General features: G+C 58.6%; 190 protein-coding genes and 5 tRNA genes (1 of these 195 running past the window's edge). 95 read left to right on the forward strand and 100 right to left on the reverse strand.

Annotation, left to right across the window (positions count from 1 at the left end):
- Positions 1-170 precede the first annotated feature (170 nt).
- The 6 genes from AC781_RS11885 to AC781_RS11910 all read left to right on the forward strand — a co-directional run bounded on the left by AC781_RS11885 (position 171) and on the right by AC781_RS11910 (position 8263).
- Positions 171-986, forward strand: a complete 816-nt coding sequence (locus tag AC781_RS11885; RefSeq protein ID WP_141675701.1) for a PEP-CTERM sorting domain-containing protein — start codon at positions 171-173, stop codon at positions 984-986.
- Positions 987-1112: 126 nt separating this feature from the next.
- On the forward strand, positions 1113-3770 hold the full coding sequence (locus AC781_RS11890; RefSeq protein ID WP_067777690.1) for a S9 family peptidase: 2658 nt from the start codon (positions 1113-1115) through the stop codon (positions 3768-3770).
- Between the two features lie 58 nt (positions 3771-3828).
- The gene (locus AC781_RS11895; protein ID WP_067777940.1) at positions 3829-4959 is read left to right on the forward strand and encodes an MFS transporter; all 1131 of its coding nucleotides are present in this window, start codon (positions 3829-3831) and stop codon (positions 4957-4959) included.
- Between the two features lie 102 nt (positions 4960-5061).
- On the forward strand, positions 5062-6237 hold the full coding sequence (locus AC781_RS11900) for an MFS transporter (RefSeq protein ID WP_067777691.1): 1176 nt from the start codon (positions 5062-5064) through the stop codon (positions 6235-6237).
- 51 nt (positions 6238-6288) lie between these two features.
- Positions 6289-6882, forward strand: a complete 594-nt coding sequence (locus AC781_RS11905) for a LemA family protein (RefSeq protein WP_067777692.1) — start codon at positions 6289-6291, stop codon at positions 6880-6882.
- Between the two features lie 31 nt (positions 6883-6913).
- On the forward strand, positions 6914-8263 hold the full coding sequence (locus AC781_RS11910) for a LemA family protein (protein WP_172801796.1): 1350 nt from the start codon (positions 6914-6916) through the stop codon (positions 8261-8263).
- A gap of 95 nt (positions 8264-8358) precedes the next feature.
- On the opposite strand, the gene AC781_RS11915 is transcribed toward AC781_RS11910, so the two are convergent.
- From AC781_RS11915 to AC781_RS11930, 4 genes are all read right to left on the reverse strand, one after another.
- Positions 8359-9759, reverse strand: a complete 1401-nt coding sequence (locus tag AC781_RS11915) for a hemolysin family protein (RefSeq protein ID WP_067777693.1) — start codon at positions 9757-9759, stop codon at positions 8359-8361.
- Positions 9760-9786: 27 nt separating this feature from the next.
- Positions 9787-10047 (reverse strand): FmdB family zinc ribbon protein, encoded by a 261-nt coding sequence (locus AC781_RS11920; RefSeq protein ID WP_067777694.1) that lies wholly within the window; start codon positions 10045-10047, stop codon positions 9787-9789.
- Between the two features lie 64 nt (positions 10048-10111).
- The gene (gene rpsN, locus AC781_RS11925; protein ID WP_067777695.1) at positions 10112-10381 is read right to left on the reverse strand and encodes a 30S ribosomal protein S14; all 270 of its coding nucleotides are present in this window, start codon (positions 10379-10381) and stop codon (positions 10112-10114) included.
- A gap of 98 nt (positions 10382-10479) precedes the next feature.
- On the reverse strand, positions 10480-11532 hold the full coding sequence (locus tag AC781_RS11930; RefSeq protein WP_067777696.1) for a hypothetical protein: 1053 nt from the start codon (positions 11530-11532) through the stop codon (positions 10480-10482).
- A gap of 54 nt (positions 11533-11586) precedes the next feature.
- Between AC781_RS11930 and AC781_RS11935 the strand changes: the two genes are divergently transcribed.
- Together AC781_RS11935 and AC781_RS11940 are read left to right on the forward strand one after the other, a co-directional pair.
- Positions 11587-12486: an alpha/beta hydrolase gene (locus tag AC781_RS11935; protein ID WP_067777697.1), complete on the forward strand. Its 900-nt coding sequence runs from the start codon at positions 11587-11589 to the stop codon at positions 12484-12486.
- Positions 12487-12541: 55 nt separating this feature from the next.
- Positions 12542-12943, forward strand: a complete 402-nt coding sequence (locus AC781_RS11940) for a hypothetical protein (protein WP_071133403.1) — start codon at positions 12542-12544, stop codon at positions 12941-12943.
- Positions 12944-12953: 10 nt separating this feature from the next.
- Here AC781_RS11940 and AC781_RS11945 read toward each other — a convergent pair whose 3' ends face one another.
- Genes AC781_RS11945 through pyrF form a run of 3 tightly spaced genes read right to left on the reverse strand, consistent with a single transcriptional unit; the run spans position 12954 to position 15065 of the window.
- On the reverse strand, positions 12954-13430 hold the full coding sequence (locus AC781_RS11945; protein ID WP_067777699.1) for a dihydrofolate reductase: 477 nt from the start codon (positions 13428-13430) through the stop codon (positions 12954-12956).
- A gap of 5 nt (positions 13431-13435) precedes the next feature.
- A complete protein-coding gene (locus AC781_RS11950; protein ID WP_067777700.1) occupies positions 13436-14251 on the reverse strand; it encodes a thymidylate synthase in 816 nt (271 codons plus the stop codon).
- Between the two features lie 28 nt (positions 14252-14279).
- Positions 14280-15065, reverse strand: coding sequence for an orotidine-5'-phosphate decarboxylase (gene pyrF, locus AC781_RS11955; protein WP_067777701.1), 786 nt, complete (start codon positions 15063-15065; stop codon positions 14280-14282).
- A 122-nt stretch (positions 15066-15187) separates the two neighbouring features.
- Here pyrF and AC781_RS11960 point away from each other — a divergent pair, with 122 nt between their 5' ends.
- The 6 genes from AC781_RS11960 (at position 15188) to AC781_RS11985 (ending at position 20286) form a co-directional block, all read left to right on the forward strand.
- Complete coding sequence (locus AC781_RS11960; protein ID WP_067777702.1) at positions 15188-16894, forward strand: SulP family inorganic anion transporter; 1707 nt, start codon at positions 15188-15190, stop codon at positions 16892-16894.
- A gap of 10 nt (positions 16895-16904) precedes the next feature.
- Positions 16905-17543, forward strand: coding sequence for a LysE family translocator (locus tag AC781_RS11965; RefSeq protein ID WP_067777703.1), 639 nt, complete (start codon positions 16905-16907; stop codon positions 17541-17543).
- A gap of 68 nt (positions 17544-17611) precedes the next feature.
- Positions 17612-18163, forward strand: coding sequence for a thioredoxin domain-containing protein (locus AC781_RS11970; RefSeq protein WP_176712526.1), 552 nt, complete (start codon positions 17612-17614; stop codon positions 18161-18163).
- A gap of 21 nt (positions 18164-18184) precedes the next feature.
- On the forward strand, positions 18185-19159 hold the full coding sequence (gene trpS, locus AC781_RS11975) for a tryptophan--tRNA ligase (RefSeq protein ID WP_067777705.1): 975 nt from the start codon (positions 18185-18187) through the stop codon (positions 19157-19159).
- 101 nt (positions 19160-19260) lie between these two features.
- Positions 19261-19836 carry a hypothetical protein gene (locus AC781_RS11980; RefSeq protein WP_071133406.1) on the forward strand — a complete coding sequence of 192 codons (576 nt, stop codon included), beginning with the start codon at positions 19261-19263 and terminating at the stop codon, positions 19834-19836.
- A gap of 63 nt (positions 19837-19899) precedes the next feature.
- Entirely contained in the window at positions 19900-20286 is a 387-nt protein-coding gene (locus tag AC781_RS11985) for a hypothetical protein (protein ID WP_067777707.1), read from the forward strand.
- Positions 20287-20351: 65 nt separating this feature from the next.
- Here AC781_RS11985 and AC781_RS11990 read toward each other — a convergent pair whose 3' ends face one another.
- Positions 20352-22166, reverse strand: coding sequence for a DEAD/DEAH box helicase (locus tag AC781_RS11990; protein WP_067777708.1), 1815 nt, complete (start codon positions 22164-22166; stop codon positions 20352-20354).
- A gap of 135 nt (positions 22167-22301) precedes the next feature.
- Between AC781_RS11990 and AC781_RS11995 the strand changes: the two genes are divergently transcribed.
- A complete protein-coding gene (locus tag AC781_RS11995; RefSeq protein WP_067777709.1) occupies positions 22302-23201 on the forward strand; it encodes an NHL repeat-containing protein in 900 nt (299 codons plus the stop codon).
- 95 nt (positions 23202-23296) lie between these two features.
- Entirely contained in the window at positions 23297-24532 is a 1236-nt protein-coding gene (locus tag AC781_RS12000; protein ID WP_067777710.1) for an aspartate aminotransferase family protein, read from the forward strand.
- A gap of 88 nt (positions 24533-24620) precedes the next feature.
- Here AC781_RS12000 and AC781_RS12005 read toward each other — a convergent pair whose 3' ends face one another.
- From AC781_RS12005 to AC781_RS12040, 8 genes are all read right to left on the reverse strand, one after another.
- Positions 24621-25754 carry a glycoside hydrolase family 43 protein gene (locus AC781_RS12005; protein ID WP_083077074.1) on the reverse strand — a complete coding sequence of 378 codons (1134 nt, stop codon included), beginning with the start codon at positions 25752-25754 and terminating at the stop codon, positions 24621-24623.
- Positions 25755-25870: 116 nt separating this feature from the next.
- Positions 25871-26446: a hypothetical protein gene (locus tag AC781_RS12010; RefSeq protein ID WP_067777711.1), complete on the reverse strand. Its 576-nt coding sequence runs from the start codon at positions 26444-26446 to the stop codon at positions 25871-25873.
- An 18-nt stretch (positions 26447-26464) separates the two neighbouring features.
- Entirely contained in the window at positions 26465-27115 is a 651-nt protein-coding gene (locus AC781_RS12015) for a hypothetical protein (protein WP_141675908.1), read from the reverse strand.
- A gap of 31 nt (positions 27116-27146) precedes the next feature.
- Positions 27147-27983 carry a hypothetical protein gene (locus tag AC781_RS12020; RefSeq protein WP_067777713.1) on the reverse strand — a complete coding sequence of 279 codons (837 nt, stop codon included), beginning with the start codon at positions 27981-27983 and terminating at the stop codon, positions 27147-27149.
- Positions 27984-28057: 74 nt separating this feature from the next.
- A complete protein-coding gene (locus tag AC781_RS12025) occupies positions 28058-28639 on the reverse strand; it encodes a hypothetical protein (RefSeq protein ID WP_067777714.1) in 582 nt (193 codons plus the stop codon).
- Positions 28640-28652: 13 nt separating this feature from the next.
- Positions 28653-29183 carry a hypothetical protein gene (locus AC781_RS12030; protein ID WP_067777715.1) on the reverse strand — a complete coding sequence of 177 codons (531 nt, stop codon included), beginning with the start codon at positions 29181-29183 and terminating at the stop codon, positions 28653-28655.
- 182 nt (positions 29184-29365) lie between these two features.
- Positions 29366-30478, reverse strand: coding sequence for an acyltransferase family protein (locus AC781_RS12035; RefSeq protein ID WP_067777716.1), 1113 nt, complete (start codon positions 30476-30478; stop codon positions 29366-29368).
- Positions 30479-30579: 101 nt separating this feature from the next.
- Positions 30580-34098, reverse strand: a complete 3519-nt coding sequence (locus tag AC781_RS12040) for a DEAD/DEAH box helicase (protein WP_067777717.1) — start codon at positions 34096-34098, stop codon at positions 30580-30582.
- 300 nt (positions 34099-34398) lie between these two features.
- Here AC781_RS12040 and AC781_RS12045 point away from each other — a divergent pair, with 300 nt between their 5' ends.
- The 6 genes from AC781_RS12045 to AC781_RS12070 all read left to right on the forward strand — a co-directional run bounded on the left by AC781_RS12045 (position 34399) and on the right by AC781_RS12070 (position 39261).
- A complete protein-coding gene (locus tag AC781_RS12045; protein WP_067777718.1) occupies positions 34399-34878 on the forward strand; it encodes an Lrp/AsnC family transcriptional regulator in 480 nt (159 codons plus the stop codon).
- Positions 34879-34885: 7 nt separating this feature from the next.
- Positions 34886-36067 carry an aminotransferase class I/II-fold pyridoxal phosphate-dependent enzyme gene (locus AC781_RS12050; protein WP_067777719.1) on the forward strand — a complete coding sequence of 394 codons (1182 nt, stop codon included), beginning with the start codon at positions 34886-34888 and terminating at the stop codon, positions 36065-36067.
- A gap of 45 nt (positions 36068-36112) precedes the next feature.
- Positions 36113-36892, forward strand: a complete 780-nt coding sequence (locus AC781_RS12055; RefSeq protein WP_067777720.1) for a CPBP family glutamic-type intramembrane protease — start codon at positions 36113-36115, stop codon at positions 36890-36892.
- Positions 36893-36964: 72 nt separating this feature from the next.
- Complete coding sequence (locus AC781_RS12060; protein ID WP_067777721.1) at positions 36965-37606, forward strand: HAD family hydrolase; 642 nt, start codon at positions 36965-36967, stop codon at positions 37604-37606.
- Between the two features lie 7 nt (positions 37607-37613).
- Positions 37614-38306: a YggS family pyridoxal phosphate-dependent enzyme gene (locus AC781_RS12065; protein WP_067777722.1), complete on the forward strand. Its 693-nt coding sequence runs from the start codon at positions 37614-37616 to the stop codon at positions 38304-38306.
- Positions 38296-39261: an ankyrin repeat domain-containing protein gene (locus AC781_RS12070; protein WP_083077077.1), complete on the forward strand. Its 966-nt coding sequence runs from the start codon at positions 38296-38298 to the stop codon at positions 39259-39261. Before AC781_RS12065 ends, AC781_RS12070 begins: the two co-directional genes overlap by 11 nt.
- A gap of 38 nt (positions 39262-39299) precedes the next feature.
- On the opposite strand, the gene AC781_RS12075 is transcribed toward AC781_RS12070, so the two are convergent.
- The 5 genes from AC781_RS12075 to AC781_RS12095 form a co-directional block, all read right to left on the reverse strand.
- Positions 39300-39884, reverse strand: coding sequence for a hypothetical protein (locus AC781_RS12075; RefSeq protein ID WP_067777724.1), 585 nt, complete (start codon positions 39882-39884; stop codon positions 39300-39302).
- A 22-nt stretch (positions 39885-39906) separates the two neighbouring features.
- The gene (locus AC781_RS12080) at positions 39907-40506 is read right to left on the reverse strand and encodes a hypothetical protein (protein WP_067777725.1); all 600 of its coding nucleotides are present in this window, start codon (positions 40504-40506) and stop codon (positions 39907-39909) included.
- Between the two features lie 13 nt (positions 40507-40519).
- On the reverse strand, positions 40520-41113 hold the full coding sequence (locus tag AC781_RS12085; RefSeq protein WP_067777726.1) for a hypothetical protein: 594 nt from the start codon (positions 41111-41113) through the stop codon (positions 40520-40522).
- A 100-nt stretch (positions 41114-41213) separates the two neighbouring features.
- Positions 41214-42188 carry a hypothetical protein gene (locus tag AC781_RS12090; protein WP_141675909.1) on the reverse strand — a complete coding sequence of 325 codons (975 nt, stop codon included), beginning with the start codon at positions 42186-42188 and terminating at the stop codon, positions 41214-41216.
- Between the two features lie 350 nt (positions 42189-42538).
- Positions 42539-43171, reverse strand: coding sequence for a hypothetical protein (locus AC781_RS12095; RefSeq protein ID WP_067777728.1), 633 nt, complete (start codon positions 43169-43171; stop codon positions 42539-42541).
- Positions 43172-43224: 53 nt separating this feature from the next.
- Between AC781_RS12095 and AC781_RS12100 the strand changes: the two genes are divergently transcribed.
- A complete protein-coding gene (locus tag AC781_RS12100) occupies positions 43225-43869 on the forward strand; it encodes a hypothetical protein (RefSeq protein ID WP_071133410.1) in 645 nt (214 codons plus the stop codon).
- 61 nt (positions 43870-43930) lie between these two features.
- On the opposite strand, the gene AC781_RS12105 is transcribed toward AC781_RS12100, so the two are convergent.
- From AC781_RS12105 to AC781_RS12125, 4 genes are all read right to left on the reverse strand, one after another.
- Positions 43931-44800 (reverse strand): hypothetical protein, encoded by an 870-nt coding sequence (locus AC781_RS12105; protein ID WP_067777730.1) that lies wholly within the window; start codon positions 44798-44800, stop codon positions 43931-43933.
- A gap of 474 nt (positions 44801-45274) precedes the next feature.
- A tRNA-Glu gene (locus tag AC781_RS12115) sits at positions 45275-45350 on the reverse strand.
- A 196-nt stretch (positions 45351-45546) separates the two neighbouring features.
- Entirely contained in the window at positions 45547-46428 is an 882-nt protein-coding gene (locus AC781_RS12120; RefSeq protein WP_067777732.1) for a prephenate dehydrogenase, read from the reverse strand.
- 88 nt (positions 46429-46516) lie between these two features.
- Complete coding sequence (locus AC781_RS12125) at positions 46517-47068, reverse strand: hypothetical protein (RefSeq protein ID WP_067777733.1); 552 nt, start codon at positions 47066-47068, stop codon at positions 46517-46519.
- 122 nt (positions 47069-47190) lie between these two features.
- Between AC781_RS12125 and ispG the strand changes: the two genes are divergently transcribed.
- Positions 47191-48954, forward strand: coding sequence for a (E)-4-hydroxy-3-methylbut-2-enyl-diphosphate synthase (ispG, locus tag AC781_RS12130; RefSeq protein ID WP_067777943.1), 1764 nt, complete (start codon positions 47191-47193; stop codon positions 48952-48954).
- 47 nt (positions 48955-49001) lie between these two features.
- Here ispG and AC781_RS12135 read toward each other — a convergent pair whose 3' ends face one another.
- The 4 genes from AC781_RS12135 to AC781_RS12150 all read right to left on the reverse strand — a co-directional run bounded on the left by AC781_RS12135 (position 49002) and on the right by AC781_RS12150 (position 50456).
- Positions 49002-49229: a hypothetical protein gene (locus AC781_RS12135; protein WP_067777734.1), complete on the reverse strand. Its 228-nt coding sequence runs from the start codon at positions 49227-49229 to the stop codon at positions 49002-49004.
- A 76-nt stretch (positions 49230-49305) separates the two neighbouring features.
- A complete protein-coding gene (rpsT, locus tag AC781_RS12140; RefSeq protein WP_067777735.1) occupies positions 49306-49569 on the reverse strand; it encodes a 30S ribosomal protein S20 in 264 nt (87 codons plus the stop codon).
- A 111-nt stretch (positions 49570-49680) separates the two neighbouring features.
- A complete protein-coding gene (locus AC781_RS12145) occupies positions 49681-50142 on the reverse strand; it encodes a DciA family protein (RefSeq protein ID WP_172801797.1) in 462 nt (153 codons plus the stop codon).
- 77 nt (positions 50143-50219) lie between these two features.
- Complete coding sequence (locus tag AC781_RS12150; RefSeq protein ID WP_067777945.1) at positions 50220-50456, reverse strand: ferredoxin; 237 nt, start codon at positions 50454-50456, stop codon at positions 50220-50222.
- Between the two features lie 131 nt (positions 50457-50587).
- Here AC781_RS12150 and AC781_RS12155 point away from each other — a divergent pair, with 131 nt between their 5' ends.
- A complete protein-coding gene (locus AC781_RS12155) occupies positions 50588-51250 on the forward strand; it encodes a hypothetical protein (protein ID WP_218107276.1) in 663 nt (220 codons plus the stop codon).
- Positions 51247-53133: an apolipoprotein N-acyltransferase gene (gene lnt / locus AC781_RS12160; RefSeq protein WP_067777738.1), complete on the forward strand. Its 1887-nt coding sequence runs from the start codon at positions 51247-51249 to the stop codon at positions 53131-53133. The genes AC781_RS12155 and lnt overlap by 4 nt, the downstream gene beginning before the upstream one ends.
- Before the next feature lie 27 nt (positions 53134-53160).
- Here the strand turns inward: lnt and AC781_RS12165 are convergent, their stop codons facing one another.
- Positions 53161-53838: a hypothetical protein gene (locus tag AC781_RS12165; protein WP_067777739.1), complete on the reverse strand. Its 678-nt coding sequence runs from the start codon at positions 53836-53838 to the stop codon at positions 53161-53163.
- A 148-nt stretch (positions 53839-53986) separates the two neighbouring features.
- Between AC781_RS12165 and AC781_RS12170 the strand changes: the two genes are divergently transcribed.
- The gene (locus tag AC781_RS12170; RefSeq protein ID WP_067777740.1) at positions 53987-55138 is read left to right on the forward strand and encodes an acyltransferase; all 1152 of its coding nucleotides are present in this window, start codon (positions 53987-53989) and stop codon (positions 55136-55138) included.
- 144 nt (positions 55139-55282) lie between these two features.
- On the opposite strand, the gene aspS is transcribed toward AC781_RS12170, so the two are convergent.
- Together aspS and hisS are read right to left on the reverse strand one after the other, a co-directional pair.
- Positions 55283-57097, reverse strand: coding sequence for an aspartate--tRNA ligase (gene aspS, locus AC781_RS12175; RefSeq protein WP_067777741.1), 1815 nt, complete (start codon positions 57095-57097; stop codon positions 55283-55285).
- Positions 57098-57110: 13 nt separating this feature from the next.
- On the reverse strand, positions 57111-58397 hold the full coding sequence (hisS, locus tag AC781_RS12180) for a histidine--tRNA ligase (RefSeq protein WP_067777742.1): 1287 nt from the start codon (positions 58395-58397) through the stop codon (positions 57111-57113).
- 448 nt (positions 58398-58845) lie between these two features.
- Here hisS and AC781_RS12185 point away from each other — a divergent pair, with 448 nt between their 5' ends.
- Entirely contained in the window at positions 58846-59478 is a 633-nt protein-coding gene (locus AC781_RS12185; RefSeq protein WP_067777743.1) for a 3D domain-containing protein, read from the forward strand.
- 299 nt (positions 59479-59777) lie between these two features.
- Here the strand turns inward: AC781_RS12185 and AC781_RS12190 are convergent, their stop codons facing one another.
- Positions 59778-60452, reverse strand: a complete 675-nt coding sequence (locus AC781_RS12190; RefSeq protein WP_067777744.1) for an FHA domain-containing protein — start codon at positions 60450-60452, stop codon at positions 59778-59780.
- 114 nt (positions 60453-60566) lie between these two features.
- Here AC781_RS12190 and obgE point away from each other — a divergent pair, with 114 nt between their 5' ends.
- Together obgE and AC781_RS12200 are read left to right on the forward strand one after the other, a co-directional pair.
- Positions 60567-61616 carry a GTPase ObgE gene (obgE, locus tag AC781_RS12195; RefSeq protein WP_067777745.1) on the forward strand — a complete coding sequence of 350 codons (1050 nt, stop codon included), beginning with the start codon at positions 60567-60569 and terminating at the stop codon, positions 61614-61616.
- Positions 61617-61665: 49 nt separating this feature from the next.
- A complete protein-coding gene (locus tag AC781_RS12200; RefSeq protein ID WP_067777746.1) occupies positions 61666-62826 on the forward strand; it encodes a phosphotransferase enzyme family protein in 1161 nt (386 codons plus the stop codon).
- A 357-nt stretch (positions 62827-63183) separates the two neighbouring features.
- Here AC781_RS12200 and AC781_RS12205 read toward each other — a convergent pair whose 3' ends face one another.
- The 5 genes from AC781_RS12205 to AC781_RS12225 form a co-directional block, all read right to left on the reverse strand.
- Entirely contained in the window at positions 63184-65928 is a 2745-nt protein-coding gene (locus AC781_RS12205; RefSeq protein WP_067777747.1) for an Amuc_1098 family type IV pilus outer membrane protein, read from the reverse strand.
- Between the two features lie 79 nt (positions 65929-66007).
- The gene (locus tag AC781_RS12210; RefSeq protein WP_067777748.1) at positions 66008-67096 is read right to left on the reverse strand and encodes an Amuc_1099 family pilus-like system protein; all 1089 of its coding nucleotides are present in this window, start codon (positions 67094-67096) and stop codon (positions 66008-66010) included.
- A 20-nt stretch (positions 67097-67116) separates the two neighbouring features.
- The gene (locus AC781_RS12215; protein WP_067777749.1) at positions 67117-68133 is read right to left on the reverse strand and encodes an Amuc_1100 family pilus-like protein; all 1017 of its coding nucleotides are present in this window, start codon (positions 68131-68133) and stop codon (positions 67117-67119) included.
- 37 nt (positions 68134-68170) lie between these two features.
- Positions 68171-70036 carry an Amuc_1101 family PilM-like pilus complex protein gene (mul2B, locus tag AC781_RS12220; RefSeq protein ID WP_067777750.1) on the reverse strand — a complete coding sequence of 622 codons (1866 nt, stop codon included), beginning with the start codon at positions 70034-70036 and terminating at the stop codon, positions 68171-68173.
- Between the two features lie 62 nt (positions 70037-70098).
- A complete protein-coding gene (locus tag AC781_RS12225; RefSeq protein WP_067777751.1) occupies positions 70099-70890 on the reverse strand; it encodes an Amuc_1102 family pilus-like protein in 792 nt (263 codons plus the stop codon).
- 200 nt (positions 70891-71090) lie between these two features.
- On the opposite strand from AC781_RS12225, the gene AC781_RS12230 reads away from it, so the two are divergent.
- The 3 genes from AC781_RS12230 to AC781_RS12240 all read left to right on the forward strand — a co-directional run bounded on the left by AC781_RS12230 (position 71091) and on the right by AC781_RS12240 (position 73341).
- Entirely contained in the window at positions 71091-72176 is a 1086-nt protein-coding gene (locus AC781_RS12230; RefSeq protein ID WP_067777946.1) for a M42 family metallopeptidase, read from the forward strand.
- 5 nt (positions 72177-72181) lie between these two features.
- Positions 72182-73168 (forward strand): prolipoprotein diacylglyceryl transferase, encoded by a 987-nt coding sequence (lgt, locus tag AC781_RS12235; protein WP_176712527.1) that lies wholly within the window; start codon positions 72182-72184, stop codon positions 73166-73168.
- Between the two features lie 88 nt (positions 73169-73256).
- A tRNA-Tyr gene (locus AC781_RS12240) sits at positions 73257-73341 on the forward strand.
- Positions 73342-73430: 89 nt separating this feature from the next.
- Here the strand turns inward: AC781_RS12240 and AC781_RS12245 are convergent.
- Complete coding sequence (locus AC781_RS12245; RefSeq protein ID WP_067777753.1) at positions 73431-74351, reverse strand: alkaline phosphatase family protein; 921 nt, start codon at positions 74349-74351, stop codon at positions 73431-73433.
- A 168-nt stretch (positions 74352-74519) separates the two neighbouring features.
- On the opposite strand from AC781_RS12245, the gene AC781_RS12250 reads away from it, so the two are divergent.
- Both AC781_RS12250 and AC781_RS12255 read left to right on the forward strand, forming a co-directional pair.
- A tRNA-Asn gene (locus AC781_RS12250) sits at positions 74520-74594 on the forward strand.
- Positions 74595-74781: 187 nt separating this feature from the next.
- Positions 74782-75213, forward strand: coding sequence for an acyl-CoA thioesterase (locus tag AC781_RS12255; protein WP_067777754.1), 432 nt, complete (start codon positions 74782-74784; stop codon positions 75211-75213).
- A 50-nt stretch (positions 75214-75263) separates the two neighbouring features.
- Here AC781_RS12255 and AC781_RS12260 read toward each other — a convergent pair whose 3' ends face one another.
- The 4 genes from AC781_RS12260 to AC781_RS12275 all read right to left on the reverse strand — a co-directional run bounded on the left by AC781_RS12260 (position 75264) and on the right by AC781_RS12275 (position 79291).
- Positions 75264-76277, reverse strand: a complete 1014-nt coding sequence (locus AC781_RS12260) for a hypothetical protein (RefSeq protein WP_067777755.1) — start codon at positions 76275-76277, stop codon at positions 75264-75266.
- 135 nt (positions 76278-76412) lie between these two features.
- On the reverse strand, positions 76413-76829 hold the full coding sequence (locus AC781_RS12265) for a hypothetical protein (RefSeq protein WP_067777756.1): 417 nt from the start codon (positions 76827-76829) through the stop codon (positions 76413-76415).
- Between the two features lie 10 nt (positions 76830-76839).
- Positions 76840-77265, reverse strand: a complete 426-nt coding sequence (locus AC781_RS12270) for a hypothetical protein (protein ID WP_067777757.1) — start codon at positions 77263-77265, stop codon at positions 76840-76842.
- A gap of 190 nt (positions 77266-77455) precedes the next feature.
- Positions 77456-79291, reverse strand: coding sequence for a DUF4838 domain-containing protein (locus AC781_RS12275; RefSeq protein WP_067777758.1), 1836 nt, complete (start codon positions 79289-79291; stop codon positions 77456-77458).
- Between the two features lie 170 nt (positions 79292-79461).
- Here AC781_RS12275 and AC781_RS12280 point away from each other — a divergent pair, with 170 nt between their 5' ends.
- Complete coding sequence (locus AC781_RS12280; RefSeq protein WP_083385512.1) at positions 79462-81852, forward strand: PDZ domain-containing protein; 2391 nt, start codon at positions 79462-79464, stop codon at positions 81850-81852.
- A 41-nt stretch (positions 81853-81893) separates the two neighbouring features.
- On the opposite strand, the gene AC781_RS12285 is transcribed toward AC781_RS12280, so the two are convergent.
- Entirely contained in the window at positions 81894-82598 is a 705-nt protein-coding gene (locus AC781_RS12285; protein ID WP_067777949.1) for a pirin family protein, read from the reverse strand.
- 92 nt (positions 82599-82690) lie between these two features.
- Positions 82691-84949, reverse strand: coding sequence for a family 20 glycosylhydrolase (locus tag AC781_RS12290; RefSeq protein ID WP_172801798.1), 2259 nt, complete (start codon positions 84947-84949; stop codon positions 82691-82693).
- A 226-nt stretch (positions 84950-85175) separates the two neighbouring features.
- Here AC781_RS12290 and AC781_RS12295 point away from each other — a divergent pair, with 226 nt between their 5' ends.
- The 6 genes from AC781_RS12295 to AC781_RS12320 all read left to right on the forward strand — a co-directional run bounded on the left by AC781_RS12295 (position 85176) and on the right by AC781_RS12320 (position 92807).
- The gene (locus AC781_RS12295; RefSeq protein ID WP_218107277.1) at positions 85176-87665 is read left to right on the forward strand and encodes a glycoside hydrolase family 2 TIM barrel-domain containing protein; all 2490 of its coding nucleotides are present in this window, start codon (positions 85176-85178) and stop codon (positions 87663-87665) included.
- Positions 87666-87781: 116 nt separating this feature from the next.
- Positions 87782-89047, forward strand: a complete 1266-nt coding sequence (locus AC781_RS12300) for a valine--pyruvate transaminase (protein ID WP_067777761.1) — start codon at positions 87782-87784, stop codon at positions 89045-89047.
- Positions 89048-89069: 22 nt separating this feature from the next.
- Positions 89070-89948 (forward strand): YicC/YloC family endoribonuclease, encoded by an 879-nt coding sequence (locus AC781_RS12305; RefSeq protein ID WP_067777762.1) that lies wholly within the window; start codon positions 89070-89072, stop codon positions 89946-89948.
- A 1-nt stretch (position 89949) separates the two neighbouring features.
- A complete protein-coding gene (gmk, locus tag AC781_RS12310; RefSeq protein WP_067777763.1) occupies positions 89950-90537 on the forward strand; it encodes a guanylate kinase in 588 nt (195 codons plus the stop codon).
- Positions 90538-90562: 25 nt separating this feature from the next.
- A complete protein-coding gene (locus AC781_RS12315) occupies positions 90563-91753 on the forward strand; it encodes an acyltransferase family protein (protein WP_067777764.1) in 1191 nt (396 codons plus the stop codon).
- Between the two features lie 49 nt (positions 91754-91802).
- Positions 91803-92807 (forward strand): hypothetical protein, encoded by a 1005-nt coding sequence (locus AC781_RS12320; RefSeq protein WP_141675911.1) that lies wholly within the window; start codon positions 91803-91805, stop codon positions 92805-92807.
- Positions 92808-92897: 90 nt separating this feature from the next.
- Here AC781_RS12320 and AC781_RS12325 read toward each other — a convergent pair whose 3' ends face one another.
- Positions 92898-94172, reverse strand: a complete 1275-nt coding sequence (locus AC781_RS12325) for an adenylosuccinate synthase (RefSeq protein WP_067777766.1) — start codon at positions 94170-94172, stop codon at positions 92898-92900.
- 33 nt (positions 94173-94205) lie between these two features.
- The gene (gene carA, locus AC781_RS12330) at positions 94206-95363 is read right to left on the reverse strand and encodes a glutamine-hydrolyzing carbamoyl-phosphate synthase small subunit (protein WP_067777767.1); all 1158 of its coding nucleotides are present in this window, start codon (positions 95361-95363) and stop codon (positions 94206-94208) included.
- Between the two features lie 227 nt (positions 95364-95590).
- Between carA and AC781_RS12335 the strand changes: the two genes are divergently transcribed.
- The 4 genes from AC781_RS12335 to AC781_RS12350 all read left to right on the forward strand — a co-directional run bounded on the left by AC781_RS12335 (position 95591) and on the right by AC781_RS12350 (position 97749).
- Positions 95591-95935: an ElaB/YgaM/YqjD family protein gene (locus AC781_RS12335; RefSeq protein ID WP_067777768.1), complete on the forward strand. Its 345-nt coding sequence runs from the start codon at positions 95591-95593 to the stop codon at positions 95933-95935.
- 90 nt (positions 95936-96025) lie between these two features.
- On the forward strand, positions 96026-96454 hold the full coding sequence (locus AC781_RS12340) for a phage holin family protein (RefSeq protein WP_067777769.1): 429 nt from the start codon (positions 96026-96028) through the stop codon (positions 96452-96454).
- 5 nt (positions 96455-96459) lie between these two features.
- The gene (locus tag AC781_RS13835; RefSeq protein ID WP_141675912.1) at positions 96460-96747 is read left to right on the forward strand and encodes a hypothetical protein; all 288 of its coding nucleotides are present in this window, start codon (positions 96460-96462) and stop codon (positions 96745-96747) included.
- A 132-nt stretch (positions 96748-96879) separates the two neighbouring features.
- Positions 96880-97749 carry a hypothetical protein gene (locus tag AC781_RS12350; RefSeq protein WP_141675913.1) on the forward strand — a complete coding sequence of 290 codons (870 nt, stop codon included), beginning with the start codon at positions 96880-96882 and terminating at the stop codon, positions 97747-97749.
- A 21-nt stretch (positions 97750-97770) separates the two neighbouring features.
- Here AC781_RS12350 and zupT read toward each other — a convergent pair whose 3' ends face one another.
- Together zupT and AC781_RS12360 are read right to left on the reverse strand one after the other, a co-directional pair.
- Positions 97771-98592, reverse strand: coding sequence for a zinc transporter ZupT (zupT, locus tag AC781_RS12355; RefSeq protein ID WP_067777772.1), 822 nt, complete (start codon positions 98590-98592; stop codon positions 97771-97773).
- Positions 98589-99056, reverse strand: a complete 468-nt coding sequence (locus AC781_RS12360) for a L,D-transpeptidase (RefSeq protein WP_067777951.1) — start codon at positions 99054-99056, stop codon at positions 98589-98591. The genes zupT and AC781_RS12360 overlap by 4 nt, the downstream gene beginning before the upstream one ends.
- Before the next feature lie 269 nt (positions 99057-99325).
- On the opposite strand from AC781_RS12360, the gene carB reads away from it, so the two are divergent.
- The 11 genes from carB to bioD all read left to right on the forward strand — a co-directional run bounded on the left by carB (position 99326) and on the right by bioD (position 112956).
- A complete protein-coding gene (gene carB / locus AC781_RS12365) occupies positions 99326-102520 on the forward strand; it encodes a carbamoyl-phosphate synthase large subunit (RefSeq protein ID WP_067777773.1) in 3195 nt (1064 codons plus the stop codon).
- Between the two features lie 50 nt (positions 102521-102570).
- Positions 102571-103314 carry a L,D-transpeptidase family protein gene (locus AC781_RS12370; RefSeq protein WP_067777774.1) on the forward strand — a complete coding sequence of 248 codons (744 nt, stop codon included), beginning with the start codon at positions 102571-102573 and terminating at the stop codon, positions 103312-103314.
- An 81-nt stretch (positions 103315-103395) separates the two neighbouring features.
- Positions 103396-104877 (forward strand): lysine--tRNA ligase, encoded by a 1482-nt coding sequence (gene lysS / locus AC781_RS12375; RefSeq protein WP_067777775.1) that lies wholly within the window; start codon positions 103396-103398, stop codon positions 104875-104877.
- Positions 104878-104916: 39 nt separating this feature from the next.
- Positions 104917-105651 carry a PP2C family protein-serine/threonine phosphatase gene (locus AC781_RS12380; RefSeq protein ID WP_067777776.1) on the forward strand — a complete coding sequence of 245 codons (735 nt, stop codon included), beginning with the start codon at positions 104917-104919 and terminating at the stop codon, positions 105649-105651.
- Between the two features lie 6 nt (positions 105652-105657).
- Positions 105658-108141, forward strand: coding sequence for a U32 family peptidase (locus tag AC781_RS12385; protein WP_067777777.1), 2484 nt, complete (start codon positions 105658-105660; stop codon positions 108139-108141).
- Between the two features lie 88 nt (positions 108142-108229).
- Positions 108230-109324, forward strand: a complete 1095-nt coding sequence (aroC, locus tag AC781_RS12390) for a chorismate synthase (protein ID WP_067777778.1) — start codon at positions 108230-108232, stop codon at positions 109322-109324.
- A 44-nt stretch (positions 109325-109368) separates the two neighbouring features.
- Positions 109369-110157: a hypothetical protein gene (locus AC781_RS12395; protein WP_067777779.1), complete on the forward strand. Its 789-nt coding sequence runs from the start codon at positions 109369-109371 to the stop codon at positions 110155-110157.
- The gene (locus AC781_RS12400) at positions 110154-110615 is read left to right on the forward strand and encodes a GtrA family protein (RefSeq protein WP_067777780.1); all 462 of its coding nucleotides are present in this window, start codon (positions 110154-110156) and stop codon (positions 110613-110615) included. The genes AC781_RS12395 and AC781_RS12400 overlap by 4 nt, the downstream gene beginning before the upstream one ends.
- A complete protein-coding gene (locus AC781_RS12405; protein WP_067777781.1) occupies positions 110615-111292 on the forward strand; it encodes a chloramphenicol acetyltransferase in 678 nt (225 codons plus the stop codon). Before AC781_RS12400 ends, AC781_RS12405 begins: the two co-directional genes overlap by 1 nt.
- 64 nt (positions 111293-111356) lie before the next feature.
- Positions 111357-112187 carry a diadenylate cyclase CdaA gene (cdaA, locus tag AC781_RS12410; protein WP_067777782.1) on the forward strand — a complete coding sequence of 277 codons (831 nt, stop codon included), beginning with the start codon at positions 111357-111359 and terminating at the stop codon, positions 112185-112187.
- Between the two features lie 133 nt (positions 112188-112320).
- Complete coding sequence (gene bioD / locus AC781_RS12415) at positions 112321-112956, forward strand: dethiobiotin synthase (protein WP_067777783.1); 636 nt, start codon at positions 112321-112323, stop codon at positions 112954-112956.
- 76 nt (positions 112957-113032) lie between these two features.
- On the opposite strand, the gene AC781_RS12420 is transcribed toward bioD, so the two are convergent.
- From AC781_RS12420 to leuC, 8 genes are all read right to left on the reverse strand, one after another.
- The gene (locus AC781_RS12420) at positions 113033-114172 is read right to left on the reverse strand and encodes a hypothetical protein (RefSeq protein ID WP_067777784.1); all 1140 of its coding nucleotides are present in this window, start codon (positions 114170-114172) and stop codon (positions 113033-113035) included.
- 4 nt (positions 114173-114176) lie between these two features.
- Positions 114177-115256, reverse strand: coding sequence for a thioredoxin-like domain-containing protein (locus tag AC781_RS12425; protein WP_067777785.1), 1080 nt, complete (start codon positions 115254-115256; stop codon positions 114177-114179).
- Between the two features lie 157 nt (positions 115257-115413).
- Entirely contained in the window at positions 115414-116445 is a 1032-nt protein-coding gene (fbaA, locus tag AC781_RS12430) for a class II fructose-bisphosphate aldolase (protein WP_067777786.1), read from the reverse strand.
- Between the two features lie 80 nt (positions 116446-116525).
- The gene (gene lysA, locus AC781_RS12435) at positions 116526-117812 is read right to left on the reverse strand and encodes a diaminopimelate decarboxylase (protein WP_067777787.1); all 1287 of its coding nucleotides are present in this window, start codon (positions 117810-117812) and stop codon (positions 116526-116528) included.
- 10 nt (positions 117813-117822) lie between these two features.
- On the reverse strand, positions 117823-118956 hold the full coding sequence (locus AC781_RS12440) for an AI-2E family transporter (RefSeq protein WP_067777788.1): 1134 nt from the start codon (positions 118954-118956) through the stop codon (positions 117823-117825).
- Between the two features lie 122 nt (positions 118957-119078).
- Positions 119079-120212, reverse strand: coding sequence for a hypothetical protein (locus AC781_RS12445; protein ID WP_067777789.1), 1134 nt, complete (start codon positions 120210-120212; stop codon positions 119079-119081).
- 22 nt (positions 120213-120234) lie between these two features.
- Positions 120235-120840: a 3-isopropylmalate dehydratase small subunit gene (locus tag AC781_RS12450; RefSeq protein ID WP_067777790.1), complete on the reverse strand. Its 606-nt coding sequence runs from the start codon at positions 120838-120840 to the stop codon at positions 120235-120237.
- Positions 120841-120861: 21 nt separating this feature from the next.
- A complete protein-coding gene (gene leuC / locus AC781_RS12455; protein ID WP_067777791.1) occupies positions 120862-122274 on the reverse strand; it encodes a 3-isopropylmalate dehydratase large subunit in 1413 nt (470 codons plus the stop codon).
- A 158-nt stretch (positions 122275-122432) separates the two neighbouring features.
- Here leuC and AC781_RS12460 point away from each other — a divergent pair, with 158 nt between their 5' ends.
- A complete protein-coding gene (locus tag AC781_RS12460; RefSeq protein ID WP_067777792.1) occupies positions 122433-123380 on the forward strand; it encodes a hypothetical protein in 948 nt (315 codons plus the stop codon).
- Between the two features lie 10 nt (positions 123381-123390).
- On the forward strand, positions 123391-124017 hold the full coding sequence (locus tag AC781_RS12465) for a GyrI-like domain-containing protein (RefSeq protein ID WP_067777793.1): 627 nt from the start codon (positions 123391-123393) through the stop codon (positions 124015-124017).
- A gap of 16 nt (positions 124018-124033) precedes the next feature.
- Here the strand turns inward: AC781_RS12465 and AC781_RS12470 are convergent, their stop codons facing one another.
- The 11 genes from AC781_RS12470 to AC781_RS12525 form a co-directional block, all read right to left on the reverse strand.
- The gene (locus AC781_RS12470) at positions 124034-124516 is read right to left on the reverse strand and encodes a GNAT family N-acetyltransferase (protein WP_067777794.1); all 483 of its coding nucleotides are present in this window, start codon (positions 124514-124516) and stop codon (positions 124034-124036) included.
- Between the two features lie 87 nt (positions 124517-124603).
- Positions 124604-125683, reverse strand: coding sequence for a Mul1B family putative transporter subunit (locus AC781_RS12475; RefSeq protein ID WP_067777795.1), 1080 nt, complete (start codon positions 125681-125683; stop codon positions 124604-124606).
- 24 nt (positions 125684-125707) lie between these two features.
- Positions 125708-128962, reverse strand: coding sequence for a tetratricopeptide repeat protein (locus AC781_RS12480; RefSeq protein WP_141675914.1), 3255 nt, complete (start codon positions 128960-128962; stop codon positions 125708-125710).
- A 59-nt stretch (positions 128963-129021) separates the two neighbouring features.
- Positions 129022-129294 carry a hypothetical protein gene (locus AC781_RS12485; protein ID WP_141675915.1) on the reverse strand — a complete coding sequence of 91 codons (273 nt, stop codon included), beginning with the start codon at positions 129292-129294 and terminating at the stop codon, positions 129022-129024.
- 158 nt (positions 129295-129452) lie between these two features.
- Positions 129453-129968 (reverse strand): ExbD/TolR family protein, encoded by a 516-nt coding sequence (locus AC781_RS12495; protein ID WP_067777799.1) that lies wholly within the window; start codon positions 129966-129968, stop codon positions 129453-129455.
- Between the two features lie 17 nt (positions 129969-129985).
- Complete coding sequence (locus AC781_RS12500) at positions 129986-130477, reverse strand: ExbD/TolR family protein (protein WP_071133418.1); 492 nt, start codon at positions 130475-130477, stop codon at positions 129986-129988.
- A 79-nt stretch (positions 130478-130556) separates the two neighbouring features.
- Entirely contained in the window at positions 130557-131336 is a 780-nt protein-coding gene (locus AC781_RS12505; protein ID WP_067777801.1) for a MotA/TolQ/ExbB proton channel family protein, read from the reverse strand.
- Between the two features lie 234 nt (positions 131337-131570).
- A complete protein-coding gene (nth, locus tag AC781_RS12510) occupies positions 131571-132194 on the reverse strand; it encodes an endonuclease III (protein ID WP_067777802.1) in 624 nt (207 codons plus the stop codon).
- Positions 132195-132266: 72 nt separating this feature from the next.
- The gene (locus AC781_RS12515) at positions 132267-132470 is read right to left on the reverse strand and encodes a hypothetical protein (RefSeq protein ID WP_067777803.1); all 204 of its coding nucleotides are present in this window, start codon (positions 132468-132470) and stop codon (positions 132267-132269) included.
- Positions 132471-132503: 33 nt separating this feature from the next.
- Positions 132504-133385: a hypothetical protein gene (locus AC781_RS12520; protein WP_067777804.1), complete on the reverse strand. Its 882-nt coding sequence runs from the start codon at positions 133383-133385 to the stop codon at positions 132504-132506.
- A gap of 26 nt (positions 133386-133411) precedes the next feature.
- Positions 133412-134209, reverse strand: coding sequence for an MreC domain-containing protein (locus tag AC781_RS12525; RefSeq protein ID WP_067777805.1), 798 nt, complete (start codon positions 134207-134209; stop codon positions 133412-133414).
- 477 nt (positions 134210-134686) lie between these two features.
- Here AC781_RS12525 and AC781_RS12530 point away from each other — a divergent pair, with 477 nt between their 5' ends.
- Positions 134687-135595 carry a M28 family peptidase gene (locus AC781_RS12530; protein ID WP_067777953.1) on the forward strand — a complete coding sequence of 303 codons (909 nt, stop codon included), beginning with the start codon at positions 134687-134689 and terminating at the stop codon, positions 135593-135595.
- A 124-nt stretch (positions 135596-135719) separates the two neighbouring features.
- Here AC781_RS12530 and AC781_RS12535 read toward each other — a convergent pair whose 3' ends face one another.
- On the reverse strand, positions 135720-137864 hold the full coding sequence (locus AC781_RS12535) for a polyribonucleotide nucleotidyltransferase (protein WP_067777806.1): 2145 nt from the start codon (positions 137862-137864) through the stop codon (positions 135720-135722).
- A gap of 360 nt (positions 137865-138224) precedes the next feature.
- Between AC781_RS12535 and AC781_RS12545 the strand changes: the two genes are divergently transcribed.
- Both AC781_RS12545 and AC781_RS12550 read left to right on the forward strand, forming a co-directional pair.
- The gene (locus AC781_RS12545; protein ID WP_067777808.1) at positions 138225-139484 is read left to right on the forward strand and encodes a TlpA family protein disulfide reductase; all 1260 of its coding nucleotides are present in this window, start codon (positions 138225-138227) and stop codon (positions 139482-139484) included.
- A 9-nt stretch (positions 139485-139493) separates the two neighbouring features.
- Complete coding sequence (locus AC781_RS12550; protein WP_083077090.1) at positions 139494-140843, forward strand: CCA tRNA nucleotidyltransferase; 1350 nt, start codon at positions 139494-139496, stop codon at positions 140841-140843.
- On the opposite strand, the gene AC781_RS12555 is transcribed toward AC781_RS12550, so the two are convergent.
- Together AC781_RS12555 and AC781_RS12560 are read right to left on the reverse strand one after the other, a co-directional pair.
- On the reverse strand, positions 140816-141274 hold the full coding sequence (locus tag AC781_RS12555) for a GNAT family N-acetyltransferase (RefSeq protein WP_067777809.1): 459 nt from the start codon (positions 141272-141274) through the stop codon (positions 140816-140818). The two genes, AC781_RS12550 and AC781_RS12555, sit on opposite strands and share 28 nt — an antisense overlap.
- Positions 141275-141294: 20 nt before the next feature.
- Positions 141295-142068 carry a zinc metallopeptidase gene (locus AC781_RS12560; protein ID WP_083077093.1) on the reverse strand — a complete coding sequence of 258 codons (774 nt, stop codon included), beginning with the start codon at positions 142066-142068 and terminating at the stop codon, positions 141295-141297.
- A gap of 416 nt (positions 142069-142484) precedes the next feature.
- Here AC781_RS12560 and AC781_RS12570 point away from each other — a divergent pair, with 416 nt between their 5' ends.
- Positions 142485-142859, forward strand: coding sequence for a hypothetical protein (locus tag AC781_RS12570; RefSeq protein WP_067777811.1), 375 nt, complete (start codon positions 142485-142487; stop codon positions 142857-142859).
- Positions 142860-143036: 177 nt separating this feature from the next.
- On the opposite strand, the gene plsX is transcribed toward AC781_RS12570, so the two are convergent.
- The 3 genes from plsX to AC781_RS12585 form a co-directional block, all read right to left on the reverse strand.
- Positions 143037-144068, reverse strand: coding sequence for a phosphate acyltransferase PlsX (gene plsX, locus AC781_RS12575; RefSeq protein ID WP_067777812.1), 1032 nt, complete (start codon positions 144066-144068; stop codon positions 143037-143039).
- Between the two features lie 103 nt (positions 144069-144171).
- A complete protein-coding gene (gene rpmF / locus AC781_RS12580) occupies positions 144172-144363 on the reverse strand; it encodes a 50S ribosomal protein L32 (RefSeq protein ID WP_067777813.1) in 192 nt (63 codons plus the stop codon).
- Between the two features lie 55 nt (positions 144364-144418).
- Positions 144419-144907 carry a YceD family protein gene (locus AC781_RS12585; protein WP_067777814.1) on the reverse strand — a complete coding sequence of 163 codons (489 nt, stop codon included), beginning with the start codon at positions 144905-144907 and terminating at the stop codon, positions 144419-144421.
- A gap of 133 nt (positions 144908-145040) precedes the next feature.
- Here AC781_RS12585 and AC781_RS12590 point away from each other — a divergent pair.
- From AC781_RS12590 to AC781_RS12600, 3 genes are all read left to right on the forward strand, one after another.
- Positions 145041-145125: transfer RNA gene (locus tag AC781_RS12590), tRNA-Leu, on the forward strand.
- A gap of 479 nt (positions 145126-145604) precedes the next feature.
- Positions 145605-148769, forward strand: coding sequence for an autotransporter domain-containing protein (locus AC781_RS12595; RefSeq protein WP_067777815.1), 3165 nt, complete (start codon positions 145605-145607; stop codon positions 148767-148769).
- Between the two features lie 193 nt (positions 148770-148962).
- A complete protein-coding gene (locus tag AC781_RS12600; RefSeq protein WP_067777816.1) occupies positions 148963-149733 on the forward strand; it encodes a hypothetical protein in 771 nt (256 codons plus the stop codon).
- 263 nt (positions 149734-149996) lie between these two features.
- Here AC781_RS12600 and AC781_RS12605 read toward each other — a convergent pair whose 3' ends face one another.
- Positions 149997-151232, reverse strand: a complete 1236-nt coding sequence (locus AC781_RS12605; RefSeq protein WP_067777817.1) for a tetratricopeptide repeat protein — start codon at positions 151230-151232, stop codon at positions 149997-149999.
- A 73-nt stretch (positions 151233-151305) separates the two neighbouring features.
- A complete protein-coding gene (locus AC781_RS12610; RefSeq protein ID WP_067777818.1) occupies positions 151306-152205 on the reverse strand; it encodes a class I SAM-dependent rRNA methyltransferase in 900 nt (299 codons plus the stop codon).
- A 119-nt stretch (positions 152206-152324) separates the two neighbouring features.
- On the opposite strand from AC781_RS12610, the gene AC781_RS12615 reads away from it, so the two are divergent.
- The 5 genes from AC781_RS12615 (at position 152325) to AC781_RS12635 (ending at position 158728) form a co-directional block, all read left to right on the forward strand.
- Positions 152325-153269, forward strand: coding sequence for an ABC transporter ATP-binding protein (locus AC781_RS12615; RefSeq protein ID WP_245741024.1), 945 nt, complete (start codon positions 152325-152327; stop codon positions 153267-153269).
- A 12-nt stretch (positions 153270-153281) separates the two neighbouring features.
- Entirely contained in the window at positions 153282-154160 is an 879-nt protein-coding gene (locus tag AC781_RS12620; protein ID WP_083077095.1) for an ABC transporter permease, read from the forward strand.
- Positions 154161-154191: 31 nt separating this feature from the next.
- The gene (locus AC781_RS12625) at positions 154192-155811 is read left to right on the forward strand and encodes a DUF7088 domain-containing protein (protein ID WP_067777819.1); all 1620 of its coding nucleotides are present in this window, start codon (positions 154192-154194) and stop codon (positions 155809-155811) included.
- A gap of 13 nt (positions 155812-155824) precedes the next feature.
- Complete coding sequence (locus AC781_RS12630; protein ID WP_067777820.1) at positions 155825-158008, forward strand: DUF4340 domain-containing protein; 2184 nt, start codon at positions 155825-155827, stop codon at positions 158006-158008.
- A 75-nt stretch (positions 158009-158083) separates the two neighbouring features.
- Positions 158084-158728 carry a hypothetical protein gene (locus AC781_RS12635; RefSeq protein ID WP_067777821.1) on the forward strand — a complete coding sequence of 215 codons (645 nt, stop codon included), beginning with the start codon at positions 158084-158086 and terminating at the stop codon, positions 158726-158728.
- A gap of 19 nt (positions 158729-158747) precedes the next feature.
- On the opposite strand, the gene dnaE is transcribed toward AC781_RS12635, so the two are convergent.
- The 3 genes from dnaE to AC781_RS12650 form a co-directional block, all read right to left on the reverse strand.
- Entirely contained in the window at positions 158748-162260 is a 3513-nt protein-coding gene (dnaE, locus tag AC781_RS12640; RefSeq protein WP_083077097.1) for a DNA polymerase III subunit alpha, read from the reverse strand.
- A complete protein-coding gene (locus tag AC781_RS12645; protein WP_067777822.1) occupies positions 162257-163315 on the reverse strand; it encodes a quinone-dependent dihydroorotate dehydrogenase in 1059 nt (352 codons plus the stop codon). Before AC781_RS12645 ends, dnaE begins: the two co-directional genes overlap by 4 nt.
- Positions 163316-163394: 79 nt before the next feature.
- A complete protein-coding gene (locus AC781_RS12650) occupies positions 163395-163889 on the reverse strand; it encodes a hypothetical protein (RefSeq protein ID WP_067777823.1) in 495 nt (164 codons plus the stop codon).
- A 686-nt stretch (positions 163890-164575) separates the two neighbouring features.
- On the opposite strand from AC781_RS12650, the gene thiC reads away from it, so the two are divergent.
- From thiC to AC781_RS12670, 3 genes are read left to right on the forward strand one after another with little or no spacing between them, the layout of a single operon-like run.
- Positions 164576-166417 carry a phosphomethylpyrimidine synthase ThiC gene (gene thiC, locus AC781_RS12660; RefSeq protein WP_067777825.1) on the forward strand — a complete coding sequence of 614 codons (1842 nt, stop codon included), beginning with the start codon at positions 164576-164578 and terminating at the stop codon, positions 166415-166417.
- Positions 166418-166455: 38 nt separating this feature from the next.
- The gene (locus AC781_RS12665; protein ID WP_141675916.1) at positions 166456-166944 is read left to right on the forward strand and encodes a hypothetical protein; all 489 of its coding nucleotides are present in this window, start codon (positions 166456-166458) and stop codon (positions 166942-166944) included.
- 8 nt (positions 166945-166952) lie between these two features.
- Complete coding sequence (locus AC781_RS12670) at positions 166953-168035, forward strand: hypothetical protein (protein WP_067777827.1); 1083 nt, start codon at positions 166953-166955, stop codon at positions 168033-168035.
- Between the two features lie 76 nt (positions 168036-168111).
- Here the strand turns inward: AC781_RS12670 and AC781_RS12675 are convergent, their stop codons facing one another.
- Positions 168112-169497, reverse strand: a complete 1386-nt coding sequence (locus AC781_RS12675; protein ID WP_067777828.1) for an L-serine ammonia-lyase — start codon at positions 169495-169497, stop codon at positions 168112-168114.
- A 34-nt stretch (positions 169498-169531) separates the two neighbouring features.
- The gene (gene trxB / locus AC781_RS12680; protein ID WP_067777829.1) at positions 169532-170461 is read right to left on the reverse strand and encodes a thioredoxin-disulfide reductase; all 930 of its coding nucleotides are present in this window, start codon (positions 170459-170461) and stop codon (positions 169532-169534) included.
- A 143-nt stretch (positions 170462-170604) separates the two neighbouring features.
- Here trxB and AC781_RS12685 point away from each other — a divergent pair, with 143 nt between their 5' ends.
- Positions 170605-171354, forward strand: a complete 750-nt coding sequence (locus AC781_RS12685; protein ID WP_218107278.1) for an NlpC/P60 family protein — start codon at positions 170605-170607, stop codon at positions 171352-171354.
- A 92-nt stretch (positions 171355-171446) separates the two neighbouring features.
- Here AC781_RS12685 and AC781_RS12690 read toward each other — a convergent pair whose 3' ends face one another.
- Complete coding sequence (locus tag AC781_RS12690) at positions 171447-172256, reverse strand: LamG-like jellyroll fold domain-containing protein (RefSeq protein WP_172801800.1); 810 nt, start codon at positions 172254-172256, stop codon at positions 171447-171449.
- Between the two features lie 339 nt (positions 172257-172595).
- Between AC781_RS12690 and AC781_RS12695 the strand changes: the two genes are divergently transcribed.
- Both AC781_RS12695 and AC781_RS12700 read left to right on the forward strand, forming a co-directional pair.
- On the forward strand, positions 172596-175277 hold the full coding sequence (locus tag AC781_RS12695; protein ID WP_067777832.1) for a hypothetical protein: 2682 nt from the start codon (positions 172596-172598) through the stop codon (positions 175275-175277).
- Between the two features lie 818 nt (positions 175278-176095).
- Positions 176096-176641: a hypothetical protein gene (locus tag AC781_RS12700; RefSeq protein ID WP_071133424.1), complete on the forward strand. Its 546-nt coding sequence runs from the start codon at positions 176096-176098 to the stop codon at positions 176639-176641.
- An 82-nt stretch (positions 176642-176723) separates the two neighbouring features.
- Here AC781_RS12700 and AC781_RS12705 read toward each other — a convergent pair whose 3' ends face one another.
- The 3 genes from AC781_RS12705 to AC781_RS12715 all read right to left on the reverse strand — a co-directional run bounded on the left by AC781_RS12705 (position 176724) and on the right by AC781_RS12715 (position 180738).
- Positions 176724-178295: a 3-phosphoglycerate dehydrogenase family protein gene (locus tag AC781_RS12705; RefSeq protein ID WP_067777834.1), complete on the reverse strand. Its 1572-nt coding sequence runs from the start codon at positions 178293-178295 to the stop codon at positions 176724-176726.
- Positions 178296-178310: 15 nt separating this feature from the next.
- Positions 178311-179558 (reverse strand): DUF1015 domain-containing protein, encoded by a 1248-nt coding sequence (locus AC781_RS12710; RefSeq protein ID WP_067777835.1) that lies wholly within the window; start codon positions 179556-179558, stop codon positions 178311-178313.
- Positions 179559-179664: 106 nt separating this feature from the next.
- The gene (locus AC781_RS12715) at positions 179665-180738 is read right to left on the reverse strand and encodes a pyridoxal-phosphate-dependent aminotransferase family protein (RefSeq protein WP_067777836.1); all 1074 of its coding nucleotides are present in this window, start codon (positions 180736-180738) and stop codon (positions 179665-179667) included.
- Between the two features lie 152 nt (positions 180739-180890).
- On the opposite strand from AC781_RS12715, the gene AC781_RS12720 reads away from it, so the two are divergent.
- The 5 genes from AC781_RS12720 (at position 180891) to AC781_RS12740 (ending at position 187744) form a co-directional block, all read left to right on the forward strand.
- Positions 180891-181829 carry a squalene/phytoene synthase family protein gene (locus tag AC781_RS12720; protein WP_067777837.1) on the forward strand — a complete coding sequence of 313 codons (939 nt, stop codon included), beginning with the start codon at positions 180891-180893 and terminating at the stop codon, positions 181827-181829.
- Between the two features lie 142 nt (positions 181830-181971).
- On the forward strand, positions 181972-184188 hold the full coding sequence (locus AC781_RS12725) for a discoidin domain-containing protein (RefSeq protein ID WP_067777838.1): 2217 nt from the start codon (positions 181972-181974) through the stop codon (positions 184186-184188).
- 17 nt (positions 184189-184205) lie between these two features.
- The gene (locus AC781_RS12730; protein WP_067777839.1) at positions 184206-185447 is read left to right on the forward strand and encodes a hypothetical protein; all 1242 of its coding nucleotides are present in this window, start codon (positions 184206-184208) and stop codon (positions 185445-185447) included.
- Between the two features lie 33 nt (positions 185448-185480).
- Entirely contained in the window at positions 185481-186434 is a 954-nt protein-coding gene (locus tag AC781_RS12735; protein ID WP_067777840.1) for a phosphotransferase, read from the forward strand.
- Positions 186407-187744 (forward strand): hypothetical protein, encoded by a 1338-nt coding sequence (locus AC781_RS12740; protein WP_141675918.1) that lies wholly within the window; start codon positions 186407-186409, stop codon positions 187742-187744. The genes AC781_RS12735 and AC781_RS12740 overlap by 28 nt, the downstream gene beginning before the upstream one ends.
- Before the next feature lie 6 nt (positions 187745-187750).
- On the opposite strand, the gene ruvA is transcribed toward AC781_RS12740, so the two are convergent.
- Positions 187751-188344 (reverse strand): Holliday junction branch migration protein RuvA, encoded by a 594-nt coding sequence (ruvA, locus tag AC781_RS12745; protein WP_067777842.1) that lies wholly within the window; start codon positions 188342-188344, stop codon positions 187751-187753.
- A gap of 111 nt (positions 188345-188455) precedes the next feature.
- Here ruvA and AC781_RS12750 point away from each other — a divergent pair, with 111 nt between their 5' ends.
- The 4 genes from AC781_RS12750 (at position 188456) to AC781_RS12765 (ending at position 192766) form a co-directional block, all read left to right on the forward strand.
- The gene (locus AC781_RS12750; RefSeq protein WP_141675919.1) at positions 188456-189283 is read left to right on the forward strand and encodes a hypothetical protein; all 828 of its coding nucleotides are present in this window, start codon (positions 188456-188458) and stop codon (positions 189281-189283) included.
- A gap of 64 nt (positions 189284-189347) precedes the next feature.
- Positions 189348-190514, forward strand: a complete 1167-nt coding sequence (locus AC781_RS12755; RefSeq protein WP_067777844.1) for a tetratricopeptide repeat protein — start codon at positions 189348-189350, stop codon at positions 190512-190514.
- On the forward strand, positions 190511-191887 hold the full coding sequence (locus AC781_RS12760; RefSeq protein WP_067777845.1) for a serine/threonine-protein kinase: 1377 nt from the start codon (positions 190511-190513) through the stop codon (positions 191885-191887). Before AC781_RS12755 ends, AC781_RS12760 begins: the two co-directional genes overlap by 4 nt.
- A 24-nt stretch (positions 191888-191911) precedes the next feature.
- A complete protein-coding gene (locus AC781_RS12765) occupies positions 191912-192766 on the forward strand; it encodes a hypothetical protein (protein ID WP_067777846.1) in 855 nt (284 codons plus the stop codon).
- A gap of 117 nt (positions 192767-192883) precedes the next feature.
- Here AC781_RS12765 and glgP read toward each other — a convergent pair whose 3' ends face one another.
- The 3 genes from glgP to AC781_RS12780 all read right to left on the reverse strand — a co-directional run bounded on the left by glgP (position 192884) and on the right by AC781_RS12780 (position 197320).
- Positions 192884-194551, reverse strand: a complete 1668-nt coding sequence (glgP, locus tag AC781_RS12770; protein WP_067777847.1) for an alpha-glucan family phosphorylase — start codon at positions 194549-194551, stop codon at positions 192884-192886.
- Positions 194552-194699: 148 nt separating this feature from the next.
- Positions 194700-196154 carry a glycoside hydrolase family 10-like protein gene (locus AC781_RS12775; RefSeq protein ID WP_083077100.1) on the reverse strand — a complete coding sequence of 485 codons (1455 nt, stop codon included), beginning with the start codon at positions 196152-196154 and terminating at the stop codon, positions 194700-194702.
- A gap of 209 nt (positions 196155-196363) precedes the next feature.
- Positions 196364-197320, reverse strand: coding sequence for a hypothetical protein (locus AC781_RS12780; RefSeq protein ID WP_067777848.1), 957 nt, complete (start codon positions 197318-197320; stop codon positions 196364-196366).
- Between the two features lie 264 nt (positions 197321-197584).
- Here AC781_RS12780 and AC781_RS12785 point away from each other — a divergent pair, with 264 nt between their 5' ends.
- A complete protein-coding gene (locus AC781_RS12785; protein WP_141675920.1) occupies positions 197585-198271 on the forward strand; it encodes a hypothetical protein in 687 nt (228 codons plus the stop codon).
- 417 nt (positions 198272-198688) lie between these two features.
- Here the strand turns inward: AC781_RS12785 and AC781_RS12795 are convergent.
- From AC781_RS12795 to AC781_RS12815, 5 genes are all read right to left on the reverse strand, one after another.
- Positions 198689-198766 (reverse strand) — tRNA-Asp (locus AC781_RS12795).
- Positions 198767-198902: 136 nt separating this feature from the next.
- Positions 198903-199835, reverse strand: coding sequence for an ACP S-malonyltransferase (gene fabD / locus AC781_RS12800; RefSeq protein ID WP_067777851.1), 933 nt, complete (start codon positions 199833-199835; stop codon positions 198903-198905).
- Positions 199836-199917: 82 nt separating this feature from the next.
- Entirely contained in the window at positions 199918-200868 is a 951-nt protein-coding gene (locus AC781_RS12805) for a hypothetical protein (protein WP_067777852.1), read from the reverse strand.
- A gap of 43 nt (positions 200869-200911) precedes the next feature.
- Positions 200912-202177 (reverse strand): WG repeat-containing protein, encoded by a 1266-nt coding sequence (locus AC781_RS12810; RefSeq protein ID WP_067777853.1) that lies wholly within the window; start codon positions 202175-202177, stop codon positions 200912-200914.
- 30 nt (positions 202178-202207) lie between these two features.
- The gene (locus AC781_RS12815; protein ID WP_067777854.1) at positions 202208-206311 is read right to left on the reverse strand and encodes an ankyrin repeat domain-containing protein; all 4104 of its coding nucleotides are present in this window, start codon (positions 206309-206311) and stop codon (positions 202208-202210) included.
- A 282-nt stretch (positions 206312-206593) separates the two neighbouring features.
- Here AC781_RS12815 and AC781_RS12820 point away from each other — a divergent pair, with 282 nt between their 5' ends.
- On the forward strand, positions 206594-207706 hold the full coding sequence (locus tag AC781_RS12820) for a hypothetical protein (RefSeq protein ID WP_141675921.1): 1113 nt from the start codon (positions 206594-206596) through the stop codon (positions 207704-207706).
- A 30-nt stretch (positions 207707-207736) separates the two neighbouring features.
- Here AC781_RS12820 and dusB read toward each other — a convergent pair whose 3' ends face one another.
- Positions 207737-208717, reverse strand: a complete 981-nt coding sequence (gene dusB / locus AC781_RS12825) for a tRNA dihydrouridine synthase DusB (protein WP_067777856.1) — start codon at positions 208715-208717, stop codon at positions 207737-207739.
- A gap of 109 nt (positions 208718-208826) precedes the next feature.
- Here dusB and hisC point away from each other — a divergent pair, with 109 nt between their 5' ends.
- Positions 208827-209924 (forward strand): histidinol-phosphate transaminase, encoded by a 1098-nt coding sequence (gene hisC / locus AC781_RS12830; protein WP_067777857.1) that lies wholly within the window; start codon positions 208827-208829, stop codon positions 209922-209924.
- 207 nt (positions 209925-210131) lie between these two features.
- Positions 210132-212555, forward strand: a complete 2424-nt coding sequence (locus AC781_RS12835; protein ID WP_067777858.1) for a beta-L-arabinofuranosidase domain-containing protein — start codon at positions 210132-210134, stop codon at positions 212553-212555.
- 82 nt (positions 212556-212637) lie between these two features.
- On the opposite strand, the gene AC781_RS12840 is transcribed toward AC781_RS12835, so the two are convergent.
- Positions 212638-214908: a beta-glucosidase gene (locus AC781_RS12840; RefSeq protein ID WP_071133430.1), complete on the reverse strand. Its 2271-nt coding sequence runs from the start codon at positions 214906-214908 to the stop codon at positions 212638-212640.
- Between the two features lie 274 nt (positions 214909-215182).
- Between AC781_RS12840 and AC781_RS12845 the strand changes: the two genes are divergently transcribed.
- The gene (locus tag AC781_RS12845) at positions 215183-215896 is read left to right on the forward strand and encodes a Bax inhibitor-1/YccA family protein (protein ID WP_067777860.1); all 714 of its coding nucleotides are present in this window, start codon (positions 215183-215185) and stop codon (positions 215894-215896) included.
- Between the two features lie 133 nt (positions 215897-216029).
- Entirely contained in the window at positions 216030-216524 is a 495-nt protein-coding gene (locus tag AC781_RS12850; RefSeq protein ID WP_067777967.1) for a YbhB/YbcL family Raf kinase inhibitor-like protein, read from the forward strand.
- Between the two features lie 181 nt (positions 216525-216705).
- Here AC781_RS12850 and tatC read toward each other — a convergent pair whose 3' ends face one another.
- Complete coding sequence (gene tatC, locus AC781_RS12855; protein ID WP_141675922.1) at positions 216706-217752, reverse strand: twin-arginine translocase subunit TatC; 1047 nt, start codon at positions 217750-217752, stop codon at positions 216706-216708.
- Between the two features lie 773 nt (positions 217753-218525).
- On the opposite strand from tatC, the gene gpmI reads away from it, so the two are divergent.
- The 3 genes from gpmI (at position 218526) to AC781_RS12875 (ending at position 224527) form a co-directional block, all read left to right on the forward strand.
- Positions 218526-220064 (forward strand): 2,3-bisphosphoglycerate-independent phosphoglycerate mutase, encoded by a 1539-nt coding sequence (gene gpmI / locus AC781_RS12865; protein ID WP_067777863.1) that lies wholly within the window; start codon positions 218526-218528, stop codon positions 220062-220064.
- Between the two features lie 118 nt (positions 220065-220182).
- Positions 220183-222252, forward strand: coding sequence for a glycoside hydrolase family 2 protein (locus tag AC781_RS12870; protein WP_172801802.1), 2070 nt, complete (start codon positions 220183-220185; stop codon positions 222250-222252).
- A gap of 133 nt (positions 222253-222385) precedes the next feature.
- Positions 222386-224527 carry a glycoside hydrolase family 2 protein gene (locus tag AC781_RS12875; protein ID WP_172801803.1) on the forward strand — a complete coding sequence of 714 codons (2142 nt, stop codon included), beginning with the start codon at positions 222386-222388 and terminating at the stop codon, positions 224525-224527.
- 215 nt (positions 224528-224742) lie between these two features.
- Here the strand turns inward: AC781_RS12875 and AC781_RS12880 are convergent, their stop codons facing one another.
- The 3 genes in view from AC781_RS12880 to AC781_RS13495 are tightly spaced (at most 29 nt apart) and all read right to left on the reverse strand, a layout consistent with a single transcriptional unit that may run on beyond the window.
- Positions 224743-225504, reverse strand: a complete 762-nt coding sequence (locus AC781_RS12880) for an SGNH/GDSL hydrolase family protein (protein WP_067777866.1) — start codon at positions 225502-225504, stop codon at positions 224743-224745.
- A gap of 28 nt (positions 225505-225532) precedes the next feature.
- A complete protein-coding gene (locus AC781_RS12885) occupies positions 225533-226705 on the reverse strand; it encodes a sialidase family protein (RefSeq protein ID WP_067777867.1) in 1173 nt (390 codons plus the stop codon).
- 29 nt (positions 226706-226734) lie between these two features.
- Positions 226735-228896, reverse strand: the 3' portion of a protein-coding gene (locus AC781_RS13495; protein WP_172801804.1) for an MFS transporter. 358 nt of this gene lie beyond the right edge of the window; the window shows 2162 of its 2520 coding nt (coding positions 359-2520); the start codon falls outside the window, past its right edge — the gene reads right to left on this strand; its stop codon occupies positions 226735-226737.

Consider the following 228896-nt stretch of genomic DNA (forward strand, 5'->3'; position numbering starts at 1 on the left):
GATATATATGCGAGGCAGGTATGACAGTAAAGTATGGAGTGTGAGGGGAAAATGAGGTGTGGTGTGTTTTTTTTGTTTTACAAAATTCATAATTTCAATCGATCGTGACGATTTTTTCTTGACGTGAAGGGTTGGCGGGTTATACTTAATGCGCTAAATTTATATTATATATGTTGAAACGCTCTCTTCTTTTAATCGGTTTTCTGTTGGGTAGCTATACCCATGCCGCGTCTTTGTTTGTCTGGGATGAGACGCCGGGGCACGGGGGTACTTCGGGCAATTTTTCACAGGCCTGTTGGTATTTCAATAGCGATGTGAGTACGGCAACCAGCGTGGCTTATACGGGAACCAATACGCCCGGCGCACAGGCATATTGCTATATCGGCTATACGTTCAGCTATCAGGATAACAGGCAGGTTTATACCCAGACGAATACGGCTATTACCGTGACGGCTGCCGGTGCGTATAAGTATCTGTGGCTGGGCAATAATGTGACGTTTTCCATGGCGACATGGCCAACCGGCGGGCAGACTGTTTATCTCGGTACCCATTCCATTATCAGGGGCAGTTCCAACGGTTTCAGCAGCAATAGTACATACAATTACGATTTCGGTTCCTTTTCCGGAGATGCGAAGCTTTCCATGGGATCTTTCTGGATGCAGTCGGGAGCAAGGGTCAATTTTACGGGCAATTTGGCAATGACGGCGGATTCGTTTACCTATACTCTGTTTTCCGCTACGAATCTGGCCCAAAATTCAGGCGTGTGGAATGCGTCGGGCGTGTCGGTGACGGATATGCACGGTAAGTCCCTGGACTACGCAGGGTATTTTACGGATGCCACGCAGATTGACCGGGGCCAATACGGGCTCGTTCTGGATGGCGGCAGTGTGAAGCTGCTGGCCAACGGTACGATTCCCGAGCCTGCTACGGCGACTTTGAGCCTTTTCGGCCTGTCTGCACTGATGATGCGCCGCCGCCGCAAATGAGGTGTGTGTTTCCTTTTTTCAGGGCTCTTCCGCGCTGGCGGAAGAGCTTTTTTTGTGGCAGTTGTGCTTTTTGGACGGGTTCGGTGCAAGGTTTGCCGGTGCGCTTTCGTATTTCTTGGCTGTAAGATGAAGGCTTTCCGTTGTTTTTTAGCGTTGTTGCCGATGAGCGGCTGGGTGTTGGGAGATGTGCCGGAGGATGATGAGGCGAAGGGGGAGGGTGCCGCTGCGGCGTGTGGGGAGTACCGGGGTGTGGAGAAGAAGCAGGTGTCGCGTTGGTGCGTGCCTTCCGGGCAGGTGTCGCGGGTGCTTCCGCTGCCCGATCCGATGTTTTCGGAGGTGGATAGCGTGAAGGGGAAGGCGTATGATGCTGCAGCGCGGTTGTCCGTGCCGTTGGGGGATGTGGCCAAGCTGCCGTGGACGGGCCGGGTGACCGCCGGTGAGGATGGCTGGATGCGTGCCGAGCCGTGCGTTTCCCCGTTTTGGCCGACGGTGCGGGTGTTCCGTTTTTTTGTGGAGCCTTCCGCTTTTGTGGAGGGGAAGCTGGAGGTGGCTTGTCCGCAGGTTTGCCGGGTGTATGTGGATGGGAAGCAGGTGGCGGAGAAACTGGAGAGGCAGTCCGCAGGGGTAAAGGCTGGGACGATGTGTCCGAAGGTGGCATGGGAGCGGCGAAGGTACGAGGTGGTGGTGAAGGTGCTTTCGATGCCGTGGGATTGGACTGCACCCAGCGTGAAGGCGGATTTCGTGTCCGTAAAGTCGAAGCAGGCGGTGAATGTGGCGTTTCCGGATGGGTACGGCCGGGCTCCGGTGACGATCGAGGCGTTGAATGAGGCGCCGCGCGTGGCGTGGTGTTCCGTGTCCCCGAACGGGGAGTATGTGCTTTCCCGGGTGGAGAGGCTGTTGCCGGATGGCAAGTCGCAGGCTTCGTTCGAGGTGCGCCGGGTGGCGGATGATGCCGTGGTGATGGTGGCGGACGATGCCCGCCGCTACCGGTGGATGCCCCGCGGGGCGAGGCTGATGTTTACGGCGATGCAGGGGGAGAATGAGTGCGCCCTGAAGGCATACGATGTGGAGAAGCGGGCTGAGGAGGTGCTGGTGGAGGGGGTGCCGTTCAAGGATGTGTCGTATGCGTGGGCACCGGATGAGTCGTTTCTGGTGGCGACGGTGACGGAGCGTTTCGAGGAGAAGGGGAAGGAGAAGGATTTCAAGAGGTTTGTGAATATGGCGGACCGAGATCCGAAGTGGCGCGACAGGTCGTTCCTGTATCTGGTGGATCGTGATTCGGGGCGGATGCGCCGCCTGACGGCAGGGGTGGGGAATGCGGAGCTGTGCGATATTTCTCCGGACGGTTCGAAGGTGCTTTTTGCGGTGTCACGCGTGGATTATTCGAAGCGGAGGTATGAGGTGTACGATTTGTGGGTGATGGATCCGCGGTCGATGGCTTGCGAGGCTTTGCTGAGGGATGTGCCTTTTTCGGTGTCGTCGGCATCGTGGTCGCCGGATGGCAGGAAGCTGCTGGTTGTGAGCGATGCCGATGCGTTCGGCGGGGTGGGGCTCGATTTGCCGGAGGGGTATGTGGCGAATGGGTTCGACAGGCAGGCGTTTTTGTTTGATGTGGAGTCTCGCCAGGCGGAGCCGATTACGCGCAAGTTCGCCCCGAGTGTGGTTTCCGCCGTGTGGGGCGGGGACGGGCGTGTGTATCTGGGGGTGGTCGAGGGGGATGTGAATGCGGTGTATGCGTATGATCCTGTTTCTGTTTCGTTTTCCCGGGTGGCGGTGCCGGATGTGTCTGCCGGGGTGTTTTCGGTTTCTCGCTGCCGGGAGGGGTTCCGCCCCGTGATGGCGGCGCTGGGGCAGTCGATGCTGAGTCCTTCGCGGCTGTATGTGGGCGATGTGTCGTCCGGGCAGTTCCGCTGCGTGTCGGATCCGGCGGCGGCGCATATGGCGAAGTGGGAGCTGCCGAAGGTGGAGAAGTGGGAGTTTACGAATTCGGAGGGGAGCAGGATCGATGGGTTTTATGTGTTGCCCGCGCGTATGGAGGAGGGGCGGAAGTATCCGATGATTACGTATTTCTACGGAGGGACGAATCCTTCGAAGCAGGTGTTCAATGCCCATTATCCGGCTTTGCTGTATGCGGCGCAGGGGTATGTGGTGTATGTGCCGCAGCCGAGCGGTGCGGTCGGGTACGGGCAGGCGTTTTCCGCTCTGCATGTGAACGGCTGGGGGAAGCGGAATGCGCAGGATATCATCGAGGGGGTGAAGAGGTTCTGCGAGGAGCATGCGTTTGTAGATGCGGCGCATGTGGGCTGTATCGGCGCGTCGTACGGCGGGTATATGTCGATGTTTTTGCAGTCGCAGACGGATTTGTTCGCGGCGGCGGTGTCGCATGCGGGGATCAGCGATCTTTCCGGGTATTGGGGCGGCGGTTTGTGGGGCTATGCGTATAATGCGGATGCGGCGGCGGGTTCGATGCCGTGGTCGGAGAATGGGCTGTTCGTGGAGCAGAGCCCGCTGTATGCGGCGGAGAAGATGAATACTCCGCTTCTGCTGGTGCATGGGGATGCAGACCGGAATGTGCCGGTAAATGAGTCGATGAAGATGTTTACGGCGTTGAAGCTGCTGGGGAAGCCTGTGGAGCTGGTGACGTTCAAGGGAGAGGATCATTTCATTCTGGATTACAAGCGGAGGAAGCAGTGGATCAAGTCGCATCTGGCTTGGTTCGACAGGTGGCTGAAGGAGGATGCGGATTGGTGGAATGCGCTGTATCCGGAGAAGGATTCATGGTGATGCCTCGCCATGCTTGACTTCCGCGGGTGCGGTGCTACAATCCGCGCCCCTGCGAGGTATGTTGCCGTTTTCCCGTTCGATTGCGTGTTTGCTGGCGGGGCTGCTGTTGATGACGGTGGCCTTGGCGGTGATGAATACGATGGTGCCGCTTTGGCTGTCCGGGGCCGGGGTGGCGACGTCGACTGCGGGTTATGTGGGTGCGCTGTTTTTCTGCGGTACGTTGGCGGGTACGGTGTCCGCCGGGCGGTTGATCCGGTTGTTCGGGTTCAACGGGTGCTATCAGGCGGCTTGTATGCTGTGCGCGTTTTCGTCGGCAGGGCTTCTGCTGGGACTGGACGGTTGTTCGTGGGGCGCGTTGCGGTTTTTGTCCGGAGTGTCGAGCGCGTGGATCTGGGTGGTGGTGGAGAGTGCGCTGCTGCGCGCGGGGTCTGTGAAGTCGCGCGGTTCACTGCTGGCGGCTTATATGATGGTTTATTATGTGGGTACGGTGCTGGGGCAGCTTGCGCTCGGCGTGCTGGATGACGAGATGGCGGTGATGGTGCCCGGTGTTTGCGTGCTGTGTGTGGCGGGGATGGTTCCTCTGTTTGTCGCCCGGATGCCGGAAGCGGAGGATGCTGAGGCCGGAGTCCGTGTGGCACTGGGGCCTTTGCTGCGCCGCCGCAGTGCGATGCTGGGCGTGGCGGGGTGTGCCATTTCCGGCGTGGTGCTTGGGACGCTGTATACGCTGATGCCCGTTTTTCTGGCACATAAGGGGATGTCCGTGCCGGATGTCGGGTTTTGGATGGCTTTGCTGATCGGTGCCGGGGTGGCAGGGCAGTGGCCACTTGGCCGATTGGCGGACGGTTACGGGCGCGGTTTGGTGCTGCGCGGGCTTTCCGTGATGATTGCCGCTGCCTGTATGGGGCTGCTGGGGGGAGATTGGCTGCTGGCTCCTTCGTTCGTGGTGCTGGGGGCGGCCGGGTTTTCCCTGTATCCGATTGCAATGGCGTGGGGCTGTTCCGATGCGGCCCGAGATGAGCTGGTGGTGATGAATCAGCTTCTTTTGTTGAGTTTTTCCGTGGGGAGTCTGGCGGGGCCTGCGGTGACTTCGTCGCTGATGCAGTGTTTTTCGAATGACTGGATGCCGCTGGCTCTGGCTTTGGCGGCTTGTCTGTATCTGCCTGTGCTGCAGGTGCGCAGGAGTAAGTAGGGAGGCTGCTGATGCGATCGGTTCGGGGCGGCTTGATGCCATGCTGCGCCTTTTCTCGCGCTTGACAGTGCAGGCGTGCCGCTGTATTGTCGCGCGCACGTGATGAATGGTGTGTTACCGCGTTCGACTCAGGGCGTTTACCGGTTGTCGGCAAGTGCATTTTATTTTCTGCAGGGGCTGGTGTTCGCTACTTGGGCGAGCCGGATTCCGGATGTGAAGGCTTCGATGGAGCTGGATGATGCGGCTCTTGGTACGGTGCTGCTGGCGATTCCGGTGGGGCAGATGTCCGCGATGGCTTTGTCCGGGTTTCTGGTGGCGCGGTTCGGCAGTCGGCGGATGCTTTTGTGTGCGGCTGTGTCGTATTCTGTTTCGCTGGTGTCTTTGGCTTTGGTTTCGACGGTCTGGTGGCTGGGGGCGGTGCTGTTTTTCTTCGGCGTGGCGGCGAATTTGATGAATATTTCGGTGAATACGCAGGGAGTGGGCGTGGAGAGGCTGTATGGCAGGAGTATTATGGCGCGGTTTCACGGGTTGTGGAGTTTGGCCGGGTTTGCGGGCGGGCTGGCGAGTATGTGGATGGCGGCGGAGGGTGTGGCGCCGCTGGAGCATTTCTGCCTGATTTCCGGAGTGGGGCTGCTGATGGTGCTGGCTTTTTATCCTTTTCTGCTGCCTCGCGATGCGCGGCTTCCTGTCGTGGCCCGGAGCGGGGGCGGGGTGTTCCGCAGGATGGATGCGTATGTGGGGCTGCTGGGGGTGTTCGCCTTCGGTAGTATGGTGAGCGAGGGGACGATGTTCGATTGGAGTGGGGTGTTTTTTCAGGATGTGGTGCAGCCGGGGCCGGAGCTGGTGCGGCTGGGGTATGTGGCTTTTATGTGTACGATGGCGGCGGGGCGTTTTCTGGCGGATGGGCTGGTGACTCGGCTGGGGGCGATCCGCGTGCTGCGGGGGAGCGGTGTGCTGATCGGTGCGGGGCTGCTGCTGGCGGTGCTGTTTCCGAATGTGTGGATGGCGACGCTGGGGTTCCTGCTGGTGGGGTTCGGCACGTCGTCGGTGGTGCCGATTTGTTACAGTATGGCGGGGTTGTCCCGCAAGCTGGCTCCGAGCGTGGCTCTGGCGGCGGTGTCCACAGTGGGGTTTCTCGGGTTTCTGCTGGGGCCGCCGATGATCGGGTATGTGTCTCAGGCGTTGAATTTGCGGTGGTCGTTCGCTCTGATTGCGGTGGTGGGGTTCGGTACGTCGCTGGCGGCTCCGTTGCTGCGCCGGGTGTCGGTGAAACGATGATGCCGTTCGCTTGTTCTTGACAGTGTGTGCCGGGGCGTTTATGGTGGAGGCATGGATAGTTATGCTGTTTATGTCGTGATCGGCGTGTTGGTGCTGGCGCTTTTTTGGGCGATCGGTTCGTATAATGCGCTGGTGTCTCTCCGCAACGAGGTGCGGTCTTCTTTTGCGAATATCGATGTGAAGCTGCAACGCCGCTACGATTTGATTCCCAATCTTGTGGCGACGGCAAAGCGTTATATGCAGCACGAGCGCGAGACGCTGGAGGCGGTGACGGCTGCCCGCAATACGGCGGCTCAGGCGGCGAAGGCGGCGGCGGCCGATCCGGCGAATGCCGAGGCGATGCGTTCGCTGGTGCAGGCGGAAGGTTCTTTGGGGGCGACGCTGGGCAGGCTGTTTGCGGTGTCGGAGGCGTATCCGGATTTGAAGGCGGACGGGCAGATGGTGCAGTTGATGGCGGAGCTGTCTTCGACGGAGGACGGTATCGCGCTTTCCCGGCAGGCTTACAATGATGTGGTGATGCGTTTCAACGTGAAGCAGGAGACGTTCCCTTCGTCGCTGATTGCGGGGATGTTCGGTTTTACGCGTGCGGATTTGTTCCGCGTGGAGAATGAAGCTGCCCGCCAGGCTCCGAAGGTGGAGTTCTGAGTGGGGCGTCTGCCGGAGAAAGGAGGGTGTGATGTTGTCTGATTCCGCTTTGCTGGCGTGGGACGCCGTGTGGCGCAATGCAGGTTTTGCGTTGTCGGCGGCGGAGTCGGCCGATACTCTGTTTGTGGTGCTCGGGGTGCTGCTCTGGGTGGGGCTGCCTGTGGCGGGTGTGTGGTTCGGCGTGAAGGCGATGCGTCTGCGTCGGCTGGTGCGGGAGTTGCCTACATGCAAGGCGAAGGGTGTGTTCGTGGGGCAGGTGGAGATGAAGGGCGATGCGGTGTCGGAGGCTCCTCTGGCTTCGTTTCTTGCGGAGGCTCCCTGCGTGTGGTACGAGTATTCGGTGGAGGAGCACTGGCGGCGTGTGCGGGTGGAGACGTATACGGATAGCAAGGGGAATGTGCGTACGCGTACGCGGGTGGATACGGGCTGGGAGACGGTGGCTTCCGATAAGGCGTGGCAGTCTTTCTTTTTGCAGGACGATACGGGGGCGGTGCTGGTGCATCCCGCTGGAGCGGAGGTGGAGCCGGTGCAGGTTTTTTCCCGCCAATGTTCGATGGGCGATCCTTTGTATTACGGCAAGGGGCCGAGCGGTTCCGTGAGCGGTTCGACGCATGAGCGAAGGTTTACGGAGCGGGCGATTCCGGAGGGGCAGAGGCTGTATTTGCTGGGGACGGCGCGGGAGCGGAAGGATTGTGCGGCGGCGGAGGTGGCGAAGGCGGGTTTTGCCGAGGATGTGTTTTTGATTTCGTGCCGGTCGGAGGATGAGATCGCGAGGTCTTCCGGCTGGAAGTCATGGCTGTATCCGGTCGGCGGGGGCTGCGCGCTGCTGCTGGGTACGATTCTGCTGGCGGATGGGGTGCCGCCCGGTGCGTTGAAGGCTTTGCTGGTGCAGCTTGCCGCGTATTTCATGCTGGTGTGGCTGTGTGCGGCGGGCTGGACGATGTATGCGGGGATGGTGCGGATGCGGAACAGGGTGCAGGCGGCATGGGCGATGATTGAGGTGCAGCTGCAGCGCAGGCATTCTCTGGTGCCGGATCTGGTGCGGGTGGTGGAAGGGTATGCGGCGTATGAGAGGCAGTTGCAGGAGGATGTGGCGCTGCTGCGTGCGGGGCAGGCCGGGGCCGCCGCATTCCGGATGCGGGCGGAGGCTTTCCCGGAGCTGAAGGCGGATGCGGTGTTTGCGGAGTTGTCGGGCCGATTGGTGGATGCCGAGGATCGCGTGGCTTTGGCTCGCGAGTATTTCAATACGCTGGCAGGGCATTTCAACGCGGCGGTGAGCCGGTTTCCGGATGTGCTGTTTGCCCGCGTGTGCGGGATGAAGGCCGCGGCTTTGTGGCGGCCGGACGATGCCGGAGCGGTGGCGAGGCCTCCGCAGGTGTGAGAGCTGCGTGCAGAGGGGTGGAGTGCCGCCCGAAATGAAAGAACCCCGTTTCATGTTCGAAACGGGGTTGTTTGTTTGAGGTTTTCTGTGGATGGTCAGCCGGCTTTTGCTGCGGCCGGGTCGCGAACGAGGCGTACCTGGGTGACGCGGCGTCCGTCCGTTCCGGTGACGCTGGCGGTGAAGTCGGCGATGCGGAGTTCTTCGCCTTCTTCGGGCAGGTGGTCGAGTTCGTTGGTGATGTAGCCGCTGAGGGTGGAGATGCCGGGGCAGTCCAGATCAAGCTCGGGGAGGTATTCTTCGAGGTCGTAGAGGGACATGGCGCCGTCGGCAATGTAGGTGTTTTTGTCCACCTGGACGAATTCGCGGTTTTCGTCGTGGTCGAATTCGTCCTGAATGTCGTCGCCGACGATTTGTTCGAGGATGTCATCAAGGAAGACGACGCCGACTGCATCGCCGTATTCATCGACGACGAGGGCGAAGTGGACGTGTTCGGTGAGGAAGAAGGTGAGGAGGGTGTCGAGTTTCATGGAGTCCGGCACGACTTTGAGTTCGCGGCAGACGCTCATGAGGTCGGGGTGTTCCTGTCCGACGAGTTTGAGGAGGTCTTTGACGTGGACCCAGCCCTTGACGTCGTCGAGGTGGCCGTTGACGAGGGGGAAGCGGGTGTGGCGCGAGGTGCGGACGAGGTTCCAGTTGGTTTCGAAACTGTCGTTGATGTCGAGGACGTCGATGCTGCTGCGCGGCGTGAGGATGTCCTTAACGGACATGTCGTTGAGTTCGAGGGCGTTTTGCGAGATTTCGGCCTCTGTTTCCGTGACGGCCTGGGAGCGTTCGCTTTCGTCGATCAGGTGAGCGATTTCATCCGCGCTGTGGGGGTTGGCGGCAGCCTGCGAGGGGTCGATGCCGAAGGCTTTGCGGAGGATGAAGTTCGCGGTGTGGTTGAAGAGGTTGATGATGAAGCCGAAGATTTTCGCAAAGCGCCGGAGCCACGGTGCAGTGGCGAGGGCTGTGGAAAGGGGGTGGCGAATGGCCAGCGATTTAGGTACGAGTTCACCGAGGACGACATGCGCGAAGGTGAAGAGGCTGTATGCCAGGAAGAGGGAGATGCCCTGAACGAGCGCTTCGCTGTTGCAACCCATTTTGATGAGGGTTGGTGCGACGAGGCTGGCGACGAGGGGTTCGCCGAGGAAGCCGAGGGCGAGGGAGGCGAGGGTGATGCCTACCTGGTTGGCGGAGAGGTAGGTGTCGAGGTGCCGGGCGATGGTGCGGGCATCGCCTTTGCGGCGGCGCGTGCTGGTCGAGTCGGTGTCCTGGTCGATGAGCTGGCTTTCTCGGGTGCGTACCGCGGAGAATTCGTTCGCCACGAAGAAGGCGTTGAGCAGGAGGAAGAAGATGATGCCTGCGAGAATGAGCAGGATTTCTCCCAAGCCGGGATAGTCATTGGATGCGGCCCCGAGGGTCGCAAGAATACTGAGAGGATCGATGTCGTCGTGCATGATGTGAGGAGAGGTGGCAAGTTGGGGTTAAAGTTTTTCGTAGACGCCGGTGTCGCGCTTTTCGAGCACGGTGAAGCCCGCTTTCTTGGCGTCCGTGACGGAAAGCGGTTTGGTTATTTCCGGGATGTTGACGCGGCTGATGACTTTGCGGACCGGGTGTTTGCACATGAGGCATTTTTCCAGCGGTTCGCGGTCGATGGGCCGGCGAAGTTCAAAGACCTTGCGGCACACGGGGCAGGATTGCTCCGGGTCTTCGGGGTGTTCGGATATGTATTCGTAGATGGGCATAATAAAGCGTGAGGTATGCAGTATACCCCACGCCTTTAAAACTTGTAAAGGTGTATTCGGTGCATTACCAGCTCGACTTGGTGACGCCGGGAATCATTCCGGAGCTCGCCAATTCGCGGAAGGAGATACGCGAGAGGTTGAAGCGACGGATGAAACCATGGCGGCGACCTGTCAAGGCGCAGCGGTTTACCAAACGGACGGGGGAAGCGTTGCGGGGAAGCATGCTCAGGCCGACGTAGTCGCCTTCGGCTTTCAGTTGTGCGCGCAGCTCGGCATAACGGGCAACGACTGCTTCTTTCTTTTTGTTTCTTTCGATCCAGCTTTTCTTAGCCATAACTGTGTGGGCGAGATGTTTACTCTATATGGAGGTTATTGTCAAGCGGAATTTTGCAATTCCGGGTTTTAAGGTGTTTTATTCGGCGGAAGTGGGCGTTATTTGCCTTCTTCCGGTTTTTGTTTGAGGGGGACGGGCCTGAAGGGGGCGGGTTGCACTCCCTTGGAGTTTTTCGGGTTCATGGCCCGGATGGTGTCGTCCGAGACGGTGAAGGTGTAGTTGCCGCTGACGGTGGGGTCGCCGTCGCCGACGATGTATTCGAAGCAGCGACCGGGGTTGTTGCCTTCTGTTTCGGGCATGATGAAGAGGCCGATGGCGAGGGGGGGCGTTTTGGCTCCTTCCGCGGGTTTGGCGATGTCCCGGATGGTGTAGCTGATGGTGTTGTTGCCGCGGCGGAGGCCGCCGGAGACGATTTCCGCCAGGCGGACGTCTTCAAAGTTGTGGTGGGAGATGCCGTTGATGGTCATGTCTACGACGCGGCCGGGGGCATCGACGAAGACTTTGGCGATGTATTGCGGCGCGGGGCATGGCGGCGGTGTGGCGGGGAGTTTTTCGTAGGGGTGGAAGCCGTCCTGTTCCTTGAGGACGGCGATGTCTTTTTTCCGGAGGCGTTCGGCGACCTGCGGGAGGTGCGAGAGGTTGAAGAAGCGCAGCTGGTCGTATTTCCATTTGCCGTTTTCGTGGACGAAGAGGAGGACGAGGGCCGTGTTGGCGGGTTTGCCGCCGATGCCGAGGTCGGCTTTGCCGATGTAGGTGCAGGCGAGGGTGTAGCCGTTGGCTCCGGTGAGGGCGCCGACGTAGCGGAGGCTGACGAGGGCGGGGGGAGTGGCTTCCTGCGCGAAGAGGGAGCGGGGGAATTCGCGTTTCTGGGAGACGATCATGTTCCTGACCTTGACTTGGCGGGATTGCGCGGTGGCGCTTTGCCAGGCGGCGAGGTTGCTGCTGATCATGCTTTGCCGCCAGGTGTTGTAGACGGTTTCGGCGATGTCGCGTGCCTGTTCCTGGTTGGGTACGGCGATCCATGTGGGGACGGAGTTCTGCCGCAGGGTGGGAGTCTGTGGGGTGGGGGCCTGCGCGAGCGCGGCTCCGCCTCCGAGGAGGGGGAGGGTGCACGCGAGGAGCCGTCGCAAGGTGAGGGTGCGGTTCTTCATATCCTGCGTAGAACTTACATGAGGCTTGCGCTCATGGCAAGAAAATAGCAGGATATGTCCGTTATTTTCATGTCTCTTTCGTCGCAAAGCGCCAGTGTGCGTTCCGAGTCCGCCTACGGCAGGTTGCTGGCTGAGGTGCCGCGGTTTACGTGGCGCGTGTTCGGCGATGGGGTGGAGCTGGAGATGTATGCTTTTTTCCCTCCGAACCATTCGAGGGAGGATGCAGTGCCGTCGATGGTGTTTTTCCACGGCGGGATGTGGCGGGTGGATAGTATGGCGGAGTTCGTGCCGTGGGCTACGGTGCTGGCGCGGCGCGGGGTGGCGTGTTTTCTTCCGGTGTTCCGGACGCGGGCGCGGTTTGAGGTGTCGGCTCTGGATGTGCTGGATGATGCGGAGGAGGCATGGCTGTGGGTGCGGGAGAATGCGGCGGAGCTGGGGCTGGATCCCCATGCGGTGTCGGTGGCGGGCTGCGATGCCGGTGCGCTGATGGCTTTGCATGTGGCGATGCCTCCGGTGGCGAGGAAGCGGCGTTGGCTGGTGTTCCGTTCAAAGGAGCCTTTGCCGCCGATGCCTGCTTCGGTGGCGATTTTCCGCGGGGTGGTGGATTTGAATGCGCCGGAGGCGGCGCGGTTGCAGATCGACCGTGAGATGACGGCTGCCTATGGGCTGAATCCTGTGGATTTGCTGCGGCCCTGTCTGCCGCCGCTGTTTTCGGCGCACGGGATGCAGGATTCGCTGATGGATTGCCATTTGAGCGAGTGGTTCGCTGCGGAGTGGAAGGGGTGCGGGAATGCGGCGATGCATGTGTCGTGCCCGCTCGGGGATCATGCGTTTTTGCATTTCAATGTGAATCCGCAGGTGTTCGAGCAGGTGATGGCGAGCTGGGATGCCTTTCTGGTGTCGAACGGGGTGTGGCCGGAGGCTGATGATCCGGCGGGGCTGCTGTTGCTGTGAGCCCTGTGTTTTTTTCGTTCTTGGGTGTTGACTTGGCCCAGGGGTGTGTTATGTTATGAGAACTATGTTGATTGCCGTTGTTTTAGGGTATTTGGTCGCCACGATGTTTTTGATCGCTGGGGTGAGCCGGGCCGTGCAGGTGTGCATGGATCTGCGCCCGGGTATCGATTTCAGCGAGATGATGAATTTGCTGCTGGAACCCGCCTTTATGGTGGGGGTGTCCGTGGTGATGCTTCTGCTGATTCAGATTGCGACGTTTCTGGAGCGCCTGATGTATTCCCAGCTGCGCGAGGAGAAGAGGAGGACGATGGAGAGCAGGAAGGGTGAGGAGCAGGCGGCTGTTCCTGCCGTGCAGGCTGTAGCTCCGGCTCCCGTGCAGGAGAGTCCGGTTGTTTCGCCGACTGCTGCCGCTGCGCCCGTTGAGGAGGCGAAGGCTGGAGATTCCCAGGTTTCCTGAGGGGGAGAGGTCAGGCCCGTTTGTATTGCCACAGCTCGAAGCCGTCTCCGACGGTTTCGAGTTTTTTGTCGGGGTATTCCTGTTCGAAGGGGGGGAACCATGTGTCCGCTTCGTGGGTGCCGGGGATGCGGGATACCCAGAGTTTGTCCATGAGGGGGAGCATGAGTTCGAAGATTTTCGAGCCGCCGATGACCATGATTTCCGGGTCGATGAGGGGGAGGGCGTCTAGTTCGGCAAGGTTGCGGATGACGGTGACGCCTTCGGGTCGGAAGGCGGGGTCGCGGGAGAGGACGATGTTTTGGCGGTTGGGGAGGGGTTTGCCGATGCTGTCGTAGGTGAGGCGGCCCATGAGGACGGGATGTCCGGTGGTGAGCCTTTTGAAGGTTTTGAGGTCTTCCGGCAGGTGCCAGGGGAGGTCTCCCTTGTAGCCGATGGCGCGGTTTTCGTCCATGGCGACGACGGCTGTGTATTGGCGGGGCTGGTTCATGCGGTTCAGACGGAGATGGGCGCCGGGATGCCCGGCGCAGGGTTGTAGTGTTCGAGGGTGAAGTCTTCGTAGCGGAAGGCGTCGAGTTCGGTGATGGCGGGGTTCAACCGCATGGTGGGGAGAGGGCCGGGGGTGCGGGTGAGCTGGAGGCGGGCCTGGTCGAGGTGGTTGCGGTAGAGGTGGAGGTCGCCGAAGGTGTGGATGAATTCGCGGGCTTCGTAGCCGCAGACCTGTGCGACCATCATGAGGAGGAGGGCGTAGGATGCGATGTTGAAGGGGACGCCGAGGAAGAGGTCCGCACTGCGCTGGTAGAGCTGGAGGGCGAGGCCGTGGCGTTCGCCTTCGTTCGCGGCGGGGATGACGCAGAACTGGAAGAGTGTGTGGCAGGGGGGGAGCGCCATTTGGTCGACGACGGCGACGTTCCACGCGCTGACGATGTGGCGGCGCGACCATGGGTTGTTACGGAGGCCGTCGATGAGGCGAGCGATCTGGTCGATGCTTTCGCCGCCGGGCGTTTGCCAGTTGCGCCATTGGGCGCCGTAGACGGGGCCGAGTTCTCCGTGTTCATCCGCCCATTCGTCCCAGATGGTGACTCCGTTTTCTTTGAGGTAGCGGATGTTGGTGTCGCCTTTGATGAACCAGAGGAGTTCGTGGATGATGGAGCGGAGGTGGAGTTTTTTGGTGGTGAGGCAGGGGAAGCCCTGCCGGAGGTCGTAGCGGGCCTGCCGGCCGAAGACTCCGATGGTGCCGGTGCCGGTGCGGTCTTCGCGGCCTGTGCCGTTGTCGAGGACGTCGCGAAGGAGGTCGAGGTATTGCTGCATGGCGGTGCGGGTGGGTTCGCTGCCGGGGTCAGGAGCCGGGGCGGAGGGCGGCGCGGATTTGCGCGGCGTATTGTTCGGCCTTTTGGGCGTAGGTGAGTTCCGGGTTCTGGTAGAGGATGCCGCGGGAGACGTTGATGACGGGCGGGGCGGTGCGGTTGCTTCCGGCGAGGGCGGAGAGGTCGCCGCCTTGCGCGCCGAGGCCGGGGATGAGGAGGGGGGCGTCGGGGAGGTCGTCCAGTACGCTGCCGCCCGCATTGGTGAGGCCGACGACCATGCCGAGGTGGGTGGCGCGGTTTTCGCGGCGGGAGCGTTCGATCATGTCGCCGACGAGCTGGTAGACGCGGCGGCCGTCCGCGAGGGGCTGGCGTTCGATGTCTTCGGAGCCGGGGTTGGAGGTGACGGCGAGGAGGTAGATGCCTTTGCCGGGATGGTCGAGGAAGGGTTCAAGGGTGTCGTAGCCCATGAAGGGGTTGAGGGTGACGGCGTCGACGTTCATGCGTTCGAAGTAGGATTTGGCGTAGTATTTCTGGGTTTCGCCGATGTCGCCGCGTTTGGCGTCGAGGATGATGGGGATGTCGCGCGGCATGTCCGCGACGAGTTTTTCAAGGAGGATGAGACCGGGGATGCCCATGGCTTCGAAGTAGGCGATGTTGGGCTTGTAGGCGGCGGTGTAGGGGGCTGTTTCTTCGACGACGCGGCGGAGCCATGTGCCCATTTCTTCGATGTTGTCGTTCTGCGGGCGGGGGTCGAGGCCGACGCAGAGGGCGGAGCCTGTTTTTTCGATGCGTTGGCGCAGTTTGTCGGAGAAGTTCATGTCCCGGCGAGTGTAGCATTACGGGGGCGTGTTGGCAAGTTTTTGGAGGTGCGGGGTATAATAGTTCTTGCCAAACAGGAGGAAGGGCGTATTCTTGTCCCTCACATTTTTTCCAATTGCTTATGTTGAAGCCTGTTTTGCCTTCCTGTCTGAAAACGTACGACCGTAAGACTCTGTTTGCCGATTTGGGCGCGGGGGTGACGGTCGGGGTGGTGGCGTTGCCTTTGGCAATGGCCTTTGCGATTGCCTGCGGGTACCGAGAGATTACTCCTGCAACCGGGTTGATTACGGCCGTGGTGGCGGGGTTGCTGATTTCCTTGTTCAGCGGGAGCCGGTTCCAGATCGGCGGCCCGACGGGGGCTTTCGTGGTGATTATCGCGGGTATTGTGGCCGAGTTCGGGATGAGCGGGCTGATCGTGAGTACGCTGATGGCAGGGGTATTTCTGGTGCTGTTCGGCTTGTTCCGGATGGGTGCGCTGATCCGGTTTATTCCGTTTCCGGTGACGACGGGGTTTACGACGGGGATTGCGATTACGATTTTCTGTACGCAGGTGAAGGATATTCTGGGGTTGTCGTTCGGGGAGTCCGTGCCTTCCGCTTTCGTGCCGAAGTGGCAGTGCTATTTCCGGGCGATGGAGACGGTGAATCCGTGGGCGGTGGGGTTGACGGCGCTGACGGTGGCGGTGATTCTGCTGGTGAAGAGGTTTTTCCCCCGATTGCCCGCGATGCTGTTCGGGATGCTGGCGGCGACGGCGGTGACGGTGATTTGGGATTTGCCGGTGCAGACGATTGCTTCGCAGTTCGGCTCGCTGCCGAGTTCCCTTCCGCTGCCCGCGCTGCCGGAGATGCAGTGGGAGCAGCTGCCGAAGCTGGTGCTTCCCGCTTTCGTGATTGCGCTGCTGGCGGCGATCGAGTCTTTGCTGAGCGCTTCGGTGGCGGACGGTATGACGGGGTCTCGCCATAAGCCGAATGCGGAGCTGATTGCACAGGGGATCGGGAATATCGGGTCGGCGTGTTTCGGCGGTTTGCCTGCGACGGGTGCGATTGCCCGTACGGCGACGAATATCAAGGCCGGGGGGAAGACTCCCGTTTCCGGGATCGTGCATGCGGTGACGCTGCTGGTGATTCTGATGGCGGTGGGGCCGTATGCGGCGATGGTGCCGCTGGCCGCGCTGGCAGGGATTCTGGCGGTGGTGTGCTGGAATATGGCGGATTTGAAGCTTTGCCGCGATTTGCTGACGGGGCCGCGCCCCGATGCGGCGGTGATGCTGATTACGCTGGTGCTGACGGTGCTGATGGATCTGGTGGTGGCGGTCGAGGTGGGCGTGGTGCTGGCCGCCCTGCTGTTTATCGGGCGGATGGCGCAGTTCAGCCAAGTGTCGATGATCAGCGATGAGGTGCTGGGCGCGGATCCGGAGGAGGATCCTTCCCGCAGCATTTATTTGCGCGAGGTGCCGAAGGGCGTGGAGGTGTTCGATATTCAGGGTCCTCTGTTTTTCGGGGTGGTGGAGAAGTTCAAGGATATTGTGCTGAAGTCTCTGGAGCATGATGTGTCGTTCGTGGTGCTGCGGATGAGGCTGGTTCCGGTGCTGGATGCGACGGGGCTGCATGTGCTGGAAGGGTTTTTCGCGCAGTGCCGCGAGCATGGCATCCGCCTGATGCTGTGCGGGGTGCAGGCGCAGCCGCTGGAGGTGATTCGCCATGCGCCGATGTACCGCCAGCTGAAGAAGTGCAATGTGTGCGCGAATATCGACGAGGCTTTGGCCCGTATTCGCGGGGCGATGGAGAAGGAGGCAACGCCCGCAGTGCAGGACGATGGTTCACGTTGAGTTTTCGGGTATGGTTTGGGAGCTTTTGCTGTTTGCCCTGTTTTTCATCTTTTCCCAGCTGAGTCCGGGGCCGGATGTAGCGCTGGTGTTCCGTGCGGCTCTTTCGCGGGGTTTTCGGGCAGGGGCTGCCGTGGGGCTGGGATGCAGTGCCGGGCTGGTATTCCATGCGGCACTGGTGTGTTCGCTGGGGGCGGCCTTGCTGGACTGGACGTATGCGCCGTATGTGTGTGCGGCTGCCGGGGGCTGGTTGCTGTTTCTTGCTTGGAAGGTGTATCCCCGCCGGGGTGTGTCGCAGGATGCCGGGATGGAGGGAGCTGCGCCAAAGGAGAGTCTGGCTTTGTTTTTCCGCGATGGGCTGGTGAGCAATGTGCTGAATCCGAAGGTGACGTTTTTTCTGCTTTCTCTGGCGACTCCGCTGTTGCGCCGCCATGACGAGCCTTGGTTCCCGTGGGTGATGGGGCTGGCGATGGTGGTGCCTGCCGCCTGCGGGTGGATGCTGTGGTCGGGGCTGCTGCAGTTTCCCGTATTGAGGGCGTGCTATGTGAGGCATACGCGCGGTATCGAGATGGTGTTCGCCGTGCTGCTGGCCGTGTTTGCTGCGGGGTGTTTCGTGAGTGCGGCGGCGTGGTCGCCATCGGTGCAGGGATGAGCGGAAAGGGGTGTATCATGGCGCATTTCCCGCTTTTCTTTTTCAATCGGTTTGTTCATCATTCGGGCATGCGTTTTCGTCCGGGTTCTCTCCTGTGTTTGTGTGCTCTTTTTTGTGCCGGGTGCGGCGATTCGGAGAATCGCAATGCCCGTTATACGACGTCCGAGAAGAAGGAGCCGCCGCGGCCCGAGGTGCAGGCGATTGAGCTGAAGCCGGATGCGGGGAGTTCCCGCGAGGAGGAGCCGGAGGAGGGCATGGCTTCGGTCGGTACGCGCAAGTTCAAGATTTTCAGTGCATATGCTGGGGAGGATATCAATCAGCTTCTCGGCGTTTCGGGGCGTACGCTGGTGCTCAGTTTCGTGGCTCCGCAATGGTGCCCGCACAGCAAGGAGATGGTGGCTTCGCTGAAGAAGGTGGCCGAGAGCGCGCAGGGGCAGCTGCAGGTGGTGTATGTGGATGCGGATGCCTTTCCCCAGCTGGCGAATAGCAACCGTTTCCATATCGAGAAGGTGCCGATGACGTTTGTCTATTCCGAGGGGATGCTGCTGTATTCCTTTACCGGCAACGAATCTCCGGCCAGGATACAGGAGCACCTGACGGCGGCCAAAACACAGAACTGATTTCCATACCTACTTGTTACCATGAGAATTCTGACAGGACTCCAGCCGAGCGGCAAGCTCCATATCGGCAATTATTTCGGCGCGATCGAACCGGCGGTTCGTTTGCAGACGCAGGGCGAGGCTTTCTATTTCATTGCGAATTACCACGCGATGACGACAATGGAGAGCGCAGAAGCTCTGCAGGAGAATACGTTCAATCTGGCCTTGGATTTCATTTCCTGCGGGCTTGATCCTGAACATTCCGTGCTGTTCGTGCAGTCCGCCGTGCCGGAGGTGAACGAGCTGGCATGGATTCTCAGTACGGTGTGCCCGATGGGTCTGCTGGAAAGGTGCCATTCCTACAAGGATAAGGTGGCCAAGGGGTTCCAGCCTCAGCATGCGCTGTTTGCCTATCCGGCGCTGATGGCGGCGGATATTCTGCTGTACGATTCCGATCTGGTGCCTGTGGGCAAGGATCAGAAGCAGCATCTGGAGGTGACGCGCGATCTCGCCGGGAAGATGAACGATGCGTTCGGCGAGGGTCTGTTCAAGTTGCCCGAAGCTTTGATTGCCGAGAATACGGCTGTGGTGCCGGGGCTGGACGGGCAGAAGATGAGTAAGAGCTACGGCAATACGCTGCCGATTTTCGGCGAAGAGAAGCCGCTGCTGAAGATGGTGAACAAGAAGATTCTGACGGATTCGACTCCGCTGGAAGATCCGAAGCCCGTGGAGGGTTCCGTGCTGTTGCAGCTGTACAGGCTGTTCGCGGGTGAAGCGGAGTATCAGGCGATGGTGGATGCACACCTTGCCGGCGGCGTGGGGTATGGTACGTTCAAGAAGCAGTTGTTTGAGGCGTACTGGGAGTATTTCCGTCCGGCTCGCGAGTGCAGGGAGGCCCTGCTGCAGGATCCGGCCCATATTACGGATGTGCTGGACAAGGGCGCCGCACGGGCTCGTGAAGAGGCTGCCAAGGTGCTGACTCGCGTGCGCAGGGCCGTAGGTCTTGGCTGGCATTGATTTCCTCCCGCCATGCTTCGCCTGCACGGGAGACCGTGTGCGGAACCGTGGCGGTTGTGTGATGCCGTGATTGTTTTATGTTCAGAATCATTGCCGGATGCATGACTTTCGTTCTTGGGTGCCTGGTGCTGCTGGGCGTCTGGGCATGGATGAATTCGTCTTCGAACGGCAGCAGTGAGGAAGCGCATGCTTTTGCTACGGCGATTTTTGACCGGAATGAGGAGAGGTTTCGCGAGATGTCGGATTTTATGGATGCCCATCCCCAGGTGGGTGTGTTTGCCCGCAAGCCGTTGATGCCCGGGGCCGATCCGCGCAAGAGGTGCGAGACGTTCTATCGGGACGGAGCTTTCGGTGAACCGGGGTATGAGGCTGATGCTTTATCCATGGGGTTGAAGACGCGGGAGGTGCGGCGGATGCTGGATCTGATGAAGCGCAGCCGTGTGTGCCGAGTTGTACGTCAGGCGGACGGGACGGTGTGTATGCTGGATTTGCCTGCTTCGTTCCCTGCGGCGGGTTGTGTATGCATTGTCCATTTCGTGATGCAGAGTGATTTGCCGGAAGTCCAGAAGGGGACGACCAGGACGCAGCTCCGCGAAGACGGCTGGTATGCGGTGCATAATCTGGGCAGGAAGGGGCATATCCCGGTGGAGACGACCTGCGGCGACGCATGGCGGTGAGCAGGATGGTGCGCCGTGCCGATTTGTCTTGATTCCTGCAGATGAAGCTTCTACTGTAGAAGTATGAAGACGGTTTTCGTTTGGCTTTGTGTGTTCGGCATGTCTTGTTCCGACGTTGCCGTTGCAGGGGGGAAGGATGTCCGTACGGAACGTGCATCTGAGCCCCGGCCGAAGAGGCCGGGCAAGTATCCGGTAGAGGTGGAAGATTATGGCAGCGTATTCAAGTACAGGGACAAGGCGTATTCTTCTGTGCGCGAGCTGTTGAAGGCCTTGGATACCAAGAAGTATTATGATGTGGCTATCAATTTCAAGTCAGTGAACGATGAGGTTGGGCTTCGCGTGATCCGGGAGTTGATGGCGGCAGGTATGAAGGTCAATTTTGTCAAATTCGGTCGTAACAATGGTATGCCGCGTTTTGTAGAGGTGGAGCAGGTGTTGAGCCTCCGTTAAAAGAAAAAACGCTCCGTCCGCCAAGGGATGGAGCGTTGTTTTGTCGAGAATGTTCGGATGCCGGGTCAGTTGCCGTAGCGGCGGCTGTATCCGCCGCCGTCTCCGCGGTCGCGACGCGTGCGGGGTGCGCGGTCGTTACGGTCGCGTCGGTTACCGTAGCCTCCGCCGTCGCGGTAGCTGTTGCCCTTGCGGTAGCCGCTGCGGGGGCGCTGGAAGGATTCGGCGTCTCCGGCGGGTTTGCCTTTGTCTTCGCGGACGTTGACTTCGTAGCCGCAGATCATGGTGGTGGAGAGTCGTTCCTTGAGCTGTTCGGCGACGGAGGGGTCGACTTCGATGAGGCAGTGTTTCGGGAACATGCGGATGTCGCCGACGGTGCCTTTGGGTGCGCCGCCTTCGTTGTAGAGGAGTCCGGCGATGTCCTTGGGGCGGATGCCGAGCATTTTGCCGCCGTTCATGAAGAGGGTGACGGTGTCTTCCATGCCTGCCCATGAGTGGCCTTTTTCGTAGCGTTCTTCTCCGGCCGGCTGTTCATCGGTATCGGCCTGGCGGGGGCGGGAGTAGCGGGAGGGCTTGTCTTCGGGGATGGGCTGGATTTCCCGCGAGGTGCGGGAGACGAGGAGGCTGAACATGGCCGCGACGAGTTCTTCGGCGGGAAGTTCGACTTCGCGCATTTCGTCCGGCAGGCCGCTGCCTGTTTTGACGCGTTCGAGGATGTCATCCACGAGGGCTTCCTTGCGCATTTGATCGACCTGCTCGGCGGTCATGACGGTTTCCCGGTTCATTTTTGTGCCGATGAAGCGTTCGATGCGGCCGAGCAGGGAGAAGTCGCGCCTGCCGATGAAGGAGATGGCCTTGCCTTTGCGCCCTGCGCGGGCGGTGCGGCCGATGCGGTGGACGTAGTCTTCGGGGTCGCGGGGGAGTTCGAAGTTGACAACGGCGTCCACATCGTCCACATCGAGGCCGCGGGCGGCGATGTCGGTGGCGACGAGGATGCGGAGGTTGCCGCGGCGGAAGGAGTCCATGACGCGTTCGCGGAGGTTCTGGGGCATGTCGCCATGGAGGCGGTCGACGGCGTAGCCGCGGGCCATGAGGCCGTCCACGATGTCGTCGACGACTCGTTTGGTGTTGGCGAAGACGAGGCCCATTTTGACCTTGCCCATTTCCATGAGGCGGCTGAGGACTTCGATGCGGGAGGAGAAGACAACTTCGTAAACGAGCTGTTCGATGGTGGGTACGGTGAGAGTGGGCCGTTCGATGTTGACTTCGACGGGAGATTCGGTGAAGCGGGAAAGGAGGTGGCGGATGGCCGGGGACATGGTGGCCGAGAAGAAGAGGGTCTGCTTCTGCTCGGGCAGGGAGGAGGCGATGCGTTCGATGTCTTCGAGGAAGCCCATGTCGAGCATCTGGTCGGCTTCGTCGAGGATGAGCATGCGGAGTTCGTCGAGGCGGAGTGCTCCCTGTTCCATGAGGTCCATGACGCGGCCGGGGGTGCCGACGACGAACTGGACGCCGCGCTGGAGGGCATCAAGCTGCGGGCGGAAGGAGGCGCCGCCGTAGATGGGTACGGCTGAGACGCCGTCGAGGAAGAGGGCGAGTTTGTCCACTTCGCGGCAGATCTGTACGGCGAGTTCGCGGGTGGGGCAGAGGCAGAGTACCTGCACGGCTCGAACGCCGGGGTCGATGGCCTCGAGCGCGGGGATGGAGAAGGCGAGCGTTTTGCCGGAGCCGGTGTGGGAAAGGCCGAGGATATCGGAGCCGGAGAGGGCTGCCGGGATGGCCTGCGCCTGGATGGCGGAGGGAGTTTCAAAGCCCAGGACCTCGATGGCTTCGAGGATTTCGGGGCAGATGCCGAGTTCGGAAAACGTGGTGGTGGACGTCATAGGCTTTAATGCGACATGACAATGCCTTTGTGTGAAGTATTTGTCGAGAATATAAGGCGGCGATGACGTGTTTCCCGTTCGCTGTCCTTTTTGCCGCTTGTGTTTTGGGGGGCGTCGTGGTATTTTTGCAGGGCAATGAGTAAGTGTTTTCTCGTTTCGGTTTGTGCTGTTCTGTTGTCCGCATGCGAGTCCCAAAAGGTGCCGACGACTTACTACGAAGCCGACACTCCGGGGTATGTGGAGAGCATTGTGGTGGACGAATCCCGGCAGGTCGGATATATGGGCACGCAGGGCGATAAGCTGGATGTGAGCGGACGGAAGGGGAAGGGTTTGATTGTGATGACCGGGTGCGAGAACGGCGCTCCGGTGCGCCGGAATGTGACGAAGCCGGGTGTTCTGCATTCCCCGAGGGCGCTGACTCTGCATGGCGGTCTGCTGTATGCGGCGGACCGCGGTCGTATCGTGAGCGTCGATACGAAGTCGGGCAAGGTGTCCACGGTGGCGGATTTGTCGAAGGCCGGAGTGGAGTCGATGCACGATGCGACATGGGCGGGTGAACGGATGTTCGTTTCCTCCCAGACGAAGAACAGGATTTACGAGGTGAATCCCGCAACGGGAAAATTTGCCGAAGTGCAGTCGAGCGAGCCTTTCCGCGGGCCGAAGGGGCTGACGTGGGATGATGGGGCGAAGCGGTTGCTCGTTTGTGAGTACGGGAGCGGCGAGAAGGTAGCGGACGGCCGTATTCTGTCTCTTGATCCGGCGACGGGAAAGGTGGAGCAGGTATGCGGACACCGGGGGAAGTTCAGCGGTCTGGCCCTGAATAAGGGGTTCCTGTATTTTTCCGATTGGAACAGGAAGAGCCGCCAGCCGGGCGCGGTGTGCAAGATGGATTTGAAGTCGGGGAAGGTGGAGGCTGTGACGCGCAAGCAGATGAACGGTGCTGCCGATTTTTGCGTGACGAAGGATGGAGTGGTCGTGGTGCCTGCGCTTTTCGACAAGAAGCTTTGGATCATCTATCCGAAGCAGGAGTATTGAGCGGTGCTGGCCGGTGCGGCAAAAGGCTCCATTGTGCTGCGGCATCGTGATTGACTTTGCCGGAGGCGGGGAGTACACTCGCTGCCTTGACGATCATGAATAACCAGTATGTTCTTCCCACATACGGACGCGCGCCCATCACGATGGTGAAGGGTGAGGGTTCCCTGATGTGGGACAGCGACGGGAAGTCCTATGTGGACTTCTGTTCGGGGATTGCGACATGCTCCCTCGGCCACTGCAATCCCGTAGTGACGGATGCGCTTTGCCGACAGGCGAAGACGCTCATGCACTGTTCCAATCTGTACGGCATTGCCCAGCAGAACGAGCTTGCGGAGGTGATTGTCCGAGATTTCATCAAGCTGCCGGGGCGCGTGTTTTTCTCCAACAGCGGCGCCGAGGCGAATGACGGCATGATCAAGGTGGCGCGGCGTTTCGGCCACAGGAGGCCAGCGGCAGACGGTTCGCCCCGCTATGAGGTGATTACCTTCCAGAAGTCGTTCCACGGCCGTACGCTCGGTTCGATGGCAGCTACGGGGCAGGATAAGATCAAGGCGGAGTTCGATCCGATGCTGCATGGGTTCAAGCACGTGCCGTTCAATGATCTGGCTGCGGTGAAGGCTGCCATCGGCAAGGAGACGGCAGCCATCATGCTCGAAGCAGTGCAGGGCGAAGGCGGGGTGAATCCCTGCAGACCCGAGTTTCTCCGCGGGCTTGCCGAGTTGTGCCGCGAGCACGATCTTCTGTTGATGATGGACGAGGTGCAGTGCGGTTTTGCTCGTTGCGGTACGATGATGGGCTGGCAGGCCGTGGCTCCCGATGTGCAGCCGGACTGCGTGTCCTGCGCTAAGGGGATGGGCGGCGGTTTTCCCGTGGGCGCGTTCTGGGTGAGCAACCGGGTGTTCGACGGCAAGGGAACGGAGCTTTCCTCGATCATGGGGCCCGGTTCCCACGGTTCGACATTCGGAGGTACTCCGCTCGCCTGTGCGACTTCCCATGCGGTGGTGACGGAGATCGTGCGCGCCGGGCTGGCCGAGCGTGCGAACAGGCTCGGAGACAAGATCCGCGAGGAGGTTCTTTCATGGAATCTGCCTGTGGTGGAAGGCGTGCGCGGACTGGGGCTTTTGTTGGGGATCGGCCTGAATGCCGGCCTTGTCGATGTGCCTGAAGGTGGCACTTCCGCCGGAGTGGTGAGCAATATGCTGCGCGAAGAGGGTCTGCTGACGGTGCCTGCCGGGCCGGATACGGTGCGCCTGATTCCTGCGCTGACGATTCCCGAGGATGTGCTGATGCAGGGCCTGGGCATCCTGAAGGATGTGCTGTCCCGCTTCTGAGGAATCGCCCGTTTGGAGATGTTTCAAGCAAAAACCGCAACTGCTTGACGGCGGTTGCGGTTTTTTTGCGCCGGGGAGAGGGAAATTGTCAGGGGAGCTGCCAGCGGTTCTTCCATTCGAGTTTGGGTTTCCCGTCCTCGAAGCGGATGGGGAGCCACATGTAGCGGCCGTCGATGGCGTTCTGAGGTTTCCAGATGTCTGCCATGAAGATGTAGGTGCCGGGTTTGCCCTGCACAGGGAGTATATAGGTGCTTTGCCCGCCGAACGTTTTGTCGGCACGAGGACCGGTGCAGGGGTTGCCGAGTTCTTTCCACGGGCCTTCGATTTTGTCCGCTACGGCGCTGCGGGCGGCATTTGGATACCAGCCCGAGCATCCTGAGCCGATGAAGTAGTATTTGCCTTCATGCTTAAAGACGGCGGGAGCTTCCATGAACCTGCCGGGGAAGGCGCGGACGAAGCGCCCGTTGTGGGCGGTGTAGTCGTCCGTGAGCTGGGCGATGTGCGTGGTGCCGTTTTCCTCCGAGGAGTAGATGTGGTATGCCTTGCCGTCGTCATCCACAAAGATGGTCATGTCGCGGCTCATCTGGCCGCCGGGAAAATCGCGCTTGAAGAAAGCGGCGAGATCTGCCCCTTCCGGATAGCTGCTGGAAGTGAGCTTGGGCATGCTGCCTTCGGCGGCAAGGGTGCGCTTTTCCTTCTGCATGTCGACCGGCCATTGCCCGGCATTGACGCGTCCTGCGCGCAGGAAGGTGAAGGGGCCCGTCGGCTTGTCCGCCACGGCTGTGCCTGCGTAGGCTGCCCCGTATCCCTTGCCCTTGAGTTCGAGGTGGAACCACATGACGTATTTGCCCGTTTTGCTGTTGTAGACGACTTTGGGGCGTTCGAGAATGCATCCTTTGACGATGGGGGATTTGGCGTCGTCAGAGACTTTCAGGGCGATTCCTTCGTCTTTCCAGTTGTAGAGGTCTTTTGAGGAGTAGCAATGGACGCCGACCTGAGCGTAGTTGCCGGCATCGCCTTCGATTTTGTGTTCTCCGTACCAGTAGTAGGTGCCGCGGTCATACAGGATGCCTCCTCCGTGGGCGTTGATGTGGACTCCGTTGTTGTCCGTCCAAATTTGGCCGGGTGAGAAGGAATCGTGCAGGGGTGCCTGAGTGTCCGGTGCGGCTGAGACGGTTCCGCAAAGAACCGTGAGAGTGAAGAGTGCGGGATAGGAATTCATGCTGTCGGAATGGTTGAATGGTGAATGAAAGAAGCGCGGCTTTTCCGGAGAGAGCCGCGCTTGGTAGGAAAGCGTTCGGTTGCCGTCAGGCAGACGGAGTGCCGGATATGCCGTTGTCAGGGAGCTGTGGTCGGGCTCGGTGTGGAGTCCGGTGTGGCCCGTTTGTATTCGAACTGCACTTTTTGCAAGGCTCCGTCGTTGGAACTGGTGAACGTTTCCCCGGCCACGATGCCCAACCCGTTGAAGTTGATGGTGCCGGTGGTCATGCCCGGATCCCAGGTGAGCGTGGCGTTCATGCCCTGGCGCGTGGCGATGAATGTGCCGCCGCCCTGTTCCTCCATGTTCAGAACAAGGTTGGCCGTATTGGCATTGCGCCGTGGCGTGTAGATGATGGTTCCGGGGTTGACGTAATTGTCCACGGTTTCACCGCTGACGGCTGCATAGGTGACAGAGAATTCTCCGGATGTGTATTCTTCGCGGTTGTTTTGCAGCACATGCACGATGAAGGTGACGTCGACCGTGTGGCCGTTGGATGCCGTTCCTTTCAGGCGGAATTCGTCGCCGTTGTTGAGCGTCTGCCAGGCAATGGCGGTTTTGATTTCGTCTTTTGTGGAGCTGCTGTTACTGCTGCTGCTACACGCGGAGAGAGCCAGAATCGCCAAGGAGGGGATGAGCCAGTGAAGCGGTTTCATGAGGATGCGGCGTAGGTGTTAGTTGACCTGAGGGTAGAAGCGGAAGGTGCCCTGGCTCATCATGGGAGAACCGTTGAAGGCATTGTTCACGAAGACCTGGCAGGTGTAGGTGCCCGTATAGACTGTCTGTCCGTCTGCATCTGTCGACATGCCGTTGAAGGTGAAGACGTAGCTGTAGATGAAGTTGAATCCTGCGGGAGTGGTCTGAGGCGGTGCTGTGCCCGTAGCTCCGATTCCGGTGACATACATGCCGGTAGAATCGTAGTTGATTTCCAGATAGGCGTTGGAGGCCGTAGTCCGGTAGGAGAAGTTGCGAAGCCGGTCGGCACGGTGATCCGTGTTGTACTTGCCGTAGATGTCGCCGGTGTGTTCCTGACAGGCCCAAGTGATCGTATCATTGATGGTGGCCTGCGGATCGTTGGGCATGCTGAAGTTGATGATGGCCTTGCCGTTGGCGGCGAGATGGCCGTTGCCGGCGATGTAGACGTAGGAGCTGTCTGTGCCGTAGTCGCAGTGGTAGGTGCCGGCCGTAGCGGTGGGGGCTGCGATGTTGTTGCCGGGATTGACGACGTCCGGATTGGAGGAAGAGGATCCGCCTCCACCTCCGCCTCCGCAGGATGCGAGGAGAAGGGAGAAAAGGCCGGTCAGCGTGATGCGGTGCATGTTCATGCGCATGATTTTTTGGCAGTGCGTGAGAGGTTTAGTTGGCGCCGGGGGTGAAAGTGAAGGTGCCCGAAGGGGTTGTGCTGACGGTTTGTCCGCTCATGTTCACGCCCGATGTGGAGTTGTGCCTCCAGCTGCGCATGTAGGTCAATTTGCAGGTGTAGGAGCCGTAGTATTCTCCGGCTTCATTGACACCCTTGAACATGAGCGTGTAGGTGCGGCGAATGGTGTAGGGCGCACCGAAGATGACCCAGTGGGAGCCCCATATGCCTTGCTGGAGTTCGACCATGTAATAGCCGTTCAGCGTGTATTCGAGTTCCAGAGTTGCAGTCGAGGAACCGGGAGTATAGGCGATGCGGTTGGTCCAGTAGCCGAGATTGCCGATGGTTCCGTCGTTTTGGCCTGTTCCCGGAGGGCCGACGATGTTGCCATTATCGGGTGATTGACCGGGTTCCCATGAGTTGTCAGGCGGGCCATTGAGAAATCCCGGGAAGAGGTAGACTCCATTCTGGTCGCGGGCGGCCCGTTCATCCGTATCAGTATTCCGGTCGTGAGGAATACCGAGACGACTGTCGGGGTCGGGCGTTCCATTCATATAGGGGATGAAGTCGCCTCCGGGCGTCGAGTTGACGATTGCGGGATTGACCTGGATCAAGGCTCCGGCATCCTGATCCAGAAATTCCTGGTCAGTGCCGAAATGAGCCGTGCCGAACAGGAACGAGCCGAATACTTCCTGAGGCGGAGAGTCGATCGGCAGGTAGGCCGATGTATTCAGGACGGTCGGGTCGGCGCTGGCATCGGAACCTCCGCATCCGCTGAATGTCAGGGATGTGGCGCAGGTGAAGCAGGCAAAGAGTGTGTGTGCGATTTTCATGCTGGAGGAATGTTGGCGTGCCAATCCGCAATCGGCGACTAGGGGCGGTTACTGCATATGGTGCAGTACCGGCGTTAGTTGTTGTTATTGTTGTTGGCCGCTGCGTTCGTGTTGGACGAGGCGCTGTTGTTCGTGGTGCACCAGAAGCGGCCGCTGTAGGATGTGACGGCGGAGGAGCCGTAGTTCAGGCGGTAGGAGCCTTGGGTGGACGTCGAGAAGTTCAGGACGTACATGGGTTGGTACTTGGTGAGGCCGTTGGGGTTTTCACCCCAGATGCCGCCCCAGAAGTCTTCTTGAGCCGCATCCACCGCGTAGATGATGATGGTGGATTGGTTGTTGGAGTCGCGCGAGTATTCGAAAGTAGCGAAGCCGTGGGCGACATTGTTGAGGTCGGTGACCTGTCCGTAGCACATGTTGCGGCCGAGGTCGGGGATGACGCCGCTGGAGCCGCTGGTCGTGCCGGTGAGGATGAAGCCGCCGGAGCCATAGACGCCGTTGGTGCCGAGAGCGGCTTCAATGGCGATGGAGACATAGCCGTTTTTGACGGCCGAGACGGAAGGTGCAACGGAGCTTCCTCCGTCGGAGCCGCCTCCGCATTGTGTCAGGACGATGCAGGCGAGAGTGGCCGTAGCGATGGTGCAGATTTGCTTGAACATGGTCGGAGGTTTTTTAGAAGGTGTTCGTGGAGGAGATGCGCGTATAGCTGAAGCGAGCGGTGCGGTTGCTGAAGGGCTGGGATTCCAGGATGCCGCCTTCGCCGAAGATCATGTAGCCCGTGGTTTTGGTTTCCCAGACGATGGTGGCCTTGGTGGAGCTGGAGTCCGTGCCGTTGAGGCCGGTGCGGATGACGGGGGTGTCGGTGCCCGCGATGCCGAGGGCCATCTGAGCCTTGTTGGTGCCGAAGATGGGGGTGTAGCTGAATTGGCCCGTGCCGGATTGCGTGGCGGGCGTGTCGACGCGGAATGTGCCGTAGGTTTCGGTGTTGGGGCCGTCGCCATTGGGCTGCATGGTGATGGTGACGTAGACGGTCTGTCCGTTTTCAGCAACGCCGGAGATTTGGAAGATGTCGCCTCCGACGAGGTTCGTCCATGCTACGTTGAGCTCTTCCTTGTTTTTGTTGTTGCCGCTGTCGTCGCTGCTGCTGCAACCAACGAAGCAGAATGCGGCGAGGAGGGAGAGTAATGAGAAGCTGATTTTCATATGCTGAGACTGTACAGTAAAAAGTTCGTAACGAAACTCGGAACGATTCTATCCTGTCGGGAGGTGAAGTCAAGGAAATTTTTCAAGGGGTTTCCGGAAAAAACGGGAGCCCGCTCTCCGAAGGGAGGGCGGTTGGCTGGGGCGGGATGTTTTTTCGTGCGCGGAGCGTTGGTTTCCAGTATCTATACTTTGATGAATGTCTTTTTGCGATACAGGAAGTAAAGGACGCTCCAGATGAGGGCGTAGTTGCCGAGCTGGAAGATGAAGGCGCCATAGTCTCCGCTTTGGCGGGCGAGGCCGCCGAAGAGGGCCCGGGAGATGTTGTGTTCGGGAGAGCATTGCGGGGTTTCGATCCACATGTACGCGAAGATGGCGTTGCTGCCGACGACGATGAAGGGGAAGGCGAGCCATGTGAGCCGGGCGATGTCCAGAATGAGGTAGAAGAGGGCCAGCAGGAGGTAGCTCCAGCCGGCCGCCCAGAGGACCATGGAGGTGGTGAAGATGTGTTTGATGATGGGGGTGTCGTAGCTGAGGGCCCAGCCGGAAAGGAGGAGGGCTCCACCGATGCCGAGCAGCCATGCGAGTTTTTTGACGGGGAGGCAGGGCGTTTTGAGGAGGTAGCCGCTGAGGGCTCCGAGCATGGCGGTGGCTCCGAAGGAGAGGTTGGTGAGGATCCAGCTGTAGTTGGTGCCGTCCTGCCAGCTGCCTTGAAGGTATTTGTCGATGTGGAGGGCGAGGTTGTCGTGCGGGAGGAAGAGTCCGGCCTGCGAGTCGCCGTAGGGCATGAAGCGCATGAGCGCCCAGTATGAGGCGAGGAGGAGGAGTGCGGTGACGATTTGGCCGCGCAGGCGGAGGTGAAGTACGCAGAGGGATGCGATGAGATATCCGCCGGCGATGGCCTGGAGGGTGTTGCAGAAGAGGGCCATGTTTTTCGGCTCGAAGCCGAGGAGTCTTCCCTGGACGACCATGCCGAGCAGGAAGAGGATGGCAACGCGCCGGAAGATGCGGAGGTAGGCTTTGCTTCTCATGCCCGGCGCGGAATATTTGCCCATGGAGAAGGGGACGGCGGCGCCGACGATGAAGATGAAGAGGGGCATGACGAGGTCCCATGCGGCGAAGCCTTCCCATTCGACATGGGTGGCATGGTAGCGGATCCATTCGGGCATCGGTTCGTAGATGAGGCCGAGTGCGGCGAGGACGAGGGCGAGGCCTCCCGTGAGGAAGAACATGTCGAAGCCGCGGAGGGCGTCGATGGCGAGGATGCGTGCCGGAGGCTGGGGCGATGATGTGTCCATGATGCGGAGAGTGAAGTGCGACGTGTGTATATACGCAAAAGCGCATGGCAATCTTGCAGGCTGCCATGCGCTTGTTGAAACCGGGTGCCCGGTGGGGTGTGTCAGTTTTCGTCGTCGTCTCCGTGGGAGAGGATGAACTGGAGGTCGTTCAGGTCGAGGCTGGAGGCGAAGCCTTCGTCTCCGAGTACGTTGCTGACGAGCTGGTTCTTCTGGTGTTGCAGGACGCGGATTTTCTCTTCGACGGAGTCGCGGGTGAGCAGGCGGTAGGCGATGACCTTGTTTTTCTGGCCGATGCGGTGCGTTCGGTCAATGGCCTGGCTTTCAACGGCAGGGTTCCACCACGGATCATACAGGATGACGTAGGAGGCGGAGGTGAGGTTGAGGCCCGCGCCGCCCGCTTTGAGCGAGAGGAGGAAGACGGATGGGTCTTTGGTGGTCTGGAAGCGTTCGATTTCGCTCTTTCGGTCTTTGGTCTGGCCGGTGAGGTAGTTGAACGGGCGGGATTCGCTTTCGAGCCGTGCCTTGATGATTTCGAGCATGGAGACGAATTGTGAGAAGACGAGTACTTTGTGGCCTTCGTCCCGAAGCTGGTCGAGGAGGTAGAAGAGGGCGTTGAGTTTGGCGCTTTCTTCCTTGGCGTATTTGGCGTCCACGAGGCCGGGGTGACAGCATATCTGGCGGAGGCGCATGAGGCCCTGCAGGATGGCGAAGCTGTTTTTCTTGACGGATTCGTCGGAGTCGACGCCGAGGAGGGCTTTCTGGATGCGGCGCAGTTCGGCTTTGTAGAGCTGCTGCTGGATGCCTTCCATTTTGGCGTATACTTCTTCTTCGGTACGCGGCGGGAGGTCTTTGGCTACCTGGCTCTTGGTGCGGCGAAGCAGGAAGGGCTTGAGGCGGGCTGCAAGGCGGTTCTGGCTCTGGGCGTCTTTCCGTTTGTCGAAGCGTTTTTTGAAGTAGGCACGCGATCCGAGGACGCCGGGCATGGAGAAGGCCATGAGCGACCACATGTCGAGGAGGCGGTTTTCAATGGGCGTGCCGGAGAGGACGAGGCGGTTGGAGGCGGAGATGTCGCGCGCTGCCTTGGCTGCCTTGGAGTCCGGGTTTTTGATCTGCTGGCCTTCGTCGAGGATGACGGTGAGCCATTTGATGGAGTTGAGCTGGTCGCCGCAGACGCGGAGCTGGGCGTAGTTGACGATGACCATGTCGAAGTTTTCGATGATGGTTTCGGCAACGGCCTGGTCTTTGTTGCGGATGACGAGGGCGCGGATGTTCGGAGCGAATTTCTGCGTTTCACCGGCCCAGACGTCGAGCACGGATTTCGGGCAGACGATGAGGACTGGCGGTGTTTGGACTTTTTTACGCCCTTTCTGGTTGTTGCGTACGTATTCTTCGCGCAGCCAGAGGATGTAGGTGATGGACTGGATGGTTTTGCCCAAGCCCATGTCGTCCGCGAGGATGCCGCCGAAGCCGTTGACGGCCAGGTAGGCGAGGAAGTGGAAGCCTTCGATCTGGTAGGGGCGCAGGGTGGCCTGAAGGTCGGTGGGGACGTCGGGTTTGACGTCGATTTTGATTTCGGCGGTGCGTTCCTTGATGCGTTTCCACGCTTTGGGGTCGAATACTTCTGCAGCGCGCGGGTCGGCGAGCTGCAGGGCGTGCATGCGGTGCGTTTCTCCGGAGAGGTCGAAGGGGTCGAGGCCGAGGCGTGTGACGGCGTCGCGTTGGTCGTCGTCGAGTTTGATTTCGAGGCGCATCCAGCGGCCGTCTTCCATGCGGACGTAGCCGCCGCGTGCGGAGACGAGGGAGCGGATCTGTTCTTTGCTGAGTTTGACGCCTTCGACGTCGATGACGACGCGGAGGTCGAACCAGTCGATTTCCTGGTTGACGACTTCGAAGCGGATGGCCGCGGCGATGGGGTCGGCCAGCAGGGATTGGAGGCCTTCGTCCATTTCGACTTTGATGCTTTCGGGGATGGCTTTGGCCCAATCGGCGAATTTTTCGGGGAACTGCTTGGTGATGCGGGATTTGAAGGCGTCCACCTGCGAGTCGAAGGTGAAGTTCATTTCCTCAAGCAGGTCGGGGATGGGATAAAGGTTGTCGCGAATGAAGCGAAGCAGGACGCGGTTGCGGACGGAGGCCTGATGGGTGATTTCCCAGCCGTCTTTGCCGAGGCGTTCGGTGCGGCGTCCGGGTTCGTCCTGCGCGGTGACTTCGAGGAGGACGTGTTCGGTGTCCGCTGCGGTGAGGCCGCGGACGATTTTCATGGCGAAGGTGGGTTTCAGCTCGATGTCTTCGACGCGTTCTTCCATGCTGGGGGGCAGGGATGCGCCGATTTTACGCAGGAATTCGACGCCGTCGAGGCTGTCGATGACGCTTTTCGGGATGGAGTAGCGCGGTTCGACTTCGGTGCATTCCAGCCAGCGGGGCGGGCCGGGGAAGACGGTTTCGTCGGACTGGTAGAGTTCGACCTGTCCGGGGAGCTGGCGTACGGAATGCGAGACGTGGACGCCGGCGGAGGTGACGAGCTGGAGGCCGAAGCAGTCCGGTTCGATGGGGTCGTCGATGCAGATCCAGCGAAGCGGGTCGGATACGACTTTGAAGTAGCATTCGTCGAGGTTGACGAGGTAGCCTTTGAGGGAGGGCTGGTGGAAGAGCCTGTTCATCAGAGAGCAGGCGGATTCCAGATCGAGGTCGAGAGCGACTGTGCCTTCCTTTTCGGCATATTCCGCCAGGAGGAGGAGGAGGAGTTCGCTCTGCGGGTCCATTTTCAGGGCGCCGCGGCGGTATTCTTCCACGAGGCCGTCAAGGAGGGACTTGTCGCGAATGGGTATCCATTCTTCCTTGATGTTGTTGCGGTAATCGAAGTGTGCCTCGTTGATGGTGGAGACGAGGCGCATGTGGATGGGACGGCGCGGCGGCTGCGGCGGACGTTCGTTGATGGACTGGATGCGGTCGTACCATGTGCCGACTTCCTTTTCGCGCTCCCATGCGCGGATCTGGTTCTGCACTTTTTCGAGGTTGGTGACGACTTCCATGAATTCCGGGATGGGCAGGCGCCTTTTGTTGAAGGCGTAAGCGATGTAGTTCCAGAATTCGAGGATGTTTTTGGGCGGGACGGACCAGAGGTCGAGTGGGTCGTAGGAGACGATTTCCCAGCGCGGGTTGAGGCGCACGAGGTCGTGGTCGTGGATTTCCTGCTCGATGGCGAAGCGGCGGTAGCGCTTTTCAAGTTTGGTGACGAAGTCGGCTTCGCGGTCGTCGAGTTCGCGGCCGAGTTTTTCTTCAAGGATGTCGATGAGGGGCGTTTCGTCGAGTTCGTTCGGCGATTCGGGCATGCTGGTGCCGCGGTACATGCGTTCCATCATGGTGGCGTACATGCAGGCGTCGGCGAGGTCGGCATCTTCGGCGTTGCAGGAGCCGAACCAGCGGTTTCCCTGGAGGCGGAGGCTGGTGCGGAATGTTCCTTCCCTGCATTCGACTCGGCCTTGTATGAAGAGGTGGTTGCCGAAGATTTGGGTGACTGCTCCGTCTTTCTGCAGTTTCTCGCCGAGGTTGCGCACATCCTCCGAAAAGGAGTTGAGAAAATTGAGCGTCGCGCGGTCCGGATTGAGAGACATGTTCATACCTGATAATTATTCTATTGCTGTCGGAAAGTCATCGTGGCGGAGCAAAGTTATAAAGCACTCAGTTTGCCCTGCACCTGTAAGACTTTCTCATATTTATACGAGTGTTTCAAGATTTCTCTTACGTGTTGACGATATTATTGTGTCCTCATGCCGTGTTCGGCAGATGTATTATGTCGTTTGTTTCTATTTTATTTTCAAATGTTTTACCTTGTTTTTTGAGAATGTTTCCCGTTTTGTAGCTGCCGGGGCTTGTGCTTGACGCATCGCGCCTTATGTGTCACGATACACAGGTAACGTATGACGCAAGATTCTTTGCTTAAAATTTTGGAATCGGATGCCCGCCTGAGCGACTGCGAGATTGCGGATCGCCTTGGGTTGACAGCCGATGAGGTGTCCGCCTGCCGTGCCGAGTTGGAGGAGCAGGGGCGGATCGTCGGATATCAGGCGATCACGAACGATGATGAAGAGGTCGGCGTGTCGGCCTTTATCGAGGTGAGGCTGACTCCCGAGCGTGGGGGCGGTTTCGACCGTCTGGCCGAGCGCATCGCCCGCTTTGACGAGGTGAAGTCCTGCTATCTGGCGAGCGGCGGTTTCGATCTGTTGCTGCAGGTGGACGGCTGTACGCTGGTGGATGTGGCGCGGTTCGTTTCCGAGAAGCTTTCATCGATGGACGGTGTGCTTTCGACGTCGACGCATTTCCGTTTGAAGACTTATAAGCGCGACGGTTTCCTGTTCGGGGTGCAGCCGTCTCATGAGCGCCTGAGCGTTTCACCGTGATTTTCTTATGGACTGGTCCACAACAATCGCCACACAAGTGGCTCAAATTCCTCGCTCGGGCATCCGCGCGTTCTTCGATCTAGTGACGGGGCGCAGCGACATTATTTCCCTGGGAGTCGGCGAACCGGATTTCGTGACTCCGTGGAATATCCGCGAGGCCGCCATTTATTCGCTGGAGAGGGGGCATACGACGTATACGTCGAATTACGGCCTTGAATCCCTGCGCCGCAAGATTGTGACGTATGTGGAGAATTTCTTCGGCGTTTCCTATAATCCTCTGAATGAGGTGCTGGTGACGGTGGGCGTGAGCGAGGCTATCGATTTGGCCTTGCGTGCGCTGCTGAATCCCGGCGACGAGGTGCTATATCACGAGCCGTGCTATGTGTCGTATGCTCCCAGCGTGAGTATGGCATACGGCGTGGCGGTGCCGATAGCGACGAAGAAGAGCGATCTTTTCGCTCTCGATCCGGCGGCTCTCGAAGCGGCGATTACGCCCCGTACGAAGGTGCTGATGCTGAATTTCCCGACGAATCCGACGGGGGCGGTGGCTCCGGTGGAGACTCTGGAAGCGATTGCCCGCCTGTGCATCAAGCATGATCTGGTGGTGCTTTCTGACGAGATTTACAGCGAACTCCGCTACGATGATGTGCGCCATACGTCGATTGCCTCCCTGCCGGGGATGCGCGAGCGTACGCTATTGCTGCACGGTTTTTCGAAGGCTTTTGCGATGACGGGGTTCCGCCTCGGTTATGCCTGCGGGCCGGAACCGCTGGTTTCCGCGATGATGAAGGTGCACCAGTATTCGATGCTGTGCGCTCCGATTACATCGCAGGAGGCGGCGATCGAGGCTCTGGAGAACGGTACCCCTGCGATGCTGGAGATGCGCGAGAGCTACCGCATGCGGCGCAATTATCTGGTGAAGCGGCTGAACGATATGGGGCTGGATTGCCATTTGCCGGGCGGTGCGTTTTACGTGTTCCCGGATGTGTCGCGCTTCAGCCTGTCGAGCAAGGAGTTCGCGGAACGCCTGCTGATGGAGGCGAAGGTGGCTGCCGTGCCGGGCGATGCGTTCGGCGCGAGTGGCGAAGGGTTCCTGCGCTGCTGCTACGCGACGGCTTTCGAGCTGATTCGCGAGGCGTGCGATGCGATGGAGCGCTTTGTGGATAAGCTTCAGAAGGAAGCCCGTTGATGTGTTTTCAGGGGCGGCGGTTGTTCTGCCGCCCCCGTTTTTCCCATGCCCGCAGTGAAGAGCAGTACGGACGACGATGCGCTGATGAAGGCGTATGTCGGCCCTTTTGCCGTGTTTCTCGGGTTTACGCTGTTGCTGCAGTTTCTTGAGCCTGCGCTGGGGTGGGATCATCCTTCGGCGGCATGGTGGCAGAGGGATTTGAAGCAGTGGGTGTACCCGCTGCAGGCGGTGTCTGCCGGGTTCCTTGTCTGGCACTGGCGCAAGCGCGTGCAATGGGCGTGGAGCTGGAAGTGGTCTCTGATCGGTGCAGTGGCCGGTGCCTTGGGCATTGCCTGCTGGCTGGCTCCTACGCTGCTGGCGGATCGTCTGCCAGTGGAGGAGTGGTTCGGCCGCGATTCGTGGCAGGCTACGGCTCTCGGGCTGGATGCGCGGACCGAGGGGTTCGATCCCGGTTTGGTGTTCGAGCGGGGCGGTGCTGCCTGGTGGATGGCGTATGTGATGCGTTTTTTCCGGGCGGTGGTTGTGGTGGCTTTTGTGGAAGAGCTTTTCTGGCGCGGTTTTCTGATGCGGCTGATGGTGAATTTCGATCGTCCGTGGACGGTGCCGTTCGGCAAGCATTCATGGCGGGCTTACTGGGTGACGACTCTGCTGTTCATGAGCGTGCATTTGCCCGTGGATTATCTGGGGGCGTTCGTGTACGGTTCGCTGACGTATGTGCTGGCGGTGGTGTCCCGAAGCCTCGGCGCGACGGTGGCGATGCATGCCGTGGCGAATTTGCTGATGGGGGTGGCGGCGCTGGCCTGGAATAAGCCGGGGTTGTGGTGAGGCGGCCGGCGTGTTGGCTGCAAGTAGGGCAAATGTCTTGACCTGGCCGCGGGTTGCAGGCAAAGTAGGCGCATGGTTCGCGGCGTTATTTTCGATCTGGACGGGACATTGGCCGATACGCTTCCTCTGTGCGTGGAATCGTTCCGCCGTGTGGTGGAGTTTTGTTCGGGCAGGAAGTTGGCCGATGAGGAGATTACGAGGCATTTCGGCCCCAGCGACCGCGGTGTGCTGGCGCGCCTGTTGCCCGGCGAGGATGTGGAGAGGCTGGAGAATCTTTTCATGGAGAATTATACGTTTTTGCATCTGGATATGGCTCCGGAGCCGTTTCCGGGAGTGCCGGAGCTGCTCGAAGCCCTGAAGAGGAAGAAGTTTCGGTTGGCGATGGTGACGGGCAAGGATGACGATTCCGCCGGGGTGACGCTGGATGTGTATAATCTGGAGGATGTGTTCGAGTATGTGGAGACGGGGTCTCCCGAGCGCGTGGTGAAGGGCGAGTGTATTGGGCGCGTGCTGGATGCGTGGGGGATGAGCCCCGATGAGGCGGTGTATGTGGGGGATGCCGTGTCCGATATCAAGGCTTGTCGCGAGGTGCGGGTGAAGGTGATTGCCGCCGCATGGGCTCCCTCCGCCGATGTGGAGGCTTTGCGCCGCGCGGAACCCGATTTCCTGCTGACGGATATGTCCGAACTGCTTCCCCTGATTTCAGAAATTTGACCAAGCCATGTATATTCAGGTTCAACTTAAAGATGTGCTGGAGCGTATCCGCGCTGCGGAAGAGCGGTGCGGGCGGCCGGCAGGCTCGGTGCGCCTCGTAGCGGTGAGCAAGACGTTCCCGGCGGAGGATGTCGCCCGTGCCGTGGAGGCGGGACAAACCGTTTTCGGCGAGAACAGGCTGCAGGAGGCGATGGAGAAGATGCCGCTGCTGCCCAAGGGGCTGGAGTGGCATCTGATCGGGCCGCTGCAACGCAATAAGGTGCGCAAGGCTTTGCAACAGGGATTTGCGCTGCTGCATGCGGTGGATTCCCTGCGGCTGGCCGAGGCGATCTCCCGAGTGGCGGGGGAGCTGGGTGTTGCCGCTCCTATCCTGCTGGAGGTGAATGTGGATGGGGAAGAAAGCAAGCACGGTTTCTCGGTGGAGGAGCTGCGGAACGAGTGGGACGGGATTGCCCGCCTGCCGCATCTCGATATACGCGGCCTGATGGCGATTCCCGCTCCGGCGGAATCTGCCGAAGGTGTGCGCCCGGCGTTCGCCTGCCTGCGGCATGTGCGTGATGAGCTGGCGGCCCGCGGGCCTTTGCCTTTGCCGGAATTGTCGATGGGGATGAGCCATGATTTCGAGGTGGCGGTGGAAGAAGGTGCGACGATGGTTCGCGTAGGTTCGTTGATTTTCGGAAAGAGGGATTATGCCAGGTAATGTTCGATGGTTGATGGCGGGGCTGGCGGCTGTTTCATTGTCGGTCTCGTGTTCGCAGATTCAGGCCAAGTGGCAGCAGCACGGGCCGAGGACTCCTCTGCATCGGGATGCCTTGTCCCCATTGTCGGAGGATGAGATGGATATGCTGCGGCAGCCGAAGGCTTCCGATTGCCAGGGGTACCTTTCCCGGTGCAGCGTGGAGGCGCAGGCCAATGTGCGGCAACGCCTTCGTGAGGGCTACCGCGTGGATGCGCGGGATTATTTCGGCCGTACGCCGTTGTTCCGCGTGGTATCTGCTCCGGTGGCCGAATTGCTGATTGCCCAGGGTGCGGATGTGAATGCCCGCGATCTGGCGGGGAGGACTCCCCTGTTCGGTGCGACGGATGCCGCTGTGGCCCGAACTCTGATAGCCCGGGGAGCCGATGTGCAGACGACGGACAAGCTGGGCGTGACCCCTCTGCATACGGCGTATGATACGGAGGTGGCCCGGGTTTTGATCGGAAACGGGATTCCTGCCGATGTGCGCGACGATGAGGGCTGGACGCCTCTTTTCTGGCAGGCTTATCCGGAGACAGCAGAGCTGCTGATTGCCTGCGGTGCGGATGTGAATGCCCGTGACAAGAAGGGGAATACACCTCTTCATGAGGTGTGGAAGGCCGATGTGGGCCGCGTGCTGCTGGCTCGTGGGGCTGCTCCTTCCGTCCGGAATGACGAAGGCCGCACGCCTCTGCATCATGCGGCGATGTATTTTATGGGCTATCCTTTGCTCGTGGAGCAGGGAGTGAAGTTTTCGGAGTTGTTGCTGGCGGCTGGAGCGGATGTGAATGCCCGCGATAACAAGGGGAATACGCCGCTGCATCTGGCGACGGCTCCGGAGATCGCCCAGGTGCTGATCCGGCACGGTGCGGATGTGAACGCCCGGAACGGAGAAGGGAAGTTGCCGAAGTTCAGGTGAGGGGTGCTTTGTGCTTCCGGCGGGCGCGCTGTCGGAAGCTACTGGTCGTGCATGGCGTCGCTTTGCATTTGCCGTTCAAAGAGTTTCCATGAGCGTTCGTCCAGAATGAATTTCGGGGATGTTCTCGACGATTGCATGGCCTGCAAGATTTCCTCTGCATGGTGTTGCCGCAGATCGGCGAAGTCTGTATGGATGCTTTCCTGCGCTTTGGAGAAGCAGAGAGGATCCCATAAGACGTTGATGCTGTTTTTCAGTTTGCCGTGAACATCGCCGATGACGTGGTAGAGATGGGGTTCTCCAATGAGGTCGCGTTTGACATTGAATTGGTTGTCCATCGGGCTATCCATCGGTTTGACGAAGAAGATGCGAGCTCCTTCGGGGATGTTGCCTTTTTCGGCGCAGACGACGAAGGCATGATAGACTTGCAGGGCTTTTCTCGAGTCTGCTGCTCCGGATTGGATGATGGAGCGTTTGTAGACGACGACGGTGATGAGGTGGTCGTGTTCGCGAATGGCGCGCAGGATTTCGTTTTGCCATGCCGTGATGGGGGGCGCCGTGGCAGCCGGAGCAGCAAGCGGAGGCACGGAAAGGGAGAGGAGGATGCCGACAGGTATGGTGTTCATGGCGGGGCGGGAGGTGGTGATGTCAGAAGGTGAAGGTCGTGCGATCTGTGCCGTTTGTTGCCGCCTGTTCGATTCGTGTTTCGAAGTCTTTCCAGAAGGTTTCATTCATGGGGAACGGTTGGCTTGCGGGAGATTGCAGAGCCTTTTCCCATTCAATCGTACGGTGTTGGAGGAGGCCGATGAATGCGGTGTGGAGGTGCTGCTGCATCGGGGTGATGACAGTGGGTTCCCAAAATATTTTGACGCCGTTTTTCAGTTCTTTCGATAGATGGCCGATGAGGTAGTGCAGCTGCGGTTTGCCGGCAAAGATCGCATGCGTGTATATGGCTCCTTCGGGAGGGTGTGCCATCGGTCGCGCCCAGATGATGGCCTGGCCTTCGGGGATGCCGCCTTTGACCGAATGCACAACGAAGGCATGAAAGATTTCCTGAGCCCGCTTCGGGTCTGATGTTTCGGGGATGATTTCTCTTTTGTAGATGCCGACGGCGATGACGTGGCCGCTTTCCCGGACGAGTTGCAGGATGAGTTCCTGTTCCTGCGTGGTGTTTTGTTCGGCTGCTGGGGCGGTCGAATATATGATGCCGGCCAGAACGGGGAAGAGGCAAGGAGTTAGGCGGTTCATGGCTGGAGCAGTTTCAAAAGGATGTCGAGTCGTGTTCGGGGTCGTTCGCGGCAGCGGTTTCGATTTGTTGTTCGAATGTTTTCCATTCGTTTTCTGACATGAGTGCCGATGGCTCGGGGTGTGGTGCTTTCAGTGCCTGTTTCCATTTTTCACGGTGCTTCGCGCCGAGTGAGATGAAGCTGGTGTAGAAGTCTCCTTGGAGGGGGGTGATTCTGACCGGTTCCCAGATGACTTTGACTCCGCCTTTCAGTTCACCGCATACGCTGCCGATGATGTGGTAGGGGAACGGTTTTCCGGGAAAGATCGTATGGGTGTAGACGGCGCCGTTCATCAGGACTTCCAAGGGGCGTACCCAGATGATGCGGGCTCCTTCGGGGGTGCTTCCTTTCATGGTGCGGGTAACGATGGCGTGCGAGACTTCTATGGCATCGTTGTTGTGTTTGGGGTCGGGGATGATTTCTCTTTTGTAGACGATAGCGGTGAGTACGTGGCTGTTTTGCCGGATAAATCTCAAATGTTGTTCCTGGTCTTCTGTGAGCTGGCGGGGCGATTCAGGCTCGGCCGCACAGATAAAAGCCACGATGGGTAAGAGGATAGATGGAGTCATTATATACATATTATAACATGAACATAGCAATGAAGGCAATCGAGTTAGATTTGTTATATATAAAATTACTGACGAGTGTATACTCGCCAGTAGTTAATTTTTAATTTATGGTAGATTGAGTGTCTGGATCGTCCATTGTTGTACGGCTCAGAAGCCAGAGATTGTCTCTGAAGCCGCCTCCGTAGTCTGCTCTGCCATCGATGGAAAGACCTGTATGTCCGGCATCGGCGTAAACGATGACATCACCATTTCTGGGCGTATACCCGACTCCTTCGCCGTATTTGGCATAATCGGGAGGTCCCAGTTTGCTGATGAGAAAATCTCTCATCGGTGCAGCGCCCACAAGGACGTATTGTTTGTTGTTGCCGTTGGCATCCTGTCCAAGGAGGGTATTATCGGGGTCTTTGAGAGACCAGTTGTCGGCAATTCCTTTGAAATCGAACCCGTAGTTACTGAGTGCGATACTCATTCTCAATGCACATGATTCTCCTCCTCCTGTATCTTTTTTCAGAGCTTCGCTGGTCATATCCCAAATAGCCTCGGGACCGAGTTTGTAGCTGACTGGGTCGTAGCATCCGGCAAGTCGCCATGCATCGGCCGATGTCAGTCGATTCGGAGGAATGACCATATCGTAGAGGTAATCCACTCGGGTGCCGTTCAGTTCCAGTTTGAACTGGGTGGCGTTGGGATAGTCCCGGTCGGGGATGCTGTTTTCGTGATGCATTTCTATGTAGTAGAAGCCGGCATCCAGTACTATTGGGGCTGTCTGGGTAGAGATGGAGGAATGTTTGCCGGTGATTTCCAATATCGTTTCGACTTCGATGACGCCGAGAGTGGGAGGAAGCGCCATTTTGACGTATCCGCTGTCATCAACCGTCATTTTCAGAATATAGGTTCCAGAAACCGGTACACGGAGATATCCCTTCCAGTCGGTTAAAACCGGTTCAGAGATTTCGGCGAGTTGCCAATCAATATAGGCAACCTGTGGTTGCCTGTTAATCGTGAAACGCCGATTATATTCGGAATCCAATGGCTGATAGTATTGGCTTTGTTTTTTGTTGTTATGAGTTGTCATGATGTTTTTGGTTTAATTATTTTATCCATTTTTTCGCTATGATGAATAGCGGTCGGATTTTATATTTATAGTGATTTGTGAATAATGGTCAACAGATATGGAAGGATGGTGATAGCTGCCTGTCATGGTGCGCGCATGCAGTGTTCCATGCCTGTATTGGTTTTGCTTGTGAATGTTCCTTGCGGAGAAATCGCAATGAAGAGAATGCCGGCAAGAATCCATGTCGATTCCAACCGAGTTGTTCGGGGGTGACGCGTTTCCCAATGACGCAGCCAGAAGGAAACCAGAGTGGTGTTCGTTTGCTCCGGGGGTGGCAGATGGCCTTCAGATGGCGGTGCTGCCTGTTTCCGTTAATGGGGCATGGTGTTTTCCGTGCTGTGGAGCCGTTTTTGTTCTTTTTCGAGCATTGCCTGAGGCTCCTGAAGATCGGTCAGTCCCATCACATGGTTGTCGACTGCCTTTTGTACAAATGCCAGCCATGCGGACGATTGTTCGACGATGCGTTTTTGATGCTGCATGACGGTCTCTTTGGGTTCTCCTGACGCGATTGCCAAGTCTCTCCGGAAAAGGAGCAGGTTCAATTTGAGTTTGATAACGTTTTCTTCTTCTGTCTGACCAGCGGAAGCGAGCCGTTCCAGAGTGTCGATGCGTGTGTTGAAATTATCGATGATTTCTGCTGCAAGTTCTTTTTGTTTTTCGGATAATGTCTGTGGGGCCGTTTTGTGGCGGGAGAGTTCGAAGCGGGCCATGAGCCAGTTTCCCACGATAGTGAAATATTCATACCGTGAAATGTATCCTTGTTGCCACAGACGCTCCTGCCGGTTGATCTGCCGAGCCAAAGCCTGTTCACGGGCGGATAGTTCCTGTGCAGTCCGGATGGGGGTGAAGAGTGGGGTGTAATCTTTCAGGATTACGGTTTCGTCTATCTCATTACTGTATGCGGTGTGCTGGAATGGAAGGAGGAAAGTGCAGGTGTCATACATTGTTAGATTGATTTTGTTTACAACGAAAAAATAACATAATAACCTATTGGTCTATGATATTTATTACCCCCCTATTCTATGTTTCCACTCTTGTTTGCACAACGGAAATGCCTGTTGACGTGCAAGGTGATGATCGTGTCCTTACCGTGAAGGTGGAAGGATGTGTGCAATTGATGTCGCCGGGTGAGGATCAATCTTCACTGGAGAAGCAAATCGCCAAAGCCAAGGCCGAAGTCGAAGCTCAAATCAAGCGTTTGGAAGGCGGTGTCGGATCCTATTACGAGTATTATTCGGCTGTCGGTAATCTTTTATGCCTGCAGTTTGCCTTGAACCGTGTGGAGGATCCCAAGCCGAAGTTGACTCAGCGGCAGAAGCTGCTGGCGGAGGATATCAAGGACAATTTTCAGAAGAGGCTTCATTTCCTTGCAAATGCTCATTTAGCAGGCATGGTCAATGGTGCGGAGTTGATCAAGTTGAGGATTAATGCCCTGTTGTTCGAGCGAGAGATGCTTCAGCTGTCCGTTTCGGCTCCCGGAGCCATTGTTTCCGTGCAGGAGAAGGTGGTGAAGGAAGCTCAGGCCCTGCTGGATGTGCGGCGTTCGCAAGCAGGAATAGCGACCAGTGAGGAAGTAGCGGCCGCAGAAGTGTTGCTTGCCCGTGAGAAGGCTCTTCTGGGTGAGCTGCGGAGTCGCTTGTAACGGGGGGAGGTGGAGAGGGAGCTATCTCCGTGTACCGAAGATAGCGCCTTGTTCGGATTATTTATTTGTCGCAATAAAGGGTTGCCCAGCCGGGAGTCAGGACAGAGCTGTCAAAGGTCTGTTCGATTCCTTGTTCGGTGTAGTCGGGGGCCATGGGGTCCCACGATTGGATTGTCCAGGACAAGGCGACTTTTTGTGCACATGTTTGCGTCGCTTCGTCGTAGATGGGTTCTCCCATAAGGTGTGCATTGACGGCTTTGACGACGATTTTGTGCACTTTGCCGTCGCTGTTGACCATGACTTTTTCCGTAGGGGTGAAAGAGACGATTTCCGGTTCGCTGAATGTGCGTTGTTCCAGGGGTGCACCCGAACAGGTCGATTTGAGGTTGATGGTGAATTCAAGTTCGAATTTGGAGTCGGGTTGCCTGTATTTGCCTTTGAAAGAGGTTGTGACTGCATGCGAATCATGGTCGGGGAGTGTGGTGGCGGAGAGGGTGAATCTGCATTTGGAGACGTTGTAACGGGGATCGTATTCTGCCGGGTAGGTGGTGTTCTGGTGGGTGACGGTGATGTCGAACTGCCCCGCCTGAAGCATGGTGTGGTCCATTTTGCTCCATTCGGTGTGTCCTCCGCGTGGGCCTGCCGGTTCTACGTCGGGAGTCAGTCTGATTTCGAGTTGTTTGGTTCCGGTTGCCTTGTCGGTGACGGTGAGGGTGCCCCAGTCGTCGACGTTCAGGAATGCGAGGATGACGGCCCGCTGGCCTTCGGGGACAAGGAAGGGGATGGTGACGGTGTCCATGCTGTCCGCCGCGCTGGTGCCTTTGATGGTGTCTTCCTTGAAGAAGTTGCCTTCAAGGGAGGTGTACCATGTGTAGTTTTGTTCGTTGTATGCCGGCGTCGAGCTGATCGCCGGTTTGTTGTTGTTGCTCATATTAAGATTTTGTTAATTTAAAGTTCGGTTTTGCGTTCTTCTCGCCGGTTTGTGTTCGTTGGCGAGGAACGGACTGATCTTAATATGTTAGAATGTGTGCTGCAACGGATCTCAAATGATGGGGTTTCGTGCCCGTGCGGGCATGTGTGTGTGTCGCCATGTGCCGTTTGTTGGTTGCCAGGCGTTTCTCCGGTCGACCGCGAGATGATGTATGATATTAATTAACGTGCGTGTTTTTCCGGTAAGGGAGACGGTGGCGCAAGGTTGGCGGGGGTATGTGGCCTATGTAGTGGCGCGAGTGCCAGAGGGTAGCAAGGTCGGCGTCGCGTTGCGGGATTTTGCGCCACTGCTGGAGCTACGCACCTGTGAGCGTTATTTGGGGGTGATCCGAATGTCTGCCCGGCAAGAATGATAGGCGGGTATATACCAAAAATCCCCGAAAGATGTGATCTTCCGGGGATTCTCTGTTGAAATTGGCATCTGGTACGGGACTCGAACCCGTGTTGCCCGCGTGAAAGGCGGGAGTCCTAGACCGCTAGACGAACCAGACGTTTCAGGTTTCGCTTCGTTGGCCCTTGCGGGCTACTGGCGCGGGCGGAGTGTAACAGGTTTGATGCGGGATGGCAAGATTAAAATAGTATTTTTTGTGCTTTTTTTACGGATGTTTTTTTGTTCGCACCAAAAGTTCTGGCTATGAATGCTTTGGATGTGTGCCTGCGAAGCGGCGTGATCGTGCGGGGCTCGGTTTATTGGCCGCCGATGATGGTTTCGCGGTTGTCGCGCGCTTGTTCTAGCCAGGTATGGAGGGTTTCCTTGTCCTGTATTTCAAGGAGGCGGATGAGTTCCGTGAGGTCGTCGAGGCAGGTGTGGAGGATTTCGCGGATGGCGCAGTCGTTTTCCCACAGGATATCGGTCCACATGGAGGGGGAACCGGAGCATACGCGGGTGGTGTCGCGGAAGCCTGTGGCGGCGAGGCTCTGAAGGTCGTGCATGCGGACGTCTCCCCGGGTGGCGGAGTAGGCGCAGAGGGCGGCGAGGACGTGGGGCATGTGCGAGATGCGTGCGACGGTGCGGTCATGGTGTTTGGATTCCATGAGGTAGCAGCGGCCGCCGAGGAGTTCCCAGAATTGCCGGAGGCGGTCGACGGTGTGTTCGGGTGCGGCGTGGTCGTTGGTGAGGACGATGCTTGCACCGCGGAAGAGTTCGGGGTAGGCGGCTTCGAGCCCCTGTTTTTCGGAGCCTGCCATGGGATGGGAGCCGATGAAGGTGTGGCCTTGTTCGTGCAACCAGGCTCCGGTGGTGCGGTGGACGTAGTTTTTGACGGAGCCGACATCCGTGACGATGGCGCCGGGCGCCAGGGACGGCGCGATTTGTTCGGCAAGGTCGCGGAATGCTCCGATGGGTGTGGCGAGGACGACGAGGTCCGCACCGCGGACTGCTTCTGTCGGGTCGGTGCAAGCGGCATCTGCGATGCCCATGTCGAGAGCTTGCTGCAGGGTGGCTTCGCGCCGCGCCCAGAGGCGGATGGCCGCTGCGGGCATGGCGGCGCGTACGGCCATGGCCAGAGAGCCTCCAAGGAGGCCTGGGCCGAGGATGGTTATGGTGCCGAAGGGCAGGGGTTCACTCATGTCGTTGCTTCACTCCACATGGCCGTTTCATGCGGCGGGTGCAAGTGCGGAATGCACTCCGGCGCCGGATGATGGGCGTTTTCCGCCGTTACGGCACGATGAAGATGCCTTTGCCTCCGGGGGAGTACGGGTCGTAGAGTTTTTTGCCGCTGGGCTGGCGTTGCCCGGTTTTTTTGTCTACGATGCGGATGGTTTTGTTTCTGTCCGAGGGGCTGTATACTTCAAGCGGATTGCCCGGTACCGGGACGGCGACGGGGTGCTGGCTCGGTGTGACGACCGGCTGGGTGGAGGTGATGGACGAGCCGGGGGCAGGCTGCGTGACGCCAGGAGTCGTGGAGATGACGGGCTTGGGCGGGTCGGGGATGACGGAGATGGTGGGAGTCGTCGTCGGGGTCGGTGTGACGCCGGGTGCGGCGGTGGCGACGGTGCCCGGCTGCTGCTGGCCCGGGAAGCCGGTCGGCTGGTTCCACTGGTCGAGAGGGTTCGGCGTAGCAGTGGTCGGCGTGGGGACGACGGGTTGCTGGTGCTGGGTACGGACTCCGTACGGACGGTCATTGACCCGTGCCGGGATCTGGGTGCAGGATGCGAGAATCAGGCCGCTGGCGGCCAACGCGATTCCATAGATGTGGGTGGGTTTCATGATGTGAACGTGTTTGTAACCGAGGTGACGATAAGGGATGGGGCGTTGTCAAGTCAAGGCTTTATTGTGTGTGTCCGATTCGGCGCTTGTCTTTTTGAGTCGGTGTATGTAGGATGGCGGCCATGATTACGGCTCAATCTCCCGGTTGGTTTCATTATGTGAGGCGCGTTTCGCGCGAGGTGATGGTGGGCGATGTGGGGATCGGCGGCGGGAATCCGATTCGGGTGCAGTCGATGCTGACGTCTGATACCAGAGATACGGCGGCTTGTGTGCGCGAGGCTCTGGCTTTGGCGGATGCGGGGTGCGAGCTGATTCGCCTGACGGCCCAGACGAGGGCGTATGCCGCCAATTTGGAGAATGTGGCACGCGAGCTGCGCGCTGCCGGGTGCCGGGTGCCGCTGGTGGCGGATATTCATTTCAAGCCGGATGCGGCGATGGAGGCGGCGAAGTGGGTGGAGAAGATTCGGATCAATCCCGGCAATTTCGTGGATAAGAAGAAGTTCGCGGAGCGTGATTATACGGATGCCGAGTATGAGGAGGAGCTGGAGAGGCTGCGCGAGGAGTTTTCTCCTCTGGTGCGGTTCTGCAAGGAGCATGGCCGTGCGATGCGGCTGGGGGCGAATCACGGGTCTCTTTCCGACCGTATTCTGAATCGCTACGGCGATACGCCGGAGGGGATGGTGGAGAGTGCGCTGGAGTTCGCCCGCGTAGCGCATGATCTGGGTTACCATCAGTTGGTGTTTTCGATGAAGGCTTCCAATGTGAAGGTGATGATTGCAGCATACCGCCTGTTGGCGGAGCGGCTGGCTGCGGAGGGCGAGGGGTGGAATTATCCTCTGCATCTGGGGGTGACGGAGGCGGGCGAGGGCGAGGATGGCCGGATCAAGAGCGCGATGGGTATCGGTTCTCTGCTGATGGACGGTTTGGGCGATACGCTGCGCGTGTCGCTGACGGAGGATGCGGTGTGCGAGGTGCCGGTGGCGTATGCGCTGGCTGCTCCTTTCCAGCCGGGGGTGAAGGCGGATGAGGTTCCTGCTGTGGAGCCCGAGCCGCCGCTGCCGTTCGATCCGCTGCATTTCCACAAGAGGATGGCGGGGCTGGGGATGGCATACGGGGTGAGGTACGGCTGGAACGAGCCTGTGCGCGTGGTGCTGCCCGATGAGGCGTTTGCTGTTTTGGAGCCTCGTCGTGCGGCGTTGAAGGATTTTGCTCCTGAGCTTTCTTTGTCGCGGTTGGAGCCGGTGGAGGTTGATCCTCGGTCGCCGGAGTCGGTGGCCGCGCTGGATTCCCTGCTGGAGCCGACGATGGTGACGGTGGCGGATGGCGTGGATATGGATGTGCCGGCAGCTTTCCGCCTGCTGGCCGCCGTGGTGGACGGGCGGCATCCGATTTTGCTGAAGGATACGCTGAAGCCTGATGCGCCGTGCGATGAGGATCCGGCCTTGCTGGCTTCCCGCCATATCGGCTCTCTGCTGTGCGACGGTATCGGAGATGCGGTGCTGGTGCGTTCGGAGAGGGATCCGGAGCGTGCGGCGAAGCTGGCTTTCAATATTCTTCAGGCGGCAGGCGTGCGGATCAGCAAGGCGGAGTATGTTTCCTGCCCGTCATGCGGCCGTACGCTGTACAATATTCAGGCGGCGACGGCTCGCATCCGCGCGGCGACGGATCACCTGAAGGGGGTGAAGATTGCGGTGATGGGGTGTATCGTGAACGGTCCGGGCGAGATGGCGGATGCCGATTTCGGCTATGTGGGCGGTGCGCCGGATAAGATCAATCTGTATGTGGGGCATACGCCCGTGGAGTTCAATATTCCGCAGGAGGAGGCGGTGGATCGCCTGGTGGCTCTGATCAAGGCGCATGGCCGCTGGATCCAGCGGGAGGAGTGATTGAGGCTGCGGGCCGGGGTGCCCGGCGGGTTTGAGGGGCGCCTTTTCTATTCGTCGAGCTTGAGGTCGAGGTGGGTGACGGAGCGCTGCGGCCTTGAGGCGAGGATGAGTGCCTGTTCGACGACGGCGTCCGAGTCTTCCTTGAAGCGGTAGGCGTTGCAGTTGGGGCAGATGTGGGTGAGCTTGTCCACGATGGAACCGCAGACGAGGCATACCTTGTAGGATGCCGGGTCATTGATGACGGTGTTTGCGATTTCCTTGCGATCTTGAGGCATGGGACGAGGATACAAAAACGAAGCGTCTCCTGCAAGGAGGCGCTTCGTCAGCAAAAGTGAAATCCGAAAGGGATGTTCAGGCAAGTTTGGCGATTGCCTTGGCAGCCTTGCTCTTGTAGTTGGCGGCGCGGTTGGCGGGTACTTTCCCGGTCTTGGCGGCCTTGTCGATAGCGGAAGAGAAGGTGTTGTAGGCGGAAGCGGCAGCGGCGGCGTCGCCGGCGGCAATGGCTTCCACGATCTTCTTGCGAAGAGTGCGTACGCGGGAGTTGGCTGCGCGGTTGCGAGCGGTGCGCGTGGCGGTCTGGCGGATACGTTTCAGTGCGGATTTGGTGTGTGCCATATGTCTAGATGTAAAGGTGTCTTTCGCTTTTGCGTGCGGGGAAGCATAGTTGATTGTTCTGAAATGTCAAGCTTATGTTTGCAAAAAAGTGTAAAAACAGGCGGATGCCTGTTATCCGTGCAGGATGCGGATGCCGGTGATGCTTTCTCCTCCGAATTCGGCGCAGAGTTTGGCGATGAGGGTGTTTTTCTGCCGGGTGAGTTCGTAGCGTATGGCGGGCTGGGAGGTGCGTATGGTGGCCGTGCCTTTGACGATGGAGAGTAGTTCGGCCTGTGAGGAGATGAAGGCTCCGGCTGCGCGTTCCCAGCCTGCGCGCAGTACTTCGGGGCTGAGGGTGTCGTCTTCCTGGGGGAGGGTGGAGGTGATTTCGCTGAGGATTGAGTCCATGGAGCGCATGTTGGCCCTGAGGGAGAGGATGGGCTGTGCGCCGAAGAAGTCGATCATGGCCTGTTCCCGGTCGCGCTCGGTTTTCGACGAGTAGCGTACGGCGCGGTCGTCGCGGTCGATGAAGAATCTTTTCCTTCCCGGTTCGGGGAAGGAGGAGGGTGAGGGGGGCTGTTTGCGTGCGGCCATGGGATGCATGAACAAAATGCCCCGGGTTCCGTTGTCCGGCCCGGGGGCATGAATTGCAGGCAATGGCGGTTGGCGGCTTATTCGTCGCCGTCGTCGCCGATTGCTTCCACCGGGCAGCCTTCGAGGGCTTCCATGCAGGCTTCTACGCCTTCTTCGGAGTCGGGCTGCTTGCAGACGTAGGAGACGCCTTCGTCTTCGTCGCGGCAGAAATAGTCCGGTGCGGTTTCACGGCAAAGGTCGCAATCGATGCAGGAGCTGTCGACATAGAATTTGCCGGATACATTCATTGGAGTTTTATCGTCTTTGTCAGCCATGTGTATGTGTGGGGTTTTTGCCCGCCCATAGGTTTTCACGATTTTCCGCCCGAATGCAATCCTTTTTTTATTGCATCGTACGGCTTTTCGGGAGAAAATAACCGCGCGGAAAGCAGGTTTCCGCCATTATCATGAGTGCCCAAGAGATTGAACCATCTAGTAATTCCGGGAGTTTTTCCGCGATGTTTTCCCGTTTCCGTGCATGGGCCAAGGCTTTGTTTGCCCGCCTGAGTATGACGGAGAAGGTGATCGTGTCCGCACTGGTTGCGGGCGTGCTGTGCGTGCTGGTTGCATTCGGCTGCCAGATGAGCGGCTGGGCGACATCGGACGGGCGGCTGCTGAATGTGAGCATGCCTCTGAAAGGCGTTTTCGTGGAGGTGGACGAGGTGGAAACGGGCTGGGTGGATGCGAAGGATGACGAGGCCATGAGGCAGCGTACGCAGATGGACAGTTTCCCTCAGGTGAAGATTCGCCTGGGCAAGGCCGGGAGCGGCGAAGGCGAGCTGTTTGTCCGTTTCCTCAACGGCAATGGCGATTATGCGGGCGATACGGTGGCACTGCCGTTCAAGGACGGTGCGTTTCGCGGTTCGGAGTCGTTTTATTATGCGGCGTCCGGTGATCGGGCGACGGTGAAGTGCCTGGACGGTTTTCCCCGGAAGAATGATCTGGCCCATCAGGCGAATGCGCAGGACGAGCCTTTGTGGAGCGTGGAGATTTCCGAGAAGGAGCAGGGCAAGCCTGTGCGCAGCCTTGGCCGCGTGTCGATTGAACCGTACCGCTTTGCGAAGCCATGAGTACGGTGCCGGAGAGTCGCGGGGCGGAGTCCTGCGGCGTGCAGGAAGAGGGCAGGCGCATGGCCTGGTGGCTGGGGCTGCTGCTGTGTGCGGTCGGCGGGATGCTGACGGCGCTGGCGTTCGTGCCGTTCGATTTGAGTATGTGCGTATGGGTGGGGTTGATGCCGCTGGTATCCGTTCTGTGGATGGGCCGGAGGCGCAGCGGGTTCAAGGGTTTTCTGGGAGCGTTCGGTTACGGGTGGGTGTACGGCCTTTTCTATTTCGGGACTTCGTTCTGGTGGATCAATGAGGTGAGTACGCTGGGCTATGTGCCTTTCATGATGTATCTGGCGGTGTATCCGGCTTTGTGGGCCGGGCTGGCGGGTACGTGGCTGCGGCCCCGTTTCGAGCCTTTTCCCGAGGCGCGGGATTTGCCGCTTGAGCAGCGCAAGGCCCGGTGGTCCGCATGGAATGTGCGCGATATGGCGGTGACGCTGCGCGCTGTGCTCGGTTGTTCCGCCTTGTGGGTGGTGACGGAGTGGCTCCGTGGCTGGGTGATGACCGGGTTCGGCTGGAACGGACTGGGCGTGGCTCTGTATTCCGGGCTGTCGATGGCGCAGTGGGCGGAGTTCGTGGGGGTGACGGTGCTTTCCTTTATTCCGGTGATGGTGAATTTGTGGCTGTGGTGCGTTTGCCGCCGCGTGGGGGGGATGATGCTGAAGGTGGGGAAGCGGCCCATTCCATGGGATTTCTATGCGTTGTGCGTGGTGCTGATGATGCTGTTTCTTGGGGGGATGTTTTTTTCCCTCCAGTATGCGCCTGCCGATTTGTCGAAGAAGGACGGTGTTTCTCCACACCAGACGGGCGAGTTGCCCGTGATGGCGGTGCAGCGCAACCAGACACAGCGGGAGAAGGCGTTCACGCCTGCAAATGAGTTGTACGGCGATTTGCTGAGTGCTACTCGCGAGGGGATGGAGTCCGTGTACCGGGGGATGCTGAAGGCGACGGAGAAGGAGGGGCAGGTGCGCGTGCAGATGCCCGCATGGGTGATCTGGCCGGAGAGTTCGCTGGCGCGTTCCGTGTTGTTCGATGCGGAGACGGGCAATCTGCTGCCGGATGTGTTCAATCAGGCGTTGCTGTTCGGCAAGGGCGGTGTGCCTGCACTGCGGGAGGATTTCGGCGATTTCGTGTTGCTGACGGGGGGGGATCTCGCTTATTTCGATTGGCAGACGAGACTGCCTCAGAAGTCCTATAATGCGCTGGTGGCATTCGAGGAGGATTTTGACGGGATGAAGGATCGTCGCAAGCAGCATCTTGTGCCGTTCGGTGAATATATTCCCTGCCGGGATATTTTCCCGTGGCTGGAGGATGCGTTTACGCATTCGGCCGGGTTCCGCATGGGCAGTACGTTCGAGAAGGGCGATACGGTGGAACCTCTTCCGCTGCGCGGTGCGCTGCCCGGCAGCAAGGTGGGGGTGATTCCCGCCATTTGCTACGAAGATACGGTGGGCAGGCTGTTGCGCCGGTTCGTGCGTCCCGGGAATCAGGTGATCGTGAATGTGACGAACGACGGCTGGTTCAATCAGTCGTTTGCCAACGAGCAGCATGCCCGCAATGCGGCGTTCCGCTGTATTGAGCTGCGCCGCCCGATGGTGCGTGCATCGAATACGGGGATGACGGTGGCCTATGCTCCGAACGGTGCGATGCTTGACGAGCTGCGGGGAGAGGATGGTTCCCCCTTCGTGAAGGGATCTTTGTATGCGCGCCTTCCTCTGGATGAGAATGCGGGCTATACGCTGTATGCACTGGCGGGAGACTGGGCGGTGGCAGCCTGTGCCGTGCTGGTGCTGCTGTGCGGGTTTTTGCGGCTGGATGTGTCCGGCGGTAGTCGCAGGCGCGGCTGAGTTCTGTCATGGCGTAGAGATGGCTGTTCAGGAGAGTCTGTGCAATCGCATGATTTCGCCCGGTGTTATTGCCGTGTGTGGGTCGGCGCGTACGGTTTCGGCATAGGAGACTAGCCCTCGGATGGCGGGGTATTTGAGGTATTTGCGGCCGTAGTTGTAGCCGGGAGGATCAAGCTGGACGATTTCGGCGCAGTCCGCGACGATGTCCGCCAGATGGAGCAGGAGTTGGCTGACGGCGGCGGAGGGTTGGTCGAGTAGCCCTGCGGGAGCAAATTCGAGGTGGTGGGAGATGAGCATGAGCAGGGTGCTGGCGGTTTCCGATGCCGGGTGCCAGTCTCCTTCTTCGATGGCGGTGCCGCGGACTGCCTCTTTTTCCTGAAGAAGGAGGGCATGGGGAGTGTCAATGTAGTAGGCGAAGGCGTTCCAACCCATGAAGAGTATGTCTTCCTGATAGAAGAATTCGTTTTCGGCATACATGGCGACGGCTTCGGCGGCTGTTTTGCCGTAGAAGTGGAGCAGGGCATATTGTTCGTCGAGCTGCAGGCCTTCTGTCGGGCTGATGTCGTATTTGGAGGGGATGCCCGGCCGGCCGTGGTCGGGGATGGCTTCGAAGAGTTTGATGGTGAAAGCACTGTTGCAGACATCCTGTTTTTCGCGCAGATCTTCCAGCCGCTGCCGTATGGTTTCTTTCAGGTGTGGGGTCATGGTTTGAAGTTAGGTGGAACGGGCCGGGCCGTCAAGCATATTTCGAGGCCCGTTTGGCCGTCTGTTGATGTTTTCTGAAAGATTGCGCGAGGCCATGCAGTATATTCAGGCATGCCGCCCTCGCGCGGATGTACACGTTGTCCGTTTTATGAATACGAATCTACTCCCTCCCGATGGCAGGAACCATATTGCATGGGTCGATCTGCTGCGTATCGTCGCCTGTTTCCTTGTCGTGCTGGCGCATTGCTGCGACCCGTTCGTCGGCAATTTTTCCGATAAGACCGATTTCATGTCGGGTGCGCTGTGGGGGAGTTTCGTTCGTCCCTGTGTGCCTTTGTTCGCGATGATTTCCGGGGTACTGCTGTTTCCCGTGAAGATGGATATGCGGACGTTTTATGCGAGGAGGCTGAAAAGGGTGGTGATTCCTTTGGTGGTTTGGTCGCTGGCTCTGCCGCTGATGTATTACGCTTATTTCGCCACGGGGGTGCAGACGTCCAGCCCCAATATCGTGATGGATTCCTATACGTGGTCGGCCACGGCGGAGAAGCTGTATCTGTTCCTGTTCAATTTCAATTACGATACGACTCCCCTGTGGTACCTGTATATGCTGGTGGGCCTGTATTTGTTCATGCCGATCATGGGGGTCTGGCTGAATCAGGCGCCGAGGAAGGATGTGAAGCTTTTTCTGTGGATTTGGGGCGTGAGTATGGTGCTGCCTGTTGTGCAGGTTGCGGCTCCGTTCCTCGGATATGAGGGCAATTACGGGAGTATGGGGCTTCTGGGCGTGTGCCTGTGGAATCCTTACGGGATGTTGTACAATTTTGCCGGGTTCATGGGCTATATGGTGCTGGGCCATTATTTGGTGAAGTATCCTCTGGATTGGAGCTGGGCGAAGACGTGGGCCATTTCCCTGCTGTTGCTCGGGGTGGGCTATGCGGTGTCGTCAATCGGCTTTTTCGAGATGCAGAAGTATTTCCCGGGCGATTATGCGAATCTGGAGATTCCGTGGTATTTCTCGGGAATCAATGTGTTCATGATGACGTTCGCGATGTTTGCCCTGCTGAGCAAGGTGCGCGTGAAGGGCAGCCGCATGATGAGCCGGGTGGCGGAGCTGACGTTCGGCATTTACCTGTGCCATTTCGTGCTGGTGCAGTGTTCGTACGATTTCGTGAAGTATCTTGATCTTCCGGTTCCGGGCTATGTGCAGATTCCGGTGATTGCGGTGATTGCATTCCTGATTTCGCTGGCGCTGGTGTGGTTGCTGAGCCTGACGCGCCTGACGCGGAGGAGCATCATGTAAGAGTTTCGGTGTTTGTTTGAATGCAGGAGGCGCTTTCTTCGGAAGGCGCCTCTTTCATGTTGTGCCGAAGCCGGAAAAAGCAGGAACCGCAGCGGGAGATGCCCTGCTGCGGTTCCGTGAAGGATGCAAGTCCTGAGGTGGCGGTTATTTGGCCGCCTGCTGTTCCTGCAGTTTCTGCGGGAGTTTGACCTGGATGTGGATGTCGCGGAGCTGGTTCGGTTCTGCGGCAGCGGGGGATTCGCTCATGAGGTCGGCGCCGCGGTTGTTCTTCGGGAAGGCGATGACTTCGCGGATGGAGTCGGCTTCACAGATGAGCATGACGAGGCGGTCGAGGCCGAGGGCGAGGCCGCCGTGGGGCGGTGCGCCGAAGCTGAAGGCTTCGAGGATGTGGCCGAATTGTTCTTCGGCCTGTTCGTCGGAGATGCCGAGGGCGCGGAACATGGCGGCCTGAAGGTCGCGTTCGTGGATTCGGATGGAACCGCCGCCGAGTTCGGTGCCGTTGAGGATGACGTCGTAAGCCTGTGCGCAGAGGTCGGTGGAGAGTTCTCCGTTGCGGAGCTTGTCTTCGTCTTCCGGTACGGGGCGGGTGAAGGGATGGTGGATGGCGCAGTAGCGCTGTTCTTCTTCATCCCAGCCGAAGAGCGGGAAGCGGGTGACCCAGAAGAAGTCGAGGTCGTGGTTATCCTTGAGGAGTTCCTGGTAGGCGGCGCATTCGAGGCGGACGCGGCCGAGGATTTCGCAGGATTGTTCCCATGCTCCGGCAGCGAAGAGGACGAGGTCGCCCGTTTCGATGTTGAGCGTTTCGGTGAGGGCCTTGAGTTCTTCTTCACCGAGGAATTTGGTGATGGGGCTCTTCCAGCCGTCTTCACGCACCTTGATGTAGGCGAGGCCTTTGGCCCCGGCTTCCATGGCGGTTTTGGTGAGGGAGTCGATCTGGCCGACGGAGGCGTTGGCGAAGCCCTTGGCGTTGATGGCTTTGACGACTCCTCCGTTGGCGACGGTGGAGGCAAAGACTTTGAAGCCGCTGTTGGTGAAGATGGAGGAGACATCCGTGAGCTTCATGTCGAAGCGGCGTTCCGGCTTGTCGGAGCCGTACTGGTCCATGGCTTCCTTCCACGTCATGCGGGGGAAGGGGATCTGGATGTCGCGGCCTACGGCTTCCTTGTACACGCGCTGGAGGAGGTTTTCCACCCAGTTGTAGACGTCTTCAGGGGTGATGAAGGAGGCTTCGAGGTCGATCTGCGTGAATTCCGGCTGGCGGTCGGCGCGGAGGTCTTCGTCGCGGAAGCAGCGGGCGATCTGGAAGTAGCGTTCCATGCCGGCGACCATGAGGAGCTGCTTGTACTGCTGCGGAGCCTGCGGGAGGGCGTAGAATTTGCCGGGTGCGAGGCGGGAGGGTACGAGGAAGTCTCGCGCGCCTTCGGGTGTGGATTTGGAGAGGACGGGGGTTTCGATTTCGAGGAAGCCGTTTTCGTCCAGATAGTCGCGCGTGGTTTTGGTGACGCGGTGGCGGATCTGCATGTTGCGCGCCATGGTGGGGCGGCGCAGGTCGAGATAGCGGTACTTGAGGCGGATGTCTTCGTTCGAGACGTTGCGGTCAAGCTGGAAGGGAAGAACCTCGGCCTTGTTGATGAGGGTGAGGGAGTCGGCTTCCACTTCGATTTCTCCGGTGGCGAGGTCGGGGTTGGTGGCGTCCACCTCGGCGGTCTTGAGGCGTGCGACGACCTGTCCGGTGATCTGGATCACATCTTCGGAGCGGAGGGATTCGGCGCGCTTGGCAAGGTCGGCGTTATTTTCGGGATGGAAAACGATCTGGGTGATGCCGGAGCGGTCGCGGAGGTCGACAAAGATGACGCCGCCGTGGTCGCGAAGAGTGTCTACCCAGCCGATGAGCGTGACGGTTTTGTCGATGTCGGCGGGGCGGAGTTCGTTGCACGTATGGGTGCGATAGCTGTTCATGGCTTGTGTAGTGTTATTCGGAGATGGTTTCTTCTTCGGGGTCGTTGGCCAGTGCGGCGAAAAGTTCGTCGATGCCGACGGTGGCGGAGGTGCGGGCAGACAGGTTTTTGAGTTCGAGCTGCGGGTATTCCTCGCCGACGACGACGGCGTAGCGCGCACCCTGTTTTTCGGCGCGTTTGAGCTGGTTGCCCAGTTTGGCGGGCGAGAGGGCGAGGTCGACGCGGTAGCCCTGGTCGCGCAGGGCGGAGGCGAGGCCGAGCAGGGCTGGACGCTGGGCGGGATCGGCCAGTGCGAGGTAGATGTCGCAGGTGTTCGGCTGGAGCGCGGCGTCGCGGAGGGCTTTGGCATGCGGGCACTGCTCGATGAGGTGGGAGATGACGGCGTCGCCGAGGGCGAAGCCTGTGGCGGGCATGTCCGCCGCACCGTCGGAGAGGGCTTTGACGAGTGTGTTGTAGCGGCCTCCTCCGGCGATGGCGCGCAGGGAGCGGCCGCTGTCGAAGATTTCAAAGACGAGGCCGGTGTAGTACGCGAGGCCGCGGACGACGGAGAGGTCGAGTTTCACATATCCGGCGAGGCCGCGCGCATCCAGTTCGGCGAGCACTTCGCTGTAGCGGGGCGAGCAGTCGGCGGGCGGATTTTCGATGAAGGCGACGAGGTCTTCACGCCGCATGCCGAAGGCGTCGAGCTTGCGCTGGCATTCTTCCGGGCGGTCGCGTTCGAATTTGTCGACGATGGCGAGGAAGTCTCCCGTCCTGTCTTCGGGGATGCCGTGCTTGGCTGCGTAGCCGAGCCATACTTCGCGGTCGGAGAGGCGGACGATGAAGTCGCCTTCGCGGAAGCCGAGTTCGCGCATGCAGTCGATGGCGAGGGCGATGAGTTCGGCGTCGGCGCCCGCTTCGCTTTCGCCGAGGATGTCGGCGTTGAACTGGTAGAATTCACGCAGGCGGCCCTTCTGCGGCTTTTCGTAGCGGAAGCAGCTGCCGATCTCGAACCACTTGAGGGGCTTCGTGTATTCGCGCTGGTAGGCGGCGGCGATGCGGCCGAGGGAGGCCGTCAGTTCGGGGCGCACGGTGATGTCGCGCTCGCCTTGGTCCTTGAAGCGGAAGAGCTGGGTGGGAAGTTCGCCGCCGGATTTTTTCAGGTAAAGTTCCGTCGATTCGATGGTCGGGCCTTCCCATTCCACGAAACCGTATCGCCGGGCAACCCGTTTCCATGCATCGAAGAGGTAATTGCGGGCGGCGCATTCCTGGGGGGCAAAATCGCGGAATCCGGGGAGTGGTTGAAAGCGTGCGTCAGGCATATCGTGCTGGAGTTCTTCTTGGTGAGCAGGGAACGGGGGCGCGTGATTATACCCCTTTTCCCGTGCTTGGCAAGTGCCTTTTATCAAGATTGTGTGGCAGCCGCACGCGCGCGCGGGCTGGGCGGAAGGGAGCGGAAGGCGTTCAGGCTACGCTCGTCCTGCATTCTTTTCATGGGTTCGTCGTGCGTTTGGATGAAAACAGGGCCAAAATGACGGTTTTTCCGGGATTTTGCGGCATACAAGATCGTGTATCGTTTGCCCGAAATTCATACGATATCGTACGATGTCCGTAAAATCTGCGTTCTTCATGGCAAGGCTGCCGAGGGCCGGAATGCAAAATTAGGCTTGCAATTAGTTAACGAACCATATATAATTTCGTTGCCGTAGTGTGAATGCGAGCAAAAACCCTCTACCCTAGAGAGTACGAAACCCCATCTCTGATTCTTTCATGATTTCCATAAAAAAAGCAACGACGATCCTTGCGGCCTGTGCCTGCATGTTGGCAGGCGGATTTGAAGCGCAGGGAGCGTCTTCTTCGCAGGTGGTCAGCAGCGATTTTGTTTACCCTCTGGCTCCGTCCCCCTCGGCCAAGCCCGATCCCAAGCTTCCCAACCTCGGCCGCGATAAGCACGGTCTTCCTTTTTATCATCCCCAGCAGCGCACGCGAGTCGTCCGTACGACGGCTTACACGCATTCCGAATCCGACCATGTGAAATACGGTCCCCGCAATGCGATCGGCACTTCTCTGAAGTACACGAATCAGGTACGCAGCGCCGCCGCCGATTGGTCGGTGTATCCGCTCGGCACCAAATTCAGGGTCAAGGGCCAGCCCTACCTGTATGTGGTGGACGATTACGGCAGCGCGCTCGTGGGTACGGGTACGATCGATATTTACCAGCCCAGCCGCTCACTCATGCGTAAATGGGGCCGCCGCGTGGTAGAAATCACGGTAGTTCAGTGGGGCTCTTCCGAGTTGAGCATGCAAAAGCTCAGTGACCGGCGCAAGTTCCGCCATTGCGACCGCATGTTTGCGGCATTGCAGAAACAGCGCGGCAATGCAGCCTACGCCAAGGCAAAATAAGGCTTCTGCCGGATTCCGTTTTTCCTTTCCATGCTCCCTGTACAGGGAGCATTTTTTATGTCTCTTCAGCCGGGAAACGTATGAGAGGCACGCGGCAGGCAGCTGCACATCCTGATATTCGAAAGGCAGGAGGAAGGGTGTCGGAATGTGGAATCCCGCTGCGGAAATCGGGCTGCCCCGGGTGAGATTGCAACATGAGAGGAGGGGGAGAAGTTGTCGCGGACGGGCGATGCCGGAATACACCCTGCAACCGAAGAAGTGCAGGGCAATGGCATACTGCTTTTCGGCGGATTGTCCGATTACTTGTCGAGGCCGAATTGCTTGGCCGGGAGGAATTCTCCGGTCTGAACGGCGTGGTGCAGCGTCAGGCCCGCATAGAAGGCCAGCAGAGTCAGGATGATGACGTAGACGGTTTGCCCCGTGCTCCAATCGGCGAACATGCCCATGGATTTATTGGCTTTGGACTTTGCCCGGGGGTTCTTCCGTTTGGTTGGAAGCGGTTCGGACGGTTCTTCGTCATCTGTTGCGTCTTCTTCCGGCTGGTGTACCGCAGGAACGGGGGATGAATCGTTTTCGGGCATCTGCTCCTGCTCGTCATTCGGCTCGGTGTGAGGCCTCGTGTCCTGGGTATCGGAGACTTGGTCTTCGATGAACGATGCTTTCGGCACGTATTCGCCTCCGTCCGGAATGTAGATGAGGATGGCTTCTCCGAGGAGGTAGGGAATGCCGGGCTTCAGGGTGGCTTGAGCCACTTTCTGCCCGTCTGCAAGAACTCCGTTGGTGGAGTTCTCGTCGGTGAGGTAGTAGGCATCGCCTACTTTCTCGATGGAGCAATGAAGATTGGAGAGGGAAGGGATGGGCACGGGGTAGTTGCACGCACTGTTTCTGCCCACGGTGACGGTACGATGCTCCTCGGCGGGCAAGGTGAAAGTCTGGGGTTCGCCCCCGGGATAGGTGATGCGTATTTCTGCCATGTGTTGCAGTCTAATATGAGGGATTTTCCGGAGAAATCAATCAAAAAGCATCATAATGGCTGGAATTGTAAGGCTAGTCTTGTCAAAAGCCGCCTTTTCCTTTATCCTGAAGGCATGTTCGTTGACAATATACGCATCTTCGCAAAAGCGGGTAAAGGAGGAAACGGTCTCGCCAGTTTCAGGCGCGAGAAATTCGTTCCCAAAGGCGGGCCGGACGGCGGCGACGGCGGCGATGGCGGAAGCGTGATTCTGGAAGTGGATCCGCATACGAACGATCTTCGCGCCTTTTTCTACGATCCCAAGCTGATAGCTACGGACGGCGTGCCCGGCGGCCATGTGCGCCGCCATGGCAAGGATGGCAAAACCGTCGTCGGCAAGGTGCCTCCGGGTACGATCGTATACCGCAGCAATGCGGAGACGATGCAGGAAGCCACATGGCTGGAACGCGAAGGCGAAGGCATCGAGCTGGAGCAGATCGCCGACCTGACGGAGCTTGGCGAGCGGTTCGTGCTTTGCCAGGGTGGCGAAGGCGGCCGCGGCAACTGGCATTTCCGTTCGGCAACGAACCAGTCGCCGACGGAATTCGAATTCGGCACGGAAGCCGAGAGCGGAGTGTTCTTTCTGGAACTCCGCCGTATCGCTGATGCCGGGCTTGTCGGATATCCGAATGCAGGCAAGAGCACGCTGCTCGGCGATATTTCTTCCGCCAAGCCGAAGGTGGCGGATTATCCTTTCACGACGTTGCAGCCGATTGTCGGCGTTGTCGAGTTCGACGATTTCCGCCGCTGCGTGGTCGCGGATATTCCGGGCATCATTGAAGGAGCCCACCGGAACCGCGGGCTCGGCCATGAGTTCCTGCGCCACATCATGCGATGCAAGCTGCTGATTTTCGTGGTGGACATGTCCGGCCTGGAGCGCGATCCCATCGAGGATCTGCAGCAGTTGCGCACGGAAATCAAGCTGTACAGCGAAGAGCTGGCGCAGCGTCCGTGGCTGATTGTGGCGAACAAGATGGATCAGGAAGCGTCCGTGGAGAATTTCGAAAACTTCCGCCGCCGCTTCCCGAAACAGGAAATCATTTCCGTGTCCGCGCTGACAGGCGAAGGAATCGATACCCTGAAAGCCCGCCTTAACGAGCTGATCGGGTACCATTACGCCCGCTGACGCAAAGGCAGCCCATCGTTTTATCCACTCTCTCAGACGATTTGATTTTATGACTCCCTCCTCTTCTCCCACGCGGGTGCACACCGGCGATCTGGCCGAACGCATCGCAGCCATTGGCGATTGTTTCGCCATCGAAGGCGAATTCATTTATGGCGAAGAATTGCAGAGCGGGCATATCAATACGACGTACCGTGCCTGCTACCGTGCGGACGATCGGGAGGAGCGCTACATTCTCCAGCGTATCAATGAAAATGTCTTCAAGGATCCCGGTGCGGTGATGCGCAATGTGGAGAAGGTGACCCGGCATATCTGCTGGAAGGTGATGCGCCGCCGCAAGGGTGCGGCCGGGCAGACGCTGAGCCTGTATCCCGCCCGGGGAGGGCGCACGTACGTGACTCTCGAAGACGGCGGCGTGTGGCGCTGCTACAACAATATCGAGGGTACGCATACGTACGATGTGGTCGAGAACACGAGGCAGGCGTACCAGGCGGGCTATGCCTTCGGTTCCTTTCAGGAGTTGATCAGCGATATGAATCCCGACGATATCGTCGAGACGATTCCCAATTTCCACAATACGCGCAAGAGGTATGAAGCTTTGATGGAAGCGGTGGAGAAGGATTGCGCCGGGCGGCTCGAATCCTGCCGCTCCGAGCTGGAAACCGCGATGCAGTGGGAGCCCGATGTGGACAGACTGCTCGGCCTGCAGGCGACGGGGCTTCTGCCGACGCGAATCACGCACAACGATACGAAGATCAATAATGTGATGCTCGATGCCGAGACGGATGAAGCCGTCTGCGTGATCGATCTCGATACGGTGATGCCCGGGCTCGTGCTGTACGATTTCGGCGATATGGTGCGTACGGCGACCTGTACGGCCGAGGAGGACGAGGAGGATCTCGGGAAGGTGTGCATGCAGATGCCCCTGTTCGAGTCGCTTCTGGAGGGGTATCTGGATGCTGCCGGAGAGTTCCTGACAGCCGAGGAGATCGAGCAGCTGCCGTTTTCAGGGAAATTGATTACGATTGAGATCGGTATTCGCTTTCTGACGGATTATTTGAATGGCGATGTGTATTTCAAGACGCACAAGCCGCTGCATAACCTGATTCGCGCCCGGAACCAGTTCCGCCTTGCACAGAGTATTCAGGACAATCTGCCGCAGATGAACAAATACGTGCAGAAGCTGGCCTCTTCATATAAGAAGAAGAGGTAGGAGATACCCGGATATGCCCGGATATGCCCGTTTCGGGCAGGGCCTGCTGCTTGTGCGGCCGTATGGTTGTCCTCCGTGGCTGGATTGTGGCCCTTGGGGTGTATCGTCCTGCCTGCGGGAAAGTCTGTCGCTTGAGAAGGGCGTTGCACGTGGTGTGGATGGAGATTTGGCGGAGCTGATATGTACCCGGCAGATGCCGGCTGTACTGTGTGCTTGAGATTTGTCCATGCTTGGCTGTTCAAGTTGCGGGCGGCGGAACCTGTACCTGTGCGTGCCTGAGAGGGCTCAAAGAGAGAAAGAAAACAGGCGCAGGGATGAACCTGCGCCTGTGAAATGTTTGCTCGTAGTCAGTACCTCTTAGGGGCGAACCAGACCGTCATCCATCAGAGTGGGGGCGGAGCTGACGGAGGTAGCCGTTTCGATGGGAGGCAGCGGCGAGGAATTGCCGGCGCGCTGGGCACGGGCCGAGTTGCCGCTCGGATCCACCGTCTTGGCCGTCACGAAGATCATCAGATTCTTCTTGATGTGGCTGTCCACATTGCTGCGGAAGAAACGGCCCACGAGGGGAAGGTCGCCGAAGATAGGCACCTTGTCTTCGACCTTCTGCACGTTTTCGCTCAGCAAGCCACCGATGGCCAGAGTGTGGCCGTCCATGATGGAGGGATTGGTGTTGATGTAGCGGCGTGTGAAGATCGGCATTCCGATGCGGTTTTCCGACAGGGTGATGTTTTCGAAGTCGCCGTCGGCATTGGTGATGGCCGTGGTGATCGGGCTGCCGTAGTTGACGAAGCCTTCGAAGTCCACTACCTTGATTTCAAAGCGGTCGAATACGATGACGCCAGTGTCTTTCTTGATTTCGGCAATCTTGAAGCGAAGGACAACACCCACTTCTTCCGTGGCCCATTCGGACGGTGTAGCGCCAGTGGCTACGGGGGAGTTCATGGTAACGTTGTTGCCATTACCGCCCCAACCGCCGCCGTTGTTGTTGTTCTGCTGCTGGAGCTGGGGCGGATCGTAACGGCTCGGATAGATAAAGCGGCGGATCACTTCGATTTTGGCTGCGCCGCCGTCGTCATCCATGCCTTCAAGAGCCGTAGGCGTGAAGGAAAGGTCGCCGGGCTTGGCAAGGAGGCTCGGAGCGTTCATGACGTCCACGCCTTTCTTCTGGCTGAGGCCGCGCATGATGGCCTGGTAGGAACCTTCATTGAAGATGCCGGATACGGACATGATGCCGGGAGCAACCGAGGTGGAGGCTGAGGTGGAAGTGGAGCCGGATGCGAGCAGACGGTCGATGCTGCTGCTGCTTGTGGCGCCCGTACCCGAGCGGAGACCACCCGTCATCAAACCGTTGTTGATGGGTTGTGCCGTCGCAGCGCCAGTCAGGTTGCCGGAGCTGGTTCCCTTACCGATGGGCCATGTGCCAGTGCCGGTATAGTTGGGCGGTACGCCGACAAAGTCGCCGGCAGAACGGATCGGATTGGATCCGACGCCGCTGGTGCCGCCGATGTAGGTCGTGCCGCTGTTGTTGATCGAGAAGGGATTGACTACCCAGTCGAAGCTGAGTTCATCCGTGTTGGTTTGCTGGATTTCAACGAATTTGCCCGTGACTTCCACCATGAGGTCGGCATTGTTCAGGATGGCCTCTTCGATCATGTTGTCGACATTGTCGAGGTTTTCCTGCGTGTTGGTTACGATCAGCGTACCCGTGTTCTTGTTCCAGGAGGCGGATGCACCCTTCGGGAAGTTGATGCCGTTGGCCTGAAGTTTTTCCTTGGCATTGATGACCTTGGATGCGCTGGATGTCGAGGAGCCTGTGTCGAAGGGGCTGCCGCCATCTGCTTCTCCGGTAGCACCGTCGCCGCCGCCCAGACCAAGCCAGAAGTCGCGGTTGACGCCTGTGAATTTCTTGGTGACCAGCACATTGTTTTCACCACCCGGGGGGACGATGCGCACACCGATGGCGTCGATGCGGTATTTGCAGTTCGTCTTGCTGCAGATGAGGTCGAGAAGTTCCATGGCGCTGATGTTGCTGACTTTCAGCGCGTCGATATTGAGTTCTTCGGGGTTCTTGGCCGCCACAGGCGCTGGCGGCTCATCTTCGCCTCCGGTGGCGACGACGACAGGAGCGGCTGCTTCCGTGATGAAGTTGATGTCTTGACCGACCTTGCGTGCTTCACCGCGCAGGAAGTCAAGAGCTTCGCCGAGACGGGTATCTTCAAAGGAGACGTTGCTGATACGGAGGCCGCGAAGAGCTTCTTCGTTTTTCTGGACATTGATATCTACAGGGGCTCCGGGAGTCGGTGCAGCATATTCGGGCAGGTCCTGAGGAATGGTTTCCTGCCACAGGGCTTCGACATCGGCAAGAGCCTTGGAGCGATAGCTGTTGTGAGCCTGTTTGTAGTACATTTCACGGCGCTTGTTGACAGCTTCCTGACCCTGGCGGGCGGCCGTGTTGTACGGGTCGATCATGAGCACGCGGTTGAAGGTGTCGTATGCCTGGTTGAAGTTGCCGAGGTCATAGTAGCCGTAGGCAAGGACGAGAAGGCGGTTGACTTCTTCAACGTTTTTGACGTGTTCGGGTGTCAGCGCGGGATTGTTGCGAATCGGGTCGCGAAGGAAGGAGAGTTCCTGCTGAGCCCGTTTGTTGTTGGGCTGGTATTTCAGGACATCGAGAAGGAGTTGTTCGGCTTCGTCGTAGCGGCCTACTTTGGCATATTCGATGGCGACGGCGACGCTGGCGTCGCAGATGTTTACCAAGATGAATGCACGGCGTTCTGCGGTGGCGGGAGCATCGGGAAGGGTATCCCAGGCTTCGCGGAATTTGTCGAGCGCGTCCTTGTATTTGCCGTTTTTGTATGCCTGGCGTCCTTCTTCGAGGAGATCCATGGCGATTTTCGTCTGTTCGTTGCGACGAGCGGCTTCTCGCTGGATGGCTCCGGATTGTGTGCCATACACCGCGGAGGGGCCTACGAGGCTGGATCCTTCTGCAGTGGTGGTGCGGAGCTGGCCGGTGTCACCACCTTGCGCAATGGGACAAGTTGCCGCGATCGCCAGCAGCGCGACAATGGTGCGCTTCGAGTGATTGAGAGGTGCGTGGTTCATGGTAAAGTTCTATTTATGACAGAATTTTATGATATGTGAAGCCTAAAGTTTGGTTTCTGGTGATTTTTTGATGTTCCTTTTAATTTTGTTTGCCAACAGTGACAGGAGCTCCGTCGGGAAGAGGAATTACTGTGATAGTATCATCATCCTTGACGGATTCAAGCGAAAATTCATGGTCTTTGTCGCCCGGAAGTTTGAATGTGGCGCCTTCGCGCACATCAATGGTTTGTCCGGCTCCCGCACCTGCCGTGATTTTCAGCGTGGCGGTGCGGTTCTGGACGCTGTAGCCTTTCGCATTGGGCGTGCCGAAGAGGCGGTCGCCGTTGAGGGTGACGCCGGGACGGATGGCTACGGCTTTTTCTTTGCCGCCGCGCATGGTGTCTTCGACGATGGCTACCGTTTGTTTGTCGGCGGGGTCGTTCGGGTTGTAGTTGCGCTGTTCAAAGCCGGTCAGGACAAAGCGTTCCGGTTCTTCCGCGGGTCCGAATTTGCCGCCGACCTTGGCCTTGACTCTGTCGCGGTCGCGTCCGTCCACGTAGATTTTAAAGAGCCATTCGGCGTTTTTCGCGTTTTCGGGCGTTTCGATGGAGAGGTTGGAAGAGACGGTGACGATGTAGTCGAATTTCTGGATTTTGTCGACAAAGACTTTGTTGGCTCCTTCCTGTATCAGAAGGGGGTGGGACAGGGCATCCTTGGGGTTGGTTTTGGCGAGGTATTCTTCGCGGTTGGTGAAGCCGTCGCTGTCGTTGTCCTGATCCGGTGCGTCCGATATGCCGATGATGTCCTTGAGGCCGTTTTCGATGAACCAGGTGTTTTCGATGCCTTCGTGGATGTTCGGATTGTTTTTGTAGATGTCGACAAGGATGTTTTCGCCCTTTTCGGGATCGGCAACCTGCCACATTTCCGGGGAGAAGAAGAGATGGTATGTATGGGGGGCATTGTCACCTCCCATTTTGGGGCCGTGCATGTTGCGTGCTTCGGCAAGTTTGCCGAGCATGTCTTCTGCCTTGGAGAGTGCATCGACCGCAATTTCCTTTTTGTCGATGGCGGTTGCAACGGACGGAGTTTGGGTGCTGCTGTAGGTGTAATAGCCGAGAGCAATGCCAAGCACGCCGAGGATGCTGCCGACAGTGATAGCGATTTTACCTGTATTGGGATTGTCTGCCATGGTTGTAAGCGGGTTCGTGTTTATTTTTTGCTCTGCTTTTTGACGGGCGTGTTGAAGCGGACGAGTTCGCAGGCGATGTACACGCGGATGGTTTCATTGCCGAGGATTTGCTTGGCGACGGTTTGTGCGGCGGGGCGCACTTCTTCCGGAGCGGGGGCGGGTTCGGCTGCCGGGGTGCCGCCGAGGGGATCTCCGCCACCGAGGCCGTCATCAATAATATCCGATACTGCTGTGGCCGTTTCTTCCGGCTGCGGGGCGGCAGGTTTTTTGAAGGGGTCGAGCGGTACGGGCGTGGTGAGGTCGGATGCGATGCGCATGCCGGTGATGTAGTAGCAGTATTCCTTGTCCTGTGCGATGGATTCAAGGATGCTGCCGACGCTGCCCCGCTTGGCCTGGAAGCTGATTTCGAAGGGGAGGGTGTTCCAGTCGCCCGTGTTTTTCTTGGCGGCGGGTTTGGGTTTGCCCGTTTTGTCTGCCGGTTCGCTGACGGTGGGGCGGTAGACTTTGGTGATGGAGACGGCTCCGTTGGCGGCGACGGTGTTGACGAAGTGGTCGATGCCAGAGAGTTCGAAGCTCAGGTCGGGAGCGTCGCTTTCATTCGGCGTGACGGAACGGAAGGCAGAGAATCCGAGCCAGGAGGCTTCGGGTGTGAGTTTGATGTCTTTTTCCTTGCAGAGCTGTTCCAGTTTGTTGTGCAGGGTGTTGAGTTTGTCCTGCAGTTCCTTGCCGTTGATTGGGCGTCCATCGACCGTGGTTGCGGTTTCTACGGTTTGTCCGAAGCTGGCCGTCGAGGCGAGGATTTGTTCCTTGATGGCGGCTGCCCGGGTGGCGGCGGCGTTGACTTCCGGAAGGCTTTGTTCGTTGGACGGGAAGCGTTTGGCCCGGTCGCTGTCCAAGGTGCTCTGTCCCTCTTCAATGCTGGCGATGTTGTCCTGGCTGGCTGATCTGAAGCTGAAGCCGAGTGCGATGAGTCCGACGAAGGCAATCAGGAAGATGCCTGACATGACGACGACTCGTTTGTTTTCACTGATGTTCATGATTGGTATGAAGTTGTGTTCTTGCTGGGTCGTGTGTTTACTTGGCGGGAACCGGGATGGGGTGCTTCAACGGGATGATCATGGTGAATTTCTCGACGTAGGGAGGCAGTTTGGCCTGGGTCGAGTCTTCGATGGAGAGGTACATGCGGTCTTCGAGCATGACTCCCTTTTTGTCGTTCGTGTTTTTCTTGACGACGAAGGTGAAGGGCGATTCCGGAGATTGGCTGCCGAGGGTTTGCCGGATGTTGTCGCGGACGGTGTCGCCCGTGGTCGAGCCGGTGATGGATTTGTCGAGTACGTAGCCTTCGATGCAGATAGCGGTGACGTTTTGGGCGATTTTGCTGTTTTTGTTGTTTTTGTCCTGCTTGACCGTTTGAAGGGCGGTGTCGTTGCCGCTGTCGAAGCGGTCACGTACGAGTGCGGCCTCCTTGATGCCGTTTTTGGAGGCAAGGTCGGTGTCGAGAGGGTTGAAGTTGACGAGAGGGACGAAGCTGGATATCCAGAAGTTGGGGGATGCCGTGTTCTGGGTCATGTCCTGCAGGATGTCCATGTAGGCGAAGCGCATGTTGTACAGGTTCGTGTATTTCTGGATGGTGCGTTCGCAGTCGGTGATTTTGTTTTCGGCAGCGCTGATTTCACTGCCGATTCTTTCCGCTTTTTTGACGGCAGCGGCAACTTTGATGCGCGTGGCCGCCGTTTCCGTTTTTTTCATGTAGGCGGCTCCGGCGAAGATGGCTGCACCGAGGACGGCGATGGAGCCGGCGATGGCGATTTTCGGGAGGAGCTGTTTTTCGGCGCGATCCTTGCCGACGCTGGTCGGGACGAGGTCGATGCTGATTTCCGCATCGCTGCATGCTTCGACGGCTGCGCCGACGATGCCCCCGAGGATGACGCTGTCGGTTGCCAGGTTGTTCTGATCGACATGTTTGCTGACGGGGACGTTGGCAAGCGGGTTCATGTGTTCCACCGGGATGCCGATGGTTTCTTCAAGGAATTCGCGGGTGTAGCGCAGCAGTGCGCCGCCGCCGCAGATGTAGGCCTTGGTGGGAGCGTTGCCCTTGAATTGCGCACGGTAGTGGTTCGTGGTGCGCTGGATTTCGGAGGCGAGGCGCGTCATGGCGTTGCGCACGGTGGTGGAGACCTGAGCTTCGACGGGGGACATGCCTTCCGTGTGGCCATTGGCCATGGAGACCATGCCTTGCTGGACTTTGATTTCTTCCGCATCCTTGAAGGAGCAGTGGAGGTCGCGGGCGATGGCATTGGTGATGAAGGCGCCGCCGACGGTGACGCTGCGGGTGTAGAAGCGTTCCGGTTCGGTGTAGATGATGTCCGTTGTTTTGGCGCCGATGTCGAGGATCATGACGGGCGCCGTTTCGTCCGGATAGTTGTACCGGAAGGCGTTGTACAGGGAGGTGATGGAGCAGCCTACGCCGGTATTGTGGATGCCGTGCGCGGTGATCTGGTCGTTGAGGGCATCGAGGGTTTCGGTTTTGATGGCGACGAGGATGGCTTCGCGTTCCGCTTCTCCTCGGTCGGGCAGGAGCTGGAAGTCCCAGACGATTTCTTCCATTGGGAAGGGGATGTGCTGCTGGGCTTCGAATCCGACGAGGCGGCGAAGGTCGTCGCTTTCGATCGGCGGCAGTTTGATGAAGCGGATGAAGACCTGCTGGCCGGAGACGACGCTGCGAACGGAGTTGTTTTTCAGTTTCAGTTCGCCGACGAGTTCGCCAATGGCGGCGCTGACGTATTCGATGCGCAGGCCTTCTTCGACGGGGTCCAAAACGATGTCTTTGCGAGCATAGCGGGAAAGGGCCATGCCTTGTTTGCCTGTGGATACAAAGACGCCCATGACGACGCCCTGGGCGCCGATTTCAAGGGCTACAACTTGTTTTTGTTCAGCCATAGATAGAATGTGGTGAGGAAGGAGGTTTGCCGGAGGGAGGTTCCGCTTCAGTAGCGGCGGGGTCAGTTTTCGGTGTCTGTGGCAGCCGGGTCCGTGGCCGATTCAGCCGGGGCGGCGCCATACATGGGGTTGGTTTCCGGGAAGTAGCCGGAGGCCTGTGCTGCGAAGGGTGTTTCCGCGATGGTGCGGACGGGGTAGTCCGTGGTTTCAGGGAAGCGTTTGGCATCAATGGTCCACCATCTGGGGAGGTCTTTGAGTCCTTTTCTCAGGTCGTTGTCGTTGCCGAACATTTTGGTGGCGTAGGCGAATTTGTCCTTGGTTTCCTTGCAGGGTTTGTCGTTGTAGGAGGCGTCTACGCTGATGAGGGTGAGGTAGGCGGAGAGGTCGCCGGCCCGGGTGTTTTCACGGCCCGTGAGTTTGCGGACGGTGGAGGGGGGGAGGAAGCAGGCGGCATGCGTGGTGACGGAGGAAGAGCCTTCTGCGCCGGGTACCGGTACGTTGACGTAGTGGATGGGTTTGGTGATTTTCAGGTAGCTGTTTTTACCTGCGCCCGGATTAGGGTTTTTGACGAGGAGGTAGAAGGTGACAGTGAGGTTGTCAAGCGTTCCGGAGCGGGGTTTTTCGCCGCTTTTGGAGAGGGCTTGTACGTTCATGGGGACGTCGATGTAGTACCATGTGGGCACTTTTGCCATGCCTTTCGCTCCCGAGAAGAGGGGAGGCTGGATTTCGGTGACGGTCATTTTGGCTTCGTCAAATTTCACGCGGACATCCGTTCCGGGGGCGTCTGCCAAGGCAACGGAGGTGAAGGCGGCGGTGCATGCGAGTCCGGCAAGGGTGGATATGAATGTCTTCATAAATTGTGGGATTTAACGGTCGATTTATACACGAATATGAAAGGTATGGCGAGCAAAAGCGTACATAAATACTATATTTTTTTGTTGAGTTTGTCGTGTTCGTTTTTGCAGGATGTTTACAGGTAGGGATTTATGTCATTTTATCACGAGTTTGCTTTTGAGGCTTGACCATTGGAGCGTCTGTTCGCATGCTAGTGGGCATGACAATCGACGCGAATTTGCTGAAGGAGTGTTGCGATGCTCATGGCGTTTCCGGGCATGAGGGAGAGGTGCGGAATGTGTTTCGACGGGTGCTCGGGAGGATGGGTGAGGTGGCGACGGCCGGAGCGGGCAATATCGTGTGCGAGCGGGCGGGTGCATGGCCGCGCGTGATGCTGGCGGCTCATATGGACGAGATCGGTTTTTTGGTGCAGAGCGTCGGCGAGGACGGGTTTCTTTCGATCGTGCCGATTGGGGGGTGGTGGAATCATACGCTGCTGAGCCAGAAGGTAGTGGTGAAGACTCGTTCCGGCCGCAAGGTGCGGGGTGTGATCGGTTCGAAGCCGCCGCATTTTCTGCCGGAGAATCAGCGCAATTCGGTGCTGCCCATTGAGGCTCTTTTTGTGGATGTGGGCGCCGCCAGTGCGGATGAGGTGGCGGAGCTGGGGATTGCCCTGGGGGATCCGGTGGCTCCGGGCGTGGAGCTGGAGGCTTTCGATATGCCGCACCGTTGGGTTGGCAAGGCGTTCGATAATCGCGCGGGGTTTTATGCGATGCTTGAGGTGATGCGGGGGCTGGAAGGTTGCGAGTTGCCGAATACGCTGATTGCCGCTGGGACGGTGCAGGAGGAGGTGGGCACCCGCGGCGCCCGTACGGTGGGCGAGCTGGCGGAGATGGATTGCGCGATTGTGCTGGAAGGTCCGCCTGCCGATGATACTCCCGGTTTTGCCGGGTCGGGGAGGCAGGGTGTGCTCGGTAAGGGCGCGCAGGTGCGTATGTACGATCCGACGGCGATTATGAATCCCGCTTTGGTGGAGCTGGTGCGCCGGACGGCCGAGGAGAACGGTATTCCTTTTCAGATGACGGTGCGCCGCAGCGGCGGTACGGATGCCGGGGCGTTGCAGTTTGTCGGGCCGGGGGTTCCCTGCGTGGTGATCGGCGTGCCGACCCGCTATATTCATGCGCATCACGGTGTGCTGGATGACCGTGATTTGCAGGCGGTGATCGATTTGACGATGGCGCTGGTGAAGAAGCTGGATGCCGCCGCCGTAGTTTCCCTGACCGATTACGAATCCCTTGACGCTTGATGAATATGAATTATGTGCATGATCTGAATCCCGTTATTTTCCACATTACGGAGTCGATTGCCGTGCGGTGGTACGGGCTGGCCTATTTGCTCGGTTTTGTGGTCGGGTATTATTTGCTGTTTTGTTTGTCGAAGCGCGAGCTTTATCCTGTGCCGAAGGAGAAGCTGGCCGATTTTGTGACGCTGACGGCGATTTTCGGGGTTCTGATCGGTGGACGGCTGGGGTATGTGCTGTTTTACATGATTCCGCGCGAGGGGTTGTCCTCTTTTATGGAGCATCCGTGGAATGCGGTGATGGTGAATGAGGGGGGGATGGCTAGCCATGGCGGTATTCTCGGCGTGTGCCTGTTTGTGTGGTATTATGCCCGCAGGCACCGGTTGAGCTGGTTGGCGACGATGGACGGGCTGGCTATTGTGGCTCCCGTCGGGATTTTTTTCGGTCGTGTCGCCAATTTCATCAACGGTGAGTTGTATGGCCGCATGACGTCGGCGGATAATCCTCTGGCCATGCGTTTTCCCGAGGAGATGAAGTTGTATTCCGTGGAGGAGATGCAGGAGAAGGTGGTGCCCGTGCTGAATACGTTGCATCATGAGATGGGGCTCCAGGTGCCGGATAAGTATGAAGGCGGTTCGGTGCAATGGCTGATCGATCAGGTGCGTGAGAATTCGCAGGTGAGGGAGACGGTGGGGAATGTGCTGCATCCCCGGTATCCTTCGCAGTTGTTTGAGGCTTTGGCGGAGGGTTTGTTCATTTTCCTGATTCTGTGGTGGATTCGCCTGCGTTTCCCGAAGGCTCCGCACGGTTTGTTCTGCGCCCTGTTCTGCTTCCTGTATGCGTTCGGCCGTATTTTGACGGAGTGTTACCGTGAACCTGATGCGGCGATGTGGGGCGTGCTGACGCGGGGGCAGTATCTGTCGTTCGGCATTATTCTGGGCGGTTTTGTTTTGCTGGTTCCGGTGTGGAGGCAGTGGAAGGCCGGCAGGCAGAAATGACATTCGTGGAAAAATAATTCATTTTTACGATTTTTAGCTTGCCAAAATGGAGAGGCTTGTGTAGACTCCCGTCGCACCAAGTGCAAGTGGGTAGGTTCCCGAGCGGTCAAAGGGGGCAGACTGTAAATCTGTTAGCTATGCTTTCGAAGGTTCGAATCCTTCCCTACCCACCATTCATTTTACGAGCCCTTTCCTAGGAAAGGGCTTTTTCTTTGTCAGGATGGCGAGGGTGTGGCTCCGACGAGAGGTGCGAGAGGCCGGGTTATTCCCGGATGCCGGGGATCGGTCTGCCGATCCAGACTTGGGGGCGTTTTTGCCGGAGCAGGTCTGCCAGTGTGGCGGCGGTGTCGTACATCATGGTGCTTTCGCGGATTTCGTGGTTTTTCCGGATGTCCGGCCCTGTGATGACGAATGGTACTTCCATTTCCGCCATGGTTTTGCCGCCGTGGTTTTTGGCTTGTCCGCCATGGTCTGCGGTGAAGATGACGTATGCCGTTTTGGCGATGGGGCTTTGTTCGACTGCAGCTCGTATGTCGCCGACGTAGCGGTCGATTGCCATGGCCTGTTTCATGTATTCTGGGGAGAGCCATCCGTTTTTATGCCCGGTTGTGTCCGGTTCATGAAAGGCGATGAAGGTGAGGGTCGGCTGTTTTTCGCGGATGAAGCGGATGGCTTCCTTGGCAATGGCGGTGTCGCTGCCCTGTTTGCTGAGGGTTTCGCTTCCTTTGTCGAAGAGGCAGTCCATGATTTCCCAGTTGTAGAAGTAGCCTGTGGTTGCATTGGGGGTGGCCGAGCGGATGAGGCCGAAGATGCCCGGGAAGCGCCCGTAGCTGCCTGTTTCCCGGGGCGGAAGGTCGGGATGCTTGCTGCCCCATGTGGTGTAGCCGTGCAGTTCGGGGGATGCTCCCATGAGCATGGATGCCCAGTTGGCCGCACTGGAGGAGGGGAGGACGGAGCGGTGTTTCAAGGTGAATGAGCCGTTTTTCATCATGGCTTCGATATGTGGGAAGCTGCCGGGATGGTTCCGGAGGGTTTCGGCGCTGAAGCCATCCGATCCGATGACGACGATGTGTACCGGGGTGGGAGCGGGGGTGTCCGCGGTTTTTTCGTTTTCATGGCGGTTGCATCCGCCGAGGAGGAGAGGGCCAAGCAGGAGCAGGGAGGCATGTATGTTGATTTTCATGCTGATTCTACGTTATGGAGCATCGGAGAAATTTCAGTTTTTTCCTGTTGAAGATGTTTTACCGTGTTGCATGATGTGCCGGGAATGCCCGGCCGGGAAGAAAAATCGTTTTTTTTATAAAAAAAGCTTGCACGCGTGCGTCGGTTCATGTAGACTCCTGCCCGCAACTCCTGCGTAGCTCAGTGGCAGAGCGGGTGACTGTTAATCACTAGGTCGTTGGTTCGACCCCAACCGCAGGAGCCAATAAAGCCCTTCATCTTAACGGATGAGGGGCTTTTCCATTTTGTGGTTTGCAGGAGTATGAAGTGTTGGATCGGTTGCCGGGCGGGAAGGGCCGGAGAGCTGATGTTTCTTTTTTCGAACTGTTCGGTTGTTGTTCGTTTTTGTGCTTTACAGGTTGATGTGTTGTTTGTAGAATGATTCCAGTTTTATGAGCGAACATATTATGCTTCCCGAGGGCCGGATGCCGGCGTTGCGCGTTGAACCGATGCCTGCCGATACGAATCAGCACGGCGATGTGTTCGGCGGTTGGGTGATGAGCCAGGTGGACCTTGCCGGGGCAAGTACGGCGATGCGGTATGCCTTGAGCCAGTATATGGTGACGCGGGCGATCAGCAGTTTGACGTTCGAGGCTCCGGTGATGGTGGGGGATGTGGTGTCGTTTTATACGGAGATCGTGAAGGTGGGGCGTACGTCGATTACGGTGCGCGTGGAGGTGTTTGCGGAGCGTATGCCGAAGATGTGCAATAATGTGGCGAAGATTACGGAGGCAGAGCTGGTTTACGTGGCTCTGGGTGCAGATAAGACGCCGATTCCGATTGAGGAGTCGCGGGCAAATTATGCGAAGGTGTGCCCGCTTTGACGGGGGCGCTGCACTGGGATGCCGCCGTTTGCCTGTGCATGCGGCGGTTTTCAGGCGGCGTAGTAGTCCGTGACGATGCGGATGATGCGTTCCATGTGTTCGGCGGTGTATCGCTGGTCGACAGGGAGCGGGAGGAGGTTGTCCGCAAGCTGGCGTTCGGTGCTGCCGGGCGGCGTGTCGCAGGCGGTTTCCGGCCAGTACCGGGGGATGAGGATGCCGTGGTCGATGAGGTGGTTTCGAAGGCCGGGAAGTCCGGTCCACAGGGGGTAGCAGTACGGTGTGGCGATGGAGGAGGTGTCGATGGGCAGTTTGTTGTAGTCCCGGAGGCGGTTGTGGAGATGGGTGAAGTTTTCCCAGCGGATGCGGCGTGCGGTTTCGTAGTCGATGCCGTGCATGAGGCGTTCCGTGAGTAGGGATATGCGGCGCATGGGGAGGTTGTCGAGGCGGCGTTCACTTTGTTCGCAGGCAGGGGAGGCGGCTTCGGCGGTTTGTTCGAGGCGTTGAAGGAGGTAGCCGGCTGCGGAGTAGGAGGTGTCGCGTTCGGTGAGTTGAAGGGTGGGGCGGTCGAGGACGGCGATTCCTCCGTCGGGGAGGCCGGAGTTTTTGCGGGGGCTGTAGAAGGCGGGGATGCCGGGCCGTGGAGGGGAGTAGAGGGATTGGCTGTTGTCGATGATGAGGCGGCTGCCGTAGTGGGCTGCGAGGGTGTCGATGTAGTGTTCTTTGAGGGCGTAGTAGTTGATGTAGAGGATGTGTTCGTTTGGCCGGAGGCGGGGGAGTTGTTCGAGTTCGAGCCGGGGGGTGATGCGGTATGCGGTGTGGGGGATGCCGAGGCGGGCGAGGGGCTGGAGGAGGGAGGGGCATGAGTAGGCCGGGAGGTGGAGCCGCGTGATGCCGGGGAGGTGGCGCAGGATGTATTCGAGGGCGTTTCTACCGGAGTTGAGCATGACGCTGCGGCCGGGGCGGTTTTGCGGGATGTTGCCGTATGAGGGGAGTTCGAGTCCGAAGTAGGCGCCGATTTCCGGTTCACGGCCAGGGGGTCCTGTTGTTGAGGGCGGCGGTGTCATGTGCGTGGGGGTATTAAACGGCAGGTCTGCGGATGTGTCAAGAGGTTGCACTCGTTCGCTATGAAGCGATGAACGGCTCCGGATGTGTGCCGGAGCCGTTCATGGGGGTAGGGATGGTGTCGGGGCGCAGGGCGCTTAGAGGTAGTCGTAGAAGAATTCCCATGCGTCGATCCACGGGTGTTGTTCCGGCTCGGGGAGAGGGCCGGTTACTTCGCCGGAGTTGGCGTCGAGTTTGTAGGCTCCGGTGGCGACGTTGCCTCCATGGTTGATGTAGGCATAGACTTCGTTGGGCGGGACGACGGTGATTTGGCTGACGTTGCGGCGGAAGACGCCTCCGTCGTTTCTGCCTGCTCCGCCGCCTTTCTGGACGACGTAGAAGATTTCTCCGCTTCCGTCGGAGGAGTAGTCCTGCTGAAGGTCGTAGTTGCCCATGAGGTGTTTGGTGGAGGCACCCTTGTGGTAGTGGTCGTCGTATTCGTCGTCGTCTTTGCCGCAGGAGGCAAGGAGGAGCGCCGCTGCGAGGAGTCCGGTGGTTCGGATGATGGTTTTCATGCGGTTGTCGTTACAGTTGGTGGTCGTAGTATTGCTGGGCGTCGATCCAAGGGTAGGTTTCGGGGTTGGGCAGGGGGCCTTCGACTTGTCCGGTAGCGGTGTTGAGGGAGTAGGCTCCGTTTTGGACGACGTCTCCGGCGGTGCCGATGTAGACGCAGACGGTGTCAGGAGCGGTGATGCAGAGTTTGTCGATGTCCCAGCGGAAGGCTCCGCCATCGAATCGGCCGTTGCCTCCGGAGGGGACGACGTAGAAGAGGTTGTATTCACTACGCTGCATGTAGTATTTCTGGAGGTCGTAGTTGCCTTGCAGGTGTTTGGATTCCGTGGTGGTGACGGTTTTGTTTTGGCAGTCTTTGCATTCGTCGTTGTCGCTGCATGCCGTGAGGATGCAGATGGAGTATGCTGCTGCTCCCAGATATTTGTAGAGGTGGTTCATGGCGTTTGGCGGCGGTGGTTTCTGTCGCCGTCTTTTGTATGATTAACGTTTGAATGGCGGGAGCGTCCGAAAAAAATCGCGTTTTTGATGTTTTTTCCATTTTTTGCCGTTCTTTTCCGATGATATGCAAAGGAGCCGGGGCTTTTGCTCCGGCTCCTGAAGGAGGTGGTTGAAGGCAATGGGCCGATGGTCAGTTGCCGGGTTGTGCTCCGGCTTTGGTTCGGATGTCGCGGATGAATTGCAGGCGTTGTTCGTCTTTCCAATCGTGTTCGGAGAGTCCGGTGATGTTGTTTTCCCGGCAGACGGTTTCGAATTCATCGACTATTTTGAGGATTTCTTCGTTGCTTCGGTTGAGGTTGCCGCGCAGCCAGTGGGTGAGGATGAGGTACTGGATGGAGAGTTGTTCGATTTTGACGCGGTTGAGTGTGACGGGGTTGTTTTTCGCAGCTTCCAGCGCTTTGGCGAAGATGTTTTCCGATTGTTCGATGAAGTCGTTGCTCAGGTACCGGGAGTGCGGTGCATCGTAGATCCATGTGTGCAGGTTGGGAGTGTTTTCGATGGTGGCTGCAAGTGCGGCGAGGTATTCGGCCATGGGGGCTGCGGCTTCCTTGTAGTAGTGTTCGAGGAATTCGCGCGTGAGGGCGTCGGCATCCGTTTGCGGGTTCCAGAGGAGTTTGGCAAGGAGGTAGTGTTTGAGCCGTTTGAGGCTGGTGGCGCGTTGTCCCGCGTCGCTTTGGGCGAAGACTCCTTTGGCTTTGTGGTCGGCGAAGTAGCGGATGTAGGCGGGGAGGGTGTGGATGTTGGGGAAGGGCTGGAAGCTGTGGGCGAAGTTGATGTGGTAGCTCCAGATCCAGAGGTTGTCGTGGATGGCCGACCATCCTTTGATTTTGCGTTCGAAGGCGATGTTGCCTTCGCTGCCGGAATGGGAGCATTTTTCGGGGTAGTGGCCGTAGCAGATGCCGATGGGGCAGAGCTGGATGATGATGCCGGGGTTGGGTTTCGTTTTGGTCGGGGGTATGTCGGTGGTGTGGTAGGCGAGGGTGTGGACGGTGACGTTTTCTCCTTGAAGGGCGTTGTCGAATTTGTTCAGGAAGCGCATGAGGAGTCCGGTGCCGTCGCCTTCTTCCGCAATGATGCGGGTGCATTCCGGGCATTGGCACCAGCCTCCGCAGTCGTTCTGTGAGATGGAGACGATGCAGGGGCGTTCCTTGTGCCGGGCAAGGTCGGCGCGCAGGGTGGCGAGTGCGGTTTCAAAGACGGCGGGGTTGCTGAGACAGAGGAGGTTTTTGTCGCGTTTGCCGTTGACGAGGCCGTAGTATTCGGGGTGGGTTTTGAAGTGTTTGTCGGGGGGGACGAGGTGCTCGAAGGTGTGGCAGGAGTATCCGGGCATGTAGTTGTAGAGGTGGTCGGTGGGTTTGTCCGGCCATCGGAATGTGCCGCTGTTGAGCCGGAGCCGCTGCGCCCATTGCCGGTCGCGGAAGACGTCGGCCGCGTAGATGTCCCGGTAGAGGAAGGCGGGGGAGGCTGAGGTGTCGAAGGGGGAGAGCCGGAGCGTTTCGCGGCGGGGGATGAGTGTTTCATCAGGGGTGTACCAGCGGCAGCCGAGTTTGTCTTCGAGGAGTGCGTAGGTTCCGTAGAGGAGGCCGTGGGGGCTGCGGGAGCGGATGACGATGTCGTCCCCTTCTGTGAAGAGGCGGTAGCCTTGGGCGTTTTGCGGGACGGCGGGGTCGGAGTCGGTGATTTCCAGCCGGATTTCCGGCCGGTCCGCGCGTGCCTGTTCCTGTTTGACGGGCCATTCGGCTCCCGTGATTTGCTTGAGATGGAAGGCGAGTTCGTCCGCCGCGGAGTGGGTGATGCCGGACGGTTTGTCCGGGGTCAGGATGGTGTATTCGGTGGTTCCTCCTTCTGCGAGCCGGAGGGTTGTCCGTGGCGGCGGTTCCTGAGAGTGTGCAGCAGAGAGTGTACCCATTACCGTGAGGCAGGAGGAAATGAGGGTGGCGGCGTATGAGGTGATGTATGGTTTCATTTGATCAAGTCGTGTTTAAGTGAAGTACGGAAGCGGTTTACTTTTTCTATCTCGTCGAAGGGGTTGCTGTTGTTTTTTTGTTTGTTATTATTCAAAGGATTTTTTGGATTGGTGTGATATGTTTTGATGTTGCTTTGCGTAGATGATATGCCATTATGTTGGTACTTCTTATGTCCGCCGATTCTTTTCTTGTTCCGATGTCCGTGTGTTGCAGCCTGTTTATGGGTGGCTGGTCCGTTGCTGCCGATGTGTATGTTTCGCCCGATGGCGACGATTCCCGTTCCGGTGCGAAGAGTCAGCCGATGCGTACGTTGCAAGCTGCACGAGATCAGGTGCGGAAGCATGGCTCCGGAGACGGAAAGGGGAATACGATCCGGTTGTTGGACGGTGTTTTTTATTTGCAGGAGCCGCTTGTTCTTTCTCCCGAGGATTCCGGGCTGACGATCGAGGCGGTGCATGCGGGGAAGGCAGTGGTGAGCGGGGCGCAGCTTTTGTCGCTGCAATGGAAGCCGTTCCGCGACGGGATTATGCAGGCGGAAGCGCCTGCCGGGTTGAAGGCGGATTGCCTGTTTGTGGACGGGAAGCAGCTCCGGATGGCACGCTATCCCAATGCGAATCCGGAGGAGCGTATTTTCAACGGTTATGCTGCGGACGCGGTGGCTCCCAAGAGGGTTGCTGGGTGGAAGGATCCCGAAGGTGGTTTTTTACATGCTTTGCACGGCCGCCTGTGGGGAGGCCATCATTATATTATTGAGGGGAAGAAACCGGATGGTTCCGTGAAGCTGGCTGGAGGTTGGCAGAATAATCGTCCTTCCGCTCCGCATGGCAAGTTCCGTTTTGTGGAGAATGTGTTCGAGGAGCTGGATGTACCCGGTGAGTGGTTTTTGGATAAGAAGGAGGGTGTTCTGTATGTGTATCCGGAGGCTGGGACGGATTTGAATAAGGCGCGAGTGGAGGCGACTCGGCTGGAGCGTTTGTTCGAGCTGCGGGGGGAGGAGGAGAAGCCCGTGCGCGGGGTGGCTCTGAAGGGGCTGGTGCTGACGCAGACGGACCGGACGTTCCTGAAGAACAAGGAGCCGCTGTTGCGTAGCGATTGGACGATTTACCGCAACGGCGCCGTGCTGCTGGCTGGTACGGAGGATTGTACGGTGGAGTCGTGCGATTTCAATGGGCTGGGTGGCGATGCGGTGTTTGTGGACGGGTATAACAGGAAGGTTTTGGTGAAGTCCTGCCTGATTGAAGATGTGGGCGGGAATGGCGTGGCATTCGTAGGAGATAGGTCGGCGGTGCGCTGCCCGCTTGATTTCAGGGATGGTGGCAGGTTTTCATGGCAGAATCTGGATAAGACGCCCGGTCCGAAGGGTAATGCGTTTCCTTCCGATTGTACGGTGGAAGATTGCCTGATTACGAGGACAGGTCGGGTCGAGAAGCAGTCTGCTCCGGTGGAGATTGCGATGTCTCAGGGGGTTCGTGTGCTTCATTGTTCGCTTTACGATGTGCCCCGTGCCGGGATCAATATCGGAGACGGTTGCTGGGGCGGTCATGTGATCGACGGTTGCGATGTGTTCGATACGGTGTTGGAGACTTCCGATCACGGTTCGTTCAATTCGTGGGGCCGCGACCGTTTCTGGCAGTTGAAGGGGCTGAATATGAATCAGGCGTCGGATTGGGAGCAGATCAAGGATGTTCCCTTTTTGGATGCCGTGAAGCCGACGGTGATCCGCAATAGCCGCTGGCGTTGCGATCACGGCTGGGATATCGATCTGGATGACGGTTCCGGCAATTATGAGATTTACAATAATCTTCTTTTGGCCAGCGGGTTGAAGCTGCGTGAAGGGTTCGGTCGTAAAGTGCATCACAATGTGATTGTGAATAACGGTTTGCATCCGCATGTGTGGTTCGGCAGGTCGGGCGATGTGGTGGAGTACAATATTTTCTTCGTGGACGGTTATTTCCCCGCGGGCGGGATGCCTTCATCTCCGTGGGGCGAACGGATGGACAAGAATTTCGTGCATGTGCCGGGGCTGGCAGGGACGCGCCCTGCGGCGGGGTTGCAGGAGCAGTCGAAACGCGATCAGGACTCGATTGCCGGGGATGCGATGTTTATGGCTCCGGAGCTGGGTGATTACCGTCTCCGGAAGGGTTCCCCCGCATTGCAGTTCGGGTTCAAGGATTTTCCGGCGAGTTTCGGCGTGGTGTCTCCCCGTTTGAAGGCGTTGGCGAAGTCTCCCGTTTTTCCGGAATACAAGCCTGTGGTTGTAAAAAAGGATCCGAATGCCGTGCAGGTGAAGTTTTTAGGTGTGACCTGCCGCAATATCAGGGGGATGGGGGATGTGTCGGCCTATGGTTTGCCCGGAGAGGCCGGTGTGCTTGTGTTGGCAACGGATGCGTGGGCTTCTTTTTACCGAGAAGGCGGGCGAGCCGATGATGTGATCGTCCGTGTGGATGGAAAGGATGTGCGTGATGTGAATGCGTTGCTTTCGGCGTTGTCCGGCAGGAAGTCGGTGAAGCTGGTTCTTATTCGGAATCAGGCTGAGAAGGTTGTATCTGTCGATCTTTAATGTCCGAAAGGCATTTTCCCTTTGTGCAGGAGGTGAGGATGTCAGAGGGCTACTTCGATGAGGAGGATGGTGGAGGGTTTGCGGGCAGTGACGGTGAGTACGTCGATGTCCGTGATGCCTGCGCCGTCCCTGCGGTCGAGGAGGGCTTCCGTTTCGTCGATGGCGATGCTTCCTTCGATGACGAAGATGTAGACGCCCGTTTGTTTTCCTTTGAGGCGGTAGGTGCAGGTTGTTCCCCGGTCGAGTTCGGCCCATGAGAACCATGCCTGCTGGCGGAGGGCGATGGCGGTGCCGGGGGCGATGAAGGTGGAGATTTCGTTGTGTTTCAGGAGGGGGCGGATGTCGTAGTCGGCATACCGGGGCGGGGTGTCGGTCTGGTCGGGGATGACCCAGATTTGAAGGAATTCGAGGTTTTCGTCGGAGCTGGCGTTGTATTCGCTGTGGTAGATGCCGCTTCCTGCGCTCATGACCTGGATTTGCCCGGGTTCGATGATGTGGCTGTTTTCAAGGCTGTCGCCGTGCCGGAGGCATCCTTTCAGGGGGATGGATACGACTTCCATGTTTTTGTGGGGATGGGTGTCGAATCCGCTGCGCGGGATGACGGTGTCGTCGTTGAGGACGCGCAGGGCGCCGAAGTGCATTCTTTGCGGGTTGTAGTAGTCCGCGAAGCTGAAGGTGTGGCTGGTGTTGAGCCATCCATGGTTTGCATGGCCGCGGGAATCGGCTTTGTCGATGATGATGTTCATGTCTGCTTCTTTCATCGGGTGAGACGATTCTGCCGCCGTTTCCGTTCAATGGCGGATGTGGGTGTATGACTTTGCAAGTGTCTTTCTACCAGTTATTTGTTGGTTGTTTTTGTGGCAGGATGTTGCTGTTTTTCATCCGGTGAGGAAGCCGCCGGGTCGATGCTGTATTCCAGTCCGGGATATTCGCGTATGTTGCAGCCCGGATGCTGAGGGTCCCATTGGACGGGGACGAAGGTGAACATCCAGCGGCGGGTGTCCGGGTTGTTCGGGCTTTTGATGAAGATGAGGTTCCATCCTTTTTTGAGGTCGATGGAGACGGGAGCCCGGAAGTGGTAGTTTTCATCGATCATGGCTCCGTTGTTGCCCGGTTTTTTCCATGCGGGAGGAGGGATTTCCTTGCCGTTGATCCAGAAGCGCGGGTTCGAGTGGTACCATTTGCCCGGTACGCTGACGGGGCCGTTGCGCCAGTCGGAGGTGGCCCATGTATGGGCTCCGATCCAGAAGGGGACTTTTTGCGCTTTGGGCGAGTGGATGCAGGTGTAGGCGTAGTAGGTGGAGTTCTGTGCGGCGCGCGCGCCCGGTTTTTGGCCGTTGAACGGGGTCGGGAAGTCGCAGTACTGTTTGAAGATGACGGTGGCCCCCGTGTAGGTTTGCGGGTGCCATGCCCATGTTTTGCCGTTGTGTTCGTATTGCGGTTCTATGTTTCCCGTGCGGAGGATGTTTTCGGGAGGAAATATCCGGTCGACGTTTCCTTCATGCGGGAAGGGGCCGATGATTTTCCACGGGATTTGCGCTTGCCGGACGTAATGGAAGGGGGTGTTGCGGAAGAAGCGGTCGCGGATGGCGAGGACGCGGTTTTCGTAGGCGGCGAATTTGGCGAGCATCGGGTCTTCGCGGGCGGGCAGGTTGGCATGGTATTGCATGTGGCTGTCTTTCATCGGGTCTCCTTCGACGCGTGGGAATGGCGGGTTCCACATGGGTTCACTGACGAAGGCGATGCCGGAATAGAACTGGTTGTGTGTGAGGTGTTCTTCCGAGGCGTTCATCGGGAGGTCGGGCCATGAGCAGAGGATCATGCCGAGTCCCTTGCTTTGGGGGAATGGGCAGATGCGGCGGAAGTACATGGTGGAGGCGACGGTGAAGGGGTCGATGTGGTTCAGGTAGGTTTCGATGGAGTCGATGTATTCTCCTCCGGGGGCGGGCCAGCATCGTTTGAGTGTGCGTTCGGTCCAGAGCTGCTGGACGGCGCCTTTGTATCCCTTGGGGGCCAGTCCGGGGTGCCAGCGGACGGGTTTGCGGCCGCATTTTTCGACGGTGCGGAAGTAGGCGGTCAGGGTGGCGTTGTCGACCTGTTCTTCTTTTCCGTGCGCTTCGTCGGTGCCGATGTGGATGTAGGGCATCGTTTCCGCAGGGACGAGGCTGCACAGTTCCTTGATGAGGTCGGTCAGGATGCGGGTCATGCGCGGGTCGTTCATGGCAGAGATGCCGAATGCGCGGCGGAGGGAGGCGGAGTGGCCGGGCATGTCCATTTCGGGGATGACCATGATGTTGCGTACGCGGCAATATTCGACGAAGCGGCGGAATTCTTCCTGCGTGTAATGTTTGCCGGGGAAGCGGGTCATGTTTTTTGCTTCCGTGAGGGAGGGGTAGAGTTTGCTTTCAAGTCTCCATCCTTCGTTTTCCGTGCAGTGGAAGTGGTATGTGTTGAGTTTGAGGGCAGCCATTTTGTCGATGATGCCGTAGAGCATGTCCATGGGCATGTAGTTGCGGCCGATGTCGTTCATGGCTCCGCGGATGGGGAAGGCGCCCCAGTCTTCGATCGAGCAATGGGCGACGGTCGTTTTTCCACCGCGCCGGAGGATGAGCTGTTTGAGCGTTTGGAGGCCGTAGTAGAAGCCCCGGGTGTTGACGGCTTGGATGTCGATGCCTTGCGGGGTGATGCTCATGCGGTAGGAGTCGTCTCCGAGCGCTGGCGGTTGTTCCCTGTTTTCCATGGATTTCGGCCATTCCGGAATGAGGGTGAAGCGGATGGGGTATGCTCCGGATGGTGCGGTTTTGATTTCGTGGGCTTTCAGGTATGCGTTGAGTTCCGCAAGGATGTGTTTCATCTGGGCCGGGTCGGCCGTTTGCTGGGGCGTCTGGATGGTGACGGTTGCAAGGGCTGATGAACGGTCTTTCCATGCGATGCTCCGGGGCATGGGGAGGAGGGGCGGGCGTTCGGCGGAATAAAGGGCGTAGTTTGCGCCGTCGCAGGGGTAGGCGTCCCGGGTGTCGGTTTCCGATGCAGAGGCATGGAAGCAGGTTATGCCGAGGACGGCCAGCAGGCAGGTGATACAGGTTTTGAGAGACATGGAGGAAGTGATGAAGAAATTCACATCCGACATTAGCAGGCTTTGTCCGAAAAAGTCAAGATGGGGGCGGAGCATAAGTGCTGGTCTTATTGCGGTGTTTTGCGGCTAGATTCCAGGATGTGCGAAAAGTTTAAATTTTTTGATAGTTTTTGAATGCTGCGGCGTATATGACGATATGATGTATTCGTATCATCGCCGGAATTCCGTCAGGTTGCTCCATGCCGTTTTGGCTGTCGCGCTTGTTTCTCCATTGGCTGCGCGGGAAGAGCAGTTGATGAATAATCATTACCGTTTTACGCTGGGCGATTTGTCCGGAGCGGAGAAGCCGGGGTTCGACGATTCGAAGTGGGCTCCTGCGAGTGTGCCTCATTCGTTTTCGACGCCTTACTGGGGCGATAGCCGTTTTTATGTGGGCTACGGCTGGTACCGCCGAGATGTGACGATTCCTCAGTCGTGGAAGGGCAAGCGGGTGTTTCTCGATTTCGAGGGTGTGTTTCAGGAGTGCGAGCTGTATGTGAACGGGAAGTTCGTGGGCAAGCATCGCGGCGGTTATACGGGGTTCGAGTTCGATATTACGGATTTCGTGAAGCCGGGCAAGAATCTGGTTGCCGTGCGCGTGAATAATATGTGGAATGCGGTGCTGCCTCCGCGCGCCGGGGAGCATGTGTTCAGCGGCGGTATTTACCGCGATGTGAAGCTGGTGGCGAAGGATCCGCTGCATGTGGCTTGGTTCGGGACGTTCGTGACGATTCCGCAGGTGAGCGACGATGCCGCGACGGTGCGTGTGGCGACGGAGCTGAAGAATGATGCCAAGACGGCGGTGAAGGGTTCTCTGAAGACGACTTTGCTCGATCCCGAGGGCAAGAAGGTGGCGACGATGAGTATGCCGATCGAGATGAAGGCAGGCGAGTCGAAGGAGTGGGTGCAGGATTTTGCGCCGTTGAAATCGCCGAAGCTGTGGCATCCCGATTCTCCGCGTTTGTATAAGGCGGTGACGGAGGTGGTGCGCGACGGGAAGGTTTGCGATACGTTCGAGACGCCGTTCGGCATTCGCTGGTTCGAGTTTACGAAGGATAAGGGCTTTTTCCTGAATGGCAAGCCTTACTATATTATCGGTGCGAATGTGCATCAGGACCGTGCCGGATGGGGTGATGCGGCGGTGAATAGCGATTTCGACCGCGATGTGAAGATGATTAAGGATTCCGGGATGAATTTCATCCGCGGTTCCCATTATCCGCATGATCCGGCATTCACGGCGGCATGCGACAAGCACGGTGTTCTGTTCTGGAGCGAGGGCGTGTTCTGGGGGATCGGCGGTTTCAAGAAGGACGGTTACTGGGATTGCAGCGCGTATCCTCCCAATGAGAAGGATCAGGCGGAGTTCGAAGCGAATTTGAAGGCGGCTCTGCGGGATATGATCCGGGTGCACCGCAATCATCCTTCGGTGGTGACGTGGAGTATGGGGAACGAGATTTTCTTTACCGAGGGTTCGGTGATGCAGAAGGCGAAGGATTGTACGCAACGGCTGATCGAGTACAGCCGGGAGCTTGATCCTTCCCGTCCGGCGGCGGTCGGCGGGGTGCAGCGGCAGGGGTTCGACAAGATCGGCGATCTGGCCGGGTATAACGGCGACGGTGCGAATGAGATGAAGCCGACGCTGCCGAGCCTTGTGGCGGAGTACGGTTCCGTGATCAGCAACCGCCCGGGCAAGTATGCCTCTAACCGCGGCTATGTGGAGGGCAAGCGTTTTCCGTGGCGCAGCGGCGAGGTGCTGTGGTGCGGTTTCCACCACGGCAGTATTGCCGGGTCGATGGGCAGGATGGGCTTTATCGATTATTTCCGCCTGCCGCTCCGTGCGTGGTACTGGTACCGCAATGAGCTGAAGCAGATTGCCCCGCCTGAATGGCCGCAGAAGGGGACTCCGGCAGCTCTGGCTCTGACGGCCGACCGTACGACGATTGCGACGGACGGTACGGACGATTCCCATTTGACGATTACGGTGACGGATGCGCAGGGCAAGCCGATCGATGCGACTCCGGAGGTGAAGTTGACTGTGGTTTCCGGCCCCGGTATTTTCCCGACGGGCAAGTCGATTACATTCAAGCCGGATGCGAAGGATATTCCGATTATCGAGGGTAAGGCAGCCATCGAGTTCCGTTCCTATTATGCGGGCGAATCGCGCATCAAGGCGGAGTCTCCCGGCCTGAAGCCTGCCGAGGTGGTGATCCGCTGTACGGGGTCCGAGCCGTTCGTGGAAGGTAAGTCGAAGGAGTGGATGCCGGTTGCCGGTACGCCGACCGATCCCAAGTCCGCGGCCCAGTTCGTGGAGTGCGGCCATACGCGCCCGGCGATCGCCTCGGCCAATAGCGAGCAGGCCAAGTTCGCCAACGATGGCGATTCCGCTACGGCGTGGGCGTTTGTCTGCGGCGATTCCGGTGCGGAGTGGTGGCGGCTGGATCTGGAGAATTTCTACGGGTTGCAATCCGTGGAGGTGGGCGGCAAGCTGCCGGAAGATGTGTCCTTCGAGATTACGGCGGATGAAGGCCGTACATGGACGCCGCTGCCCGCCCCCGTGAAGACGGCTTCCGGCGTGAAGGCGACGTGCGATCCCGGCAAGGTGCATGGCCGTTTCCTGCGGATGAATCTGAAGGGGAAACCCGGCGAGAAGTACGAGGTGCGGGATTTGAAGGTGACGGGGCGTACGTCCCGGAACTGATTCCTGGCGGTTCGGCTCCGGCGGCCTGTGGGGTCGCCGGAGCCGCCGTTTCTTGAGAGCGGGTATTTTCGCGCTCGACATTGGCTGTTCCGTGCGCTACACTCGCGCGGATTTTTATGGATTTTTCCCGCATCGGCCAGCAGCTCAACGTGCGTACGGGTATCAATGACCTCATGGAAGACATGTATGAGGCCATTTATTCCGGTCGTCCCAATTTGTGCCAGTTGAACGGCGGCGCTCCGGCGATGCTCCCTGAGCTGGTGCGGATGTGGCGGGCCAGTATGGAGAGGATCATGGAGCAGGGGGAATTCGAATCGCTGGTGTGTTCGTACCAGCACCCGCGCGGCCATGAGAAGTTTATCCAGTCGCTGGTGAAGTATTTGAACGATCGGTACGGCTGGGGTATTACGCCCGAGAATGTGGCGGTGACGCAGGGCGGGCAGATGGCGTTTTTCCTGTTGTTCAATCTGTTGGCCGGGGAGGGCTCTCCGAAGTCCGAGATTTTGTTTCCTCTGTGTCCCGATTATGTGGGGTATCAAGCCCAGTCTCTGGTGGGGCCGTCGCTGTTCCGCGGCGTGAAGCCCCGTATCCAGCGGCTCGGCAATCATGTGTTCAAGTACGGGATCGATTTCGAGAATTTGGATATCCGGCCCGAGACGGCGGCGATTTCTCTGTCGCGGCCCGCGAATCCGACGGGCAATGTGGTGACGGACGAGGAGCTCGATATGCTGCGTGCGATGGCGAAGGCTGCCGGTATTCCCGTGATGGTGGACAATGCGTACGGCCAGCCGTTCCCGGATATTACGTCCGTGCCCTGCAATACGGTGTGGGACGAGAATATGGTGCTGAGTCTGAGCCTGTCGAAGATCGGTCTGCCGGGTACCCGTACGGGTATTATCATTGCCCGCAAGGAGATTATCGATACGGTGATGAATGCGGTGACGGTTTCCGCGCTGTGCCCGAACAATCTGGGGCAGGCGCTGGTGGAACCCTATCTGGCGGACGGTTCGCTGGATGCGGTCTGCCGCGATGTGGTGAAGCCCTATTACCGGAAGCGCGCCGCCTTTGCGGAGAGCCTTCTGCGCCAGTATTTCGACGACGAGCTGCCCTGGCACGTCCATAAGAGCGAGGGGGCCATGTTCCTCTGGCTGTGGATGGACGGTCTGCCGATTCCCGTGCAGGAGCTGTACGAGCGGTGCCGCGAGCGCGGTTGCTATGTGAATCCCGGCCATCATTTCTTTTTTGCCCTTCCTCCCGAGGACAGGGGCTGGCGGCACCAGCACGAATGCGTGCGCCTGAGCTTCACCCAGCCGGACGATGTGCTGCACCGCGGCATCCGGATTCTGGCGGAGGAAGTCGCCCGCGCCTATAAGGAGGCGTGATAACGATCAACAGTATCGGACAATGAATAGCATGACAGGTTTCGGCGCGGCGAGCGCCCAGTGCGGCCACAGGACGCTTCGTGTGGAGGTGAGCGGCGTGAACCGCAAGCAGGCGGAGGTGGCGGTGAGCCTGCCGCGCGTGTGGGCCGAGCTGGAGACGCAGGTGCGTGCAGCGGTGCTGGAGGCAGTGTCGCGCGGCCGCGTGAATGTGTCGATCTCGTTCCAGTCGGTGCCCGGTTCCTGCGGGGAGCTGCGCCTCGATGAGGAGAAGCTGATGCTGCTGGATGCCAAGCTGCGGCGCGTGCAGGAGCTGTGCGGCGGTGAGAAGGCGGCGTTGACGCTGGAAGGTTTGTCCCGTTTCGGCGTGCTGGAGGCGGAGTCGGAAGATGCCGTTTCCGCCGAGGAGGCGTGGGTGGCGATCAGCCCTGCGCTCGATGAGGCTTTGGCCGCCTTTGTGGCGATGCGCCGATGCGAGGGCGAGTCTCTCAAGGCGGATTTGCTCGGCAAGATCGGTACGCTGCGCGCTTTGCGGCTGGCGATGCTCGAGCAGGCTTCCGGCGTGGCTGGCCGCCACCGGGAGACCCTGATGAAGAGGCTGGAGGAAGCGGGGCTGCCGCTTGCTCTCGACGATGAGCGCATCGTGAAGGAGATCGCGCTGTTTGCCGACCGTTGCGATGTGTCGGAAGAATCGGTGCGCCTGTCTTCGCACTTCGACCAGTTCGAAGCTTTGTGCGATTCGGAGGAGCCGGTGGGGCGTCCTCTCGACTTCCTGTGCCAGGAAATTTTCCGTGAATTGAATACGACCGGTTCGAAGGCCAATGATGCAGGGCTTGCCCAGCTGATTGTGACGGCGAAGACGGAGCTCGAAAAGGTTCGCGAACAAGTACAAAATATCGAATAATATGTCCGCTCTTGGAACTATTCTCGTGGTTTCCGGCCCTTCTGGTTCCGGCAAGACCACTCTTTGCCGCCGCAGTACCGATGAGGGGCTGTCGCGTTACTCGATCTCCTGCACGACGCGCGCTCCGCGCCCCGGTGAGCAGGATGGGGTCGATTACCATTTCCTGACGATGGAGGCTTTCCATGCCAAGGTCGCTGCCGGGGAGTTTCTGGAATACGCGACGGTGCACGGCAATTGCTACGGCACCCTGAAGAGCGATATTCTGGATATCGTCCGCCGCGGTGAGACGGTGGTGATGGATATCGACGTGCAGGGCGCAGAACAGGTGCGTGGCTGCGACGATCCTCTGATTCGCCGCTGCTATGCGGATGTGTATATCCATATTCCCTCCGACGAGCTGGAGCAGCGCCTTCGCGGCCGTGCCACGGATGCGGAGGATGTGATTCAACTGCGGTTGCGCAATGCGGCGGAGGAAGACCGCCAGATGGGCAACTACGGCTTTGTGCTTGTTTCCGGAGACCGCGAGGCGGATTATTCCCGGTTCAAGTCGTTGCTCTCGGCTCTCGCGATGCGAACTTGCCTGAGGTGATTTTCTACCCAGCTTCCGTGCGGTTATGTCCAATCGGTTTCAATTGATCAGCAAGGGTGATTCTTTAATCATCAAGGGAGTGGCCGTGCTGCTGATGCTCTGGCACCACCTGTTCGGCGATCCTACCCGCTGGCCCGAGAATGCGAAGATTGTCTGGACTTTCCCCTGGGAGTGGTTCAAAGGTTCCGATCCTGTGGCCGCCGGGCATTCGCGCACAGGGCTGATGACGTTCGTGAATCATCCCGAGACGATTTACTTCGATGTGTTTACAGCGTTCCAGTGCAGCATGACGGTGTCCCTGTTCATGCTGGTGACGGGGTTCGGGCTCGGCGGAACGAAGGAGTGGAGGCCGCATTGGCTTGCATGGGATGTGTTCAAACGGGCACGGGTGTTTTACCGCATTTATCTGCCGAGCATGGTGCTGGCGCTGCTGTGTATTTTCCTGTTCCCTCCGGCCTATCATGCCGTGGGCGGCGAGGTGAAGGACTGGAGCCTTTCTTTCTGTTGGCATAATGTGCTGTATCCGCTGAATCCCGGCGGGTTTAACGGGGAATGGTGGTATGCCCGTACGTTCATTCTTTCCCTACTTTACGTTTATCCTATCTGCGCGCTGCTGAATGCGCTGGGCAGATGGGGGCAGTGGGGCATCGCTTCGCTGACGGTGTGGATTCTCTATCTCGTGTTTTCCAAGGCTCCCGTGCCGGGGTTCATGGAGGAGGTGGCAGCCGACGGGACGATGGCCTATTGGGGCATTTTCGGGCTGGGCTTTCTGCTGCGCATTCTGCAGGATGAGGGGAAGCTTGAGTTCATGCGGAAGGTGGTGAGCGTGGATCACCGGTTTGCATGGCTCAAGGTGATGGTGATTGTGGTGGCTTCCTGCCTGCTGTGGTGGAGGATTGCGAATCCGTTCATTCAGGCGACGATTCCTCTGGCCGTCGGTTCGGTGATGCTGACGAAGCTGGTGCGGCTGGAAGGCGTGATGATGCTGCTCGGCAAGTATTCCGGCCTGATGTGGCTGAATCATTCGTTCCTGTGTTATTTCTTCCTGAAGGATCAGATTTACGGCCTGCGCTATGCGCCGCTGTGCATGCTGGCGCTTGTGGTTCTTTCTCTCGGGCTGGCGTGGGTGACGGCGAAGCTGACGGACTGGGTGTGCCTGGGGTGCATGTACGTGTGGAGGAAGGTTTTCCCCCCCAAGGCAAAAGCGCAGGGGTAGAAGAAGTATCTGTTTGACATTCTATGTGTCTTATGATATAGGCATTGTCATGCCTATGATTTTTCGACTTTTCGGCCTGTTGTTGTGCGGTTCTTCGCTTGCTTTCGCGACTCCTTTCGATACGGAAGGCGAGCAGGCGGAGTATTCGATGACCGGAGGTTCGGTGGATAACCGGATCAAGTTCACCTACAAGTTCCTTTCCGTCGGCAAGAACAACGATGGTTTCATGTGCGGCAATCTTCTGGTGGAGAAGGATTACACGAAGAACGGAAAGAAGGAGAAGGATGTGTACTACTGGTGCATGAAGGAGTCGGGCAAGCTGCTCGTGTTGAGTACGGAGGTGGATAAGCCCGGTTCGGAGGTGCGCGAGAGGACGATGGCCTACGAGTACAAGGGCGATCGCCTGTCGTTTGCGAAGTTCGATCTGCTTTCTCCGACGATGCTGCTGCCGGGAGAGTCCAAGGTGCGCCCGGCTGCGGAATTGGCTCCGGTGAAGGAGAAGAATTATTACGTGAAGCATACGGAGACGAACAGGCAGGCGGATGAGGCCCGCGCGAAGCTGCCGTGGTTTACGCCCGGCAAGAGTATTCAATACGACGGTATCGGCGTGCAGGCTCTGGACGGCAAGGGCGAGCTTGAGCTTGCGGTGCGTTTCGTGGCCGTGGGGCAGGATAAGGAGGGCCGCATGTGCGGTGAAGGCGTGCAGTACGCCCGGTACAAGGCGGACGGGAAGTCGATGTTCGACGAGCCGTTCCAGTGGCGGCTGGACGAGAAGGTGGAGGAAGGTGAGGGCAAGGATGTGGCGGTGACGCGCCTTGTGTTTACGATCGCTTCGCAGAAGAGTTTCAAGAAGGGGTATGTGGACGGGAATGTGAATTACTCCAAGATGCTGGTGGAGCCGCAGGAGAATTATGTGGAACTGGTGGACGGCGAGGAGAATTTCATCCACAATATCCAGCAGTACAAGGCTTCCGATATTACGGAGGCTCCGGAGTTTGCCGAGAAGAAGAAGGAGATGGAGGAGGCCAACTGTTTGCTGAACGCCGGGGAGTGAGCCGGCATGCATTTTGTATTTGATGATGATGAAAAACCCCGTCTGCTGTGCGCAGGCGGGGTTTTTCGCAAGGGGCTGTGCAGCCGGAGGTCAGGCTCCCACGAAGATGGTCTGTTCGCGGTCGGGGCCCACGCCGACGGTGGTGACGGGGCAGCCGATGAGTTCGCCGAAGCGTTTGACGTAGGCTTTGCAGTTGGCCGGGAGTTCGTCCCAGGTGCGGCAGGAGGAGATGTCCTGGTTCCAGCCGGGAAGTTCCACATAGACGGGTTTGCATGCTTCCCATTCTTCGATGAGTGCGGGCGGGTATTCGAGGATTTCTCCGTCGAGTTCGTACCCGGTGCAGATTTTGATGGAGTCGCATTCGTCGAGGCCGTCGAGGTTGGTCATGGCCATTTCGCTGAAGCCGTTGAACATGGCGGAGTAGCCGAGGAGGACGGCATCGGCCCAGCCGCAGCGGCGGGCGCGGCCGGTGGTGGCGCCGAATTCGCGGCCGAGGCCGTGGAGGTAGTCGGCGATTTCGGCGTCTTCGGTGACGAAGGGGCCGGCACCCACGCGGGTGGTGTAGGCTTTGCAGACACCGATGATGCGGTCGATTTTGTTCGGGGCTACGCCCGTGCCAGTGCAGCAGCCTGCCGAGGAGGTGTTCGAGGAGGTGACGAAGGGGTAGGTGCCGAAGTCGATGTCGAGCATGGCTCCCTGTGCGCCTTCGAAGAGGACGGTTTTACCTTCCTTGATGGCCTGGTTGATGACGGGGATGGTGTTCGCGATGTGCGGACGGAGGATGTCGGCGGCCTTGGTGACGGCGGAGATGGTGACTTCCGGGTCGGCGGGTTGGCCGCCGAGGCGTTCGAGTTCTTCATTGGCCGTTTTCATGCGGCGTTTGAGGACGGTGAGGAGGCGTTCCGGATCGCGGAGGTCGGCCATGCGGAGGCCGATGCGGCGTGCCTTGTCGGCGTAGGTGGGGCCGATGCCGCGGCGGGTGGTGCCGATGGCCTGGTCGCCGAGGGCGTCTTCCTGCGCTCCGTCGATGTCGCGGTGGACGGGGAGGACGACGTGGGCGCGGTCGGAGATCATGAGGTTTTCAGGGGTGATGGATACGCCCTGCGCACGAAGGCCTTCGATTTCTTCGACGAGGCCGGTGGGGTCGAGTACGACGCCGTTGCCGATGATGCAGAGCTTGCCCGGCCACAGGATGCCCGAGGGGACGAGATGGAGGATGTATTTCTTGCCGTTGGCGATGACGGTGTGCCCGGCATTGTTGCCGCCCTGGCCGCGTGCGACCACATCGGCGGTTTCGGTAAGGAAGTCGATGACTTTGCCTTTGCCTTCGTCGCCCCATTGGGAGCCGATTACGAGTGTGTTCATGTGTTGCGTGTGATTAAATTTGTTGAGTGGCGGTCAGGCATCGTATTTGCCCGCGCGGAAGTTGTCGATGAGTTCGATGAATTCGCCGAAGAAGTAGTCGGCGTCTTTCGGGCCGGGTGCGGCTTCGGGGTGGTATTGCACGCTGAAGACGGGGTAGGTCTTGTGGCGGATGCCTTCGACGGTGCCGTCGTTGAGGTTGCGGTGGGTGACTTCCACATCGTCGGGCAGGGAGGCATCGTCAACGGCGAAGCCGTGGTTCTGGGAGGTGATGGCTACCTTGCCGGAGCGGAGGTCCTTGACGGGCTGGTTGCCGCCTCGGTGGCCGAACTTGAGTTTGAATGTTTTGGCTCCGAAGGCGTGCGCGAGGATCTGGTGGCCGAGGCAGATGCCGAAGATGGGCAGTTTGCCGAGCATGGCGCGGATCTGTTCGTGGATGGCGGTGAGGGCGGCGGGGTCGCCGGGGCCGTTGGAGAGGAAGAGTCCGTCCGGCTTGGCGGCAAGGATTTCCTCGGCGGTGGCGTTGGCGTTGACGACGGTGACGTCGAATCCGGCCTGGCGGAGGCAACGGAGGATGTTGCGCTTGATGCCGAAGTCGTAGGCGATGATGCGGTACTGGACGGGGGGCAGTTCGGCGTAGTTGGTTTCGTCACCGGCGGAGGGGTTCGGAAGTTTCCACGCGCGGGATTCTCCTTCCCAGTGGTAGGTTTCCGGCGTGCTGACTTCGCGGACGAAGTCGCTGCCTTCCATCGGTGCGGAGTTGCGGGCCGCTTCGACGGCTGCTGCGGCGTCAAGCTCGGTGGTGAGGCAGGCGCGCATAGCTCCGCGGGAGCGGAGGATTTTGGTGAGTTTGCGGGTGTCGATGCCTTCGATGCCGGGGATGCCGTGGCGCTTCATCCATGGGGAGAGCGCTTCATTGGCCCGCCAGCTGGAATGCAGCCGTGCGAGTTCGCCGATGACGAAGCCGCGGACGTGTGGCTGGGAGGATTCGTTGTCTTCCTCGCAGATGCCGTAGTTGCCGATCAGGGGGTAGGTCATGGCGACGATCTGTCCTCGATAGGACGGGTCGGTCAGGACTTCCTGATAGCCGGACATGGAGGTGTTGAAACACGCCTCGCCCGTGCAGGTGCCGGGGGCGCCGAAGGATTGACCTTCAAAGATAGTGCCGTCTTCCAGTGCAAGAATTGCTTTCATTCCAAAGTGATGAGCCGCGGGAGTATAGCGGAAGCGGAGGGCTTTGGCAAGTCAATCTTTTTGAAGTCGTGCGGTTTTGGTGCGGCGTGTGTCAGTATCGGCAGTCCCTGCTTGATTTCGTCGCGTCTTCCGTGCATACTTCCGATATGGGGAACCTGCCTGTGAACGAAATGGCATAAGGCGGTGTCAAACCCTGACAAGCTTAACCAATCAACCGTTCATTCATTATGGAAACAGAAAACAATACGGACAAGAAGGGCTTCGGCGAAGCCGTGCATTCCATTGCTTCCGCAGTGGCTCCCGAGCATGCCGACGAAGCTGCCGGTCGTTTCATTCAGGCTCGCCGCTATGCAGCCGAGAAGGTGAATCAGCTCCGCCGCGCCGCCGCCTCGAAGGTGGATTACGTCCGCCAGCATGCCGTGGCCGGATGGAACGGCACTTGCGACAAGGCCAAGGATCTGCACCACGCCGGTGAAGAATACGTGCGCGCCAATCCGACGAAGGCGACGCTGATTACGCTCGGCGTAGGCTTTATCCTCGGCGCGATCATCGGCCGCTCCTGCCGCCGATAACCGGAGCTCCGGCGATTTTCCGCCTTTCCTTTCCGATGAGGGGAAAGGCTGATTTTCTTCCCGGCCTTACGACGCAGACCCATCAGGCGCATGTTTTCGTTTTTCCGACGTTCCTCCGAGGAATCCGCTCCTCCCAAGCCCGGCTGGAAAGCCCGTGCGGGATTCATTGCCCGTGCGGCGGTGGTTCATGTGGGCGCGCTTTCGTCGCTGTTCGTTCTGGAGCTGGGAGAGTATGCCCGGCAGGCGAGGAAGTGTGCCGTGCTGGCAGTGGTAGCGGCGTTTTTGCTGGTGGTCGGCTATGTGTCGTTCTGCGTGTGCGCCGTGCTGTGGCTCGGCCCGGAGATCGGCTATGTGCCTTGCCTGGCCTTGTTGGGCGGCGCCCATCTGGTGGCCGGGCTGGTTGTGCTGGGGTGCGCGGTGCGGCAGAAGCCGGGCCCGCTGCTCCGCGATACGTGTGAAGAACTCAAGACCGATTACGAATGTCTCAGGATGATGATCGAAGAAAACAGGAAGTCCTGATGCGTGTGGCTTCCTCCCGTCTGGATATTCTGGACGGTATGGAGGAGATGATTGATTACACGCGCCAGCGGTTTTCCTGGGTGCATTCATTGCCGGAGTGGTCCCGCAAGACGGAATCCGCCGCGATCGGTGCGGCTGCCTTGGGCGGTCTCTGGTCGTTTTTCCGGAGGCGTTCGCCGAAGAGGAGCGAGGCTCCGAAGCGCAGGGGCATGGGCATCGTTTCCAAGGTGCTCGTCGGCCTGCTGGTTCCCGTGCTCAGGGATGTGGTGGTCAAGAAGCTGGGTTCCAAGTGACGTGGATCTTTTCCGGCATGGGGCCGGAGTTTGAGAGGTTCCGGCAGGGCCGGGGTGCCGCCTGTTTGGCGGCGTGAGGTTTTGGGTTGACTTCGTAGGCCGGTGCCTGCATGATGCATGTACCCTATGACGATGTTGAATTTGATTGTTGCCCGGCGGCAGTTGCTGCTGTCCGGTGCGTGTGCGGCGGTTGCGTTCGTATATTCTTCTTGCCGGACGCAGGATGTGAAGCCCTCTTCCGGTGCAATGCCCGTAGAGGCGCCTGCTTCCCCTGTGCCGTTGATTCGCGGATGTAAGGCGGATTCTGCACTTGGGCGGCTGCTGGCTTCCATTCCGAAGGAGCCGGGCGAGGGAGAGGCGGTGGAGCTGAGCGATGGGCAGATGGCGGCAAGGGATGCGGAGTTGCGATCGGTTCTCATGGCGTTGCCGCCGTATGAGCTGCATGAAGGTTCGGTGGAGGAGTTTCGGCGGGATGTGGATGCCGGTGTGGTGCGGTTCCGGAGGGATGGCGCTCCGTGGCTTGATTGGCCCGGAGATGGTTCGCGTCCCGAATTTCGTGCGCTGCTGGAGAATGGAGGGAAGAGGCTCCGGGTTTTGTTTTTTTATCAGGGGCTTGAGAATGTTTTCGGTACCGGCGAGCAAGTGTATGAGTGGAAGAGCGGAGCGTGGAAGCCGGTATCGTACGTTGACAGGACTTATACTGTGCCTGATGGGAAAATCCCCGGAGATAAGGCGGATAAGGTGCAGGGGCGGCTGTCGGTTGTGGGGCCGCATCCTTACAGTTGCCTGTTGCAAGGCGAGTCAGGCGACCGTTATCTGGATTGGAATAGTGTTTTTTTGTCCGGCGTGTTGGAGAAAATGCGGAGGCCGGATGGAAGTTATGCCCCTGCGTGGGTGCATGTGCAGGTGAAGCCTGTCGGGCTTTCGAGTTCGGCAGGGTGGCGTATTGTGAAGGCGTACGGGTGTTCCACGGAGAAGGATCGTCCCCGCTGGTTCCGGTAAGGTTTCGGCTGGATGGGGTTATCAGGCCAGAATGACGGCCATGAGGAGCATGCCTGCGATGATGCCGTAGATGGAGAGATGGTGGTGCCCCCAGCGCTCGGCCATGGGGAGGAGTTCGTCGAAGGAGATGTATACCATGATGCCTGCGACGGCGGCGAAGAGGACGGCCATCATGGTGGCCGAGAGGAAGGGGAGGAGGAAGAGGATGGCGAGACCTGCGCCGATGGGTTCGGTGAGGCCGGAGAGGAAGGCGTACCAGAAGGCTTTTTTGCGGCTGCCCGTGCCGTAGTAGAGAGGGAGGGCTACGGCGATGCCTTCGGGGATGTTGTGAATGGCGACGGCGAGGGCGACGGAGATGCCGAGCGAGGGGGAACCCATGGCGGTGGTGAGGGTGGCGATGCCTTCGGGGAAGTTGTGGATGGCGATGGCGAGCGCGAAGAGGGTACCGGAGCGTTTGACGTTGGCCGTGGAGAATTCGCCTGAGATTTTGGAGGATTTGAGTTCTTCCGCGCTGACGTATTCGTGCGGGTTTTCGTCGGCGGGTACGAGTTTGTCGATCAGGGCGGCGACGCCCATGCCACCGAAGAAGGTGGCGATGGTGTACCATGAGCCGGGGGACGTGCCGTGCGCTTCGACGAAGGTTGTTTTGGAGAGCTGGAGAAGTTCGACGAAGGAGATGTAGACCATGACCCCGGCGGAGAAGCCGAGGGAGAAGGTGAGCATTTTGGTGTCGGTGCGCTTGACGAAGAAGGCGATGGCTGCGCCGATGCCGGTGGCGAGGCCTGCGAGCAGGGAGAGGGTGAAGGCGAAACCGAGGTCGGAGGCTGTCCAGTCGTAATTCATGGGAGGATGTGTACGGGCATGCCTTCGCAGGCGAGGTCGAAGAGGCGTACCATGTCCGCCGGGTGCAGGCGAATGCAGCCGTGGGAGCGCGGCTGGCCGAGGTGTTGCGTGTCGTTGGTGCCGTGGATGTAGATGTAGCGGCTCCAGGTGTTGGCGTTGTCAGTGTCGAGCCCGCGGAGCCGGAGGATGCGGCTGAGGATGCAGTCGTCCTGTTCGGTCATGCCGAGGGGGACGTCGTGCGGCCATCGGCCTACGGGTTTCCTCGCTTGAAAGATGGTGGAGGGGTGTTCTCCGTCGCCTATTTTTTCGCCGATGTCGAAGTTGCCGAGAGGGGTGCGCCCGGAGCCTTCTTCGCAGCCCGTGCCGTTGAGTCCCGTGGAGACGGGGGCTTGCAGGAGGGTGTCGCCATGGTCGTCCAGGAGCCGCAATTCCTGTTTGCCGATGGAGATTTCAATGGAAGGCATGGCGGTATTGTAGTCCAACTTTTTTTCGGATGCAAGGTTGTTTGATGGCGTGCCGGGAAGGTTTCTGCGGGTATGGTCGTCGTTCCCGGCGGATTTATGGTTGGGTGGTGGCTGCGGGTGAGTCGGGAGGTTCCGTTTTTTTTCTGTTGGGGCATTGCTTTCTTGACTTTCGGGTGTTGAGTCGGTAGCCTTTGTGCGGACGCGCGGCCGGGCTTTGTGGCGCCGTGTTGCGGGGCCTGCGACTTCATCATTTACGCATTTATACATATATGGCAAAGAGAGACGATATCAAGAAGGTGCTTATCATCGGTTCCGGTCCGATTGTGATCGGGCAGGCCTGTGAGTTCGACTATTCGGGGACGCAGGCCTGCAAGGCTTTGCGCGCCCAGGGTTATGAAGTCGTGCTGGTGAATTCGAACCCGGCGACGATTATGACCGACCCCTCCATGGCGGACAGGACGTATATCGAGCCCCTGACCGTGGATCGCGTGACGGCGGTGATCGACCGCGAACGCCCCGATGCACTGCTGCCGAATCTCGGCGGACAGACGGCCCTGAATCTTGCTTCGTCTCTGCATGAACAGGGTATTCTCGAACAGTTTGGAGTGAGGGTGATCGGCGTGGATCTGGATGCGATCGCCCGCGGTGAAGATCGTATCATTTTCAAGGAAACGATGAATCAGATCGGCGTGCCTGTAGCGAAGTCCGAGCCGATTTATACGGTGGAGGAAGCCGAGAAGGTGGCGGACGAGATGGGTTATCCCGTGGTGCTTCGCCCCGCCTATACGATGGGCGGCACAGGCGGCGGCATCGTGTTCAATGTGGAGGAGCTTCGCGAGGTGGTCGCCCGCGGCATTGCCGCTTCGCTGATCAACCAGGTGTTGGTGGAAGAGTGCGCCCTCGGCTGGGAAGAGCTTGAGCTGGAAGTGGTGCGCGATTCGAAGGGGCAGAAGATTACGGTTTGCTATATCGAGAATGTGGATCCGATGGGCGTGCATACGGGCGACAGTTTCTGCGTGGCTCCGATGCTGACGGTGCCGAAGGAGCTGCAGGAGCGTTTGCAGGATTATTCCTACCGCATTCTGGAAGCCATCGGCGTGACGGGCGGTACGAATGTGCAGTTTGCCCATAACCGCGAGGACGATCGTGTGATCGTGATTGAGATCAATCCCCGTACGTCACGTTCTTCGGCTCTCGCTTCGAAGGCGACGGGCTTCCCGATCGCTTCCGTTTCGACACTGCTCGCATCGGGCGTGACGATGGATGAGCTGCCTTACTGGCGCAAGGGTACTCTCGAGAAGTACGAGCCGTGGGGCGATTATGTGGTGGTGAAGTTCGCCCGCTGGGCGTTCGAGAAGTTCCCGAAGGCGAAGGATAAGCTGGGTACGCAGATGAAGGCGGTGGGCGAAGTGATGTCCATCGGCAAGGATTTCAAGGAAGCGTTCCAGAAGGCGGTGCGTTCTCTGGAAGTGGGCCGCTGCGGCCTCGGCCGCGATAAGAAGCTGGAAGCGAAGTCCACAGCAGAGCTGAAGGAAGCGATCGCGACGGCGAACAGTCTGCGCTTTTTCCAGATTTACGAGCTGTTGCGCCGCGGCGTGACGGTGGCGGATGTGGTGCGCCTGACGGCGGTGACTCCGTATTTCATCGAGGAGATGAAGGAGCTGGCCGATTTCGATAATACGCTGGACGGCGTGAAGTGGGCCGATCTTTCGGATGAGAAGCTGGTGCAGGCGAAGAAGCTCGGTTTCTCCGACAAGTATCTGGCGAAGGTTTTCGAGGTGACGGAGAAGGATATCCGCACGCGCCGCATTGCGATGAATCTGGTGGCTTCCTATCAGGTGGTGCCGGTGAGCGGCGTGGAGAATGCCGAGTATTACTATTCGACCTATAACGGCGCTCCCGATGCCGTGAAGGTGAGCGATAAGAAGAAGATCATGATTCTCGGCGGCGGTCCGAACCGTATCGGCCAGGGGATCGAGTTCGACTATACGTGCGTGCATGCGGCGTTCGCGTTGCGCGATGCAGGTTACGAGTCGATCATGATCAACTGCAATCCCGAGACGGTTTCGACGGACTACGATACGGCGAACAAGCTGTATTTCGAGCCGGTGACGGTGGAAGACGTGCTGACGATTTACGAGAAGGAGAAGCCGGAAGGTGTGATCGTGCAGTTCGGCGGCCAGACTCCTCTGAATATCGCGCAGGAGCTGAAGGATGCCGGCGTGAAGATTCTCGGTACGCAGCCGGAAGGTATCCGCCTGGCGGAAGACCGCGAGTATTTCCGTGAGCGCATGATCTCGCTCGATATTCCGCAGCCCGAGAGCGGCACGGCCCGTTCTCTGGAAGAAGCCGTGGAGCTGGGCCGCAAGATCGGTTATCCGGTGATGGTGCGTCCGTCGTTCGTGCTGGGCGGCCGCGGTATGGAAGTGATTTACGATGAGGAAAACCTCATGCGCTATGGCCGCGAGGCGATTCAGGTGAGCCCGGATTTCCCGATGCTGATCGATCGTTTCCTCGACCACGCGATCGAAGCCGAAGTGGATGCGCTGTCCGACGGCAAGGATACGTTCGTGGCGACGGTGATGGAGCATATCGAGCTGGCAGGTATTCACTCTGGTGACTCGGCCTGTGCGATTCCCCCGGTTTCCCTGCCCGAGAAGCATGTGAAGACGATGGAAGCCTATGCTTCCGCCATTGCGAAGGATTTCAAGGTGGACGGTATTCTGAATGTGCAGTTCGCCGTGTGCGAAGACAAGGTGTACATCATCGAGGCGAATCCGCGCGCTTCCCGTACGGTGCCGATCGTGGCTAAGGTGACGGGTATTCCGCTCGCCCGCTATGCGACGATGCTGATGCTCGGAGCTTCGCTGGAAAGCCTCGGTATCGAGCGCCCGGTGACGAGGTTCGTCGGCGTGAAGGAAGCCGTGTTCCCGTTCAATATGTTCCCGGAAGTGGATCCGGTGCTCGGACCGGAGATGCGCGCTACGGGCGAAGTGATGGGCGTGAGCGACAATTTCGGCATGGCCTATTTCAAGGCGCAGGAAGCCGCCGGCTCGAAGCTGCCCCTCGGCGGTACGGTGCTGTTGACGGTTTCCCCCCGCGACAAGGAGGAGCTGGAGCCGATCGCCCGCGATTTCGTGGAGCTGGGCTTCAAGCTGGTGGCGACGGAAGGTACGGCCAAGCTGCTGAACGGTCTCGGCATTCCCGCCGTGGAGGTGAAGAAGCTGCATGAAGGCCGCCCGAACCTTGGCGATATGATTTGCAATCAGGAGATCGATCTGGTGATCAATACGCCGATCGGTCGTGAGGGCAAGATCGACGATTCCTATATCCGCATGACGTCCATCCGCCACAAGGTGCCGTATATGACGACGATGGCCGCCGCGAAGGCGACGATCGCGGGTATCCGGGCCGCGCAGGCCGGGAAGGTGACTCCGAAGTGCCTGCAGGAATACCACGGTTAAGGTTTCAAGGGGGAGCGGGCAAGTCCTGCTCCCCTTTTTCATTTGATGCCATGAAGAAGTTTCTGCTGTTTTTGCTGTTGCCTTTGTGCCTGTTTGTGGCGCAGTCTCCGGCCGCTCCGTTGCCCGATGGGTGCGAGCAGGCGATCGTGGGGGCGGCGGACGGCTGGAATTCTTCCCATGTGGTTCTATCCCTGCTGGAGAAGAGGGGTGGGCAGTGGCAGATGGTGAAGGGGCCGTTTTCCGGGAGGCTCGGCGAGGCCGGGCTTGTCTGGGGGCTGGGCCGTCATCCGTTGCCGAAGGGTGCGACGGTGAAGAGGGAGGGAGACGACCGTTCTCCTGCCGGGGTGTTCGATGTGGGCGGTATCTGGGCTACGCAGTCCGATCTCAAGTTCAACCGCCGGATTCCCTTCGTGAAGGTGGGGCCGAGCGATCTCTGGGTGTCGGATGTGAAGTCTCCGCTTTACAACAGGCATGTGCGGCTGGATCATCCGGCTCGGACTTCGTGGGAGCTGAACGAGCAGATGAAGCTGAACGATCATGCCCACAGCATCAAGCTGTTGATTTGCCACAATACGGAGAATGTGCAGGGTTGCCCGATTCCGGGGCGGGGTTCTTCGATTTTTTTCCATATCTGGCGGGGCGCGGGCAAGTACCCGACTGCGGGGTGTACGACGATGTCCGAAGAGAATCTGCGGGCCGTGCTGGCATGGCTGGACCCGAAGAAGAAGCCGGTGTATATTCTGATGCCGCGCGACGAGTATATGCGCTACCGTTCGGCCTGGGGGCTGCCGTGAAGCGGGCTGCCTGTTATTCCTTGCGGCTTCCCGTATTTTAGGCTCGCGCTGGCGTTGCATTTGGCATATAATGCCGCCGTTATGGCTGACACCCCTTCGACAACTCCGACTTCGTCCGAAGCCGATTTGATTGCCGTGCGCCGCGAGAAGATGGCGAAGATCCGTGCGATGGGTATGAATCCCTTCGGCGGCCGTTTTGAATGCAATACGAATCCCGCCGATTTGAAGGCGAATTTCGAAGAGGGTAAACAGGTGTCGCTGATCGGCCGGATCATGTCCATCCGCGATATGGGCAAGTCCCAGTTCTTTTCTCTGGCCGATGTGCGCGGCACGATTCAGGGGTTCCTTTCCCGCAAGGATGTGTCCGAAGAGACATGGGCTTTGTGGAAGCTGCTGGATCGCGGCGACTGGATCGGCATTTCCGGCGAGGCTTTTACGACGAAGCGCGGCGAGCCGTCCGTGCATGTGCGCGAATTGAAGGTTCTTTCCAAGAGTCTGCGTCCGCTGCCCGACAAGTGGCACGGTCTTTCCGATCAGGAGATGTGTTACCGCCGCCGCCATCTCGACCTGATGTCGAATGAGGAGAGCGCGGACCGTCTGGTGAAGCGTTCGCTGATCGTGGCCGAGGTGCGCCGCTTTCTGCAGGATCGCGGGTTCCTCGAAGTGGAGACTCCGATGCTGCAGTCCGTCGCGGGCGGGGCTTCGGCCAGTCCGTTCGAGACGTACCACAATGCGCTGAAGATGCCGCTGACGCTGCGCATCGCTCCCGAGCTTTATTTGAAGCGTTTGCTGGTGGGCGGCTTTACGAAGGTGTTCGAGCTGAACCGCAATTTCCGCAATGAAGGTATTTCCCGCCGCCACAATCCCGAGTTTACGGTGCTGGAGGTGTATGAAGCGGGCGGCGATTTCGAATCCATGGCCGATATGGTGGAGGATTTGATTTGTACGCTGGCCGAGAAGTTCTGCGGCGGCCTGTGCATCGAGCATAAGGATGAGGAAGGCAATGTGGATCATGTGGTGGATTTGACCCGCCCGTGGAAGCGCAGTTCCTATGAGGAGCTCGTGAAGGGTGCAGCAGGCGACGACTGGTTCGCGCTGACTCCCGAGCAGCGCCGTGCCCGCGCCGAGAACGAGCTTCAGGTGGAGTTGAGCGACGATATGTCCGATACGGATGTGACGCAGCATGTGTACGAGAAGCTGGTGGAATCCAAGATGATGAATCCGTGTTTCGTGACGCATGTGGCGAAGGATCTCGTGCCGCTGGCGAAGCTGAATCCGGATAATCCGGAGGTGGTGGACGTGTTCGAGCTGGTGATGAACGGGCAGGAGATTTGCCCCGGCTATTCCGAGTTGAACGATCCGGACGAGCAGCGCGAGCGCCTTGAACACCAGGCGGGCGAAGAGCCTCAGAAGGTGGACTACGATTTCATTGAGACTCTGGAGTCCGGCATGCCTAGCGCAGGCGGCATCGGCATCGGTATCGACCGGTTGGTGATGATGCTGACGGGTGCGATGTCCATCCGCGACGTGATTCTGTTCCCGCAGTTGAAGAATAAGGCCTGATAGGCTGTTTCTCTTTCATTTTGCTACCCTCCTGCTCCCATGGATTATTCATTCGCACAATGGATCGGCACACGAGAACGCCAGGAGGATTCCGGCGATGTGATGCAGTCCGGCGACGGTCTCGTCATGATCGTTTGTGACGGCATGGGTGGCCATGATGCAGGAGATGTGGCTTCCCAGACGGCGGTGAACGCCTATCTGGATATGCTGGGGCATGCCTCCGCCAATTCGATTCCGGAGCTGATGGAGATGGCTCTCCGCCATGCGAACGAAGCGGTGCGCGAGCGTTTTGCCAATCTGAAGGCGCATGGCGGTACGACGCTGCTTTCGACCTATTTTTCCGGCGGTGTTCTCTGGTGGATCAGCGTGGGGGATTCCCCTCTGTATCTGTGGAGGCAGAGCCGCCTGATCCGCCTGAATGCAGACCATTCGATGCGTTCCGAGATGGAGCAGCTTTTCAGCCGCGGGCAGGTGTCGTACCAGCAATTGGTGCGCCAGAGCCATTACCTCCGTTCTGCGCTGACGGGGCAGGAGATCGACGAGATCGACGTGACGAGGGTTCCGTACCCGCTTCTGCCGGGTGATAAGCTTCTCGTCTCTTCCGATGGGATCGAGGCATGGCTGGAGAATGTGCGCCTGCGTGCGCCGCAGAAGCTGGGGCAGCTTTTCTCGCTTCCCACATCGCGCATTGCGCAGTGCATTATCGACGAGGTGATGGATTTCGCCGAGCCGAATCAGGATAATACGACGGTGATCGTGGCCGAACCTTTCTGATGTGGCATGGTGTCTGATTCTTCCGTTTCCGCCTGCCGTCCCGAGTTGCTGGCTCCGGCCGGGAACTGGGAGTGCGTGAGGGCTGCCGTGGCGAACGGCGCGGATGCCGTTTATTTCGGCCTCGACAAGTTCAATGCCCGGATGAGGGCGGATAATTTTACGCGCGAGGATTTGCGCGAGCTGATTCCTTTCCTGCACGGGCATGGGGTGCGCGCCTATGTGACGATGAATGTGCTGATTTTCACGTCCGAGCTGTATGAAGCGGCGGAGTATGTGAAGACTCTGAACGATGAGGGGGTGGACGGGGTGATCGTGCAGGACGCGGGGCTGGCGTGGATGATTTCGCAGGCGGTGCAGTCGGATGAAGCGTTTTCGCTGGAGTTGCACGCTTCGACGCAGATGACGATTTCCTGTCCGGCGGCGATGCGTTTTTTCGAGCGTTTTCTGCAGTTGTCGCAGGCGGTGCTGGCGCGTGAGTTGAGCGTGCGTGAGATCGAGGCATGCGCGAAGGGTTCTTCGGTGCCTTTGGAGGTGTTCGTTCATGGTGCGTTGTGCGTGTCGTATTCCGGCCAGTGTTTGACGTCCGAGAGTCTCGGGCAGCGGAGTGCGAACAGGGGCGAGTGCGCGCAGGCCTGCCGCATGCCCTACATGCTGGAGGTGGATGGGCGGATGATGCCGCTGGGCGAACGTCGTTATTTGCTGAGTCCGCAGGATTTGTGTGCGCAGGAGAAGGTTGCCGATCTGGTGCGTGCCGGGGTGAGGAGTTTCAAGATCGAGGGGCGGTTGAAGAGTCCCGAATACGTGGCGGCGGTGACGCGCGGCTACCGCCATGCGCTCGATGCGGCGATGGAGGGACGCGAGGTTGATGCCCGCCGGCGTGCGGAGGATCTGTACGCGATGCAGATGGTTTTTTCACGCGGTTTTTCGACGGGGTGGCTGGATGGGCCGAATCATCCTTTGCTGACGCACGGGAAGTTCGGCAAGAAGCGCGGGGCGTATGCCGGGCGTATTGCGGATGCGGGGAAGGGCTGGCTGGATGTGAATTTTTCGGGGAGTGTGCCTGTGAGGCCGGGGGACGGTTTCGTGATCGACCGTGGCGAGAACCGTAATGAGGAGCAGGGCGGACGTATCTGGAAGGTGGAGGGCAAGCGGCTGTTTTTCCACGGGAAGGCTTCCCGGGTGGATTGGCAGTCGGTGCGGGCGGGGAATTTGCTGTGGAAGACGGATGATCCGGCGTTGAATCAGGCGTTGCGCCGTACATGGGCGGGTTTGGAGGATGCGGGTAAGGCGGTGCATTTGCATGTGTCGGGCCGGGAAGGGGAGCCGCTGGCGGTTAGCTGCCGGGCGGCGGGGGTGCGTGTGGAGTCTCCGCAACCGCTGGAGCGTGCGGAGAAGCATGCGTTGACGGCGGATGTGTTGAAGGCGCAGTTCGGGAGGCTTGGCGGGACGGGGTATGCCCTCGGTTCGCTGGCGTGCGAGGTGCCGGAGGGGCTGATGATGCCCCTGAGTGTGCTGAACCGTATGCGGCGGGAGCTGGTGGAGAAGCTTGACGCGCAGCCGGCCGTGTGCGGGGTGCGCCGGGCGAAGCCTTTGGATGTGCCCGTGTTCGAGCGCGGCAAGGCATCGGAGGGAGCGGCGGAGCTGTCCGTGCTGTGCCGGTCGGTGGAGCAGGCTGAGGCTGCGCTGGAAGAGGGAGTGAGGGTGCTATATCTCGATTTTACGGATATTCGGGCATACCGCGAGGCAGTGGCGCATTTGCGCGGGCTGGCTGCGGATGCCAGTATTTATCTGGCGACGCTGCGGATTATGAAGCCGCGCGAGGAAGGGTATATGAAGTTTTACGAGGATGCCGCGCCGGATGGTTTTCTGGTGCGGCATGTCGGGATGGCCGAGTATCTCCGGGGCTCCGGGTACAGGTTGGCCGGGGATTTTTCGCTGAATGTGGCGAATCCCGTTTCGGCTCATGTGTGGCGCGAGTTCGGCGGGATGGAGTATGCGACGATTTCCTACGATTTGAATGTGGAGCAGGTACTGGATCTGCTGCATGCGGCTCCGGGCGATTGGTTCGAGCTGACGCTGCACCAGCACATGCCGATGTTTCACATGGAGCATTGCGTGTTTTGCTCGTTCCTGTCGAAGGGGAAGAATTTCACGGATTGCGGCCGCCCCTGCGAGAAGCACCGGGTGCGGGTGGAGGATCGCTGCGGGGTGAAGCATGTGCTGCTGGCGGACGAGGGATGCCGCAATACGCTGTTCAACGGGCAGGCGCAGTCCGGCGCGAGGTTCGTGCCGGAGCTGCTGGCGGCGGGGCTGCGGCGGTTCCGCGTGGAGCTGCTGGCGGAGTCCCGCGATGAGGCGAGGCTGCTGGTGCGTTCGTACCGCGAGCTGCTGGACGGGAGGTTGAAGCCGGAGGTTTTGTTCGAGCGTTTGCACGCGGCGGACAGGCTGGGGGTGACGGAGGGTTCTCTTTCCGCTGCCGGGCGCAGGTGAGGCGGTGCGCCTTTGCGGCACCGGTTGGCATTTTTCTTGCCTTGCCGGGGTGTTTGCCGTATGCTTTGGGCGACAAAACAGAGTCTTTATGTCGAGTTCTTTTGGCCAGATTTTTCGTATCAGTACATGGGGTGAGTCGCACGGCGCGGGTGTCGGCGTGGTGATTGACGGTTGCCCGTCTCGCATTCCGGTTTCCGCAGAGGATATTCAGCGCGAGCTGGACCGTCGCCGCCCGGGGCAGAGCGAGATTGTGACGCCGCGCGATGAAGCGGATGCCGTGGAGATTCTTTCCGGCGTGCTGGACGGCTTGACACTGGGTACTCCGATTGCCTTGAGCGTGCGGAATAAGGATCAGCGGTCGACAGCCTACGACGAGATGCAGCATACTTACCGCCCGTCGCATGCGGATTTCTGTTACGATGCGAAGTACGGTATTCGCGCCTGGGCCGGAGGCGGCCGGGCGAGTGCGCGCGAGACGATCGGCCGCGTGGCCGCCGGTGCGGTGGCCAAGGCGGTGGTGCGCGCCCTGTATCCCGAGGTGGATGTGGTGGCGTGGGTGTCGAAGGTTCATGAGGTGGAGGCGCATGCGGATGTGTATGCCGTGTGCCGTGAGGCTGTGGAGGGAAATATGGTGCGGACGGCGGATCCCGATGCGGTGGGGCCGATGGTGGCGGCGATCAAGGAGGCGCGGGCGCAGGGCGATTCGCTCGGCGGCGCGGTTTCCTGCGTGGTGAGGAATTGCCCGGTGGGGCTGGGCGATCCGGTGTTCGACAAGCTGGAGGCGACGCTCGCACATGCGATGATGAGTATTCCCGCCTGCCGCGGGTTTGAGGTGGGTTCCGGTTTCGCCGCTGCAGGGATGCGCGGGACGGAGCATAACGATGCGTTTTTCATGGATGGCGGCAAGGTGCGGACGCGGACGAATTTTTCCGGCGGGATTCAGGGCGGCATTTCCAACGGAGAGCCGATCGTGATGCGGATGGCGTTCAAGCCGACGGCTACGCTGATGGTGGAGCAGGAGACGGTGAATGACCAGGGCGAGGATGTGACGCTGCGCGGCAAGGGCAGGCACGATGCCTGCGTGCTTCCGCGTGCGGTGCCGATCGTGGAGGCGATGGCGTGGGTGACGCTGTGCGACCATCTTCTCAGGCAGCGTGTTGCGGACGTGATGCCGCGCGGTTAACCGGAGTTTTGTTTTTTTCTGTGTTTACGGCAGTGTCTGTTTATGTGATCATCGGGGTTGTCCTTGCAGCGTTTCTTTCCCTGACGCTGCTGAAGGGGATGATCAAGATGGTGCTGTTCGCGGCGGCGGTGGTGGGCGGCGTGCTGGTGTGGGTGCTGCTCGACAAGAACGGTTTTTCCTATTTGTCGTTCGTGACTCCCGATCCCCAGCCGTGGATGGTGACGGCTCTGAAGTGGGTGGGTTCGCTGGGGGTGTTTGCGGTGTTCTGGCACGGGTTGTTCTGGTTCTGCAATGTGTTTTCCTGGGGGAAGAATATGGGAAGCGGCGGCACGAAGGGGATTCTGACGACGCTGCTGATGGTAGTGGTGCTGGTCTGGGTGGGGGTGATGGGGCTTTCCTACCGCCAGTCGATCGATACGGTGTCTTATTATTACGAGCGGGGTCGGGCCGATATGGGGCACAAGGATGCGGATGTGGCTGTTCCCGCTACGGTGAAGATTTTCGCCGAGATGGAGGATAATGCTTCGACGGCGTGGCTGTGCAAGACGGATCTGATGCGCGATCCGGAGCGGCTGTGCCTGGCGAGTATTGTGGCCTATGCCTGTGCGCTGGACGATGCGACGTGCGAGCGGTTTTATTCGCAGACTTTGGCTCCGCGTATTCCCCGTTCCGGTTCATTGCGCCATATGATTCGCGATATGAAGCCGACGGTGGCCCGTGGGAGTTTCAGTACGCTGTATGCAAATCCCCAGTTGACGACGTTTTTGACGGATAGTGAGCGCCGCAAGGCGGTGGAGCAATTGATTCCCTTTTTCACGCCTGTGAAGCCATGAAGACGGTGGAAGGTTTGTATGTAAGAGTGAGATCCCTGCTGGTTCGCTACGAGAGCGTGGTGAAGTTCATGATCGTGGGCGGAGGGGCGACGCTTGTCCACATGGTAGCGGCCAATGTGGCGAGGTTTCTGTACGATGCCGCTCCGCTGACGGCAAATATCATCGGGTATTGCACGGGTTTTTTCCTGTCGTTTTTCGGCCACAAGTTCTGGAGTTTCGCCAAGACGGCGCAGGAGGAGCAGGGGGTTCATACTTTCCTCAAGTTCGGCGTGGTGACGGCCGTGGGGTTTGGCGTGAACAATGGCGTTTTTTATGTGTTCTGCAAGATGATTCCTCCTTTGTTCGGTTATGCCGTGGCTGAGGAAGGCGGCTTGTGGTTCAATGTGTCGGTGGCGTCGGGCTGCCTGGTGGCTGCTGCGAGTTCTTATTGTTTCAACCGTTTCTGGGCGTTCAAGTGATGGATGAGCCGGGGGAAATTCGCGGATGTTTCGAGGTGGCGGATACTGCTTCGTGGGAACGCCGGGAGCATTTCGAGTATTTTTACCGTACGATCAAGTGCAAGTATACGCTGAATGCGGAGGTGGATGTGACGGCTCTGCTGGCGCGGTGCCGGGCGCGGGAGAGGAGGTTTTTCCCGTCGTTTCTGTATGTGGTGATGCGGGCGGTGAACGGGAACCGGGAGTTTCGCATGGATTTCGATGCGGAGGGGAAGCCGGGGTTCTGGGATTGCGTGCATCCTTCCTATACGGTGTTTCATGAGGACGATAAGACGTTTTCCGATGTGTGGAGCGTGTATGATGAGGATTTCGAGGTGTTTTACGCTTCGGTGGTGCGGGATATGGAGGTGTACGGCGAGGTGAAGGGGGTGAAGGCGAAGCCGGGCAGGCCGGGCAATTTCTGCCCTGTGTCGGCGTTGCCGTGGCTGCATTTTACGGGGTTCAGCCAGGATACGTACAGCGAGTCGGCCATGCTGTTTCCTTTGATTCGCTTTGGAGCCTACGAGGAGAAGGAGGGGAGGGTGAAGCTTCCGGTAGCGGTGTTTGTGAACCATGCGGCGGCGGACGGGTACCATGTGTGCAAGCTGTTCCGGGAGATGGAGGAGTTCGCGGCCGCAGCGGAGGAATGGATGCTTTGAGCATCCGTGTGCGGTGCATGGATTTGGGCTTGCGTTGCGGGTGTTTTTGGAGTATGTTGCGTGCATGTGGAGCTGGTTGGTCGAGCATGGTGAAACGATTCGCACGTATTTCGTTGCGGTGATCGAAATTGCCATTCTTTGGGTGGCTTTTTATCAGCTGTACCGGGCCTTTCATGCGACGCGCGGTGCGAATATTCTGCTCGGCCTTTTTTCGAGTTTCATCGTGCTGGCTCTGGTGACTGGACTTTTCAAGCTGACGGTGCTTTCGTGGCTGCTGCGGAGCATTTTCGCTCCCGGCCTCGTGGTGGCTCTGGTGGTGATTTTCCAGCCGGAGCTGCGTATGGCTCTGGCCAAGCTGGGCAGCCGCCGGCATTTGGCGATTTTCGGCATTACGCTGTGGGGCCGGCAGGATAAATCCGGCTTTATCGAGTCGCTGTGTGCGACGGTTTCCGTGCTGGCGAGCAAGCGGCACGGGGCTTTGATCGCCCTGCAGAGGACGAACAAGCTGCATTCCGTGGCGGATACGGGCACGAAGGTGGACGGGCTGTTTTCCAAGGAGCTGGTCGGTTCCATTTTCTTTCCGAAGACTCCTTTGCATGACGGCGGCCTGATTGTGGATCAGGAGCGTATTGTGGCGGCCGGGTGCATTTTCCCGGTGTCCGCCAAGGAGATGAAGGACCGGACGATCGGCCTGCGCCACCGTGCGGGGGTTGGTTTGTCGGAGGAGAGCGATGCGGTGGTGGTGATCGTTTCCGAAGAGACGGGGGCGATTTCTCTGGCAACGGCAGGGCGTTTGGAACGCAATGTGGATTTGAACTATTTGAAGACCCGTCTCAAGGAACTCCTTTATGCCCATGTCGCTACTGCACAAATTCAAGAGGTTTCTCAAGGTTAACTGGATTCCGAAGCTGTTTTGCCTGATTCTGGCGATTCTCGTTTGGAACGTGATCAAGCACGTTTGCCTTGATTTGCCGCAGACGACCGATGATACGGTGATACGGCGCTCCCATCCCTGATTGTTTGTTGCGATGAATTATTTGATTACAGGTACCGATACGGAGATCGGCAAGACGTATGTGACTTCCCTTCTGTTGAAGGATTTGCGCTGCCGCGGGGTGCAGGCTGTCGGGTATAAGCCCGTGGCGTGCGGAGACCGCCAGGATCCCCGCGCTCTGCGCGATGCTTCGGATCCGGCCATGAGCCTCGAGGAGATCAATCCGGTGTATTTGCGTACGCCGACGGCTCCTCATGTGGCTGCTGCATTCGAGAAGACGGTGATTGACCCCGAGATTCTGCTGGCGGGTTACCGGAATCTGGATTCGAAGTACGAGATGGTTCTGGTGGAAGGAGTCGGCGGCTGGGAGGTTCCCATGGCTCCGGGTATGCTGTTTTCGGATTTTGCCTGCATGCTCGGCCTTCCTGTGATTCTGGTGGTGGGCAATAAGCTGGGTGCGGTGAATCACGCGATTCTGACGACGAATGCGATTCGCGCACGCGGGTTGGAGTGCCGGGGCATTGTGCTGAACCATTTGCAGGAGGAGTGGGATACGGCCGCCTTGACGAACAAGGCGCTGCTGCAGGAGTTCACGGGGCTTCCCGTGCTGGAAGAGCTGATTTACGGACAGGATTCCCTTGATAGCTCCGCCGTGTTCGGAGTAGAATGATTGTTGCCGTTCGGCATGCGAAAAGGGCTGTTCCGGATAATCGGAACAGCCCTTTGGTATCGGTACGGAGTGAGGATCAGTAGATGACCGGGGTTTCGCCGCGTTTGAGGGCGTCGAGGCGTTTTTGCTCCTTCGAGTTTTGGATGCCCTTGGTGCAGGCTTCGATCGCCTTGTCTTTTTCTCCGAGATCTTCGTAGATTCGGGCTTGGATCATGTAGCATGCCTGCTGGTAATCGGAATCGTCCGCTTTGCCGTTGATCATGTTCTGGGCTGCTTTGATTTGGACTCGTTTGATCTCCGGTTTGTCGATCCATTCCGCTGTGCCGCTGCACCATTTCATGATACGGTTGCCGACATATTCGTCGTCGGGGTATTTGTCCAGCATCTCTGTCGTATCCTTGATGAACTGTTCCAGATTTTTGTCGAAACAGTCGATGCTGAAGCGTGTTTCCTTGGCGAACATGAGCATGCCCGCATGGTCTCCGGCCATTTTTTCCGTTTCTTCCAGTAGTTGCATGGCTTTTTCCCGATCTTCCGGCTTTTTGGTGTTGATCAGTTTGCCTACTTCCGAAAGGTTGGCCATGAGAGTCTTGAAGTTTTCCTTGTCTTGCTGGGTTCGCTCTTGAGCGTCCTTGGCTGTGAAGTTCTCCTTGACGCCTTCGACCAGAAGCCATGACGGCAAATGGGCGCTTTCGCCGCTCCACATGAGTTCGCCGTTTTTGAAGACGGCGGCAAAGGGCATGGATTTCAATGATTCGCCTTGCAGGATATATTGCCAGAGTTTCAAGTCTCCATCCCAAAGGACGGGAAATTCGGTCGCATGCCGCGGATTGGCGAGCGACTGGAGGACTCTTTCCTTTTTCAGATTGTTGACGGGTGGCACCATGACGATCGTTTTGATGTTCCGGGCGTCTTTGGGCAGGAAGTTTTTGACGTTTCCTGCTGGGCCCCGTTTTTCCGCCTTGAATTCGGAAGGCCCCAGTGTGGGAGGTATCCAGAAGTCCACAATGACGAGGTCGTTCGGGCCGATTTCGGTTGCGGGAGCGTTCGCGAGCCATTCTCCCTGTTTGATGGCCTGTACGAAGTTGCTGAAGCCGATGGGAGGAATGGAAGGAGCCGCTTCGGCCTGTTCCGATGCTGCGGGTGCATCGGCGGCGAGGGCGGTTGTTGCGTTGAAAGCCGCCAGCATGAAGAGCGGCAGGAAATGGGTTTTCATGATGTTATTTGGTCAGATTGTTGCGGTGTTGATAGAGAGGAAGCTGGCGGACGGCTTCTTCCTGGGCTTCGATGGCTCCCTTCCGGTCTCCCGACAGCAAGCGGGCTTCGGCGATGCGGCTCCATTCGAGAGAAGCGGAATAGTTTTTTTTGGCGCTGGCTTTCTGTAATGCCGTGGCTTTCAGAATGGCTTCCTCCGCTCCCTTGAGGTTTTTCTTGTCGGTAGGAATTTCATAGGTCGTGATGATCATATGAGCATAGTTCATCAAGGCGTAAGGATTTTCGGGCAGTTCCTGAGGAATGCGGTCGAGAGCCGTACGAACCATGTCGTACTGTCCGGCTTGCAGAAGCTGGGTGAAGGGGATTCTGAGCAACATCAGTTTGTTGTCGTCCGAGAGGTCTTTTTGTTTCAGAGCTTCATTCAATTTCTGTTCACCGGACTGATAATCGCCATCGGCATAGGCCTGGGCGATGCTCTGCGCGGTGGCTCGAAACGCCCGTTGTTCCTCGGACGTGTCGCGTGGCCGAGGTGCAGGCTTGCCGTCGATGATGTTTTGAATGAGTTCTTTGTTGAGCTGGTTGGGGTGGCCCTTCCAGAGGATTTTTCCATCCTTGACGATCATGGAGAACGGAATGCCGTCTACGCCGAGCGGTTTCAGCCAAAGGGCGGCGGATTGTCCTTTCGTGTCGGCTCCGATCGTGTAGGTCGGGGAGGATTTGCGGTTGGCGAGGAAGTTTTTCAGAACTTTGGGCGTCGATTTGTCGAAGACGTTGATGCCGACGATTTGGAAGGTGTCGCTGTCCGGCATTTCTTGATGGAGTTCGTTCAAATGCGGGATCTGGGCGAGGCACGGGCCGCACCATGTGGCCCAGAATTCGAGAAGATAGGTTTTGCCCGGTTCCCAGTTTTTGACCGGCGTGCCTTGCAGCCATTCCGCCGGAAGTCCGTCGGGGCTGAGGGTCGTCGGTTGGGCGGCCGGCGTTTCGGTCTTGTCCTTTCCGGGCTCTGCCGGATTTTCGGCCATGGCCGGAAGTGCGGCCATGCCGAGGGTGCAAACAACGCTGAGATACATGGAAAGTCTCATGGAACAAGTGTAACGAATTGGTACGGCATGGCAAGAAGATTATGCATGCAGGGCCTGTCTATCATTGTTTACGAAGGGAATTTCGCGGCAACAGGCACGAAAAAGCCCTGCAGGAAGTGCCTGCAGGGCTTGAAGGGATGTGAATCCGGATGCCGGATCAGATTTTGCCGCAAAGGGTTTTGCCTTCGGAAAGGAGGTCCTGGGCGGCTTCGACAAGGCGGGCTGCGAGGCCTTCTTCACCGAGCTTGAGGTAGGTGCGGGGGTCGTAGGCTTTCTTGTCGCCCACTTCGCCGTCCACCTTGAGCATGCCGTCGATGTGCTTGCATACGTGCAAGGTGATCGGCTTGGAGAAGGCGTACTGGGTGTCGGTGTCGATGTTCATCTTGACGACGCCGTAGGAGATGGCTTCGCGGATGTCGCAGAGGTCGGATCCGGAACCGCCGTGGAAGACGAGGAGCATGGCTGCATCCGCGCCGTATTTGTCGGTGACGACTTTCTGGCCGTCGCGGAGGATCTTGGGTTCGAGTTTGACAGCGCCGGGTTTGTAGACGCCGTGGACGTTGCCGAAGGTGGCGGCGAGCATGAACTTGCCGATGCCGTTCAGGGATTCGTAGGTCTGGAGCATGTCTTCCGGGGAGGTGTAGAGCTTGTCGGCATGGTGGCCGGAGTTGTCTACGCCGTCTTCTTCACCGCCGACGACGCCGATTTCGATTTCGAGGATGATGCCGGCAGCGGCGCAATCCTTGAGGAGCTCCTTCGAGAGGGCGAGGTTTTCCGCCATGGGAAGGGTGGAGGCATCAAGCATGTGGGAGTTGAAGAGCGGCTGTTCACCGGCATCGACGCGGCGCTTGGATTCGGCGATGAGCGGGCGCAGGAAGGTGTCCACATGTTCGGGCTGGCAATGGTCCGTGTGGAGGCCGACGAGGACGTTGTATTCCTTGGCGAGGCGGTGCGTGGCTTCGGCAAGGACGATGGCGCCGATGGCGGAGCTGCCGACGCGGGTGCCGGAGGCGAATTTGCCGCCGCCGAGGGAGACCTGGATGATGCCGTCGCTCTTGGCGTCGGCAAAGGCGCGGAGGGCGCCGTTGATGACTTCGATGGTGGTGACGTTCACGGCGGGGTAGGCGTAGCCTTCCTTCTTGGCCGTGTCGAGCATGTTGCTGTATTGAGCACTTGTTGCTACTGGCATGGTTTTGTGTTTTTGTTTGGGTTGTGCGGGCAGGCCGCTCGTCGGTGCGGCGGAGTGGGCCTGCCAGCGGAAACGGGATGTTATTCGGGGATGATTTCGCCGCGGACGAGGTCTTCGAGGCTCTGGCGGCTGCGAATGACGGTCCAGTTACTGCCGTCCACGAGGACTTCGGCGGCCATGGGCCGGGAGTTGTAGTTGGAGGACATGGAGAAGCCGTAGGCTCCGGCGGAGAAGACGGCGAGGTATTCGCCCTGCTGGACGTCGGCGACGGTGCGGTTCTGCGCAAGGAAGTCGCCGGATTCGCAGATGGGGCCCACGATGTCGGCCACGACGGTGTCTTGATCGTCGTGCTGCTGCAGGGGCCAGATTTCGTGATGACCTTCGTAGAGTGCGGGGCGGATGAGGTCGTTCATGCCGGCATCGACGATTTTGAAGGTTTTGGCGTCGCCTTTTTTCTCGTAGAGGCACTGGGTGAGCATGACGCCCGCGTTGCCGACGATGACCCGGCCCGGTTCGACAAGGATGCGGAGGCCGAGCGGCTGGAGGAGAGGGACGAGGGAGTCGGCATAAGCGTCGATGGTGAGCTGGTGGTTGTGTTCCCACCAGTCGGGGCTGCCGGAGGCCAGTGCGCCGTCGTACACGATGCCGATGCCTCCTCCGATGGAGAAGAAGCGGATGCCGTAGCGTTCCTTGAGGCGAGCGGCGAGCGGAGCGACTTTGGCGACGGCTTCGATGAAGGGTTTGACCTGCGTGAGCTGGGAACCGATGTGCATCTGGAGGCCTTTGATTTCCAGATTCGGCATTTGTTCGTCGATGAGGGCGTAGAGGGCTTCGATGCGGTCGAAATCCACGCCGAATTTGTTTTCCGATTTGCCGGTGGTGATGTATTTGTGGGTGCCTGCCTCGATGTTGGGGTTGACCCGGACGGCGACAGGGGCCTTGATGCCCATGCTTCCGGCGATTTCGTCGATGGCGCGGAGTTCCGCTTCGGATTCGACGTTGAAGCAGTAGATTTCCTGTTCAAGCGCGTAGCGGATTTCTTCGGGTGTTTTGCCGACTCCGGCATAGGTGCACCTGCGGGGATCGCCTCCGGCCTGGACGACGCGCCAGAGTTCACCGCCCGAGACGATGTCGAAGCCTGCGCCTTCGCGGGCCATGAGGTTGAGAATGGCGAGGTTTGAACATGCTTTGACGGCATAGGATACTTCAGAGTCGAGCGGAGAGAGCGCCTGCTGCAATCCCTTGAAGTGGTCCAGAATGGTCTGTTTGCTGTAAACGTATGTCGGCGTGCCTACGGCTTCCGCTATGTCGCACAGGGGCGTGTTTTCGCAGTACAGCGTGCCGTTTTTGTAGCTGAATGTATGCATGTTCTGTTTTTTAGCTCTTGTGTGGGCCTTTGTCCGGTCCGTTGCCGGGATCGGCTGTGTAGGGGGGGATTTTGGGTAGCGGGATGGTTGTGGGAGGGTTGTCGATCATCATGGCAATCCACTTGAGGTCTTTCGAGTTTTCGAGCGCCAGTTTGACGAGTACGGAGATGGGGACGGCGAGAAGCATGCCGATGGGCCCCCAGATCCAGCCCCACAGGATGACGGAGAGGAGGACGACGCTGGTGGCGATGCCGAATTGCTTGCCGAGAAGGAGGGGTTCGATGCCGTTGCCGAGCATGAAGTTGATGACGATGTAGCCGAAGGCGACGATGACGGCATCCGAGATGCCTCCGATCAGCAGAGCGAGGAGGATGGGCGGTATGGCGGCTACGATGGAGCCGAAGGTGGGGATGAAGTTGAGAGCGAAGGCGACGATGCCCCAGAGCAGCGCGAAGCCTACATCCATGTATTTGCAGAGGCCCCAGGCGAGGATGCCCGTGGTGAGGCTGATGAGGGTTTTGATGACGAGGTAGCGCTGGATGCCTTGCAACGCATCGGCGAATTTCCGGATGTTCGGGCAGCCGCGCGAGGCGGTGATTTTGTCGACGTTGCTGCGGAAGCGGGGCGCTTCACCGAGGAAGAAGGTCATCAGGATGAGGACGAGGGTGGTGATGGCGATGAAGCCCAGAGCCTTGCCCATGATGGCGGTGGTGATGCTCATGATGACTCCGGCGCTGAGGATGTCCTGCGCGGAGCCGAGTTTTTCCTGAACGAAGGTGTCGAGCCCGTGGTCGCTCAGGAAGAGCATGAGGTCATTGTATTTGGTCTCGAAGAGCGGCTGGTAGGTGGTCTGGACTTCAATGCTGAGGTCTTTGGCAAGGAAGTTGATGAGGAAGCCGAGGCCGATGAGGAAGCCGAAGTCCACAAGGACGGTGAAGCAGACGGCCAGCCAGTGGGGAAAGTGCAGGTATTTGCGGAGGCTGACGGTGATGGGGTAGCTGGCAATGGCCAGGAAGCTGGCGAGGATGATGGGGACGATGATGTCCCGGGCGGCCTGCAGTCCGGCGAAGACGATAAAAGCGGCGGCTATGGTGACGAGTACTCGCCTGCCATCTCCGAGGGGTGTATTGGTGCAGGATGTCATCGCTTTGCCTGGAGGTCGGAAGTCGCCAGATTCTCCCAAAAGGCGGCGAGGAAAGCAAGGGTGAATACTTGCATGCCTGAAAAAAGAAGCTTTTTACGCTGAGGCCGGGCCGTGGCGGCGCATCAGCTTTTTTTGCAGAAGCTGTAGCCGAAGTCGGTGAGCTGGCGCATGAGGTCTTCGGCCAGCAGGATGATCTGGTGCGAGGTTTCCGCCGGGATCTGGTGCAACAGGCGGATGTCTTTCTGGATGCGGCGGAGCAGGGCCTCGATGCGGTGCGTGAGGACGGGCGGGTCGATGATGTTTTCCTGCGATTGTAGGATGGTGGCAAGGACGTGCGGGACGATGAAGCCGTGTACCCGCATGATTTCGCTGACGGTCGGGTTGGGTTCGCGGTCGCCGTTTTCGGAGTCTTCGAGCATGGTTTGCAGGGTGGTCTGGATTTCCTGCGTGAGGTTCGAGAGGCTTTCGAAGACGGGGTGGCGCATGGCTTCGCGGACGGCGTCCACTTCGCCCGGGAGCAGGAAGTCGAGGACTCCGGCATTGTGGAAGAAGTTGGATTCCGTCGGCCGCCCCGTTTCTTCGTCGCGGGCGAGTTCGGCCAGCCGGTCGGTGCGGTTCAGGACATAGGATTCGCGGACGAGGCCGTCGGCTTCCTGCCGGTATTTGTCGTGGACGGAGGGGTAGATGACGGCGGCGGCTTCGGCGCGTCGGAGTCTTCCGTCCCACGGGATGGAGGGCAGGGGGTCGTTTTCGTCGTCAAGGATGCCCGTGTAGGAGTTGATGAATTGCTGGACATGGCTTCTGTACATGTCCTGATTGCTCATGATCTGGGCGTATTCGTCCGTGGGCTCCATCTGCCACCGGTGTTCGCCGATGGTGAGTTCCATGGATGAGGATTCGATGAGGATTCGCCCTCCGTCGATGTCGAAGATTTCGAGCGAGAGGAGGTTGTGGCGGGCGCGTTTGTTGTCGAGGTCGCAGAGGCGGCGGGAGGCGGTGAAGTCTCCGAGGCACAGGTATTCGCCGCGCTGGCGGATGATTTCGAGGAAGGTTTGTTCCTTGTCTCGCAGGATGCCGGTATGGAGGGGGTTGGAGAATTCGAGGCGGCACCCGGCGAGGTCCCGCAGGCAGTCTCCTTCCAGAGTGAAGACGAGAGGTTCCTCCATTCCCACACAGGTAAGGGTGAGGGTGACGGTGCCGGGCGTGGTGTTGTCCACGATGCCGCTTTTGATGATGTGGGTAATGTCGGAGAGCATGGGTAGTTGGGGTTGAGGGGGATTAATGTGCTGTCGGGACCGGGAGTTTGGCGGCGAGGGCTTCGACGGCTTCCGGAGCTCCCATGAGCTCGACGACGGCGTCCCAACGGCCCTGTGTGAGGGCTTCGCGCGGTTCCTCCGGCATGGAGACGGGGATGCTGCCGAGTTCAGAAGAGAGCTGCATGCTGTTCAGATCGAGCGTCCAGACGGTGGCCGGGGCCTGTTCCGTCCAGGCGGTGACGCGGTTGATGTCTTCGCAGGAGGCTCGTACGCAGGGGAGGCCGATGCCCGTGCTGTTGCCGAAGAAGATTTCGGCGAAGGTTTCTGCGACGACAGCTTTGATACCCGAGCGTTTGATGGCTTGGGGTGCGTGTTCGCGAGACGAGCCGCAACCGAAGTTTTCACCGCCGAGGATGATGGATGCTCCCTTGAAGCGGGGATCGTCGATGGGATGGCCCTTGGAGGAGCCGTCTGCATTGAAGCGTTCGTCCCAGAACATGGTTCCGGCAAGTTCGTCGAAGGTGATGCACTTCAGGAAGCGGGCGGGGATGATGCGGTCGGTGTCCATATCCGCTCCGGGCACGGGTACTGCGGTGCCGGTAATGGTGTTGACGGGGTTGAGTGCCATAATTTGTTTGTGGTGTTCCTGTTAGTGAATGTTGAAGATTTCGCGTGCATCCGAGACTTTGCCTGTGAGTGCGGCGGCGGCTACCATGACGGGGCTCATGAGCAGGGTGCGGCCTGTGGGGCTGCCCTGGCGGCCCTTGAAGTTGCGGTTCGACGAGCTGGCGCAAACCTGGTCGCCGACGAGTTTGTCGGGGTTCATGGCAAGGCACATGGAACATCCGGCGAGGCGCCATTCGAAGCCCGCTTCGCGGAAGATGTCGGCGATGCCTTCCTCTTCGCATTGCTTGGCGGTCATTTGCGAACCCGGTACGGCGAGCGCCTTGATGCCGGGGGCGACTTTGCGGCCCTTGATGTAGTGGGCGACGGTGCGGAAGTCGGAGATGCGCCCGTTGGTGCAGGAGCCGATGAAGCAGACCTGCACCGGGAGGCCCTTGATGCGGCTGCCGGGTTCGAGCTTCATGTACTGGAGGGCTTCGACGGTGGCTTTGCGCGTGTCGGCATTGGCTGCATCGTCCGGGGAGGGAACGGTTTGGTCGATGCCGATGTTCTGGTCGGGAGAGATGCCCCAGGTAACGGTGGGTGCGATGTCTTCCGCAGAGATGGTGACGATGTCGTCGTAAACGGCGTCCGGATCGGAAGCGAAGCTCTTCCAGCGGGCGACGGCTTCATCCCATGCCTGGCCGGTGGGGGCGAAGAGGCGGCCCTTGATGTATTCGAAGGTGGTTTCGTCCGGGTTGATGTAGCCGCAGCGCGCTGCGCCTTCGATGGCGAGGTTGCAGAGAGTGAGGCGTTCGTCCATGCTCATGGCGTCGATGGTGGAGCCGCCGAATTCGTAGGCGTAGCCGAGTCCGCCGTTGGCGCCGAGCAGGCCGATGATGTGGAGGGCCACGTCCTTGGCGGTGACGCCGGGCCGCAGTTTGCCTTCGACCCGTACGTTGCGGACTTTCAGGGGGGTCTGCGCGAGTGTCTGCGTAGCCAGTACGTCGCGCACCTGCGTGGTGCCGATGCCCATGGCGATGGAGCCGAACGCGCCGTGGGTGGCGGTGTGGGAATCGCCGCAGACGATGGTCATGCCGGGCTGGGTGATGCCGAGCTCGGGGCCGACCATGTGGACGATGCCCTGAAGGCCTGAAGGCATGTCGAACATGCGGATGCCGTTTTCAGCGCAGTTTTTGCGGATTTCGCGGAGCATGGCTTCCGCGCGTTCGTCGGCGAGGGGTTCGGACTGGTCGTCGGTCGGGATGATATGGTCCACCGTGGCGAATGTACGTTCGGGGTGGATGACTTTGAGCCCGAGATCGCGGAGCATGCCGAAGGCCTGCGGAGAGGTGACTTCGTGCATGAAATGCGTCGCAATGAAGAGTTGCGTGCGCCCGTCCGGCAGGATGCCGACTTTGTGCGCGTCCCAGACTTTTTGATATAATGTCTTGCCCATATCTACCGCATAGGATGGCCTGATTTTCGCTTTCCGTCAAGTGGTGAAGTCACACTCTTCTTCTTCTTCTGTGTCTTACAGAAGGTAGAGAGGCGGAGGAAGGCGGTTTGTCGCAATTTCTGCGTGACGGAGTGCGGCAGGTGTGGTTCAATAGGGCTATGTTCTATTCTCCTTACACATTGGTTCCTTGCGGAGCCCTGAGTGCGCGCTCTGCGGCGCAACCCCGGCATGGCGTGCTGTTGCGGAACGATGAAGGCGGTTATGGCTGCCTCCAGACATGGCCGGAGCTGGGAGACCCGACGCTGGACGAGGAGCTGGATGCGATCCGCGACGGCAAGCCGCTGCGCCTCGGAGCCCGCGCGTTGAAATGCGCGATGCTGGACGGCGAGGCCCGTGCGAAGAAGGTGAACATGTTCGACGGCTATACGGTGCCGCTCAGCCATGCGACTTTGCCCGTGAGCGCGACTCCCTTTATGGTGCACACCCTGCACCAGCGCGGCTTCCGTACGGGCAAATTGAAGCTTTTGCCGAATCTTCCGGCGACGATCGAGAAGCTGATGAACCTGGCTGCGATGGTGCCCGAATGGAAGTGGCGCCTCGATTTCAACGCGACGTTGACGCCGGAAGGTTCGCTCGAATTCTGGGACATGCTGCCGGAAGCAATGCGCAAGCGTATCGACTTCATTGAAGATCCGTGCCCCTATACGGTGGAATCGTGGCAGATGCTGCAGGATGCCGGCCTTCCGCTGGGTTACGATATCGGCTCTCCCGATGCAACCTGCGGCGTGCCCTGCTGCACGAGCAAGCCGATGATCCGCGTCGTCAAGCCCGCCCGCGACCGCACGACGGAAGGCGTGCCCGTCTTCACCTCTTACATGGATCACCCGCTGGGCCAGCTCTGGGCCGCATGGTGCGCCGCCCGCTACTACCACGGCAAGGATCCGAAGGATGTGCCCCTGTGCGGCCTTGTGACTCACCACGTATACCGAATGAACGATTTTTCGGAAGTTCTGGGCGCGGCGATCTATCCGTCCATCAACCTGCCGGGTGGTACGGGACTCGGGTTCGACGAGCTGCTGGCAGCGCAGGAGTGGAAAACCCTGTAAGCATCGCGCCATGCCGGGGAAATACGAATGGAGAAAGGCGGAGAAGGCCTTGTATCTGCCTTCCTGCCGACCAGCGCGGATCGACGTGCCTCCCTGCTCTTTCTTGATGATGGAAGGGCGCGGCGATCCGAACGGCCCGGAGTTTGCCTCTTGTGTGGAGATTCTGTACGCCCTGTCGTACGGCATCCGCATGTTGCCGAAAAAGGGCATCGTGCCTGAAGGGTATGTCGAATATGCAGTTTATCCCCTTGAAGCGACGTGGGTGAACCCGGAAGATGGTTCTGCGGCTTCATTGGCCGGCAAGGACTTTGTGTACACGGCCATGATTCGCCAGCCTGCATTCGTGACGCAGGGCCTGGTGGAGCAGGTCATGGAAATGGTGGCGGCGAAGAAGAAGCTGCCGCGCCTGGGGGAAGCCGTCTTCGATACGGTGGATGAAGGGCTGTGCGTGCAGATGATGCATACCGGCCCGTATGATGACGAACCGGCAAGTTTCGCCGCGATGGATGCTTTCTGCGCGGAAGAAGGATTGATTCGTACTTCCTCTCGGCACCGTGAGATTTATTTGTCTGACCCGAGGAAGACGGAGCCGTCCAAGTGGAAGACGGTGCTGCGCTACGGCGTAAGGGAAGCGTGAGCGGGCGCCTGCGCATTTACCGGGACGGTTCGGGCAGAATGTCCGTGTAAATGCCCGGTGTACTTCCTTCGATAGGCGTGGCGCCGACGCATTTCGCATAGAACTCCTGCGGGCCCACGCCGCCGATCACGGCATAGGCGTATCCCTGCGCGTAAAGATTTTCCAGGGCAGTGACGAGCAGGGCTTTGCCGAGTCCGTGCTGCCGGGTATCCGCGCCGACTCCCATCGGCCCGAGGAATCCTTTGGCCGTGACGTCGTAGCAGGCAAAGCCAAGAACGGTTTTGTCGCGGGTGGCGATGATGCAGGCAGCGGGCTGCCGGCTCATGGCGATTTTGAATTCGCTGACCCATTTCGGGCTGAAATGGGCGCCGATCCAGTCGGCGACGAGATGGCGTTCGTAAGGTGCGGCGCGGCGAATGAGGATGCCGTCTTCCTTGAGATGCGAGCGCAGATCGCTTACATCCGGAAGGTCGTACAGGCGCACGAGCATATCGATCATGGGTGGAGTGTATCGGCTGTTGAAAGTGTTTGTAAAAGAAAGGGCATCCGCGAAGGGATGCCCTTGAGGGAATGATGGTGCCGCTCGTTACTTCTTGGCTTCCGGCTTGTCGGCAGGTTTGTCAGCCGGTTTATCGGCAGGCTTGGCCTCGGCCGCAGGGGCTGCTGCCGGAGCGGCGGCGCCCTTCTGTTTTTCCAGAGAGTTGTAGTAATACTGGGCAAGCTGGTTCAGCTTGTCGTTCCTGGAACCGGGCGAGACTACATTGAGATAGATGTAGGCCAGAGCCGCGGCATCCTTGATGGCTTGCGGAGCTTTTTTCTTGTCGCTTTCCATCGGGGTATTGTTACCGTGCTTTTCGATGTAGGCGGCCGCTTCCGGCAGGAGGCTCAGGATGATGGCTGCACGACCCATGGCTTCAGCGGGGAGCTCCATGTAGCTGCCGTGGGAGGCGGCGATCGTGGTGCTGTAGGCGTCAATGGCTGCATTGGCCTTGACGACGTTGTCGCGGTTGCTCAGATCGGGTGAATCGCCGAGCTGGCCCTGATAGGCGCGGCCCATGGCGTATTGAAGCCAGCCAAGTTCAGTCAGCGTCAAGTTGTTTTTGTTGCTGCTCAGGATCTTGTTGCCGTTTTCGATGATGGCGTCCCACTGCTTGTCGGCAATGTTGCCGAGCAATTCGGCGACTTGGGCATGCAGCTTGTTTTCGGGCGTCAGGTCGGCGTTCGGAAGAGCGGCGGCGAGAGCCTTGACGGCGGCCCAGTCCTTCAGGCGGATCGCGGAGTCGATTTCCAGCAGGGCGGAGCGGACGCTCAGGTTGCCGGGGATGGACTGGACGATTTTATAGGCTGTTTTGACTTTGGCGAAGCCCTGCTGGGCCTGCTGGAGCTTTCCGGCACGGAAAGCATCCACGGCTTCGGCAAAGGACTTCGGCGTCGAGATGTAGAACGTCGTGCAATCGCTGATGCGGCCGCCGATCGGGCTGCCGACGGCATTGCCGTTGCGCATCTGCACGGCCGTGAAGTTGTTTTTGCCGGAAACGCCGGTGATCAGATATTGGCCGCCCGGGATGTTTCTGCCCTGAATGAGGGCGGGGATTCCCGCCTGCTGGGCCTGGGAGAGGCTGCAGGTGGCGGCGAGTGTCAGGATGATACCTTTCAGTGTGTTCATGATCGTACTTGAGGTAGGATATTCTTAGCGGTTCTTGTTGCGTTCCAGCTCGGCGTTGATACGGCGGCGTTCCTTGGCTTCGCTCTGGACGGAGGAGTCGGAACGGTACTGTTCGACGAGTTTTTCGACGGCGCGGAACTTATCCTGGTCGTCGCCGGACATCATGTCGAAGTTGCCTTTCATCTTGCGGATGAAGCCTTCGCCGAGGTCGTAGGCGAACAGTTTGTCGGACTTGGTAGTTCCCGAAGCCGGCTTGTTGCGCTTCCATGCGAGGATCATGGCTTTTTCGCAGGCCGGTGCCGAGACGCTGACGCGGGCAATATTGGTATTGTAGAGGTTGGCGTAGGTCAGGATGGCATTGTCGAGGTCGCCGAGGCCTTCGTAGGCTTCAGCCTGCATGTTGCTCATGGGAACGTTGTTCCGGTCGGAGGTCAGGTAATCCTGCGCTTCGGTGAGCGCTTCCTTGTAGCTGCCTTTTTGGAGCAGGAGCTTGACAAGCGTGGACTGTACTTCGCCGATGGCCCGGCGGTCCGGCACTTCCTGCTTGCGGGCATTTTCGAGAGCCTGCTGCATCATTTCCACTCCCTTGGCCACATCGCTTGCGCTGCTGCTGAGGCCGTAGGCGCGGGCCAGGCCGAGAGAGGCCTGTGCGCGGAATTCGGAATTCTTGTTGTCGGCCACTTTCTGGTAGTAGGTGATGGCGTCCAGGCGATCCTGCTCCTTGGCGGAGCGGTTGGGCGAGCTTTCGACCCCGGCGATGAGCTTGTCGCCTACCCATGTGCAGGCGTAGTCCGTCAAGTCGGCGGGTTTGAACTCGTCGCGCATGACGAAGAGGCTGCGGTCAACGGCCTGAGTCAGTTTCTGGCGATCGTTGTTGTATTTATCGACAGCCTGCTTGTCCTTCATGTCCTTGGGACGTGCGAGGTTGCTGCGCATGTTTTCGTATTCGCCGATGACTGCCATCATCAGGATGGAACGCAGGGTCTTGTTGTCGCGCGAAACGCCCGGGAAGTTGTCGAAGTGCTGCTTGACTTCGTCGGCGGAGAGTTCCTTGCCGTCCTGGAAGGTCTTGTAGCTTTCGATGAGTTCCTTGGTGTAGCTGCCGACGGCGCGTTCCACCTGCGGGTTGATGCGGTTCTGCTTCTGGGCGATGTTGGCTTCGCGGACGATCAGCTCCTGAAGGTGCTTGATCGCCTTGTCGAAGGCGGCCTTGTCCTTGTTGTTGAGCTGAAGGTCGATGACGCCCATTTGAAGGGAGAACGGGTGTCCTTCCATGTCGCATTCGGCCCAGAACTTGCTGCTGTATTCCTGAATCTTGGCCTTCTTGGCGGCGGCATCGTCTTCGGGCTTGGTGCCTTCGGCCGGCTTAAGGTCGTTCGTGTAGGAAGCGAGGTTGTAGAGGGCTTCACCGGCGGTCGCCTTGTTCTTTTTGGCGATGGCGGCTTCATAGCTCTTCTGGTAGGCGTCCAGTGCGCCGGGAACGTCGGGATCGCCCTTTTCAGGCTGCACCAGCAGGTTGCCTTTCATCAGGAGAGCCGGGGCCATGACGGCATGGTCGGGGTACGATTCGATGATGCGGTCGCAGAATTCGAGGGATTTGGCCTTGTCTCCTTCCTGACCGTGGATGTAGTAGTTATACACCTGATCGAAGAGGACGTTGGGCATGTACGGATCCTTGGGATCGGTGGTCGGGTATTTCTCCATGAAGGAGTTCAAGGTCTTGATGGCGTCCTCGATGTATCCGGTGCGGCTTTCGGCGGAACCCAGGAAGAACAGGGCAGGCTTGCTGTAGTTCGGGTGGTCCGGGAAATCCTTCAGGAAGGCTTTGGCCGGTTCGATGAGGTTGGCGAAGTATTTCCGGTTTTCCTGTCCGAGCTGGAAGTTGGCGGCAATTTGCACATAGGCGGCCATGGCGTAGTGCGGGTTCTTTGTGTCGCCTTGCAGCTGCGCGAGTACCTTGCCGGCCTGTTCGAGCGCTTCCGCAAATTTCCTGTCGGTGATGAGGCGTTCAAGCGAGAAGGCGCTGAGGTCCTTCTTGAACTTGGACTCGGGGAAGTCCTTCATGTGCTTGTTGATGATGACTTCGCCACGAGTGGGATCGATCTGGTATGTCGTCATCGCCAGCTGGAAGAGGTAGGTTTCGCGGTCTTCCATCTGGTTGTAGCGGTCTTCCAGCAGTTCGTAGGCGGCGCGGGCGGTGCGCATGGAGCCGTAGCCCTGATAGATGTTGGCCGTGCCGGCGAGGCTGAAGGCATCGAAGATTTTCTTGCCGGCGATCCATTCGTCGTACTTCTTGAGCGTGTTCTGGAGCTGGTCGACGTTGTAGCGTGCGCCGCCGTCCCTGATGGGAGCCTTGAGGGCGCCGAGGCTTTTCGTGATGCCGGATATTTCGCCCTTGATTTCCTGCATGGTGGGAATGAATCCGTACATGAGGAGGGCGAGTCGGTTGTAGTTGTTCGCCTTCTTCATGTCATTGGCCTGTGCGGCTTCGCGCCCCTTGTTGCCTGCTTCGACGGCGAGGTTGAGGATGGCGGGTACGTACATGGCGATGCGCGTTGCGCCGAGGTCAAGCACTTCGGGATGTTCGCTGAGTACATTGAAGGCTACTTCCGGACGATCGATGCGCATGGCCGTTTTGACCAGGTTGTTGACGCCTCCGACGACGTAGTTGTCAGGGATGGGTTCACCCTTGGTGGCCATTGATTTGCGCAGATACTCCATGCCTTTCTCAATGTCGGGCGTTTCCTTGGAGATGTAGCACTGCGACATGAGGTTGTGCACGATGGGCTGCGGGTTGGCATCGAGTTCGGCCTTGGGGCGTTGTCCCTTGCGGTTGAGGTACTCGGTGAAGAATTTCAGGGCGTCTTCATAGTTGCCGCGCTTGAACTCGGTTTCCCCCATTTTGTAGAGGGCGAGGAAGCGGAAGGGGTTTTTGACGATATCGCTGAATTCTTTGTCTTCGGCGCATTTTTCGAAAGCTTCGAGAGCGCCATCGTAGTTCACCTGGTCACCCTGGCCGATGTTGAGCAGGCATTCGCCTTTTTTGTAGTAGAACCAGCCGAGCTGGTTGCCGAATTGGGTGTAAAGACGAGTGCCGGGAGAGAATGCTTGGATGCACTTGTCGATTTCTTCCAGAGCCTTGGTCCAGTTTCTGGCTTCGATGAGTTTGACGACGGTTTGCTGGTAGTTGCCGGGGGCTTGCGCCTGACAGACCATGGGCGCCATGGCGGCTGCAATCGCAAGTACGGCAGAAGCGGAGGCTAGTGTGTGCATTGTCATGATTGTGTGTGGTTGATTGAAGTTGAAAGAAAGGTTTGAATGGGGCAGGGGAAGGTGGGTTACGCGGCTGCAGCCTGGTGGAGATCGGCGTATGTGGCTGAAGGATGAATCATGCCGGATGGAAGGTTTTCAGTGAAGCGGATTTTCTCGAAGGATGAAACGGTGCCGGAAATCCGGGAAACGGGCAGTTCCGTCTGCCGGGCGAAAATCCGGCATGGTGCCGTATCTGCATGCAGGTTGGACGGATGGCGGAAGCAAGCTGTTTTTTCCCCGGCTCCGGCAGTAGCCGCCGGAAGCATGCAGACCGGAATGGCAGGGGAAGTAGCTGTCATGGTTGTTGACGTGTTGGAAGTTGTCTTGACCGGAGTGAAGATGAATGGGCGTTTCGGTGGGGAGAGGGTATTTCGGAGAGGTAGCCGGGAGGTTTCGACTGAAAGGGGAGAGCTTGATCAGGGATCAAACCCTCCCCTCCCTGTGTCATTGTTTTACATTAGTTAGCTTCGTCGGCGACTTTGTTGAGGCCGACCGACTTGATGCCGGCTTCAGTCAAAGCTGCCATGACGTCCATGAGACGTTGATGTTTCGAATTCGGATCTGCATTCAGGAGGACGATGGCCTTGGCTTCGCCGCCAGCAGCATCGGCCGTGGATTTCAGTTCCTTCAGCTGTTCGACGAGTTGCGGACAACGGCGGATTTCCGAGTATTGCTGTTTTTGTTTCTCGGGATCGTAACCGGGATCGGGTGGCCCGACCTGAAGCTTGGTGTCGCCCTTGCCCCATTCGATGGAGCCGTCAGCCAGAATCTTGATGTTGCCCGGCTGGAGTTTGGGCGGCGTTACGCTGTTTGGTTGAGTTGCCGGTATTTCGATATCCAGCTTCCGTTCCTGCACGATGGTCGTTGCTACGAGGAAGTAGATGAGGAGAAGGAAACAGCAGTCAATCAGCGAGGAGATATCCAACACGGGATCCTCTTCGGGCGGAGCTTCGAATTTTTTATGTCTTGCCATGATGATTGATGATCGGTTTATTTGGTGGGCAGAGCTCCGAAGACGATGTTGGTGATACCGTTCTTGCCTGCCGCCGTAATGACCTTGTTGGTATATTTGTACGGGGCGGTCGCGTCACCGCGAATGTAGAGCCGGACTTCTTCGAATTCCTGTCCCTTCTCGTTTTTCTTTTTTTCCAGTTCTTCCTTGCGGGTTTTGAGGTATTCCTCAAGTTCCGCTTCATTGGAGAATCCCTTGCGTTCGTCCGATGCCCAGATGGTGCCTGCCGGATAGCTGCTGTCTTTCATCTTGTCCGGATTGAAGACGTTGACAACGATCAGGCCATTGGCTTTCTTGAGTTCATCGGAGGCTACTGCCGTCGGCATCTTGACATTCTTGTCTTTTTTGACGGTGATGGCTGTAGCATTGACCACGAAGAAGATGAGGAGAAGGAAACAACAGTCAATCATGGGCGACATGTCGACGCTGGCTTCTGTATCGTCAGCGGCCTTTAGTGCTTTTTTTCCCATAGTTTTGTTCCTATTAGTGTTCCTCCTGTCCGGTTTTCAGGTCGAACAGGAGTGGCGGTTTTCACCCTCCTGAGGAGATTTAGGCGAGACCTTCGGGGATGCGGGCAAGCTGGGCTTCAGCGTTGACCACGTTGATGGAGGTGTTGACCATTTCCTGCAACGTGTTGACGCATTCGGCTTCGCGGGCATTCGCAATACCCTTCTGGAAGAAGAAGCAGGGAATGGCGATAATGGCGATGATCAGACCCCAGAAGGTCGTGAGAAGCGCCACGGAGATGGAGCCTGCGAGCTGGGTCGGGTCGGCCTGACCGGATTCGGCGAGAATGGCGAAGGCGCCGACCATCCCCTGCACCGTACCGAAGAGTCCGAGCATCGGAGCGACCTGGCCGGAGAGGGCGAGCATGTTGATGTATTTCATCATGGTGCTGCGCTCGTTGGAGGTGAAGTCGGCGATGGAGTCTTCGATGGCGTCCTTGCCGAGGTCTTCGGGTCGCGTGGCGTCCACGTTCGGCAGGGCATAGGCGACAAGGCGGCCGAGGTAGGTCGGGCTGCTGGCGGCCATTTCAATGGCGGAGCGAACGCGGCATTCGCTCATCAGCTGCATGAGGTTGGCCTTGAGTTCGGCCGGGCAGTATTTTTCCTGCTTGAGGTTTGTTGCATTGAAGATAAGCAGAAAAATCACGAGCGCCAAGAGGAAGATGAGGGGAATCATGGTCCAACCACCATCAATGACCCATTGGTCGAGCATGTTTTTGGATTTGACGCTTTTCTCTGCAGCAAAGGCGGAGTTTGCGAGGAAGAGAGTCGCGGTTGCGGTGAGAGCGACTGCGCGGCGGCTGTAACGACGGATTGTTTTCATAATGTTATTTAATGCTGCTTGTGCAAAAATGACGGATTCCATTTAATCAGATTTTTCCGGGATGACAAGCATGTTTTGCAGGCTTTTTGATTTTTCTAGCCAATTGTGACGCTTTTGTGACAGAAAGCGGAGGAAAGGAGCGTATGGTGCAGTTTCCGGGAGGAAAGGCGATGGAAGATGTGCAGGAGTTGCCTGTGTTTTTCTTCTATTGTCAATTTTTTGTGAAGATGCGTTTTATGGGGAAATATTAAGGGCGGAGCAGATCGGGCATGTGCCGCCGCAGCCTCTTGCCGGACAATACTGCCTGCCGTAGAGGACGATGCGCAAGTGAAGGGCTCCCCATTCCCGGCGGGGGTAAAGTTTTTTCAGGTCGCGTTCGACTTGCTCGACGTTGGTGCCTTTGCTGAGTTTCCATTTCCGCGCAAGGCGATAGATGTGCGTGTCCACGGGGAAGGCCGGATGACCGTATGCCTGGTTCATGACGACGCTGGCCGTTTTGTGTCCGACGCCCGGCAGGGCTTCCAGTTCTTCAAAGGAGGAAGGGACGATGCCGCCATGCCGTTCTTCGATGATGCGCGAGGTTTCGACGATGGAGGCGGCTTTGCGTTCGGAGAGGCCGCATGTGGCAATGTAGGGCCTGACTTCTTCCGGGGTGAGCTGCGCCATTTGCCGGGGGGTGGATGCGCGGGCAAAGAGGGCGGGCGTGACCAGGTTGACGCGTGCATCCGTGCATTGGGCGGAGAGCATGACGGCGATGAGCAGGGTGTAGGCGTCTTTGTGCTGCAGGGGGATGTCCGGCGCGGGATAGAGTTCCGCCAATGTGGCTGAGACGATGGAGGCCCGTTCTTTGATGGTCATGGCAAGTGGTGTCGTGCGGACAAAAAAGCCGCCTCGTGAGGAGGCGGCTTTCGTTTTGGGTGGTTCTGGCCGTTATCGGCGCATGTTGGACAAGGGGCCCAGTTGTGCGTCGCCTTCGGCTTTCTGGATGGTGTTCCAGGGTTTCGTGTTCCCTTCCGTTCCTCTCGGTTCCACGACGACTCGTCCGTTGTCCGGTACGGTGCGCGGGGTACTCTGGCAGGAGGCGCAGAGGAGGATTCCCGTGGCGGCGATGAGGGCGGCGAATGTCGTTTTCATGGTTTGTCCGGCGGTTGGGTTGAGCCTGGTTCTTTAGTAGCCGTGAGGTTTGCGGCGGATGACGGTGTCGCCTACTTCGAGGCGAAGTCCCTGTGTGATTTTCTTCGGGTCGAAGTCGGCGATGACCTGGCCGTTTTCGATGCGCGTTACCTTGAGGGTGGCAATGGGCTGGCCGTCGCGGATGACGAGGAGGACGTGATCCGGGCCGAGGCCGATGCGGCTGTCCTGGCCGACGTTGACGACAACGTAGTTCCAATGGTTGTTGACGGCGGCGATGGAGTAGAGGTCTTCATTCTTGCGAAGGGTTTCGCGGTAGTCGGCCTGTTTGTCCTGCAGATCGGAAAGGTTGGTTTCTTCGCGGCTCGTTTTGGTTTTGGCTGCGGTGACGAGTGTGTCGAGTTCTTCCTTTTCGGCAATGAGGTTGGCGTTTTCCTGCTTGACCTGATCGACTTCAAGTTTGATGCGTTCGACCATTTCCTTGACGTTGGTCGTGCTGGAGATGTCGATGCCGTATTCGCGCATTTTGTCGTTGTACTTGTCGATTTCGTCCTGAATGGCTTTGATTTTGGCAAGTTCGGCTTTCAATGCTTCCTTGGCGGCTTCCAGGTTGCCTTCAGCGACTTGGAGGCGGCGGGCGGCTGCTTGGCAAAGAGTGCGGTTTTCCTGCATCGTGCGTTTGGCTTCCTTGCTGGCATCGATGCTCTTTTTACGTTCTTCGGCCGCTTTGTTCTGCTGGGCTTCGAGTTCTTTGCGAAGGGAGCGGAGGCCGCCGGCCTGGTCGTCCAGCACTTGTTCGCCTCCGCCGTGGGAGGCGACGATGAGGTCGTATTCCTTGCGTTGTTCAAGCGAGTAGTAGATCGCCGCTCCGCCGAGAATGCAGACAAGAAGTACCGTGATGAGTTGTGAGATTTTCATGGAAGTAAAGTGATCTTGGGAGTAAGTTACTTTTGCTTGCGGACGGAGACGACGCGATCACCGACGTGGATGCGTTCACCGGCGAGGAGGGTGCCGTACACGATGTCGGCTCCGGCTCGGTTGCTTTCGACGCTGGTGACGTTGAGCTCGGCGATTTTTTCATTGCCGCGCATGACTGCAAGGCGGGAACCCGATACGATGCCTTTGTTGGCTCCGCTGTCGATGATGACGAAGTTCAGGCTGGGATCGGAGGTGAGTACGCGAGCATCGACTTCAGGTTCGGAGATGCGGGAACGCTGGTCGGAGGCTTTCTTTTCAACGGCAAGGATGCGTTCGTTGAGTTGCTTGCTGCGGGTGGAGAGTTTGTCGCCCAAAGCACGGGCGTAGTCGTTTTCCTTCTTGATGCGATCGTTTTCCTGCTTCAAGCGGCCGACTTCTTCGATCATGTCCCGGATGGAGGCTTGTTGGCCGTTGAGCATCAGGGTGGCGAGAGCATCCTTGATTTCCTGATACTGGGCCTTGGTTTCTTCGGTCTGCGTGTTTACGCGAGCCGTTTCATCGTTGGTTTTGGCGGTTTCGCCGTCCAGACGATTGGTTTCCGCGATGTATTTTTGTGTTTCTTCGTCGAAGTATGTTTGACGAAGAATGGCATACGATTTTGTCGTAGCCTCGCGGGGAATGCTGTTTGCCGCTCGTTCGACGGCTTCCCATTGCAGGCGTTCGTAGCTTCTTTCCCCGTTGACGAGAGCTTGGTGATTTTTACAGTAAATAAAGGTTCCAAACAGGAAGAGGACGATGGATCCGATGGTTATTTTGCTCCACATGGCGTAAGATGAATAGTAGATTCGTAGCAGGTCGTCCTTATTTCTATATGAGTATCGGCCGTAATGCAATCTTAAAAATTGCTTTTCTCGTTTTTTTTGCCTTTTCGTGGTCATTTGTGCCTTTTTTTGCGATATTTTTTCTGTCTTTTTATGATGATAATTATTTTATGGTAAAAGATTAATATTTTTTATCATTTTTCTTAGCCATCCGAAGGGGGCGCAGTAGAGTCGGGCGCATTTTCGCGTTTTTTCAAGGCAAATTTTTCTTTTCAAAATTGTGACATGTGCGTGTTTTTTTATCTTTTTATTTTGGTTGAAGCCGGTTTTTTTCTCGTTGAATGTACGATGGATGGCAATTCGGCGTTTGCTCTTGACGAGTTGCTCTTTTTTCAGGTAGTGTCGGGCATGCGTGTTTTGCGTTTTTGGCTTGTTCGTGTGGTGTTGCCGCTGTGTGCGGCTCTGGTTGTGGGGGGCTGCATGATTTCCCAATGCAGCGGTCCGGAGCATGCCGGCAGGCTTGAGGTGAAGGATGGTTTGCCCGCGAGGCTGGAGAAGCATGTGAGGTTTTTATCGGAGGATTGCCATCCGAGGTCGGTGGGTTTCCCGGCGAATCAGGAGAAGGTGCTGCGCTATATCGAGAAGGAGCTGGAGGGTTGCGGCGGGGAGGTGAAGAGGCTGCCGTTCAAGGCAGGGGAGAGGACGTATGAGAATGTGCAGGTGGTGTTTCCCGGCCGCAGGGCGGAGCGGGTGGTGGTGGGCGCCCATTACGATTCATGCGGGGAGACGCCGGGGGCGGACGATAATGCGAGCGCCGTGGCCGGTTTGCTGGAGCTTGCCCGTATGATGAGGGGGTGCAAGCCCGAGTGTACGGTGGAGCTGGTGTTTTATGCGAATGAGGAGCCTCCTTTTTTTGCGACGGAGCATATGGGGAGTGTGCATCATGCGAGGTCTCTGGTGAGGGACGGGGTGCCGGTGCGGGCGATGGTTTGCCTGGAGATGATCGGATTTTTTTCCGATGAGGACGATAGCCAGTCGTATCCGGCGCCGGGGATGGGGTTGCTGTTTCCCGACCGGGGGGATTTTGTAGCTGTTGTGGGGAACTGGGGGAGTTTCGGGCTGGCGAGGGGTGTGCAGCGCAAGCTGGCGGAGTTTTTGCCGACGGTGAGGCTGAATGTGCCGGATGTGGGGCTGGGGCTGGATCTTTCGGATCACAGGAGTTATTGGGCGGAGGGGCTGCCAGCCGTGATGGTGACGGATACGGCTTTTTTCCGGAACAGGAGTTACCATCAACCGACCGATACGGCGGATGCTCTGGATTACAGGCGTATGGCGGGGGTGGTGAAGGGGGTGTACGAGGCTGTGAAGGAGCTTGCCTCCGGCGAGTGACGGCGGAGCCCTGAGAAGGTTGCACGGAAGGAGCCTGGGCTGCTGCCGGAGGAGGCCGAAGGCGGTATGAAAAAGCCGCACCCGGTATCCGGATGCGGCTGGTGATGAGGTTGTGAGGCCAGGTTTATTCGGTGATGCCTGCGTCTGCGGCGTCCTTGGCCTTGGCATCGCGCTGGGCGGCGCGGATGGACATTTTCACGCGGCCTTTTTCATCGATGCCGATGCATTTGGCGGTGACGATGTCGCCGATGTTGACGACGTCTTCCGTTTTCTGCGTGCGGCCTTCGGCGAGTTCGGAGATGTGGATGAGTCCGTCTTTGCCCGGGAGGACTTCCATGAAGGCTCCGAAGGTGGTGGTGGAGACGATTTTACCGGTGTAGAGTTCACCGATTTCGATTTCCTGGAACATGCGTTTGATGAGGTAGAGTGCGCGGTCGAGGCCTTCCTGTTTGGAGGCGTAGATGCGTACGGTGCCGTCTTCTTCGATGTTGATGTCGGTGCCTGTTTCGGCCTGGATGGCTTTGATGTTTTTGCCGCCGGGGCCGATGAGTTCGCCGATGCGGTCCTGCGGGATGCTGGTGGACTCGATGCGCGGGGCATTCGGGCTCATGGTTCCCGGGGTGCTGATGGCGGCATTCATGGTGTCGAGGATCTGAGTGCGGCCGTTTTTGGCGAGGACGATGGCTTCTTCAAGGATGGAGAGCGGGATGCCCGGGAGCTTGAGGTCGAGCTGGTAGCCCGTGACGCCTGCTTCGGAGCCGCAGAGTTTGAAGTCCATGTCGCCGTAGAAGTCTTCGGAGCCGATGATGTCGAGCAGGGTTTCATGGCGTTCCATTTCGTTCTGTTCGTTGAAGACGGTGACAAGGCCGACGGAGATGCCGGCGACGGGGCGCTTGAGAGGTACGCCTGCATGGAGGAGGGACATGGTGCCTGCGCAGACGGATGCCATGGAGGTGGATCCGTTGGATTCCATGATTTCCGAGGATACGCGGATGGCGTACGGGAATTCGTCTTCCGCCGGGATGACGGGGGCGATGGAGCGTTCCGCAAGGGCGCCGTGGCCGATTTCGCGGCGGTTCTGACCTCCGAAGCGGCCGGTGTCGCCGACGGAGAAGGGCGGGAAGTTGTAGTGCAGGATGAAGCGTTTTTCATCTTCGCCGCCAGTGTAGGAGTCGAAGTATTGTTTGTCTTCGACGGGGGCGAGGGTGGCGAGGCACATGGACATGGTTTCGCCGCGGGCAAAGAGGGCGGAGCCGTGGACGACGGAGGGCAGGCAGCCTACTTCCGCGACGAGGGGGCGGAGCTGTTTGAGCTGGCGGCCGTCGGCGCGTTTGCCTTTTTCCATGATGGAGATGCGGAAGGCTTTTTTCTGGATGTATTCGAAGACCTGTTCGATGTCGAAGTCGGTGGCTTCGGGGTGGCGAGCCTTGATGGCGGTTTCGACTTCGTCGCGAAGGGCGCCGACTTTTTTCTGGCGTTCGACTTTGGAGTCGGCGTAGATGGCGGCTTCGATGCGGTCGCCTGCGATTTCGTATCCGATTTCGAGGAGTTCGGGTTTGGCGACGCAGAGTTCGTAGCTGCGTTTTTCCTTGCCGCAGAGGGCGCGGAGTTCTTCCTGTTTTTCACAGATGACGCGGACGTTTTCCTGTGCGAAGTGGAGGGCTTTGATGAATTCTTCTTCCGGGAGTTCGTTGGCCGCGCCTTCGATCATGATGACCTGGTCTTTGCTGCCGACGTAGACGAGGTCGAGGTCGCTGTCCTTGCGTTCGGTGTTGGTGGGGTTGATGACGAATTGGCCGTCGATGCGGCCGACGCGGACGGCGCCCACGGGTTCGGCGAAGGGGATGTCGGAGACGACGAGTGCGGCGGATGCGCCGTTGATGCTGAGGATGTCCGGGTCGTTTTCACCGTCTGCCGAGAGGAGGATGGCGATGATCTGGGTGTCGTAGAGGTAGCCCTTCGGGAACATGGGGCGAAGGGGGCGGTCCGTCATGCGGCAGGTGAGGATTTCCTTTTCGGTAGGACGGCCTTCACGTTTGAAGTAGCCGCCGGGGAACATGCCCGCTGCTGCCGCTTTTTCCTTGTATTCGACGGAGAGAGGGAAGAATGTCTGCCCTTCCTTGATTTTGGTGGCGCTGACGGCGGTGACGAGGATGACGGTGTCTCCGCAACGTACGGTGACGGCTCCGTCGGCAAGGCGTGCCATTTTGCCTGTTTCAATGGTGATGGGGGTTGCGCCGACGGCGCATTCGATGGAATGTATACTCATTGTATATTGGTTTCTTCTTGCATGGGCCGGGGCTTCACCTGCAAGAGCCGGCCCGTGCGGTTGCTCTTGTTGGCTTGAGGGTGATCCGGGCACGCCCAGGAAATGGGTCGGCCGACCGGGCGCTCCGCTCTTCCTCTGAATGGGAGGGGCTCATGCGCTGCCGGGCGGCAGGGCAGGTGGTTGAAAAGCTTCACAAGGCCTGCCGGATCATGGATACAGTGCAACTCTACAGCTGCCTGCACGACCATGTTAACAGATGTTTCACAGTTGGGCAAGCACATATTGCGGGAGTGTGTGCCGGGGGCGGTTCGGGGCGCAGTGGCGTCTTGACTACCCGGGAAATGGTGATAGGATGATGGCATGAATTGGTCATCACTTCTGTTGTGCGCGTTGGCGGTTTCTTCCATGCAGGTTTTCGGCAGCGAGGAGGGGATGAAGCAGGCGCTTGCCAAATGGAATAGCCAGGTGAGCGACTGGACGACTGCCTACGAGCACGCTTCTTCGGATGCGGATAAGGAGAAGCTGCTGAAGATTCAACCCGATGTGCTGGCGGCGGGGAAGGAGTTGTGGAAGGCGGTTCCCGTTGCGGAGTTTAAGGAGTCGTGGGCGTTTCCGGCGGTGGCGTGGTGGATGAATAATCCCGATCTTCTGGTGGCTGTCGTGCCCGAGAAGGAGCGTGCAGCGGCTGCGGAAGCTTTGCTGGCAGCCATGGAGAAGGTTCATTTTCTGTCGCCCGCCGCGGCCGATGTTTGTGCGGCTTTGAGTGCGGGGGCGTCTGCGCGCATGTATAAGGTGCTGGAGTCGATTTATCTGTCGAATTCCAGTTCGAGGGCGAAGGGGTGCGCGGCCTTGGGGATGGCGGTTATGCTGGGCAAGTCGTCGGAAGCCGAGCAGCGCGAGTATGTGTTCGGCGGGGCGGAGTTGGCGAGGAGCCAGAGGCTGCTGTATGTGAAGGAGGCTTTGTTGCGCTGCCCCGAGGCTCCGTTCGGAGGTTCGACGGTGGAGGCCGTGGCCGTGGAGGAGGTTTACCGCCTTTCCCATCTGGTCGAGGGGCGCGTGCCTCCGGCTCTGGAGGTGAAGTCCGCCGACGGAGCGACGGTGAAGCTTCCTTCGACGGCGAAGCCGACGCTTGTTTTGTTCTGGTCTCCGGAGGATGAGACTAGTCTTTCCATTATGGCGATGATGGACGAGTTCCGTTCGAAGCATCCCGGCATTGCCGTGTGTCCTGTGGTCAGCGGGGTGAAGCTGGCGGATCTGCCCGGGGTGATGGAGAAGAGAGGTTTGCAGGCGGAGTCGTATGTGGATGAGGAGGGTAAGGCGGTGGCGGATTACCGGTTGCCGGCTCTGCCGTATGCGTATTTGATCGGCGTGGACGGTAAGACGATTTATTGCGGGTATCCCGATATGGCGCTTCAGGCGAAGATACGCGAGTGTGTGAAGGGGCTGGAAGGCGATGTTTCTCCTGCACCGCAGGCTGTTCCTGTGGCTTCTCCTGCTCCGGAAGGCCGCCCGGTGCCCAGTCCTTCCGCGCCCGTTGCTGCAGGAGCGGCTGCCCCGGCGCCTTCCTCTCCGGCTGCTGATGCGGCTCCGCCGTTGCGCCCGATGCCAAGTTTCAAGTGATTGCCGTTTATGGGGGTTCATGTGCAGGATGCTTCGGGGATCGAGGGTGAGGCGAGGGCTGTCGCTTTTCGTTTGCGCGAGGCGGGGCATGAGGCGTTTTTCGTGGGCGGGAGCGTGCGCGATCGTCTTTTGGGGCTTCCGGTGAGGGAGGTGGATATTGCGACTTCGGCGAGGCCGGAGGAGGTGCTTCGGCTGTTTCCGAATTCGTGGGCGGTAGGGGTGAGTTTCGGCGTGGTGCTGGTGCCGGGCGGGAGGTTCCATTTCGATGTGGCGACGTTCCGGGAGGATGGGGAGTATCTGGACGGGAGGCACCCGGAGGGGGTGCGTTTTGCGACAGCCCGCGAGGATGTGGAGCGGCGGGATTTTACGGTGAACGGGTTGTTGGAGGATCCGGTTTCCGGCGAGGTGATCGATTATGTGGGCGGTTTGGAGGATTTGAGGCGGCGGGAGCTGCGGGCGATCGGCGATCCGGAGCGGCGTTTCCGGGAGGATTCCCTGCGCCTGTTGCGCGGTGTGCGGCTGGCGGTGACGAAGGGGTTTTCTCTGGAGGCCGGGACGTGGCAGGCTTTGCGCAATTTGGCTTTTTTGATCGGCCGCGTGGCTCCTGAGCGGGTGCATCAGGAGCTGGACAGGATTTGGCTGAGCTCCGGGCGGGGAAGAGGGCTCGATTTGCTGATGGATTCGGGGCTGATGGGGGAGGTGGTGCCGGAGTTTTTGGCGTTGCGCGGGTGCGAGCAGCCTCCGCAGTGGCATCCGGAGGGGGATGTGTATACGCATACGCGGATGATGCTCGATTTGCTGGAGGGGGAGCCGTCTCTCTCGCTGGTGTGGGCGGTGCTGCTGCATGATATCGGCAAGCCTGCGTGTTTCCGTGTGGATGAGACGGGGCGTATCCGGTTCAATGGTCACGATGCTGTGGGCGCTTTGCTGGCCGGGGAGATTCTCCGGCGGTTGAAGTATTCGCGGGAGATGGTGCAGTCCGTGGTGAGGAAGGTGGAGCGGCATATGCAGTTCATGAATGTGCGGAGTATGCGCTCCGGGAAGTTGCGCCTTTTTATGGCGGGCGCGGATTTCGCAGATGAGCTGGCTCTGCACCGGGCGGATTGCCTGGCTTCCAATGGCGGTTTGGAGAATTACGATTTTGTGTGCGGGGAGCTGGCGAAGCTGAAGGATGTTCCGGTGTTGCCTCAGCCGTTGTTGCAGGGCAGGGATCTGATGGCGCTCGGTTTGAGGCCCGGGCCTTTGTTCAGGCTGGTACTGGAAGGTGCGTTGATCGAGCAGGCGGAAGGTTTGTTTGCCGATCGCAAGGGTGCTTTGAAGTGGCTGGCGGATTATGTGTGTTCCGCGTCCATGGCCTGAGGGTGCCTGATCCAGCGGAGGTAGGGGATGCCTTCGATGGTTTCCTCCTGTGCCGGGGTGAAGCCCAGCGATGTGTAGAAGGAGTGGAGGCTGCCGCCCGGTTCGTCGTTTTTCCGGAGGGCATGGAGGTAGATGGGGCGTGTGTGGCCAAGAGATTCCATGGCGGCACGCATGAGCGCTGTGCCGAGTCCCTGGCGGCGGATGGTGTGGCGTACGGCGAGGTAGCCGATGGCGGCATGCGAGGGGGAGTAGATGAGAGCGGCCGCGATGGTGGCGCCGCTGCGTATGCAGAGGACGCTGCCGCGGCCGATGTTGCGTCGGAATGTCCGGCTGTAGTCTGCTTCGTCGTAGTCGGGGAAGGAGTCGCGCACGCTTTCCGCCAGTTCGAGCAGGGCGGGGATGTCCCGGTGCCGTGCGGCAGAGATGAGCATGCGCGAGGAGGATGGCGGGGTTAGCGCCTGTCGTTCATGGCGGAGAAGAAGCGCATGGCGTAGTACAGGAGCATGGCCAGCGAGGAGAGCGCACCGACGACGTAGGTCATGGCTGCCCAGAAGAGGGCGCTTTTGGCCTGGTTGTATTGGATGGCGTTGCTGACTCCGGATGCCTGTATCCATGCCAGGGCGCGGCGGGATGCATCGAATTCGACGGGGAGGGTGACGAAGGCGAAGAGGGTGGTGAGCGCAAAGAGGGCGACGCCGATGCCGAGTACCCACGGGGAGCCGCCTGCTGCCAGCAGGATGATGCCGAGCATGAGTACCCATTGCACGAGGTTCGAGGAGAGCTGGACGATGGGGACGAGGGCTGAGCGCATGGTGAGCCAGTGGTAGGCCTTGGCATGCTGTACGGCATGACCGCATTCGTGCGCGGCGACAGCTGCCGCAGCGACGGTGTGTGCTCCGTAGACGGTTTCGCTGAGGTTGATGGTTTTGTCTTTCGGGTTGTAGTGGTCCGTGAGGCTGCCGGGTGTGCATTCGACGGTGACGTCGTAGATGCCGTTTTCTTCAAGCATGCGTTCGGCGATCTGTTTGCCCGAGAGCGGGATTTCCATCTGGGAATATTTTTCGAAACGGCTTCTGAGCATGTAGCTGACAAACCAGCTTGCCAGTACGGATGCGCCGACGATCCACCAGTACCAGGCGATCTGCGAGTAGGCTCCGTAACTCGGCGAGGAGTCGTAACCCGTGTTGTAATAAGCGAGTATCAGGGAGTCAAATAAGGAATTCATGCCAGTGTTTGAGTCTTGTTACGGTTGTTTTGTTCAATTTTTGTTGGCGAAAGTTTTCGCCGCATTCAAATACGCAGGGAGCGTGTCATTTTTTTCAGAAAAGGCATTGACAGAAGTAGAGGATAGGTTATATTCTCGCGCGTGCAGCAGAAGAATATTCCATCAGTCACTTTGCCGACGAGCGATTACGATCGCATGGTGCGCATGAGCAATCATTCTCTGGTCAGCATCCTGAGAGAGCATGTGCTGTCGGTTCATCGGGTTCAACGTTTTTCGCCCCGTCCGCCGGAAGATCACGATGCGTATGCCGTGAACCGGTGTCCGGATCATATCATCGTCCATTTGTGGAGGGAAGGCAGGGAGATTTTCCAGTGCGTGTTCGTGCCTCCGGTAGAGTATTAGCAAGTTTTTTTGCGATGAAGGGGTTGTTCGATATCGTCTGTGTTCTGGGGCTGGCAGCTCTGTCCGCGTCGTGCCAGGTTCAACGGCCCGTGTCGGAGGTGTGGAAGCCGGTTCCCCGTTTTGCCGTTCCCCAGCATCAGGTGGAGGAGCAGGATGTTTATGTGATTTCCGCCCGGCCGACGGAACCCAGTACGGTGGTCGGTTCGTTCCATGTGGACAGGAATGCCCGTATGAATATGGAGGATGAGGAGCTGCAGCGGCATATCCGCGTGCAGGCTGCCGCCATGGGTGGGAATACGGTGGTGTATTCGGATCATCAGACGAAGGCAGAGGTGCTTTACGTCCATGAGGAGACGAATAGTTTCCACGGCGGGGATGATGTGGAGTAGGGCGGCGGTTTGTCCTCCTTTCCGTTTTTCCGGTCGTTTGCGTGGCCGGGCTGTCTCCGGCGTATGAGGAGTGAGGATTTTGCCTGTTTCGGCGGCGGGCCGGAGGGTGCAAGAAGAACGCCGCCCCAGCTTTGATGCGGAGGCGGCGTGAGTATGAGGTTTGTTCAGCGGTGTGAATCAGGCTGCGCTGATGTCGCCGAGTTTCTGCATGGCTTCGATGATGCGCGGGTTGATGCCGTTGCGGTGCATTTCGTTGGCGATGCGGATGGCGTTGAAGATGGCGGTGCTGTTGGCGCTGCCGTGGGCGATGATGGATACGCCGTTGACGCCGAGCAGGGGGCTGCCTCCGGTCTGGTTCGCATCAAGGCGGAGTTTCATGGCGTTGAAGGCGCCTTTCATCATGAGTGCTCCTGCCATGCGGACGGGGGATGCCTTGATTTCCGCCTTGAGCCATTTGCCGAAGGCTTTGGCTGTGGCTTCGCAGGTTTTGAGCAGGACGTTGCCGGTGAAGCCGTCCGTAAGGACGACGTCGAGTTCGTGTTCGAAGAGGTCGTGGCCTTCGACGTTGCCGACGAAGTCGAAGGGGAGTTTGCCGGCCGCTTCGAGGCGGCGCATGAGTTTGAGGGTGTCTTTGGTGAATTCGTTGCCTTTGCCTTCTTCCGTGCCGTTGCTCATGAGGCCGACCTTGGGGTTGGGTTTGCCGAAGATTTGCCGTGCCATGATGGAGGCCATGATGGCGTAGCCGACGAGGTGGGTGGGTTTGGCATCCGGGTTCGCCCCGGTGTCGGTGACGTTGCAGACGCCGTATTCGTTCGGTAGCTGGGTGACGATGCCCGCGCGTTCAACTCCTTCGAGAAGGCGGAGTTTGATGGTGGAGGCGGCGACGGCCGCTCCGGTGTTGCCCGCGCTGAGGACAGCATCGCATGTGCCGTTTTTGACGAGATCCACGGCGAGGGACATGGAGGAGTTCTTTTTCTGGCGCACGGCCATCAGGCCGGATTCTTCCATGCCGACGACTTCGGGTGCATGGACGATTTCGATGCGGGGGGAGGCGAGGCCGATGCCGTCGCACCCTTTTTGCAGTGTGGTTTCATCTCCGACGAGGTAGATTTTTTTGACGTCGGGAAAGGCGGAGAGTGCCAGCTGGGCTCCCTCAAGGTTGATGGCTGGGGCGAAGTCGCCGCCCATGGCGTCGAGAGCAAGTTTCATGTTTGGATGCGCCAAGTATGCGGGAATATGGAATGAAGTCAATGCGAAAAACCGTCTCGCACAGCAGGCGGGACGGTTTTTGAAAGAATCGCTGGAAGCCGGATCAGGCTTCGACTTCGATGATGACTTCGGCGCCGCTGCGGGTGGTGTAGGTCTTGCAGGTCGGGCAGGCCGTGTGGCCGGGGACGCTGCTGCCGCACTTCGGGCACTGGCGGAGTTTGGGTGCACGCCATGCCTGAGCGGCGAGACGCGTGCGTTGCTTCATCTTGGATGTTCTGCGCTTGGGAGCTGCCATAATCGTGTATTTGAGTTAAAGGTGTGTGAACTGTGCGATTGCGGGGGAGGGAAGCCTATTTTTTGCCGAGGTCGTCAAGGGCATCCCAGACACTGCTGCCACCGTGGGCGGAACTTTCTACACCATGTTCGGGGTGTTTGTCCAGTCCAAAATCATTATTTTCGAGATTTATTTGACATGAGAGGCCCGCCAGTTCGCATTTCGGGTAGTTCGGGAGTTCCAGTACGATTTCTTCGCGGAGTTCGTCGGTGGCATCCACTTCCGCTCGGTCGCCGATTTCGATGGAGACGGCGATGTCGTCCAGCGCGATGGTGTGTTCGAAGTTTTGTAGGCATCGGGCACAGCGGAACCGGAAGGGAGCGGAGATGCTGCCGCGAAGGAAGAGTTCGGTTTCGAAGCGTTCGACGTCGAGATCGTAGGAAAGAGGGCCGATTGAGGAGATTTCTTCCGAGTCGATGCCGAAAATTTCACCGTCCACTTCTCCGGAGATGTGCATTCCTTCTTCCGGGAGGGTATCGAGCGGTATTCTCAATTGTTTCTGCATGGCTTGAGACTACGGCGGGAGGTGTCGAATGGCAAGGAAATTTCCCGTTTTCAGATTTTAATGACACTTGGTTCATTTTTTTTTCTTGCGGGCGGGCGGTGGTTGTGGTTCAATACGCCCATCCCAATGACGTGCGCACGTGGCGGAATTGGTAGACGCGCTGGTTTCAGGTTCCAGTGAGTAACATCGTGGAGGTTCGAGTCCTCTCGTGCGCACCAAACTTTTATAGGCAGCAGTAATGCTGCTTTTTTTGTGCCTCCTTGGTATGGTGATGGGCAGGTGCGGGAACGGGTGCAATTTTTGGGTTGTGCCAAAGAGTAGGCGGACGGGTTCTTTGGCTGGATGCTCTGCGGAAGTTCATGTCGAATCGGCGTGTCTCGGAGTCGAACGAATATGGCTGATGCTGCATTTTGTTTTTTAGAATGTTTATAAAATACTGAATAACAATGCGATGATAGTTGTATTTTTCTCAAAATTCTCATAATGATATTATTATGTATATTTCTTTGTCTATGTGATTGTTGCGTTATATTTTATTAAATATAAGAATATAAACAAATTACGAAGATGTCGAAATAATTTTTCGAATTTTCTTGCTTTGTTGTTTGATTGTAATTATATCTCCGCGCAGCTGCTATCAATATTGTATGTTTTGCAATTTGCAGTGGCTTCAGTACAGAATCAATACGATAAATAAATGAGATTGAAATTACCTTACCGCATCTTGCAAGCGCTGCTTGCCGTATCTGCGCCTGCTTGGGCGCAGTCCGTCAGCGTATCCAGTTGGGACGACTTCAAGGCCCAGTGGGATGCCGGCGAGAGAGACTTTGTCTTCACTCAAACTATTGTGACTCCCGAAAATACGTCTACTGCTCTGGATCCCAATATCGATTCCAATGTTCCGGCCACTTCGGGCCTGTTTGTGAATACAGGGCAGTCTTTGACGATTCATGGCAACGGAAATGTGCTCGGTTCGGATGATCATAATCACGATGTTCATTCTTTTGCCATTGCCCGCCCGATTGCCAATTTCGGCAGCCTGAACGTAAGCGATTGCATTTTCCAGAACAATTTCGCCAGTGCGACGAGCCAGATGAAGGGCGGTGCGGTCTATACGGGAGACGGTTCGGTTTCTTCGTTTACGAATTGTTCTTTTATTGGCAACCATCTGGCGGGGGAGAGTTCCAGCATTCTGGCCGGCAGCGGTGGAGCCTATTTCAACGGAACGTCCAATACGGCGGCTCTCGTGTATATGGCGCGTTCGACCTTTTCCGGTTGTATTTTCGAGGATAATTTCATCAATATCAAACGTACGTCCACGGACCTCCAATTCACGAATGCCGAAGGTGGCGCATTGATCAACAATGCCGATTCGACGGTCGAGATTTCGGGCGGCAGCCGTTTTACCCGTAACGCGGCGATTGCGGCATCACATTCCAATACGAATGCAATGGGGGGCGCCATCTTCAACGACGGCAAGCTGATTGTTTCCGATACCGTTTTCGAAGGCAATCTGGTTCGGGCTCTAGCCGATGCTGATGCCATGCAGCACGATTATGCCCAGGGCGGCGCTGTGTATCATAACGGATGGCGTACGTATGGCAATTACATGACGCTGACGCGATGCCTGTTCTCCGGTAATATGGTCGAGGGCGCCGGGACGAACGGCGGCGGCGCCATTTTCACGTCTGCTGCTGCAGGCAATGTGTCGCTGGTGGATTGCAGCTTTTTGAATAATACGGTTGCAGCCGGGCTGACTTCCGAGGGCGGCGCCATTTATCATGGAGCAACCAACGGGTTGTTCAATATGGTTGCGCAGACCATGGCCGTGGTTTTCCGGGGCAATAAGGTCGATTACGATGCCGTGGCAGGTAGCGGCCGCGCCAACGCGATTACGTTCAAGGGAGGAAATGGGTCGAATTCGGTGTATGAGTATGATCTTCGGGCATCGGGTGCGGTCAATGCTCTCTCGGGAGAGGCCGCTTCCATTCTGTTCTACGATCCTGTCGAATTCAAGCAGGTGTCGCCTACGAATTTCAATATCAACCGTACGGACGGTACGACCGAATATAGCGGCAGCGTGGTGTTCTCCGGTGAGGATTTCATCAACGGCAATCAGGCCGATCGCGTTTCCACGGCGAACGATAAAACAAGGCTGGTGCAGCATAACGGCGTTTTGGAGATTCGCGATGGTGCCATTGTCGGTGCGGCTTCTACGGCGGCGCCCGATACGATTGGCGCAGGAGCGTATGAATTGAAGAAGGGCGTTCTGCAAATGACCGGCAGCGGCGGGCTTCTTGCATCCGCTTTCTCTTTCAATACGAACAATTCATGGAAGGATGCGATTCTTCGGGCCGATTCCGGTTCCCGGGTGACTGCTTCGACGGCTGATTTCAGCCGTGGTTTCACATTCGATTTCAATCCGTTCATCAATGCAGCTCCCGGTGCGGGCAATCCTCACACATCCGGTTTGCAGGTACACGCCGTGTCGTCGCTGCTGGGCGGCATGCTGGGTGTTTTGGATAATCTGACGCTCGATTATTACATGAATCCCCTGTGGCGCGAGACACAGAAGTTCCTTGCCCTCAATTTCGTGAATCCCGATGGGACGACGACGGGGGATTTCGATAGCGTGATGTCCCACAAGTACGAGAGCAATACGGTGGACGATGTGCACGGCTATCAGGGTACATGGAGCGAGGAATGGGTGACGAATGCCGACGGGACGAAGGAGCTGTACGTGGTCTGGACACCCGTGGCGACGGAACCTGAGGAGCCGGAAGAACCTGAGGAACCGGAAAATCCCGAAGAACCTTCCCAGCCTGAACAACCGGAAAACCCCGGTGGCGGCACGGAACCGGGCACTCCCGGCAAGCCTTCCAATCCGGAGATTCGCGAGATTCTGCCTGAACTGGCCGGAGATATGGCGATGAATTCGATGTGGAATACGCGTTCCAATATGCAGTCGATGAGCTCCGCCGCTCTCGGACAGGTGGGACTGCAGCGCTACAACCTCGACCATGCCTGGAATTACTGGGGGCAGGGGCTGGGCGATTTCGATATGCACCGCAGTTCCGGCAATCGCGACGGGTTCGATTACCACGGGTACGGGTATGCCGTGGGTGCGGACCGCCGTTTCGACGAGAGCAATTGTGTGCTCGGCGTAGCCTTCGGCAGCCTGTACGGTACCAGCAAGAGCCGGAGCTTCATTGCAAGCATCGACCAGACGAGTACCATCGGCATGCTCTACGGCGGCTGGATGAAGGAGTTCGACAAGAAGAACGTGCTTGATGTGACGGGTTCCGCCTCTTATGGCGTGACGAGCAACAGGCTCCATACGTACTATAGTGATGGAATGCAGTCCGGCGGCAAGTGGCATAACAATGCCGTGCGGCTGACGCTGAATGCCGAATGGCTGCACGACCTCGGCAATAACTGGACGTACTCCGCCTTTGTCGGCGCCGAGTACGATGATGTGACCCAGAAGTCGTTTACCGAGACGGGAGACCGCCCCCGCCGCTTCGGCGAAGGGAAGCTTCGCAATCTTGCTCTCCCCGTGGGAATGGGCATCAGCAAGCAGTACGGCTTTTCGGACGGCAAGGTCTGGATCCATAATCTGCGTGCCGCCTATCTGCCCGATGTGTACCGCAAGAATCCTTCGGCGACGGCGACGCGCCTGACGGAGGACGGTTATTCATGGACTGCCCGGGGTGTGGATATGGCTCGCAACGCTGCGAGGATCGAATATGATACGCGCCTGATCATCAACCCGACCTGGAGCGTGTTTGCCGGTTATGCCGTCGAGCTTCGCAAGGATGCCGTCGATCACAACGTGAATCTTGGCGTGAGCGCATCGTTCTAACCGCACCTGCTCGCAGGTATCGTTTCATCCCGCAGGGTTGCTCCTGCGGGATGTTTGTTTGTGTGTGGAGGGTGCGTTTGTTTTTCTTGCCAGCGGTTTCCTGTTGTGTATAATGGCGGCATGGAGTCGTTTCAGGGTGTGGTTTGTTGCCGTGCCGGATGCGGGCTTCCGATCAACCCAACAAGAGATAACTATGCGTAAGTCCCTGTTTTTGGCGGCGCTTCTGGCAGCCGCTCCCATGATGTCCTTTGCTGCCGATTTGCCCGTGAAGGTGGAAGTGATCGGTGTTCAGGCCGATTTTGTCGATGACGATACGGAGCAATACCAGAAGGTCGAGAAAGGTTCCGTGATGGTGCTGCAATTCACGGCGCCGGAAGGGAAGGTTTTTCTCAAGAGCAATACATCCCGGGATGTCGTTTTGCCTTGCAATGACGGCGCAGGCAAGGCTCTTGAAGATGCGGGTATCAAGATGTTCTTTTCCAAAGTATCCGAAGATGGCAAGAAAATGGTCTGCTCCGCTTCGACGACTTCGCTGACGCCGGATGGCGTGCTGCAGCTCGTGGGCGATGTGCCTGTGACAATGGTGAAGGGTAAGGTCAAGCAGCCGGCTGCCTTGTTTGAAGTCAGGAAGGGAGCCAAGGGCAATGTGTCCGGGTATAAGGTGGAGATCAAAAAGGTCGAACCCTCGAACAACAATAAGGGAAAGACCGATGTGACGATTGAGGTGACCGGGAAGGATTTCGTGGCGGATATGGAGTTTACGTCGCTTGACGGAAAGAAGCTGCAGGCTGATAAGCATATGACGATGACGTCGAATATGGGAAGCACGTCCGTTGGCACGTATAACTATACTTTCGATGCGAAACCCGAGAAGATGAATGTGGTCGTGTCATTGTGGCAAGGTTCGGAGCAGTTGAATGTTCCTGTCAACGTGAAGGCCAATTTGTCCGGTCCGGTGAAGTAAGTTTGCCGCAAGGCTTGTTCCGATTTATGCCCCGCCCCGGTGCGGGGCATTTTTGTGTTTGGAATCAATTGTGCAAGATTCTTATGTGGTCGTGTGTGGTTGCATTGCGCGGTTGGGTGTGTTCATGGAATAGATGAGAGAATCTGTTGGGTAGGCGATGTGCTACCATGTATCCGATTTTCTTTTATACGGATAAAAAAGGCTTGTTCCATGCGGGGAACAAGCCTTTTGAGGTTTGGAAATGATTAGACCGGTATGGAGAGTTATTCGTCCATTTTTTTGAGTTCGATGGAGGCGAATTTGTCGCCTTGGGCTGCGGCCTGTTCGAAGTAGGCGCGGGCTTTGTCGAGGTCTTTGCGGACGCCGTAGCCGTAGCGGTGGAGGATGCCCATGTTGAATTGTGCGGAGGCGGAGCCTGCGGCGGCTTCGTTGCGGCAGGTTTCGATGAGTTTGCGGCTGTCGTCCGCCGAGATGCGGAGGGCGGAGGTGGCGGTTCTGTATTCGCTGCCGTATTTGACGAGGGAGGGGGCAAAGCCGAGCTGGGCGGCTTTTTCATTCATTTTCCGGGCGTCGTCGTTGCTTTTGCGTGTGCCAAGGCCCGTTTCGTAGCATTGGGCAAGGAGGAAGTAGGCGCGTGCGGATGAAGGGCCGTTGCCGCGTTCGGCTGCCTGCTGGAAGTTGTCGAAGGCGGTTTTCTGAGAGTTGCGGTCTTTTTCGAAGCAGAGTCCGATGCCTTTGGCGACGAGGGCTTCGGTGATGGTGTCGCGTTCGTCTTCGGCGGGGGCAGGTTTTTTGCCGGGAGTTTTGCCGTCCGTGTCTCCGGTGTCTGCAATGGCGGTGTCGTCGCCTCCGTCTTCGTCGTCGAAGATGAATTCGTCGTCGCCTTCATCCGATGCGCCGTCGACGGTGTCGATGGTTTTGATGTTTTTCCAGTCGTCAAGCGATCCTCCGGTGGTGATGCCTGCGATGCCCATGCCTCCGTGGGTGACTTTCTGGAGGGTGTAGATGACGTGGAATTTGCCGTCGTCAGCCGAGCGTTCGACGCCGACGGTGAGCATGCCGTCTTTGAGCATGTAGGAGTGCATGGGGGCTTCCTGTCCTTTTTTGATTTCGGAAGCTTTTTTCCATGGAGGGGTGTTTTGGGGGCGGACGTTGTGTTTGCTTTCCATCGCCTGGGTGGTGGCGACGTAGTAGGCTTTGAGTTTTTCGTCGTATTCGTCATCTCCAAAGGCGCGTTCTCCTACCCATTTGATGGTGTCGAGGGTTTTCTTTTTGAAGGTGAAGTGGAGGGTGAAGGGCTGTTTGGCGATTTGTTCCTTGGTGATGAAGGCTCCATCGATTTTTTTGCCTTTGTGGGCGGGGTTGCGTTCCAGTTCGCCGCTGTTTTTGAGTTTTTTTGCGACGGCTGTTTGTTTCATGCCGAAATCAAGGCCGTAGGGGGCTGCCTGAAGGACGCCTGCCAGAAGGAGGAGGGCGGTGATGATGGAGGTGGTTCGCATGGTGTGTGCTGTTCGGGTTCAATGTAGCATGCAGAAGGGGGGCGTGGCAAGGTCGAAGTGTGTAACAGAAGGGTCACAGCGGGATGGCGGCGGTTTCCGCCCAGATGCATTTGAGGTAGTCTTCACCGGTGTATTCGGGCGGCATGGGATAGGAGACGAGCCGTGCGCCGGGGAGGGCTTGCCGGAGGATGGAGCGGAAGTCTTCGTGGCCGAGTTTGCGGCAGTTGGTGGTGCAGAGGAGCCAGCCGCCGGGGGCGAGGCAGGCGGCGGCTTTGCGGGCGAGGTCTACGTAGCCGGTTTCGACGCGCCAGATGCGGCCTTTGGCATCTCGCGAGAAGGTGGGGGGGTCGAGGATGATGCCGTTGAATCGGCGTTCCTGTTTGGCGAAGCGGTCGAGCCAGTGGAGAGTGTCTCCTTTGCAGTAGTGGTGGTGGGCGAGGTCGAGGCCGTTGAGTAGGAAGTTTTCCCGTGCCCATTCGAGGCAGGGCTGGGCGAGGTCGAGGGTGGTTGTTTCCGCTCCTCCGAGGGCGGCGCAGACGGAGAAGGCTCCGGTGTAGGCGAAGGTGTTGAGGATTTTCTGGCCGGAGCGGCTGCGTTTGAGGACGCGGCGGCGGTTTTCCCGCTGGTCGAGGAAGAGGCCCTGGGAGTAGCCGGCGGCCATGTCGATGCGGTAGAGGATGCCGTTTTCCCGGATGGTGTATTGCAGGGGGGCTTCGGGGCCGCAGAGGTGGGCGGGGGGCTGTTTGTTGTCTTTGTCGAGCTGTTTATGGTAGGTGGGCGTTTGCAGGCTGCGGAGCTGGGCGAGGAGGTCTGCGGGGATGGCCCGGTCGCGGGTGGAGATGAGGAGGCGGTCGCCGAGGGCATCGATGAAGATGCCGCGCCAGGTGTCGCCGTCGCTGATGCGGTAGGCATCCGTGTCTGCGGGGATGAAGCTGCGTTTCTGCTCGATGAGTGTCTGGAGGCTGCCGGGCATGGCGCGAGCTTATCCGAACTCTGCGGCTGGTGCAAGCCGGAAGTCCCGGCGGCTTTGTGCGGGGCGTTCGATTTTCGTCTTGATGCAACGGGAGATATACGTTAGTATCGTTTCCGGTCATGAGCGAGATGGTTGTAGCCGAGCATTTGTCGAAATCCTTTGGGCGCGTTCACGCGGTGCGCGATGCTTCCTTTACGATTTGCAAGGGGGAGATCGTCGGTTTTCTGGGGCCGAACGGCGCGGGGAAGACGACGACGATGAAGATGCTGACGGGCTATTTGCCGCCGAGCGGCGGGACGGCTTCGATTGCCGGGTTCGATATTCTCGACCATTCGCTGGAGGCTCGCCGCCATATGGGGTATATGCCCGAGAATGTGCCGCTTTATGACGATATGCGGGTGACGGAGTATCTGGCATTCCGTGCGCGGTTGAAGGGGATTCACGGTTCCGATGTGAGGAAGGCGGTCGGGGAGTCGATCGAGCGGTGCGGGCTGGATGTGATGAAGCGGAGGATGATTCGCACGCTGTCGAAGGGCTACCGCCAGCGCGTAGGGCTTGCCGATGCGCTGCTGGGCCGCCCCGATCTGCTGATTCTCGATGAACCGACGAATGGGCTTGATCCGAACCAGATTCGCCAGATCCGCGAGCTGATTCGCGAGCTGGCCGCCGACCATACGGTGATTCTTTCGACCCATATTTTGAGCGAGGTGGAGATGGTGTGCAATAAGGTGGTGATTATCGACCAGGGGCAGATCAAGGCTTCCGATACGCCGTCGAATCTGACTCGCGGCCTGCGTGCAGCCGGGCGCATTTCCATCGAGTTCAAGGGCGATCTGGAGCCGGTGGTGACCGATATCGAGGCTTTGGAGCTGGTGAAGAAGGTGATGCACGAGGGGACTTCCCCGGAGGGCTGGCATACGCTGGTGGTGCGCGCCGAGGCCGGTACGGATACGCGCGAGCATGCCGCTGCGATTATCGCGAAGCATGGGTTCGCGCTGCGCCATGTGTACCGCCATATGCCGACTCTTGAAGATGTGTTTGTCGAAATGACCCGTAAGGATTGATTGTTTAAGCTTATGTCCGATTCCGAACAAGTTTCCGTTTCTCCGAAGAAGTCCGCATGCGCCGCATGCCGGTGCCTTGGCAGGCTGGTTTCCCGCACCGGGAGGTATGCTTCTTCATGTCTGACGATTTTCGGCAAGGAGCTGAGGTCGTATTTGATGACTCCGTTCGGCTGGGTGATTCTGGCCTGCGTGATGGGGCTTCAGGGGTTTTCCCTGAATGCCGCGCTGAAGATCGTGAAGGATGCGCCGCAGCGTGACGGTCTGATGTTCATCATGATGTCGCTGCCGGTGTTCTGGTTTTATTTTCTGTTCATTTTCCCGCTGATTACGATGCGGACGTTTGCCGAGGAGGAGCGTATGGGTACGTTGGAGACGCTGCTGACGGCTCCGGTGACGACGGGGCAGGTGGTGCTGGGCAAGTTCGCTTCCGCGCTGGTGTTTTACATGGTGCTGTGGGTGCCGCTGATGCTGTATCCCTGGATGTCCGGGCTGGCGAATGCGCTGACGGAGTTTCAGTACGGCTATCTGCCGAGTGCGACGCTGGAATACAGGATGGCCGATTGGATGGGTACGTACCTGATTCTGTTCCTGCTGGGCGCGTGGTTCATCTCTCTGGGGATTTTGTGTTCGTCGCTGACGAGGAGCCAGATTATTGCGGGGATTGTGACGATCGGCGTGCTGATCAGCTATTTCTTCCTCGGTTTGGTGCCGATGCTGTGGGGCGAGTTTCCGGCGGCGTCGATTTTCCATTACATGTCCTGCAAGGAGCAGCTTGATGCGTTTACGAACGGGCTGGTGGATACGCGCCCGGTGGTGCTGTACCTGACCTTGACGGTGCTGACTCTGGCATTGACGGTGCGCATTGTGGATTACCGCCGCTGGCGCCGATGAGTTTTTTCCCCAACCTTCATTTCTTTTTTCGATGAACGATCAAGTCAATCAAACAGGCGAAGAGAGTCCGGCGGAATCCGGCTCCGGGACGGCTGACGTGGCCCGCAAGGCGCACCGCAATCCGCTGGCATGGCTGAATCTTGTGCTGCTGGCGCTGGTGGTGCTGGCGGCGAACTATATCGGCTGCAGCGAGTATTACCGCCGCGATCTGACGGAGGATCAGAGGTTCACGATTTCCGAGCAGACGGTGAATGTGCTGCAGTCGAAGCTGGTGCAGGATCGCAAGGAGCCGGTGAAGGTTATTTTCGCTTTCCTGCGTTCGACACAGAATTACAATCGCATGTATGCCCTGCTGGAGGAGTACAGGCGCTATGGCAACGGCAAGGTGGAGATCGAGTGTTTCGATCCGCTCCGCCAGCCGAACCGCGCCCGCGAGATTTCCCAGCTGTATGGGGTGGATTACAGGCAGAATCAGGTGATTATCGATGCGAGGCCGAATACGTCGGCTCCTCTGAAGACGTTCGAGGACGATAATTCGGAGCGCCGTTTTACGCGCGTTTGCCCCGGCGATGCGTTCGTGAAGTACGAGACTTCCGCCGACGGCCGGACGAAGCGCGCCGTGGCACTGATGATGGAGGAGATCGTGACGTCGCAGATGATCGGGGCCCTGGAAGGTTCCGCCCGCAAGCTGTATGTGGTGGTGGGCCTGGGCGGTGTGGCGCAGGATGATAATTCGCCCATCATGTCGCTGGGCCGCATTTGCAATTCCCTGAATCTTTCGATGGAGTCGCTCGACCTGAAGAAGGTGGATGCGGTGCCGGACGATGCCGCCGGTGTGCTGCTGATCGGGCCGAAGTACGATCTTGAAGACCGCGAGATTGCGATTCTGCGCAAGTATTGGCAGGATCATTCTCCGGTGAAGAAGCTGGCTCCCGGCGAGGCGATGCCGACCGAGGTGAAGGATGATTCCGCCGTGCCGGCTGCCTTGTTCGTGGTGCTGGATCCGCAGGCCGCGAAGCTGGAGCGCCTGAGCAGGTTCCTGCGCGAGCAGGGAATCCGCCCGCAGTATGACCGCGTGCTTCTGGCCGACCGTGCCCGTGCGTATTTCGATATCGATGCCGAGTTTCCGTCCGACTCGCTGATGTGCATGCGTCCGTTCTGGGATACGGGTACGCACGTGGAAGGGCAGAGTATGTCGCTGAAGCTGGAACATGCCAGCGAGATGATGGCGGGGATGAAGTCGCTGCAGTCGTATCCGCTGATGATGGCGTCGGAGGCGTATTACGGGGAGACGAATCCCGATCTGGCTCCGCGTTTCGATGTGCTGGAGGATAACAAGGGGCCGCTGTGCCTGGCCGCTGCCGTGTCGATGGGCAAGTCCAGCGAGAATGCGCGCATGGTGGTGTTCGGCAATACGGAGATGATGGCTCCTGACAAGATCAAGCATGAGCAGATGGATTTCATCCGCACGATGCTGGCCTGGATGACGGATCGCGAGGAGTTTTCCGGAAAGACATCGAACCATGATATGACGCTGAAGATCAATCTGGATAGTAAGTCGATGAGTTTTCTCGAGTTCCTGACGCTGATCGCGATGCCGTGGGGCGCGCTGATTATCGCGCTGATTATCTGGAATACGCGCCGCCACTGATTGTTTCGGGATCATGAGAATCGTACGCACCATTTTTCTTTCTCTGCTGGCCGCCTTTTTCGTGACGGCGGCGGTGCTGCTTTCCATCGACGGCAATCTGTCCCGCCTGACGGGGTGGAGCCATTTGCGGCCAGGCGACAATCTGTTTCCGGGAGGCAAGGAGGTGTTCGATACCGTGTCCTGGATGCGTATTCAGGATGCGGACGATATGGTGGAATGCGAGAAGAAGCCGAACGGCACATGGTGGGTGACGAAGCCCTATTATGACCGCATGGATCCCGCCATGGCGCAGGCGATCGTGATGTTTTCCGAGAATGCGAAGATTGTGGATTCCCTGCCGCTGAATAATATCGTGCGTGGCAGTATGCGCGAGTTCGGCGTGGAATCCAGCCCGCTCCATTTTACGCTGAAATCGCAGGATAAGGAGGATGGCCGAGCGACGACGCGCGCCCGTTTTACGCTGGGTTCACGCGTACCGTGGTATGTGATGACGGAAGACGCCCAGAGCAAGCAGATGTTGCCCGGCGAGACGGTGTATCTGCGTACGCCGTTTTATGGGAGGGATAAGCGTATTCATGTGGTGACGCTGGGTGAGATTCTCCGCGTGTTCCAAAGCGGCATGGCCCATGTGCGCGACCATAGGCCGCTTTTGTTCCATGAGAAGAACGTCAAGGAAATTACGATTGAGCAGGATGGCCGCAAGCTGGTTGTGGGGTTGGATTCCACCGGCAATAAGTGGCGCATTCTTTCTCCTCTTAGTCTGGCGGCCGACGAAGCTGCCGTGATGAAGCTGATCGTCGATTTGCAGAAGCTGAGTGCTGACAAGATTTCGGAGCCGCAGGATATGCCGATTCCCCGGGAAGCGAAGGATCGTGCGACGAAGGTGACGCTGGCATTCCGAGGCAAGGAGGCTCCCGTGACCCTGTCCCTTTTCCTGCCGGAAGCGACGGAGGCGAACAGCCATGTGACCCACGGGCTGGCGACTGTGTCCGATCGCGACGCCGTTTTCCAGATTCCGCTGAAATCCACGACCCATGAAGAGAAGGGTGAGGTGAAGGTGGACCGGGTAGGCATGCGCGATTTGCCGCTCACTCTTTCCGAATTGCGTTCGCGCAGCTTTACGGATATTGTGCCGGACAATGTGGTCAGGATGTCCCTGTCCAAGGAGGGGATGCGGTATCCGCTTCTGCTGCAGTACATTCCCGGCGAAGAGTTGGGCCGCGTGGAGGCGAAATGGCTTTACAGTGCAGATCGCAAGCCGTTCCGCGATGCGGATATGGCGCAGGTGTCGGAGCTGCTGGCGGCGCTTTCGCACTTGCCGGTGGCGGGATTTGCCACGGATCCCCTGAGCGAGTCCGGCGATTCTTCGACGGATGCGGCGCGCTTCGGCCTCAATGCGCCTGCATATACGCTGATGGTGGCGATGCGGCCCTGTACGGAGCGGGCAAGGCTGTTCGGTCGCGATGTTCCGCTGGTCAAGGATAAGGCCGTGAGAACCTATGTGTTCCGCCGCATGAAGCATGGCAATACCGGCGTGTGGTACGGCAAGGAGCTGGGCAAGCCCAGCGTGTATGAAATGAGCAGCAAGGCCATGGGGGCTTTTTCCAGCGATCCTCTGGTATGGGAGCACAAGAAGCTGCTTTCCTTCCTGACCTATCAGGTGAAGCATCTCGGTATTTCCAAACTGCCGCGTTCGGGCGAAGCCCGGATGGAGACGCTTGATACGACGTACGATTATCTGGACGAATCGTGGAAGGCTACGAAGGACGGCGAGGATGTGTCCGCCAAGCTGAATCCCCATCGCGCCAGTTTCTACCTGAAAACCCTGCAGGAGATGAATGTCAGGATGTGGCTCGATTCCGAGGATGAAGAAGCACTCAAGGCTTTGGAAACTCCGCTGTGCCGCATTACGCTGGATCTCGAAATCGAGGAAGCGCCGGATATGGTCGTGATTGATGCAGAGAAGCGGGGCGGCCCTCAGGATGCATCGGATGAGGATGTAGACCGTGCCTTGCGCGATGCCGCCATGGGCAATCTGCCCAAGAGGAAGGAGAGCTATACCATCGAGCTGGCGCCGTCATCCGTACTGAGCGGCAAGAACGGGTATTTTTACGGGAGGATCAGCGGCCGCAAGGAGCTGTTCACCCTGCCTCTCAATACCGTGCAGGTTTTGTTCAGCGATCTGATGGAGCACTAAACCGTGCGCGGGCAGCCCGCGAGTAGGACACGCTGTCCTGTTGACGGAGCGGCGCAAGTCTGGCAGTCTAGGCGCGTGTTGTGGAAGTTGGCACTGTTCGTGACGGCAATCGTCTTTTTCGTGTTGGCCTCGTTGCGGTATGGCAAGGGAGTGTTCCCCCTGAGAGCCGTCAAGGGCCGCGTGCTTCCTTCGTTTCCGGCTCCCGAGGGGTTGATTGCCCGGCTGGACGGGTTCGACCGCCGCAGTCGCGAGGTGAAGACTTCTTTCATGCCCTGCGTTCTGAAAGACGGCGGGGTAGCCTTTCCGAAGCGGTGGAGCCATGAAATTACGATCGGTTCCGTAGCCGGTGTGGCACATACATGGGCGCTTGCCTGCATGGCGGAGGCTGATCCCGAGGGGCACAAGGTGCGGGAGAATGCGCTGCTGCGTGCGGCGATTGTGCCGTTTCTGAGTTTTCTGGTTTTGACGGTTCTTTGCGTTTTGGGCCGTATTCCCGTTTCGGCGGCTGTGGCTGCTTTGGCGATCGTCTGGGTGCTGATGGCTTTCAGCGCGGTGATGTCGCAGATGCGGGAGTGGAAGGCCGTGGAGGTGGCGAAGGCCGGGTTGCGCGAGGCGGGGCTTTGGCCGAAGATGCCCGGTACGTCCGCCGCGCTGGAGCAGGCCCTGAAGGCGCATGCATGGTGCCGCGTGGGCGGTTTTTTCCGCTATTATGCGCGGTGAGGGATGCCCGTGACGAGGGTTAGGCGTACATGGAGAGGGCTTCGGCGAGAGCCGGTGACGGGGTGACGCGGTAGCGGTCTCCGAGTTCGATGCTGGCGCGGTTGCCGAGGCTGTTGCGGAAGGTGAGGATGACGGGGGTTTTGCCCGCGTGTTTCAGGATGATGTCTTTGACGTTTTGCAGGTCCGCTTCGTCGTGCCGCGTGGTGGAGAGGACGATTTCATACGGAGCATTGGCCGCCTTTTTCCTTTTGGAGGCGGTGCTGAGGGATTCCATGCTGTTGATGGATATTTTTTTGGTGCCTGTGCGGTCGTCTTCCGAGATGCGCGCGCGGTATCTGATAAAGTTGCCGACGGCGAGGAGTCCTTCCTGTTCCTGAGCTTTGGCGAAGGCATCGCCCCAGAGGAGGGCTTCGGCGCTTCCGGTGAAGTCTTCGAGGGTGAGGATGGCGAATTTCTGGCCGCTTTTGGAGAGTTTGACGGTGACGAGGCGGATCATGCCGGCCATGTCCTGCGGGCCTTTGAGTTCGACGATGGGGGTGTCGTCGAGGGTGCCGATCTGGATGAATTTCGGGTTGTCGATGATGCCTCGCATGCTGTCGAGCGGGTGGCCGCTGAAGTAGGCTCCGGTGAGGTCTTTTTCGAGGTTGAGCTTTTCTTCCTTGTCCCATTCGGGCACGGCCTTGACGGGTTCGGGCAGGGAGGTGGCTTCCATCATGTCGAAGAGGGAGGCCTGGCCGACTTCGCGGTCCTTGTGGATGCTGGATGCGCCGTTGATGGCGGTTTCGATGTTGTTGAAGACGACGGCCCGGGGCTGGTGGGTCCAGTCGAAGGCTCCGGCGCGGACGAGGCTTTCGAGCTGGTTGCGGCGTACGTCGCGCGAGTCGATGCGGTAGCAGAAGTCGTCCAGCGATTGGAAGGGGCCGTTTTTTTTGCGTTCTTCGGTGATGACCCGGACGGTGACGTCGCTCATGCTTTTGATGGAGGCCAGGCCGAAGCGGACGGCCCAGCGGCCGTTCGGCAGCTGTTCGGGTTTGAATTTGACGTCGGAGTGGTTGACGCAGGGCTGGAGGACTTCGATGCCCATGCGGTTGGCTTCCTGAATGAAGATGCCGATTTTGTCGTTGTTGGCTTCGTTGGACATGAGGCCGCAGAGGAATTCGACGGGGTGGTTGGCCTTGAGGTAGGCGGTCCAGTAGGAGATGTGGCCGTAGCAGGCGGAGTGGGATTTGTTGAAGCCGTATCCGGCGAATTTTTCGATTTTGTCGAAGATGGCTCCGGCCAGTTTTTCGTCGATCTGGTTGGTTTCGGCGCAGCCTTTGATGAAGTTGGCGCGTTCGTGCGCCATTTTTTCCGGGTCTTTTTTACCCATGGCGCGGCGGAGAAGGTCGGCTCCGCCGAGGGTGTAGCCTGCGAGGAGTTTGGCGGCACTTTGAACCTGTTCCTGGTAGATCATGACACCGTAGGTTTCGCCGCTGACCTGTTCGAGGAGGGGGTGTTCGTAGTGGACTTCCTGAAGGCCTTTTTTGACCTGGATCATTTCGTCGATGAACTGCATGGCGCCCGGGCGGTAGAGGGCGAGGAGGTCGATGATGTCTTCGATTTTCTGGATGCCGTAGCGTCGGCAGGTGTCGACCATGCCTCCGGATTCGAGCTGGAAGACGCCCATGGTGTCGCCCCGGTTGAGGAGGGAGAGGGTGGGCTTGTCGTCGAGGGGGACGCGGGTGATGTCGAATTCCGGGTCGTTCCAGCGGATGTATTCTTCGGCATCCCTCATGACGGTGAGGGTTTTGAGGCCGAGGAAGTCCATTTTCAAGAGGCCGACTTCGGTGATGGCGGACATGTCGCATTGGGCGACGACGGCGCCGTGCGGGTTCGAGAGGTCGTCGCGCGTGAGTGCGGCGTGTTCGTCGAGCGGGCGGTCGCCGATGACGATGCCTGCGGCATGGACGCCGACGTTGCGGACGAGGCCTTCGAGGCGCGTGGCGTAGTCCCAGAGCTGGGTGTATGTTTCGCTGCCGGCGATGAGGTTGCGGAGGTCTTCGTTTTGCTCGTAGCTTTTTTTGAGGGTGACTCCGGGGCCGGTTTCGATGAGTTTGGCGATTTTGTCGCCGTCGCCGTAGGAGAGGTCCATGACGCGGGCGACGTCGCGCAGGACGGATTTCGCACCGAGGGTTCCGTAGGTGATGATGTGGGAGACGGCGCGTTCGCCGTATTTCTGACGGACGTATTCGATGACTTCGGGGCGTCGGGTCTGGCAGAAGTCGATGTCGATGTCGGGAGGGCTGACACGTTCCGGGTTGAGGAATCGTTCGAAGATGAGGCCGAAGCGGAGGGGGCAGATGTCGGTGATTTTCATCACGTAGGCGACGAGGGAGCCTGCAGCGGAGCCGCGGCCGGGGCCGACGGGGATGCCGTGGTCTTTGGCCCAGTTGATGAAGTCGGCGGTGATGAGGAAGTAGGAGGGGAATTTGAGCTGGTTGATGATGCCGAGTTCGTAGTCGAGGCGGGCGCGGAGTTCCTGGTCGTTGTCGGCGCGGTCTTGCCCGTAGCGTTCGGCGAGGCCTTCGTAGCAGATTTTACGGAGGTATTCTTCGCGGGTGGAGCCGTCCGGGGTGTCGAATTCGGGGTATTTTTCCGTGCTGGTGGAGTCGAGTTTGAGGGTGACGTTGCAGCGTTCGGCGATTTTGACGGTGTTGTCGCATGCTTCGGGATGGTCCTTGAAGATGGCTCTCATTTCCTCGGGGGATTTGAGGTATACTTCCGAGGAGTACCGCATGCGGTTGGGGTTGGCGATTTTTTCGTTGGTGCCGATGCAGATGAGGGCATCGTGCATGTCGTGGTCGGCCCGGGTGAGGAAGTGGACGTCGTTGCTGGCGACGAGGGGTGTGTCCGTCTCTTTGGCGAGGCGGATGAGTTCGGGAAGGACTTTTTTCTGTTCGTCGAGGCCGTGGTCCTGTATTTCGACAAAGAAGTTGCCGTCTCCGAAGACGGTTTTGAGCTCAAGGAGGGTGTCGCGGGCTTTTTCGGGCTGGTCGACGAGGAGCCATTCGTTGATGGGGCCTGCGAGGCAGCCGGAGAGGCAGATGATGCCTTCGTGGTATTCGCGCAGGGTGTCGATGTCTACGCGGGGTTTGTAGTAGAAGCCTTCGAGATGGGAGCGCGAGACGAGTTTGATGAGGTTGAACCACCCGGTTTCGTTTTCGGCGAGGAGGGTGAGGTGGGTGTATTTGCGGCGGCCCGGCAGGTGTTTCCTGATGTTGAGGGCAGTGGGCGCCATGTAGACTTCGCAGCCGAGGATGGCTTTGAAGAGGGGCTTGGGAGAGTCGGGGTGCTCTTTGTTGTAGCCTTTGATTTTTTTGTTGTGCTTGTTGACATTGACGACCATTTCGACAATGCCGTAGACGTTGCCGTGGTCGGTCATGGCGACGGAGTCCATGCCGAGTTCGGCGCACTTTTTGATGAGCTCGTCCGTGCGGATGGCGCCGTCGAGCAGGGAGAATTCCGTGTGGGTGTGGAGGTGGACGAAGCTCACGCTTCGCCTCCCTTCGCTGCGGGGGATTGTTCGCGCATGGCGCGGACGCAGTCGCCGATGAGGTTCGGGCCTTTGTAGATGAATCCGGTGTAGAGCTGGACGAGGCTGGCTCCGGCGCGGAGTTTTTTGACTGCATCGTCTCCGGTCATGATGCCGCCCACGCCGATGATGGGGATGCGGCCTCCGAGTTCTGCGGCGAATGCCTGGATGATTTCGGTGGAGCGTTTGGTGAGAGGTTTGCCGGAGAGGCCGCCAGCTTCCTGGTGGCGCGGGTGCCTCTCGACGCCGCCGCGGCCGAGGGTGGTGTTGGTGGCGATGAGTCCGTCGAGGCCGCCGTCGAGGAAGACGCGGCTGAGTTCCCTGATCTGGTCGATCTCCATGTCGGGCGCGACTTTCATGAGGAGGGGAACTTTTTTGCCGGTGTCGCTGACGAGGTTGGATTGTTCGGCTTTGAGGACGGCGAGGAGCCGCGCGGCGCTGTCCGCCTTCTGGAGTTCGCGGAGGCCGGGGGTGTTCGGTGAGGAGAAGTTGACGGCGATGTAGTCCGCCACGGGCCATGCGGCGCGGAGGCAGGAGAGGTAGTCGTGGTTGGCTTCGTCGTTCGGCGTGACTTTGTTTTTGCCGATGTTGACGCCGACGATGCCTTTGAAGGTGGATTGTTTTTCGATGTTGCAGACGCCTTCATCGATGCCGTGGTTGTTGAAGCCCATGCGATTGATGATGCCTTCCTGCGGGATGAGGCGGAAGAGGCGGGGCTTGGGGTTGCCAGGCTGCGGGCGGGGGGTGAGGGTGCCTACTTCGACGAAGCCGAAGCCGAGGCGGCCGAAGGCGTCGATGGTGTCGGCTTCCTTGTCCATGCCGGCGGCGAGGCCGACGCGGTTCGGGAATTTGAGGCCCCAGAGTTCGACCGGGTCGTTTTCAGGCGTTCCGGCGATGAGGCCGAGGATGCGCAGGCGTTCGGCCATGCGGAGCCCGGCGAGGGTGATCGTGTGGGCGGTTTCGGGATTCAGTTGGAAAAGGCACTTTTTCGCGATCTTGTATAGCAGAGGAGACACAGCGCGGATATTGTACCCGATCCTGAGCGGAGGTCAAGTCATGAATGCCTTGCGGCGCAGTGCGCTTCCGCTGTTCGGCTTATTTCGTTTTGTCGAGAAAGTAGGCTTCTCCGCTGTCGGGGTCTCCGTGGGTGAAGATGAGGCAGTTGGGGCGTTTGCCGTAGAATGAGGCCGAGACGGTTTCGTTCGTTCCGTTTTTGCGGAAGTTCAGGTTGACGCCGTATGAGGTGCTTCCGCTGCCGGGGATGGATGTGTAGATTGCCCATGTGCCTCGTATGTCTTCCAGTTTGCTCCATGTGTCGGGGGAGTAGCTTTTTTCCGTGGAGTAATTACGGTAGAGGAAGGTGCCGTCTTTGCTGAAGGTGAGCTGCATCGGGTGCGTTTGCAGCTGGTTTTTCAGGGATGGCGGGCACCATGAGGTTTTGAAGGAGTCTTTCGACGAGTTCCATGTGCCGACGATGTCTTCGGGCAGCGGCTTTTTTTCCAGCATGTTGCAGGATTCGTAGTGGGGGTCGCCCCAGCATCCGGAGAGGAGGAGGGCGAGAGTCGGAAGCAGGGTGCGGGCAAGGGGCATGGCTCAAGGGTAATCCGGCTCAGGCGGTGTGTCAAGGATGTCCTTCGAGGTGGGCGGTTGAGGTGCGTATGTTTCCAGTAGCGATTCGATCAATTCATTGAATTCGTATCCGAAAGATACTTTGTATCCCGAATTTTTCATGCGGAAGGGTCTGCTGGATTCTCCGCTTTTTTCCAAGTTGGAGATTCCGGTGTACCAGCATTCCTCGGAATTTGCTTTGCGTATGTAGATGGCATTCTGATGGATTTTTCCATCAAACATGCGTTGGTAGCTCATGTTGTCCAAATAGAGGTCTGCGATTCTTTTCCATTTGGTGTTCGGGGATGGGTCGGCGGATGGAGTAAAGCCGATGTCTCCAGGGGTCCATGAGAACAGGGAGCTGATTTTCTTGAAGCATTTGAATATTCTATCCAGAAGCACGGTGCCAGTTTAGCGATGGCATTGCATGCAGTCAATCATCAAGTGCTTTCGGCGCGCCGGGATTCGCAGAGGTGACGAGGCGGGGGAGTGCCGTGGCATGACGTTCATTCCGTATGGTTCCGGGCTGTGGGGTGGTGGAGATTTCTGCCCGTTTGCTCCCGCATTCCGTTCTGCCGGAAATGCGGAGGCGGTGTGCGAGCTGCTGACACGCTCCCGCTTGAATAAGCTTTCCCTTGTATGGTCGATCAAGTAGAGTACGCACAGACATGATGAATACCGATGATTTGAAATATCCCGGTTCGCGCCGTATTTATGTGAACGGTACGTTGCATCCTTCCGTGAAGGTGGCTATGCGCGAAGTGGTTCTGGAGGATTCCCTTTTCCCGGACGGTACGAAGGAGCGGAACGAGCCTGTGAGGGTTTACGATGTGTCCGGCCCCTGGGGCGATGAGTCGTTCAGCGGCGATGTGGAGAAGGGGCTGCCGAAGTTGCGCGAGCCGTGGATTGCCGAGCGCGGCGATGTGGAGGTGTACGACGGTTTGACGGGGAAGGCATTGCGAGGGAAGGGCGGTAAGCCGGTGACGCAGCGGCATTATGCGCGGCAGGGTATCATTACGCCGGAGATGGAGTATGTGGCGATTCGCGAGAATCTGGGGCGCGAGCAGGCTTTCAAGGCGGTGTACGACCGTTTCCCTTCGGAGAAGTCACGCCCGCAGGAGGCTCAAGAGGTGCTTGATTACCTCGGTACGGGGATGGGCAGGCCGTCCGATCTGGAGAAGGAGCCCGGTTTTTCGACTCGTTCGCTGACGCAGCGCGCGAGGCTGGATTACCAGCATGTGGGCGAGTCGTGGAAGGGCGGGCGGATGCCTGCGTTCTTTACGCCCGAGTTCGTGCGCGAGGAGATTGCTTCCGGGCGTGCGCTGATTCCGGCGAATATCAATCATCCCGAGTGCGAGCCGATGATTATCGGGCGCAATTTCCTGGTGAAGATCAATGCGAATATCGGCAATTCCGCGCTGGGTTCGAGTATTGAGGAGGAGGTGGAGAAGCTTCGCTGGGGGCTTCACTGGGGTGCGGATACGGTGATGGATCTTTCGACGGGGAAGAATATCCACCGCACGCGCGAGTGGATTCTCCGCAATTCTCCGGCACCGATCGGTACGGTGCCGATTTACCAGAGTCTGGAGAAGGTGGGTGGCATGGTGGAGCATCTTTCGTGGGAGATTTTCCGCGATACGCTGATCGAGCAGGCGGAGCAGGGGGTGGATTATGTGACGGTTCACGCCGCTCTTCTGCAGCGTTTCGTGCCGCATACGGCGCGCCGCATGACGGGTATCGTGTCGCGCGGCGGTTCGATTATGGCGAAGTGGAGCATGATCCATGGCAGGGAGAATTTCCTGTACGACCATTGGGACGAGATTTGCGAGCTGCTGGCGGCTTACGATGTGGGCATTTCCATCGGCGACGGCCTGAGGCCCGGTTCTGTGGCGGATGCGAACGATTTTTCGCAGCTTGCGGAGCTGGAGATTCAGGGGGATTTGACGAAGCGAGCCTGGGATCGCGGGGTGCAGATTATGAACGAAGGCCCCGGCCACGTGCCGCTTCATTTGATCCGCGAGAATATGAGCAAGCAGCTTGAGTGGTGTTTCGAGGCTCCTTTTTATACGCTGGGGCCGCTGGTGAGCGATATTGCTCCCGGCTACGACCATATTACAGGTGCGGTGGGCGGTGCGATCATCGCGCAGGAGGGCTGTGCGATGCTGTGCTATGTGACGCGTAAGGAGCATCTCGGCCTGCCGGACAGGGAGGATGTGCGCGAGGGCGTGGTGACTTACAAGCTGGCGGCGCATGCGGCGGATATCGCGAAGGGGCATCCCGGCGCGCAGGTGCGCGACAATGCCTTGTCGAAGGCTCGGTTCGAGTTCCGCTGGGAGGATCAGTTCAATCTGTCTCTCGATCCGCACCGCGCACGCGCATTTCATGATTTGACCCTGCCGCATGCAGGGGCGAAGAAGGCGCATTTCTGTTCGATGTGCGGCCCGAATTTCTGTGCGATGAAACTCACTCAGGAGGTGCGGGAAGCGGAGAGAAATGCAAATGATGCTTGACCTCTCCGGACGTTTTGTTCATGATAGCTCCCGTGAAAATGAATTCTCTCCTCAAGGCTTCTTTGGGGTGCCTTGGCACCGTGGCCTTTTTGGCTTCATGCGATCCCGCCGGCAGCGACGAGCGGGAAGTGCAGCAGCTCAAGAAGGACAATGCGAGGATCGTGGCGCAGATCGGCGAGATGCAGAAGGCTGTCGATCATGTGGATACGCTGCGGAAGCAGGCTTCCGTGCTGACGGATAAGCTCCGGGAGATGTCCGAGGAGATTGCCTCCGCTTCGCCCCGCGAAAGGAACGAAGTGTACGGCGAGCCTCTGGTGCGTACGGTGAAGAATTTTCCTGTGACGGATGATTTGGAAAAAAACGGCATTGCTCTGGAGAAGATCGGCCGGGCGTATGCCGACAGGCGCGAGGAATTGCATGCCGCCGAGGAAGCCAAGAAGGAGCGCCGGGACGATCTGCAGGCCCGCCGTGCGAAGTTTTTGGGCAATGAAGAGTTTCAGCAATTGAAGAAACCTGCCACCCTTTGATCTCCCCCATGAAAGAAGAACTCTCCCCAGAATCCGTCGGCGAACAGAAAAACGACGATCTCACCCGCTACGCGCCTCCGGCTCCGGAACCCGAGGCGGTGAATGAAGCTCCTGCCAAGGAGCTGGCGGCAGCTTTGCCGGTGGCAGCGCCCGCAGTCGAAGAGGCGCCGGCTGTAGCGGCTCCGAAAGAGCCCGCCAAGGAAAAGGATCCGGAGGAAAAGGCTGTTCCGGTCAGGAAGCGCGGCATGATGGCCTCGTTGTTCGATGCGGTGCTGGTGTTGCTGGTGATTGCGGTCGTCGGTGTGGCCGGTTATGTCGTGTACGAGATGCGGAAGGCTTATCCCGTCGAAACAACGGTGGACAAGCTGCGTGCCGAGAATTCGAAGCTTTCGGCCCATCGCGAGACGTTGAAGGAAGCTTTCCTCAAGTCGCAGGAGGATGCGAGATCCCTGCAGGAATATACGGATACGGTGGACAGGCTGCTGGTGCATCCCCGTTCCCTCCAGAATATCGTGCAGCGCATCAAGGATTTGGATGTGGCGATCAGTCTGGAGCGCAATGCCCTGCGTTCCCTGGACGCCGAATACAGGCAGCTTGCCCAGACCCGTATGAGCGGTTTGCTGATTGATTCCCTGACGACGGTGGACGGCAGGCGTTCCTACCAGGGTGTGATTATCAAGAAATTCGATGGCAAGGATTTGTCGATTGCCCATACGGAAGGTTTGGCCCGCATTCCTCTGGCCAATTTGCCGATGGAGCGGTTGCCTCTGATTGTACGCTATGCTCTTGGCGGGGAGGATCCTCTCAATATCGCCGAGCTGGATAAGGAAGCGGCAGGCAGTTCCTCTTCGACGAAAGATGACGGTTCTTCCAGTCTTAATGTGCGGAAGCACGGTGGCGAATCGACGGTGCCTTCCGTGCGCCGCGAGGTGATGGCCCAATTGACTCCGAGCGCCTATGACCCGCCTGCAGCCAAGCCGACGGTGGACGTGAATTCTCCGGCCACCATGCCTGCTGTTGCGCCCTCTGTTCCGAGGAACAGCGGTTCCGGCTGGGTGGCTCCGGATGATCCTCTTCCTTTGAATATGTGATTCAAAGCGGCTTTTGAAAGGCGGGCGCGGCGATGTTGAAGCCGTGCCCGTTTTGTTTGCGGGGGAAGGGGGCGCGTCAGCAGTTGACGACGTTGACAGCCAAGCCTCCCTGAGCCGTTTCCTTGTATTTGGATTGCATGTCGCGTCCTGTGGCCAGCATGGTTTTCATGACCTGGTCGAGGGTGACGAAGGATTTGCCGTTGCCGCAGAGGGCGAGGCGTGAAGCGTTGAGCGCCTTGACGGCGGCGACGGCGTTGCGTTCGATGCAGGGAATCTGGACGAGGCCGCAGACGGGGTCGCATGTAAGGCCGAGGTTGTGCTCCATGGCGATTTCCGCCGCGCAGGCGGCCTGTGCCGGGGTGCCTCCGAGCAGTTCGGTGAGAGCGGCTGCAGCCATGGAGCAGGCGACGCCTACTTCGCCCTGGCAGCCTACATCCGCGCCTGAGATGGAGGCGTTCAGTTTGTACAGGACGCCGATGCCACCTGCCGTGAGGAGGAATTTGTCCGTGGCGTCGGAGTAGGGTGAGGTGCAGAATTTGACGGCGTAGTTCAGTACGGCCGGGAGAATGCCGGCTGCCCCGTTGGTGGGGGCGGTGACGATGCGCCCTCCTGCGGCGTTTTCCTCACTGACGGCCATGGCGTAGAGGTTGACCCAGTCGAGGATGGAGAGGGGATCCCGCAGCAGGGATTCGCCGTTCATGAGCAGGCGACGGCGCATGATTTTGGCACGGCGTTCGATGCGGAGCGGGCCCGGCAGGGTGCCGGAGTTCTGGATGCCGCTGGCGATGCTTTGGCGCATGGCGGTCCAGATGGCGGCGAGGCGTTCCCGGACTTCCTGTTCGTTGTGCCATGCCAGTTCGTTGCAGAAGACGACATCCGAGATGGAGAGTTGTTCCCGGCGGCAGATTTCGAGCAGTTCTGCAGCCGATGTGTAGGGAAAGGGTACGTCGATGTCTGCGGTGTACCGTTCGGGGTGGATCAGTTCGTCCTGTGTGGCGATGAAGCCGCCTCCTGTCGAGTAGAAGACTTCTTCATACAGGATTTCGTTGTTTGCATCGACGGCTGAGAAGTGCATGCCGTTCGGGTGCAGTTTCAGGGGGATGTGGTTGGAGAGGTCTACATCTCTTGCGGGGATGAAGGATAGGGAGCAATCGTCTGTCAGCCGAAGGGTTTGCGATTGTTCCAGTTCAGCGATGTAGGCGGGTATTTTCCGCGTGTTCACCGTTTCGGGAGCTTCTCCGAGGAGGCCGAGCATGATGGCCGTATCCGTGCCGTGTCCGTGTCCGGTGGCGGCGAGGGAGCCGTAGCACTGGGCGCGGATGCCCGCGATGTGGGGCAGTTCGGGGGAGAGTAGCAATGCCTGCCGGAAACGGAGGGCTGCCCGCATCGGTCCGACGGTATGAGAAGACGACGAACCGATGCCGATGGTGAACATGTCGAAGATGCTCAGGGCCTGCGACATAAGGAGAGAGGCGGTAGGAAGCTGCGACCGGATGTCAGATGCTGTGCAGGTAGCGTTCCGCTTCAATGGCGGCGCCGCAACCCAGCCCGGCAGAGGAGATGGCCTGGCGGTAAAGGGGATCGGCTACGTCGCCGGCGGCGAAGAGGCCCGGTGTTTTGGTAGCAGTGGTGCCGCCTTGCCGGACGATGAAGCCCTGTGCATCGATGTCCACGAGGTCGCCGAGGAATTTGCTGTTCGGCGTGTGGCCGATGGCCATGAAGACGGCTTTGACCGGGAGTTCCCGTTCTTCTCCGGTGATGAGGTCCTGCAGGGTGATGCCGGATACTTCTCCCTTGTCGTCCGTGTGGTAGCGGGCGATGGTGCTGTTCCAGACGGGTTTGATTTTCGGCATGGCGAGTGTGCGTTCCGCCATGATTTTGGAGGCGCGCAGGGTGTCGCGGCGGTGGATGAGATAGACTTCCGAGGCGAAGTGGGTGAGGAAGGCAGCTTCTTCGCAGGCGCTGTCTCCTCCGCCGACGACGCAGACGGGTACGTTGCGGTAGAATGCGCCGTCGCATGTGGCGCAGGCGGTGAGGCCGTGGCCGATGAGTTCCTTCTCGCCGGGCAGGTTCAGGTAGCGGGCCGTGGCGCCTGTGGCGACGATGACGGCCTGGGCCTCATAGTTCTGCGAGGGGGTGGAGACGGTGAAGATGCCGGTAGAGGCATCGCGTGTGACGGAGGTGACGTCTTCGTAAGCGAAACGGGTGCCGAATTTTTCGGCCTGCTGCTGCATGTTGAACATGAGCTCGGGGCCCATGATGCCGTCGGGGAAGCCCGGAAAGTTTTCGACTTCGGTGGTGGTGGTCAGCTGGCCACCGATTTGGGAGCCGGTGAAGAGAAGAGGGGAAAGTTCCGCGCGGGATGCATAGATGGCCGCCGTGTAGCCTGCGGGGCCTGCGCCGATGATGATGAGTTTTTCTGCCATGATGTTGATGGAATGAATTTGGTATGATTCTACTCATGCGGGTGCCGTTCGGCGAGCAGAAAGCGCGTTGCTGCCACGGAATTTTGCATTTCGGCGGCGTGAGGCTCTTGCGTGGATTGTGCGGCTGCTGTATGATGCCGCCCATGAAGCGGAGTTTTTTGGCCGGATGGTTCTGTTGCATGGCAGCGGTTTGTGCGGTGTCGTGCAGCCGTATGCCGGATGTGCCCGCCCGGGCCGAGGCCATTCCCGGCCCGGCGCATTCAGTGCGGCAGGGTGAGGCGGTGAAGACGGCTCTCGCCTATACGCGGATGGTGTGGCATGGGGATTCCCGGCATGTCTTGCACGGCAAGGATCCGGACGGTTTGCGCGTGGATACGCCGGATGCCGGAGTGGCCTGGCGCAAAGGGGATGCCTTCTGGTGGAGGACGGACGCGGCCAATAAGGGGATGCCCTACAAGTGGGGCGGGTTCGATACGCCTCGCGGCTATTTGAGGCGGTTGCAGGAGGATGCTTTCGTGGTGGCGGGGGATTATTCTTCGGAGGAGAAGGTGCGGCTGAACGACGATGCCGTGAGCCGCTATGCGGCGGGTGTCGATTGCTCCGGCTTTGTTTCGCGCTGCTGGCGGCTGGAGAAGCCGTATTCGACGCGCGAGCTGGCTGCTCTTTGCCGCCCGCTGACTTCCGTGAAGGAGATGCAGCCCGGGGATATCATGCTGCGCGAGGGGGTGCATGTGGTGATGTTTCTCGGCTGGCACGATGCGGAGAAGAAGTATTTCCATGCTGCGGAGGCAGGCGGCATTCCCCAGTGGAAATGCTATGAGACGATCTATCTGGCCGAGGGGCTGAAGGAGTGCGGCTATGCTCCTTACCGTTACCGGAAGATGAAGCCCTGACCGCAAGGGCAGCGCGTTGCCTGGAAGCAGAAAGAGCCGGACGTGTGGTCCGGCTCTTGTCGTATCGGAAATGTTTTCCCTGATGCGGGGCGTCAGACCGTGCGGCGGCGGCGCAGCATGAAGGCTGCCAGTCCGGCGAGACCGAGGGTGACGGTGGAAGGTTCGGGGATGAGGCGGCCCGCTTCCGTGCGCATGGCGCTTGCGGCATCTGCCTGATCCGTGACGCTCCAGACTTTGACGTCGTCGAGACCGCCGTTGTAGCGCCCGCTGGTCGTGGAATCGGCACCTTCGCAGAGGGCGCTCTTGTTGCTCCACGTCATCGCTTTGTTGTAATTGGTGTTGCTGGCGACAGCGATACCGTTGACATAGAGTGTCAGCGTGTTGGCTCCTCCGGTAGGATTGGCGGTCAGACTGAAGCCGATTTGCGTCCACTTGCTGATGGAGATGACGTTGCCTGCGGAGGCGAGCGATGCCCCGCCGTCGTTTTGCAGGGAGAATTTGAGCTGACCGTCAGGACCGATGCCGAGCTTGGGTGCATTGCCGTTGACGGAACCGCCTCCGAATATCCATTGGGTCGTCCAGCTGGGATTTGTGGCATCGGCAGCCGGAAGGGTGTTGGGATTGATCCACATGCTGACGGCCATGTTCGTACTCGTATATCCGTTCGTATTGCCGTTGTAAACCGCGTGGTTATTGTTGACGCTCCAGTAGGAGGAAGATCCGGAAATGACGGGTTTTGCCAATGTGGACATGTAGATGCCCGCATCAATGCCGCCGAAGGTGTTGTCGCCAGAACGGCCCGGTGCCACATTTTTGAAAGGGTTATTGGGATCGGTGTCTCCCATGTCGTACCATGTGAGCAGATTGGCGGCGGACGCCTGCAATCCCAAGATGGCAGTCATGCTGAGAATCAATGATGAAAGTTTCATGCGAGTGAGAATATGCGGAATGTAAATGAGAGAATGCGCGCAGCTTTTATCAGATTACGAATCCGCTGTCAATGGTGTAGTATGTATTGTTTGATGATGAATCTGCAGCTATGGCAGTTCGTTTTTGGTGGTTTTTGTGAAAGACGCTTCAAGGAATCAACATGCAATGATTTTGTTTTTCATTATATAACGTTTTGTCTGTCATTCTTTTTTTTGATGTTGTTACACATTTGTGATTGATAAAAACATTTACATTAATTCTGTTAGGATGTATTGATGCAATAAACAACAAGCCGCCCGCCGCACACAACCATGAAACCCGCTCTCCGCCCTCTCACCACCATACTCCTGACCGCCCTCGCGGCAGCCCTTCCGCTGCAGGCGCAAAGCCCTCCGCCCGCGCATCCGGACACATGGCCGCCGCACTTCGTTTCCCTCACCCCCGACCTCCTCTATGAAGTCGAACCCTCCGACTACCTCGCCGACCCCGCTACGCGAGACGGCGCCCAGCTCTTCTACGCCCCCGTGCAGGGAGACGACCCCGTCGCCACCCTGCAGGGCGCAGCCGTCCTCCTCGTCCGCCCCTACAACATCGTCGAACGGCAGGAGGCGCCCTTGCGAGAGTGGGAATGCGTCTGGGGAACCCTCGACCACTTGTACCACAACGAAGTGCCGCAATTCTGGCGGCGGCCCTCCACCGCCTTCTACTCATGCACCTATCCGACACGGCGCATCAAAAAAGGGGACGGATCCTTCGTATGGCAGGCGCAGATCGATTTCGTCGACTGGACGCGAGGTATGCGGCCGTGGCAGCAGGTGCTTTCTCGGTATTATGCGGGCCTTTCGGACAAGCCCTTGTCCGCCCTCGGTTTGTTTGATCATCCCCACTATAATATCGCGTCTATTCTGAAGTGCCTGAAGGATAAGAACACGCTGAATGCCGTCGAGGGAAGCAATGCCCTGCTTGCCAAGATCTTTGCCGTGAGAGAAAGTTATCCGGGCAGAAAGGCGGATTTCTACCCGCTGGTGAACGCCCTGCAGTCCAACACGACGATTCTCGATTTTCGGAATCTGACGATTCCCGGACCGAATGGGAAGCTTGAGCTTTGGGAGCAGATGCTGAATCGCAGGGTGCCGGGAGGGTCGGTTCGTTCCGAGTGGGTGAGCGGTCAATGGCTGCAGCGGGCAAATGCCGGAGGGAGGTCGCCGTTCGTCCACTGGTGGATGGCGGATTGGCGGGAATTCGCAGCAGGCACGAAGCCGGGCGATCCCGGCGCCATCGTCTGGGAGGAAGAGTTCGTGAAGACGCTTAACGAGACGGCAGGTGCATACGACGGCCTGTTGTGCCTGAAGGATGCGGAGCGAGTGGAGAAGGACTTTATCAAGAAGGCGGTTCTGCCGGATTGCGTGCGGACGTATCCGGTGGACGGGAAGTATGCCCGGACGCCGCAGAGCGGAACAGTGCCGTTTTCCCAGTCCGCCCTGTATGCTGAGGTGTTGCAAAATGCGAAGGTCGATCCGGACAAGGATCCCGGGAAACCTCCCGTCATCCATCTTGTCCCCTTCGCAGCGAAGGTGCATCAGAAAGACACGCCAGAGAACGGAAACACAACAGCACTCGCCAAGGCCGTCATCCTCTCGGATGGCCTCGCCACCCGGCAGGGCGGAGACTTCGTCATCCTCGCCATCGCCTGCGACTGGAAAGATAAATCCTCCGCCTCCGATGGCATCACCGTCACCAAAACATACCAGTCCAACTCCACCCTTGAGCAGGACCTCCAGCAGCGCGTCGACCGCGCGGAATACAGCCGCATCGCCCGCAGCAACTACACCTTCCGCACCGACCCGCAAACGCAGGAAGCTTCCTACGCATGGCAGGGTCCCTCCTCGGGTGTACGTCTGGAAGAAAATGCCCTGCAATCCCCCGTCGCCTTCCGCGCGGGAGCCTCCGGCCTCAAGTACCGCCTCCTCGTCGCCGTCCGGGAAGACATCGACGGACAATGGACCCTCATGGCCGAACCGGAACCCATGACCCCCATCACCTCGGATGAAGGAACCTACTACGCCTACACCAGGGAAAACCTCGCGCAAACCGTCAGGCAGACCGGCTGCCGCTCGCTGGCGAAATCAATCACCTTCGCCTCCCCCGAAAAACCGGGCCGCTACTTCCTCTACGAAGTGGACGTACTGCAGGATTACTCCTTGACACCGTGCATCCGCTACGGGAACATGAAGCACCTCTGGGTCTTGCGCAAGGGAGCCCACCGCAAATACACCGACCATACGGACATGACGGAAATCTATACCATCTTCGGGGACTCCACATGGCCGAAAAGCGGAGTCATCGCCGAAAAGCCTTCGCCCTACAACAACACCGTGCTCGTCTGGGAAGATGCATTAAAGGCTTTGACCGTCCGTTTCACGGGAGATGTTGCCAGAGAACGAACTATTGATACGCAATATCAAAAAGGACGCTGCTATCAACCCACAGAAAATGGTAAAGCTGACCATTCAGATATATTAGCTCTATTGGCATACGGCCAACAATTATTTACATCTCAAAATGAACGAGCTTTAGGGGGAAGCTTCCATAATGCTATTTATATGCAATTTGTCATTAATGAAGAATGGACAGAACTCGCATCTTGTGATTTTCGATTATCCTCACTCTTATCCGATATCAATAATGCGTACTCTGCCGATGTCGTTTGTTCAGAATCTTCTGGGTGCTTGAGTGTGCTTCCAAGATTATGTGGATATCATCAAATTATTGAAATGATTGCCGCCAAATCTTTAGCCTCATCATCTGCAAATCATGGATACAATGTATGTCATTCTAAACAGTACGATGCATATCCGCCTAATAGGAAAGAAGGCGAACCAGACCCTCCTAGAACACGAATTAATAGTCTTTTCAAAAAAGGACAACTTTATGATTTCAACTTTACCATTTATGAAAAATCTCTTGATATTAAATTTATCAATCTCAATTAATTACAACATTCAAAGACATTATGAAATCAATCTTCCTTATTAGTGTATTTCTTTTTGGATTAAAGTATTCATATGCAGCATCGGAGAACAATGAGAATGGCGTAATTTACAAAAATATCTCATGGCCGCAAAATATGGCAAATATTCAACCAGTGCAAACAAGAGATACAACTCTTCCATATGATGCGATCATGATTGATAATTTATGTATCAATCGCTTCAAGGATCAAAATAAAAACACGCATGTTTTTGTCATCATGGATGAGAATGGAAAAGATCTATTTCACTTTCACATATGGCATCATCCATCACACGAATATTTAAGGGCATATGTCGTAGATAAATTAATTAAAAATTATATTGGAGATCTTGAATATGGTTGGTTTGAATCCCTTGATCTAACCATCTCGCAGAATGAAGTCATCGGGATTGGCGAACAAGTGGGGTTTCAATCCCCACAAACAGGCACCTACATCTTCGATCCAGAACGAAAAGCTTTAGCATTATATATTAAAGACGATTATGCCTTTGTAATCTATTCCGATTCATCTAACATGGTTCCAGAAGCCATGTTGAAAATAATCAATCAATGGATATCAACACAAAAAAAGCAAATACCTGCTAAAATAAATATACATGAAGTAGAACGACGACAAAAACTATATGAAGAATGCGTTATCCAAGCCAGAAAACAAAAATCCCGCAATACTCCGCTCCATACGCTTAAGACATGGGGAGAACTCAGCAAACAGGAACCGCGCCAATTCACACGCATCTTCTGGGACAACGCCAACTATGGTTCAGGTATCGAGCAACTGTTGAAACTGGAACCGTTGCCTTACATCAACACCATCCCTAACGTCAACACGGGCATCGGCTGCGAACCCTTCCTTGCCGAACTCATCCAAAAAGGTTTCCAGCTCACGGCACGCAAAGGTGGCAACTACCTGATGACCGCCACACTCAAGGACAAGAAAACATCCATCCGCTACTGCATCTACCACGCTTTCAACCCCGTCGACACGCGGCAAACCCTCTTCGCCTGGAACATGTACGCCGATGAACGAGGAACGCCCCGCATCGTCGAGAAACCCGGCGACTTCACCATGCAGGCTGCCATCGACAACATGAACGTCCGCCCCGGATGGGTCGGAGACTTCGACCTCTGCACCAAACCCCGCTTCAACTGGGAAGGAGCCCTCGTGGAAGGCAGCGAGAAATCAGCCGTCTACTTCATGCGGGGCAACACGGCAGCCTACTTCATCGCGGACAACCCGTCCTACGACGTCCGCCCCCTCGCCCGCATGCTCGACGAGCAGTTGAAGAAGGGGTTGCAAGAAGACGGCAAGGAGGCTAATCAATAAGAGAAAGGAAGTTTGCCACCCGTATGCGACAAGGCCTCCGGGGTGAGTTCCCGGAGGCCTTGCGTTTGGTTGTGAGGCGGCGTTACAGGGAGACGGCGAAGGCCGAGAGGGCGTCGATGCCCTTGGAGATTTCGGCGACCTGTTCGTCGGTGACGGGTTTGTTCGTTTTGATGAGGGCCATGGCTTCGCCGCAGGCATGGTCGATGGGGGCGACGATGTTGTCGATGTTGATGCCGGCGGATGCGAGTGTGGAGCCGATGAGGGCTATGACGCCCGGACGGTCTTTGTAGCGGAGGACGAGGGTGTTTCCGCGCATGTCGGAGTAGAGGCCGTGGAAGGTGTTGATGCGGGAGATCATGGGGATGCCTTCGGTGACGACGCCGCGTACGCTGGTGGTGACGGGTTCTCCATCCACTTCGGTGGTGAGGTCGAGGGTGATGGAGTCTTCGTAGGGTTTGTCGTCCATGGGTTCGCGGGCCTTGAAGACGATGCCGTGTTCGCGGAGGGATTCTTCGGCGGCTTCGGGCATGAGGCCTTTTTCCGCATGGGGGAGGACGCCTTCAAGGATTTTGGGCGTGAACCATTTGCGGTAGGTGCGGAGGTCTCCGTAGAAGGTGCAGTCGATGCGGCGGATGGGTTTGCCTTCTCCGGCGATGCGGGCGAAGGTGCCGAGCATCATGGTGAGGTGGAGGTGGGCAGGGTTGAGGCCGGTGGGCGATTCGCCGTTGACGACGCAGGAGGTGTTGCCTTCGTCGAAGTAGGCGATCATTTGTTCGGCTGCGCGGCGGGCGGCCTTGGCGTTGGCTTCGATGGTGTTGGCTCCGAGGTGGGGGAGGAGGAGGTCGGCGACGGCGGCGGAGGGTTTGTCTCCGGCGGCGTCTTTCGGATGGACGTCGGTGAGGTAGGCGATTTTCCGGCCTTCGGCCTTGAGGGCGGCGAGCGCTTCTTCATCGACGACTCCATAGCGGGAGCAGTTGATGAGGACGGAGCCGTTTTTCATGCGGCCGAGGAGGTCTGCGCCGACCATGCCTTTGGTGGAGGGACCGCCGGGGACATGGAGGGTGATGATGTCCGCCTGTTCGAAGATTTCTTCCAGTGAGGTAGGGGTGACGCCGATGTTGATGGCGCGCTGGCGGGCGAGGAAGTGGTCGTAGCCGAGGAGGGTGGGTTCGAAGCCCTGGAGGCGTTTGACGATGAGGCGGCCGATGTTGCCAAGGCCGACGATGCCGACGGTTTTTTTGGTGAGTTCGGAGCCCATGTAGCGTTTCTTTTCCCAGAGGCCCTGGCGGGTGGTGTTGTCGGCGTCGACGATGTGGCGGTAGTAGGCCAGGATCATGGCGATGACTTCTTCCGCGACGGCGTTGGAGTTCGCGCCCGGGGTGTTCATGACGTCGATGTTCTTTTTGCGGGCGTGGACGATGTCGATGTTGTCGTAGCCGGCTCCTGCGCGGATGACGACTTTGAGGTTAAGGAGCGCGTCCATGATTTCGGGCGTGACCTTTTCGCTGCGGACGATGAGGGCGGTGGTGTCCGGGTGTTGCTTGATTTGTTCTTCAAGCGGGGTGTCGGCCTCCTGAATGATTTCGTAGCCCGCGGCTTTGAGGGTGTTGGCCGCGATGGATTCGAGTTTGGTGGGGATGAGAACTTTTTTCATGTGTGTGGAAAGGTTTTATTGTTCGATGGTGTGGACGAAGAGGCCGCTGCGGAGTTTGGGTTCGAACCACGTGGATTTGGGGGGCATGATTTCCCCGGCATCGGCGACGCGGAAGAGGTCGTCCATGGTGACGGGGTAGAGGGAGAAGGCGAGCTGCATGCCGTTGCGGCAGCGTTTTTCGAGTTCTCCGAGGCCGCGGATGCCGCCGACGAAGTCGATGCGTTCGCTGGTGCGCGGGTCGTCGATGCCGAGGATGGGGGCAAGGACGAGGCTTTGCAGGATGGCGCAGTCGAGGCTTTCGATGGGGTGGTTTTCATCGTAGCTGCCGGGTTTGGCGGTGATGGAGTACCACTGGCCTTCGAGGAGCATGCCGTATTCGTGTTTGCGCTGCGGGGCGTAGCCGCCGGGGGCTTCGACGGGGGTGATGTCGAAGTGTTCCTTGAGTTTGCCGAGGTATTGTTCCGGGGTGAGGCCGTTGAGGTCTTTGACGACGCGGTTGTAGTCCATGATGAAGAGGTCTTCATCGCAGAAGACGACGGCCATGAGGTAGTTGTATTCTTCCTGTCCGGTGTAGTCCGGGTGGGCGGCGCGTCGTTTGGCGGAGACGGCGGCGCTGGAGGCGGTGCGGTGGTGTCCGTCCGCGATGTAGAGCGCCTCGACTTCGCCGAAGTGTTGCTGGATCTGCGCGACGGTGGCGGGGTCTCCTACGGGCCAGAGGATGTGGGTGACTCCGTCGTCCGTGGTGAAGTCGTACGCCGGTTTGTGGAATTTGATCCATTCGCGGATGATGGCGGAGATGCCTTCATGTTTGCGGTAGGCGAGGAAGACGGGTTCGGTCTGCGCGGAGCAGGTGTCGAAGTGGTTGATGCGGTCGAGCTCTTTTTCCTTGCGGGTGAGTTCGTGTTTTTTGATGGTGCCGTCGAGGTATTCGTCGACGGAGGCGCAGCCGACGATGCCGGTCTGGACGCGGCCCCACATGATCTGGCGGTAGATGTAGTAGGATGGGGCGGTGTCGCGGACGAGGAAGCCTTTTTGCTGGAAGTCGTTGAGGTTTTCCCTGGCTTTGTCGTAGGTGGACTGGTCGTGGATGGCTGCTTCGGAGGTGTCGATGTCCGAGCGGCAGATGTGGAGGAAGGAGCTGATGTTGCCCGCGGCCATGGCCTTGGCTTCGTCGTGGTTCATCACGTCGTAGGGAAGGCTGGATACTTGTTCGGCGTAAGCCGCCGGGGGACGCAGCGCCGGGAAGGGGCGGAGTGTAGCCATTGGTTGCTGAAGGTGGGAAATGGTGTGTCCGCGGAAGGGTCGGGCCTTTCGCGGGAGGGTGGAATGGCAAAGCCGGGTTGCGGCCCGGCTTTGCTGTTGGTGATTGTTATTTGAGTTTGAGGATGTCCTCGATGTTCGAGGTGACTTCCTTCATGTCCTCCATGGTGAGTTCTCCCATGTGGGCGATGCGGAAGGTTTTGTCTTTGAGGTCTCCGTATCCGTTGCCGATTTGCATGCCGCGTTCGATCAGTTCCTTGTTGAGGTCCGCGACGGAGATGTTGCGGGTGTTGCTGATGACGGTGAGCGTTTTCGAGAGGTGGTTCGGGTTGGCGAAGACGGCGAAGTATTCGGCAGCCCATGCACGGATGAATGCGGCCATTTCTTCGTGGCGCGCGAAGCGGTTTTCAAGGCCTTCCTGCAGGATGCGCTGGAGCTGGAGGTCCATGGCATACATGATGGAGAGGCAGGGGGTGGAGCTGTACTGGTAGTCCTTTTTCTGGATGAAGTCGTACAGGGTGCGAAGGTCGAGGTACATGCCGCGGTTCGGTACCTGGGCTGTGCGTTCGTAGGCTTTCGGCGAGATGGTGCAGATGGCCATGCCGGGAGGCAGGGCGAGGGCTTTCTGTGTGGAGGTGATGAGGACGTCGATGCCGAGTTTGTCCGTTTCGATTTTGGAGCCGGCGGCCGAGGAGACGGCGTCGACGCACCAGACGACGTCCGGATATTTTTTGATGACTTCCGCGATTTCCTCGACGGGGTTCTGGATGCCGGAGGAGGTTTCGTTGTGGGTGACGGTGACGACGTCGTATTTGCCGGTGGAGAGTGCCTGTTCCACCATTTCAGGGGTGGTGGGCTGGCCGTGTTCGCTGGCGAACATGTCGGAAGGGATACCATTGGCCTGTGCCATCTGGAACCATTTTTTGCCGAAGGCGCCCACGGAGAAGACGGCAGCGCGCTTGGCTGTACAGGAACGAACGGCGCCTTCCATGAGTCCGGAGCCGGAGGATGTGGAGAGGAGGATTTCGTTTTCCGTGTAGAGCACTTGGCGGAGGTTGTCGGAAATGCGGCGTTGCAGTTCCGAGGCCTTCTTCGAGCGGTGTCCCATCATCGGGCCGCTGAGGGCGGCGAGGATTTCCGGGAGTACTTCGGTCGGTCCAGGGATAAATAATTTTGTAGCCATGGTATGTGTGACTGAGTGAGTCGGCCTGTATATATCACACGCGTAGACGATGGGCGAGCGCAAATTGCCGTGGTGCCGCAGAAAGGCCGGGCAGGGAGAGGATGGGAAAGAATGTTCTTGCCATGCGGCGGGGAAAAGGCTAGTGTTCCGGAATGGATGGTTTTTCACGCAAGGCTTTGATGAAGGATGTTCTTCGTTCCGTTTCGCGTTCTTTTTATTTGAGCATCAAATCGTTGCCGTCTCCGATGAGGGATGCGGTGGCGGTGGCTTATCTGTTGGCCCGTGCGACGGATAGTGTGGCCGATACGGCGCAGGCCGGAGTGGAGGAGAGGCTCGGTTATCTGGAGCGGATGAGGGTGGCTGTTGCCACGGGGGATGCCGAGGAGTGCGCGATGCTTGATGAAGAGCTGCGCAACGGTTTGGCTGCGAGCCAGAAGGATGCAGGTGAGAGGGTTTTGCTGTCGCGGTTCGGCGATTGCCTGGATTTGCTCGCTGCTTTGCCGGGAGAGCAGGCGGCCCTGGTGCGCCGTGTGCTGGCGACGATTCTGGAGGGGCAGACGTGGGATCTCGTGTATTTCCGCACGCATGAGCGGGTGGAGGATGCAGAGTCACTGCGGCGGTATGCGTATCAGGTGGCGGGATGCGTGGGCGAGTTCTGGACGGATTTGGGTTTTCTGGTGCTGGGAGAACGTTTTTCGGCGGCGCCGAGAGAGCTGATGCTGAAGCTGGCTCGGGAGTACGGCGAGGGGCTTCAGTTGCTGAATATCATTCGCGACCGGAAGGAGGATGCCGAGCGGGGGCGGCGGTATCTGGCAGGTTCGTCTGCGCCGTGGGTGCAGCTTTCGAGGGCCGGGCTGGAGGCGGGCGAGGCGTATGCGCGTGAGCTGCACGGTTTTCGCCTGCGGTTTGCCACGGTGCTGCCTGCTTTGATCGGTCAGAGGACGCATGATGCATTGAAGCATTCTGCTGGCGAAGGGAAGGTGAAGATTTCTCGATGGCAGGTGAGGGGGTGCATGCTGCGTGCCGTTTGTTTTGCGCTGGGGCATGAGGGGGTGGTTTCGGAGCCGCCCGTCTGGGTGCAGGGGCGGTGAAACGCGGTTGCGGCCGGGTGGCGGGAGAGTTTTTGGCCGGGTATGCGGGCTTTATGCTTGTCATGCCGCCGGAGGTGGGGTACTGTAGGGCATATTTACTTTCAAGGTTATGTCCAGATTTTCACAATTGGTTCTTGCCGGCATGCTTCCATTGGGCATGGCGGCTTTGGCGCTGCCGCTTTGCGGTGCTCCGACAGCTTCTCAGGCGTCCGCTGCGTCCAGCGGGCGGGTCGCTCTTCCTCCGGCAGCCGATGCTTTGCTGAAGGCTGGGGATTATGCCGGGTTGCAGCGTATGCTGGTGCAGGAGCTCGGCAAGGATGCTGCAGCTCTTTCTCCCGATCAGGCGCAGGCTCTTCATTTGGCGACGGTGCTGGAGGTGATTCGCGTGACGAGTCCCGAGGTGATGGCTGAGATGCACAAGAATCCGAAGCATGCGAAGTTTTTGCAGGCTTTCCTTCAGGATCAGCCGTGGATGGAGCTTTATCTGGGTGCGGGGCTGGTGCCGTTCAAGACGGATGTAGGTCTGGCGATTCTTTCGGATATTTGGAATAAGGATGGCAGTTCGTCCGATTTCGGCAAGTACAAGTCTCTGGCTTGCGGGCTGGCTTCGGTGTGGGGCGGCGGCGAGACTGCGCCCTCCCCTCGTTTGCAGTCGATGCCTCGCACGCAGCATAATCCGCTGTGGCGCTATGAGTTTTTCAAGAAGCAGGCGAAGGCCGGGAAGCTGTATCCCGGTTTTTACAATTTGCGCCCTTGGGAGATCCGGTTTCTTGTGGCGATCCCGCAGCAGGACTGGAACGATCAGTCGCTTGCCTGGTGTGCCGAGAATTTCAATATGCCGTGGAATCGGTACAACGGCGCATGCTGGGCTGGACCCTATACGGATCCGAGTGCGTTCGGCGACGGGATTCAGGGGCCTTATTTCTATGTGCCGTGGGGAGATGAGAGCGAGGCCGAGCGTACGAAGAAGAACGGTGGCGTGTGCGGCGGGCTTTCCCATTTGGGGGCGTTTGCGGCGATGTCGCGCGGAGTGCCTGCCTATACGGTGGGGCAGCCGGGGCACTGCGCTTATGCGATCCGTCTTGGCCGCGGCAAGTGGATCGGCGGGTTCGGCGGTCCGGACGGCGGGATGCACAATTCGATTTTCGGGAATCAGGCGCCGACTTCCTATCTGCTGATGGAGAATGTGTTTGCGGATGATGCCAAGGCCGATGCCGGATACCGCCATGCGGTGGTTGCGCGTGCCCAAGAGGCAGCCGGGGACAGGAAGGCGGCGATCGCCTCGTGGCAGAAGGCTTTGGCTCAGGTGCCGCTGCATCCCCATTTCCGTGCGGAGTTGCATCGGCTGATGCAGCTTGATGGGGCGACTCCCGAGCAGATGTACGATTATGCCATTGAGGTGCTGCCGAAGTACCGGGGCAACGGTTTTGCCGCCTGCGATGCGTTTGCGGAGCTGGAGAAGGCGATGCTGCCGAAGCTTTCCGAGGAGAAGAGGCTGGCATGGTTCGATAAGGTGCATTCCTGTATCGCTTCGACTCCTTCGTCATGGGCCGTGAAGATGTCGGAAGGGAAGCCTTCCCTGCTGCAGAGGCAGATGGATTTGCTGCAATCCGATGATGCGAAGGCGAAGCTTCTGGCCTCGATTTTTGCCAATCATATGCGCGAGGGCGACGGTACGAATTTCGGCCAGGCTCTCGAATGGGGCGTGAAGGAGCTCGTCGGCAAGGATAAGGCGGATGTGTTCGCAACGGCATTCGCCGAGGCGGCTGCATCTTCTGCTCCCGCCACTGGCGGAGCCGATGCCGAGGAGAAGAATAAGAAGATGCGGGAAGCATACCGCAAGGCGATTGTGGCTGCCGAAGCGGCGCGTTCGATTCCTGCGTTCCAGGCTCTTTCGCAGGCTGCCGAGAAGTTCAATACGGTGAAGGAAGGTGCGGTGACGACGACGCTGCCCGGTACGCTTGAGCCTCCGACGGGTATGATCCGGTTTTCTTCCACCTGCGGTTATGATACGGCGGAAGCCCACAGGGATATTCTGACGCCCCAGGGCGGCAAGGTTCATTGGGACAAGGAGAAGAATCCGACTGCCATCGCCGAGCTGAAGGAAGGTACGGATAATCTTTCCGGCGTGATCGTGCGCAAGGCGAACGGCAACGAGTGGCGCATGAAGAAGGCGAAGCTTTTCACTTCGTCCGACGGCGCGACGTGGTTCCCGCTGGCTGAGACGAACGATATGCCCAAGGAATGGGTGGTCGAAGCCAAGCCGGGCACGAAGGCGAAGTGGGTGAGGCTCGAGTTCGCCAACGAGGGGAACGGCGAGTTCGCCCATATTTCCCATTTCCTGATTTACAAACGCTAAAAAGAGATCGAATCATCATGAATCCATTTGTATTTGCTGCCGCGTTTTCTCTGGTTTCCGCCAGTGTGCCGCTGGCCGGGTTGCTGCCGTACAATACGGCCGTCGAGAAGGCCAAGGCCGAGAATAAGCCGATTGTCGTGTTGTGGGCCGGTACCGGCTGGGATCGCGGGTCCGCCGAGGTGAAGGCGATGTGGGACAAGGTTGCCTCGAAGAGTTCCCAGCCCGTGATCTGGGCGTTGTACGACGAGCGCGACGGTTTGTCGGACGAAGCCCGGAAGAAGGAGGTGAAGCCGCCGTTCGAGTCATGGAATGTTCCGATGGCTCTGGTGGTGACTCCGGATAACCAGAAGCTGATTTGCGTGATCGACCGCGAGCGCGTGAAGGAGGCTTCCAAGGTGGCTGCTGTGCTGCCGAAGATGCTCGCCGCTTACGATAAGCTGGTGAAGGCGGACGAGGAAGCCAAGGGGAAGAGCGGCAAGGAAGCGGCGGCGGTGTACGGCAAGGCGCTCGACGGTCTGCCTTATCAGGCTGCGCGTACGCATAAGGATGTGATCGAGAAGATCAGGAAGGCTGATCCGAAGGATGAATCCGGTTATGTGTTCAAGTATGATTTCCACCACCAGAATGTTTACAAGGAGGTGAATAAGGTGATGGAAGACGGTGGCAAGAAGGGTAAGGATCGCAATTTTGCCGGGGCGGAGCAGTGGCTGCGCAACAGGCTGGCATCTCCGGTGCTCGACAAGGAGCAGAAGCAGATGCTGAATGTGGCTCTGGCCTATGTAGCCCGTATGGAGTACGATTTCGGGGCGGTGCCGTCTGCGAAGCCGAAGATGATCGAGGCGTTCAAGACGGCAATGGCCATTGATCCGAAGAGTGAATTGGGTAAAGGTTGCAAGAATTATATTGCCTATTTCACAGAACCGGTCGTGCTGAAGAATCTGGATGTCGCGAATGGCGATATGCGCCGCGAATGGACGCCGTGGGTGGCAGATGTGTCTTCGGAGATTAAGAAGCCAGGTACTTATGTGGTCAAATGCGTGAAGAGCGGCGGCGGTTACGAGGTTCGCAATCCCCGCTTGACGTCGAAGGGTAAGACGGTCGCCATGCTCGATGCTTCGCAACGCGACAAGAATCAGAATGAGTTCGAGTTGACTGTGCCCGAGGGCAAGGTGCCGGCGGGGCTGCGGCTTGAGATGGAAGGCAGGGGCTCCGGCCACTGGATGGACGGGTTCGGCCGTTTGGAGATTAAAGCCAAATAAGCGGTGGTTTGTTCCTGCTCGCCGAAGGAGGCTATGGCCGGGTTGCTCCGGGAGACGACGGGAGCCGTCGTTTCTCCGGACGATATCCGGACGATTGCCAGCGGGGCTTCCGGGCGTGCCGTGATGCGCTGGCATGACGGTGCGAGGCCGTATCTGGGGATTTTCTGGACGGCCGACCGCGCGGACAATAATTCCTTTCTCCCGGCGGCGCGGCATTTGCTGGCCTCCGGGGTGCGTGTGCCGCGCGTGCTGGCGGAGAAGTGTTTGGGAGTCGGAGTCGGGGTGTGCCTGGTGGATGATCTGGGGGACGATTCCCTGTTGTCCGCCAAAGAGGCCGATTGGGAAGTGGTGAGGAGCCGCTACCGCGCCGCATTCCGCGAGGTGCTGGCGTTGCATGCTTCCGGTGCTCCTGCTTCGTGGGAGCTGCAGCCTGCGTTCGATGAAGGGCTGTACCTTTGGGAGCAGGGGTATTTCGCCGAGTTTTATCTGGGGCGGCATTTGGGGAGGGATGCGGCGGCGTTTTGCCTGCTTCCGGCGATGAGGGATATGGCCGTGCATCTGGCGGAGTATCCGCGCTGTCCCGTGCATCGGGATTGCCAGTCTCAGAATATTCTGTTCCGCGACGGTTGTGCGTGGCTGATCGATTTTCAGGGGATGAGGCTGGGCCTGCCGGAGTATGATGTCGCCTCGCTGGTGTACGATCCCTATATGGGGCTGGCTGCGGCTCGGCGTGCGGTTCTGTTGCGCGACTGGGAGGATGTTTCCGGTTCGCCGCTCGACCGCGACAGGTTGGCAGGCTGTGCGCTCCAGCGTATTATGCAGGCGATGGGGGCTTTTGCGAATATCGGGCATAATCAGGGCCGGGCGTGGTATCTGGAGCAGATTCCTCCGGCGCTGGAGGCATTGCGGCAGGTGTGTGCGATGGAGGGGGTGTCTCCGTGGGTTCAACGCGTTTTCTCATGTCTGCGAAGCGAAAAGGTTCTGTGAACTGGCTCCGGTGGCTGATTGCGCTGGGTGCCTTGAATGTATCTCTCGGCGTGGCGATGCTGGTCGGAGGGTATGGCGATTCGTGGCTGTACGGTTGCTATAGGTTTTTGGGGAGCTGTTGCGTGTGGGCGGATCGTGCGGATTTGCCCGTGCATTTCCAACATTACGGCAGGCCGGCAGCGGAGGAGGAGATGGAGTGTGCAGTGGTGTGCGAGGTGCCGGGGCGCGTCGATGTGCTGACGTTTGAATCCCGTGAGCTGGAGGATGTTTTTCCTGCTTCGGAGGCGCTGCGCTGGGCGCTGCTGCTGCGCCACCTGCGGCAGGGCGGAGCCGGGTATGCGGCGGTGTCGTCTCCTTTCGATTGGGTGGGTATGCCCGGTGATCTGGAGCGGGCGACGTTGAGGTCGGAGGTGGAGGCGTTTGCCTTTGCCGGGTTCGGTTTGCGCGGGGAGTTGGCTGCCGGAGCCGTTCCGGCGCCGGTGGGGCTGGAGTCTTCCGCTTTGGATGGTGCTCAGGTGAAGGGGGATTGCAGCCGGTTGCCTGCGATGAACAGGTTGCTGCCAACGATGCTGTGCCGTGCCGATTTTCTGTTTCCTGTGCCGTGGGGGGTGGACTGGGTGGCCAATGACGAGAGGTTTTTTACGGAGTCCGGCCGGGAGCGGTCGATGCCGCTGCTGGTGCGGTGGAATGGGCGCGTGTATCCGACTCTTCCTCTGCGGCTGGTTCTGGCTCGCAGCGGTGCGGTTCCGGCGGATGTGCATGCCGAGGTGGGCAAGTGCCTGCGTATCGGCGGTGCGGAGTGGCCGCTGGATGATTGCGGCCGTATTCCGCTTCCGAAGAAGACGGATAGCAGGCATGTTTCTTTGAATGATGTGTTGAAGGTGATGGACGGGAGCGGCGCACAAGGCGCCGGAGTCGTGGTGGTGGAGGAGCGGACGCTGGAGACGCGGGGCCATGCCGCGCTGCTGGCGGATACGCTGTCGGCATTGACGACCGAGCGTCCAATCGTTCGCGAGAGGGTGGAGGGGAAGTTTTTGGGCGTGGAGCTGCGCGAGTGGAATCCCCTGGCCTACTGGGGGTGGGTGCTGCTGTTGCAGGGTGTGTTGATTCTGGTGCTGCCGCGTTGCCGCCGTTCGGTGCAGGTATGGTGCGAGAGGGTGGTTTGGGTGTCCGTGCCGGTGCTGGCGCTTGTGCTGCTGTGGCAGATGGTTTGGCTGCCGTTTTTCGGTCTGGCTGCCGGTGTGGCGTTCGCTTCCGTGATGGGGCGTTGCCTGCGGCCTCGGGAGGCACGGAATCCGGTTTGGAGGTAGGCTTTATCAGTTGAGGTTGCGGAGAGCGGAGCGGATGAGGTGGTCCGTGGTGGCCTGCGGTTCTTCCTTAAGGAGGGTGGCGATGGCCTTGCGGGCATCGACCTGTTTGAATCCGAGGGCGATGAGCGCGAGTTCCGCGTCTCCGGCTGCCTGTGAGGTGGTGCCCTGAGCCTGTGCTTCCCAGGTAGCGGCGAGTCCGACTTTGTCCTTGAGTTCGAGGATGATGCGTTCCGCCGTTTTTTTGCCTACGCCTTTGGCGCTGGCGATGGCGCGGGCGTCGCCGTTGACGACGGCGGCTTTGAAGGAGTCCACGTTCAAGCCCCCGAGGACGCTCATGGCGATGGCGGGTCCGATGCCGGAGACGCGGTCGATGAGGAGGAGGAAGATGTCTTTTTCGGATTCGGTGGCGAATCCGTACAGGGTTTGCGCGTTTTCGCGGATGTGCAGGTGGGTGCGGAGGGTGAGTTCCTGTCCGGGCAGGGGATTGAGTTTGTCGAATGTGGATAGGGGTACCTGGACTTCATAGCCGACGCCGTGCACGTCCAGAATGATGCGCTGGGGGAGAGCTTCGACGACTTTTCCGCGGAGGAATGCGATCATGGAGCGATTCTTCCACCGTTCCCGCGGAAAGGCAAGCGGAGGGCATGACAGTTTGTGTTTTGCGTTTCATTTTAGAGTTGGATTCGATGAATTATCTGCTAGAATCCCGTTGTGAGCGATGTAAATATCGAATGCCGGATGACGAAATGGTTCCTTGTGCGTGCCGTTTTGATGGGAGTGATGTTTTTCGGGTTCGGCGGGTATTTTTTCTATGATGCCGCGATCGGGTATCCGAGGCAGAACGAGGTGTTTTTTACGTATCAGGGGTTCAAGAAGGCCGGAGATGATTTTGAGGGGTACCGTTCGTCTCCCGGTGGCTGGGCCTCGCATGTGCGGGGAGCGGTGCTTTGGAAGGGTGTGGAGTCGGATGGCCGCGTTTCGGTGCCGGATGAGAAGGGCAATGCCTGCCTGTTGCCGGAGGGTGCGGCTGCAGCTCCCGCGTGGCCTGCCGTGCTGGCGAATTATGATGTGATGGTTTCCGGCGGCTGGTCTGCTGCGTGGAATGTCTATTCCGGGGAACACCGTCTGCCGTCGAAGCCGGGAGAGAAGCCGCACGATGCTGCTTCCATCCGCGAGCAGTGGATTGCAGGCGGCGTGTGTATGGTGTTCGGCCTGTTGTGCCTCGGCCTGCTGCTTCGTACGATGGGCCGCCGGATGTCTCTGTCCGGCAATGAGGTGTGTGCCGCCGGAAGGAAGTTCAGCGTGGCGGATATCAGGCTGGTGGATTTGCGCCAATGGAAGTTGAAGGGGCTGGCGAGGTTTACGGTGGAGAAGGACGGCAGGACGGAGCGCGTGCGTGTGGACGGGATGACCTACGGCGGTTTCGATAAGGAGCAGGGAGAGCCTGCCGAGCGTTTCATGCAGGCGGTGCTGGCCCTTTATGGTGGGGATGTGCTGGTGTACGAGGAAGCGGAGCCGGCCGAGAAGAAGGATTCGTAGTTCTGGAATGATGTCGGGCATATTCAAAGAGGTGGTGCGTCGAGCGGTTTCATGGCGTTTCGCCATGATGGCGCTTGTTGTGGCTGCTGCTTTTGAATTCGTGATTCTTGCGGTCGGTCTTGTCGGCCATATCCGGGAGGCGGAAAGTTCGAAGGACCGGGCAGGGGCAGTATCTGCCGTGCTGGTAAAGGATGTGGTGCGCCCGCCCGTGCGCATTGCTTCTCCGGTGGCGGAAAGCAGGCCCGTGCAGCCGGAGGCGGGCCTTTCCGTGACAGGCGGGGCGCAATTGAAACCAAGGAGTCTTGAAGAGATTCTCGGGGATGCTGCAGCAAAGAAGCCCGGCGAGGATGGGTCTGCGACTCCCGTGACCCATGGCGCTGCCGAAGAAGAGGATACAGGTGCGCCCGGAGGGGAGCAGGCGGATGCTTCTTCGGAATCCGTCCGGGAGTTGGTGCGTTTGGTGAAGGAGGCCCGTGTGGCGCATATCGCAGGCGATATGCGCGAGTGTATTCTGAAGCTTGAGGCGGCTTCCGCGATCAATCCCAAGCATCCGGCTGTGCTGTATTTCTTCGGCATGGCCTATGAGACGCTTAAGAATGTGGATAAGGCGCGTGAGTATTACATGGAGGTGTTTCTTCTCCGTGAGAAGGCAGGGCAATTTTTCGATAAGGCGGCTTTTCGCCTGAAGAACGGTTTTGAAACACCGGCTTCCATGCGCGGCAAGATGGCGTTCGGCCCCTGCCAGGTTACCCGGAAGTCGGATGCTGAGGACGGGGAGACGGTGGTTCTTCATTTGCCTGTTCTGCTGGCGCCGGGTGAGGAGATTAATAATCCGAAGGATGTGGATATCAAGGTGCAGTTTTTCTATCTGGTGAATGGGCGGGATATTGCCTTGGCCACCATTGCGAATGCGAGTATCCGTTTCATGAGTGAATCGGCCAATTGGACGGAAGGAGAGGAGATGCTGGAGGTGGTTTACCATTTACCCGTGCTTACCGATGAGGAACTGGCCGCTTACGGTGAATTGACGTATTACGGATATGCCGCCCGCTTGTATTATAAGGGGGAGTTGCTCGATTGTGAAGGCAGTCCTCGCACTCTGGTGCTGGTGGAGCAGAGGCTCAAGAGCGCCAGCCCCAATGCTTCCGAGGTGGGCGATGGAGTTTTCGATATGCCGACCGAAGAGGCCGTTCCGGTATCCGATTATATTGACGAACAAGCGACTGAATGATGTTTTCCTCTCTCCCCGTTCAACTTGGTGCTTATACATTGACTTCCGTTCTTTCCGAAGACGAGAGGACCGTGTCGTTTCACGCCGTGCAGACGACGATGGAGCGTGATGTGGTGGTGACGGTGCTGCGCCCCGAGTTTTCGTCGGGTGAGGGGTTGACGGATTTCGTGTCACTTGTCCGCGCGAAGGCCTCTATCCAGTACCATGCGATGGGGGCCGTGTATGAAGCTTTGAATACGGACGGTTACTGGTATTATACCCGGGAGTTCGTTTCCGGTATCCGGTTGCCGGAGATGTGTGCGGCGGGCAGGACGCTGTCCGTGGCGCAGTGCATTAAGCTGATTCGCGTGGTTGCTGATTCGTGCGATTATTTCGATGTTCACGGAGTGGAGACGATTCCTTTGACTTTGGAGCACTTTACGCTTGGAGAAGGTGATGTGTTCCGTTTCGCCAATCCCGTGAAATGCGGCGTGCGCGATTTGCAGACGAGCGAGTCTACGATGGCCGAGCTGGCTGTGGCGATGGAGCCTTTGCTGCCTGTGAACCAGCCGGGGCAGACGCGCATCCGTACGTTGTGCGAGTGGATGAAGAACGGATACGAAGGGCACATGCTGAAGTTGTACGAGATTCAGGAGACACTGGATACGATTGAGGCGCAGCTCGGTTCGCAGGCATCGGGCCCTGCCGACGCTTCGATTGCGACCCGGTTCGACTGGAGGTTTCTGTGGGCCAATCCACGGCACAGGTGGAAGGTGCTGGCCGGTGGCGGTGTGCTGGCGGCCTTGCTGCTGGTGCTGCCGTTCATGTGCCGGGGGGGGGCTTCATCCGATGCTGCTGCTGCCGTTTTCTCCGGGAAGGAGGAGAGTTTCGTCGTGTGGGATGGGGAGGCTGCCTACCGGGTGCCTTTGCGCGCGGTGAGCATCGGCGATTATGCGATTTTTCTTTCGTCCATCGAGAGGATGACTCCGATGATGCGCCGCAAGATGGAGGAAGGTATTCCAGCCGGAAAGAAGTATGAGCCGGACGATTGGGCGGCGATGTACAAGGCCGCCCGTACGAAGGGTACGTGGGCGGGGATGCCGCTGACGCTCGATTCCCCGGTGGTGAATGTGGATTACTGGGATGCGCTGGCTTATGGACGGTTTACAGGCGGGCTGCTGCCCGATAAGAAGATGTGGGGCGAGATTTCGCAGCGCGCCGAGGCACAGCTTCCTGTGCGCGTGTGGACGGGGTTCAAGGAGCTGGATCCTTCCCGGACGATGGATTTCGACCTGAGCCATGCGATTGATGCCGGGCACGGCGTGTTGCAGTATCTTCCCGAATCCGGCATGCGCAAGAAGGATCTGGGTTTCCGTATCATTTTCCCGAAATAAATCAACTCCAACCATACCAGAATCATGTACCATCGAAAGTATTATCCGCTGTTGGCCGTGTTCGGCCTTGTTTTGCTGCTTTGTTCCCAGGCGTTCGGGCAGATTGTCGTCGAATTGAAGGAGACCCGCCGTGATTTCATGGTGGGCGAGCCGGTTACGCTGAAGCTGACGCTTCACAATAATTCCGACGAGACGATCGCCCTGCGGGATATCGGCGAGATGCCGTGGCTTTTCCTGCGTGTGACGCAGCGCGGCGCCGGTAACCGGACGATTTCGCCGATCGCCCGCGCGAAGTTTCCGCCGATGACGCTGAAGCCGGGGCAGAGCTTGGCGCATACGCTGTCGCTGAAGTCGTTCTACAATTTTGTGGGTGAGGGTTCCTATTCATGTACGGCGACCGTGTGCATGCAGGATGGGAAGACGACGTTTTCCTCGATGCCTGCGCGGTTCGATTTGATCGGAGGCAGCGCATTGTGGAGCCAGCAGGTGCATGTGAAGGGGAAATCCCTGCGTCTTTCTGTGTGCTGTATGCACGTGGGCGGCAAGGCGTTTCTGTTTGGCCAGGTGGTGAACGAGGATACTCGGCTGGTAGTGGCGTCCGTGCCGCTGGGGCAGTTCCTGAATTTTGCCGCTCCCCGCTGTATGATGGATGGAGGCAAGAATGTGCATGTGCTGTTCCAGTCGAATACGTCGTATTTTACCTATGCGGTGTTTTCTCCCGCCGGTACGCGCGTGAGTTCGCAGTTGATGAAGCGGGCCGGCGGCGTGCCGATCGGGCTGGTGGCTACGGGTTCCGGCATTCAGGTGGCGGGCGCCGTGCCGTATGTGCCCGAGAAGGAGGCGGAAGAGGGCAGGAATGCGAATGAGCGTCCGTATTGACCGGACTGTCTGAAATGCGGCTTCAGGGCGTTGTCCGCCGGGTTGATTTCATGAAAAACGCATCCCCGATATGGTTCGGGGATGCGTTTTTGCTGCCGGGTGAAGGGGTGCTTCGCCTCAGGCGTTGTAGAGTTTGGTGTAGTATTCGTCCGCCATGCGGTCGGAGTCGAATTCCGGGCTGATGTCGCGCATGGAGTTGAAGACGACGTCGTACCAGCCTTCCTTGTTGTCGTAGTACAGGGGAAGTACTTTTTCTTCAAGGATGGTGTAGAAGTTGTCGCGGTCGGAGCGGTCGCGCGCTTCTGCGGAGAGGCCGGGCTTGGCTTCGGGGATGATGAAGCAGTTTTCGCCGTCTTTTTCGAATTCGCGGATCCATCCGTCGTTCGTCGAGATGGAGACGGAGCCGTTCATGGCGGCGGACATGCCGGAGGTGCCGGAGGCTTCGCGCGTGACGACGGGGTTGTTGAGCCACATGTCGGAGCCGTTTTTGAGGAGGCGGCTGAGGCCGAGTTCGTAGCCCGTGAGTACGGCGCAGCGGGCATAGCGGCCCGTGAGGCTGTTCAGGCGGTTGAAGATTTCGACGGCCTGGTAGTCCGAGGGGTAGGGTTTGCCGGCCCAGATCATCTGTACGGGGCGGTTGGTGCGTTGGAGCATGCGCTCGAAGCACGTCGGGTTGCCCGTGATGAGGTCGGGGCGCTTGTAGGCGGCGAAGCGGCGCGCCCAGACGATGGTGAGGGTGTCCTGGTCGAAGACGTGGCCCGTTTGTTCGCCGACCATGCGGAAGAGGTCTTTCTTCAGGGAGCGTTTGCGGCGGTCGAATGCGGTTTTGTCGTTGGCTTTGAAGGCTTCGGCTAGTTCGGCATCCTGCCAGTAGGCGCGGTTCTGCGCGTTGGTGATGGAGGTGATGGGGCAGATGCCGGAATAGCTCGACCACATTTGGCGGGCAACTTCGCCGTGGAGTTTGGATACGCCGTTGGCGATGTGCGAGAGGCGCAGGGCGGCGAGGGTGAAGTTGAAGGTGTTGTCGTGCAGGTCGATGGATTTGCGGACCTGTTCCATGGAGAGGCCGTCGAAGAAGGAGAAGGATTCCATCAAATTGACGTCCATTTTTTCGTTGCCCGCTTCTTCCGGCGTGTGGGTGGTGAAGACGAAGCGTTTGCGGACTTCATCGACGTTGCCGCCGTTTTTGGCGAGCATGTGGAAGGCTGCGGCGAGGCCGTGGGCTTCGTTGAGGTGGTAGATGTCCGGTTCGACGCCGAGTTCTTCGAAGAGGCGTGCGCCGCCCTGGCCGAGGAGGACGTATTGGGCGATGCGGGTGAGGCCGTTGGAGTCGTAGAGCCTGCGTGTGATGTTGCGGCTTTGTTCGTCGTTTTCCTCGATGTCCGTGGAGAGGAAGAACATGGGGGCCGTGCCGAATGTTTCGGGGCGCAGGAAGTAGGCTTTGACCCAGACGGGGGCGTTGCAGACGCGGATGAGGAATTTGATGTTGTGGTCCTCAAGGAAGTTGTAGTTTTTCTTGAGGTATTGGACGGCCATGGAGCCGTCTTCGGCGCGCGTCTGGTTGTAGTAGCCGTAGGTCCAGAGGATGCCGATGCCGACGAGGTTCTGCCGGAGGGCTCCTGCGCTGCGCATGTGCGAGCCGGAGAGGTAGCCGAGGCCGCCGGAGTAGATTTTGAAGGAGTTGTCGATGGCGTATTCCATCGAGAAGTAGGCAACGCTTTTGCCGTACTTGGGATCTATCTCGTATGGATGCTCGAACAGTGTGGGAAGAAAAGACTGTGCCATATGGAATCTATTGTTAATCATTCGCCGCCGGATGCAATCAAGAGTCCGGCAACGAATCAATGTGACGATAGCACGATCTGACGGGAAAGGAAAGGGGAATTTTGTGAAGATGACGCGCTTCTCCCGAAAGGCGTTTGTGAATAAACAGTTAGCGGGTGACGCTGGCAGCCCTGCCCGTGTCTCCGTATGCGGAGACGGCACGCACGGCGAGAGAGTCCGCCTTGCCGACGAAGGATTTCGGCAGGGTGACGTAGGTTTGGCCTGCGGGGAGGATGCAGAGGGTGGCCCAGCGGCTGCCGTAGCGTGCCTGTACGACCCATTTGCGCGCCTTGCGGTCGGCTGCAGACCATTTCATGGCGACGTAGTTCCCCTGGTCGCCCGCCGCGAGGGAGGGTTTGCCCGGTATGTCGCGGCCGCTCCACGGCATGGAGGGGGGGACGGCGGCAGAGGTGTAGCGCTGGGCGAGTACTTTGGTGATGCCGCCGCGGTCGCTGCCGATGGAGTTCCAGCTCCAGAAGAGTTCCCCGGCAGAGGAGCGGGCAAGGGAGCGGGCGTAGTCGATCTGTTTGCCGATTTCGGAGGCCGTGCGCGTTTTGTCTTCGGGGCTTTTGATGCGTGCGGAGGCGATGCCCGGCCAGACGGGGCGAGAGGGGTTGATGGAGCTCCACCACTGCATGAGGGCGGGGAAGCTGTGTTCCGCCTGGTCGCAGCGCCAGTAGAGTTGCGGGGCGAGGTAGTCCACCCAGCCTTTGGCGAGCCATTTGCGGGCGTCGCAGGCGAGGTGTTCGTAGGCGTTGACTCCGGCGGTGATGCCGCCGGGATAGCCGGGCTGCCAGATGCCGAAGGGGCTGATGCCGACACGTACCCAGGGTTTTTCATCCTTGATGTCGCTGTAGAGCTGGGAGACGAAGCTGTCGATGGCGGCGCGGCGCTGGGAGGGAGTTTTGCCGTCTGCGATGTTGTTGTGCGGCGGGTAGGGGTAGAAGTAGTCGTCGAGGTGGACTCCGTCGATGTCGTAGCGTTTGACGACGTCCATGATGACTTTGAGGACGTGGTCCTGCCCGGCGGAGCTGGAGGGGTTGATGACGAGGGTGCTGCCTGCCTTTTTCATCAGGTCGGGCCTTTGCAGGGAGATGTGCCCCCGGCCGACGGAGTGGGAGATGTTGGCCTTGGCGCGGAAGGGGTTGAACCATGCGTGGAGTTCGAGGCCGCGTTTGTGGGCTTCGGCGACGGCGAAGGCGAGGGGGTCGTAGCCGGGGTTGGCGCCGGGGCCGCTGAGCCACTGGCTCCACGGTTCCAGAGAGGATTTGTAGATGGCGTCGCTGTTCGGGCGGACTTGCAGGATGATGGCGTTGAGGCGCAGGCGGGCGGCGGTGTTGAGGATGCCGATGAGTTCTGCCTGTTGCGAGGCTGCGGACATGCCGGCCTTGGAGGGCCAGTCGAGGTTGTAGACGGTGGCTACCCATGCGGCGCGGAATTCGCGGGAGGGTTCCGGCACGTTTTCGTCGGAAGGCTGCCATGCCTGGGCGAGGGCCGTTCCCAGCGCGGCAGCGGTGGAGAGGGTGCGGGTGATGGTGTGCAGGAGGCGGCGCAGCGTGGTCATGAGCGGGTCGTATCGTAATAGACGGGTTGCATTTCCGTATGCCATGCGACGTACATCCATCCGGCCAGAGCCAGCAGGATGAGGATGGTGACGGCAAGGAACGTTTTCATATCGGAAATCGCGGTGAGCTTAACGCGCCGTTCTCTTTCTTGCAAGTCCTTATTGAGGCACCGGATGTTGTTCGCGGATGGGAGGCGGCGCGGTGTTTGCTAGCGGATGGGGATGGTGAAGTCCATGGTGTCCTTGCCGCCGATGCCGGGGAGGTTTTCCGTTCGGCGAATGGTCATGGTTCCTGCCTTCCAGTCCCAGCTAATCAGGCTCCATTGGATGTCATATTCGCCGGGCGTCTGGAAGATGCAGGCGGGGGTGTTCGGTTCGTGGTTCCAGAGGCCGCCGATTTTGTAAAGCAGGAGGCGGGAGATGTGGCCGTCCGGATGGTCGATGATGATGAAGTGGTTTTCCTGCGGCAGGGGGATGAGTTCCATGTATCTGTCGTTTTGGAGGAGTTCGACGGTTTCTCCGGCTTTCGGCGTGTACATGGCGACGGCTTTTTCGTCCTGCAGGATGAGGGTGATGCCGTAACCGGGGCGGATGATTTCCAGCAGCCGGATGTCTCCATCCCTCGGCAAGGCTCGGGCTTCGGGATGTTTGTCTGCGTATTCCTTGCGCAGCGAGGCGGCGATATCCGGTTCCGGTGCGGGGGTGGCTGCGGGTTGGAGTTTGTCGAGGATTTCATCGACGTCGCGCGGGTCCATGTCGCTGATGCCGTCGGCCATGGTTTGGAGCTGGTCGGGTGTCAGCCGGCATGCGTAGCTCGTGTTTTCCGGGGTGTTGACGGTGAGTTTGCGTTTGTCGCTGCGCTGGTACCATTTGCGTGAGAAGGTGATGGGGAGGCCGTCGATGTGAATGGTGGTTGTGATGTAGAGCAGGTCGCAGGTGCAGGGTTTGCCGTCCTGTTCAAGGGTTTTGGCTTCCGGTTCGATGGTTTCGACGGTGATGGTGGCGGGGATGTTTTGTGTATCGCGTTGGGAGCCTTTGGCCACCGGTCGTTCGAGGTAGGCAGAGATTTTGGCTGATGCGAGCGTGGGAAGGTAGTCCGGTTCTTCCTGTGCCTGAAGCGGAAGGAAGAAGGCACAGATCGCGGCAAGCGGGAGGAATGTGTTCATGGATAAACTGCGACGAGTGTATGGCTTTTTCTGCTGGTATTCAAGCCTCATGTTGCGCAGTCTTTTTGAAGAGAGGAAGGATTTGTCAGTTGATGGGTTTGTTGATATGTGATGATTTATCCATCATACGAGTATCGGTTTGTCGTTTCAAATAGGAAACGGTTTGCCGGAGGTCCATGCTGAGGGATTTTGTTGTTGTGGTGCATTTTTGTGATTGCGTCCGATTCGGTGCGGATGTATTTTGATGATATGTTAAACTATTCCATGAAATCATTGTTCTTTTTCAGTACGTTGGTGCTCGGTGTTTTGCCGGGATCTGTTTCCGGAGAATCTGCCCGGGTGGAGGCTAAACCTGTGGCTGCAGTGGACGCGGCTGCCATGGCGATGACGTTGGTGCCGTTTCTATCGGTGGATGTGCCTGACCGCGGCGTGTATGGGCAGGTTCGGCAAGTGCTGCTTTGTACGACAGACAATCATGAAGGTCAGCCGATGGTGTTTGTTGTCGGTATGGCGCAATATCGGGGCGGTTCAGTGAGGCCGTTTGTGCTGCAGTCGTTTCCGGCTTATCCGGATTCGTGCAGGATGGAGCTGGCCGATGTGGATGGGGACGGAGAGCAGGAAGTTCTGATAGCCTCGGAGACTGGAGCAAGTAGTTACTGGCTGCGTGTTTATGCCTTGAATTCTTCCAGTCGGCATGTCTCATCGGCTGATCGGATGCTGGGTGAGTTGTTGTGTGTTCCCGGTGCGGAATATTCGTTGGAATCGAACGGGGTGCTGCGGGTGGTTGCACGGGGAGGGGAGAATCCCCAGCCCGGAACAGGAGACGGGTATCTGCCAGATATTACAACGCGATACAGGTTTGAGGTGAAGGACGGGAAGAAGACGGCGGTTCCCATTTCTGGTGATGTTCCGCCAGCGGAAAAGGATGAGGTGCGGGATTCTGCTTCCTGATGGTTGCTGTTGTTTGCCCGGTTGAATTGTGTGCGTATGTGTGGTTTTGGGAGGGGGCGTTCCAAGCGGGAGATCGAGAGGTCTTCCGCTGGCGGTCGGAGGCGGCCGTTCGCTGAGTTGATCAGGGCGGTGAAGTGGCTTGGTGTTGCCGTTTTCTTCGGTTTTTTTTGCAGGGCAATATGGTGGCTCTGGGAGTTTTTACCGGGGGCTGCAGGTTATGTGCTTTTCGCAGGGCCGATGGTTGTGTTGGGTGGTGTTTGCCTGGTAGCTTTGGGAGTTGCGGCTGCCAGTGTGTCTGACTGGTGGCGTTCCGGCCGGACGAAGGATGTGTGATGTCGACCGGTGGGAGGAAGGGGAATTCAGGGCAATAAAAAACGGCTTGCTGTTCTGCAAACCGTTTCAAAATTGAGAGGAAAGTGGCGAAGCGGACGGGGCTCGAACCCGCGACCTCCAGCGTGACAGGCTGGCGCTCTAACCGAACTGAGCTACCGCTCCACATTCCGTTGTTTCTTTGTACCTTGCGCTGTGAGGCGTTCGGTGCGCAGAGATTACACGAAAGCGATACGTTTAGCAAGAAAAAAATTGAAGTTTTCTTTCATTTTTTTGTATCGCTTTCGTGCGTCTCTGATTATCAGGCATTCATCGCCTTGAGTTGCTCGACGGCGGCAAGGAGGCTCGGTACGTCTTCGATGGAGATGACGGTGGCGTCTTTGCAGATGCGGCCCATCATGCCGGCGAGGGTTTTGCCCGGGCCGAGTTCGATGAAGAGGCGTTCGCCTTTGTCCGTGAGGTCTTGCATGGATTCCGTCCAGCGGACGGAGCCGCATACCTGTGCGCCGAGGACGCGGCGGATGTCGTCGGCATCCGTGACGGGACGGGCTTCGTAGTTGCAGTAGACGGGGGTTTCGGAGAGGTTGATGTTGAGTTCGGCGAGTTCGGGGACGAGTTTTTCCTGAGCGCTTTTCATCAGGCGGGAGTGGTAGGCTCCGGCGACGTTGAGTTTTTTGGCGATTTTGATTCCGGCTGCCTTGGCTCCGGCGATGGCCTGGTCGATGCCGGCTTCTTCTCCGGAGAGGACAGTCTGGCCGGGGCAGTTGTAGTTGGCTACGTCGATGCCGCAGTCTTTGGCAAGCTGGGCGGCGGCTTCATCGCTGCCGCCGATCATGGCGGCCATGGTGCCTTTGGTGGCATTGCAGGCTTCTTCCATGTAGGCGCCGCGTTTTTGGACGATGCGGAGGCCGTCCGCAAAGCTGAAGGTGCCGACGGATGCGTGGGCGGTGAATTCTCCGAGGGAGAGTCCGGCAGCGGCGACGGGTTCGATGTCGACCATTTCCTTGAGGACGGCGAGGCAGGCGAGGCCGTGTACGTAGAGGGCGGGCTGGCAGTAGCAGGTGCGGGTCAGCTCGGCGTCGGGGCCTTCGAACATGATGTCGGAGAGGGAGAAGCCGAGGGCTTCGTCGGCCTGTTCGATGAGGGCGCGGGCGGTCGCATACTGGTCGTAGAGGTCTTTGCCCATGCCCACTTTCTGGGCGCCTTGTCCTGAGAATAAGAGTACTGCTTTCATGTGTTGAAGAGTTGGGGAATTCTAGCAGAGTTGCAGCGTGCAATCAAGGCTAATCCGGCTCCGGGGTGCGGGGCTGGCGATGTCAGGGTTTCCAGGGCAGCCGTTTGCGGACGATGCGTTCGAGGGTGCGGCGGTCGTTTTCGTCGGCGCATTGGAGGTTGCCCGTGGGTTCGATGTCGGAGATTCTGATGCTGTGAAGTTGGCGGCCTTGTGGATCGTAGAGGTTGAGTTTCCACATGGTGTCTGTGCGGTAGTCCGCGTTTTGCGGTTGCCTCGGCTGCATCCGGCTCAGGATGTTTTTGATGGTTTGCGTGTCTTCATGGGAGAAGGTTGCTTCTCCATGGCCTTCCCGGCCTTCCATTCTGAAGTTCGGGATGATGTGGGCGGTGGTGATGGTTGATGTGGATGCAAGCGCGGTGCGGAGTCGGTCGATGGGCGCGGTGTCCTGTTTGAGTGAGAAGGTGAGGTTGCGGACGGCGTAGGGATCGATGCCGCCCCATGCGATGTATGGTTTGATGTAGCCTTTGCCGGGTGAGGTGAAGACGAGTTCATAGGTGGCGGGGCCAGGCATGTCGAGCATGTTGTTGCGGTAGCCGGAGGTGATTTCCGCCGTGTTGGCTCCCGTTTTGCAGTAGGTGGTTTCGGAAGAGATCGGTCCCGAGTCGTTCGGGTGTTTGTTGTTCGGGTCGGTGATGGCGTAACGGATGGAGTCCATGTGGCCATACGGGAACGATTCTTCGGTTTTTGTGCCGGGTTTGCCCGTTTTCTGCCAAGGGGCGTGAGGTTTGATGCGTTTGAGGTCTCGATCGAAGTAGTTCCAGTAGGTGTCGGAGTTTTCGTTGCGCCTCCGGATGGTTTCTTCGCGGGAGTGGTCGATGGTGACGGTTTTTCCGGTGATGTCGTCGGGGGCGAATCCGGGTTTTGCCGAGGCGGCAGGAGGAGGGGAGACGGTGCGGGTGATGGTGTAGAGGGGAGCGGGGCCGGTGCAGGAGGCGAGGCCCAGCAGGGCGAGGAGGAGCGGTATGTGTTTCATGGGATGGTTGATGGCCTGTATGGTTGCGCGGAAGGGTGAGTGTTTATGCGCCGATGGATTGCAGGTATTGGCGTTCGGCGGGAGCTGTGTAGTGGATTTTGTCGATGATGAGGCGGTTTTCCTGATAGTGGCCGTCGAAGCGGATGTGGAGGATGTGCGTGTTGCCGTGTGGGGGCTGGCGTTCGAGTTCGCGTTGAAGGTGGGGCGGGAGGGGCGAGGTCAGGATGATGTGCTGGCCGGGATAGCTGTGTTGCCGGGGTTGTTCGTCTTGCGAGAGTGTGACGTGCCGGAGGTCCAGCATGTGGTTTTTTTCGTCGTAGGAGAGGTGTCCGGCTGCGGTGAAGGGTTGCAGGTGCATGGCTTCTTCGGTGGTGTATTTGATGCGGTCGTATAGTTTGCCGATGATGCTGTGGAAGGTGCGTTCGTCGTCCGTATCGGCAAATTGGAGGGAGCCATGGGAGCCCAGGGAGGTGGAGGGCAGGATGTAGAGAGGTTCTCCTTTTTTGTTCGTCAGGGTGAGGTTCCAGAGGCGGTCGGTTCCGAATGTTTCGCTGGAGGCCGGGCGGTATTTCATGCGGGAGAGGATGGTTTTGACGGTTTGCGCCTGTTGTTCCGGCAGGGCGCGGCGGTTGTCTTTCGTGTGGGAATACGGGATGTCGGTTTCGAGGGTGAGGGCGGTCGTTTTTTTGATGAGGGTGCGCAGCCGCTGAGTCGGGTCGGTGGAGGTGTCGAGTGAGAAGGTGAGGTTGCGGATGGCGTAGGGAGCGATGCCGCCCCAGGCGACGTACGGTTTGATGTAGCCCCGGTTCGGTGAGGTGAAGACGAGTTCGTAGGTGATGGGGCCGCCCTGGTCGATCGTATGGCTCTCGATGTATTCGGTGGTGATTTTGGCTGTGTTTTCCCCGGTTTTCGTGTAGGTGGTTGAGGATTTGTCCATCACCGGAATGTCCCATGCAAAGTGGGGTGGATCATTGAGTACCCGTTCGATTGTGCATTGGGAGCCGTTGTCGAATTCCATGATTGTGAGCGGGGAGTATGTTTCCAGCTTACGCCATTTCGCGTTCGGTTTGACTTGCGTCCAGTCGTCATTGAAATTTTTTTGGATTTCTTCATATAGGGGGGAGGCGATGATTTCGCCTTTTGTTTCGTCGATGACGAGTTGCATGCCGGTGATGTCGTGCGGAGCGAATCCGGCTTTTTCCGAGATGGAAGGAGGCGGGGAGACGGTGCGTGTGATGGTGTAGAGGGGAGCGGGGCCGGTACAGGAGGCGAGACCCAGCAGGGCGAGGAGGGTGATGGCAGTTTTCATGGGAGGGTGGCGTTTGTGCCGCGATGGAGGTTATTCGTCGGCGTGGTTTTTGCCAAGGATCCAGCCAAGTTCGGGATGGTTTTCCCAGTATTGGTCGAGGATGGGGGCGATGGTGTGTTCTGGGAAGGCTGTGGCTCCGTGTTTGAGGAGGAGGGTGGCGATGTCCGGCCGTTGGTAGAGTGCGGCGAGGGTGAGCGGGGTGTGGCCTGTTTTGTCCGCAAGGTTGGGGTCGGCTCCTTGCGCGAGCAGGGCGTGGACGAGGCGGATGTTTTGTTCGCGGCAGGCTTCGGTGAGGGGGCGGTTGCCGTGGTTGTCCGCCGCGTTGATGTCGGTTCCGTATTTCCGGAGGAGGGGGATGACGGTTGCTGTCTGTTCGTGCATGGCGGCGAAGGCGGGGGTCTGGCCGTCGTTGTCCCGTGCGTTGAAGTTTGCACCGTGTGCGGCGAGGCAGCGGATGACGGCGGGCCGGGCGTTGTCGCAGGCATGGAAGAGAGGGGTGCGGCCGTGTGGGTCGCGGGCGTTGATGTTTGCTCCGAGGTGGAGGAGGTAATGGACGAGAGCCGGGTTGCCGGAGGCGCAGGAGATGGCGAGGAGTTGTTCTTTTTCCATGGTTGCCTGCAGCGGGAGTCCTTTGGAGGCGAGGTGGCGGACGAGTGGCAGGTTACCCGCCGCGCAGGCCGGGGTGAGGAGGGTGGTTCCGGTGCGGGTGATGGCGTGCAGGTCTGCTCCCGCTTGTTCGAGCAGGGCGAAGATGGCGGTTTGGTGCGGAGCGCAAGCGAGGTAGAGGGCGGTAGCTCCGTCGTTGTTTTTGCTGGCGGGGTCGGCTCCGTGGCGGAGGAGGGTGCGTATGAGGTCGGGGCTGGCGTTTCGGCAGGCTGCCATGAGCGGGGTTTCTCCGGAGGGGCTGTGGATGTCGGGCCGGGAGCCTGTGGCGAGGAGTTTGCGGACGAATTCGGTGTCTCCCGTGCGGCAGGCGTGGATGAGGGTTTCGATGCCGTCCGGCGTGGATGTGTCTGCGATGGCTCCGTGGTCGAGGAGCATGTGGGTGATGGCCGGGTTGTAGGTGCCTGTTTTTCTGGCGTTTCCGATGTGACGCAGCAGGTTGTGCCGGCTGTTGACGAGGGTGCGTGCCTGTTGTTTGCCGGTATGCCGGAGGAGTTCGCGGACGAGTTCTGTTTGGCCGTGGAGGACGGCGAGGTCGAAGGGCGTTTGTTGTTGTGCGTTGGGTTCGGCGAGCCGGAGTCCTTGTCGGATGAGGTGAAGGGCGATGTCGGTTTTGCCCTGCGTGCACGCTTGGTGGAGGAGGGTGTTGCCAAGGTTGTCGCGGGTGCGGATGTCTGCTCCCTTGGCTATGAGGTGCTGGACGAGAGGGAGGTTGCCCCATGCACAGGCGATGGAGAGAGGTATGTCGTGCCTTTCGGAGAGGTGGTTGATGTTCGCCCCGTGTTGAAGGAGGAGGTCGACGGTGGGGATGCTGCCGGAGGCGCATGCTGCGAAGAGGGGCGTTTCCCGATGGATGTTGACGGCGTGTACGGGTTCTCCGCGTGCGAGGAGGAGGCGGACGAGTTCGGGAGATCCGGCACGGGCTGCCCGGTGGAGGAGTGTGTTTTTCTCTCCGGAGTCCGGTGCCGGATGCCATTGCGCTCCTTGAGCGAGGAGGTAGCGGATGGTTTCCATATTGCCGGAGGTGCAGGCGGCGGCCATGATGTTGCGTGAGCGGGGGATTTCTCCATGCCTGTTGGCTCCTTCGTGGATAAGATGTTTGACGAGGAGTATGTTGCCGGAGCTGCATGCTGCTTCGAGAGGGGTGGCGCCTGTGGCATCCGGGCAGTTGATGGAGGCGTGGAGGGTGTCGATCAGGTATGCGGCGAGTGGGAGGTTTCCAAGGCTGCAAGCCCATGTGAGGGGTGTTTCGGATGTGGGGTCGTGCGGGCGGATGGGGACGTCGATGGATGTCCCTGTGAGGATTGTTTCTTCGATGGATGAAGCCGGGGAAGGGTATCCGGCGTTGTTGTTCTGCGGAAGGGTGTAGATGCGGGGAGGAATCATCCATGAGGGTAGGGTGTTTTCCGGGGTGGGGAAGTAGCCGGGGATGTATGCCACCGGGCGAATGCGAAGTTGTTTGCGGTCGGTGAGGCGGATGATGATGGTTTTCGCTTGGCGGCGGAGGCGGTGTATGGTAGCTGCGATGTTTCCGGCCGGTTTGTATTGGTTGATGGCCGGGAGGTTGTCCAGCATGGGGCGGAGCAGTGGATTTGCGGCCATGTGTTCGGCGACGGTGGGGTCGTTTGTGGGGGGGTAGGGGTTTGCTCCGTAGGAGAGGAGTATGTGGATGGTGCCAGGTGAGTCGGGGTTGTAGGAGAGTGGGGTGTTTCCGTCGTTGTCGGGAGCGTTGGGGTCGGCTCCGCAGGTGAGGAGGAGGAGGGCGACACGGTTTGCGGAGATGCTGGCTGCATGGTGCAAGGCGGTTTCGCCTTCAGGGGTGATGGCGGAGACGTCGGCCCCATGCTGAAGGAGGAGGTGGAGGTAGGGCAGTTTTTCGTCGTGGCAGTTGTTCTGGAGGAGGGTGGGGGTGTGCGGATCCGGGGTGAAGTCAGGATCGGCCCCTTGCTGGAGGAGGTACGCGAAGGCGGGGAGGTTGCCGTGTTCCATGGCGATGGAGAGGGGTGTTTTGCCTGCATGGTTGGCGATGTCGGTGGCGGCTCCGTGCCGGATGAGGAGGGCGGTTATTTCGAGTTTGTCGTCGCTCGTGCAGGTTTGCATGAGGGGTGTGTTGCCTTCGGGATCGCGTTCGTTGGGGTCGGCTCCCCGGCGGAGGAGGTGGGCGGCGGCGGTGGAGTCGCCGCTTTGGCAGGCTTTGTGCAGGGTCGTGATGTTGTCGTGTGAGGCCTCAGGCGGGGTGCCGAATGTGGTTTCCGGGCGTTGAGCGGGAGGGACGGAGGTTGAGATGTGGCTGGATGTCCTGCCGGTGTTCCACCGGAGGGATGGGGTGATGAGGTCGAGGGCGGTTTGGCCGTTTTTGTTGAGGAGCGAGGCGTTCGCCCCCCGGTGGAGTAGGGCGAGGGCGGCCGCGGGGTGGTTGTGCCTGCTGGCGAGGTGGAGGGGTGTGTTGCCCGCTTCATCGCGCGCGTGGATGTCTGTTTTCCGGTCGAGGAGGTAGTGGATGAGGGAGATGTGGCCGTTTTGTGCGGCGAGAAGAAGGGTTTCTTTGGCGGAGAGTCTGGGGGTGTCGATGGGGTATTTTTGTGCAATGTAGTGGTCGATGAGGTGGCTGTGGCCTGTATAGAGGGCGGCGGCGAGGCGTGTTTTTTGAGGGTCGAGGTTGAGGTTTTGTTGTTGTTCGAGGGTTTCGAGGTGCTGGACGAGGTTGAGGTTGCCGCTGAAGATGGCGGCGTCGATGCAGGATGTTTCTTCCGACCCATGGCCGGTGATGTCTGCTCCGTGGTCGAGGAGGAGGCGGACGAGTTCGAGGTTGCCGGTGTAGCAGGCGGCACAGAGGGGCGGTGCTTCTTCGAAGGGTTCAATGTTGGGGTTTGCCCCCCGGGAGAGGGCCATGCGGACGAGTTCGACGTCTCCGCTGGCGCAGATGTAGTGGAGGTTGCTCGAGAGTTGTTCGGTAGTAGGCGGGGTGTTGAGGGAGAGGTAGTGGCGGATGGCTTCCGGGTTACCGGATAGGCAGGCGTAGCGGAATGTGCTGTCTTCGGTCTGATAGTGCCGGGTGGAGGTGGCTCCTCGGGCGATGAGGTGCCGGATGAGGGTGAGGTTGCCTGTCTCGTATGCTTCCTGAAGCGGGGATGGGGTGTTGTAGGATGTTTTGTTGACGTCGGCATGGTGCCGGTCGATGAGTTCGGCGACGAGCTGCATGTTTTGTTCCCGGATGGCGCGGGTGAGGGCCGTCTGGTGAGGTAAGATGTGGTTTTGCTGTGCACGTTGTCCGTATGCTTGGTCGACATGGAGTTTGCCCTGCCGGATGAGTTCCATTTGGCGGTTCAGGATGTGGGCATCGGATGCGAAGTCGGGTAGAGGAGATTGTTCCATGAGGGGCCACGGCGGGGCTGGTTGGAGGGCCGGATCAAGGGATGAGGGCGCGGTAGAGAGACCGGCCAGCAGGGCAAGGTGCAGGAGGATGCTCATGGGATGGTGAGGGGGGTGAAGGAGGCGGGGCACAGTCGATTCCGACCGATTTCGATTCTATCCGGGTTCGGGCTTGCGTGTCAAGGTTCCAATCCGGTATTTTCGGATAACATTTTTGTGATAACATTTGAACGGATGTGCAGGGTTCGGGGTTTCATTGTTATGCATGAGAAGAGTCCGTGGGAATCGCTGAAGGGTATAGGCAGGGCGCTCTGGAATTATTCCGGTACGCTTGCATCTCTTGCTTTGCTCATCGGTGTTTTGGCGATGATGCTACTGCATATGAATTCAGACCGCGGGCGAGCCGATGAGTTTTTGTATTATCGCGGGCTGGTGGATGAGCCGGATCAGAAGATGCCGATCGGGATCGGCCATATTCAGAAGCGGGAGGAGGCGAATCTCGGCGAGCATGTGCGGTTCGAGTATTCGGGCGGTAAGCTGCGCCGCGTGGTGTGTGCGGATGCTCAAGGCGTTCCGTTGGCTGTGGATTCCTGCGGCGTGGCGATTCTGAAGATGGTGTATGATGAGGCCGGGCGGGTGGTTCGCAAGGAGAATCTGGATGCTGCAGATCATTTGTGCAACGATTGCAGTGGGGTGGCGGTGCGAGAGTTTCAATATGACGAAGCCGGCAGGTTGGTCGGGATGAAGGTGGAGAATGTGCGCGGCGAGTTGGTGGCGCCCGCCAATCTGGGGTATGCCGAGGTTCGATATGTGTACGACGGAGGGAGGCTGGCGACGACGCTGTTTTTGAATGCGAAGGGGAAGCCCGGCGTGAATCGCCTGGGGCAGGAGGAGTTGCGCTATATTTACGATGAGGCCGGACAGTTGGTTGCTGTGAAGAATTATGTGGCAGGCCATCCGGCGAATAATGTGTACGGGTATGCCGAGAAGAAGATGGCGTATAATGAGCGGGGGCTTGTGTCGGCGATTTCGTTCGAGGATGCAGAGGGGAAGCCTGCCCTCAGCCGAAATCCGGACGAGGGTTGCATGATGCTCAGCCGGACGTATGACGATGCCGGAAGGTGTGTGTCCGAACGTTTTTATAATGAGAAGGGCGAGTTGTCGCTGTCTCCGGTGCGGAATTATGCCGAGTGCGCGCGGGAGTACGATGAGGCAGGCAATATGCTTAGCGAGCGGTATCTGGATGACCGGGGGGATCTTTCGGTGTGTCCGCAGGTCGGTTACGCGGAGCGGGTGTGCCGCTACGACGATGGGAATCGCGTGGTGGGGGAGGTGTTCCGCGATGCTTTGGGGAGGCCCGGTAAGCCTGAGGGGAATCCGGCTGCGCGAGCCTGTTTGCAGAAGAGGTATGTGTACGATGGCAGCGGGACGCGCCGCCGGGTGGTTTCCGTGAATGGAGACGGCAGCAAGTGTATGGAGATTCTGAATCGCTGATGCAGGGCGGCGGCTGTGACCTGCCTGCGTTCAGTGCCCGGTTTCGTGCAGGATGCCTTCGAGTTCGCCGATGCTTTCGACGCGGGCGAGTTGGGCGCGCAGGCTTTTTCCTCCGGGGAGGCCTTTGCCGTAGGCGATGAGGCGGGAGCGAAGCATGCGCATGGTGTGCAGTTCGTCGCCGTAGCGCGTGGAGTCGATGGCAAGGCGTGCGTGGCGGAGGATGAAGGCGATGCGTTCGCTATCGGACGGAGGAGGGGGGATGTTTCCGGTGCGGAGGTATTCCCGGGTTTGGGCGAAGATCCACGGGGAGGTCATGGCGGCGCGGCCGATCATGACACCGGAGACGGCGGTGGTTTCGCGGATGCGCCGGACATCTTCGGGGGTGGAGATGTCCCCGTTACCGATGACGGGTACGGGGCAGGCTGCGGCGCAGGTGTGGATGGCGTCCCAATCGGCCCGGCCACCGTATTGCTGGGAGCGTGTGCGTCCATGGATGGCGATGGCGGAGATGCCTGCCTGTACGAGGCGGTCGCAGGTTTCGAGGGCGCAGATGGTTTGAGCGTCCCATCCGAGGCGTATTTTGGCGGTGACGGGTACGTCCATGCCGACGCTTTGGACGATGCTGCGGGCGATTTCGGAGAGGAGGGGGAGGTCTTTCAGCAGGGAGGAGCCTCCGTTTTTACCGACGACTTTGGGGACGGGGCAGCCGCAGTTGATGTCGAGGAAGTCGGGGTGCATGGCATCGACGATGATGCGGGCGGCTTTGGCCATGTTGGCTGGGTTAGCTCCGAATATCTGGATGCCGAGGGGGCGGTGCTGCGGTTCGAATTCGATGTAGCGGCGGTTGCGTTCCCATGCTTGGAGGACTCCTTCGGTGGAGACGAATTCGGTGACGAGGATGTCTGCTCCCAGTTCTTTGCAGAGGGTGCGGAAGATGGGGTCCGTGACTCCCGCCATGGGGGCGAGGTAGAGGGGGAAGGCGTTGCCGTTGAACCAGGGGAGTGTGTACATCGTGCGCCGGGAGGGCGGCGCATTGTACCCGTTTTGTCATGGCATGGGAAGAAAAATGCGTGTCCGGGTCTTGTGTGGCAGGTGGAGTTGGGTTAGAATGGCGCGTCTTATGAGCATTGAAGATTATGCCAATCCGTATGTTCTCGATCTGGTGGCCTATGAACCGGGCAAGCCGATCGAGGAAACCGCCCGCGAGCTGGGCCTGAATCCCGAGGATATTGTGAAGCTCGCTTCGAACGAGAATCCGCTCGGCCCGTCGGCCGTGGCGGTGGACGCGATTGCGAAGGCGGCGGCGGGGGTGCATATTTACCCGGACGGTGCGGCGTTCGATTTGCGGACGGCGATCGCCCGGCGGCACGGCGTGGATTTCCGCGAGACGGCGGTCGGTACGGGCAGCAGCGAGATTATCGAGCTGGTGTGCCACGCGATGCTGAATCCGCAGGCGGAGGTGATTGCCGCGAAGCATGCTTTTTCGATGTACCCGATTATGGCGAAGCTGTTCGGCGCCCGTTACGTGGAGGTGCCGAACAAGCCGGACTGGTCGCACGATTTGCAGGCGATGCTGAAGGCGATTACGCCGAATACGCGTGTCGTGTTTATTACGAATCCGACGAATCCCGTGGGCACGGTGGTGTCGCAGCAGGAGATCGACGATTTCATGGCGGCGGTGCCGGAGCATGTGCTGGTGTGTTTCGACGAGGCCTATTACGAGTTTTCCGAGGTTCCGGCGGATACGGTGAAGTTCGTGAAGCAGGGCAGGAATGTGATTGTTCTGCGTACGTTTTCCAAGGTGTACGGTCTTGCGGGGATTCGTGTGGGGTATGGGCTTGCGCCCGAGTCGGTGTGCCAGATGCTGCATAAGGCCCGTGCTCCGTTCAATTTGCATTTGATTGCCCAGTCGGCGGCTCTCGCTGCGCTGGAGGATCAGGAGCATGTGCGGAGGACTGTGGATATGACGCGTGCCGGGATGAAGGTTTATGAGGAGGCGTTCCGTGAGATGGGGCTCGAATGGGTGCCCAGCCAGGGCAATTTCGTACTCGTGAAGGTGGGCGAAGGCCGCAAGGTGTTTCAGGAGATGCTGCAGAAGGGTGTGATCGTGCGTGCGCAGGACGGCTACGGGCTGCCCGAGTATATCCGCATTACGATCGGTACGCCGGAGCAGAATGCGAGGTGCCTTGAGGTGCTGCGCGAGGTGCTGGGCAAGTAGGCGCAGGCCGTTCTGCGATTGAGTTTTTTCAGGAACCGGGGATTCCCCGGTTCCTTTTTGTTGTCCGTGGCATGAAGCGGGATATTTCGCTGGTCTAGTTATGGTTCTATTGTTTTGCTCATACTTTTTTAGATGTGTTTTCATTTGTTATACGTATTTGTTACTATTGGCGTTTCTGATGTCAGGAGCGGTACAAGGAAACAGATCATGATGAAAATACATTTGATGACAGGCATAGCTCTGGCGATCGGATTGGGTGCAACGGTTCATGCGGTTCGGGCCGGAACTGCTCCGGCGACGCATGGCGACGATTCGGCAGTGGAGAAATTCGATGTGTACAGGGAAATATCTCCGCTGTCCATTACACCCGGAGGATGGATCAGGGAGTATCTTGTCCGCCAGCAGAAGGGGCTTTCCAGCCATCCGGATGCACAGGGATATCCATTGAACACGAATATGTGGGACGGCGTGATTCCTTCGCAAAGCAAGAGCTGGTGGCCTTACGAGCAGACGGGGTATTATCTGGACGGTATGGCGAGGCTGGGCTACCTGCTCAGCGACGAAAAACTTTTGTCCCGGTATCAAAGAAATATCGACTGGGTGGTTTCCCACCCCACCGACAAGGGGCTGATCGGCACGAGCCTGTATTGCAATCCTTCGCATTGGCCCAATGCCGTGTTTTTCAAATCGGTGATTCCCCATGTGATGGCGACGGGCGATCAAAAGACGATTGATGCATGGCATCGTCATTATACGGCGACTTCTGCGAAGGATATCGGATTGGGCGAGCGCAATGTCCTGAATGTGGAAGGTCTGCTGCGAACATACGGGTGGACGAACGATAAGGCTCTGCTGCAGAAAGCAGAAGATGCCTATGTGATTCATGATAAGGATCCCGGTTCTTTTCAGTTGCCCTATTCCCTGGTAAAATCCGACCATAAGGTGGTGATTCACGGAGTGACGTTCGCCGAAGCCTTGAAGCTCCCGGTGCTGTTCTATATGTACACGGGCAAGAAGGAATATCTTGATGCGGCAGAAAAGGGAATGCGTACGGTCATTCGCGATCATATGAGCGATAGCGGCGTGCCGTCGAGTACGGAATACCTGTCGACCCGCGATCCTCTGCAGGCCCACGAAACCTGTGTTTCTTCGGATTTTGCCTGGACTCTGGGTTATTACCTGATGGCTACGGGGAATGCGGTGTATGCGGATATGCTGGAGAAGGATTGCTTCAATGCGGGGCCGGGAGCCGTCAACAAGGATTTTACCGGGCTGCAATATTTCTCCGCCGACAATCAGGTGATTGCGACGGGGTGCAGCAACCATGCCAAAAACAGGCGAGGAGGAAACTGGATGCAGTACCGGCCCGACCACGAGCCCGCCTGCTGCCCCGGCAATGCTCATCGCCTGATGCCTATTTATGCCACCCGGATGTGGATGCGGGACAGGAAGGGCGGTATCGTCGCCGCTCTGTACGGGCCTTCGGAAGTGACGTTCGAGCATGGTGGCATAAAGGTGACCATCGAAGAGAGAACTTCCTATCCTTTCGACGAGAAGGTTGCCTTTGTTTTCAAGGTGGACGGCGCGGTAAAGATTCCTTTTTCCTTCCGTATTCCGGGCTGGTGCGGCAAGCCGTCCGTTTCCGTGAACGGAAAGCCTTACAAGGGAGATTTGAAGCCCGGTGCGTATGTGACGCTTGACAGGACGTTCAAGTCCGGCGACAAAGTGGAGGTGCGTTTGCCGATGCCTGTCCGCCTGAACCGATACCAGAATGCGCTGAGCGTGGAACGAGGCCCGGTGCTGTATTCCTATGCGGTGCCGGAAAAAGTGGAAGTCGATGTCAAGGCGACCAAAAACAAGGATTTTCCCGCTCTTGCCATTACGCCGACGGGAGACTGGAATTATGCGCTGGATGTCAATGAGAACAATTTTGCGAAGCGTGTTTCCGTGATTCCTGCCAGGGATGGCGCCTATCCGTTCGACGGCGGTTCCGGGGCTCCTGCCTTGAAGGTGCCCGTGCGCAAGGTCAAAGGGTGGGCGCTGGATCAAGGGAAGATGACGCCGCCGATTCCGATCGCCTATGAACTGGAAAAAGAGCAGGAATGGTTGACCCTCGTTCCCTATGGGGCGACAAGGTTGCGGATGACCCATTTCCCGGAGTGCGTGGAGCGTGTGGAAATCCCGGTGGGCGGATGGGAGATTTCCCCCGCCTATGATTATGACAAGTCACGCCTGATCGATGATCAGAAGTTTGCCCCGGAAACGGGAGATGCGGTGGAGTGGAAGCCGGCTTCACCCAATGGTTCGGGGATTGTCGATCTGTCGAAGGCTCTTGATGAAAAGAAGGGATTGGCCTACGCCCGGACGACGATCGAAAGCGATCGTTCCGGCAAGGCATGGCTGGCAGTCAATGCCAAGGATAGCTGCATCGTATGGCTGAACGGGAAGATCGTTCACAGGATGGAGCCCCCGAACGATGTCGAATTCCAAGCCCCGGATATGGTGCCTGTGACTTTGAATAAGGGCAGAAACGAGGTGCAGGTGAAGGTTGCCAAGAGTTTTCCGGTCGTTCCTGTTGGCCAGTATCCTGCAGGCTGGGGCGTTCGCCTCCGTTGCGTGCGCGATAAATAACAGCGTACTCCGTTTGTTGGAATGCAATTTAGAAGACGCTCCTTCCGCCAACCGGAAGGAGCGTTTTGCATGCGTCAAATCGTCAATGAGTTCCGATGGCGTTTCCGGGAGGCGGCGTGGTGTGTTCTTGCTCGAAGGTGTAGGTGACCGGAAGGTTCCGTGAAGAATTGCCTATGGAGATTCGGTAGGTGCCCGAGGGGATTTCCCATTTGCCGGATTGCTCGTTCCAGAATCTTTTTTCCTTGTCGGTCAGTGTGAAAGAGACGGTGCGGGATTCGCCGGGGTTCAAGAAAACTTTTTCGTATCCGACCAGTTCGCGGACGGGCATTTGCGCTTGTCCATCGGGTTTGGACAGGTAGCACTGGACAACTTCGGCTCCCGCCTTTTTACCGGTGTTGGTGACGATGACTTCGAATGTGTCCTTGTTGCCGCTGTTTTTTTTGTCGAAGCTGAATGTGGTATAGGAAAGGCCGTATCCGAACGGGAAGCGGGGGGCGATACCCGCTTTGTCAAAGTGGCGGTATCCGACCCAGATGCTGTCCCCGTATCGTTGTTCCGGACGCTTGTCATGTCCGTTGGCATCCTTTTCGATAACGCCGGGGTAGGAGATTGTGCCCGTGCTGTGGCTGAGCCAGTCTTCCAGTTTTTTGCCGAAGGTTTGCGGCAGTTTGCCGGAAGGGTTGGCCTTGCCGAAGATGATGTTCGAAGCGGCGGTTCCGGCTTCCTGTCCTCCGTACCACGTGACGAGAACGGCGGGCACTTGGTCGATCCATTCTTCCATCTGTACAGGAGCGCCTACTGTCAGAGCCACGATGACGGAGGGGTTGGCTTCGATGATGCGTGCGATCAATTCGGCCTGTTTGCCTTTGAGGTCGAGGTCGGGTTTGTCCGAGTCAGGCAGGACGCCCCAGCCCAGTTTTTCCTTGTCGTAAGTGTGGTCCGTACCTCCGAAGAAGAGGACGATGTCGGCCTGTTTCGCCGCATCTACCGGGTCCATTTCTTTCAGGTTCGGGCAGGAGCGGATTTTGGGTTCTTCAAAGCGGAATCCGGGTGCGTAGAGGACGTTTTCTTCCCCGAAGAGGTCGACGATTGCTTTCAGGGGGGTGATTTCATGCGTGCCGCGGATAGCGCCCGAGCCTCCTCGCGTGTGCAGGGTCGATCCGTCTGCCATGGTGTGGTATTGGTCGGCATTGGGGCCGATGACGGCGATTTTTTTGATCTTGTCGCGGGAGAGGGGGAGGATATTTTGGTTGTTTTTGAGGAGTACGACGGCTTCTTCGGCAATCCGGCGGGCGATGTCGGCCTGCTGTGGCGTGTTGGCCGGGCCGCCCGTGGCGCGGTCGAATGCGCCGATGCGGAAGAGGAGGCGGAGGTTGCGCCGTACGGCAGCGTCGAACATGTTGCGGTCGATTCTGCCTTCTTGTACGGCTTTGGCGATGGCTTTATCCTTCCCGGCGTTTTTGCCGGAGGGCATTTCCAGCGTGCAGCCACCATTGATGGCGGGTACATCTCCGTGCCATGCCCCCCAGTCGGAGACAAGGGCTCCATCCCACTTGAGTTCATCGTACAGGAGGGTGTTGAGCTTTTTGTTGTGTGAAGGGTACTGGCCTCGAACCAGGTTGTACGAGGTCATGATGGACCAGGGGTTGGAGTTGTCGATCGCGATCTGGAAGGGGCGGGCATAAATTTCGCGCAGGGATCGCTCGTCGGTATCGACGTTCATGACGGTGCGCGCCCATTCCTGATCGTTCAAGACCCAGTGTTTGGCGCATACGGCGACGCCCTCTCCCTGGACGCCGTTGATATAGCCGGCTGCCGTCATGCCGGCAAGGTAGGGATCTTCGCCGAAGTATTCAAAGGAGCGTGCTCCCAGCGGCGTGCGCATCATATTGATTCCCGGCCCCAGGATGACGCGGCCGTGGGCCGCCCTTGTTTCTTCTCCCAGCACCTTCCCGGCGAGTCGGACGAGTTCCCTGTTCCATGTGGCGGCCATGGCGATGCCGCAAGGGAGAGCCGTGGAAGGTTTCCCTTCTTCCAGCCGGACGCCCTGCGGTCCGTCGAACATGCCGAATTCGGCGAGTCCGATGCGAGGGATGCGCCCATAGGAGAATGTGGAGGCTCCGTGCAGAAGTTCGGCCTTTTCCTCCATGCTCAGGCGCGGGAGGAGGTCGTCGATTCGTTCTTCGATGGGCAAGGATGCATTTCTGTATTTTGCGTCGATCAGCGAAGCGTCGGTCGGGGGAGCGATCGGTTTGATTTCCTCTTTTTGGTTGACGTCGGCGAATTGCTGTCCCATGGCGGCGGAAATGGCGGCGAGGGCAAAACAGGAAGCTGTTATGGAATGGTATCGCATGGCTTTTATACGAGGCGGGCAGCATGATTGTATCATGAAATGAGTTTCTGCTTTCAAGTTTGTGTCCGGATCGTCTACGGCCATGCCGTTTTTTCGGCTTTTCTGTTTTGATGATTCGCTGCAGGCTGCCGGGACGTATGCTGTGTTTCCTGTGTGAAAAGTGAGGTGTGAGTATCACCTCTTGACGCGTGAAGGCTGAGGGAGATGCGCTTTATTGTCCGGTGCCGCAGTTTTAACCTTGACGGATAGGGTCTAACAGGAGTATTGAAGACCTATGTCCGATTACCAGCTGGATCAGCAGAGGCCCGTTTCGGCGGGGAGAACACAGTTGCGCGTGAATGCGTTTCTGAACAAGGTGTATTTGTGGATGGCTTTCGGCCTGCTGGCGACGGCGTTGACTTGCCATGCGACGGTGACGTCGGCATTGTTCATGACGTGGCTGAGCGGGAATTTCGGTATTTTTCTGTGTCTGTGCCTTGCCGAGCTGGGGCTGGTGTGGTGGCTGTCGTCTGCGATTGCCCGCAATGCGATCGGTACGGGTACGGCCCGGTTCATGTTCCTGCTGTATGCGGGGTTAAGCGGTGTGACGCTGGGGCCGCTGGTGATGTTTTATACGGCCGAGTCCCTGACGCTGGCTTTTGCCTGTACGGCGGGCACATTCGGTGCGATGACGATTGTGGGGCTGGTGACGAAGCGGGATATGAGTACATGGGGGCGCACGCTGATGATGATTCTGATCGGTCTGATTATTGCAATGGTTGTCAATATGTTTGTGGGTAGTTCCACGCTTGATCTCGCGATCAGTCTGGCAGGGGTGCTGCTGTTCTCGATCCTGACTGCCTACGATACGCAGAAGCTGCTGCGCGCCGGGGAGTCGATGGACGGTAACGTTGCGGACAAGGCTGCCGTGCTGGGTGCGCTGGAGCTGTATCTCGATTTCATTAATCTGTTCATCTTTCTGTTGCGCCTGCTGGGCCGCAGGAATTGACGGGATGCCGGATTTCCGGTTCGTTTTTCTTCCCCGGTGCGGCAGGGCCGTGCCGGGTGTTTTTATGTCTTTCTATCTGTTTTCAAACGGCCGGAGAGGTTTTGCGGTCGCATACGGTAAACAAGGAGTTGAGATGAAGAAGACTTTTACCCTGTATAGCGAAGATCTGGGCGGCATCGCTTCGCCGATGCACCGCCATTTGAGCGTGGGAGGCAGCGATTGCTCGCCCCAGTTGTCTTGGGAGAATGCTCCGGACGGTACGCGGAGTTTTGCCGTGACGATTCACGATGCCGATGCTCCGACGGGGAGCGGTTTTTGGCACTGGATTCTGGTGGATTTGCCGCCGGATGTGTCGGCGCTGCCATCCGGGGCGGGCGATCCCTATGCCGGGGGCTTGCCCGGCAAGGCCCTGCAAGCGCGAAACGATGCGGGCGTGTGCGGCTATACGGGGCCTTTTCCTCCTCCCGGCCACGGGTGGCATCTGTATCTGGTGACGGTGTATGCTCTGGATGTCGATTCGCTGTGCGTCGAGAGCGGTACGCCTGCGGCGCAGATCGGTTTCCGGCTCTGGGAGCATACGATCGAGAAGGCTTCTCTGGTGTTTTACGATCGGGTGCCGGCCGTGTGAAGCCGCCCGGCGGGCTAACGCCTGCCCGCCGGGACGTCCGGAGGGTGAAAGAGGACTCGACTTCGGAAAGAAGCCGCCACGCGAGGATGGTGCCGCGAACGGTTGCTTTCGTGCGCGTATGATAAGGCATGCGCCGCAGGATGCGGCTCCGCCTGTGGAGCGTTTTGCCTGCAGGCGGTGTTTACAGTTCGGAATCGAGCTGTTTCATGCGTTTGTTCCTTTCGAGCCACGCGCAGAAGATGCAGAATTCGTACAGGAGGTACATCGGCAGCGCCATGATGAGCATGGTGGCCGGGTCGGGCGTGGGGGCGAGGATGAGGGCGAGGATGAGGATGGCGGCGATGGCGTAGGTGCGCGTGCGGCTCATCAGTTCGTAGGTGAGGATGCCGAGTTTGACGAAGGGGATGACGAGGACGGGCAGTTCGAAGGTGATGCCGAACATGAAGACGAGTTTGGTGGCAAAGGCGAGGTAGTAGCCGATGCGCCAGTCGTTTTCGATGCCCATGCCAATGGAGTATTCATAGAAGAAGCTCAGGACGCGCGGCAGTACGACGAAGTAGGCGAAGGTGCAGCCCGCCAGAAAGAGGCCGAAGCCGAAGGCGATGCTTTTGTATACGAGGCGGCGTTCGTGGTCCAGCAGTCCCGGCACGATGAATTGCAGCAGGAAGAACATCAAGAGGGGGAAGGAGATGACGAGGCCGCCGTAGAAGGACATTTTGAGCGAGAGCATGAAGGCTTCGCCGGGTTGGAAGGCTCCCATGAGTTTCAGGGAGTCATGGCCGCTGCCGTTGCGGAGGATGGCTCCTTCGTTTTTCAGCGTGGCGGCGAGTTCGGCGATGGCCGGAGTTTCCGCAGCCTCGCGTATGTAGGCATCCCTTCTGTTTTCAGGGAGGAGGCCGGAGGCGCGGAGGATGGCGGCAGCCTGCGCCAGATGGCGTATCTGCTCGGGTTCCTGCTGAAGCAGGGCTCGGCGGCCCTTGGCTTCGAGTTCCGGCAGGGCGCCGGAGAGTTGTTTGGCTCGGGTCCAGTCGTCGACGGTGATGCCGCCGGGCAGGTGGGAAGTTTCGTAGCGCGTCCATACCTGATCGGCGGGATAGCGCAGTATGTCCATCAGCGCGGGAGCGAACTGGAAGCAGAGAAGCATGGTGATGGCGAGGGTCAGCGCCATCCGCATGAGGACTTTCCGCAAGTCGTCCAAGTGGTCGAGGAAGGGTTTTTCCTCGTCCATGGTCTGAATCTGCACTTTTTCACGCAGGCGGAATATGTGTTTCAGATAAAACACGTCCGCGACAGTGTACGCGAAACGGGGCGTGTTTCAAGCGGAAAGCGCATCATCGCCGTTCTTCCTCCCTCTTTGGTTCCCATGTTGCCGCTGCGGAGGATTGACTTGGTGCGGGGGATGGTGCTTCAGCAATGGGTGTACGAGAGGATGCGAGGAAACGGCGTATGCGGAAGAGCAGATGATTGATGTGATGCTTCTTGCCATATCAGGTGATTGTGGTAGGGTGTACGCAGGAAGGACAGGATCGTATGATTGTTTTTTTCAATTTTTTGAACTGGATCGTTTTGCAGCCATTGGCGATGGCTTTGTTTCTGCTTCCTGAGTTTGAGGGAGGAAAGAGTCTTCCCATACATGGGGCTTTGGGGTATGTGATGCTGTTTGCGGGTTGGGTGTTCAGTTTGTTGTGCCTGCTTTTGTGCGGATGGAGTGCCGCATGTGTCTGGTATATGAGGCGGAGGGGGTGCCGAAGTCCGTGGGTCATGGGTATGCTGATGGTTTTGCCTTATACCGTGTTGTTATTGATTGTGAATGAGTGGCCGTCGTTTCTCGTGATCGGGTGGGTCGCCAACGGCGTGTGTTGTGCCGCGATGTCGTGGATATGGGTGTCCCGTGAGAGGCGGAATGCGGTGGTGAAACGGTAATGCTGAGGCTTTTCGTTTTCGGCGGCGCATACGCACTTCTCGCTTCCTTTCCCCGGTGCGGTGTGCTTTACTCTGCGCATGTCAAAGAATCCTGTTGTTCTGATTATTCGCGATGGTTGGGGCCGCAATCCCCAGGGGCCTGAAGCCGCCCAATGTGCAGGCGATGCGACGGTGCTTGCGAACACTCCTTTTACCGACAAGCTGCTTGCCGAATGCCCGCATAGCCTGCTGGGCGCATCCGGCGAGGCGGTGGGTCTTCCCGACGGCCAGATGGGCAATTCCGAAGTGGGTCACCTGAATCTTGGCGCAGGCCGCGTGGTGTATCAGGATCTTTGCCGCGTGGATCTGGCGATCAAGGACGGTTCCCTGAAGCAGAACAAGCCTTTGCAGGATGCCTATGCAAAGGCGAAGGATTCCCGCCTGCATTTGATGGGCCTCGTCAGCGATGGTGGTGTACACAGCCATATCAACCATCTCGTGGGGCTGGTGCGCCTTGCCTATGAAGCGGGCGTGCGCGATATTTGCATTCATGCGATTACGGATGGCCGCGATTGCTCTCCGACGAGCGGTGCAGGTTTCATCAAGCAGCTTCAGGATGCCATCGCTCCCTACGGTGCGAAGATTGCAACGGTGATCGGCCGTTTCTACGCGATGGACCGCGACAAGCGTTGGGACCGCAACAAGCTTGCATGGGATGCGATCGTGCTCGGCCGCGGCGAACAGTGCACCTGCACGCCTGCCGAATACGTCGAACAGCGCTATGCCGCCGGAGAGACGGACGAGTTCCTGAAACCCGGAATTTTCGCCTACGGCAATGAACAACGCGTGCGAGACAACGATGTGGTGTTCTTCTTCAATTTCCGCGCCGACCGTGCCCGCCAGATTTCGGAAGCGTTCCTGTATCCCGAGTTCGACGGTTTCGAGCGCGAGGTGCAACCGAAGATCGAGTATCTGACGCTGACGGAGTACGATGCGAAGTATCCCTCTCCGATCGTGTTCGATCAGGAGAAGCTGGACAATATTCTGGGCGAAGTCCTGGCCGAGAATCATTTGAAGCAGCTCCGCATCGCCGAAACGGAGAAGTACGCCCATGTGACGTTTTTCTTCAATGGCGGCGTCGAAAAGCAGTTCGACGGCGAAGACCGCATTCTCGTTCCTTCTCCCCGTGAAGTGGCGACGTACGATCTCAAGCCGCAGATGAGCGCTTCGGAAGTGGCTGACAAGTTCGTGGATGCCATCGGCAATTACGATGTGGCGATCATGAATTTCGCCAATCCGGATATGGTGGGCCATACGGGCTACCTGGAAGCCGGGATTGCGGCTTGCGAGGCGGTGGACAAGGCTCTGGAACGCTGCGTGACGAAGATCCGCGAACTGGGCGGCAAGGCTCTGATCTGCGCCGACCACGGCAACTGCGAAAATATGCTGAATGCCGACGGTTCCGTCAATACGGCGCATACGACGAATCTGGTGGATCTGATCTACGTCGGTCCCGATCAGGATAAGGTGAAGTTGAGCGACGGTATTCTTGCCGATCTTTCGCCGACGATTCTTGCTCTTCTCGGGATCGCCCAGCCGAAGGAAATGACGGGGCATTCCCTCGTTTCTTCCAAATAAGGATCGGTTGCCGCGTTTTTACGGGTCCGGAAGGTTTATCCTTCCGGATCTTTTTTTTGCGGTTTGCATTTTATTGAAAAGAATAATAGTTTGTTGACGTAATACGGATATGCTTTCCTTGCGATTACTGCCAAAGAATTCTGTTTCGGTTGCTCTTTCCGTGCTCGTTTGCGGGCTGGCGGCCGATGCACGCGAAACGGTCGATTTGACCGGAAAATGGACATTCTCTTTCGGGAATGAAGCCTCACAAAAGGTCGATGTGCCTCATACATGGAATGCCGAAGACGGCGTTGCCGGACCGAAGTCGGGCAAAGGGTCGGCTCTTTCCGCCCAAAGCAGCAGCTACAAGCGCGGCGTGGGCACGTACGAGCGTGAACTTCCGGTGAAGCCCGGCAAGGACAAGCGGTATTTCGTCCGCTTCGACGGAGCATCGATTGTTACGGACGTCGCCGTCAACGGCAAGCCTGTGGGCAGGCATGAAGGCGCGTTCGGCGCATTCTGCTTCGAAATTACCGATGCCCTGAAGGACAGCGGCAATACGATCACGGTGAAAACGGACAATACGTTCAATAAAAACATTCTGCCGCTCGCGGGAGATTTCACGATGTTCGGCGGCCTGTACCGCCCCGTCACGCTGATCGAAACGGAGCAGACCTGCATCGCCCCGGATTATTATGCCTCGCCGGGCGTTCTGATCTCGCAGGACAAGGTGACGCCGCAATCGGCTTCCGTCACGGTCAATACGCTGGTCAGCTCCGGCAAGGAGGCATCCGGTAAAACCGAGGTGAAAGTGGATATCCGGGATGCGAAAGGCAAGGTTGTGGCAACCGGAAGCGGAGGCGTATCCGCCGGTACGGACGGCCCCGGCCGTGCAGAGGTGAAGCTGAATATTGCGCGGCCCGTACTCTGGCAGGGCCGCAGCAATCCGTATCTCTACAAGGTTACGGCCCGCACGCTGGTGGATGGCAAGGAGACGGACCGTGTGGAGCAGCCGCTGGGCCTGCGTACGATCGGGATCGATCCGAAAAAGGGATTTCTTCTGAACGGCAAGCCGATGCAGATCAAGGGCGTGTGCCGCCATCAGGATATGGAGGGGAAAGGCTGGGCGTTGTCGAAGGCGGATGAGGAAAAGGATATGAAAATGATATTGGATATGGGTGCGGACGGCCTGCGGACGGCGCACTATCCGCAGTCCGGCCATATCTATGATATCTGCGACAAGTCCGGCGTGATCGTTTGGAGCGAAGTGTCGGCCGTGGAGCGCGTGTACGACAACCCGGCTTTCAAGGACAATATGAAGCAGCAGGCGACAGAGATGCTGCTGCAGCACGGCAACCATCCGTCGATCTGCATGTGGGGGATCTTCAACGAGATTTACCATCAATGCGGTTCCGATATGAAGGGCGTTGATATGGAAGGTACGCTGAAGGAGCTGAAGCAGCATATCAAGTCTCTGGATGTTTCCCGTCCGGTCGTGGGTGCGACGAACCAGCAGGGCCGCCGCAGTTTGAACGAGATTCCCGATTATCTGGCTGCCAACATGTACCCCGGCTGGTACGGCGGCGGCCCCGACGGTATGAAGGGTTCGGTCGAGGGATATGTGAAGGCGTATCCGGACAAGGGTATTGCCGTGAGCGAATACGGGCACGGGGCGGATATCGCCGTGCATGAAGAGCAGGTCAAGCAGCCGGCTCCGTTTTCCAGGCACCATCCGGAAGAATGGCAGTCTTACGGCCACGAGAGGAATTACAATGCCATCCGCCAGCGTCCCGAAGTTTGGGGTTCGTTCATCTGGAACATGTTCGATTTCGGCAGCAGCGAACGTAGCGAAGGCGCAAAGCCCGGCATCAACGACAAGGGACTGGTGACCTATGACCGCCAGACTCCGAAGGATGCCTATTTCTTCTACAAGGCGAACTGGAATCCGGAACCGATGGCTTATATTACCTCGCGCCGTTTCACGGAACGCAAGGCAACCGAAACGACGGTGAAAGTGTACACGAACTGTGACAGTGTGACGCTGTACGTCAACGGCAAGCAGGTTGGCAAGGCCGCGAAGCCGGACGATCTGTGCATTGTGAAGTGGGACAAGGTTCAGTTGAAGCCCGGAGAGAATACGGTCAAGGTGGTCTCGAACCGCAAGGGCAAGAGGGTGTCCGACTCCTGTACATGGAACGTCCGTTCGTAGATCGGTAGCCGCGCTTTTACGGATCCGGAAGGTTGAACCTTCCGGATCTTTTTTTTTGCGCGATTCGCTTTTGTTGAAAAAAACAACTCTTTCCCGCCGTAGTCTTTTTATGCTTTCCTTGCGTTTACGGTCAATGAATTCTGTTTCTATTGCCCTTTCCGTTCTTATTGGCGGGATGGCGCTTGATGCCCGCGAAACGGTCGATTTGACCGGAAAATGGACATTTTCTTTCGGGAATGAAGCCCCACGGCAGGTCGATGTGCCCCATACATGGAATGCCGAAGACGGCGTGGACGGTCCGAAGACGGGCAGGCACCCCGGTTTTTCCGTGGGTAGTTCCAGCTACAGGCGCGGCGTGGGTACGTACGAGCGGGAACTTCCGGTGAAGCCCGGCAAGGACAAGCGGTATTTCGTCCGCTTCGACGGAGCATCGATCGTCACGGACGTCGCCGTCAACGGCAAACCTGTGGGCAGGCATGAAGGCGCGTTCGGCGCGTTCTGCTTCGAAATCACCGATGCCCTGAAGGACAGCGGCAATACGATCACGGTGAAAACGGACAATACGTTCAACAAAAACATTCTGCCGCTCGCGGGAGATTTCACGATGTTCGGCGGCCTGTACCGCCCCGTCACGCTGATCGAAACGGAGCAGGCCTGTATCGTGCCGGATTTTTATGCCTCGCCGGGCGTTCTGGTTTCGCAGGACAAGGTGACGCCGCAATCGGCTTCCGTGACGGTGACTACTCTTGTGGGGTTTCGCAAGGATGGCATGGTGGACGTGAGTACGACCGGTTACGATTCGTCGGGGGAACCTGTGACGAAATTGTGCATGGGCCGAACAGGATCATTGGTGAAAGTCGAGATCAGGGATGCCCGGGGTAAGGTCGTAGCATCCGGAGAAGCCCGGCCGTTGCATCAACCGGATGCCGCTTTCGCGGCTGCTGCCGGGAAATTGCCGGATATGGCGGCTGTGACGCTGAATGTGCCCGAACCTGTTCTTTGGCAGGGCCGCCAGAATCCGTATCTCTATACGGTGACGGCGCGTATGTTTGTGGATGGAAAGGAGACGGACCGTGTGGAGCAGCCGCTGGGCCTGCGTACGATCGGGATCGATCCGGAAAAGGGGTTTCTTCTGAACGGCAAGCCGATGCAGATCAAAGGCGTGTGCCGCCATCAGGATATGGAGGGGAAAGGCTGGGCGTTGTCGAAGGCGGATGAGGAAAAGGATATGAAAATGATATTGGATATGGGTGCGGACGGTTTGCGTACGGCGCACTATCCGCAGTCCGGCCACATTTACGATATCTGCGACAAGTCCGGAATGATCGTTTGGAGCGAAGTTCCCGCTGTGCAGATGGTTTCCGACAGTCCCGAATTCGTGAAGAATATGAAGCAGCAGGCGGCGGAGATGCTGCTGCAGCACGGGAATCATCCGTCGATCTGCATGTGGGGCATCTTCAACGAGATCGGCCACCTGAATACGGCGGAAGACAGGCAAGTGGATATGGAGGCTGTGCTGAAGGGGTTGAAGGGGCATGTGAAATCCCTGGACGCTTCCCGTCCGGTTGTGGCGGCGACAAATCAGCCGGGCCGCCGCAGTTTGAACGAGATTCCCGATTATCTGGCGATCAATACGTACCCCGGATGGTATGGCGGAGGTCCGGACGGCATGCGCGGTTCGATCGATGGATATCTGCGAGGTCGGGAGACGCTGGCGATCAGCGAGTATGGCCACGGTGCGGATGTGGCCGTGCATGAAGTGCCCGTTCGGCAGCCCAGGCCGGTTTCCTCCCATCATCCGGAGGAGTGGCAGGCCTACGGCCACGAGAGGAATTACAATGCCATCCGCCAGCGGCCCGAAGTGTGGGGTTCGTTTGTCTGGAACATGTTCGATTTCGCCAGCAGCGAACGCCGGGAAGGAGCGAAGCACGGCATCAATGACAAGGGGCTGGTGACCTATGACCGCCAGACTCCGAAGGATGCCTATTTCTTCTACAAGGCGAACTGGAATCCGGAACCGATGGCTTATATTACCTCTCGCCGTTTTACGGAGCGCAAGGCAGCCGAAACCGAGGTGAAGGTGTACACGAACTGTGACAGCGTGACTCTGTACGTTAACGGCAGGCAAGTCGGACAGCCCGTGAAGCCGGACGATCTGTGCGTTGCGAGATGGGACAAGGTGTCGCTGGATGCCGGAGAGAATACGGTGAAGGTAGTGGCTCGCACAAGGGGCGTGGTCGTGGCCGATTCCTGTGTCTGGCGCTTGTCCCGGTGAATGTTTTCCGATGCGGGCTGTCCGGGTGCACTCCGGATGATCCGTTTCGGTGTGGACGCTCCGTTTGAGAGGTGCGGAGCGTCCTTTTTGTTGTTCTGTTCCGGCTGCGGTTGTGGCCGGATGGTTTGTTGCACACGAAGTGGAGTTTGGCTTGGGTATGAAAAAAACCGCCCTGCACGGAATGCAGGGCGGTGCGAGTCGGAAGGAGGCCGGAATCAGGGCATTTTGAGGGTCGGGCTGGACGGATCCATGAATCCGAGGTCGGTCGCGAGCTTGATGACCATGGCGCGGTGGCCGAGGCCGTTCGGGTGGATGTTGTCGTTCATCCACGGTTTGATGGCCTGGTTTTCACCCATGGCTTTTTTCCAGTGCGCGGCGTGATCGACGAGGAGCACTTTTTCCTTGGCTGCGATTTCACGTACGGCGTTACTGTATTCGAAGTCGCGCGGATTGTTGCGCATGTTGGGGCTGGAGACCTGAAGGACGGGGATGGCCTTCATTCTGCGGATCTGTTGTACGATGGTGGTCAGGTCTTTCTTGAAGACGTCGATTTTACCGATTTTGACGGCGTCGTTGGTGCCGAAGTCGATGAAGACGACCTGAGGTTTGAACTGGTTGAGGCGCCAGTCGATGTTTTTCAGGAAGCCCGATGCCGTTTCTCCGCTGACGGCTGTGTTGACGATGATGTCGTTGGTACGGCGGTAGCCGCCGGGTTTGCGGGGTTCCCATTTGATGACTTCCTGCCAGTGTTCGGGGTAGGAGCGCCAGCCGTGGGTGTGCAGGGCTCCATGCGTGATGCTGTCGCCGAGGAAGAGCCAGAGGATGGGCTTGTCTTTGGCTCCGACGAGTTGGTGGAGTTTTTTGTAGTCGGGAAGTTTGAGGTTGTCTTCCGTGGATTTTTCCGGTGCGGGAATGTCGGCAGCATGGGCGCAGAACGCCATGCACAGGGTACCGATGAGAGTATGGATCAGTTTCATGTCTGTGCTTGTGTTGATTGGGAAATGTTTATTTTCCTGTATCCTTGCCGTCCGTGAGCCAGTCGATGGAGACGGGGGCGAATTTGATGTGTTTGATGTGGTTGCTGTTTTCCTCATACAGCACGCCGACCTTGCCTGGTTCGATCGGCACGAGGCTGGAATAGGCGAATCCGCCGTTGCCGATGGCTTTGGAGACGGGCCATGTTTTACCGTTGTCGTAGCTCATCCAGACGGTGCCGTTGATTCGGCGCGATTTTCCGGGGCCGGAGAAGAGGAGGCGGCTTTTGCCTCCCAGAGAGGGATCGGATTTGAAGGAATACCGGAGCAGGGAGCCTTGTGTGCTGTCGCAGAAGAGGTCTTTGGCATCTTCGACGGGCGACCAGGACTGGCCCGCGTTGTTCGACCACGTGATGCGTCGGCAGTTGCCTCCGCCCCAATGGCGGGCGACGAGGACGAGGCCCCCGCCGTCCGTTTCGGCGACGGCGGTTTCATTGACCATGCCGACCATGTTTGTGGTGGGGTTGCCGATTTTCCAGGTGGAGCCGCCGTTGTCGCTGTAGACGCAGGAGACGACCCATTTGCCGAACGGCCCTTCGTTCATCGGGACGACGAGGCGGCCCTTGCGGGAACCTTCCTTGAGCTGGATGCCGGCGTTGGGGCCGGCCGCCATGATGTCTACCCCTTTGGCGCGTTTGGTGGTCGGGGTGACGTCTTTGGGTTTGCTCCATGTTTTGCCTCCGTCTTTGCTCTGAATGACGAAGTTGCGGATGCATTTTTCATCCTTCCAGCCGTCGGGGATGTTTTTCTGGCGTTCGGAGACGCCGGAGGGGTAGCGCTGGAAGAAAATGGAGGTTGTGTTCTTTTTGGCGTCGTATACGGGGCAGGGGTTGTTGAAGGTGGCTCCTTCGGATGCGGCGATGCAGATGGGCTTGCTCCATGTTTTGCCTCCGTCTTCGCTGAGGCTCATGATGATGTCGTTTTTGCCCTGGTCTGTGTTGACGTATCTGCCTTCGGCGATGGCCATCAGTTTGCCTCCGCCGATGGCGGTGACGGCGGGGATGCGGATGCTGCTGTACGGGTTGCCTTCACCTGCCGAGAAGACGGTGACGGCCTGGTCGCAGGGGAGCGGGCCGTTCTCCTGAGCATGGAGGGCTGAGGCGGGGACGGCGAAGAGGGCGGCGTATGTAAGGATGAGGTTCATGGCGGAATGAATGAGGGGGTGTATGGTGGTCAGGAGTTTTTGTCGTGCGGTTTGGGAAGGAGGAGGAAGAAGATGCCTCCGAGGAACATGAGGACACCGGCCAGAGCGAGGCTGGTGGTGAGCGGGATGCCTCGGTCGGCCAGCCATCCGCCGAAGAAGGATGTCATGGCTCCGATGCCTGCCGAGGCGAGGTTGAGGATGCCGTAGCCCGTCGCGGAGTATCGTTCGTCGATGTGGGAGCGGAGGACGGGCATCAGCGTGGCGTCCATGCAGCCTTGCGCCAGTCCTTGTGTGGAGATGAAGACGACGATGAGGGCCAACGGGAGCTGGAAGCCCCAGCCGAAGATGCTCGGGACGAGGGCAAGGACGATGAGGGGGCCTGCGATGCTGAATGCGATGCCGGGTACGAGCGCGCGCGCCTTGGCATTTCTCATGTACCAGCGGTCGGCGATGATGGCGCCGCCGATGACGGCGATGTATTTGGCAAGGGAGCTCCATTGGGTGGCCATGGGCCCGGCTTCGCCAGTGCTCAGGTTGTATTTTTCCTGCAGGAGGGTGGGGTACCATGTCAGAAGGAACCAGTTGGCCGCGCCGGAGAAGGCGACGATGGCCATCAGCATCCACATGGAGCGGATGGAGAGCAGGCTTTTCAAGACGCCGCCGCTTGAGGCGGTGACGTTGACAGGGCGTGTTTTCTCCAAAGCTTCGGAGGGCATGATGTCCTGAGCCGGGTTTTTGGAGGGGTCTTTCAGGAAGACGATGAGGACGAAGGCATAGGCGACGCCGACGAGGCCGAAGAGGGCGAAGGTCATGCGCCAGCCTTCGATTTCCGCCATGGTGCCGCCGTATCCGGCGAGAGCCATGCCGGCGTAGATGCCGCTCATGTGGATGCCGACGGCGAGGGAGCGCGTGCTGCCTTTGTGGTAGTCGGTGATGAGGGCAAGGGCCGCAGGGATGTAGCAGGCTTCGCTGACGCCCATGAAGCCGCGGGCGATCAGAAGGGTGGTGTAGTCGTGCACGTGGCCGGTGAGCCATGTGACGGCGGACCAGACGACGAGAGAGCCGAGGATGACGAGGCGGCGGCTGTAGCGGTCTGCGAGGAAGCCGCCGACGGGGCTCAGCAGGGCGTAGATGAGCAGGAAGACCGAGGTGACCATGCCGAACTGGCTCTTTGTCTGGGGGATGTCCCGAACGATGGGTTCATAGAGCGCAGAGAGGAGTTGGCGGTCGAAGTAGTTGAGCATGACGACGATCCAGAGGAGGCCGACGAGTACCCAGGCATAGCGGCCGGGTTTGCTGTGGGGGTCGGTGACGATGGCGATGTTTTTGAAGCCTTTGGTTTTCGTCTGGACGATGAGGATGATGAGGACGATGGCGACGAGGGTGAAGACGATGTAGTCGACGACCGTCAGTTCGAAGGAGTAGCCGAGTCCGGCCGCCACGACGGCGGGGGTGCGGACTCCGGGAGCTGTTTCGCCGCTGACGGTGATGATGTCCCTGCCCATGACGACGACAGGGGCGGTCGCGATGCCGACGGGCCAGTTGCCAGCCTTTTCCCATGTGTTTTCGAGGATGTCATAGGAGTAGATTTGGGAGGATTGCTGCGGCATCGCATCGGTGTTGCCGTTGCCGCGGGCATCGCCTCCAAGAAGGAGGATTTTGTTTTCCCGGGCAGGAGCGGGAGAAGGGGATGCGGCGATGACGGCGGGAACGGGAGCCAGTTTTTTATCGGTCCATTTGCCTGTGGTTTCATCGAAGGCCATCATGCCGTCGAGGTAGGTGCGGGCGGGCTTGCCCTGGGCATCCGGAGCGAGGGAGCAGCCGCCGATCAGGTAGAGGTAGCTTCCCGAGTGTGCTGCGGCTGCGAGCATGCGTCCGCCGCCGGGGATGGCGGGCATTTGTTTCCATTGCCGTGCGTCCGGTTTGGCGCCCATGTCGAGCATGTAAACGGTATCCAGCGCGGCGGTCGAGTCCGGCTTTTCCTGGCCGCCTATGACGTAGAGGCGGTTGTTGCGCGTGACGCAGGAGGCATAGGCGACGGTTTTCGGCAGCGGGGGCAGGGCCGTGACTTTGCAGTTGGAGACGCTGCCGTCGTTTTTGTGGATGAGCCAGACTTTGTCGAGGTGGCCGGAGGCATTCGCTCCGCCCGCGACGACAAATCCGTCCGGGCTTTCGCCGAAGGCGGCGTAGG

Origin of the sequence: Neoakkermansia glycaniphila (assembly GCF_001683795.1) — a bacterium.
GTDB lineage: Bacteria > Verrucomicrobiota > Verrucomicrobiia > Verrucomicrobiales > Akkermansiaceae > Akkermansia > Akkermansia glycaniphila.

What these genes read in the sequence shown, in the direction of transcription:
- AC781_RS11885 (WP_141675701.1), top strand. Translation starts at nt 171, where the DNA reads ATGTTGAAACGCTCTCTTCTTTTAATCGGTTTTCTGTTGGGTAGCTAT.
- AC781_RS11890 (WP_067777690.1), top strand. Translation starts at nt 1,113, where the DNA reads ATGAAGGCTTTCCGTTGTTTTTTAGCGTTGTTGCCGATGAGCGGCTGG.
- AC781_RS11895 (WP_067777940.1), top strand. Translation starts at nt 3,829, where the DNA reads ATGTTGCCGTTTTCCCGTTCGATTGCGTGTTTGCTGGCGGGGCTGCTG.
- AC781_RS11900 (WP_067777691.1), top strand. Translation starts at nt 5,062, where the DNA reads ATGAATGGTGTGTTACCGCGTTCGACTCAGGGCGTTTACCGGTTGTCG.
- AC781_RS11905 (WP_067777692.1), top strand. Translation starts at nt 6,289, where the DNA reads ATGGATAGTTATGCTGTTTATGTCGTGATCGGCGTGTTGGTGCTGGCG.
- AC781_RS11910 (WP_172801796.1), top strand. Translation starts at nt 6,914, where the DNA reads ATGTTGTCTGATTCCGCTTTGCTGGCGTGGGACGCCGTGTGGCGCAAT.
- AC781_RS11915 (WP_067777693.1), bottom strand. Translation starts at nt 9,759, where the DNA reads ATGCACGACGACATCGATCCTCTCAGTATTCTTGCGACCCTCGGGGCC.
- AC781_RS11920 (WP_067777694.1), bottom strand. Translation starts at nt 10,047, where the DNA reads ATGCCCATCTACGAATACATATCCGAACACCCCGAAGACCCGGAGCAA.
- rpsN (WP_067777695.1), bottom strand. Translation starts at nt 10,381, where the DNA reads ATGGCTAAGAAAAGCTGGATCGAAAGAAACAAAAAGAAAGAAGCAGTC.
- AC781_RS11930 (WP_067777696.1), bottom strand. Translation starts at nt 11,532, where the DNA reads ATGAAGAACCGCACCCTCACCTTGCGACGGCTCCTCGCGTGCACCCTC.
- AC781_RS11935 (WP_067777697.1), top strand. Translation starts at nt 11,587, where the DNA reads ATGTCCGTTATTTTCATGTCTCTTTCGTCGCAAAGCGCCAGTGTGCGT.
- AC781_RS11940 (WP_071133403.1), top strand. Translation starts at nt 12,542, where the DNA reads ATGAGAACTATGTTGATTGCCGTTGTTTTAGGGTATTTGGTCGCCACG.
- AC781_RS11945 (WP_067777699.1), bottom strand. Translation starts at nt 13,430, where the DNA reads ATGAACCAGCCCCGCCAATACACAGCCGTCGTCGCCATGGACGAAAAC.
- AC781_RS11950 (WP_067777700.1), bottom strand. Translation starts at nt 14,251, where the DNA reads ATGCAGCAATACCTCGACCTCCTTCGCGACGTCCTCGACAACGGCACA.
- pyrF (WP_067777701.1), bottom strand. Translation starts at nt 15,065, where the DNA reads ATGAACTTCTCCGACAAACTGCGCCAACGCATCGAAAAAACAGGCTCC.
- AC781_RS11960 (WP_067777702.1), top strand. Translation starts at nt 15,188, where the DNA reads ATGTTGAAGCCTGTTTTGCCTTCCTGTCTGAAAACGTACGACCGTAAG.
- AC781_RS11965 (WP_067777703.1), top strand. Translation starts at nt 16,905, where the DNA reads ATGGTTTGGGAGCTTTTGCTGTTTGCCCTGTTTTTCATCTTTTCCCAG.
- AC781_RS11970 (WP_176712526.1), top strand. Translation starts at nt 17,612, where the DNA reads ATGCGTTTTCGTCCGGGTTCTCTCCTGTGTTTGTGTGCTCTTTTTTGT.
- trpS (WP_067777705.1), top strand. Translation starts at nt 18,185, where the DNA reads ATGAGAATTCTGACAGGACTCCAGCCGAGCGGCAAGCTCCATATCGGC.
- AC781_RS11980 (WP_071133406.1), top strand. Translation starts at nt 19,261, where the DNA reads ATGACTTTCGTTCTTGGGTGCCTGGTGCTGCTGGGCGTCTGGGCATGG.
- AC781_RS11985 (WP_067777707.1), top strand. Translation starts at nt 19,900, where the DNA reads ATGAAGACGGTTTTCGTTTGGCTTTGTGTGTTCGGCATGTCTTGTTCC.
- AC781_RS11990 (WP_067777708.1), bottom strand. Translation starts at nt 22,166, where the DNA reads ATGACGTCCACCACCACGTTTTCCGAACTCGGCATCTGCCCCGAAATC.
- AC781_RS11995 (WP_067777709.1), top strand. Translation starts at nt 22,302, where the DNA reads ATGAGTAAGTGTTTTCTCGTTTCGGTTTGTGCTGTTCTGTTGTCCGCA.
- AC781_RS12000 (WP_067777710.1), top strand. Translation starts at nt 23,297, where the DNA reads ATGAATAACCAGTATGTTCTTCCCACATACGGACGCGCGCCCATCACG.
- AC781_RS12005 (WP_083077074.1), bottom strand. Translation starts at nt 25,754, where the DNA reads ATGAATTCCTATCCCGCACTCTTCACTCTCACGGTTCTTTGCGGAACC.
- AC781_RS12010 (WP_067777711.1), bottom strand. Translation starts at nt 26,446, where the DNA reads ATGAAACCGCTTCACTGGCTCATCCCCTCCTTGGCGATTCTGGCTCTC.
- AC781_RS12015 (WP_141675908.1), bottom strand. Translation starts at nt 27,115, where the DNA reads ATGAACATGCACCGCATCACGCTGACCGGCCTTTTCTCCCTTCTCCTC.
- AC781_RS12020 (WP_067777713.1), bottom strand. Translation starts at nt 27,983, where the DNA reads ATGAAAATCGCACACACACTCTTTGCCTGCTTCACCTGCGCCACATCC.
- AC781_RS12025 (WP_067777714.1), bottom strand. Translation starts at nt 28,639, where the DNA reads ATGTTCAAGCAAATCTGCACCATCGCTACGGCCACTCTCGCCTGCATC.
- AC781_RS12030 (WP_067777715.1), bottom strand. Translation starts at nt 29,183, where the DNA reads ATGAAAATCAGCTTCTCATTACTCTCCCTCCTCGCCGCATTCTGCTTC.
- AC781_RS12035 (WP_067777716.1), bottom strand. Translation starts at nt 30,478, where the DNA reads ATGGACACATCATCGCCCCAGCCTCCGGCACGCATCCTCGCCATCGAC.
- AC781_RS12040 (WP_067777717.1), bottom strand. Translation starts at nt 34,098, where the DNA reads ATGAACATGTCTCTCAATCCGGACCGCGCGACGCTCAATTTTCTCAAC.
- AC781_RS12045 (WP_067777718.1), top strand. Translation starts at nt 34,399, where the DNA reads ATGACGCAAGATTCTTTGCTTAAAATTTTGGAATCGGATGCCCGCCTG.
- AC781_RS12050 (WP_067777719.1), top strand. Translation starts at nt 34,886, where the DNA reads ATGGACTGGTCCACAACAATCGCCACACAAGTGGCTCAAATTCCTCGC.
- AC781_RS12055 (WP_067777720.1), top strand. Translation starts at nt 36,113, where the DNA reads ATGCCCGCAGTGAAGAGCAGTACGGACGACGATGCGCTGATGAAGGCG.
- AC781_RS12060 (WP_067777721.1), top strand. Translation starts at nt 36,965, where the DNA reads ATGGTTCGCGGCGTTATTTTCGATCTGGACGGGACATTGGCCGATACG.
- AC781_RS12065 (WP_067777722.1), top strand. Translation starts at nt 37,614, where the DNA reads ATGTATATTCAGGTTCAACTTAAAGATGTGCTGGAGCGTATCCGCGCT.
- AC781_RS12070 (WP_083077077.1), top strand. Translation starts at nt 38,296, where the DNA reads ATGCCAGGTAATGTTCGATGGTTGATGGCGGGGCTGGCGGCTGTTTCA.
- AC781_RS12075 (WP_067777724.1), bottom strand. Translation starts at nt 39,884, where the DNA reads ATGAACACCATACCTGTCGGCATCCTCCTCTCCCTTTCCGTGCCTCCG.
- AC781_RS12080 (WP_067777725.1), bottom strand. Translation starts at nt 40,506, where the DNA reads ATGAACCGCCTAACTCCTTGCCTCTTCCCCGTTCTGGCCGGCATCATA.
- AC781_RS12085 (WP_067777726.1), bottom strand. Translation starts at nt 41,113, where the DNA reads ATGACTCCATCTATCCTCTTACCCATCGTGGCTTTTATCTGTGCGGCC.
- AC781_RS12090 (WP_141675909.1), bottom strand. Translation starts at nt 42,188, where the DNA reads ATGACAACTCATAACAACAAAAAACAAAGCCAATACTATCAGCCATTG.
- AC781_RS12095 (WP_067777728.1), bottom strand. Translation starts at nt 43,171, where the DNA reads ATGTATGACACCTGCACTTTCCTCCTTCCATTCCAGCACACCGCATAC.
- AC781_RS12100 (WP_071133410.1), top strand. Translation starts at nt 43,225, where the DNA reads ATGATATTTATTACCCCCCTATTCTATGTTTCCACTCTTGTTTGCACA.
- AC781_RS12105 (WP_067777730.1), bottom strand. Translation starts at nt 44,800, where the DNA reads ATGAGCAACAACAACAAACCGGCGATCAGCTCGACGCCGGCATACAAC.
- AC781_RS12120 (WP_067777732.1), bottom strand. Translation starts at nt 46,428, where the DNA reads ATGAGTGAACCCCTGCCCTTCGGCACCATAACCATCCTCGGCCCAGGC.
- AC781_RS12125 (WP_067777733.1), bottom strand. Translation starts at nt 47,068, where the DNA reads ATGAAACCCACCCACATCTATGGAATCGCGTTGGCCGCCAGCGGCCTG.
- ispG (WP_067777943.1), top strand. Translation starts at nt 47,191, where the DNA reads ATGATTACGGCTCAATCTCCCGGTTGGTTTCATTATGTGAGGCGCGTT.
- AC781_RS12135 (WP_067777734.1), bottom strand. Translation starts at nt 49,229, where the DNA reads ATGCCTCAAGATCGCAAGGAAATCGCAAACACCGTCATCAATGACCCG.
- rpsT (WP_067777735.1), bottom strand. Translation starts at nt 49,569, where the DNA reads ATGGCACACACCAAATCCGCACTGAAACGTATCCGCCAGACCGCCACG.
- AC781_RS12145 (WP_172801797.1), bottom strand. Translation starts at nt 50,142, where the DNA reads ATGGCCGCACGCAAACAGCCCCCCTCACCCTCCTCCTTCCCCGAACCG.
- AC781_RS12150 (WP_067777945.1), bottom strand. Translation starts at nt 50,456, where the DNA reads ATGGCTGACAAAGACGATAAAACTCCAATGAATGTATCCGGCAAATTC.
- AC781_RS12155 (WP_218107276.1), top strand. Translation starts at nt 50,588, where the DNA reads ATGAGTGCCCAAGAGATTGAACCATCTAGTAATTCCGGGAGTTTTTCC.
- lnt (WP_067777738.1), top strand. Translation starts at nt 51,247, where the DNA reads ATGAGTACGGTGCCGGAGAGTCGCGGGGCGGAGTCCTGCGGCGTGCAG.
- AC781_RS12165 (WP_067777739.1), bottom strand. Translation starts at nt 53,838, where the DNA reads ATGACCCCACACCTGAAAGAAACCATACGGCAGCGGCTGGAAGATCTG.
- AC781_RS12170 (WP_067777740.1), top strand. Translation starts at nt 53,987, where the DNA reads ATGAATACGAATCTACTCCCTCCCGATGGCAGGAACCATATTGCATGG.
- aspS (WP_067777741.1), bottom strand. Translation starts at nt 57,097, where the DNA reads ATGAACAGCTATCGCACCCATACGTGCAACGAACTCCGCCCCGCCGAC.
- hisS (WP_067777742.1), bottom strand. Translation starts at nt 58,397, where the DNA reads ATGCCTGACGCACGCTTTCAACCACTCCCCGGATTCCGCGATTTTGCC.
- AC781_RS12185 (WP_067777743.1), top strand. Translation starts at nt 58,846, where the DNA reads ATGATTTCCATAAAAAAAGCAACGACGATCCTTGCGGCCTGTGCCTGC.
- AC781_RS12190 (WP_067777744.1), bottom strand. Translation starts at nt 60,452, where the DNA reads ATGGCAGAAATACGCATCACCTATCCCGGGGGCGAACCCCAGACTTTC.
- obgE (WP_067777745.1), top strand. Translation starts at nt 60,567, where the DNA reads ATGTTCGTTGACAATATACGCATCTTCGCAAAAGCGGGTAAAGGAGGA.
- AC781_RS12200 (WP_067777746.1), top strand. Translation starts at nt 61,666, where the DNA reads ATGACTCCCTCCTCTTCTCCCACGCGGGTGCACACCGGCGATCTGGCC.
- AC781_RS12205 (WP_067777747.1), bottom strand. Translation starts at nt 65,928, where the DNA reads ATGAACCACGCACCTCTCAATCACTCGAAGCGCACCATTGTCGCGCTG.
- AC781_RS12210 (WP_067777748.1), bottom strand. Translation starts at nt 67,096, where the DNA reads ATGGCAGACAATCCCAATACAGGTAAAATCGCTATCACTGTCGGCAGC.
- AC781_RS12215 (WP_067777749.1), bottom strand. Translation starts at nt 68,133, where the DNA reads ATGAACATCAGTGAAAACAAACGAGTCGTCGTCATGTCAGGCATCTTC.
- mul2B (WP_067777750.1), bottom strand. Translation starts at nt 70,036, where the DNA reads ATGGCTGAACAAAAACAAGTTGTAGCCCTTGAAATCGGCGCCCAGGGC.
- AC781_RS12225 (WP_067777751.1), bottom strand. Translation starts at nt 70,890, where the DNA reads ATGAAGACATTCATATCCACCCTTGCCGGACTCGCATGCACCGCCGCC.
- AC781_RS12230 (WP_067777946.1), top strand. Translation starts at nt 71,091, where the DNA reads ATGACAATCGACGCGAATTTGCTGAAGGAGTGTTGCGATGCTCATGGC.
- lgt (WP_176712527.1), top strand. Translation starts at nt 72,182, where the DNA reads ATGAATTATGTGCATGATCTGAATCCCGTTATTTTCCACATTACGGAG.
- AC781_RS12245 (WP_067777753.1), bottom strand. Translation starts at nt 74,351, where the DNA reads ATGAAAATCAACATACATGCCTCCCTGCTCCTGCTTGGCCCTCTCCTC.
- AC781_RS12255 (WP_067777754.1), top strand. Translation starts at nt 74,782, where the DNA reads ATGAGCGAACATATTATGCTTCCCGAGGGCCGGATGCCGGCGTTGCGC.
- AC781_RS12260 (WP_067777755.1), bottom strand. Translation starts at nt 76,277, where the DNA reads ATGACACCGCCGCCCTCAACAACAGGACCCCCTGGCCGTGAACCGGAA.
- AC781_RS12265 (WP_067777756.1), bottom strand. Translation starts at nt 76,829, where the DNA reads ATGAAAACCATCATCCGAACCACCGGACTCCTCGCAGCGGCGCTCCTC.
- AC781_RS12270 (WP_067777757.1), bottom strand. Translation starts at nt 77,265, where the DNA reads ATGAACCACCTCTACAAATATCTGGGAGCAGCAGCATACTCCATCTGC.
- AC781_RS12275 (WP_067777758.1), bottom strand. Translation starts at nt 79,291, where the DNA reads ATGAAACCATACATCACCTCATACGCCGCCACCCTCATTTCCTCCTGC.
- AC781_RS12280 (WP_083385512.1), top strand. Translation starts at nt 79,462, where the DNA reads ATGTCCGCCGATTCTTTTCTTGTTCCGATGTCCGTGTGTTGCAGCCTG.
- AC781_RS12285 (WP_067777949.1), bottom strand. Translation starts at nt 82,598, where the DNA reads ATGAACATCATCATCGACAAAGCCGATTCCCGCGGCCATGCAAACCAT.
- AC781_RS12290 (WP_172801798.1), bottom strand. Translation starts at nt 84,949, where the DNA reads ATGTCTCTCAAAACCTGTATCACCTGCCTGCTGGCCGTCCTCGGCATA.
- AC781_RS12300 (WP_067777761.1), top strand. Translation starts at nt 87,782, where the DNA reads ATGGATTTTTCCCGCATCGGCCAGCAGCTCAACGTGCGTACGGGTATC.
- AC781_RS12305 (WP_067777762.1), top strand. Translation starts at nt 89,070, where the DNA reads ATGAATAGCATGACAGGTTTCGGCGCGGCGAGCGCCCAGTGCGGCCAC.
- gmk (WP_067777763.1), top strand. Translation starts at nt 89,950, where the DNA reads ATGTCCGCTCTTGGAACTATTCTCGTGGTTTCCGGCCCTTCTGGTTCC.
- AC781_RS12315 (WP_067777764.1), top strand. Translation starts at nt 90,563, where the DNA reads ATGTCCAATCGGTTTCAATTGATCAGCAAGGGTGATTCTTTAATCATC.
- AC781_RS12320 (WP_141675911.1), top strand. Translation starts at nt 91,803, where the DNA reads ATGCCTATGATTTTTCGACTTTTCGGCCTGTTGTTGTGCGGTTCTTCG.
- AC781_RS12325 (WP_067777766.1), bottom strand. Translation starts at nt 94,172, where the DNA reads ATGAACACACTCGTAATCGGCTCCCAATGGGGCGACGAAGGCAAAGGC.
- carA (WP_067777767.1), bottom strand. Translation starts at nt 95,363, where the DNA reads ATGAAAGCAATTCTTGCACTGGAAGACGGCACTATCTTTGAAGGTCAA.
- AC781_RS12335 (WP_067777768.1), top strand. Translation starts at nt 95,591, where the DNA reads ATGGAAACAGAAAACAATACGGACAAGAAGGGCTTCGGCGAAGCCGTG.
- AC781_RS12340 (WP_067777769.1), top strand. Translation starts at nt 96,026, where the DNA reads ATGTTTTCGTTTTTCCGACGTTCCTCCGAGGAATCCGCTCCTCCCAAG.
- AC781_RS12350 (WP_141675913.1), top strand. Translation starts at nt 96,880, where the DNA reads ATGTTGAATTTGATTGTTGCCCGGCGGCAGTTGCTGCTGTCCGGTGCG.
- zupT (WP_067777772.1), bottom strand. Translation starts at nt 98,592, where the DNA reads ATGAATTACGACTGGACAGCCTCCGACCTCGGTTTCGCCTTCACCCTC.
- AC781_RS12360 (WP_067777951.1), bottom strand. Translation starts at nt 99,056, where the DNA reads ATGCCTTCCATTGAAATCTCCATCGGCAAACAGGAATTGCGGCTCCTG.
- carB (WP_067777773.1), top strand. Translation starts at nt 99,326, where the DNA reads ATGGCAAAGAGAGACGATATCAAGAAGGTGCTTATCATCGGTTCCGGT.
- AC781_RS12370 (WP_067777774.1), top strand. Translation starts at nt 102,571, where the DNA reads ATGAAGAAGTTTCTGCTGTTTTTGCTGTTGCCTTTGTGCCTGTTTGTG.
- lysS (WP_067777775.1), top strand. Translation starts at nt 103,396, where the DNA reads ATGGCTGACACCCCTTCGACAACTCCGACTTCGTCCGAAGCCGATTTG.
- AC781_RS12380 (WP_067777776.1), top strand. Translation starts at nt 104,917, where the DNA reads ATGGATTATTCATTCGCACAATGGATCGGCACACGAGAACGCCAGGAG.
- AC781_RS12385 (WP_067777777.1), top strand. Translation starts at nt 105,658, where the DNA reads ATGGTGTCTGATTCTTCCGTTTCCGCCTGCCGTCCCGAGTTGCTGGCT.
- aroC (WP_067777778.1), top strand. Translation starts at nt 108,230, where the DNA reads ATGTCGAGTTCTTTTGGCCAGATTTTTCGTATCAGTACATGGGGTGAG.
- AC781_RS12400 (WP_067777780.1), top strand. Translation starts at nt 110,154, where the DNA reads ATGAAGACGGTGGAAGGTTTGTATGTAAGAGTGAGATCCCTGCTGGTT.
- AC781_RS12405 (WP_067777781.1), top strand. Translation starts at nt 110,615, where the DNA reads ATGGATGAGCCGGGGGAAATTCGCGGATGTTTCGAGGTGGCGGATACT.
- cdaA (WP_067777782.1), top strand. Translation starts at nt 111,357, where the DNA reads ATGTGGAGCTGGTTGGTCGAGCATGGTGAAACGATTCGCACGTATTTC.
- bioD (WP_067777783.1), top strand. Translation starts at nt 112,321, where the DNA reads ATGAATTATTTGATTACAGGTACCGATACGGAGATCGGCAAGACGTAT.
- AC781_RS12420 (WP_067777784.1), bottom strand. Translation starts at nt 114,172, where the DNA reads ATGAAAACCCATTTCCTGCCGCTCTTCATGCTGGCGGCTTTCAACGCA.
- AC781_RS12425 (WP_067777785.1), bottom strand. Translation starts at nt 115,256, where the DNA reads ATGAGACTTTCCATGTATCTCAGCGTTGTTTGCACCCTCGGCATGGCC.
- fbaA (WP_067777786.1), bottom strand. Translation starts at nt 116,445, where the DNA reads ATGCCAGTAGCAACAAGTGCTCAATACAGCAACATGCTCGACACGGCC.
- lysA (WP_067777787.1), bottom strand. Translation starts at nt 117,812, where the DNA reads ATGCATACATTCAGCTACAAAAACGGCACGCTGTACTGCGAAAACACG.
- AC781_RS12440 (WP_067777788.1), bottom strand. Translation starts at nt 118,956, where the DNA reads ATGACATCCTGCACCAATACACCCCTCGGAGATGGCAGGCGAGTACTC.
- AC781_RS12445 (WP_067777789.1), bottom strand. Translation starts at nt 120,212, where the DNA reads ATGCTCTCCGACATTACCCACATCATCAAAAGCGGCATCGTGGACAAC.
- AC781_RS12450 (WP_067777790.1), bottom strand. Translation starts at nt 120,840, where the DNA reads ATGGCACTCAACCCCGTCAACACCATTACCGGCACCGCAGTACCCGTG.
- leuC (WP_067777791.1), bottom strand. Translation starts at nt 122,274, where the DNA reads ATGGGCAAGACATTATATCAAAAAGTCTGGGACGCGCACAAAGTCGGC.
- AC781_RS12460 (WP_067777792.1), top strand. Translation starts at nt 122,433, where the DNA reads ATGTTCTATTCTCCTTACACATTGGTTCCTTGCGGAGCCCTGAGTGCG.
- AC781_RS12465 (WP_067777793.1), top strand. Translation starts at nt 123,391, where the DNA reads ATGCCGGGGAAATACGAATGGAGAAAGGCGGAGAAGGCCTTGTATCTG.
- AC781_RS12470 (WP_067777794.1), bottom strand. Translation starts at nt 124,516, where the DNA reads ATGATCGATATGCTCGTGCGCCTGTACGACCTTCCGGATGTAAGCGAT.
- AC781_RS12475 (WP_067777795.1), bottom strand. Translation starts at nt 125,683, where the DNA reads ATGAACACACTGAAAGGTATCATCCTGACACTCGCCGCCACCTGCAGC.
- AC781_RS12480 (WP_141675914.1), bottom strand. Translation starts at nt 128,962, where the DNA reads ATGACAATGCACACACTAGCCTCCGCTTCTGCCGTACTTGCGATTGCA.
- AC781_RS12485 (WP_141675915.1), bottom strand. Translation starts at nt 129,294, where the DNA reads ATGACAGCTACTTCCCCTGCCATTCCGGTCTGCATGCTTCCGGCGGCT.
- AC781_RS12495 (WP_067777799.1), bottom strand. Translation starts at nt 129,968, where the DNA reads ATGGCAAGACATAAAAAATTCGAAGCTCCGCCCGAAGAGGATCCCGTG.
- AC781_RS12500 (WP_071133418.1), bottom strand. Translation starts at nt 130,477, where the DNA reads ATGGGAAAAAAAGCACTAAAGGCCGCTGACGATACAGAAGCCAGCGTC.
- AC781_RS12505 (WP_067777801.1), bottom strand. Translation starts at nt 131,336, where the DNA reads ATGAAAACAATCCGTCGTTACAGCCGCCGCGCAGTCGCTCTCACCGCA.
- nth (WP_067777802.1), bottom strand. Translation starts at nt 132,194, where the DNA reads ATGACCATCAAAGAACGGGCCTCCATCGTCTCAGCCACATTGGCGGAA.
- AC781_RS12515 (WP_067777803.1), bottom strand. Translation starts at nt 132,470, where the DNA reads ATGAAAACGACATTCGCCGCCCTCATCGCCGCCACGGGAATCCTCCTC.
- AC781_RS12520 (WP_067777804.1), bottom strand. Translation starts at nt 133,385, where the DNA reads ATGAAAATCTCACAACTCATCACGGTACTTCTTGTCTGCATTCTCGGC.
- AC781_RS12525 (WP_067777805.1), bottom strand. Translation starts at nt 134,209, where the DNA reads ATGTGGAGCAAAATAACCATCGGATCCATCGTCCTCTTCCTGTTTGGA.
- AC781_RS12530 (WP_067777953.1), top strand. Translation starts at nt 134,687, where the DNA reads ATGATTTCCCAATGCAGCGGTCCGGAGCATGCCGGCAGGCTTGAGGTG.
- AC781_RS12535 (WP_067777806.1), bottom strand. Translation starts at nt 137,864, where the DNA reads ATGAGTATACATTCCATCGAATGCGCCGTCGGCGCAACCCCCATCACC.
- AC781_RS12545 (WP_067777808.1), top strand. Translation starts at nt 138,225, where the DNA reads ATGAATTGGTCATCACTTCTGTTGTGCGCGTTGGCGGTTTCTTCCATG.
- AC781_RS12550 (WP_083077090.1), top strand. Translation starts at nt 139,494, where the DNA reads ATGGGGGTTCATGTGCAGGATGCTTCGGGGATCGAGGGTGAGGCGAGG.
- AC781_RS12555 (WP_067777809.1), bottom strand. Translation starts at nt 141,274, where the DNA reads ATGCTCATCTCTGCCGCACGGCACCGGGACATCCCCGCCCTGCTCGAA.
- AC781_RS12560 (WP_083077093.1), bottom strand. Translation starts at nt 142,068, where the DNA reads ATGAATTCCTTATTTGACTCCCTGATACTCGCTTATTACAACACGGGT.
- AC781_RS12570 (WP_067777811.1), top strand. Translation starts at nt 142,485, where the DNA reads ATGAAGGGGTTGTTCGATATCGTCTGTGTTCTGGGGCTGGCAGCTCTG.
- plsX (WP_067777812.1), bottom strand. Translation starts at nt 144,068, where the DNA reads ATGAAACTTGCTCTCGACGCCATGGGCGGCGACTTCGCCCCAGCCATC.
- rpmF (WP_067777813.1), bottom strand. Translation starts at nt 144,363, where the DNA reads ATGGCAGCTCCCAAGCGCAGAACATCCAAGATGAAGCAACGCACGCGT.
- AC781_RS12585 (WP_067777814.1), bottom strand. Translation starts at nt 144,907, where the DNA reads ATGCAGAAACAATTGAGAATACCGCTCGATACCCTCCCGGAAGAAGGA.
- AC781_RS12595 (WP_067777815.1), top strand. Translation starts at nt 145,605, where the DNA reads ATGAGATTGAAATTACCTTACCGCATCTTGCAAGCGCTGCTTGCCGTA.
- AC781_RS12600 (WP_067777816.1), top strand. Translation starts at nt 148,963, where the DNA reads ATGCGTAAGTCCCTGTTTTTGGCGGCGCTTCTGGCAGCCGCTCCCATG.
- AC781_RS12605 (WP_067777817.1), bottom strand. Translation starts at nt 151,232, where the DNA reads ATGCGAACCACCTCCATCATCACCGCCCTCCTCCTTCTGGCAGGCGTC.
- AC781_RS12610 (WP_067777818.1), bottom strand. Translation starts at nt 152,205, where the DNA reads ATGCCCGGCAGCCTCCAGACACTCATCGAGCAGAAACGCAGCTTCATC.
- AC781_RS12615 (WP_245741024.1), top strand. Translation starts at nt 152,325, where the DNA reads ATGAGCGAGATGGTTGTAGCCGAGCATTTGTCGAAATCCTTTGGGCGC.
- AC781_RS12620 (WP_083077095.1), top strand. Translation starts at nt 153,282, where the DNA reads ATGTCCGATTCCGAACAAGTTTCCGTTTCTCCGAAGAAGTCCGCATGC.
- AC781_RS12625 (WP_067777819.1), top strand. Translation starts at nt 154,192, where the DNA reads ATGAACGATCAAGTCAATCAAACAGGCGAAGAGAGTCCGGCGGAATCC.
- AC781_RS12630 (WP_067777820.1), top strand. Translation starts at nt 155,825, where the DNA reads ATGAGAATCGTACGCACCATTTTTCTTTCTCTGCTGGCCGCCTTTTTC.
- AC781_RS12650 (WP_067777823.1), bottom strand. Translation starts at nt 163,889, where the DNA reads ATGCCCCTTGCCCGCACCCTGCTTCCGACTCTCGCCCTCCTCCTCTCC.
- thiC (WP_067777825.1), top strand. Translation starts at nt 164,576, where the DNA reads ATGATGAATACCGATGATTTGAAATATCCCGGTTCGCGCCGTATTTAT.
- AC781_RS12665 (WP_141675916.1), top strand. Translation starts at nt 166,456, where the DNA reads ATGAATTCTCTCCTCAAGGCTTCTTTGGGGTGCCTTGGCACCGTGGCC.
- AC781_RS12670 (WP_067777827.1), top strand. Translation starts at nt 166,953, where the DNA reads ATGAAAGAAGAACTCTCCCCAGAATCCGTCGGCGAACAGAAAAACGAC.
- AC781_RS12675 (WP_067777828.1), bottom strand. Translation starts at nt 169,497, where the DNA reads ATGTCGCAGGCCCTGAGCATCTTCGACATGTTCACCATCGGCATCGGT.
- trxB (WP_067777829.1), bottom strand. Translation starts at nt 170,461, where the DNA reads ATGGCAGAAAAACTCATCATCATCGGCGCAGGCCCCGCAGGCTACACG.
- AC781_RS12685 (WP_218107278.1), top strand. Translation starts at nt 170,605, where the DNA reads ATGAAGCGGAGTTTTTTGGCCGGATGGTTCTGTTGCATGGCAGCGGTT.
- AC781_RS12690 (WP_172801800.1), bottom strand. Translation starts at nt 172,256, where the DNA reads ATGACTGCCATCTTGGGATTGCAGGCGTCCGCCGCCAATCTGCTCACA.
- AC781_RS12695 (WP_067777832.1), top strand. Translation starts at nt 172,596, where the DNA reads ATGAAACCCGCTCTCCGCCCTCTCACCACCATACTCCTGACCGCCCTC.
- AC781_RS12705 (WP_067777834.1), bottom strand. Translation starts at nt 178,295, where the DNA reads ATGAAAAAAGTTCTCATCCCCACCAAACTCGAATCCATCGCGGCCAAC.
- AC781_RS12710 (WP_067777835.1), bottom strand. Translation starts at nt 179,558, where the DNA reads ATGGCTACACTCCGCCCCTTCCCGGCGCTGCGTCCCCCGGCGGCTTAC.
- AC781_RS12715 (WP_067777836.1), bottom strand. Translation starts at nt 180,738, where the DNA reads ATGGCTACAAAATTATTTATCCCTGGACCGACCGAAGTACTCCCGGAA.
- AC781_RS12720 (WP_067777837.1), top strand. Translation starts at nt 180,891, where the DNA reads ATGGATGGTTTTTCACGCAAGGCTTTGATGAAGGATGTTCTTCGTTCC.
- AC781_RS12725 (WP_067777838.1), top strand. Translation starts at nt 181,972, where the DNA reads ATGCTTCCATTGGGCATGGCGGCTTTGGCGCTGCCGCTTTGCGGTGCT.
- AC781_RS12730 (WP_067777839.1), top strand. Translation starts at nt 184,206, where the DNA reads ATGAATCCATTTGTATTTGCTGCCGCGTTTTCTCTGGTTTCCGCCAGT.
- AC781_RS12735 (WP_067777840.1), top strand. Translation starts at nt 185,481, where the DNA reads ATGGCCGGGTTGCTCCGGGAGACGACGGGAGCCGTCGTTTCTCCGGAC.
- AC781_RS12740 (WP_141675918.1), top strand. Translation starts at nt 186,407, where the DNA reads ATGTCTGCGAAGCGAAAAGGTTCTGTGAACTGGCTCCGGTGGCTGATT.
- ruvA (WP_067777842.1), bottom strand. Translation starts at nt 188,344, where the DNA reads ATGATCGCATTCCTCCGCGGAAAAGTCGTCGAAGCTCTCCCCCAGCGC.
- AC781_RS12755 (WP_067777844.1), top strand. Translation starts at nt 189,348, where the DNA reads ATGATGGCGCTTGTTGTGGCTGCTGCTTTTGAATTCGTGATTCTTGCG.
- AC781_RS12760 (WP_067777845.1), top strand. Translation starts at nt 190,511, where the DNA reads ATGATGTTTTCCTCTCTCCCCGTTCAACTTGGTGCTTATACATTGACT.
- AC781_RS12765 (WP_067777846.1), top strand. Translation starts at nt 191,912, where the DNA reads ATGTACCATCGAAAGTATTATCCGCTGTTGGCCGTGTTCGGCCTTGTT.
- glgP (WP_067777847.1), bottom strand. Translation starts at nt 194,551, where the DNA reads ATGGCACAGTCTTTTCTTCCCACACTGTTCGAGCATCCATACGAGATA.
- AC781_RS12775 (WP_083077100.1), bottom strand. Translation starts at nt 196,154, where the DNA reads ATGACCACGCTGCGCCGCCTCCTGCACACCATCACCCGCACCCTCTCC.
- AC781_RS12780 (WP_067777848.1), bottom strand. Translation starts at nt 197,320, where the DNA reads ATGAACACATTCCTCCCGCTTGCCGCGATCTGTGCCTTCTTCCTTCCG.
- AC781_RS12785 (WP_141675920.1), top strand. Translation starts at nt 197,585, where the DNA reads ATGAAATCATTGTTCTTTTTCAGTACGTTGGTGCTCGGTGTTTTGCCG.
- fabD (WP_067777851.1), bottom strand. Translation starts at nt 199,835, where the DNA reads ATGAAAGCAGTACTCTTATTCTCAGGACAAGGCGCCCAGAAAGTGGGC.
- AC781_RS12805 (WP_067777852.1), bottom strand. Translation starts at nt 200,868, where the DNA reads ATGAAACACATACCGCTCCTCCTCGCCCTGCTGGGCCTCGCCTCCTGC.
- AC781_RS12810 (WP_067777853.1), bottom strand. Translation starts at nt 202,177, where the DNA reads ATGAAAACTGCCATCACCCTCCTCGCCCTGCTGGGTCTCGCCTCCTGT.
- AC781_RS12815 (WP_067777854.1), bottom strand. Translation starts at nt 206,311, where the DNA reads ATGAGCATCCTCCTGCACCTTGCCCTGCTGGCCGGTCTCTCTACCGCG.
- AC781_RS12820 (WP_141675921.1), top strand. Translation starts at nt 206,594, where the DNA reads ATGAATTCAGACCGCGGGCGAGCCGATGAGTTTTTGTATTATCGCGGG.
- dusB (WP_067777856.1), bottom strand. Translation starts at nt 208,717, where the DNA reads ATGTACACACTCCCCTGGTTCAACGGCAACGCCTTCCCCCTCTACCTC.
- hisC (WP_067777857.1), top strand. Translation starts at nt 208,827, where the DNA reads ATGAGCATTGAAGATTATGCCAATCCGTATGTTCTCGATCTGGTGGCC.
- AC781_RS12835 (WP_067777858.1), top strand. Translation starts at nt 210,132, where the DNA reads ATGATGAAAATACATTTGATGACAGGCATAGCTCTGGCGATCGGATTG.
- AC781_RS12840 (WP_071133430.1), bottom strand. Translation starts at nt 214,908, where the DNA reads ATGCGATACCATTCCATAACAGCTTCCTGTTTTGCCCTCGCCGCCATT.
- AC781_RS12845 (WP_067777860.1), top strand. Translation starts at nt 215,183, where the DNA reads ATGTCCGATTACCAGCTGGATCAGCAGAGGCCCGTTTCGGCGGGGAGA.
- AC781_RS12850 (WP_067777967.1), top strand. Translation starts at nt 216,030, where the DNA reads ATGAAGAAGACTTTTACCCTGTATAGCGAAGATCTGGGCGGCATCGCT.
- tatC (WP_141675922.1), bottom strand. Translation starts at nt 217,752, where the DNA reads ATGGACGAGGAAAAACCCTTCCTCGACCACTTGGACGACTTGCGGAAA.
- gpmI (WP_067777863.1), top strand. Translation starts at nt 218,526, where the DNA reads ATGTCAAAGAATCCTGTTGTTCTGATTATTCGCGATGGTTGGGGCCGC.
- AC781_RS12875 (WP_172801803.1), top strand. Translation starts at nt 222,386, where the DNA reads ATGAATTCTGTTTCTATTGCCCTTTCCGTTCTTATTGGCGGGATGGCG.
- AC781_RS12880 (WP_067777866.1), bottom strand. Translation starts at nt 225,504, where the DNA reads ATGAAACTGATCCATACTCTCATCGGTACCCTGTGCATGGCGTTCTGC.
- AC781_RS12885 (WP_067777867.1), bottom strand. Translation starts at nt 226,705, where the DNA reads ATGAACCTCATCCTTACATACGCCGCCCTCTTCGCCGTCCCCGCCTCA.